Annotated in this window: 207 protein-coding genes (2 of these 207 only partly in view); 83 read left to right on the top strand and 124 right to left on the bottom strand. The window is 32.7% G+C overall.

The window, feature by feature from the left end:
- The 4 genes from Q0876_RS12185 to Q0876_RS12170 all read left to right on the top strand — a co-directional run.
- Positions 1-2,421, top strand: partial view of a pitrilysin family protein gene (locus Q0876_RS12185; RefSeq protein ID WP_299228254.1) — the 3' portion only. The gene continues 555 nt to the left of window position 1, outside the view; only the last 2,421 of its 2,976 coding nucleotides appear in the window; its start codon lies off the left edge, out of view; the stop codon is at positions 2,419-2,421.
- 134 nt (positions 2,422-2,555) lie between these two features.
- Positions 2,556-5,834 (top strand): glycosyl hydrolase, encoded by a 3,279-nt coding sequence (locus Q0876_RS12180; RefSeq protein WP_299228252.1) that lies wholly within the window; start codon positions 2,556-2,558, stop codon positions 5,832-5,834.
- 154 nt (positions 5,835-5,988) lie between these two features.
- Positions 5,989-6,366 carry a hypothetical protein gene (locus Q0876_RS12175; protein WP_299228250.1) on the top strand — a complete coding sequence of 126 codons (378 nt, stop codon included), beginning with the start codon at positions 5,989-5,991 and terminating at the stop codon, positions 6,364-6,366.
- A gap of 89 nt (positions 6,367-6,455) precedes the next feature.
- Positions 6,456-7,010: a DUF4251 domain-containing protein gene (locus Q0876_RS12170; protein WP_299228248.1), complete on the top strand. Its 555-nt coding sequence runs from the start codon at positions 6,456-6,458 to the stop codon at positions 7,008-7,010.
- Positions 7,011-7,020: 10 nt separating this feature from the next.
- On the opposite strand, the gene Q0876_RS12165 is transcribed toward Q0876_RS12170, so the two are convergent.
- The 5 genes from Q0876_RS12165 to Q0876_RS12145 all read right to left on the bottom strand — a co-directional run bounded on the left by Q0876_RS12165 (position 7,021) and on the right by Q0876_RS12145 (position 10,249).
- Positions 7,021-7,524, bottom strand: coding sequence for an RDD family protein (locus Q0876_RS12165; protein ID WP_299228246.1), 504 nt, complete (start codon positions 7,522-7,524; stop codon positions 7,021-7,023).
- A 36-nt stretch (positions 7,525-7,560) separates the two neighbouring features.
- A complete protein-coding gene (locus tag Q0876_RS12160) occupies positions 7,561-8,307 on the bottom strand; it encodes a helix-turn-helix domain-containing protein (RefSeq protein ID WP_299228244.1) in 747 nt (248 codons plus the stop codon).
- Between the two features lie 13 nt (positions 8,308-8,320).
- A complete protein-coding gene (locus Q0876_RS12155) occupies positions 8,321-8,737 on the bottom strand; it encodes a glyoxalase (protein WP_299228242.1) in 417 nt (138 codons plus the stop codon).
- 130 nt (positions 8,738-8,867) lie between these two features.
- A complete protein-coding gene (locus Q0876_RS12150; RefSeq protein WP_299228240.1) occupies positions 8,868-9,617 on the bottom strand; it encodes an SDR family NAD(P)-dependent oxidoreductase in 750 nt (249 codons plus the stop codon).
- A gap of 50 nt (positions 9,618-9,667) precedes the next feature.
- A complete protein-coding gene (locus Q0876_RS12145; protein WP_299228238.1) occupies positions 9,668-10,249 on the bottom strand; it encodes a TetR/AcrR family transcriptional regulator in 582 nt (193 codons plus the stop codon).
- 135 nt (positions 10,250-10,384) lie between these two features.
- Here Q0876_RS12145 and Q0876_RS12140 point away from each other — a divergent pair, with 135 nt between their 5' ends.
- Positions 10,385-11,278, top strand: a complete 894-nt coding sequence (locus Q0876_RS12140) for a DUF72 domain-containing protein (protein ID WP_299228236.1) — start codon at positions 10,385-10,387, stop codon at positions 11,276-11,278.
- A gap of 180 nt (positions 11,279-11,458) precedes the next feature.
- A complete protein-coding gene (locus Q0876_RS12135; protein WP_299228234.1) occupies positions 11,459-11,851 on the top strand; it encodes a hotdog domain-containing protein in 393 nt (130 codons plus the stop codon).
- Between the two features lie 4 nt (positions 11,852-11,855).
- On the opposite strand, the gene Q0876_RS12130 is transcribed toward Q0876_RS12135, so the two are convergent.
- The 12 genes from Q0876_RS12130 to Q0876_RS12075 form a co-directional block, all read right to left on the bottom strand.
- Positions 11,856-13,100, bottom strand: coding sequence for a mechanosensitive ion channel domain-containing protein (locus Q0876_RS12130; RefSeq protein WP_299228232.1), 1,245 nt, complete (start codon positions 13,098-13,100; stop codon positions 11,856-11,858).
- Complete coding sequence (locus Q0876_RS12125; RefSeq protein ID WP_299228230.1) at positions 13,100-13,390, bottom strand: DUF3817 domain-containing protein; 291 nt, start codon at positions 13,388-13,390, stop codon at positions 13,100-13,102. Before Q0876_RS12125 ends, Q0876_RS12130 begins: the two co-directional genes overlap by 1 nt.
- A gap of 46 nt (positions 13,391-13,436) precedes the next feature.
- On the bottom strand, positions 13,437-15,620 hold the full coding sequence (locus Q0876_RS12120; RefSeq protein WP_299228228.1) for a T9SS type A sorting domain-containing protein: 2,184 nt from the start codon (positions 15,618-15,620) through the stop codon (positions 13,437-13,439).
- A gap of 190 nt (positions 15,621-15,810) precedes the next feature.
- Positions 15,811-16,635, bottom strand: coding sequence for an OmpA family protein (locus Q0876_RS12115; protein WP_299228224.1), 825 nt, complete (start codon positions 16,633-16,635; stop codon positions 15,811-15,813).
- 185 nt (positions 16,636-16,820) lie between these two features.
- Positions 16,821-17,324 carry a hypothetical protein gene (locus Q0876_RS12110; RefSeq protein WP_299228222.1) on the bottom strand — a complete coding sequence of 168 codons (504 nt, stop codon included), beginning with the start codon at positions 17,322-17,324 and terminating at the stop codon, positions 16,821-16,823.
- Positions 17,325-18,213: 889 nt separating this feature from the next.
- The gene (locus Q0876_RS12105) at positions 18,214-18,555 is read right to left on the bottom strand and encodes a response regulator (protein ID WP_367276652.1); all 342 of its coding nucleotides are present in this window, start codon (positions 18,553-18,555) and stop codon (positions 18,214-18,216) included.
- 19 nt (positions 18,556-18,574) lie between these two features.
- Entirely contained in the window at positions 18,575-20,848 is a 2,274-nt protein-coding gene (locus tag Q0876_RS12100; RefSeq protein ID WP_299228218.1) for an ATP-binding protein, read from the bottom strand.
- Positions 20,845-22,080 (bottom strand): DNA cytosine methyltransferase, encoded by a 1,236-nt coding sequence (locus Q0876_RS12095; protein WP_299228216.1) that lies wholly within the window; start codon positions 22,078-22,080, stop codon positions 20,845-20,847. Before Q0876_RS12095 ends, Q0876_RS12100 begins: the two co-directional genes overlap by 4 nt.
- Before the next feature lie 504 nt (positions 22,081-22,584).
- A complete protein-coding gene (locus Q0876_RS12090; protein WP_299228214.1) occupies positions 22,585-24,144 on the bottom strand; it encodes an FAD-binding protein in 1,560 nt (519 codons plus the stop codon).
- 11 nt (positions 24,145-24,155) lie between these two features.
- A complete protein-coding gene (locus tag Q0876_RS12085) occupies positions 24,156-24,497 on the bottom strand; it encodes a hypothetical protein (RefSeq protein WP_299228212.1) in 342 nt (113 codons plus the stop codon).
- Positions 24,498-24,781: 284 nt separating this feature from the next.
- Complete coding sequence (locus tag Q0876_RS12080; RefSeq protein WP_299228210.1) at positions 24,782-26,788, bottom strand: hypothetical protein; 2,007 nt, start codon at positions 26,786-26,788, stop codon at positions 24,782-24,784.
- A gap of 266 nt (positions 26,789-27,054) precedes the next feature.
- Positions 27,055-29,070: a M13 family metallopeptidase gene (locus Q0876_RS12075; protein WP_299228208.1), complete on the bottom strand. Its 2,016-nt coding sequence runs from the start codon at positions 29,068-29,070 to the stop codon at positions 27,055-27,057.
- Positions 29,071-29,282: 212 nt separating this feature from the next.
- Here Q0876_RS12075 and Q0876_RS12070 point away from each other — a divergent pair, with 212 nt between their 5' ends.
- From Q0876_RS12070 to Q0876_RS12055, 4 genes are all read left to right on the top strand, one after another.
- Positions 29,283-32,546 carry a glycosyl hydrolase gene (locus tag Q0876_RS12070; RefSeq protein ID WP_299228206.1) on the top strand — a complete coding sequence of 1,088 codons (3,264 nt, stop codon included), beginning with the start codon at positions 29,283-29,285 and terminating at the stop codon, positions 32,544-32,546.
- 187 nt (positions 32,547-32,733) lie between these two features.
- Positions 32,734-33,642, top strand: a complete 909-nt coding sequence (locus tag Q0876_RS12065) for a peptidoglycan DD-metalloendopeptidase family protein (protein WP_299228204.1) — start codon at positions 32,734-32,736, stop codon at positions 33,640-33,642.
- 82 nt (positions 33,643-33,724) lie between these two features.
- On the top strand, positions 33,725-34,540 hold the full coding sequence (locus Q0876_RS12060) for an AraC family transcriptional regulator (RefSeq protein ID WP_299228202.1): 816 nt from the start codon (positions 33,725-33,727) through the stop codon (positions 34,538-34,540).
- 62 nt (positions 34,541-34,602) lie between these two features.
- A complete protein-coding gene (locus Q0876_RS12055) occupies positions 34,603-35,127 on the top strand; it encodes a hypothetical protein (RefSeq protein WP_299228200.1) in 525 nt (174 codons plus the stop codon).
- 18 nt (positions 35,128-35,145) lie between these two features.
- On the opposite strand, the gene Q0876_RS12050 is transcribed toward Q0876_RS12055, so the two are convergent.
- From Q0876_RS12050 to corA, 6 genes are all read right to left on the bottom strand, one after another.
- Positions 35,146-35,826 (bottom strand): DUF2461 domain-containing protein, encoded by a 681-nt coding sequence (locus tag Q0876_RS12050; protein WP_299228198.1) that lies wholly within the window; start codon positions 35,824-35,826, stop codon positions 35,146-35,148.
- Between the two features lie 87 nt (positions 35,827-35,913).
- Positions 35,914-36,459 (bottom strand): hypothetical protein, encoded by a 546-nt coding sequence (locus tag Q0876_RS12045; protein WP_299228196.1) that lies wholly within the window; start codon positions 36,457-36,459, stop codon positions 35,914-35,916.
- Between the two features lie 50 nt (positions 36,460-36,509).
- A complete protein-coding gene (locus Q0876_RS12040) occupies positions 36,510-36,728 on the bottom strand; it encodes a hypothetical protein (RefSeq protein ID WP_299228194.1) in 219 nt (72 codons plus the stop codon).
- Between the two features lie 108 nt (positions 36,729-36,836).
- Entirely contained in the window at positions 36,837-37,742 is a 906-nt protein-coding gene (locus Q0876_RS12035) for a mechanosensitive ion channel family protein (RefSeq protein ID WP_299228191.1), read from the bottom strand.
- Positions 37,743-37,790: 48 nt separating this feature from the next.
- Positions 37,791-38,294: a DNA starvation/stationary phase protection protein gene (locus tag Q0876_RS12030; RefSeq protein WP_299228189.1), complete on the bottom strand. Its 504-nt coding sequence runs from the start codon at positions 38,292-38,294 to the stop codon at positions 37,791-37,793.
- Between the two features lie 114 nt (positions 38,295-38,408).
- Entirely contained in the window at positions 38,409-39,479 is a 1,071-nt protein-coding gene (corA, locus tag Q0876_RS12025) for a magnesium/cobalt transporter CorA (RefSeq protein ID WP_299228187.1), read from the bottom strand.
- Positions 39,480-39,675: 196 nt separating this feature from the next.
- Between corA and Q0876_RS12020 the strand changes: the two genes are divergently transcribed.
- The 3 genes from Q0876_RS12020 to Q0876_RS12010 all read left to right on the top strand — a co-directional run bounded on the left by Q0876_RS12020 (position 39,676) and on the right by Q0876_RS12010 (position 42,295).
- Positions 39,676-39,900, top strand: coding sequence for a hypothetical protein (locus tag Q0876_RS12020; RefSeq protein WP_040249025.1), 225 nt, complete (start codon positions 39,676-39,678; stop codon positions 39,898-39,900).
- A gap of 127 nt (positions 39,901-40,027) precedes the next feature.
- Positions 40,028-40,450: a hypothetical protein gene (locus Q0876_RS12015; RefSeq protein WP_299228183.1), complete on the top strand. Its 423-nt coding sequence runs from the start codon at positions 40,028-40,030 to the stop codon at positions 40,448-40,450.
- A 114-nt stretch (positions 40,451-40,564) separates the two neighbouring features.
- Positions 40,565-42,295: a sodium:solute symporter family protein gene (locus Q0876_RS12010; protein ID WP_299228181.1), complete on the top strand. Its 1,731-nt coding sequence runs from the start codon at positions 40,565-40,567 to the stop codon at positions 42,293-42,295.
- A gap of 5 nt (positions 42,296-42,300) precedes the next feature.
- On the opposite strand, the gene Q0876_RS12005 is transcribed toward Q0876_RS12010, so the two are convergent.
- From Q0876_RS12005 to Q0876_RS11990, 4 genes are all read right to left on the bottom strand, one after another.
- The gene (locus Q0876_RS12005; RefSeq protein WP_299228179.1) at positions 42,301-43,161 is read right to left on the bottom strand and encodes an N-acetylglucosamine kinase; all 861 of its coding nucleotides are present in this window, start codon (positions 43,159-43,161) and stop codon (positions 42,301-42,303) included.
- 61 nt (positions 43,162-43,222) lie between these two features.
- On the bottom strand, positions 43,223-44,224 hold the full coding sequence (gap, locus tag Q0876_RS12000) for a type I glyceraldehyde-3-phosphate dehydrogenase (RefSeq protein WP_299228177.1): 1,002 nt from the start codon (positions 44,222-44,224) through the stop codon (positions 43,223-43,225).
- Between the two features lie 55 nt (positions 44,225-44,279).
- Positions 44,280-45,266, bottom strand: coding sequence for a 6-phosphofructokinase (pfkA, locus tag Q0876_RS11995; RefSeq protein WP_299228175.1), 987 nt, complete (start codon positions 45,264-45,266; stop codon positions 44,280-44,282).
- A gap of 138 nt (positions 45,267-45,404) precedes the next feature.
- Positions 45,405-49,811, bottom strand: coding sequence for a translocation/assembly module TamB (locus tag Q0876_RS11990; RefSeq protein WP_299228173.1), 4,407 nt, complete (start codon positions 49,809-49,811; stop codon positions 45,405-45,407).
- Positions 49,812-49,917: 106 nt separating this feature from the next.
- Between Q0876_RS11990 and tsaD the strand changes: the two genes are divergently transcribed.
- Complete coding sequence (gene tsaD, locus Q0876_RS11985; protein ID WP_299228171.1) at positions 49,918-50,940, top strand: tRNA (adenosine(37)-N6)-threonylcarbamoyltransferase complex transferase subunit TsaD; 1,023 nt, start codon at positions 49,918-49,920, stop codon at positions 50,938-50,940.
- A 3-nt stretch (positions 50,941-50,943) separates the two neighbouring features.
- Positions 50,944-51,270: a TfoX/Sxy family protein gene (locus Q0876_RS11980; RefSeq protein WP_299228169.1), complete on the top strand. Its 327-nt coding sequence runs from the start codon at positions 50,944-50,946 to the stop codon at positions 51,268-51,270.
- Between the two features lie 2 nt (positions 51,271-51,272).
- On the opposite strand, the gene Q0876_RS11975 is transcribed toward Q0876_RS11980, so the two are convergent.
- The 13 genes from Q0876_RS11975 to Q0876_RS11915 all read right to left on the bottom strand — a co-directional run bounded on the left by Q0876_RS11975 (position 51,273) and on the right by Q0876_RS11915 (position 63,594).
- Positions 51,273-52,055, bottom strand: coding sequence for a tRNA pseudouridine(38-40) synthase TruA (locus tag Q0876_RS11975; protein ID WP_299228167.1), 783 nt, complete (start codon positions 52,053-52,055; stop codon positions 51,273-51,275).
- A gap of 162 nt (positions 52,056-52,217) precedes the next feature.
- A complete protein-coding gene (gene hisIE, locus Q0876_RS11970) occupies positions 52,218-52,811 on the bottom strand; it encodes a bifunctional phosphoribosyl-AMP cyclohydrolase/phosphoribosyl-ATP diphosphatase HisIE (protein ID WP_299228165.1) in 594 nt (197 codons plus the stop codon).
- 2 nt (positions 52,812-52,813) lie between these two features.
- On the bottom strand, positions 52,814-53,569 hold the full coding sequence (gene hisF, locus Q0876_RS11965; RefSeq protein WP_299228163.1) for an imidazole glycerol phosphate synthase subunit HisF: 756 nt from the start codon (positions 53,567-53,569) through the stop codon (positions 52,814-52,816).
- A gap of 2 nt (positions 53,570-53,571) precedes the next feature.
- On the bottom strand, positions 53,572-54,288 hold the full coding sequence (hisA, locus tag Q0876_RS11960) for a 1-(5-phosphoribosyl)-5-[(5-phosphoribosylamino)methylideneamino]imidazole-4-carboxamide isomerase (RefSeq protein WP_299228161.1): 717 nt from the start codon (positions 54,286-54,288) through the stop codon (positions 53,572-53,574).
- The gene (gene hisH, locus Q0876_RS11955) at positions 54,285-54,866 is read right to left on the bottom strand and encodes an imidazole glycerol phosphate synthase subunit HisH (RefSeq protein WP_299228159.1); all 582 of its coding nucleotides are present in this window, start codon (positions 54,864-54,866) and stop codon (positions 54,285-54,287) included. The genes hisA and hisH overlap by 4 nt, the downstream gene beginning before the upstream one ends.
- Positions 54,866-55,999: a bifunctional histidinol-phosphatase/imidazoleglycerol-phosphate dehydratase HisB gene (gene hisB / locus Q0876_RS11950; RefSeq protein WP_299228157.1), complete on the bottom strand. Its 1,134-nt coding sequence runs from the start codon at positions 55,997-55,999 to the stop codon at positions 54,866-54,868. The genes hisH and hisB overlap by 1 nt, the downstream gene beginning before the upstream one ends.
- The gene (gene hisC / locus Q0876_RS11945) at positions 55,996-57,045 is read right to left on the bottom strand and encodes a histidinol-phosphate transaminase (protein ID WP_299228155.1); all 1,050 of its coding nucleotides are present in this window, start codon (positions 57,043-57,045) and stop codon (positions 55,996-55,998) included. Before hisC ends, hisB begins: the two co-directional genes overlap by 4 nt.
- Positions 57,042-58,328, bottom strand: coding sequence for a histidinol dehydrogenase (hisD, locus tag Q0876_RS11940; protein ID WP_299228153.1), 1,287 nt, complete (start codon positions 58,326-58,328; stop codon positions 57,042-57,044). The genes hisC and hisD overlap by 4 nt, the downstream gene beginning before the upstream one ends.
- Positions 58,328-59,185 carry an ATP phosphoribosyltransferase gene (hisG, locus tag Q0876_RS11935; protein ID WP_299228151.1) on the bottom strand — a complete coding sequence of 286 codons (858 nt, stop codon included), beginning with the start codon at positions 59,183-59,185 and terminating at the stop codon, positions 58,328-58,330. Before hisG ends, hisD begins: the two co-directional genes overlap by 1 nt.
- A 243-nt stretch (positions 59,186-59,428) precedes the next feature.
- Positions 59,429-60,241, bottom strand: coding sequence for a prohibitin family protein (locus Q0876_RS11930; RefSeq protein ID WP_299228149.1), 813 nt, complete (start codon positions 60,239-60,241; stop codon positions 59,429-59,431).
- A gap of 13 nt (positions 60,242-60,254) precedes the next feature.
- Positions 60,255-62,288 carry a VWA domain-containing protein gene (locus Q0876_RS11925; RefSeq protein WP_299228147.1) on the bottom strand — a complete coding sequence of 678 codons (2,034 nt, stop codon included), beginning with the start codon at positions 62,286-62,288 and terminating at the stop codon, positions 60,255-60,257.
- A 16-nt stretch (positions 62,289-62,304) separates the two neighbouring features.
- Positions 62,305-63,051 carry a 3-oxoacyl-[acyl-carrier-protein] reductase gene (fabG, locus tag Q0876_RS11920; RefSeq protein ID WP_299228145.1) on the bottom strand — a complete coding sequence of 249 codons (747 nt, stop codon included), beginning with the start codon at positions 63,049-63,051 and terminating at the stop codon, positions 62,305-62,307.
- A gap of 120 nt (positions 63,052-63,171) precedes the next feature.
- Positions 63,172-63,594 carry a PepSY-like domain-containing protein gene (locus Q0876_RS11915; RefSeq protein ID WP_299228143.1) on the bottom strand — a complete coding sequence of 141 codons (423 nt, stop codon included), beginning with the start codon at positions 63,592-63,594 and terminating at the stop codon, positions 63,172-63,174.
- A gap of 82 nt (positions 63,595-63,676) precedes the next feature.
- Between Q0876_RS11915 and Q0876_RS11910 the strand changes: the two genes are divergently transcribed.
- The 3 genes from Q0876_RS11910 (at position 63,677) to Q0876_RS11900 (ending at position 67,464) form a co-directional block, all read left to right on the top strand.
- Positions 63,677-64,492: a DUF1853 family protein gene (locus Q0876_RS11910; protein ID WP_299228141.1), complete on the top strand. Its 816-nt coding sequence runs from the start codon at positions 63,677-63,679 to the stop codon at positions 64,490-64,492.
- A gap of 94 nt (positions 64,493-64,586) precedes the next feature.
- The gene (locus Q0876_RS11905) at positions 64,587-66,887 is read left to right on the top strand and encodes a type IA DNA topoisomerase (RefSeq protein ID WP_299228139.1); all 2,301 of its coding nucleotides are present in this window, start codon (positions 64,587-64,589) and stop codon (positions 66,885-66,887) included.
- A 1-nt stretch (position 66,888) separates the two neighbouring features.
- A complete protein-coding gene (locus Q0876_RS11900) occupies positions 66,889-67,464 on the top strand; it encodes a pseudouridine synthase (RefSeq protein WP_299228137.1) in 576 nt (191 codons plus the stop codon).
- Positions 67,465-67,489: 25 nt separating this feature from the next.
- Here the strand turns inward: Q0876_RS11900 and Q0876_RS11895 are convergent, their stop codons facing one another.
- Entirely contained in the window at positions 67,490-67,951 is a 462-nt protein-coding gene (locus Q0876_RS11895; RefSeq protein WP_299228135.1) for a cold-shock protein, read from the bottom strand.
- 166 nt (positions 67,952-68,117) lie between these two features.
- Between Q0876_RS11895 and Q0876_RS11890 the strand changes: the two genes are divergently transcribed.
- From Q0876_RS11890 to Q0876_RS11875, 4 genes are read left to right on the top strand one after another with little or no spacing between them, the layout of a single operon-like run.
- Positions 68,118-68,804: a TetR/AcrR family transcriptional regulator gene (locus Q0876_RS11890; protein WP_299228134.1), complete on the top strand. Its 687-nt coding sequence runs from the start codon at positions 68,118-68,120 to the stop codon at positions 68,802-68,804.
- Positions 68,797-70,464, top strand: coding sequence for a peptidase domain-containing ABC transporter (locus Q0876_RS11885; RefSeq protein WP_299228132.1), 1,668 nt, complete (start codon positions 68,797-68,799; stop codon positions 70,462-70,464). The genes Q0876_RS11890 and Q0876_RS11885 overlap by 8 nt, the downstream gene beginning before the upstream one ends.
- Positions 70,465-70,474: 10 nt before the next feature.
- The gene (locus tag Q0876_RS11880) at positions 70,475-71,827 is read left to right on the top strand and encodes an HlyD family secretion protein (protein ID WP_299228130.1); all 1,353 of its coding nucleotides are present in this window, start codon (positions 70,475-70,477) and stop codon (positions 71,825-71,827) included.
- 8 nt (positions 71,828-71,835) lie between these two features.
- Positions 71,836-73,242 carry a TolC family protein gene (locus tag Q0876_RS11875; RefSeq protein ID WP_299228128.1) on the top strand — a complete coding sequence of 469 codons (1,407 nt, stop codon included), beginning with the start codon at positions 71,836-71,838 and terminating at the stop codon, positions 73,240-73,242.
- Positions 73,243-73,249: 7 nt separating this feature from the next.
- On the opposite strand, the gene Q0876_RS11870 is transcribed toward Q0876_RS11875, so the two are convergent.
- From Q0876_RS11870 to Q0876_RS11860, 3 genes are all read right to left on the bottom strand, one after another.
- On the bottom strand, positions 73,250-73,951 hold the full coding sequence (locus Q0876_RS11870; protein WP_299228126.1) for a hypothetical protein: 702 nt from the start codon (positions 73,949-73,951) through the stop codon (positions 73,250-73,252).
- A 93-nt stretch (positions 73,952-74,044) separates the two neighbouring features.
- Entirely contained in the window at positions 74,045-75,559 is a 1,515-nt protein-coding gene (locus tag Q0876_RS11865; RefSeq protein ID WP_299228124.1) for a DEAD/DEAH box helicase family protein, read from the bottom strand.
- A gap of 129 nt (positions 75,560-75,688) precedes the next feature.
- Entirely contained in the window at positions 75,689-76,150 is a 462-nt protein-coding gene (locus Q0876_RS11860; RefSeq protein ID WP_299228123.1) for an Hsp20/alpha crystallin family protein, read from the bottom strand.
- Between the two features lie 585 nt (positions 76,151-76,735).
- Here Q0876_RS11860 and Q0876_RS11855 point away from each other — a divergent pair.
- Positions 76,736-77,296 (top strand): biopolymer transporter ExbD, encoded by a 561-nt coding sequence (locus Q0876_RS11855; protein WP_299228121.1) that lies wholly within the window; start codon positions 76,736-76,738, stop codon positions 77,294-77,296.
- A gap of 2 nt (positions 77,297-77,298) precedes the next feature.
- Here Q0876_RS11855 and Q0876_RS11850 read toward each other — a convergent pair whose 3' ends face one another.
- On the bottom strand, positions 77,299-77,715 hold the full coding sequence (locus tag Q0876_RS11850; RefSeq protein ID WP_299228119.1) for a hypothetical protein: 417 nt from the start codon (positions 77,713-77,715) through the stop codon (positions 77,299-77,301).
- A gap of 79 nt (positions 77,716-77,794) precedes the next feature.
- Between Q0876_RS11850 and Q0876_RS11845 the strand changes: the two genes are divergently transcribed.
- The gene (locus Q0876_RS11845; protein ID WP_299228117.1) at positions 77,795-79,108 is read left to right on the top strand and encodes a dipeptidase; all 1,314 of its coding nucleotides are present in this window, start codon (positions 77,795-77,797) and stop codon (positions 79,106-79,108) included.
- 16 nt (positions 79,109-79,124) lie between these two features.
- On the opposite strand, the gene Q0876_RS11840 is transcribed toward Q0876_RS11845, so the two are convergent.
- Both Q0876_RS11840 and Q0876_RS11835 read right to left on the bottom strand, forming a co-directional pair.
- A complete protein-coding gene (locus Q0876_RS11840) occupies positions 79,125-79,439 on the bottom strand; it encodes a hypothetical protein (RefSeq protein ID WP_299228115.1) in 315 nt (104 codons plus the stop codon).
- A 6-nt stretch (positions 79,440-79,445) separates the two neighbouring features.
- The gene (locus Q0876_RS11835) at positions 79,446-81,446 is read right to left on the bottom strand and encodes a dehydrogenase E1 component subunit alpha/beta (protein WP_299228114.1); all 2,001 of its coding nucleotides are present in this window, start codon (positions 81,444-81,446) and stop codon (positions 79,446-79,448) included.
- A 155-nt stretch (positions 81,447-81,601) separates the two neighbouring features.
- Between Q0876_RS11835 and Q0876_RS11830 the strand changes: the two genes are divergently transcribed.
- The 6 genes from Q0876_RS11830 (at position 81,602) to Q0876_RS11805 (ending at position 85,958) form a co-directional block, all read left to right on the top strand.
- Positions 81,602-82,549 carry a 2-oxoglutarate and iron-dependent oxygenase domain-containing protein gene (locus Q0876_RS11830; protein WP_299228112.1) on the top strand — a complete coding sequence of 316 codons (948 nt, stop codon included), beginning with the start codon at positions 81,602-81,604 and terminating at the stop codon, positions 82,547-82,549.
- Positions 82,550-82,558: 9 nt separating this feature from the next.
- Positions 82,559-82,888 carry a translation initiation factor gene (locus Q0876_RS11825; protein WP_299228111.1) on the top strand — a complete coding sequence of 110 codons (330 nt, stop codon included), beginning with the start codon at positions 82,559-82,561 and terminating at the stop codon, positions 82,886-82,888.
- 3 nt (positions 82,889-82,891) lie between these two features.
- Positions 82,892-83,830, top strand: coding sequence for a DUF1835 domain-containing protein (locus tag Q0876_RS11820; protein WP_299228110.1), 939 nt, complete (start codon positions 82,892-82,894; stop codon positions 83,828-83,830).
- Complete coding sequence (locus Q0876_RS11815; protein WP_299228109.1) at positions 83,820-84,689, top strand: nucleoside phosphorylase; 870 nt, start codon at positions 83,820-83,822, stop codon at positions 84,687-84,689. The genes Q0876_RS11820 and Q0876_RS11815 overlap by 11 nt, the downstream gene beginning before the upstream one ends.
- A 24-nt stretch (positions 84,690-84,713) precedes the next feature.
- Complete coding sequence (locus Q0876_RS11810; protein ID WP_299228108.1) at positions 84,714-85,571, top strand: substrate-binding domain-containing protein; 858 nt, start codon at positions 84,714-84,716, stop codon at positions 85,569-85,571.
- 180 nt (positions 85,572-85,751) lie between these two features.
- Positions 85,752-85,958: a hypothetical protein gene (locus tag Q0876_RS11805; RefSeq protein WP_299228107.1), complete on the top strand. Its 207-nt coding sequence runs from the start codon at positions 85,752-85,754 to the stop codon at positions 85,956-85,958.
- Positions 85,959-85,976: 18 nt separating this feature from the next.
- Here Q0876_RS11805 and Q0876_RS11800 read toward each other — a convergent pair whose 3' ends face one another.
- The gene (locus Q0876_RS11800; protein ID WP_299228106.1) at positions 85,977-86,642 is read right to left on the bottom strand and encodes a uracil-DNA glycosylase; all 666 of its coding nucleotides are present in this window, start codon (positions 86,640-86,642) and stop codon (positions 85,977-85,979) included.
- A 96-nt stretch (positions 86,643-86,738) separates the two neighbouring features.
- Here Q0876_RS11800 and Q0876_RS11795 point away from each other — a divergent pair, with 96 nt between their 5' ends.
- Both Q0876_RS11795 and Q0876_RS11790 read left to right on the top strand, forming a co-directional pair.
- Positions 86,739-87,611, top strand: coding sequence for a cupin-like domain-containing protein (locus Q0876_RS11795; RefSeq protein ID WP_299228105.1), 873 nt, complete (start codon positions 86,739-86,741; stop codon positions 87,609-87,611).
- A 71-nt stretch (positions 87,612-87,682) separates the two neighbouring features.
- Entirely contained in the window at positions 87,683-89,845 is a 2,163-nt protein-coding gene (locus Q0876_RS11790; RefSeq protein WP_299228103.1) for a DNA mismatch repair protein MutS, read from the top strand.
- A 3-nt stretch (positions 89,846-89,848) separates the two neighbouring features.
- Here Q0876_RS11790 and Q0876_RS11785 read toward each other — a convergent pair whose 3' ends face one another.
- Both Q0876_RS11785 and Q0876_RS11780 read right to left on the bottom strand, forming a co-directional pair.
- Positions 89,849-91,414, bottom strand: coding sequence for a thiol-activated cytolysin family protein (locus Q0876_RS11785; RefSeq protein WP_299228101.1), 1,566 nt, complete (start codon positions 91,412-91,414; stop codon positions 89,849-89,851).
- Between the two features lie 16 nt (positions 91,415-91,430).
- Positions 91,431-92,369, bottom strand: coding sequence for a hypothetical protein (locus tag Q0876_RS11780; protein WP_299228100.1), 939 nt, complete (start codon positions 92,367-92,369; stop codon positions 91,431-91,433).
- A 486-nt stretch (positions 92,370-92,855) separates the two neighbouring features.
- Between Q0876_RS11780 and Q0876_RS11775 the strand changes: the two genes are divergently transcribed.
- Together Q0876_RS11775 and Q0876_RS11770 are read left to right on the top strand one after the other, a co-directional pair.
- Positions 92,856-94,640 carry a tetratricopeptide repeat protein gene (locus tag Q0876_RS11775; protein ID WP_299228098.1) on the top strand — a complete coding sequence of 595 codons (1,785 nt, stop codon included), beginning with the start codon at positions 92,856-92,858 and terminating at the stop codon, positions 94,638-94,640.
- Between the two features lie 19 nt (positions 94,641-94,659).
- Positions 94,660-95,079, top strand: a complete 420-nt coding sequence (locus Q0876_RS11770; RefSeq protein ID WP_299228096.1) for a thiol-disulfide oxidoreductase DCC family protein — start codon at positions 94,660-94,662, stop codon at positions 95,077-95,079.
- 516 nt (positions 95,080-95,595) lie between these two features.
- Here Q0876_RS11770 and Q0876_RS11765 read toward each other — a convergent pair.
- From Q0876_RS11765 to aroC, 8 genes are read right to left on the bottom strand one after another with little or no spacing between them, the layout of a single operon-like run.
- On the bottom strand, positions 95,596-97,449 hold the full coding sequence (locus Q0876_RS11765; protein WP_299228094.1) for a CPBP family glutamic-type intramembrane protease: 1,854 nt from the start codon (positions 97,447-97,449) through the stop codon (positions 95,596-95,598).
- 5 nt (positions 97,450-97,454) lie between these two features.
- Positions 97,455-98,615 (bottom strand): flavohemoglobin expression-modulating QEGLA motif protein, encoded by a 1,161-nt coding sequence (locus Q0876_RS11760; RefSeq protein WP_299228092.1) that lies wholly within the window; start codon positions 98,613-98,615, stop codon positions 97,455-97,457.
- Positions 98,615-99,445: an N-formylglutamate amidohydrolase gene (locus tag Q0876_RS11755; RefSeq protein ID WP_299228090.1), complete on the bottom strand. Its 831-nt coding sequence runs from the start codon at positions 99,443-99,445 to the stop codon at positions 98,615-98,617. Before Q0876_RS11755 ends, Q0876_RS11760 begins: the two co-directional genes overlap by 1 nt.
- 1 nt (position 99,446) lies before the next feature.
- Complete coding sequence (locus tag Q0876_RS11750; RefSeq protein WP_299228088.1) at positions 99,447-99,779, bottom strand: hypothetical protein; 333 nt, start codon at positions 99,777-99,779, stop codon at positions 99,447-99,449.
- A 9-nt stretch (positions 99,780-99,788) separates the two neighbouring features.
- Positions 99,789-100,826, bottom strand: coding sequence for a glutathione synthase (gene gshB / locus Q0876_RS11745; protein ID WP_299228086.1), 1,038 nt, complete (start codon positions 100,824-100,826; stop codon positions 99,789-99,791).
- Positions 100,827-100,885: 59 nt separating this feature from the next.
- Positions 100,886-102,193 carry a dicarboxylate/amino acid:cation symporter gene (locus tag Q0876_RS11740; protein ID WP_299228084.1) on the bottom strand — a complete coding sequence of 436 codons (1,308 nt, stop codon included), beginning with the start codon at positions 102,191-102,193 and terminating at the stop codon, positions 100,886-100,888.
- 38 nt (positions 102,194-102,231) lie between these two features.
- Positions 102,232-102,498, bottom strand: a complete 267-nt coding sequence (locus tag Q0876_RS11735) for a hypothetical protein (protein ID WP_299228082.1) — start codon at positions 102,496-102,498, stop codon at positions 102,232-102,234.
- Positions 102,499-102,507: 9 nt separating this feature from the next.
- Positions 102,508-103,569 carry a chorismate synthase gene (aroC, locus tag Q0876_RS11730; RefSeq protein WP_299228080.1) on the bottom strand — a complete coding sequence of 354 codons (1,062 nt, stop codon included), beginning with the start codon at positions 103,567-103,569 and terminating at the stop codon, positions 102,508-102,510.
- A gap of 190 nt (positions 103,570-103,759) precedes the next feature.
- Here aroC and Q0876_RS11725 point away from each other — a divergent pair, with 190 nt between their 5' ends.
- On the top strand, positions 103,760-104,602 hold the full coding sequence (locus tag Q0876_RS11725) for a UDP-2,3-diacylglucosamine diphosphatase (protein ID WP_299228079.1): 843 nt from the start codon (positions 103,760-103,762) through the stop codon (positions 104,600-104,602).
- Here Q0876_RS11725 and Q0876_RS11720 read toward each other — a convergent pair.
- Complete coding sequence (locus Q0876_RS11720; RefSeq protein WP_299228077.1) at positions 104,594-107,506, bottom strand: FAD-binding and (Fe-S)-binding domain-containing protein; 2,913 nt, start codon at positions 107,504-107,506, stop codon at positions 104,594-104,596. The genes Q0876_RS11725 and Q0876_RS11720 overlap by 9 nt on opposite strands.
- Before the next feature lie 155 nt (positions 107,507-107,661).
- Between Q0876_RS11720 and Q0876_RS11715 the strand changes: the two genes are divergently transcribed.
- Entirely contained in the window at positions 107,662-108,147 is a 486-nt protein-coding gene (locus tag Q0876_RS11715; RefSeq protein ID WP_299228075.1) for a hypothetical protein, read from the top strand.
- Between the two features lie 54 nt (positions 108,148-108,201).
- Here the strand turns inward: Q0876_RS11715 and Q0876_RS11710 are convergent, their stop codons facing one another.
- From Q0876_RS11710 to Q0876_RS11700, 3 genes are all read right to left on the bottom strand, one after another.
- Complete coding sequence (locus tag Q0876_RS11710; protein WP_299228073.1) at positions 108,202-108,717, bottom strand: DinB family protein; 516 nt, start codon at positions 108,715-108,717, stop codon at positions 108,202-108,204.
- Positions 108,718-108,820: 103 nt separating this feature from the next.
- Entirely contained in the window at positions 108,821-109,300 is a 480-nt protein-coding gene (locus Q0876_RS11705) for a winged helix-turn-helix transcriptional regulator (protein WP_299228071.1), read from the bottom strand.
- Between the two features lie 64 nt (positions 109,301-109,364).
- Positions 109,365-110,504 (bottom strand): M14 family zinc carboxypeptidase, encoded by a 1,140-nt coding sequence (locus Q0876_RS11700; RefSeq protein WP_299228069.1) that lies wholly within the window; start codon positions 110,502-110,504, stop codon positions 109,365-109,367.
- 304 nt (positions 110,505-110,808) lie between these two features.
- On the opposite strand from Q0876_RS11700, the gene Q0876_RS11695 reads away from it, so the two are divergent.
- The 3 genes from Q0876_RS11695 to Q0876_RS11685 all read left to right on the top strand — a co-directional run bounded on the left by Q0876_RS11695 (position 110,809) and on the right by Q0876_RS11685 (position 112,449).
- On the top strand, positions 110,809-111,186 hold the full coding sequence (locus Q0876_RS11695; RefSeq protein WP_299228067.1) for a helix-turn-helix transcriptional regulator: 378 nt from the start codon (positions 110,809-110,811) through the stop codon (positions 111,184-111,186).
- Between the two features lie 76 nt (positions 111,187-111,262).
- Positions 111,263-111,649, top strand: a complete 387-nt coding sequence (locus Q0876_RS11690; RefSeq protein ID WP_299228065.1) for a hypothetical protein — start codon at positions 111,263-111,265, stop codon at positions 111,647-111,649.
- A 2-nt stretch (positions 111,650-111,651) separates the two neighbouring features.
- A complete protein-coding gene (locus Q0876_RS11685; RefSeq protein ID WP_299228063.1) occupies positions 111,652-112,449 on the top strand; it encodes a TerC family protein in 798 nt (265 codons plus the stop codon).
- Positions 112,450-112,596: 147 nt separating this feature from the next.
- Here Q0876_RS11685 and Q0876_RS11680 read toward each other — a convergent pair whose 3' ends face one another.
- From Q0876_RS11680 to ychF, 6 genes are all read right to left on the bottom strand, one after another.
- On the bottom strand, positions 112,597-115,269 hold the full coding sequence (locus Q0876_RS11680) for a DNA gyrase/topoisomerase IV subunit A (protein WP_299228061.1): 2,673 nt from the start codon (positions 115,267-115,269) through the stop codon (positions 112,597-112,599).
- A 3-nt stretch (positions 115,270-115,272) separates the two neighbouring features.
- Positions 115,273-115,641: a hypothetical protein gene (locus tag Q0876_RS11675; protein WP_299228059.1), complete on the bottom strand. Its 369-nt coding sequence runs from the start codon at positions 115,639-115,641 to the stop codon at positions 115,273-115,275.
- Positions 115,642-115,769: 128 nt separating this feature from the next.
- Positions 115,770-116,090, bottom strand: a complete 321-nt coding sequence (locus Q0876_RS11670) for a hypothetical protein (RefSeq protein WP_299228057.1) — start codon at positions 116,088-116,090, stop codon at positions 115,770-115,772.
- A 29-nt stretch (positions 116,091-116,119) separates the two neighbouring features.
- A complete protein-coding gene (locus tag Q0876_RS11665) occupies positions 116,120-117,979 on the bottom strand; it encodes a DNA topoisomerase IV subunit B (RefSeq protein ID WP_299228055.1) in 1,860 nt (619 codons plus the stop codon).
- A gap of 118 nt (positions 117,980-118,097) precedes the next feature.
- Entirely contained in the window at positions 118,098-118,562 is a 465-nt protein-coding gene (locus Q0876_RS11660) for an SRPBCC family protein (RefSeq protein WP_299228053.1), read from the bottom strand.
- A 2-nt stretch (positions 118,563-118,564) separates the two neighbouring features.
- Positions 118,565-119,659, bottom strand: a complete 1,095-nt coding sequence (ychF, locus tag Q0876_RS11655) for a redox-regulated ATPase YchF (protein WP_299228051.1) — start codon at positions 119,657-119,659, stop codon at positions 118,565-118,567.
- Positions 119,660-119,745: 86 nt separating this feature from the next.
- Between ychF and Q0876_RS11650 the strand changes: the two genes are divergently transcribed.
- Both Q0876_RS11650 and Q0876_RS11645 read left to right on the top strand, forming a co-directional pair.
- Positions 119,746-120,225, top strand: a complete 480-nt coding sequence (locus Q0876_RS11650; RefSeq protein ID WP_299228049.1) for a hypothetical protein — start codon at positions 119,746-119,748, stop codon at positions 120,223-120,225.
- A gap of 60 nt (positions 120,226-120,285) precedes the next feature.
- Positions 120,286-121,758 carry a carboxypeptidase-like regulatory domain-containing protein gene (locus Q0876_RS11645; protein WP_299228048.1) on the top strand — a complete coding sequence of 491 codons (1,473 nt, stop codon included), beginning with the start codon at positions 120,286-120,288 and terminating at the stop codon, positions 121,756-121,758.
- A gap of 63 nt (positions 121,759-121,821) precedes the next feature.
- On the opposite strand, the gene Q0876_RS11640 is transcribed toward Q0876_RS11645, so the two are convergent.
- On the bottom strand, positions 121,822-122,175 hold the full coding sequence (locus tag Q0876_RS11640) for a 4Fe-4S dicluster domain-containing protein (RefSeq protein WP_299228046.1): 354 nt from the start codon (positions 122,173-122,175) through the stop codon (positions 121,822-121,824).
- Between the two features lie 75 nt (positions 122,176-122,250).
- Here Q0876_RS11640 and Q0876_RS11635 point away from each other — a divergent pair, with 75 nt between their 5' ends.
- The 8 genes from Q0876_RS11635 to Q0876_RS11600 all read left to right on the top strand — a co-directional run bounded on the left by Q0876_RS11635 (position 122,251) and on the right by Q0876_RS11600 (position 130,775).
- Positions 122,251-123,312 carry an acyl-CoA reductase gene (locus Q0876_RS11635; protein WP_299228044.1) on the top strand — a complete coding sequence of 354 codons (1,062 nt, stop codon included), beginning with the start codon at positions 122,251-122,253 and terminating at the stop codon, positions 123,310-123,312.
- 105 nt (positions 123,313-123,417) lie between these two features.
- Entirely contained in the window at positions 123,418-124,479 is a 1,062-nt protein-coding gene (serC, locus tag Q0876_RS11630) for a 3-phosphoserine/phosphohydroxythreonine transaminase (RefSeq protein WP_299228042.1), read from the top strand.
- A 3-nt stretch (positions 124,480-124,482) separates the two neighbouring features.
- Positions 124,483-125,436: a D-2-hydroxyacid dehydrogenase gene (locus Q0876_RS11625; RefSeq protein ID WP_299228040.1), complete on the top strand. Its 954-nt coding sequence runs from the start codon at positions 124,483-124,485 to the stop codon at positions 125,434-125,436.
- A 101-nt stretch (positions 125,437-125,537) separates the two neighbouring features.
- On the top strand, positions 125,538-126,179 hold the full coding sequence (locus tag Q0876_RS11620) for a DUF937 domain-containing protein (protein WP_299228038.1): 642 nt from the start codon (positions 125,538-125,540) through the stop codon (positions 126,177-126,179).
- A gap of 202 nt (positions 126,180-126,381) precedes the next feature.
- On the top strand, positions 126,382-126,813 hold the full coding sequence (locus tag Q0876_RS11615; protein WP_299228036.1) for a DUF6146 family protein: 432 nt from the start codon (positions 126,382-126,384) through the stop codon (positions 126,811-126,813).
- A gap of 27 nt (positions 126,814-126,840) precedes the next feature.
- Positions 126,841-127,338, top strand: a complete 498-nt coding sequence (locus Q0876_RS11610) for a DUF6787 family protein (RefSeq protein WP_299228034.1) — start codon at positions 126,841-126,843, stop codon at positions 127,336-127,338.
- Positions 127,339-127,712: 374 nt separating this feature from the next.
- A complete protein-coding gene (locus Q0876_RS11605; protein WP_299228032.1) occupies positions 127,713-130,121 on the top strand; it encodes a TonB-dependent receptor in 2,409 nt (802 codons plus the stop codon).
- A 66-nt stretch (positions 130,122-130,187) separates the two neighbouring features.
- Entirely contained in the window at positions 130,188-130,775 is a 588-nt protein-coding gene (locus Q0876_RS11600; protein ID WP_299228030.1) for a type 1 periplasmic binding fold superfamily protein, read from the top strand.
- 54 nt (positions 130,776-130,829) lie between these two features.
- Here Q0876_RS11600 and Q0876_RS11595 read toward each other — a convergent pair whose 3' ends face one another.
- Both Q0876_RS11595 and folE read right to left on the bottom strand, forming a co-directional pair.
- On the bottom strand, positions 130,830-131,111 hold the full coding sequence (locus Q0876_RS11595) for a hypothetical protein (protein WP_299228028.1): 282 nt from the start codon (positions 131,109-131,111) through the stop codon (positions 130,830-130,832).
- Between the two features lie 68 nt (positions 131,112-131,179).
- Complete coding sequence (folE, locus tag Q0876_RS11590) at positions 131,180-131,776, bottom strand: GTP cyclohydrolase I FolE (RefSeq protein ID WP_299228025.1); 597 nt, start codon at positions 131,774-131,776, stop codon at positions 131,180-131,182.
- Between the two features lie 211 nt (positions 131,777-131,987).
- Between folE and Q0876_RS11585 the strand changes: the two genes are divergently transcribed.
- The 4 genes from Q0876_RS11585 (at position 131,988) to Q0876_RS11570 (ending at position 136,604) form a co-directional block, all read left to right on the top strand.
- The gene (locus Q0876_RS11585; RefSeq protein WP_299228023.1) at positions 131,988-134,426 is read left to right on the top strand and encodes a DUF5916 domain-containing protein; all 2,439 of its coding nucleotides are present in this window, start codon (positions 131,988-131,990) and stop codon (positions 134,424-134,426) included.
- Between the two features lie 49 nt (positions 134,427-134,475).
- Positions 134,476-135,138, top strand: coding sequence for an ABC transporter ATP-binding protein (locus tag Q0876_RS11580; RefSeq protein WP_299228021.1), 663 nt, complete (start codon positions 134,476-134,478; stop codon positions 135,136-135,138).
- Between the two features lie 120 nt (positions 135,139-135,258).
- Positions 135,259-135,897, top strand: a complete 639-nt coding sequence (locus tag Q0876_RS11575; RefSeq protein WP_299228019.1) for a peptidylprolyl isomerase — start codon at positions 135,259-135,261, stop codon at positions 135,895-135,897.
- Positions 135,897-136,604 carry a 16S rRNA (uracil(1498)-N(3))-methyltransferase gene (locus Q0876_RS11570; protein ID WP_299228018.1) on the top strand — a complete coding sequence of 236 codons (708 nt, stop codon included), beginning with the start codon at positions 135,897-135,899 and terminating at the stop codon, positions 136,602-136,604. Before Q0876_RS11575 ends, Q0876_RS11570 begins: the two co-directional genes overlap by 1 nt.
- On the opposite strand, the gene Q0876_RS11565 is transcribed toward Q0876_RS11570, so the two are convergent.
- From Q0876_RS11565 to Q0876_RS11550, 4 genes are all read right to left on the bottom strand, one after another.
- Entirely contained in the window at positions 136,599-137,318 is a 720-nt protein-coding gene (locus Q0876_RS11565; protein WP_299228017.1) for a thioredoxin family protein, read from the bottom strand. The genes Q0876_RS11570 and Q0876_RS11565 overlap by 6 nt on opposite strands.
- A gap of 95 nt (positions 137,319-137,413) precedes the next feature.
- Positions 137,414-138,673: an aminotransferase class I/II-fold pyridoxal phosphate-dependent enzyme gene (locus Q0876_RS11560; RefSeq protein ID WP_299228016.1), complete on the bottom strand. Its 1,260-nt coding sequence runs from the start codon at positions 138,671-138,673 to the stop codon at positions 137,414-137,416.
- A gap of 157 nt (positions 138,674-138,830) precedes the next feature.
- Positions 138,831-139,868 (bottom strand): PLP-dependent cysteine synthase family protein, encoded by a 1,038-nt coding sequence (locus Q0876_RS11555; protein WP_299228014.1) that lies wholly within the window; start codon positions 139,866-139,868, stop codon positions 138,831-138,833.
- Positions 139,869-139,944: 76 nt separating this feature from the next.
- Positions 139,945-142,005: a S9 family peptidase gene (locus Q0876_RS11550; RefSeq protein WP_299228013.1), complete on the bottom strand. Its 2,061-nt coding sequence runs from the start codon at positions 142,003-142,005 to the stop codon at positions 139,945-139,947.
- 63 nt (positions 142,006-142,068) lie between these two features.
- On the opposite strand from Q0876_RS11550, the gene Q0876_RS11545 reads away from it, so the two are divergent.
- Positions 142,069-142,392 carry a YbaB/EbfC family nucleoid-associated protein gene (locus Q0876_RS11545; RefSeq protein WP_299228011.1) on the top strand — a complete coding sequence of 108 codons (324 nt, stop codon included), beginning with the start codon at positions 142,069-142,071 and terminating at the stop codon, positions 142,390-142,392.
- Positions 142,393-142,398: 6 nt separating this feature from the next.
- On the opposite strand, the gene Q0876_RS11540 is transcribed toward Q0876_RS11545, so the two are convergent.
- Together Q0876_RS11540 and Q0876_RS11535 are read right to left on the bottom strand one after the other, a co-directional pair.
- Positions 142,399-143,418 (bottom strand): low specificity L-threonine aldolase, encoded by a 1,020-nt coding sequence (locus tag Q0876_RS11540; protein ID WP_299228009.1) that lies wholly within the window; start codon positions 143,416-143,418, stop codon positions 142,399-142,401.
- Between the two features lie 3 nt (positions 143,419-143,421).
- On the bottom strand, positions 143,422-145,836 hold the full coding sequence (locus tag Q0876_RS11535; protein WP_299228007.1) for a zinc-dependent metalloprotease: 2,415 nt from the start codon (positions 145,834-145,836) through the stop codon (positions 143,422-143,424).
- Positions 145,837-145,938: 102 nt separating this feature from the next.
- Between Q0876_RS11535 and prfB the strand changes: the two genes are divergently transcribed.
- From prfB to Q0876_RS11515, 4 genes are all read left to right on the top strand, one after another.
- Positions 145,939-147,049 (top strand): peptide chain release factor 2 gene (gene prfB / locus Q0876_RS11530; protein WP_299228005.1). Its coding sequence is split into 2 segments (ribosomal slippage): positions 145,939-146,001 and positions 146,003-147,049, totalling 1,110 coding nucleotides; the frame shifts between segments, so codons are not numbered across the junction.
- A 4-nt stretch (positions 147,050-147,053) separates the two neighbouring features.
- Positions 147,054-147,395: an arsenate reductase (glutaredoxin) gene (arsC, locus tag Q0876_RS11525; RefSeq protein WP_299228004.1), complete on the top strand. Its 342-nt coding sequence runs from the start codon at positions 147,054-147,056 to the stop codon at positions 147,393-147,395.
- Positions 147,396-147,432: 37 nt separating this feature from the next.
- Positions 147,433-147,852 (top strand): hypothetical protein, encoded by a 420-nt coding sequence (locus Q0876_RS11520; RefSeq protein ID WP_299228002.1) that lies wholly within the window; start codon positions 147,433-147,435, stop codon positions 147,850-147,852.
- 116 nt (positions 147,853-147,968) lie between these two features.
- A complete protein-coding gene (locus Q0876_RS11515) occupies positions 147,969-150,440 on the top strand; it encodes an outer membrane beta-barrel family protein (protein ID WP_299228000.1) in 2,472 nt (823 codons plus the stop codon).
- Between the two features lie 81 nt (positions 150,441-150,521).
- Here the strand turns inward: Q0876_RS11515 and Q0876_RS11510 are convergent, their stop codons facing one another.
- Positions 150,522-150,701, bottom strand: coding sequence for a hypothetical protein (locus Q0876_RS11510; protein ID WP_299227998.1), 180 nt, complete (start codon positions 150,699-150,701; stop codon positions 150,522-150,524).
- 213 nt (positions 150,702-150,914) lie between these two features.
- On the opposite strand from Q0876_RS11510, the gene fumC reads away from it, so the two are divergent.
- The 3 genes from fumC to hutI all read left to right on the top strand — a co-directional run bounded on the left by fumC (position 150,915) and on the right by hutI (position 155,079).
- Positions 150,915-152,312 carry a class II fumarate hydratase gene (fumC, locus tag Q0876_RS11505; protein ID WP_299227997.1) on the top strand — a complete coding sequence of 466 codons (1,398 nt, stop codon included), beginning with the start codon at positions 150,915-150,917 and terminating at the stop codon, positions 152,310-152,312.
- 32 nt (positions 152,313-152,344) lie between these two features.
- The gene (locus tag Q0876_RS11500) at positions 152,345-153,760 is read left to right on the top strand and encodes a T9SS type A sorting domain-containing protein (RefSeq protein ID WP_299227995.1); all 1,416 of its coding nucleotides are present in this window, start codon (positions 152,345-152,347) and stop codon (positions 153,758-153,760) included.
- An 83-nt stretch (positions 153,761-153,843) separates the two neighbouring features.
- Positions 153,844-155,079, top strand: a complete 1,236-nt coding sequence (gene hutI / locus Q0876_RS11495) for an imidazolonepropionase (RefSeq protein WP_299227993.1) — start codon at positions 153,844-153,846, stop codon at positions 155,077-155,079.
- Positions 155,080-155,145: 66 nt separating this feature from the next.
- Here the strand turns inward: hutI and Q0876_RS11490 are convergent, their stop codons facing one another.
- Positions 155,146-156,027, bottom strand: coding sequence for a chromosome partitioning protein ParA (locus Q0876_RS11490; RefSeq protein WP_299227991.1), 882 nt, complete (start codon positions 156,025-156,027; stop codon positions 155,146-155,148).
- A gap of 109 nt (positions 156,028-156,136) precedes the next feature.
- Between Q0876_RS11490 and Q0876_RS11485 the strand changes: the two genes are divergently transcribed.
- Both Q0876_RS11485 and Q0876_RS15695 read left to right on the top strand, forming a co-directional pair.
- Positions 156,137-157,162, top strand: coding sequence for a formimidoylglutamase (locus Q0876_RS11485; RefSeq protein ID WP_299227989.1), 1,026 nt, complete (start codon positions 156,137-156,139; stop codon positions 157,160-157,162).
- A 49-nt stretch (positions 157,163-157,211) separates the two neighbouring features.
- Positions 157,212-158,162 (top strand): GNAT family N-acetyltransferase, encoded by a 951-nt coding sequence (locus Q0876_RS15695; protein ID WP_367276651.1) that lies wholly within the window; start codon positions 157,212-157,214, stop codon positions 158,160-158,162.
- Positions 158,163-158,168: 6 nt separating this feature from the next.
- On the opposite strand, the gene Q0876_RS11470 is transcribed toward Q0876_RS15695, so the two are convergent.
- From Q0876_RS11470 to Q0876_RS11435, 8 genes are all read right to left on the bottom strand, one after another.
- Positions 158,169-159,824, bottom strand: coding sequence for a SulP family inorganic anion transporter (locus Q0876_RS11470; RefSeq protein ID WP_299227987.1), 1,656 nt, complete (start codon positions 159,822-159,824; stop codon positions 158,169-158,171).
- Positions 159,825-159,857: 33 nt separating this feature from the next.
- Complete coding sequence (locus Q0876_RS11465) at positions 159,858-161,555, bottom strand: hypothetical protein (protein ID WP_299227985.1); 1,698 nt, start codon at positions 161,553-161,555, stop codon at positions 159,858-159,860.
- A gap of 21 nt (positions 161,556-161,576) precedes the next feature.
- The gene (locus tag Q0876_RS11460) at positions 161,577-162,101 is read right to left on the bottom strand and encodes a hypothetical protein (protein WP_299227983.1); all 525 of its coding nucleotides are present in this window, start codon (positions 162,099-162,101) and stop codon (positions 161,577-161,579) included.
- Positions 162,102-162,175: 74 nt separating this feature from the next.
- Positions 162,176-163,411 carry a DUF6638 family protein gene (locus Q0876_RS11455; protein ID WP_299227981.1) on the bottom strand — a complete coding sequence of 412 codons (1,236 nt, stop codon included), beginning with the start codon at positions 163,409-163,411 and terminating at the stop codon, positions 162,176-162,178.
- 1 nt (position 163,412) lies between these two features.
- The gene (locus tag Q0876_RS11450; RefSeq protein ID WP_299227979.1) at positions 163,413-165,374 is read right to left on the bottom strand and encodes an AAA family ATPase; all 1,962 of its coding nucleotides are present in this window, start codon (positions 165,372-165,374) and stop codon (positions 163,413-163,415) included.
- Between the two features lie 50 nt (positions 165,375-165,424).
- On the bottom strand, positions 165,425-166,468 hold the full coding sequence (locus Q0876_RS11445) for a hypothetical protein (RefSeq protein ID WP_299227977.1): 1,044 nt from the start codon (positions 166,466-166,468) through the stop codon (positions 165,425-165,427).
- On the bottom strand, positions 166,465-167,019 hold the full coding sequence (locus Q0876_RS11440) for a hypothetical protein (protein WP_299227975.1): 555 nt from the start codon (positions 167,017-167,019) through the stop codon (positions 166,465-166,467). Before Q0876_RS11440 ends, Q0876_RS11445 begins: the two co-directional genes overlap by 4 nt.
- Positions 167,020-167,156: 137 nt before the next feature.
- On the bottom strand, positions 167,157-168,497 hold the full coding sequence (locus Q0876_RS11435) for a microtubule-binding protein (protein WP_299227973.1): 1,341 nt from the start codon (positions 168,495-168,497) through the stop codon (positions 167,157-167,159).
- A 169-nt stretch (positions 168,498-168,666) separates the two neighbouring features.
- Here Q0876_RS11435 and Q0876_RS11430 point away from each other — a divergent pair, with 169 nt between their 5' ends.
- Both Q0876_RS11430 and Q0876_RS11425 read left to right on the top strand, forming a co-directional pair.
- The gene (locus tag Q0876_RS11430; protein ID WP_299227971.1) at positions 168,667-169,473 is read left to right on the top strand and encodes an MBL fold metallo-hydrolase; all 807 of its coding nucleotides are present in this window, start codon (positions 168,667-168,669) and stop codon (positions 169,471-169,473) included.
- 84 nt (positions 169,474-169,557) lie between these two features.
- Positions 169,558-169,791, top strand: a complete 234-nt coding sequence (locus Q0876_RS11425; protein ID WP_299227969.1) for a hypothetical protein — start codon at positions 169,558-169,560, stop codon at positions 169,789-169,791.
- A gap of 205 nt (positions 169,792-169,996) precedes the next feature.
- Here Q0876_RS11425 and ettA read toward each other — a convergent pair whose 3' ends face one another.
- The 7 genes from ettA to Q0876_RS11390 all read right to left on the bottom strand — a co-directional run bounded on the left by ettA (position 169,997) and on the right by Q0876_RS11390 (position 174,905).
- Positions 169,997-171,688, bottom strand: coding sequence for an energy-dependent translational throttle protein EttA (gene ettA, locus Q0876_RS11420; protein ID WP_299227967.1), 1,692 nt, complete (start codon positions 171,686-171,688; stop codon positions 169,997-169,999).
- Positions 171,688-171,870, bottom strand: a complete 183-nt coding sequence (locus Q0876_RS11415; RefSeq protein WP_040249340.1) for a CAL67264 family membrane protein — start codon at positions 171,868-171,870, stop codon at positions 171,688-171,690. Before Q0876_RS11415 ends, ettA begins: the two co-directional genes overlap by 1 nt.
- Before the next feature lie 101 nt (positions 171,871-171,971).
- A complete protein-coding gene (locus tag Q0876_RS11410; RefSeq protein WP_299227963.1) occupies positions 171,972-172,688 on the bottom strand; it encodes a pirin family protein in 717 nt (238 codons plus the stop codon).
- A 28-nt stretch (positions 172,689-172,716) separates the two neighbouring features.
- Positions 172,717-173,589 (bottom strand): pirin family protein, encoded by an 873-nt coding sequence (locus Q0876_RS11405; protein WP_299227961.1) that lies wholly within the window; start codon positions 173,587-173,589, stop codon positions 172,717-172,719.
- A gap of 54 nt (positions 173,590-173,643) precedes the next feature.
- Positions 173,644-174,081, bottom strand: coding sequence for a MarR family winged helix-turn-helix transcriptional regulator (locus tag Q0876_RS11400; protein WP_299227959.1), 438 nt, complete (start codon positions 174,079-174,081; stop codon positions 173,644-173,646).
- Positions 174,082-174,091: 10 nt separating this feature from the next.
- Positions 174,092-174,373, bottom strand: coding sequence for a GNAT family N-acetyltransferase (locus tag Q0876_RS11395; RefSeq protein WP_299227957.1), 282 nt, complete (start codon positions 174,371-174,373; stop codon positions 174,092-174,094).
- A 1-nt stretch (position 174,374) separates the two neighbouring features.
- On the bottom strand, positions 174,375-174,905 hold the full coding sequence (locus tag Q0876_RS11390) for an NADPH-dependent FMN reductase (protein WP_299227956.1): 531 nt from the start codon (positions 174,903-174,905) through the stop codon (positions 174,375-174,377).
- A 140-nt stretch (positions 174,906-175,045) separates the two neighbouring features.
- Between Q0876_RS11390 and Q0876_RS11385 the strand changes: the two genes are divergently transcribed.
- On the top strand, positions 175,046-176,674 hold the full coding sequence (locus Q0876_RS11385) for an acyl-CoA carboxylase subunit beta (RefSeq protein ID WP_299227954.1): 1,629 nt from the start codon (positions 175,046-175,048) through the stop codon (positions 176,672-176,674).
- Positions 176,675-176,714: 40 nt separating this feature from the next.
- A complete protein-coding gene (locus Q0876_RS11380; RefSeq protein WP_299227953.1) occupies positions 176,715-177,944 on the top strand; it encodes a nitrate/nitrite transporter in 1,230 nt (409 codons plus the stop codon).
- On the opposite strand, the gene Q0876_RS11375 is transcribed toward Q0876_RS11380, so the two are convergent.
- Together Q0876_RS11375 and Q0876_RS11370 are read right to left on the bottom strand one after the other, a co-directional pair.
- Complete coding sequence (locus Q0876_RS11375; RefSeq protein WP_299227952.1) at positions 177,941-178,543, bottom strand: hypothetical protein; 603 nt, start codon at positions 178,541-178,543, stop codon at positions 177,941-177,943. The two genes, Q0876_RS11380 and Q0876_RS11375, sit on opposite strands and share 4 nt — an antisense overlap.
- A gap of 90 nt (positions 178,544-178,633) precedes the next feature.
- A complete protein-coding gene (locus Q0876_RS11370) occupies positions 178,634-179,692 on the bottom strand; it encodes an AMP-binding protein (RefSeq protein ID WP_299227949.1) in 1,059 nt (352 codons plus the stop codon).
- A gap of 99 nt (positions 179,693-179,791) precedes the next feature.
- Here Q0876_RS11370 and Q0876_RS11365 point away from each other — a divergent pair, with 99 nt between their 5' ends.
- Positions 179,792-181,675 (top strand): DUF3857 domain-containing protein, encoded by a 1,884-nt coding sequence (locus tag Q0876_RS11365; protein ID WP_299227947.1) that lies wholly within the window; start codon positions 179,792-179,794, stop codon positions 181,673-181,675.
- Positions 181,675-183,612, top strand: a complete 1,938-nt coding sequence (locus Q0876_RS11360; protein WP_299227945.1) for a DUF3857 domain-containing protein — start codon at positions 181,675-181,677, stop codon at positions 183,610-183,612. The genes Q0876_RS11365 and Q0876_RS11360 overlap by 1 nt, the downstream gene beginning before the upstream one ends.
- A 42-nt stretch (positions 183,613-183,654) precedes the next feature.
- Here Q0876_RS11360 and Q0876_RS11355 read toward each other — a convergent pair whose 3' ends face one another.
- The 12 genes from Q0876_RS11355 to Q0876_RS11300 form a co-directional block, all read right to left on the bottom strand.
- Positions 183,655-184,611, bottom strand: coding sequence for a CPBP family intramembrane glutamic endopeptidase (locus Q0876_RS11355; protein WP_299227943.1), 957 nt, complete (start codon positions 184,609-184,611; stop codon positions 183,655-183,657).
- A gap of 8 nt (positions 184,612-184,619) precedes the next feature.
- Positions 184,620-185,669 (bottom strand): o-succinylbenzoate synthase, encoded by a 1,050-nt coding sequence (locus Q0876_RS11350; RefSeq protein WP_299227941.1) that lies wholly within the window; start codon positions 185,667-185,669, stop codon positions 184,620-184,622.
- 78 nt (positions 185,670-185,747) lie between these two features.
- On the bottom strand, positions 185,748-186,512 hold the full coding sequence (locus Q0876_RS11345; RefSeq protein ID WP_299227939.1) for a carbonic anhydrase family protein: 765 nt from the start codon (positions 186,510-186,512) through the stop codon (positions 185,748-185,750).
- 28 nt (positions 186,513-186,540) lie between these two features.
- The gene (locus Q0876_RS11340) at positions 186,541-187,230 is read right to left on the bottom strand and encodes a DUF2490 domain-containing protein (protein WP_299227937.1); all 690 of its coding nucleotides are present in this window, start codon (positions 187,228-187,230) and stop codon (positions 186,541-186,543) included.
- A 300-nt stretch (positions 187,231-187,530) separates the two neighbouring features.
- Positions 187,531-188,208 carry a metal-dependent hydrolase gene (locus Q0876_RS11335; RefSeq protein WP_299227935.1) on the bottom strand — a complete coding sequence of 226 codons (678 nt, stop codon included), beginning with the start codon at positions 188,206-188,208 and terminating at the stop codon, positions 187,531-187,533.
- Positions 188,209-188,403: 195 nt separating this feature from the next.
- Entirely contained in the window at positions 188,404-189,309 is a 906-nt protein-coding gene (gene menA, locus Q0876_RS11330; protein ID WP_299227933.1) for a 1,4-dihydroxy-2-naphthoate octaprenyltransferase, read from the bottom strand.
- 15 nt (positions 189,310-189,324) lie between these two features.
- On the bottom strand, positions 189,325-190,164 hold the full coding sequence (locus Q0876_RS11325; RefSeq protein ID WP_299227930.1) for a 1,4-dihydroxy-2-naphthoyl-CoA synthase: 840 nt from the start codon (positions 190,162-190,164) through the stop codon (positions 189,325-189,327).
- Positions 190,165-190,251: 87 nt separating this feature from the next.
- On the bottom strand, positions 190,252-191,082 hold the full coding sequence (locus Q0876_RS11320; protein WP_299227928.1) for a S1-like domain-containing RNA-binding protein: 831 nt from the start codon (positions 191,080-191,082) through the stop codon (positions 190,252-190,254).
- Between the two features lie 89 nt (positions 191,083-191,171).
- Complete coding sequence (locus tag Q0876_RS11315) at positions 191,172-191,510, bottom strand: DUF2853 family protein (protein WP_299227925.1); 339 nt, start codon at positions 191,508-191,510, stop codon at positions 191,172-191,174.
- 88 nt (positions 191,511-191,598) lie between these two features.
- The gene (gene menD / locus Q0876_RS11310) at positions 191,599-193,359 is read right to left on the bottom strand and encodes a 2-succinyl-5-enolpyruvyl-6-hydroxy-3-cyclohexene-1-carboxylic-acid synthase (RefSeq protein WP_299227922.1); all 1,761 of its coding nucleotides are present in this window, start codon (positions 193,357-193,359) and stop codon (positions 191,599-191,601) included.
- Positions 193,360-193,410: 51 nt separating this feature from the next.
- The gene (locus Q0876_RS11305) at positions 193,411-194,526 is read right to left on the bottom strand and encodes a chorismate-binding protein (RefSeq protein WP_299227919.1); all 1,116 of its coding nucleotides are present in this window, start codon (positions 194,524-194,526) and stop codon (positions 193,411-193,413) included.
- Positions 194,526-194,951: a PaaI family thioesterase gene (locus Q0876_RS11300; RefSeq protein ID WP_299227916.1), complete on the bottom strand. Its 426-nt coding sequence runs from the start codon at positions 194,949-194,951 to the stop codon at positions 194,526-194,528. The genes Q0876_RS11305 and Q0876_RS11300 overlap by 1 nt, the downstream gene beginning before the upstream one ends.
- A 51-nt stretch (positions 194,952-195,002) precedes the next feature.
- Here Q0876_RS11300 and Q0876_RS11295 point away from each other — a divergent pair, with 51 nt between their 5' ends.
- Entirely contained in the window at positions 195,003-195,638 is a 636-nt protein-coding gene (locus Q0876_RS11295) for an esterase (protein WP_299227913.1), read from the top strand.
- On the top strand, positions 195,635-196,207 hold the full coding sequence (locus Q0876_RS11290; RefSeq protein WP_299227910.1) for a GNAT family protein: 573 nt from the start codon (positions 195,635-195,637) through the stop codon (positions 196,205-196,207). Before Q0876_RS11295 ends, Q0876_RS11290 begins: the two co-directional genes overlap by 4 nt.
- Here the strand turns inward: Q0876_RS11290 and Q0876_RS11285 are convergent.
- Both Q0876_RS11285 and Q0876_RS11280 read right to left on the bottom strand, forming a co-directional pair.
- On the bottom strand, positions 196,204-197,451 hold the full coding sequence (locus tag Q0876_RS11285) for a sigma-70 family RNA polymerase sigma factor (protein ID WP_299227907.1): 1,248 nt from the start codon (positions 197,449-197,451) through the stop codon (positions 196,204-196,206). The two genes, Q0876_RS11290 and Q0876_RS11285, sit on opposite strands and share 4 nt — an antisense overlap.
- Positions 197,451-197,798, bottom strand: coding sequence for a YciI family protein (locus tag Q0876_RS11280; RefSeq protein ID WP_299227904.1), 348 nt, complete (start codon positions 197,796-197,798; stop codon positions 197,451-197,453). Before Q0876_RS11280 ends, Q0876_RS11285 begins: the two co-directional genes overlap by 1 nt.
- Before the next feature lie 192 nt (positions 197,799-197,990).
- On the opposite strand from Q0876_RS11280, the gene Q0876_RS11275 reads away from it, so the two are divergent.
- Positions 197,991-198,851, top strand: coding sequence for a GyrI-like domain-containing protein (locus Q0876_RS11275; RefSeq protein WP_299227901.1), 861 nt, complete (start codon positions 197,991-197,993; stop codon positions 198,849-198,851).
- Here the strand turns inward: Q0876_RS11275 and Q0876_RS11270 are convergent.
- A complete protein-coding gene (locus Q0876_RS11270; protein WP_299227898.1) occupies positions 198,844-199,794 on the bottom strand; it encodes a nitronate monooxygenase family protein in 951 nt (316 codons plus the stop codon). The two genes, Q0876_RS11275 and Q0876_RS11270, sit on opposite strands and share 8 nt — an antisense overlap.
- Positions 199,795-199,840: 46 nt before the next feature.
- Entirely contained in the window at positions 199,841-201,748 is a 1,908-nt protein-coding gene (acs, locus tag Q0876_RS11265; RefSeq protein WP_299227895.1) for an acetate--CoA ligase, read from the bottom strand.
- A gap of 190 nt (positions 201,749-201,938) precedes the next feature.
- On the opposite strand from acs, the gene Q0876_RS11260 reads away from it, so the two are divergent.
- Positions 201,939-203,861 (top strand): transglutaminase family protein, encoded by a 1,923-nt coding sequence (locus Q0876_RS11260; protein WP_299227892.1) that lies wholly within the window; start codon positions 201,939-201,941, stop codon positions 203,859-203,861.
- Between the two features lie 3 nt (positions 203,862-203,864).
- Complete coding sequence (locus Q0876_RS11255) at positions 203,865-206,042, top strand: DUF3857 domain-containing protein (RefSeq protein ID WP_299227889.1); 2,178 nt, start codon at positions 203,865-203,867, stop codon at positions 206,040-206,042.
- 8 nt (positions 206,043-206,050) lie between these two features.
- On the opposite strand, the gene Q0876_RS11250 is transcribed toward Q0876_RS11255, so the two are convergent.
- Entirely contained in the window at positions 206,051-207,436 is a 1,386-nt protein-coding gene (locus Q0876_RS11250; protein WP_299227886.1) for a sodium:alanine symporter family protein, read from the bottom strand.
- Between the two features lie 93 nt (positions 207,437-207,529).
- On the opposite strand from Q0876_RS11250, the gene Q0876_RS11245 reads away from it, so the two are divergent.
- Positions 207,530-208,624: a heparan-alpha-glucosaminide N-acetyltransferase domain-containing protein gene (locus tag Q0876_RS11245; RefSeq protein WP_299227883.1), complete on the top strand. Its 1,095-nt coding sequence runs from the start codon at positions 207,530-207,532 to the stop codon at positions 208,622-208,624.
- 232 nt (positions 208,625-208,856) lie between these two features.
- A complete protein-coding gene (locus Q0876_RS11240) occupies positions 208,857-210,338 on the top strand; it encodes a serine hydrolase (RefSeq protein ID WP_299227881.1) in 1,482 nt (493 codons plus the stop codon).
- Here the strand turns inward: Q0876_RS11240 and Q0876_RS11235 are convergent.
- Both Q0876_RS11235 and Q0876_RS11230 read right to left on the bottom strand, forming a co-directional pair.
- Positions 210,335-211,294 (bottom strand): phosphoribosylaminoimidazolesuccinocarboxamide synthase, encoded by a 960-nt coding sequence (locus Q0876_RS11235; protein WP_299227880.1) that lies wholly within the window; start codon positions 211,292-211,294, stop codon positions 210,335-210,337. The genes Q0876_RS11240 and Q0876_RS11235 overlap by 4 nt on opposite strands.
- A 19-nt stretch (positions 211,295-211,313) precedes the next feature.
- Positions 211,314-212,267: a PhoH family protein gene (locus tag Q0876_RS11230; RefSeq protein WP_299227877.1), complete on the bottom strand. Its 954-nt coding sequence runs from the start codon at positions 212,265-212,267 to the stop codon at positions 211,314-211,316.
- A gap of 211 nt (positions 212,268-212,478) precedes the next feature.
- Between Q0876_RS11230 and Q0876_RS11225 the strand changes: the two genes are divergently transcribed.
- The 7 genes from Q0876_RS11225 to dnaN all read left to right on the top strand — a co-directional run bounded on the left by Q0876_RS11225 (position 212,479) and on the right by dnaN (position 218,258).
- Positions 212,479-213,315, top strand: a complete 837-nt coding sequence (locus tag Q0876_RS11225) for an SAM-dependent chlorinase/fluorinase (RefSeq protein WP_299227875.1) — start codon at positions 212,479-212,481, stop codon at positions 213,313-213,315.
- Between the two features lie 5 nt (positions 213,316-213,320).
- Entirely contained in the window at positions 213,321-213,617 is a 297-nt protein-coding gene (locus Q0876_RS11220; RefSeq protein WP_299227872.1) for a putative quinol monooxygenase, read from the top strand.
- An 84-nt stretch (positions 213,618-213,701) separates the two neighbouring features.
- Positions 213,702-214,112: a hypothetical protein gene (locus Q0876_RS11215; RefSeq protein WP_299227869.1), complete on the top strand. Its 411-nt coding sequence runs from the start codon at positions 213,702-213,704 to the stop codon at positions 214,110-214,112.
- Positions 214,113-214,114: 2 nt separating this feature from the next.
- Complete coding sequence (gene gldF, locus Q0876_RS11210; protein WP_299227867.1) at positions 214,115-214,843, top strand: gliding motility-associated ABC transporter permease subunit GldF; 729 nt, start codon at positions 214,115-214,117, stop codon at positions 214,841-214,843.
- Entirely contained in the window at positions 214,840-215,334 is a 495-nt protein-coding gene (locus Q0876_RS11205) for a hypothetical protein (protein ID WP_299227864.1), read from the top strand. The genes gldF and Q0876_RS11205 overlap by 4 nt, the downstream gene beginning before the upstream one ends.
- Positions 215,321-217,000 carry a gliding motility-associated ABC transporter substrate-binding protein GldG gene (gene gldG / locus Q0876_RS11200; protein WP_299227861.1) on the top strand — a complete coding sequence of 560 codons (1,680 nt, stop codon included), beginning with the start codon at positions 215,321-215,323 and terminating at the stop codon, positions 216,998-217,000. The genes Q0876_RS11205 and gldG overlap by 14 nt, the downstream gene beginning before the upstream one ends.
- A 139-nt stretch (positions 217,001-217,139) precedes the next feature.
- A complete protein-coding gene (gene dnaN / locus Q0876_RS11195; RefSeq protein WP_299227858.1) occupies positions 217,140-218,258 on the top strand; it encodes a DNA polymerase III subunit beta in 1,119 nt (372 codons plus the stop codon).
- Positions 218,259-218,333: 75 nt separating this feature from the next.
- Here the strand turns inward: dnaN and Q0876_RS11190 are convergent, their stop codons facing one another.
- From Q0876_RS11190 to Q0876_RS11150, 9 genes are all read right to left on the bottom strand, one after another.
- Complete coding sequence (locus Q0876_RS11190; RefSeq protein ID WP_299227855.1) at positions 218,334-218,672, bottom strand: DUF4870 domain-containing protein; 339 nt, start codon at positions 218,670-218,672, stop codon at positions 218,334-218,336.
- 73 nt (positions 218,673-218,745) lie between these two features.
- On the bottom strand, positions 218,746-221,046 hold the full coding sequence (locus Q0876_RS11185; RefSeq protein ID WP_299227852.1) for a PQQ-dependent sugar dehydrogenase: 2,301 nt from the start codon (positions 221,044-221,046) through the stop codon (positions 218,746-218,748).
- 136 nt (positions 221,047-221,182) lie between these two features.
- A complete protein-coding gene (locus tag Q0876_RS11180; protein ID WP_299227849.1) occupies positions 221,183-221,986 on the bottom strand; it encodes a sulfite exporter TauE/SafE family protein in 804 nt (267 codons plus the stop codon).
- Positions 221,987-222,040: 54 nt separating this feature from the next.
- Entirely contained in the window at positions 222,041-222,688 is a 648-nt protein-coding gene (pdeM, locus tag Q0876_RS11175) for a ligase-associated DNA damage response endonuclease PdeM (protein ID WP_299227846.1), read from the bottom strand.
- A complete protein-coding gene (locus tag Q0876_RS11170) occupies positions 222,688-225,147 on the bottom strand; it encodes a ligase-associated DNA damage response DEXH box helicase (RefSeq protein ID WP_299227843.1) in 2,460 nt (819 codons plus the stop codon). The genes pdeM and Q0876_RS11170 overlap by 1 nt, the downstream gene beginning before the upstream one ends.
- Positions 225,144-226,736 (bottom strand): ATP-dependent DNA ligase, encoded by a 1,593-nt coding sequence (locus Q0876_RS11165; protein ID WP_299227840.1) that lies wholly within the window; start codon positions 226,734-226,736, stop codon positions 225,144-225,146. Before Q0876_RS11165 ends, Q0876_RS11170 begins: the two co-directional genes overlap by 4 nt.
- Positions 226,733-227,755, bottom strand: a complete 1,023-nt coding sequence (locus tag Q0876_RS11160; RefSeq protein ID WP_299227837.1) for a ligase-associated DNA damage response exonuclease — start codon at positions 227,753-227,755, stop codon at positions 226,733-226,735. The genes Q0876_RS11165 and Q0876_RS11160 overlap by 4 nt, the downstream gene beginning before the upstream one ends.
- Before the next feature lie 49 nt (positions 227,756-227,804).
- Positions 227,805-228,821, bottom strand: a complete 1,017-nt coding sequence (locus Q0876_RS11155) for a LacI family DNA-binding transcriptional regulator (protein ID WP_299227835.1) — start codon at positions 228,819-228,821, stop codon at positions 227,805-227,807.
- A 21-nt stretch (positions 228,822-228,842) separates the two neighbouring features.
- A protein-coding gene (locus Q0876_RS11150; RefSeq protein ID WP_299227833.1) for a thioredoxin domain-containing protein crosses the window boundary here: on the bottom strand, positions 228,843-230,686 show its 3' portion. The gene runs 268 nt beyond the window's last position; 1,844 of the gene's 2,112 nt are visible here — the last part of the coding sequence; its start codon lies off the right edge, out of view; the stop codon is at positions 228,843-228,845.

Genomic DNA, 230,686 nt, shown 5'->3' with positions numbered 1-230,686 from the left:
ACAGTCTACAAAAACAAAATTCCAGCAAACGAATTAGACAAATGGCTAAGTTTAGAAAGCGAACGTTTTAGTCAACTTGTACTTCGTTTGTTCCACACTGAATTAGAAGCGGTTTTTGAAGAATTTAATCGTGGTCAAGATAACGATTTTAGAAAGCGATATGCAGCAATGCTAGATGGATTATTTCCAAATCATCCTTATGGTCAACAAACAACTATTGGTACAGGAGAGCATTTAAAGAATCCTTCAATGGTAGATATACATAATTACTTCAATAAATATTATGTGCCAAATAATATGGCAATGGTATTGGTTGGTGATATCGATTTTGATGCTACTATTGCTAAAGTAAATGAAACTTTTGGAAAGCTTGAGCGTAAAGAGGTTGTTCATCCAACGCTGCCAAAAGAAGAAGCGATTACCACTCCTGTGGTAAAAGAAGTTTTCGGCCCAACTGCAGAAAATATCTCTATTGCTTTTAGAACTGAAGGTATCGGAAGCGAACAATCTAAAATGATTACTATGGCTGATATGATATTAGCAAATGGTAATGCTGGTCTTATTGACTTGAACTTAAATCAAAAACAAGCAGTGCAAAATGCAGGTTGCTCTCCAACATTCTTAAATGATTATGGATACCACTCATTCACAGGGACGCCAAAAGAAGGGCAAACTTTAGATGAAGTAAAAGATCTAATTTTAGCTCAAATTGATAAACTGAAAAAAGGAGAGTTTGAAGATTGGATGTTAGATGCAGTAATAAATGATTTAAAACTAAATCAAACACAACGATACGAAAACAGTACCGCACTTGCTAGTGCTTACTTCAATGCGTTTATACATCATGAAGATTGGTCTGATAAAGTGAAATTTTTAGAGGATTTAAAAAAGATAACTAAACAAGAACTCGTTGACTTTGCAAACAACTTTTATAAAGATAATTATGTGGTCACTTACAAGCGCAAAGGTGAAGACAAATCAATTGTTAAAGTTGAAAACCCAGGAATTACACCAGTAAACTTAAACAGAGATAAAAGTTCTGAGTACTTAACAAATTTTAATAAAATTGAAGCAAAACCATTGCAACCTCAATATGTAGATTATAAAGAGGCTATCAAAACAATCACTACAGATAATGATATTGAAGTATCTTATATCAATAATGATCTGAATGATCTATTTAATATGAATATCATTTTTGATATGGGAAGTGATAACGATAAAAAACTTGGATTAGCTGCTCGATATATGGAATATCTTGGAACAGATAAATATACAGCTGAGGAGTTGAAAAAAGAATTCTACAAGTTAGGAGTAAACTATTATGTAAGTGCTGGTGCAGAAACTACATACGTAGGACTTAGCGGATTAAAAGAAAACCTGCCAAAGGGCCTAGAATTATTAGAGCACTTATGGAATAATGCTATACCAGATCAAGATGCTTATGATAAATATGTGCAATCTATAGCAAAAGGACGTCAAGATAATAAAACTCAAAAAGGAAGTATCCTATGGAATGGTTTAATGAATTATGGTAAATATGGCGAAAATTCTCGATTAAGAAACATCTTCCAAATTAGTGAACTTGAAGAAATGGATCCTCAAGAGTTGGTAGATATTGTCAAGGGAATGAAAGATTATGATCAACGTGTTTTTTATTACGGAAAAGATATTGATTCAGCTGTAGCAGCGTTAAACCAATATCATACTATTCCTGGAGAATTAAACACCTACCCAGAAGCAATGGCTTATGCCGAAAAAGAAACTGGAGGAAATGTATATTTTGTTGATTATGATATGGTACAATCTGAGATGCTGTTCTTAGCTAAAGGAGAGCCTTTTAAAGCTGAGAATATGGCAGCTTCAACACTATTTAATTCTTATTTTGGAAGTGGTTTATCATCTATCGTATTCCAAGAAATTAGAGAATCGAAATCCTTAGCATATTCTGCATTTTCTAGTTATAGTACTGCAGCTAAAAAAGAAGATTCTAACTATGTAATGGCATATATGGGAACTCAAGCAAACAAAATGCCGCAAGCTGTTGACGCTATGATGGAACTAATGACTAATATGCCAGAGGCAGAAGAACAATTTACTGCAGCTAAAGAAGCAGCGTTAAAAAAACTAGCCGCACAGCGTATTACAAAATCTAATATCTTCTGGACCTATGAAGGTCTTAAAAAGAGAGGAATTGATAATGATCACAGGGAAGCCATGTATAATACCATTAAAAATATGACTATGGAAGATTTACGTGATTTCTTTAACACCAACATTAAAGGCGAAAGCTATAATGTTATGGTCATTGGAAATAAGAAAGATATCGATTTTGAAGCATTAGGAAAATTAGGAAAAGTTCAAGAGATGGATGTTGATTATCTATTCAATTATGAAAAACCTGAAGCTTTAAAAATGTAAATGACCACACATTAATAACATAAGAAGCAGTTACGTAAAGTAGCTGCTTTTTTTATTCGGTAATTCTGCTAGTCAATATATAAAACCGAATTACTTTCTTATCTTTAGAGACTTATTTTAATCAATTTTTAAAAATGAAAAAATCAACCATTCTTTGTGCATTAAGCATATTATTCTGTATGCAATTCAACTATGCACAAAAATCAAAAAAAGAAGACAAACAACCATTAGATGAAATTAAGATTAGTGGACTTAAATGGAGGAGTATTGGGCCATCATTAACCTCTGGTCGTATTTCAGATGTTGCAGTAAATCCCAATAATCCTTTTGAGTATTATGTGGCTGCATCTGCTGGAGGTGTATGGAAAACTGTAAACGCTGGTGTAGAGTTTACACCAATTTTTGATAATGAAGGTTCGTATTCAATTGGTTGTGTAACCATAGATCCAAATAATACAAATGTTATTTGGGTTGGAACAGGTGAAAACAATAACCAACGTTCGGTATCTTATGGGGATGGTGTTTATAAATCTATAGATGGAGGCGCTACATGGAAACATATGGGCTTAAAAACGTCAGAACACATTGGAAAGATCATTGTGCATCCAGATGATTCTAATGTTGTATATGTTGCAGCAATTGGGCCTTTATGGCGAAAAGGTGGCGATAGAGGATTGTATAAAACTACTAATGGTGGAGAAACTTGGGAGAGTATTTTAATTGTTGATGAACATACAGGCGTTAATGATGTAGTTATGGATCCAAGAAATCCAGACGTATTATATGCATCTACATTGCAACGAAGACGTCATGTTTATACCTATGTTGGTGGAGGTCCTGGTTCTGGGCTTCATAAGAGCACAGATGGAGGTAAAACATGGGTCACTAGTCAATCTGGTCTGCCAAAAGTTGAATTAGGAAGAATTGGCTTGGCAATTTCACCTGCAGATCCAGAAATAATCTACGCTATCGTAGAAGCTGCCAATGGTGAAGGTGGGTTTTTTGCATCTACAAATCGAGGGGCAAGTTGGGAAAAACGAAGTAGTCATAGAACAAGTGGTAACTATTACCAAGAAATTATTGCAGATCCAATAGATCCAAATACGATTTACTCAATGGACACTTGGATGTCTGTAAGCCATGATGGCGGTAAAACATTCAATGGCGTAGGTGAAGTCTTCAAACATGTTGATAATCATTGCATGTGGATAGATCCAAATAATAACAAGCACTGGCTTGTAGGATGTGATGGAGGTATGTATGAAACATTTGATGCCGCAAAAACTTGGGATTTTAAAGAAAACATACCTGTAACTCAGTTTTATAAAGTAGCTGTAGATAATGATTACCCATTTTATAATGTGTATGGTGGTACACAAGATAATTTTAGCATTGGTGGCCCATCTAGAGTATTAACTAATCATGGTATAACTAATTTTGATTGGTTTATTACCAATGGAGGAGATGGCTTTGAATCTCAGGTTGATCCTGAAAACCCTAATATTGTTTATGCACAATCGCAATATGGTTTTTTAGTAAGATACGATAAGAAAAGTGGAGAGATTGTAGGAATACAGCCTTCTGAACGTGATGGTGAAGATGCGTATCGCTTCAATTGGGATTCACCATTAGCAGTTAGTAATCATACTTCTGGGCGCTTGTACTTTGCAGCAAATAAGGTGTTTCGTTCAAATGATTATGGTAATAGTTGGAACGTAATAAGTGATGATTTATCCCAACAAATAGACCGAAATAAACTTAAAGTTTATGATAGAATTGTGAGTATTGATGCTGTAGCCAAGAATGGATCAACATCATTATATGGAAGTATTGTAGCTTTGTCTGAATCACCAATAGATGAAAACTTGATTGCTGTTGGTACAGATGATGGGCTAGTTCATATTACAGAAAACGGAGGCGCTTCTTGGAGAAAGATCTCAAGCATTTCTGGAGCACCAAAACAATCTTATGTTAATGCTGTTTATCTATCAAAACATGATGCAAATGTTATATATGTCGCTTTTAATCATCATAAATACGGAGATTTTAAGCCTTATATCTTTAAATCATCAGATAAAGGAACTACTTGGTCTAATATTAGCAGCAATTTACCTGATGGTAGTATATATGCTATAGAAGAAGACCATATGGATAAAGACTTGATTTTTTGTGGAACAGAATATGGTGCTTATTTTTCACCAAACCAAGGACAACGTTGGAAAGAACTTTCAGCAGGACTACCAACAATTGCTGTTAGAGATATTGCTATTCAAGAGCGTGAGAATGATTTGGTTTTAGGGACTTTTGGTAGAGGTTTTTATGTCTTAGATGATTATTCGGCACTACGAAGTGTTGAAAATATTAAACCTAGTGAAACAGCAAAACTTTACAATATTCGAGAGGCTTTAGTATGGGAAAAAAGCATGCCACTTGGTTTACCTGGAAAAGCGTTTCAAGGTGATAATTTTTACACTGCAGATAACTTAGGTCCTGAGGCCATGATTACATTTTATTACAATGATACTTTTAAATCATTGAAGGATAAGCGTGAGGAAAAAGAAAAAGAGCTCATAAAAAATAAAAAGGACACGCCATATCCAGATTATGATGCGCTTAAAGCAGAACGTAATGAAGCAGAGCCAAAACTAGTGTTTACCATAAAAAATAGTGATGGAGTCGTTGTAAAAAAAGAGTTCAAAAAGCCTTCAGAAGGTATACAGCGCTTCCATTGGGATTTAAGATATACATTACCAAACCCAATCGATTTGAGTACCTCGTCATTTTATAACCCTTGGGAACCTATTGATGAAGGTACACTTGTAGAGCCAGGGACATATACTGTTCAAATGGATATGTATAAAGATGGCATGATGACTTCATTAGTTGATCCAAAACCATTCACTGTAAAAGCACTCAATAATACTGTAATGCCAGCTACCGATAAAGCAGCAAAAGTAGCTTTTCAAAAACAAGTAGCTCAACTAGAAGCAGATTACTCAGCTTCACGTAGCATTATTAGTGAAGCTAATAATAAGCTAAAGTATATTAAAGCAGCTATTGAACGCTCTGAACAACCTTATGAAACGTTATCAGCTTCTGTATTAAAAATTGAAGACCAATTAAAGGCTATTAATACTCAGCTCTATGGAGACCCTATTAAATACTCATTAGATATTAGTCAACCGCAAACACCAGCGAATAGAATTGGGAAGATAAGCTATGAACAAAAATATTCAACGTCAGCTCCAACTAAGACACATAGAGATAGTTATGCCATCGCTAAAAGGCAAATTGATGCTATTAAACGTAAAATAGAAGTAGTATATAATGAAGATATTAAAAAGCTTGAAGAGCAATTGATCGCTTCTGGAGCACCATATACTCCAGGTCGTGGCTATGAGAACAAAAATTAATAACATGTAATCATGCAATATAACCAGCTGTAATTATTATGGCTGGTTTTGTTTTGCAAGTATAAATAAATGTATTTGTTAAGATTTTTTTAAAACACTTGTGTGTGTTTTATTTTTTTATAAATTATTATAAATCAAAACATTAAAACATATTATGAAAACTATATTTTTAACTCTATTATTTACACTTGGACTAACTTTAAGTCACGCACAACCCTATCCACCAGTTAGAGATGGTAGTTCAGAAATTGAAGCTAAGACAGATAAAATTGCTGATACATACGATGCTAAATTAGCAATGACAGCAAAACAAAAAGTGCTTTTCAAATTAAAAGTTGAAGACTATTTGATCAAGCGTCAAAATATTGAGGAAAAATATGATGGCAGAGATGAACTCAATGCACTTTTTAATTTGCAAATACAGGAAACAGCTGACATGAATGATATTTTAACAAGAATTCAAATGCAAGTCTACAAAAAGGTTAAGCCAGAAATTCAACCTCTGAAAATCATTGATACAAAAACTAAATAGAGTATAAATTTTTGTTAAGTATTGTTTAATCATCTATAAAACAATTGAAAATTTGTAACTTTAAATAGAAGAATTTTAATATAAATCGAATGAAGTCTAGACTTACATATTCTTTTTTTCTAATATTTAGTATGCTATTCATTGCATGTAATTCTAGTAAATCAGTAGTAACAAGTGAGCAAATAGCTTTTTTAGACTCAATGATTCAAAACAAATCTTTTCATATAGAATCTGATAGAGCGTATCCGCAAGTAACTTCAGCTATGGGTTCACTTCAAGGCTCAGGACTTATTCCTCCTGGAAGTAATGTTAATCAAATGAACATTCTTGGTATCGATAACTACTTGAGAATAGTTGGCGACAGTATTAAAGCCTACTTGCCGTATTTCGGTGAGCGTCAAATGCAAATCAATTACAGTAGTGATGACAATGCAATTCAATTTAAAGGATTAATGAAAGATTATGAAGTAGAAAAAAATCCAAAAGACGAAAGCTACACTATTAAATTTAAGACTAGAAGCAATACCGAATCATTTCGTGTAAACATTAAATTATATCCTAATAGAAAAACCGATATGACGTTGTATGGAGCTGGTCGTTTTCCTATTAGTTATTCAGGATATGTTGGTTTAATCGAAGAGTAAAAGTAGACCGTTAGAGACTCGATTCTTGAATACCTGTGTTTGCAATTCTATCATATATACTTGATGTGCCTCTACTTAACAATACACTCATAAAGTAAATGAGTACGATTATTTGAGGTAATATTAAAAGAACCCAAACCCATAACGGTGTATCAATATTCTTATTTGAGTAATAAACAGACCAGTGCACTGCAAAATGAGCTATTTCCCAAGGTAAAATCTTCAGTAAAACTCTAATAAAAACGTTTCGTTTTGTATTATTTATCACTCTAATTTTGAGTTTCTGTTTTCCTAAAGTTCCATTTTTAGAACTACTTTCATAAAAATAGAAATATAAAAACACAGGTAAGGTTAATGTAAAAAAACTAATTACGTTTCCTGTGATTGGGTCTTGCGTTATTATAGGTTTATCTGAAATGTGATGAATAACTAGTGTCAACAAAAATAATATACCTGCATATGCAATAATGATTATATAATCTAAAAGATAAGCCAAAATACGTTTTAAAATCATAATGATAGATTAGACTTCAAAAGTAAGATATTGTACTCATTTGATATTGTATAAATCGGACACTATTTTCAAGTAGCGTTCTGGCGAATTACCAGTAAATTCATTAAATTCTTTTATAAAATGAGCTTGATCATAATATCCATAATCTAAGTAAAATCCTTTATCATTATGCGAATGAAGTGCTTGTAAAGCATAATGAAATCGTATTACACGAGATAATTTCTTTGGATTTATACCAATTTCATTTACAAACCATCTATTAATAGTTCGCGGTGTAAAAGCAATATGATTTGCGTAATTTTCTATAACTCTAGAGTTTTCATAAGCTGATAAAAAATAAATAAAAGCGTTACTTAAGTTCGTTTGATGTTTCGACAAAGGATGTTCAAGTTTCTTCTCGTAATATGCTTTAAAAACAGCAATACGTGCATCAAATGATGTTGCGTTTTGAATAGCGGCAATTAATAGTTCTTCTTCATAATTACCAATTTCTTTTAGAGTCAGAGTCTTATTAGAAATAGCAATACTTTTTGTTAAATGCAATTGTAGAAATCCTCGTAAATTAAGTGAAACTCCAAATAGTTTGGCATGCATTTTAAAATAATCATATGTCCATGATATCCCTTTAACCTTTGCCTCAAAGTTTAGCTCTAAAGGAAAAAATAAATTAATGTATGGTTCAGGTAAAGAAGGGTAAACATATTCAGACTTTGAAGCCATATCATGAGATTCCCAATAACAGTTAATAGCCTCAGAATAGTTTATTTCTTGCCTATAATTCAAAAGAGAACACTATTTAAACAGCTTTTGCGACAACTTGATGTTGAAGCAATTGTATGTTGCTTATATAGCGTTCTCTAACAATATTCATCATACGCTTGTTCAAGGCAGAGGAGTTTTGAATATAAACACCATATTCTTCAATGGTAAATTGACCAATAATCATTCCTTTTAATGAATTTCTAAACTTCATATCCTTGTGAATTGCATTTTCAATATAATCTAATTGCTTACTCAATGATAGATCATAAAACACATTTTTATGTTTATTAATGTAGTTTTTAAAAACTGCAACTAACAAATCATTTTGCAATTTTATAATAGGTCTTAGGGTTTTATTTTGAAATTGCTCTTCACTAGTCATAGAATCATTAACTATAGCAGAAGCAATGATGGGTCTAATAGCTTTAAGGTCTGTAGATCTATTTGTCATGGCTTTATGTTTTATTAAAAATAGAAATAATGCAAGTCGCATGTAAGGCATGTAGTAGATGTTGTTAACGTTGTTATTAACAACAAGAGCCGAAATTAAATTCGGCTCTAATAAAAAATAATGAATTAAATTATATCTGACTCAGACCACCATCTACCTCTAATTCAATTCCATTAATATAAGATGCATCATCAGAAGCTAGGAATAGTGCGGTTTTGGCAACTTCTTCAGACGTGCCAAAACGACCAAGAGGTACTTGTGCTGCAAAACCTTTACCCATATCTTCAACAACTTCTTGCGGCAAGCCCATCTTACCATATATTGGTGTGTCAATCGGTCCTGGTGCAATTGCGTTAACTCTAATACCCCTAGATTTTACTTCTGAGGTTAATACTCTTGCAAATGAACGGATAGCACCTTTACTAGCTGAATAAACACCTAAACCATCAAAACCTTTCTTGCTAACGATTGAACTAGTAAATAAAATAGTGCCATTATCATTAATGTGTGGTAATGCTTCTTTTATTGCCAATATTGGACCTTTAACGTTAATATTGAATATCTCATCGTAATGTGCTTCAGAGATCTCTGTAGTTGGAGTAGGAGGTGCAATTCCTGCATTCAAGAATAGAATATCTATGTTTCCATATGCATTTGTAGTCTTATTTATTAAATGCACGTTATCTTCAGCCTTTGAAACATCAGCTAGGACAGTGATGAAATCACCAGTTAAATCTTCCGCAACTTCATCAAGAGCTTCTTGTCGTCTTCCAGAAATGACAACTTTTGCTCCTTCTTTCAAATATAGCTTAGCTGTTGCTAATCCTATTCCACTATTTGCGCCTGTAATTACGGCGACTTTGTTTTTTAACTTACTCATAATATTTGTGTTTTATTTGAAACAATCGTTTCAAATTGGTTTAAAAAAATTTAGATTAATGTTTGTAAAATTGTTTTAGTAATACTTTCAAGTTCTTTTCTATCAGAAATCAATATGCCAGTCATCCTAAACCCTTGCAAAGAAGAAAATAAATAAAGTGCGTATTCATGTGCGGTTTTAGAGGTATTAATTAATTGTTCGTCTTGAGCATTTTGAACTAACCCTTCTAACAAACCAACGGTTTGATTTTGATTACTGTATAAGAAGTTGGTTATAGACTCATCATGCTTAGCCATTTCAGATTTACAATTAGTAATCATACAACCTCTACTATCTTTGTTATCAATGATTTCATTCAAATATAAATCAAAAATTAATTCTATGGCTTGTAACGGATTGGTAGCCTTTACTAAAGTAGTTGAAGTCTTTTTTTGATACTTGTCTTGGTATGTATGTAAACACGCCATAAACAAATTCAATTTGCTCACAAATGAGTTGTAAATACTAGATCTATTTAATCCAGTGGCATCTACTAAGTCTTGCATTGATGTGGCATTATAACCTTTACTATGAAAAACTTCAGTCGCTTGCTGAATCACTAAATCTCTATTAAACGTTTCTACTTTTGGCATTTTATATGAAATGAACGTTTCAAAATTAAAAAACTATTCTTTAACTGCTTGTTAAAAATTTGTTATAATTAAAAATTGAAATCAATGTCATGAAATAAAAGTGTTTATGTGTATCTTTGAATTAAACGAGAACTTATGAAATTTGGAAGCGTAGATAATCCAGAATCTATAGATTTCACCTTACCTCAAGACCATATAGACACTACTAGAGTTCTAAATGCTGTTAAAGATGACTGTTTTCCAGAAATATATGTTGGTTGTGCTAAATGGAATAAAGCAGATCTAAAAGGGTTTTATCCCAGAGGAACAAAAGATGAACTGGTTTATTATTCAAAACAATTCAACTCAATTGAACTCAATGCCACATTCTATCGTATTTTCCCAGCTGAACAATTTTCTACTTGGTATGATAAAACACCTGATGGATTTAAGTTTTTTCCAAAGCTCAATCAAGAGATCAGCCATTGGAAGCGTTTAAATGAAGTGCAAGCCGTAGTAGAAAACTACCTTTATAACGCTTCAAACCTTAAAGAAAAGTTAGGCACTATCTTTTTGCAAATGCACACCAATTTTGCGCCAAAAGATTTTGATAGAGTAGTGCACTTTGTAGAAAACTGGCCTAAGACGGTTCCTCTAGCTATAGAGTTTAGACATACCAATTGGTACAATGATGATGCAGTTGCTAATCAGCTCTATGATCTTTTAGAAAAAAATAATGTATCAAATGTTATTGTAGACACAGCTGGCAGACGCGATCTCATGCATATGCGGCTCACAAACTCAACAGCATTTGTACGTTATGTTGGTGCCAATCACGATAGTGATTATTCGAGGCTTGATGATTGGGTAGTTCGTTTAAAATCATGGAAGGAGCAAGGTATTAAAGAGGTAGATTTCTTCATCCACCAGAATATTGAAAAAGCATCTCCTTTACTATCGGCTTATTTTATTAAACAGCTCAACAAAGAACTGAAAACCAATTTAACCATTCCGCAAATGGGCAAACCTCAAACTGAAACATTGTTTTAACTAATAGTTTGCAATATTAAGTCCAAGTATAATGTCTCGTTCTGCTGTTTATTGATTGATGTTAATATCTAAAATTAATATTTGAGATTTTTATAATAGCCTGATTAATAAAAATTTAGAAAAAGATTAACGTGATGTTATGTGTTTTCCTAATAAATGCTAATCTTTACAATAAAAACAATGAGATTTCATACACGCAAATGGGTAAAACCAGAAGACCTTAACCCAAACCAGACCTTATTTGGAGGACAACTTTTAGCATGGATTGATGAAGAGGCCGCATTATATACCATTATTCAACTTGAAAACTCTAAGATAGTAACCAAGTACATGTCTGAAATTAATTTCATGGCATCAGCAAAACAAGGTGACATCATTGAAATTGGCATTGAAGTTTTAAAGTTTGGAAAATCGTCTTTAACGCTTAAATGTGAGGTGCGAAATAAAATGACGCGTGAAACAATTCTAACCGTAGATAAAATCATTATGGTCAACCTTGGCAAAGATGGGAAACCAAAACCACATGGAAAAACTAAAGTTGAATTCGTGAAAGATAGACTGGAGGACGATTAAAACCTTACAGATCATCAGCAAATTTAGTAGGATACTCAAACACTTCTAAATCAAAATAAGGCACAGCAGCAAGTGCATGATCAAAGATATCAGCCATAATGTATTCGTAATTCTCCCAACGTTTATCACTACTAAATGCATAAATTTCAAGAGGTAAACCATGAGGAGTTGGCTCTAATTGCCTCACCATTATGGTCATTTCTTTGTTTACTGCTGAATGATTTTCTATATAGGTTTGAATATATTTTCTGAACACACCAATATTTGTCATATTACGACCATTTATCAAGACAGATTTATCAACATTTCGTTCTGTATTGAAATTAGTAATATCGTTTTGTCGTGTTTCAATATATTTACTAATCAACTGAATGTCCTTTAATTTTTCAAGATGTGCTTCTGTTAGATATTTAATACTTTTCGCTTTTAGAAGAATTGATCGTTTAATTCGTCGCCCACCTGAAGATTGCATCCCTCTCCAATTCTTGTACGAATCAGAAATAAGTGCATAGGTAGGAATATTAGTAATAGTCATATCAAAATTTTGAACTTGAACAGTAGACAAGTTAATTTCAATAACACTACCATCGGCACCATACTTTTCCATAGTGATCCAATCTCCAATTCGTACACTATCGTTAATAGCAACTTGGATACTAGCTACAAAGCCAAGTATGGTATCTTTAAATATCAACAGCAAAATGGCAGAAGCTGCACCAAGTGTTGTAAAGAATTTAATAAACGATAAGTTGATTAAAATGGCTAAAATTGAAGCAATTCCTATAATCCATATAAATAGCATAGCTACTTGAATATAACTATCTATGGGTTTATCTTTAAGCCTTGGAAGCGTTTTAAAATAGGACTCAAACGTTTTAAGAATGCTTCTAATGATCCAAATGGTGAGTATAATTCCATAGACTTTTAGAAGCATAATGATGTACTTTTCAAAATGCGGAAAATCATGAAATACCAATGGAAACAATTGAATGGTTAACACTAAAGGTACCAAATGTGCTATTCGTCTTGGTGCACGATGACTAACCAAAAGGTTATCAAAATTGGTTTTGGTCTTATCAGAAAATGCAGTAGAAAAATTAATGATAATTCGTCTAGCTATTCGATCTGCAATAAAAAGAAGTACAGCCAATATGAGCAATAAGCATAACATATTCAAGTACTTTGCAGATACTTCCGAAAGCCCTAGAGATATAAAATGATCGTAAAAAAAATGACGTATACGCTCCATTATTTAGCTTTTTTCAAATAAACGCGATCTATGTAAAACGTTCCAAAAGGAATAATAGAAGCGATCAGCACTTTAAAAACAGTTGTATTATTCCATTTCATCTCTGAGGCTAGCATAATTGCTAAAACAATATAGACCAAAAATAAGATGCCATGTGGCATTCCTAATAGTTTCACATATTGATCATCACCAGCAAAATGTTTAATAGGTGTAGCAATAAATAGTAATAAGATGTATGAAACACCTTCTAAAAGTGCAATTATTTTAAAGCTTTTAAACAGTGATAGCATGTATGTATGTTTTGAGTGCAAAAATACCTCAAACCTCTTATTTTATCTAGTTTTTAACAACTTTTTTAACGAATGCTACCTCATTTGCTTCTGTAATGAATTTAGCAAAATACAATCCGCTTCGCAACGCATTTAGATCTAGCGTTGTTGTATTTCTATCAATTGAAGCTGAATGTACTCGTTTACCATCTAAACTATAAACTTCAACGTGTAATATAGAGTTGCTTGTATTTGAAACATGAAGCTCATCTTGAAATGGAATAGGATAGAGGCGAACCAAATCTTCTAGAGTATAACTAGGCACACTTAAAGTCCCTTGAAAATATTGCGTAGCAAGATCGTAAGCATCATTCCCTATTTTCTCTCCAATAAGTCGTCCTCTAATATCATCAATAGGTGGATGAATACCTCCCCAAATTCTAGATAAACTAGTTTGGTCAGAAGCATCACGATAGGTAGCCCATTGCAAGGTCATATCTACTGATGGTCCAACTTCAAAAACTAAAAAGTCGTTTTGCGCTAGATCAAATGTTCCCATACCACCAGGAAAAAACGGATCTCCAGTAATACGCGTTAAGACTTCGGCAGCAGCTCTAGAAAACGTAGAGTGACCAGAAAGGTAACCAGCAAAAGGAGGCGTTACAAAGGTAGCACGCTGATAAGGCCACCAACGTTCTCCTAATATCCAATCTACACCAGCAATATCTGTATCAGGATCACTGATAAAATCTGGACCTTTCCATGCATACACTTTAATTTTATTTACATTTTCATCATTGTCACCAGCTAATGGATCTCCAACTTGAATTAGTTCTATTAAACCAGGAATAAGTGGTAAACCATGACGATCGTAACTAGGTAAAGTGCTATCTGTACTTTGCCCTTTTCCTGCCATATATCGTATTGCCGAAATGGGACGAATGTAATCATAATACCCTTTTATTCCCCAAGTATTTACAGCAGAATCATGCATGGCTCCACCAAGTGCTAGATAAGACTTCACATCCCATTCTAAATCACTTACAATTGGTCCTTCACCACCAATACGCTTCTCAATATCTGGATGATCACTAACGTAGTTGATAATTGTAAACCAGTGTCCAGGTGGTGTTTCAGAATCTGGTCCATCTGCCCAAAATTCAGCTAAAACCCTTGCGTAATCTGCACGTTTTACCATATTTGGTTGATAAGGCATTCCAGTACTTGGATTTAAAGTATGACCTGTACTGGCATCTCCACCATTAGTAAAATCGTAAAATGCCTTGTACTCCTCAAATGTTTCAGGGTAATTTGTGCTGTCAAAATTCCCAATAGCACCAGGAGATATGTCAATCATCGTGTTATCACTTGGATCTAAATGAGACGACCAAGCAGCTACAAGAGCAAAATGCCATTTGTAAGGATCGTCAATACCATCATCATTAGAATCTTGTATGTATACTGGTGGACCTGGATCATTGTATACGTAACAATCAAATCCGTCATTTAAAACCTCAAGGTCTTCAGGTGGTAAGCAAAAAGGGGTAACTGTTCCCCATTCTGGACTTAAAAATGCAGGTGTAGCTGCAGGAAATACATTTCCACTTTGATCTACAAACGAATCAAAAGCCAGTGGTTGCCATTTATTTGGATCAATATTGGTATTGTCTAAATACATATTTAATATCAACGCAGGATTATCTGGCGTATATACCGTATTTGCATAATCGTTTTGCTCGTTAGACGTATCTTGTTGTCCGAAAGCAATGATCTCACTAGCTAGGTAATTACCAAGTGCTGCATAAGAACCTGAACTATAATCGGTAGACGAAAAGTTAATATCATATCCAAAACCAGTAAAGAGATTTTCAACCTCTAAGGCAATTTCTGTACTTCCAGGAGAGTTCTCAAACCTGTAATTCAATAAGCGATACATGGCATAACTTATCATTTCGTGTCGAGCAGCATCAACATTAGTAGGAGGTATGATGCCATTAAAAGGAGAGGAGAAGCCACCAAAATCTTTTCCTAAGAAAACCGTTTCGGCTTGAGCATCGAAAACTGCCCAAGAATCATACATAATTACAGCACTATGAAATAAATTTCTTGCATGCACTGTAGGTCTTGCAAAATCTGAACGTATGGCATCTAATAAAATTTCGTTCCATTCGCGAGCTACAGATTGCTGCGCGTTGAGAGTCGTTAAAGAGCTAACTAATATTACGATTATAAGTAGTAATTTTTTCATCATAAATGAGTAGGTGGATAATATAATCAAAAATAGGAAAGTTTTGTTAATCACAAAATTTATCGTTTTGGTATCGACAAAAGGTGAGAATCATGGGTAAGAGTAGTGTCAAAGCAAAAAAAAAGCTACTACAATTTGCAGTAGCTTTCCATGGATTAACTAACCATAAAAATACGAGGTCAAGTTATTGCTATTATTTCGCAGCCATCAATGCGAAAAACTTGTCAATGTTTGGTAAGATTACGATACGTGTTCTGCGGTTTTTGGCTCTATTTTTATTAGAATCATTAGCTGCTAACGGTTGGTAGAAGCTACGTCCAGCAGCTATTAATTGCTCTGGAGCAACGTTGTAATCGTTTTGCAATTTTTTTACAACAGAAGTTGCACGAAGCACACTTAAATCCCAGTTATCTTTAACCGCAGCAGTACTTTTTAAAGTTTGATTGTCTGTATGGCCTTCAACCATGATGTCTAAGCTTTCTTCAGAATTAACCACATTTGCAATTTTTTGAAGAATTGCATCCGCTTTTTTACTAATTCTGTAACTACCAGAATCAAAAAGCATTTTATCTGAAATAGAGATCATCACCACAGTTTCTTCGATATTTACGGCAATATCTTCGTCTTCTTCAATGGTATCCATTGATTGTTTTAAGTTGAACTGAACGGCAAGGTTCATAGAATCTTTAAGGGTTTTTGCAGTTGCTAAATACGCAGGAGGCACACTCTTAAGTGATTCACGCATCATGTGTTTTTGATTTTCAGAGATCACCACACCATCAACACTTACCAATTTTGAATTGTTAGCTTCGGTAAGCGAACTAATTTTAGAATTGTAATCGTCCACACGTACTTGAATGGCCTCAAATTTGGCTTCAAGTTCTTCTTTTTCGACTTTAGTTTTAGTGAGTTCGCTTTTTAGTTCACCATTATCTTGCTCTAAGGCTACATACTTTTTCTTTGATACACAAGCGGTCAATACTAATGTAGAAAGGGTAATTAAAGTAATTCGTTTCATAGTTACGTTTTAAAAGTTTTTAGTTATATAAATATGTACGCAACAAATAGGTGTTCGGACTTTCACCATTCTAATTTTTATTAACAGGGATTGTTAACTATTCTGATTTACAGATAATTACAAAGTATGACCTAAAAAAAGCCCTGAACTATTCAGCGCTTTCAATTAAAGGATATGAGGTATGGTTATTCACATTCTTCAGTAGGCATTTCAAAAAGCCCTCTAACATTTACAATTTGAGCAGTATCACTAGTAAGTGAGAGATTAACATTGAGACTTCCTTTATAAATTTGGCAACCATTTTCGCCTTCATTAATTTCGGTAATGGTAATGGTGCCATCTTCAGTATAGTAAACATCTGTTTGGTTTCTCGACAAAAAAACTGTGTTTTCACTTGGGCTGCTGCCTTGAACCATAGTATAGGTAGTCACTTCTATAGGGAATGGCAAGTAAAAGCCGAAGAAGTTTACCAAATTATCGTCACCAGCAGTAATGGCCACACGATCGTTGTTAACGCTAATGCCTTGGCGATTAATAGCAATTTGTTCGCTATTGAATCCTGCGCCATCTAAGGTGAATTCAAAATGACTGGTGAGTTGAGGTTCTTGAGAACTTTCATTATCATCATCATCAGATGCACAAGAGAACGCTAAACAAATTAAGCAACAGATTAAAAAAAGATTTTTCATGATATGTATTTATGATTGTGTTATACATCATGATATCGTAATACATTAAAAATGTCATCCAAAATTATTTACTAGAGAGTTGTAGGCTTAGAGTAATGCATAAATTTTTATTTTACATAATATAAATTATAGTACATTTAATAGAATTTGCGTAATAGCTCATTTATGAGGTATTTGACATAATTATAGATATAACTAACGTATTGCGTTTTATATCGTTCATGATTATGTACAAGCAAATTTTGTATTAAGAACTAATCATCCAGTGGATAATTGGTTTTATTTGTGCATAATATTTTTTTCTACGCGATTTTTCGGAGTAATTCTATTTTAAATCAATGTCCTCAAGTATGCTTCGCATTTCTCGTCATCTTGCCATAAGAGCTTAAATTTTAACAAATCGACTTTAGGAGATTCACGAACTCTATTAAAATTTATGAAATAATTAAACACGTGAGTAAAATAAAATTCCAAGCACTTATTCTATTTTCGCTATTATTTAAATTTTTTGTTTGGGACTATTAATATTATGTAAAATAGAATATTGAAGCTTAGAACTAGTCAAGGTTTTATTAAATCTTTTTTTCTTGATAAAAAAAGAAATCGAATTTGTGAGATTCACGAATACTTAATAAATAGATGTGACGTGAGCTAAACAAAAAAATCAAGTAGGTATTTTAAAAATTGATACTCAATCAATTCTTTAAAATAGTATATAATTTTGGAAACAATTACGTTTCGTTTCACTATATTTTAGACTATTTAGCGTTTAAAGAATGTCTAGTAGATATTCTTAGCTAAATACAATCGAAACTAGATTTTAGCAAAGTGTTGTATCCAAATGTTTTAGCCAAAATTTTATGAGGCCAGATAAAATTTGAAAGAAATATTAAAAGAACAACTCCTTAATTTTATCTTCTAAATTAGGTCGATAAACTGTAACAACATTTGCATGTTTTTCTACTAAAGAGTCTAAATCAGTAGTATTGTCTTGTGAGTAAAATATTATCGGAATGTGTCCTAAATGCTCTTCAAATCTGATGTCATCAATATACTTATCACCTCTATACGGTTCCATGTTGTAATCCATAATTACACCATCAAAATTAATAGCGTTTAATTGTTGAACTACATCTTCCCCATTTTCAGCATGTATCACTTTTAACTTAATCTTATATTTGCCGGCAACAATCTCCAGGTTAATTCTGGCAGAATCTGCCCAATTTTCCATGTCGTCAATCCAAAATAACTTAATTACTTTCATATTTCTTAAATTCTAGTATAAATGTAGCTCCTTTGCTATTGTTTTCTGCTTTAACACTTCCTTTCATTGATTTCATGATTTTTCTAACATGATTTAAACCAATGCCTGAACCGTCAGTAGTTGTAAATCCTAAGTCATATAATTTTGGGAAATGTTCATCTTTGATTCCTAAACCATCATCTTCGAATCGGATTACAAAATTACCTTCTTCATTTTCAATTAACATTATCACTAAATTACTTGCATTAGCCTTTTTGGCATTATTGATAATATTATCAAGTATAATATTTATTTCAATTGGCTTGTATTTAGTAATAAAATCCTTATTGATATATTGCTCTAATTCTATTTTTAGAGATTTATCTGTAACTGTTGGAATAATATTTTGAATATATTCTCTAACATAATTATTTAAATCTTTTATTACATATTCGGCATCTAGTTTAAAATTTGCTTTAGTAGCAAACGATGCTATGTTTAATATTTTTTTCGTTTCAAAACTTAACAATCTAATTATATTCAATAATTCTTCATGTGTAAGTTCTATATTATTTTGAACCCTCAATGAAATTCCTTTTAGATTTGCATCTATAGTTCCTGCATAAATTCCTATGTGATGCAGTAAACTTATGACTTCTTCAAAATCTTGACTATTTATAGACTTAAGAAATAAGTTTTCACTTATTTGTTCCTTAAGTTTTGCAGTAGCTTTTTGAGCTTTTTTTAACTCTACTTCTGCTTGTTTTTCTGCTTGCTCTTGAGCTTTTCTTATATCTGACAGCTTTTCAACTGCATCATTAACCTTACCAATTAATTTATCATTTTCAGATTCAAAAGCAATCTTCTGAAGATTTTTCACTATTGATTCGGCACTATCAACTTGACTAGCATTAAGAATATCTAAAAAATTATCTGGCACATCAAATGAAACTATATCTTCACTATCAGTTAGTTTTTCTAATAAATCAGAAATTCTTGAGTTTATATCGTAACCATAATTATCCTCAATACTTAATCCCCATTGTTGGACATTGACAACATACTTTTCAAGCTTCCTTATAACAGAATAAAAACATAAAACTAATTCATCATAAGTAGGTGTCTTTTTTAAACCATCGCCTCTACTCGACGTTTCTTTTAATTCTTCTGTTTCATATGATATATTAACTTGTCCCATAATCTCCCTTGTTCCAAGGAATCTATTATATCCTTGGGCTTTTCTTGCATCAAGTTTTAAAGGATCTTCTCCTGGTTCTCCAAAAGGGTAAATTCTGAATCCATTTTTATACAAAAAAATATGACCATAATCTTTTGATGATAGGCCCATCCTTTTAGCAAATGTCAATTTCGCAGATTGATTGAGATAATATATTGTAAAATCAATATCTTTTAATAATGGAAATTCTTTATTTTTTTCTTTAACATTATAAATTAATGTTCCTCCATCAAAAAGTTTTGTTGTAATAAAATTTCCATCTTCTGAAATTTCACTAATTATTTTAGTAGTTTTTAATCCAAGCGTTTCAAAAATAAAATTTTGAATTTCTCCATTTATTTTATCATAATATTCAGAGTAATTAGAATCTTCATCTATTTCTTCAGGAACATGTAAGAAAATTTTAAAATCCTTGTCTTTTCTGTCATTTAAAGGATTGATTAATTTAGCAAGTGAATTTTTCAGCGTAATTAGTTTATCTCTATTCCAATCACTTCTTAAATTTTCTATTATTAAAATTGTTCCGTGATTTATTCCATAATTACTACTATCAATTGTTTCATGTTCAACACTTATATCTACAAATTCAGTTCGAAGATTCGATTCAAACTTTTCCCATTCAGTAAGAAGAACTTCGGTTTTAGGATTCTTTTCCTTTTTAGTGGTTTCGAGAAAAAGAGATTTCCCTAATCTATCACATGAAAATCTACCAATTCCTTTTGCGCCTGCAAATGGTCTTTTAGTATAAATATTATCTCGATAATCAAAAGACTCATCTTCTGTACCTTCTTTTTTTGCAGAATAAGCCACAAACAACCACTTATTGATTAGGTCTTGGTAATTCATGCCCTTACCATCATCTTTGATAATTATACAAGCATTGTCTGTATAAATATTCTCAAAAGTAATATCAACTCTAGTTGCATATGCATCAAATGAGTTTTTAACCAACTCAAATACAGCGATATAATCATCTGTAATTAAATCTTTGCCTATAATGTCTTTAAGAGCAGAACTAACTTTAAACTGTAATTCATTTTTCATTCTACTAACAAAGATTTTAAAATGATTCCGCTTTGTTCTCCAAACAGAGGTGGTATAGCGTTTCCAATTTGTGAATAACGAGGTACTTCTTGAGTTCTTCTTTTACCACCAGTTGTATATTTCCCCTTAAATTCATACCAATCATTAAAGGATTGTATTCTAGCATACTCTCTTACAGTAAAAATTCTTGGCTCACAATAATGAACATAATCATCTGGTAAAGTTGTTATTGTAGGTGTTGGAGTGTTACCAGCTAATGGTATAATGGTTCTCTTTTTAAGATTAAATTTCTCTTTTATTTCATTTGACAAAGTTTTATTCTTTTCAGCATTCTCTAAAATATATTCAAGTTTTTTTATTGTTTTTCTAGAATGCTTTGCAAAACGATGACTATCAGGGATTTTAGTTTTTACTTTACCTTTTAATAATTTTTGATATGATGATTCCGCTTTATTATAAAATGCTGTTTTATAAGAATCAGTGTCTGGGGAAATTGTTTCTTCTTTTCGCAATAAATCTGATATTGCATCTTCAAGCGTATTCGTTAATCCTATCTTTTTATTAACAAGAAAATCGTTTTTGTTTGCATTTATAGATTCAAAGAATACTTTTGGTTGAGTATGCTTTTCTAAATCTTTCCTAACACCAACAAGAATAAACCTTGTTCTTTTTTGTGGAACACCGAATTCGGAAAAATCAACCAATTTACCGTAGACATTATAGCCAATGTAGTTTTTAGACTTTGGAGTATATCTTAAAGCTCTTTTTACGTATTCAGAATAAGCTTTACCTTTTGTTTTATTTTTATCAAATTTTTGCGTAAATCCTTTTACATTTTCAAAAAATATAATTTTGGGTTGTACGTTTCGAATAAATTTTATATATGATTTTATTAATTCATTTCTAGAGTCATTCTCATTTCTCATTCCTGCGGTTGAAAATCCTTGACAAGGAGGTCCACCAGCAACCATATCAACATTGCCTTTTAAAGCTTTTAGGTTTTTTGAATACTTTTTTAGTACTTCATTAATATCGTGAGAAGATTGAGGCAACCAATTCGGCCAACTAAAATGATTTTCATGTAATATTAGATTGTGTTCTAATGTTTTAAATGCATCTTGATTTTTCTCTATCGCAAATAAACCTTTCCAAAGACCAGAATTATAAAGTCCTAGCGAAAGTCCACCACAACCAGAAAATAAGTCTATGTAGGTTAGTTTTTTTTTATTCATATATGATTTTGTATTCAACTTAACAAAGTACGAAAAATTATTTAAAAATTGAAAGCATTATTTCATATCATTTTACAGATAATATTTAAAGCCATTCCACACACATTCCACTTCTCTCCTATCGTCGCTTCGTAAAAAGTGTTTATTCGCGCACACATTATTTTATTAAATAAGTGCTTATGATTGCTTCGCAATTCATTAACATTGTAGAAGAAACTTCTAGGAGTAAATTTTTTCAAGAAACAGTGGTACGCCAATGCGCCAACTAGCTCATTCACTAAAAAGGTCTACCAGAACTTTTCTTAACGCTCTGCCCTGCTTTTAACCAAATCGAAGAATGAGATTCGACGAAGCTTGCGAAGTCAAATATCTCATCCAAGATTCGCGAAAACCTCTAAAACAATATTGTCGATTTGAGCAAAGCTCAAGTTACATAACGCAAGAACATTATAGTACATTTAATACAATTACTCTCAGCTACTGTTTTTTTACGTTTAAATGCGTTTAATCCAAACCAACCGTTCTTAAGAACTTATTTGAGAACAATTTTTGCATATCATTTGATAATAATTGTTTTCGCTGTGTTTTCCATCGCTCTGCTTTATCACCAAACATGTGGGTAACTAAATCTGGGAATTTCCAATCGCTATTTTTTCCCCAATGAATGGTAAACGGAATGCTATTCGCTTTTAAGACTTCTATCATTCGTCTTGAGTATTCTTCCAAACTCATTATTTTTCTCGTTTTTTTCCACAGCACACCATCAATTTCAATCATACAAGTGATCGGGAACTTGGTAAATCCAAGTGTAGCTTTAGTTTGTTTTACAAAGCGTAAGGCAAATATGCCAGGTATTGGTCCTTCATCTCGTGTTAGCTTACCAAGAAGTTGCATCACTTTTTCTGAATCTTTATGGTCAATCCCAAATGAACAGGCAAATGCAGGTCCTTGATATGGTGCATCCCAAAAAATCTCTTTGAGCATTCCTGTGGTTTCTTCATTTACTGCTGGCAAAATAGTTTTGCGCAAACGTTTTACCAACCAAGGAATGCTTTTTGGAAAATTTTCGGCTAGTTTTACAAAAAGATGAATCAAATCTCGATATAACGATTCTTTAATAATTGGAAATGGATCTAGATAATGATTTGTATATGGTTTTTTGTACATGGCTTCTACAACACAATCAGATTCGTCACTATATTGATTGATAAATATTTTATAGTGAAAAGGTCTATTGCCATTGCCTTGTGCATCTGTCTCACCTTGAATTTTAAAACTTGAATTATTAAAGTCCATTGTATTGGCAAGCTCAAAGGCTACGCTTTTCTTTATTTTTTTCACATAACGTTTTATTAGAAAAACGTTTTCAGCTTCTATAACCACGCCATGAATAAATCCAAAACTACCCAACCCAACTAATGCTGCATAAAATAATTCATCATCTCTAATGACTTTTGAGTTTAAAGTAGCAATGAAATTATCATTTAATGCTGGTTTAGATGCTGGTTCTACGTATACAATATCGTCTAAATTAGGACCAGTAATCAGATTAAGCCCAACAACATAGTCTTGTACTGAGCCTATATCAAGACCTGCACCGTGAACACCTGTAGAAATGCAACCTGCTATCGTTTGTCCGTTACTTGCGCCACTTGTTTTAAGTGACTTTCCGTTTTCGGCTAATGTTTCAGATATTTCTTTAATGGTATTTCCACATTCAAATAAGAATAAATTTGTTGAATCGTAAGTACTATCTTGATGGCATTCACTAGCGTGAATAGGCATGGAAATATTCATAAATCCATTAAAATGCATTCGATCTTTTTGGCTCGCTATATTACTCATAGACCAAGCAGATCCATAGGCTCTAAAACCTTCACCTGACTGATGTGCTGCTTTAATTAGTCGTTGTATTTCACGTGCTGCATCATTATAACGATCAATTTTATTAGGCATCACTCGTTCGCCTTCTAGTTTGGTTTGGAATAATACTTTTAACGGAAAAGGTCCATTTCTATGTAACGTATCCCACTCATTTAATTGCTTCGATTTTGTGGTTGCCATAATAATTGGGTTTAAGGTTTTTCGCAGACGTATTTAATTTTCATTTTTCGCTTTCTTCCAAAGGTGATCGCACTTAGTAATACACCACCAAATGTATTGCGATACTCTACCATATTTAATTTACCAGACGCGCAAACATCGCTCTCTTTAATTAGAAAAGTGAAATCTTTTGAAGTCAGTTTCATATTAATAACGGTGTCTATCTCTACAACTTCCATTCCTCTATAGTAGTCATCTCTGTCAGAAAATGGGTCAGGTTGAGGCGCTCCGTTTTCACTTCTTAGCCTCACTGTATAACATGATGTGAGCAGACAAAGTGTGATTGTGATTAAAAAGAATTTAATGTGTTTCATAATAGTTGAATGTGTTTATTTTATTAAAGCTTATTATATGAGTTTAGATTCTAAATACCTCAGCTTTTTAAATGGCGATAAAGTATGTAGAACTACTTTTGCAAAGTCATTACGTTTTACAAAAAATTAGTGGTTTGTCAAATAAATTAATTAAGCTTTCGGCATAAACAATCTGCGTTATTTAAATTGCCTAAGGGAGATATTAATCACTAAATATCAAGTGATTACATAAATATAATAAAAATTTTCCAATATAAGCACTCTTATTATGCTTAAAGGAGAAATTAAGTAAATTCCCTTAAAAATTCTTCGATAGATTTCAGTACCATTTCATTATTATGAATGAAGTCTTTATTTCTGGCGCTCGATTTTTCATTTTTTTCAAATGCTTCAAAAACTTTAGAGGTATCCGCAGTTAATTTTCTCATGAGCGTTGGTAGTTTTGACTTGATGTATTCTTGAACTTCAAATAATTCATTTGCAGATGCTAAAGAAGATGAGACAATAAAGTCTAATAAATTCACAGAACGCTTACAAGCTTTATTACACAAGATCTCTTCGTCTATGAAATTTATGGCATATGATTCGGTCAAACCCATTTGCTTTTGAACTTCTAAAATGAAAGACATAATTATCCGATCGCGTTTCCAGGATCGATTTATCTTTAGGGTTGGACGAATAGAATTGCATATTTCTTCTAGATCTGACAACATCAATCCTTTGTTTTCTGAGCTTTGTATTCGATCTTCTGATGCTTGCCATAATGCAGTTAAATAAATATAGCGTTCAATGGTTTTTTTAGTAATGTTTGTGCCTTTATCGGTTTCCGAAATTAACTTTTTAGTTAAACTTAAAATCAAAGGCTTACTAATTGTACCGTTTTTATCAAAAGACGAATTAAAATGATCTTTGAGCTTGTTTATTAATGCAACTCTGTCTTTATTGATTAAATCTTCATGCTTTCCTTTGATTTTTTCTTTTTCCTTAAACTTAGCAATTACAGCATTAATCTCATCTTCAGAAACATTACGACTGTCGGAAATATTAATCGTCTTTTTAGTGCCAGTAATATTGTAGGTCACAAAAAGGTCGCCAATACGCCTTTGGAATTTTTGCGCTTTAAATATCTCTTTAAATGGAATTTCTCTATTAGATATGAATGGATTTTCTATGAGTTGACCAGCTGTTTTATTTTCTATGGTTTCATTAAAATTATTTCGACTGTAAAACACATTAAATTTATGGTAGTCAATATTATTATCATTATCAACAATGCTTCCAATACTAACAGCTTCCGTTTTTGTCAAATCTGTTTGTTGTGTGTGTATTTCAAATCTATTCGAGCCATCTTCATTTGTTAAAGTAATAGGATAAAACCGATTGTATTTAGCTAAATCTACATATGCTTTTTCATTAGTGTCATAAATACCATAGTTGTAGTTTTTTGGAATTTCGATCGGATTGAATTTCATAAAAAATAATACCGAAAGCACACTACATAAACTAATTACAGCAAACCACACCTTGGAAGAAAAATTGTCAAATTGTACTAAACTCAAATGTATTTCTGGAAACTTAAAGAATGCTGTTATATTAGATAAGACGGCAAAAAGCCCACGGATCTTAGAAAATGACAAGCCTAAAAACGTACTAAGTATTGCAATAAAGCCAGTAATTTTCTCCTGTGTAAAATACTCATCTTGCAAATAAACATTTCGATTTATCTTATAATTCCAAATACTTAATACTGCTATTAAGCTTAATAACAACACGAGGTTTGTTTTTGTTAGCAATGCTGAGCTATTACGTTTAATGGCTTCAACAACTAGAGTTCCATTGTCTAGATTAACAACCTTACTTTCAATTTTTAAGTCTAATTTTCTTGAATTGATAAAATTGAACTGACAAGTAAAACGAATTTGCTTCACCGCTTCTGAAGTCAAATAATCTTTAACCTCCTCTTTTACTTTGTCTATTGAAAATGCAATGACTAAAAGGTTAGAGTTATTGTTTTCAGTATCACGAAATTCAATCGGACTTATAATTTCTTCACCTATAATTCCATTTGAAGTAGAGTTGTTTATATATGGATGAAATGTAGTGTTTGTTGATGGATACGATTCATGTTTTCCGATTTGTACTTCTTCTATCACGACATTATTCAACCCTCGAGGTCCTGAATCTATATTGGTGAAAAGAATAGGAATTTCAAAGTCTAAGCCTAATGAAGAATCAATCGCATTAACATTGTGTTTCAGCTTACCATTTATATTGCTTTTTTTTATATCCATATTTTTGAATACGATACTAATACAACGCTTAATGGAAACGAAAAATTCATAACCATCAAGCGATCAAATAGACATACAAAGTACAATACATGTATGCGTATCAATCAAAGATTAATAAACTTTAAGGGAGAACTTAAATATACAAAAAATATTAAGCACTTATTGAATAGTTCAACAATAAGAAGCTAAAGCACAAGTATTAAGTAGTTCTAAAACGATAAGTGAATCAAAAAAAACCTAGACCAACAAAACAGATAATATCATTTCTACCAGATCTTAATACGCTCTTCTTCTTTTCTATAGTTCGTCTCACCAGGTTGCACATCAAAGGCTTCATAAAATGGCGTAAAATTCATTAGCGGACCATTAACACGCCATTTAGGTGGTGAATGTGGATCATTAGCAACATAATTACGTAAATATTCATCACGCATTTTAACACGCCAAATGTTAGCAATTGATAGGAAAAAGCGTTGGTCTGGTGTATAACCGCCAATTTTTGTTGTATCTTGACCTTGTGCTGTGAGCTTAAAAGCATCATAAGCAATGGCAATTCCTCCATTATCTGCTGTGTTTTCACCTACGGTTAATGCGCCTTTCAAATGAATACTGTCTAAAACAGTAAATGTATTGTATTGGTCAATCACCTGCTGTGTCTTGGCTTTAAATTGAGTGTAGTCGTTTTCAGTCCACCAATTGGTAACATTTCCATTCTTATCGTACTGTGCGCCTTGATCATCAAACGCATGTGTAAACTCATGACCTATAACCATACCAATGCCGCCATAATTTGCAGCATCATCAGCATATAAATCAAAATAAGGGGCTTGTAAAATACCAGCCGGAAAGACGATTTCATTAAGTGACGGATTGTAATACGCAGTTACGGTTGAAGGCGTAGTTCCCCATTCATCTCTATTTGGTGGTTTATTAAGTTGTTTTAATTCGTACTTATAGGCATCTTTACGAAGCGCCACTACATTTTCAAAAAACTGATCTCTACTAATAGACACATCATAGGTTCGCCATACGTCTGGATATCCAATTTTTTTACTAATAGCAAATAGTTTATCCTTAGCTTTCAGTTTAGTACTATCACTCATCCAATCAAGATTTTCGATACGCTTTTCTAATACCCTTTGAAAATTTTCAACGAGTTCTAGTGCTCGCTTCTTAGCGTCTTCATTAAAATATCTTTTGACGTATAACTGTCCTAATGCAAAGCCAATTTGTCTATCTACACGACGCACCATTTGTTTTGCTCGCGGTTGTTGTTCCGTTTGACCAGACAATACTTTTGAATACTCAAAAGCCGCATCTTGAAATGGTTTACTTAAAATGTTACAGTGCGAACCGATTGAATTTGCCTTTAAGAATAACTTCCAATCTTCTAATGAGACCGAAGCTAACATAGCATCTAACTTATCGTAATATGCAGGTTGAGCAACGTCCACAGAATCTACATCCATGTTAAGATTATTAAGAATGTTAGACCAACCAATATTTGCATGCTTTTGATCTAATTCGGAAACTGCTAATTTATTGTAGTTCTCTTGAACATTTCTTAGCTCTATTCGTGTTTTGTGTGATTCAGCCAATTGCTTTTCAATAGTGTAAACAATAGCTGCATGTGCTTTAGCATTCTTATCACCTACCAATTCAAAAACTGTAGTCAAAAAAGCTTTATATGCATCTTGAATTTGTTCTACTGAAGGATTATCAATAAAATAATAATCACGATCAGGTAAACCCAAACCAGCCTGATAAAAATGCAAAATATTAAGCGAACTATTTTTTTGATCTGGTGATATAAACGGACTAAGCATCGAATAATCACCATAGGTCAATTGCGTGGCAACAAACGCTGTCATTGAAGAAATATCGTTTATAGCTTCAATTCTATCAAGTATTGGTTGAATAGGCTTCATTCCGCGATTGTTTACACTTATGGTATCCATACCTGAAGCATAAAAATCTCCAACCATTTGTTCAATACTTCCTTTAGGATGCACTTCTTGGGAAACTTCATCCAAAATATTTTTCAGTAACTCTTGCTGTGGAATATTTAAAAACCGATAGGCACCTACACCTACTTGATCATCAGCAATTATAGCATTTTCTAGCCAGTTTTTATTGACATGGCTAAAGAAATCATCACCTGGCTTAATGGTGGCATCAATACCATCAAAAACAACAGGTTTAATAGTTGGTTCTATAGGTTTATCCTTTTTACAAGAAATACATATAAAAAGAATAAACAATAAGGCAAAAGAATATTTCATGATCGTACGGTTTTTATCAAAGGTATACATTTATTTTATCTGATTTGTAGTCTACAAATAAATTGTAAAATTATGATCTTATGTAACAAATGAAGTACTTAATATTGCTAATATTTAGTGTAAAGCACAAGATGTAAATATTGAGTACTTAATTTTGATTGAGAAATTGAAATTATTCAGTAATTTTAGGTACTAACTTTAAACCAATTCTTATGAAGCTGTTCACTAAACTCTTCCTGCTATTACTATTTACAATCTCTAATTTCTCTCACCTCAAGGCTCAGACAAAAACTAATGAAGACAATAAAAACCCTTTTGATGGTCTGCAATTGCGTAGCATAGGGCCAGCTTTCATGAGTGGTCGTATTGCAGATATTGCTATTCATCCTGAAAATGAAAATATTTGGTATGTGGCAGTTGGATCTGGTGGTGTATGGAAAACAAGCAATGCAGGCACAACATGGACTCCCATTTTTGACAAACAAACCTCCTACTCTATTGGTACAGTATCTATAGATCCTAATCAAACTGAAACCATTTGGGTTGGTACAGGCGAAGATGTTGGAGGTCGACATGTAGGCTATGGTGATGGTGTTTACAAAAGTGAAGATGGAGGGAGCACCTGGAAAAATATGGGCTTAAAAAACTCGCAACATATTTCGCGTGTTATTGTGCATCCTGAAAATAGTGACATCGTTTGGGTTACTGCTCAAGGACCTCTTTGGAATAAAGGTGGTGATCGTGGCTTATATAAGAGTATAGATGGTGGAAAAACTTGGAATAAAACATTGGGTGATAACGAATGGACTGGTGTTACCGAATTGGTATACGATCCTAGAAATCCAAACCGAATGTATGCTGCCACATGGCAACGTCATAGAACTGTTGCTGCTTATATGGGAGGCGGACCAGAAACAGGACTGTATAGAAGTAATGATGGTGGTGACACTTGGGAAAAGTTAACTAACGGCTTACCTGAGACTGCAATGGGTAAAACAGGATTAGCCATTTCGCCATATAATCCAGACGTATTATATGCTGCTATTGAGTTAGATCGTAGAACAGGTGGCTTATATCGTTCTGATGATGGTGGAAGCTCATGGAAAAAGCAATCTAATACAGTTACAGGTGGTACAGGACCACATTATTATCAAGAATTGTTTGCGTCTCCACATCAAAAAGACCGTTTGTACTTAATGGATAATTCCTTACAAATTTCTGAAGATGGTGGAAAGACATTTTATAGAATGAATCGAAAAAACAAGCATGGTGACAACCATGCGATTGCTTTTAAAAAGAACGATCCTAACTATTTGATTGTAGGAACAGATGGTGGCTTATACGAATCATTTGATTTAACCAAATCTTGGAAATATGTTGAGAATTTACCTGTAACACAATTCTATAAAATGGCTGTTGATGATGCAGAACCTTTTTATAACATCTATGGTGGAACGCAAGATAATAGTACCGAAGGTGGTCCTTCTCGTACCGATAATGTTCATGGTATTCAAAATAGTGATTGGAGAGTTGTTTTGAATTGGGATGGTCACCAACCAGCCACTGAACCAGGTAATCCAAATATTATCTATGCCGAACGCCAAGAAGGCAACTTGGCTCGTATAGATATGATCACTGGCGAAGTTACCGATATCCAGCCACAACCTGAAGCAAATGAAGACTATGAGCGTTTTAATTGGGATGCACCTATTTTAGTGAGTCCGCACTCACCCACTACCATTTATTTTGGTTCTCAAAGGGTTTGGAAATCTGAAAATCGTGGTGATGATTGGACTGCCATATCTGGAGATCTAACTAAAGATCAAGAACGTTTGGCATTACCAATAATGGGAAAACAACAGTCTTGGGATGGTGCTTGGGATGTATACGCTATGTCTAATTACAATACCATAACTTCATTAGCAGAGTCTCCAAAACAAAAAGGGTTGCTTTATGTTGGAACTGATGACGGACTTATAAATATTACCGAAGATGGTGGTACCAATTGGAATAGAATTACAGTTAGTGATCTACCTGGTGTACCAGCAACAGCATTCGTTAATGATATTAAAGCAGATCTACATGACGCCAATACAGTATACGTTGCTTTAGACAATCATAAATTTGGCGACTTTAATCCATATCTGTTAAAGAGTACAAATAAGGGCAAAAGTTGGGTATCCATTGCCAAGACTATTCCTAAGCGTCACTTAGTATGGCGATTGGTTCAAGATCATGTGAATCCGAAATTATTATTCATCGGAACCGAGTTTGGATTGTATTTTTCAATTGATGGAGGTCAACAATGGACTCAGTTAAAAGGAAATGTACCTACGATTTCGTTTAGAGATTTAGCCATTCAAAAACGCGAGAATGATCTAGTTGCTGCGTCATTTGGTCGAGGCTTTTACATTCTAGACGACTATTCCGCTTTACGAGATGTTTCGAATGCAACACTTCAGCAAGAAGCAAAACTATTTCCTGTACGAGATGCCTGGTGGTATATTCCACGTTCTCATTTGAGTTTTGATCCTGGAAAAGGGAGTCAAGGTGATTCGCATTTTGTTGCTCCTAATCCAGATTTTGGAGCGGTATTTACTTACTATTTAAAAGATGCTCCTGTTTCTAAAAAAGAGGCTAGACAAAAGAAAGAGAAAGCGCTAACTAATTCTAATATTCCGTTTCCTGGATGGAAAGCATTAGAAGAAGAAAAACTTGAGTCTAAAGCACAGTTATTATTTGTTATAAAGAATGCATCAGGAGATGTAGTTAGAAATTTATACGCTCCTGCTAAAGCTGGTATCAACAGAATTGCTTGGAATCTTAGATATGCAGATATGAGTCCTATTATGTTAGATACAAAAAAAACTGATTCTGAAGAAGGTGATTCAGCTTTTAGCTTATTAGCACCTCCAGGTAATTATAATGTAACGATGTACTTATCTAATAATGGAACAGTCAAAAAATTATCTGAGCCAGTAGCATTCTTAGTCAAACCATTACGAAAAGCTGCCTTAGAAGGTTCAAGTCCAGAAGAGGCTTCCAATTTTTGGCGTTCTTTTGAATCTGCTATGAGAGACGCTTCTAAATTTGATATAGAAATGAGTAAAGCCAGAAAAAAGGTGACAGCGATGCATACCGCTTTAATGAAGAGCAATACATCACCTGAAGCCATTTCAAATCAACTTGCAGGATTAAAAAGACGTTTAAATGAATTACAATCATCATACTATGGTAATCAAGCAAAATCAGAAGTCGGAGAAAAAGGACCACCTACGGTTAACGACAGGATGTTTGCCGTATATAAAGGTGTAGAACGGTCTACATATGGACCAACAGCAATGCTCAAAGCTCAGCTACAAATTATAAGCAACCAACTTACTACAGCAAGTTCAATATTAGATGCTATTGAAGAAGAATTAGCACAACTTTCAGCTACGTTGACAGCTTCTGGAGCACCTTATATTGAAGATTGATAATCACTTCTAAGTGTAAAATAAACAAAAGCCTATCAAAAAATGATAGGCTTTTGTTTTGTGATGTTTTTCTCTTGCATGTCAACACAATTTTTAAAACTACAACTCTAACAATATATTAACACAAATCAACGTTTATTATTTTTAAATTCGGCCATCAAAAAATTAGCATTTTTTAATTAATTATATGAAATCACGCTTAGCTTACCTACTAAGTCTTTTATCATTAGTAGCTTATGCACAAAAGGGATCTGATCTTAATATTGTTGACCGCATAGATCTTAGTGCCATTATTAAACATGACACAACTTCAGTTGAAATTGAATTTGATACCATCACTGCTGTAGATATAAAAGCGACTCATTGGGACCCGACAGTATATAATCCCTATAAAAATGAATTGATAGTTTTTCCATTACAACTTACATTTAAAGATTCTACTTATGCCTCTCCTATTGGAAAAACCAAAGTCGTCACATCACGTTACGGTTGGCGAAAAGGAAGGGCTCATAAAGGGATTGATATTGATCTGGTAACAGGTGATAGTGTATTTGCTATGTTTGATGGTGTTGTTCGGTTAGCTAGATATAGTAAAGGGCATGGCAGAACTGTAATTTTAAGGCATTACAATGGCCTAGAAACGGTTTATGCACATTTATCTAAATATGGTGTCAAAGAGAATGATAGCATACAACGCGGACAATACTTGGGTAAAGGTGGTACATCTGGAAATGCTAGAGGAAGCCATTTACATTTAGTTATAAACTATAAAGGCGTCTCAATAAACCCAGAATATTTATTTGAGTTCAACGATACAAATACAATTAGAGCGAATACTATTTGGGTTACCAAACAGTGGACACGTCCTTACGTACACAATTCAAAGCGACAAAGTAAAATTGATCTCTTACTAACCGAAGAAGATGCCATTGCTAGTTTACAAAAACAACGAAAGATATACGTTGTCAAGCGTGGCGATACGTTGTCAAGAATATCTGCGAGAAACAATGTCTCAATTGCTACGTTATGCAAAACGAATTCTATAAAACGTAATTCGGTAATAAAGATTGGACAAAAGTTAGTCATCGAAAAATAGATACAACAAATCAAATAGTATATTTCATATTTTTAATTGTCGTATTATAGCATTATTTTGACATGATAAAACATATGCAAAATTGATCTACAAAACACACAAGCCATCAAACAAGCTTTCAAAATATTTAATTGATATCGTCTACATAAAAGATTATTATCCTGAACATATTATGGATAAATACCTCCCAGACGGAACTATTAATATTGTTTTCGAACTTACTGGAACGCCAAAGTTTATTTATGACAATAGCTCGAAAAAAGAAATTCAAGAATGTACTGATGTTTGGTTTTCTGGTGTTCTAAAAGAATATATCACTATTAGTGCGCATGCAGAAGAAATGATAGTTGTTATCTTCAAGCCTGGTTCAGGCTATCCACTAACGCATAAGCCAGTTGACCATTTCACAGATAAAGTGACATCTGCACATATTGTTTTTGGAAGTTCAGTTACTGATTTACATCACAAATTAAAGCATCCTACTTCGCCAGAGGAAAAATTTTCAGATATAGAACAATGGATATCAAGTCAACTGATCGAAGATGAATTTTATTTAAACATCATGCAAACTGCTATTGAGAACATCAAAAACTCATCTTCACAAATTACCATTGCAGATGTAGCTGCTAAAACTGGATACTCCCAAAAGCAGTTTATTCAATTGTTTAAAAAATATATTGGTATCACTCCAAAGCAATTACATCGCATCGTTAGATTTAATGAGATATTAGCTGCTGTAGAGCAACAAGAAGATATCTCTTGGACTGCAATTTCTGCAGATTGTGGTTATTTCGATCAGGCACATTTTATAAAAGACTTTCAATCGTTCTCTGGTTTGAACCCAAAACAATATTTAAAGGATATTGGTGATTATCCGAATTATTTTCCTGTGAAGTAAATTTTTTACAATTTTCACATTTAATATTCCTGTTCCTTTGTTTTATAAATTAATTTTACAGTATGAAATCAGCACTTTTACTTCTTTTTTTAATAATTACACAAATAGCAATAGCGCAGAATGATCATGAAACATTTACTGCACACGAAAACTTAATTGGAGGCATTTGGAAGTTGGATGCAAAATGGGGTGACGGAACTCCGCACAAATTGAATATCAGTTATGAATCTAGTTTAGATGGATTAATTCTAAAAACAACAACTCATGGCAATGTAAAAACTGATGGCTATGAATTTGGTTTGAGAAATGAAGGTATTAGATATTTCAATAAAGAGACAAAAACTATTGAGTTTTATGAGTTTGATGTGTTTGGTGGCTTAACCAAAGGAAGCATCACTTACAATAGCAAGGATATATATTATACCTATAATTATGAAGTAGGAGGTCAAAAAACTGAAATTACTGATGGCTGGGAATACATTAATGAGAATACCTATAAATACAGCATTGGCATTTATGACTTTGAATCCAATACTTGGAAACAGAAGTTTTTAAATGCAGAAATTAAACGTTTAAAAAGCGAATAGTTTACTGTACTAATTTACTTATAATAAAGACTCACCATTGAGGTTAGTAGTAAGCACATCACTCATGTAATCAAAAAATGGCCTAATAGCTTTAAAACTTGAGTTAACTTCATTGATAAAGCCATCTGATGTTACTTCTTTATCTGTATACTTCTTTGTAAAAATATACTGTTTCTTTTTAATAAGATCAATTGCTGGATGCGTTTTGTCAAAATCTCTAGGTGCAGTTTTGAGTTCGTCACCTACAAATTCACCCCAAACCGATTTAAACTTCTTATCGTTGATAATATTTCGTATTTCTGTTGCGTCTTGCTCAAACTCTCTTCTAATACGCAATAGATCGTCTTTATTTGGTTCCCAAAAGCCTGTAGCAATAAAACTTTCATTATTTGGTTGAATATGTAAATAGTAACCGCCTCGTAATTCTGGTTTCTTACGTCCAAAGGAACCTCCAAAATGTGTTTTATATGGCGCTTTATTTTTTGAAAAACGCACGTCACGATATATTCGGAACATTTTAAATTGATCAACATTATCATGCGTATTTAATGTTTCATAGAGATTTTTATAAGTTTGCTTTGCTTCTGCTTCTATAGATTTGAATTCTTTTTTATGAGCATTAAACCAGTCTCTATCATTGTTTTTTTCTAATTTCTTGAAAAATTCTAAAGTGTCTTTCGAAAAGTGAAGATCTGCCATGTTGTATGTATTAGTTTAACAAACTTAAAAGTACAAAAAAAAGTCTCGATTATATATCGAGACTTATAAGTTATTGATTAGTATTTTTTAAAATTCTGAATTGCTTTTAAATTCTTCATTCACTAGCATTTTGGTGTCTGAATTATAATACTCTACTACAAAATTACCTTCATCATTAAAATAGCCTACACCAGAATAGTTATTAATATCTAAAATGTAGTATTGACTGTTTGACGACCTTACTGCTGTTGCGAACATCTTATTGTTGTCATCAGACATTAAGAATCCAGATTCGTTAGATGTAAATGCGTATTTACTATCGTTATTGGTAAAATAAATAATTTCATCTTTTGAATCGTAAAAAGGATCATTATCGTTATCGATACTTACTGTCTTGGTCACCTTTACTTCTGGAAACACACGTGGTGCATTTACAGTACCTTCATAATTTGGATCTGTCATCACCTCTTGTTCTTTCTTAGTGGTAACCTTTATCTTATTCTCAACAATCTTACCGTCTTTTTCTACTTTTATTGTTTTTACTTTTGTTTCCTCTACTTTGTCAACTGGTTTATTTTGAGCATAAGCTCCAGTTATCATTAGTAAAGAAAATGCATAAATTAAATTTTTCATTGTTTTATGGTTTTATGGTTCTACTTCAATTAATTAGATTTTCTAATTAATTATTTGTTATCATCTCCAGCTTCTTCAATTGCCTCATTGATCTCATCTTCAAGATCTTCAGCTGCATCTTTCACATCGTCTGAGGCTTCTTCAATATCATCTTTTACCTCTTCCATTGCTGCTTCGATTTTTTCATCTGGAGTTCTTTCATCTCTACAACTAGTTAATACTGTACCTATTGTAAAAAGAAATATAAATGCTAATAATATGTTTTTCATTGTATTAATTTTTAATTATTATGGTGATAATACAAAGATGCTCATATTGCATGATCTAAGTTTGCTCTAATCATGAACATTTTGCCGTAAATGATATTTGGCGAAATATTAATTTTTGGAAAAGGATTCTTGCATCATTTCAGGATTTTTGATGGCAAGTTTATTATCAAATTGTAAAGTGCGTATCGGAAATGGTATGTTTATACCTTCCTTATCGTATGCCTTTTTAATTTGAATGATTGCTTTCGTTTTTGCTCTCATTTTTTCTAACATACTTTCTGCATCTATCCAGAAGCGACAAAGGTAATTTATTGAACTATCTCCAAATTCGGTATAATAAAATTCAACATCTTCAGCACTTTCAACTTGGCTAAATGTTGAAGCTATGGTTTCTTTCGTTAATTTTTCCACTTGCTCTAAATCTGATTCATAGCCTACGCCACATTCAAGAAACACTCTCATCCTAGTGGTGAGAGAATAATTCTTCAATGGGTTTTCTAATATCATTTTATTAGGAATAACTACAATATTATTATCGGCTTCTTTTAATGTGAAATCTTTCAAGTTAATGTCAATAATCTCTCCTGAATACCCATTGGTTTCAACCCAATTTCCAATTTGAATTTTTTTCCTAAACGAAATTACTATACCAGCAATAGTATTTGATAATGTGCCTTGTAATGCTAAACCAATTACTAAACCTGCCACACCAGCACCAGTAAGTAATGACGTTAGCGTTTTACTTAGATCTAATATTCCTAGGGCTAAAAACAAGCCTATTAGTACTACAGAAACCGCACTAATTCTAGCAATCATACTGCTTATTGATTCTTGCTTTACTTTTTTTGAAACTAACTTGTATGCGAGTTTATTTACATATTTAGCAATAAAATAAGCACTCACAAGTACTATGATTGCTAATGCTAAATTGGGTAAATTTTGTATAATGGCATCTAACCAACCTAATAATTTTTTACTTAGATTCGTAAATGCTTGGCTAATTTGTTCTTTCATAATAATTTAATTTTACCGTTCATAACTTATTTAATTCAAAATAGTGGATTATGATTCTACTAAATTATGTTTCAAAGTTTCTGACGTTTTTTTGGTCCAAGCATCTAACATCCAACTTGTTTTTTCCATTTCTCTGATGTAGGCACCTATAAGATCTATAGTGCCTTCGTCTGATGCTTTATCGGCTTTAATTATTACTTTACTCATTTGTTCAAGTAATATTTTGTGATCGCTTAAGATCTCGAGTACCATAGCTCTATCAGATTTTAATGGTGATACTTCACTAATGTTTGATATTTCAAGATAATCACTCAACTTACTCATTGGGTGATATCTTAATGTAAGTACACGTTCAGCGATTTCATCAATTTTAGTGCGTGCATCTGTATATAATTCTTCAAATTTGTTGTGAAGCTCAAAAAAGTTCTCTCCAAGAATGTTCCAGTGGAAATTTCTTAATTTTTGATAGTATACGTGATAGTTAGCTAATAGTGTATTGAGTTCTACTACTACAGGGATTAGCTGTTCATCTTTCATATTCAAATAACTCATGTTTATATAGTTTTAAATTAATATTTGTTTCTATATAAACTATAGGAATATAAGCTGTTGTCAAGCTATTTAACAGGTTTTAACAGTCTTAGATTTTGTTTAACAAAAATTATGTTAAAGCCATTTCTTCCTTCTAAAAAATATTAACATAATTATGAATAGAATAGCCATTACACCTAATAAAATGAAATAACCATTTTTGCTATGTAGTTCAGGCATATTTACAAAGTTCATACCATATATGCCCGCAATGAAGGTCAACGGAATGAATATAGTAGCAATAATGGTAAGCACTTTCATGACTTCGTTCATTTTATTACTTATAATGGTCATGTGCATATCCATTAAACTCCAAATGAGTTCTCGGTAGAGCTCTACAGATTCATTAACTTGAATGATATGATCATACAAATCTCTAATATAGCTATGAGACTTTATATTAATTACTAGGTTATCAGATTTCTCTAATCGATTAATGACTTCTCGTAATGGAAGTATTGAGCGTCTTATTCTTAAAATTTCTTGTTTGAGGTCTTGTATTTGACTTGGCGTATTGGCGTCATTTGTATTTGAATCAAAAATGATAGTTTCTAAATCTTCTACCTTGTCACCTACTGCTTCTACAATAGTAAAATAATTATCAACCACGGCATCAAGAATCGTATACATTAAATAATCAGCGCTTTGCGATCTAATTCGCCCTTTAGACAATGCTATTCTATCTCTTAGATCATCAAACACGTCACCATCGGCTTCCTGAAATGTGAGTACATAGTCGTGACCAACAACCATACTTAAATGTTCATATTGTATTGCATTGTCCCCTTTTAAATAAATCATTTTAAATACAATGAACAGGTAATTTTCGAATTCTTCAAGCTTTGGTCGTTGATTTGTATTAACAATATCTTCGAGAGTTAAAGGGTGTAAACTGTAATGCGAACCTAATTTTTGTATGTCTTTTAAATTATTAAGTCCGTTTACATTAATCCAAGTAACTTGATTGTTTCCTTCAAGACCAAAGCCTTCTTCTACATCATTGCAATCAATTTTAGTATAGGTATCTGAAGAATAATTGATGATATCAATTACTGTTTCTAATGTGCTCTTTTTTCCTCTGTAGGCCATTGTTCCAGGAGGAAGATTGGATACCTTATATGCCCTTTTTTTCTTTTTAGATGTCATTTATATTGTTGTTAAACCTTCTAAATGTATAAAAACTTTTTAGTATAGTACTTATCAATTAGTCAATAAGTATTTATTATTAGTAATGCTATTAAATTGATTACAATCTATTTACTTTAGATTAAATAAAGTAAGGTTTGCATATTGATTATATTTTCACTAATATGCAAATTCAATCCTTCATAAAATATAATACATGGGAAGACCTCCAACAAAACCTATAAAATTCAGAGATGGGTTTTATATAGAAATACGTAACAAAGGGAAAAATACAGGTATTAAGTTACATAGAGATACAAAAGAACAAATGTTACGAACTATAAAAGAATATGAACAAACTAAAGATGTTCTTATTCTTGGTGAATCAAAAAATGGAAAATGGGTTAATAAAACACCTGTTTTGCATGTAGTAGAAGATTAGATCGATTAATTTTTTAATAAACGACCTTCTTTAATTTTGCGTAATACGTAAAAGAAAGAAGGTTTTTTTATGTTATATTGATAATTTTCATAAATTGTTGCCAATAACTAACTAAAATCAATAATTTATGACTGATTATTCAAACAACAAACCACCTGTTTGGTTTTGGATTGTAAGTGTAGTTGCACTTATTTGGAATGCTTTAGGTGTAATGGCTTATTTGGTTCAAGCTTACATGACTGATGAAATGATAGCTGAATTGCCCGAAGAACAACAAGCCGAATTTTTAATTGAACATCCAGCATGGTACACAGCAGCATTTGCATTAGCTGTATTTTGCGGTGTTTTGGCATGCTTGGCTTTGTTATTTAGAAAGAAATTAGCATATCTTTTATTTATTGTTTCTTTTTTAGCGGCTACAATTCAACAAGTATATTTAATGACATCTGTTGAAGGTGTTAGCCCTGGAATGCCAATTACAATAATTGTAGTTTGTGCATTTTTAGTATGGTTTTCAAAAATGGCAACATCTAAAGGATGGATAAAATAGTAGTCTAACCAACCATGTTTATATTCAAAAAAGGCATTAGAGTATCACCTCTAATGCCTTTTTTATATCATAATTAATAGTAGATTTGTGTTACCACTAATTCATATATAAACAATGACAATAACAACTCTTGATTGGATCATTATTAGTTTCTTTTTAATTCTATTCGCTGGTATAGGTATTTATGTTTCTAAACAAGCTGGTAAAGATTCTAAGGCATTTTTTCTCTCAGGAAGAAACATGCCATGGTGGCTTTTAGGTGTAAGTATGGTAGCTACAACTTTTGCTGCTGATACGCCAGGATTAGTAACGCAATTGGTTAGAGAGAATGGTGTTTCTGGTAATTGGGTTTGGTGGGCAATGTTACTTACAGGTATGCTTACTGTCTTTTTTTATGCTAGACTTTGGCGAAAAAGCGGAATAACTACAGATTTAGAATTTTACGAACTGCGTTACAGTGGTAAAATAGCAGGGTATTTAAGAGGTTTTCGAGCTATTTATTTAGGTGTGATTTTTAATGTTATTACCATGGCTGGTGTATGTTTAGCTGGCGCAAAAATTGCAAATATTTTGTTAGGCATATCTCAAGGTGAAATGCTACTATATTCTTCAATAATCGTGGTTATCTATTCAGCATTTGGTGGATTGAAAGGTGTGTTGATTACAGATTTCATACAATTCATTATCGCTATGATTGGTAGTATTTGGGCCACAATTTATATTGTTAATTTGCCAGAAATAGGAGGAACTACAAACCTCTTATCGCACATAAATGTTAGTGATAAATTAGCCTTATTGCCAGATTTTTACAATAACGAGGCGTTAATTACTGTACTTATTATCCCTTTAGCTGTGCAATGGTGGAGTACTTGGTATCCTGGTGCTGAACCTGGCGGAGGTGGTTATATAGCACAACGTATGTTGGCAGCTAAGAATGAAAAACATGCAACCTGGGCAACACTGTTCTTTAACGTGGCACATTATGCCATTCGGCCGTGGCCATGGATTATTGTTGGTTTAGCCTCACTAGTTGTTTTTCCAAATTTAGAGAGTATCAATCTGGCTTTTCCTAGCTTATCTTCATCAATGGAAGGCGAAGACGTAGCTTATGCAGCTATGATGACTTATTTGCCACCTGGATTAATTGGTATTGTGCTTTTGTCATTAATTGCTGCATTTATGAGCACTATTTCAACCCAATTGAATTGGGGAAGCTCATATGTAGTTAATGACTTTTACAAACGTTTCATTAAGCCTGAAGCCACAGATAAAGATCAAGTTCTAGTAGGTAGAGTCTCTACTATAATATTGATGATTCTTGCTGCATTATTTTCATTTTTCTTACAATCTGCAGGTGAAGTACTTAACTTACTCTTACAAATTGGTGCTGGTACAGGTTTACTATTTATACTACGTTGGTTTTGGGGAAGAATCAATCCGTATAGTGAAATTGCAGCCATGGTCATTTCATTTATAATTGCAGTGTTTTTCTTTGTGAATGGGAAAATGGATACACCAATAATCGAACTTGCTGGTCATTGGCAATTGGTATTTGGTGTTGTAATTACAACTATTGGTTGGATGTTAGTTACACTATTTACTAAACCTACAGATGATAAAACGTTAGAATCTTTTAATAGCTTGATATTTGGAGTTGACTCAAAATTCAAAGGCTTTAGAATGAAAATACTTGGTTTCTTTTCAGGTGTTATTGGTGTGTATTGCACCCTTTTTGCTATAGGCAATTTTATCTATGGAAAATTAGGGTTGGCTTTTGTTTTGTGTGCAATAACTGTAGTATGCGGATTTGTGGTTATTAAGTCCTTAAATGATAAAATCAATTAGTGGAATTACATGTTCTTTATGTGATATTCTACTAAACCTTCAATAGGTCGTCTTTCAAAATTACCAACCGTAAACCCTAATTCGTTACCAACTTCTCTAATTTCCTTTTCAGAAAAGAAAGCAATTGAACCTGCAAAATGCACAGGAACTGTTTTTAGTTCTTCTTCATACTGAAATATCATATTGTTAGCAAATGTGCGAATTCCTCTTTTGATAAGCTCGATAATATATTCAGAGTCTTTATTTAAAAACATGAACTCAGCAAAATTCGCTAAGTATGCATTTGGATTTGGCTGCTTGTATAAATTGTATTTAATATAGTCTGCATCTAAATTATACTTGTGCTCAAAGGCTACCTTTATATCTTCGGGCATTTTATTATAATAGAAATCTTTAATAAGTTCTTTACCATAATAATTTCCTGAAGCATCATCCATAAGTGTATATCCTAATGAAACGACACGTTGATGCAAACGCAAGCCATCAAAATAACTACAATTTGAGCCTGTTCCCATAATACAAACAACAGCTGCCTCAGATGGATGATTTACTGTCGCTCTAACAGCAGCCATTGTATCTTCTAGAACATCAACTAAAGCATTTACAAAAATGGATTCTAAAACACCCGTTAATATTAATTTTGGATTAGTAGTACCACAACCAGCACCATAAAAAAACACATGAGTAACTTGATCTTTGATTTGCATTAACTCATCACTGTTTCTTATAATTTTATTAAGTTTTTTCTCCTTTAAAATGGCTGGATTCAGGCCCTTAGTACGAATTTTTTCATGTAGTTGATTACCATTATTGTCAACAGCAATCCAATCGCATTTTGTAGAGCCACTATCTGTGATTAAAATCATGAGCTATAAGTAAAAAGATAAATCCGTAGTTATAAATAAAACTACGGATTTAAACTAAGATTTATAATGAATTAACTTTTTGTGCTAAATCAACTAATTTGTTAGAGTATGCAAATTCATTGTCATACCATGATACTAGTTTAAAGAATTTTGAATTTAATTCAATACAGGCATCTGCATCAAAAATGCTCGTACGTGTATCACTAACAAAGTCTTGGGATACAACAGCATCTTCAGTATAACCAAGAACACCTTTCATATCGCCTTCTGAGGCATTTTTAAAAGCTGCTTTTATAGCTTCTAGCGACGTATCATTTTTAGTTCTAACCGTTAAGTCTACTACTGAAACATCTGCAGTAGGAACACGAAACGCCATACCTGTAAGCTTACCGTTTAATTTAGGAATTACTTTACCAACTGCTTTTGCAGCTCCAGTTGTAGAAGGAATGATATTTAAAATTGCTGAACGTCCCAAGCGATAATTTTTGCGTGACGGCCCATCAACCGTTAATTGCGTAGCTGTACTTGCATGTATAGTAGTCATTAATGCTTCTTCGATGCCGAAGTTATCATCAACTACCTTAGCTATAGGAGCTAAGCAGTTGGTCGTACAAGATGCATTAGACACAATATTGTGATCGCTAGTAAGCTCATTATCGTTAACTCCCATAACAAACATTGGAGCATCTTTACTTGGTGCTGATATCACAACCTTTTTAGCTCCAGCTTGAATGTGATAATCTGCTGTTTCTAACGAAGTGAAAATGCCAGTACATTCGGCAACTACGTTTACTCCAACTTCATCCCATTTCAAGTTTTTCGGGTCTCTTTCCGCAGTAACTCTAACTGTTTTACCATCTACCACAAGATGACCATCTTCTACTTCAACGGTTCCATCAAAATTACCGTGTACTGAGTCATATTTTAACAAGTATGCTAAGTGTTCTACATCTAATAAATCATTAATTGCAACAACATCAACATCATCACGCTTTACAGTTGCTCTAAAAACGATTCTACCTATTCGACCAAAACCGTTAATTCCTAATTTTAAATTTGACATCTTTTCTCTTTTATTTACTATTGTGTTATTATTCTATTTATTGTGTATTTATTGCTTACGTTGTCATAATATCTGACACGCGTAATAACTCCATATTTATTTCAGATTTACCTTTAACCGCTTTATCAAGTGGTGTGAGTGCTATTTTATCATTTAAAAGACCAACCATATAATTGGTTTTTCCTTCTAATAAACTTTCTACAGCTTTAACTCCCATTCTGCTAGCAAGAACGCGGTCAAAACAAGAAGGAGAACCGCCTCGTTGCATATGACCTAAAACAGAAACACGCACTTCATATTCAGACATGTTCTCTTCAACATAATCTTTTAATTCGAATACGTTTTTTCCAATTTTATCACCTTCAGCCACTACTACAATACTTGAAGATTTACCAGATTGTTTACTTCGTCTTAATGATTCTAATAAACGATCAAGACCTAGGTCTTCTTCTGGGATTAAGATCTCCTCTGCTCCAGCTCCTACGCCTACATTTAAAGCAATATGACCAACATCACGACCCATAACCTCAACAAAGAAAAGGCGATTATGAGAGCTTGCAGTGTCTCTAATTTTATCTATGGCTTCGACTACAGTGTTCAATGCGGTATCGTATCCTAAGGTATGAGAAGTTCCAAAAATATCATTATCAATGGTGCCAGGAATTCCCATTACCGGAAAGTTGAATTCCTGATTAAAGATCATTGCTCCAGTAAATGTACCATCTCCACCAATAGTGACAAGGCCATCTATCTTAGCTTCAATGAGTTTTTCATAAGCTTGTTTTCGCCCTTCAGGTGTTCTAAATGTTTTAGATCGAGCCGATTTTAAAACGGTTCCTCCTTTATTAATGATCCCTTTAACACTTCGGGCATCCATAGCTTTATAGTCACCTTCTATCATCCCTTCATAGCCTCTATAAATCCCAACACATTCTATGTTATGAAATGCACAAGTTCTAACAACGGATCTAATGGCAGCGTTCATTCCAGGCGAATCACCACCTGAGGTCATCACACCTACTTTTTTAATCGTTTTTGACATATAATTCCTATTTCAAAAAGTAAAGCTAGTAAACAAAAACTACAATAAGAATAGTATTTGAGATAATTTAACATGACGATAAAATCTCAAACGTTTTCGTTAATAACTAATTAAAAATTACGACTGAAAAGTAGCTTATCAATTGCTTTTTTCGTCTTTTTCAGACTTCATATTGATATAGTCTGGGAGCAATTCTGAAGCATCTTCTTTTGGCTTCACTTCTTTTGGCTTCTCCTTTTTCTTGTTTTTACCTGTAAATATAATTTGAACTAATTCTTTGAACGTATCAAACTCAACATTATAAGACAATCCAACGCCTTGTGTATACCCAATTTCTTCACCAAAGTTTCGGATGTTATTCTCTCTATTAAAAAACTTAGCCGTGAGTGTACCTTCTTCGTTTAATAGGATATCAATTTGCACATCACCAGCTATAACCGTTTCACTAACACCTCCAATTGGCACTCCTACTTTCCCATTGATCAAAACACGATCACTTATCTTGGTGCTTAATGTAAGTCCTAATCTATCATCAGTTTGATAGTCTGCAGTTTGCTCACCAGCTTGGTAGTTAACACCAAATTGTAACTTTTCATTATCACCAGCAAAAACACTATTAAAAAATGAGTTTACTCGGTCAGAAATAGTTCCGTATGCTTGTTGTCCTAAGCTTATCTCACTTGCAAAAGACCCAGTAGCTAATAAAAACAAAGCTTGATTTTCTCTACTTTCTCGAGTTTCAAGTCTATAATCTAACTCAGATTTAATCGTTGAGTTAACATTAGGAAACTTAAAACTAAAATCGGGTTCAGGTTGTTCTAATTGACCAACTAAGTTGATCTCTACTTCTACTGGAATACTTCTGTTGATTGGGTTATCTAATAATACTGAAGGATTAGCTTCGGTTTTATAGATTGCTTTTAAACCAATTTGAGCCTTTAAAGGATCGCCTTCCCAACGAATAGAGCCTCCAGGTTCAACAGTTAATTCTTTTTGAACTAAACCACCATAAGCAAAATTATAAGTTCCTTCTACGATCTGAAAATCACCAAACATTTGAAATTTTCCATTGGTATTGATATCGAATAATAAGTTACCATTACCAGAACCTTGAATAGTACTTCCAGAGTTTCTATCGATAACAATTTTTATATCTGCATAAGGATTTACAAAGAGGTTAAACTCTAATTCTAGACCTTTGACTTCAGTTTCTCTAACGACATCTCCTTTTAATCGTGCTGCTTTTTCTTCTGGACTTATAAAATGAATGTAAGAGTTATCACCATAGGTTTCTAATTCGTTAAGTGGTATTTCAAAGACTGTTCCTTCAGCTGTACTACCATTAAATTCAATTTTAAGGTTATCGGTTGGTCCTGAAATATCTGCTTTGCCGTTAACGAAAGCTGTTCCGTAGTACAATTCCTCCTCGCTATATTCTGTATTTAAAACCAATAAACGATTGGTTTCAATTTCTAGACCTAATTTCCAATCTGAAAAATTTTGATGCCCTATAAATCCATTTAAAGTGGCTTTAGAAAAATATTCAGAGTCGGTGATCTCTACATCTTGAAAAATGAATTTTTGTGATTCGAGTTTTACACGAGAATCAAAGTCAAAACTATAATCAACATTTAAATAAGGAATGGTAAGACCAGCATTATCTAACAACAGGTTACCATCAATTTGCGGTTTTTTCAAATCGCCTGTAACTTTTGCATTTCCAGTTACCAGACCTCTTATGTTGGTAATGACACCTTCACCAAAAGGGTCTAGAGGATCTAGAAGGAACTCATCAAATGCGACATCTAAGTCTATATTTGAATTTGAATCGCTTACATCAATAGTTCCTTTAGCAGAAAGTGATTTTAAGTTATCGTTATTAAGGGTAACATCAACTTTATAATTGGTCAAGGATTGGTTTCCAATAATGTTAGCTTTAAGTTCACCTAATTCATAATCATTAGCTCTGAGGTCGCTCACCACTACGTTTGAATTTGGCAGATAAACACCTTCGGTTTGTAGGATTTTAAGATTGCCATTAACAGTTCCAGCTAAAAGTAAGCTGTCTATTCTAGGGGTTATTTTTGTGAGATCGACATCTGTAAAATTCAAATTAATATCTTTAGTTTGTTGCCCATTGATCTCTCCTGAGAGTTCAATGCGTTCATCAAAATGACTCATTATAATCTCACTAATGTCAAAGGTTTTGAAATCTCTCGTAAAGGCAATTTTATTACGCTTATTCTTTTCTTCATTAATCGTCCAAGTATTTCCTTTGAATGTAATATCAGACTTCCTAAACCCAACAACAGACTTATTACTCTCATCTATAGTATAATACATGCTAAGATCAAAATCATCAACACTCTGTTTTCCTCCTTTAAATTCAGACTTAATAAATAATGTATCGCGTTGGGTTACATTAATAAGACTGAAATCTGATACATCATAAAATTTTGTACTTAATGAGTCTATCTCAATGTAGGTATTGAAAACTGGGTTACTATTATCTATCAACACTGAAATGTTATTTGCAAAATAGTCTTTGAGTTTAATTTGTGGCGAATTAAATGTGAGGTTAAATCCTTTTTCATCGGTTTCAATTCGTCCTTTTACTGTAGTATTTGCACCTAGTTTTAAATCGTGATAAAATACTTCTACAATTTTATTATAGATTTTGAAGTTAAACTCGACATATTGGTTGCTATCTACAACGTTAGGGACATAATTAGTATAAATACTTCCCACAGAATTTTCTACCAATTTTCCAAGATCTTTAAATTTAAACTTACCATTCATGGTACCTTGAATAATATCTGGCGAATTTATTTTAAGTAAACGCTTTTCACCTTGAAAAGTAGAGGTGATTGCAAAATCCTCAAAATAATAATCATTATTCTCGTTTTTATATGTGGTATTCTTAAAATTTAGAGTTCCAAAAGCATCATCTATGCCAGATCCTTTCATAGACATGGTTACATCTCCTTTAAAAATAGAAGTACTATCCTTTGTAACAAAATTCAAAGCTTTAAAATCTGCATAAGCCACATTTGCGTTAAAATCTAAGGCTTTAACCTCTTTTGAAAGATCTGCTAAACCGTTAAATTTTAATTTAAAATTCTCATCTTTAGATTCTAACAAGCCATTAAATACTTGATTTCCCAACTTACCAGATACTAATACATCTTTGTAGTTATAGTCGTTGTATTCAATATGAAATACTTGTCCAGTAATCTGACTACTCAAATTATTTAAAGTAAATCCTTTGCCATCAACATCTAAATTGAATGATGTCGTCTTGACCTTTGGGTCATTTAATAAAACTCCTAAATCAAACTCGTCAAAAACGACATTTCCAACATAATCGGCATTGTCTATGTCATCCACATGAGTCATTTTCATATCTGAAACAATGATTCCCAAATTGGTGCTAATTTTTATATCAGCATCTATTGTGGTATCTGTGATGAATGAGTTTCCGGTAATTGTGAAATTACCAACTTTAGAAAATACAGATGGTATTGATTCGCCTAATATATTTGGTAGTAACGCTTTTAAATCGAAATAATTTGAAGACAGGTTATCAAATCGTCCATCCATAGAAAAGTCGCCTTCTGCACGGCTAAACAAATTTTTAAAGTTTAAATCACCATAAATTTTGGTTCTTCCGCTAGCATCAAGCTCTAAACTATTAGCGTTTAAATCATTCAAAGTGCCTGTTAATGTTACGTTGAGCTTTGCTTTTTGATTGACTCCAAATTCATTATAAAAAGTATTTAGATCATTAAGGTAAACTTCAGAGTTATTAAAATTTGCCGTAACGCTGACTTTGTCTTCAAAGTCTTTAAAATCTTCTCTATTATAATCAAAACGAATATTACCTTGCAATCTTGAGTTTTCGGTTTTAATGCTTAAGTTATCAAAAATCATGTGACTAAGTGTATACTCAAAATCGGTAACCATATTTTTTACATATGCACCACGACTATCTCTAAAACTTAATGTATTTATTCTGGCATTGACATCACTGGCAGCAATTACAAAATTGGTTGCATTAATGTTGAGATCATTAAACTCTAAGACTTTATGTGTTTCTCTATTTTCATCTATAAGTCTAAATGTTCCATCATAAATTGAGACATCACTTGATGACAATAAAAAATTACTTTTTTCTTTTCTAGGGTTATCTTCATCAAATTTTGCAACGAAAATATCTAGGTTAGTATCTTCAGCTCCTAAATAGGTTTTAATATTGAATGTCAAATTCATGATATCAATATCTCCAAAATCTAACGTTCCGTTTGCTAGATTTCCGAAGTTTAAAATTGAAGTATTAAGCTCGGTAATAGCAATAAGTGTATCTTTTTTATAATCTTCAATATAAATTTCTTTTAATTCTACATCACCATTAAACTGAAGCCCAACCTTACCAATATTGATGTTTGTTCCAAAATCGTCATTAATGCGTTTAGTAATACGCTTTCCTAAGCTAGTTTGTACCGCTGGAATAGATAGTATCAATACCAAGATGACAAATAGTAGCAAAATAATTGCTATTATCTTAGATACTATTTTTAGGAATTTTTTGATACGCCTTGAAAGTTTTAACTTTGACCTCAAAATTAACAATTATTGTGCCTAAATTATATTAATGAGCTCACAAAATATATATATTCTCGCTATTGAGTCATCATGTGATGATACTGCAGCTGCCATAATGCATAACGGCAAAATTCTAAGCAACATTGTAGCTAATCAAAAAATACATGAAGATTATGGTGGTGTTGTACCTGAGTTAGCGTCAAGAGCTCATCAACAAAATATAGTTCCTGTTGTAGATCAAGCCATAAAAAAAGCTAATATCAATACGTCACAGCTTAACGCAATTGCCTTTACTCGTGGTCCAGGATTAATGGGTTCATTACTTGTAGGCACTTCTTTTGCCAAGTCTTTGGCTTATGGGTTAGATATCCCGTTAATTGATGTGAATCATATGCAGGCTCACATATTGGCACACTTTATCAAAGAACCCGATTTTGATAAGCCAGAGTTTCCTTTTCTGGCGATGACCATTTCTGGCGGACATACGCAAATTGTAAAAGTGAATCACTATTTTGATATGGAAGTTATTGGAGAAACCATTGATGATGCTGTTGGTGAAGCTTTTGATAAAAGTGGAAAAATATTAGGACTTGGCTATCCAGCTGGACCTGAAATTGATAAGAGAGCTAAGCTAGGAAACCCAAAAGCGTTTAAATTTACTAAGCCAAAAGTGGATGGTCTTAATTTTAGTTTTTCGGGATTAAAAACAGCCATACTGTATTTTATTCAAAGAGAAGTAAAAACCAATCCTAATTTTGTTCAAGAGCACTTAAATGATATTTGTGCCTCAATACAATATACAATTATTGGGATTTTAATTGATAAGCTTAAACTAGCAAGTAAACAAACAGGAATTAAACATATTGCTATTGGTGGAGGTGTATCGGCAAATTCTGGTATTCGTCAAGCACTTAAAGATGGTGAACAAAAATTTGGCTGGACAACTTACATCCCAAAGTTTGAATATACCACAGATAATGCCGCTATGATTGCGATTGTTGGTTATTTAAAATATTTAGATGGTGATTATGCAGATCAAAGTGTGATGGCTACTGCACGATTAAAGATATAAATTATGGCATACAACGAACTACTGGCAAACAGAATTAGAGCTCAACTCAAATTATTTTCAGAAGACTTTACAGAAAAACGTATGTTTGGTGGTCTTTCATTCTTATATAAAGGAAAAATGACTGTTGGTATCATTAAAGAAGAATTAGCGGTACGCATTGTTTCTGATAAAATGGAGACAGAATTAGCTAAAAACGGTGTTAGACCAATGGACTTTACTAAACGACCTATGAAAGAGTTTGTATATGTTGCTCCTGAAGCTTTTAAAACAGAAACTCAATTATTACATTATATTGAATTAGGTTTAGAACATGCCAAAAGTAAGCTATAGACTCACTCAAACGATACATTATTTAATATCAAACCAGAAGCAGGTGCAATATAATCCATGACGTCTTTGCTTTCTGGTGTCAAAGAATTCTCTATATAACCTAGATCAACTTCTCCTCTACCTAATTTAATGAGTACTCCCATCATCAAACGTATTTGATTTCGTCCAAAACCCTTTCCTTTTACAACAAGAGTATATGTGTTTTCTGGAAAGAAACTTGCAGAAAATATGGTGTTTTCAATTAATTCGCAACTTTCGATTGTTCGTACATATAACCCTTTATCTGTTGCCCTAAAACAATAGGGCTTAAAATTATGGGTACCTTCAAAACATTTAGCACCTTTTTTCATAAGTTCTATATCTAAATCATCAAGAATCGTAGTCATTATTGGTGCACAAAACGGATGGCATTTTTGACCAAAAGCAAATAAATACACATATTCTTTAGTTTTTGGATGCTGAATAATATTAAAATCTGCATCAACTTCATCAATTGCTAGTGCTCTTATATCTTGTGGAAGGTTGTGATTGAATACAGCCAAAAAAGCTGCTTCATCTTCAATTTTTTCATAGACAAACAACTCAAATGCACTTTCATTTGCTGATACCATAGCGTCTGTTCTACCAGAGCCTAATGTTTTAAATTGCTTGCCATCAAGAATATAATTCAGCGTACGATCGATCATGAAATGTATTGTTTTCAAATTGGGCTGCTTCTGCCAACCATGAAAACGATACCCTAAGTACTGAATCTTTACTAAGTAATAATAACGCTGATTAAACATAAAGACAAGAACGTTATTTTAAAAGTTATTCCAAAATTTCTGATGGGATACTTATTGGTAAATATGGACTGAAGTTTTATTTTTAAGCATCAATCAATCAATAGCTTGTATGGTTCAGAATTCAAAGATTAAAAATACAGCACAAGTGAGACTCTGATGTGATTAATGTCTGCTTTTTAAAACTTCTTCTATATCTTTTAATCTGTAGCCTTTGGCTTGTAAAAGTATCAAATAGTGGAAGAGCAAATCGGCACTTTCGTTGAGAAACAACTCATCGTTAGTGTCTTTTGCTTCTATGACAACTTCTACAGCTTCTTCTCCTACTTTTTGAGCAATTTTATTTATACCTTCAGAAAACAATGATGCTACGTATGATGCCTCTTGTGATGCTTCACTCCTTCTCTTATTTATTATAGACTCTAATTTGGAAATAAAGCCATAATCTATTTCATTTTCCTCGTCCCAACACGTATCAGAGCCTTTATGACATGTTGGTCCTTTGGGGTTAACTTTTATTAGAAGCGCATCATTATCACAATCTAATTTCATATCAACCAATTGTAAAACATGACCACTCTCTTCGCCCTTGGTCCATAAACGTTGTTTAGTTCTGCTATAGAATGTTACCAATTTGGTATCTATAGTTTTTTTATAAGAAGCTTCGTTCATATAACCTAACATCAAAACTTTATTGGTTATTGCATCTTGAATTATCGCTGGAACAAGGCCATTAGTTTTATCGTAATCAATGTTCATTTTTATAATCTTACGTTGATATTTTGTTTTTCTAATTCTCTTTTTAAATCTAAAATTTCAATTTCTCCAAAGTGAAATACACTAGCAGCTAATGTTGCATCTGCTTTACCGTAAATAAAAGCATCTATAAAATGTTGTGTATTCCCTGCACCTCCAGATGCAATCACTGGAATATTTACCTCTTTAGAGAGTTTCGCCAGAGCTCTATTTGCAAAGCCAGATTTGGTTCCATCATTATTCATGGAAGTAAACAATAGTTCACCTGCTCCTCTTTGTTCTGCCTCTTTTGCCCAATCAAATAAATTTCGTTTTGTAGGAATTGTACCTCCAGCTAAATGAACTAACCATTCACCATTGACCTGTTTGGCATCAATGGCTACAATTATACATTGACTCCCAAATTTTTTAGATAGTTCATTAATGAGTTCAGGGCGCTTAAAAGCACTAGAATTGATTGAAACTTTATCTGCTCCGCAATGCAAAAGATCATCAACATCTTCAACAGAAGAAATTCCTCCTCCAACAGTAAATGGAATATCAACTTGTTCTGCTACTTTTAATACCATATCGTACATCGTCTTTCTACCTTCTAATGTGGCAGAAATATCTAAAAACACTAATTCATCTGCACCGAGTTTAGCATATTGTTTGGCCAATTCAACTGGATCTCCAGCATCACGCAAGTCAATAAAATTCACACCCTTAACGGTTCTACCGTTTTTGATATCTAAGCATGGAATGATTCGTTTGGTTAGCATAATTATAATAGTATCTCTAAATCTCTTAGCAATATCTTTCCTTCGTAAATGGCTTTACCAATAATTGCACCTTCACAGCCCAAATCTTCTAAAGCATTTAAATCTTCAATTGATGTAACACCACCAGATGCTATTAATTTCACATCTTTTGTGTCATTAAGAATCTCATCATACAAATTAAAAGAAGGCCCTTCTAGCATACCATCTTTAGCTATATCTGTACAGATAACATATTTTATTCCTTTTTGCTCGTAAGCAGTAATAAAGGGCACTACATTGATGTTACTTTTTTCTTGCCAACCACTTACGGCAATCTTTTTATTATGACAATCGGCTCCAAGCATAATTTTCACACCTCCATATTTTGAAAGCCATCCTTCAAAGACATCAGGGTTTTTTAAGGCAATACTACCTCCAGTTATTTGTCTTGCACCACTATTAAAAGCAATGTGTAAATCTTCATCAGATTTTAATCCACCACCAAAATCTACTTTTAAGTTCGTTTTAGAGGTAATTTGTTCTAATATTTTATAATTAACTATGTGATGAGCTTTTGCACCATCTAAATCAACTAGATGTAAGTATTTTATGCCATAAGATTCAAACTCTTTGGCAACTTCAATTGGATTTTCATTATACACTTTTTTAGTATCGTAATCACCTCTAGTCAAGCGTACACACTTACCATCTATAATATCTATTGCTGGTATTATTCTCATAATTCAATGAAGTTTTTTAAAATTTGTTGCCCAGCCATACTACTTTTTTCTGGATGGAATTGTACACCATAAAAATTACTGTTTTGCAGTGCAGAAGCATAATCGATGTCGTATTGGGTTGATGCGATACAATTGTTGGTTTTTTCGGCATAATAACTGTGTACAAGGTACATGAATTCAAACTCTTTTATGCCTTTAAATAGATCGGTTTTTAAATTAAATATTGTATTCCATCCCATTTGCGGAACTTTAACTGTATCACTGAAACGTTTTACATTGACATCAAAAATACCAAGCCCTGTTGTATTGCCCTCTTCTGAGTGATTACACATTAATTGCATGCCAAGACAAATACCTAGTACAGGCTGTTTTAATTGTGGAATAAGCGTGTCAAGTTTGTTCTTTTTCAGCATTTTCATTGCAGAACTAGCTTCTCCTACTCCTGGAAAAATAATCTTATCTGCTGCTTTTATGGTTTCTACTTTATTAGAAAGAATAGCTTCAAGACCTAAGCGTTTAAAAGCAAACTGGATACTTTTAATATTACCTGCTCCATAATCTATAATTACAATATTCATTACAACACACCTTTAGTTGATGGCAAAATCATTTTTTCTACATCACGCTTAACAGCCATTTTTATGGCTTTGGCAAATGCTTTAAAAATAGCTTCGATTTTATGGTGCTCATTAGTGCCTTCAGCTTTAATATTCAAATTACATTTTGCGCCATCAGTGAACGATTTGAAAAAATGAAAGAACATTTCAGTTGGCATCTTTCCAATCATCTCCCGTTTAAACATTGCTTCCCAAACCAACCAATTGCGTCCACCAAAGTCAATAGCTATTTGTGCCAAACAATCGTCCATAGGCAAAGCAAATCCATAACGTTCAATACCCAATTTATTACCTAATGTTGTTGCAAATATTTCGCCAAGGGCTATGCCAGTATCTTCAATAGTATGGTGTTCATCTACTTCTAGGTCTCCAATTACTTTGATGTTTAAATCTAATTGACCATGTCTAGCGATTTGGTCTAACATATGGTCAAAGAAGGCAATTCCTGTATCGATTGTGCTTTTACCACTTCCATCTAAGTTCAGGTCAATCTTAACTTTTGTTTCATTTGTATTTCTTATAATGCTTCCTGTTCTAGCATCTGCTTTTAAAAACTTATAAATAGTTTCCCAGTCGTTAGTTTCTAAGAAGATATATTCTTTTAAGTCTTCACGTTCAACTGTAATTTCATCAGTTCCTAAATTCGTGTTATCGTTGATGAAAATTCCTTTAGAACCAAGGTTTTTAGCTAGTTCAATATCTGTTAATCGATCTCCAATAACAAAAGAATTCTCTAAATCGTAAGTTGATGAAAAGTACTTTGATAACAATCCTGTATTAGGTTTACGTGTTGGTGCATTATCTTTTGCAAAGGTTTTATCAATGTACTGTTCTTTAAACTGAATGCCTTCAGCTTCAAAGGTTTTGATAACAAAATTGTGTACTGGCCAAAAAGTGTCTTCTGGATATGCCTTAGTACCTAATCCATCTTGATTTGTTATCATAACAATTTCAAAATCAAGTTCTTTTACTATTTTACTCAAATACTGGAATACCTTTGGATAAAACTCTAGTTTTTCAAATGCATCAATTTGCTCGTCTGCGGGTTCTTTAATTAAAGTTCCGTCTCTATCTATAAATAAAACGCGTTTCATGTTAATTGTTTAAGGGCATTAATTAGTTTTTCATTTTCTGTTTCTGTACCTACTGTGAATCTTAAACAGTTTTCGCAACCAGATTCATTGGTTCTATTTCTAACAACAATCTGTTTTTTTAGAAGTTGATCATATCTTAACTGTGCATTATCTACTTTAACTAAAATAAAATTAGCGTCTGAAGGAAAAACGTTCTCTACAAAACTAATGGTATTCAATTGTGAACTTAATCGATCTCGCTGCATCAAAATTTTCTGAATTTCATCATATACCATTTTTGATTTTGATAAGCGTTCTAACGCTTTTTGTTGTGTAAGCGTGTTAATATTATAAGGTGGTTTAATACGATTTAAAACTGAAATAATTTCTTTAGAGGCATAACATATTCCTAATCTAATTCCTGCCATACCATATGCTTTTGATAAGGTTTGTGTTACGATTAAATTTGGAAAATCGTTCAGCCTAGTCAACCAACTGGCTTGGTTAGAAAAATCGATATACGCTTCATCAATCACTACAAGACCATTGAATTTCAAAAGTAAGCGCTCTACTTTTTCTCTAGTAAAGCTTTGACCTGTAGGATTATTAGGTGAGCATAAAAATAAAATTTTAGTGCTCATATTCATTCCATTAACGATGTTATTGATATTAATATCAAAATCAGCATCTAGGAAGATCTCTTGTATAGCCACATCATTTAAATTAGCCAGTACTTCATACATTCCATATGTTGGTCGAATGATAATTACTTCATCTTTTCCGGGATCACAAAATGCTCTAAAAATTAAATCTAAAACTTCATCACTTCCATTACCTAACAAAATATTATCATTTGGTATGTTGTTTAATTCTGAAAGTTTCATTTTTAAAATACTTTGCTGTGGATCGGGATAACGATTTAACCCATTCTCAAAAGGGTTTTCATTTGCATCTAGAAAGGTCATATCTCCTGAAATACCTTTATAGTCATCTCTAGCAGATGAATAAGGTTTCATGGCCTTGACATTAGCTCGTATAAGACTATTAAGTCTAAATTGTTTTGTCATCCTTTTAAATCGTTAAGTCTTAATGTTATTGCATTTTTATGTGCTTGTAGCCCTTCGGCTTCAGCCATGAGTACAATAGTTTTGCCTATTGTCCTAATACCTTGTTCAGAAATTTTCTGAAAGGTAATTTGTTTCAAAAAGCTATCTAGGTTTACGCCTGAGTAAGCTCTACTGAATCCGTTTGTTGGTAAAGTATGATTTGTTCCAGAAGCATAGTCACCAGCACTTTCTGGAGTATAATTACCAATAAATACAGATCCAGCATTTTCAATATGATCTGTATAAAAATCATTGTTATCTGTACAAACAATAAAATGTTCTGGTGCGTATGTATTGATGAGTTCTAGAGCAATTTCATTAGTATCAACGTAAATGAGTTTTGAATTAGAAATGGCTTTTTGAGCCATTTCTTTTCGTGGTAAATCCTGAATTTGTTTTTCTATTTCATCAAAAACACTATCAATTAATTCTCTAGAGGTAGCTACTAAAATAACTTGACTATCTGAGCCATGTTCAGCTTGACTCAATAAGTCAGAAGCTACATAGTTTGCTTTAGCAGTATCATCTGCAACTACTAATAACTCACTAGGTCCAGCAGGCATATCAATTGCAACACCATATTTTGTTGACAATTGTTTTGCGACGGTTACATATTGGTTTCCTGGTCCGAAAATTTTGTAAACTTGAGGAATTGTCTCTGTTCCAAATGTCAAACCAGCTATAGCTTGAATACCTCCAACCTTAATGATTTTAGTAACGCCACATAACTGAGCTGTATATAGAATTTCATTAGCAATTTTGCCTTCTTTATTTGGAGGAGAACATAATACAATTTCTTTGCATCCTGCAATTTGAGCTGGAATTGCTAACATTAAAACGGTTGAAAACAAAGGTGCTGTTCCGCCTGGAATATAGAGTCCAACTTTTTGAATTGGTCTTTTCTCTTGCCAACATTCAACTCCATCTGAAGTTTGTACAACCAAACGTTTTGTTTTTTGTGCTGTATGAAATTTTTCAATATTTGATTTTGCAACTTGAATAGCAATTTTAAGTGCTTCAGGCACTTGTTTTATAGCTTCATTAAGCTCTTCAGTACTCACTATTGGCGAATTGAGTTGAGTGCCATCAAATAGTTCAGTATATTTTGAAATAGCGCGATCTCCATTTCGTTTGACATCACTAAAAATAGTATTTACAGTTTGCTCTATATTATCTAGAGTTTGTGTTGGTCGTTTTAATAATTCTGACCAAGTAGATCTATTTGGGTTTATTACTTTTTTCATTATAATACCATGTTTTCAATTGGACAAACAAGAATTCCTTCCGCACCATTTTGCTTGAGTTCATCGATGATTTCCCAAAATTCATTTTTGTTAATTACAGAGTGTAAAGAACTCCAGCCTTCTTTGGCAAGTGGCAAAATGGTTGGACTATTCATACCAGGCAGAATAGTCATTATAGCTTCTAATTTGTCATTAGGCGCATTAAGTAGTACATATTTACTTTGTCTGCCACGCAAAACAGATCTTAATCTAAACTGAAGCCTGTTTAGTATGTGTTGATTTTCAGAAGAGATTAAAGGAGAAACAGCCAATACTGCTTCAGACTTTAACAGCACTTCAACTTCTTTTAATCCATTTTTAAATAATGTGCTTCCACTAGAAACAATATCTACAATAGCATCAGCTAGACCAATGTTTGGAGCTATCTCAACTGAACCATTAATGATATGTAGTTTAGAGGTAACACCATTCTGTTCTAGAAATTGATTCACTGTGTTTGGGTAGGACGTTGCAATACGTTTTCCGTTTAAATCTTGAATGGAAGTATAGTTTTCTGATTTTGGAATAGCAACTGAAACTTTACAAGACGAAAAACCGAGTTTCTCTATAGTTGAAATAGAACTTCCTTTTTCGATCAGCACATTTTCTCCTATAATGGCAGCATCTACAACACCATCTTTCAAATATTGCGGAATATCTCCATTTCGCAAGTATAGTACTTCTAGTGGGAAATTTTTTGCTGAAGCCTTTAATTGATCTCTTCCGTTATCTACAGAAATACCAATGTCTTTAAGTAATTTCATTGAGTCGTCATGTAAACGACCCGATTTTTGAACTGCAATTTTTAATTTACTCATTTTAATTTTAGTTGGTTTGAGTAAATCGTTTGAGTAGGTTTTATAAAAAACAAAACCGCTTGATTTACTCAAACGGTTTTAAAAATATCTTGGGTTTATTCAATACATTCTCATCTCGCTTGAGCGCTAGTATGAAAATGATGATGATGTAGTTGAATAAATGTCATTGTTATTTGTTTAAACAAAGGTTGCAAATTATTATTTACAAATCCAAATCTTTGATTACTAAATTTCTGTTAACACTTATTGATTTCCTAAAATAATTGGCAAACCAGAATCTCCAGAACCAATAACGATTACTTTACTATTAGGAGATTCAGCAAGTTTCATTGTGGCGTCTATACCTTTGTCCTGTAAAATCTTATCAGTTAATGATGCGCTTAGTATTCTATTAGATTCTGCTTTCCCCTCAGCTTCAATGATAACCTTTTCAGCCTCTTTTTGTGCAGTTACAAGTCTAAATTCGTACTCAAGAGATTCTTGCTCTTGCTTTAGTTTTCGTTCAATAGCATCTTTAATAGTATTTGGAAGTCTTACATTTTCAACTAAAACACGTTTAACATTTACATATTGACCAGACAATTCATTTCTTACTTCTTCTAGTATTTCTAGCTCAATAATATCTCGCTTACTTGAATATAACTGTTCTGGTGTGTAACGACCTACAACACTTTTAGCTGCAGCATTGATAGCAGGATTTAAAAGTTCTCTAATATAGTCTTCACCTTTGGTTTTTATTAATTTTCCGAGGTTGCTATATTCAGGTTCAAACCAAATGGTACCGCTAACAGTAATATCTAAACCATTAACAGAAAGCACATTCATTTCATCAGAAATTGATTGTTGTCTTACTTTTTGAATGATCATATTATTCCAAGGTGCAACAATATGGAATCCTTCACCATATGTCTTTTCAGTATCAATACCATCACCAAAACGCTCAAAAATAACACCACCTTCACCTGGCCCTATAGTTACTGCAGATTTTGCTAATAATACAATTAAAAGTACTATGCCAATAATAATCGGCAAACCAATTTTTGGTAATTTTTCCATAATTATAGTTTTTTTAAATTAGTCCGTTATATTTTCTAATAAACCACTCAGCTGCAAGACTTAAAGCGATGAGAGCAAGTAGATATTTCCAATCTATCAAAGGTACGACTTTTTTAGTGCTTTTTTGAATGGTAGCGAATCGATTATCTGCTAATAGATCATTAATTACAGATACCGTATCATCTATAAAATATGCTGTACCACTGCTCGTTGTTGCCAAATTTTGAAGTTTAACAACATTTGCATTTAAAAATTGCTGCTCCACATTATATTCGAGTATTTTAAGTGTTCCAGACTTTGAGATGTTAGCGTTAGACACCTTTACTGTAAAGGTGTACTCTCCAGCTTCAATACCACTTAAATCTACTTGGTAATTTGTGCTTTTTAGAACAAACGGATACGTATTAGTAGCATCTGTAAGTTTGTTTTTTAATGTAATACTAATATTTGCATTATTATCAAACTCATAGTTTTTATTGAAGTACTGTGCTATAACTTTGACATTGTCATTGCCATTGTAAAATGATTCGTAGTCTACATTCAATCGTGAACGCTGTTTTTTCGAACTTAAATATTGAATAAGTTTTCCAATAAAATTATCGAAAGCATTAAATGATTTTTCATCAAGATAAGCTTGAGCTCTCCAACGCCAAATTCCCTCTCCAAATAATATAGCCTCTCTTTTATTGTCTGTTTCAAAAGTAGCTAAGAGCGGTTCTTCAAGTTGATTGCTGTTGACCGTCTTATATAAAATTGTTTCAAAAGGAATATTAAACTTAGTTTCTCCAAATTCTGAATGTAGTGGTGGAAACTCATCAAAGTTTAAATCGTCAATAATAAAGGTGCTGTAATTTTGATTTATAGTTGGCTGAAAATCTTCAGTTTGGTTCGTTAATTGTTGGGAGTAATTAGTTTGCAAGCGGTTGAGTAGTGCCCAATTGGTCTTAGTTCCTGTGATTATTATTTTATTTAATTGAAGTCTATCAATTTCATTGAATAATGATCTAAAATTATTAGTTGGCTGATATAAGATAACCAACTGAAAATCTTCTGATTGATTTAAAAACTCTAAAGTACTTAAAATTTCAGCTTTTCTTTGCTCATTACTTTCAATGGCTTTTTTTAAAGCGCCTAAATCAGGATGAATGATGTCTGAAACAATGGCTACATTAGTTTTTTGGTCTATAACTTCAACTGCAAAATTCTTAATGTTATTTACAGTATTTTTTTCATTATCAAGTGGTATTATTTCAATTTGATAACTACGAATACCAATTTGGTTTGCTGGCAATGTAAAGGTTATAATTTGTGATGTATTTACTTTACTGTAAGCAATTGGTTTAGAAAAAACTGTGGCATTACCTGATGTAACTTTTAATTGGGTGTTTACTGATGTCTTGCCATTATAAGTCGTAATCACTTCAACAGGAAACTTATTCTTTAAATACGCATATCTATTTACATTCAGTTGTTGAATCTTTATATCGATAAAGGTAGTTGTATCTCCCAAAATTACAGGAAATACAGGCTGCTTATACTTCTTGGTAACAAATGAATAGTCATTTCCGTAAGTTTGATTACCATCGCTAATTAACAATGTAGGTGAGACCGAATTGTTATAAACTTCTGATAATCGCTCAAATACTTGCGCTATATTTGATTGTTTTTCATTATATGTAAGTGAATCGCTTAGGCTTATAGTCTTCCCAAAAGAATAAAACTCTAAATTGAAACGTTCATTGAGTTGTTCATTATCTTTTAGTGTTTGAATAAGTCCATTTGTTTTAGAAGCTTGATTGAGATAAGAGACAGATTCTGAGTTATCGGTAGCTATAATTAGGTTTGGTTTCTCATTGAAATAAGAAACCTTGTCAAACTTAGGATTGATGAGTAACAATAACAACGAAAAGATAGATGTAAATCGTAAAAAAGTTAAGATTCCATTGATCTTTCCTTGTTTTTTTGACTTATAAACATACTGAAAAAGCGCTAGTAATAGCGCTATAATTCCAGATATGATAATATATGTTATTGTTTCTGTTTGCAATTAATGTATTTTACTATTAGGTAAGCATTCCTCCATCAACATTTAATGTTTGTCCTGTAACGTATGCACTCATGTCACTAGCAAGAAACACACATGCATTTGCAATATCTTCTGGACTTCCACCACGCTTTAGAGGGATTGCAGCTCTCCATCCTTTTACGGTATCTTCATCTAATTTAGCAGTCATTTCAGTTTCAATGAAGCCAGGAGCAATAACATTACTTCTTATGTTTCTAGATCCTAATTCTAAAGCTACAGATTTTGAAAATCCAATAATTCCAGCTTTTGAAGCAGCATAATTTGTTTGTCCAGCATTGCCTTTTACACCAACAACAGAACTCATATTTATGATTGAACCTTTGCGTTGTTTCAACATGGTACGTTGTACAGCTTTGGTCATATTAAAAACAGACTTCAAATTAACTTCAATAACTTTATCAAAATCCTCTTCGCCCATTCTCATAAGCAAATTATCTTTTGTAATTCCGGCGTTATTAACTAAAATATCAATGCTTCCAAATTCTTCCAATACTACTTCAGCAAGTTTTTGAGCGTCTTCAAAGCTTGCTGCATTACTTTGATAGCCTTTAGCTTTTATTCCCTGAGTATTCAATTCGTTCTCTAGTGCATTAGCTGCTTCAACAGAAGAACTATAAGTAAATGCAATATTAGCGCCATGCTGAGCAAAAACTTCAGCTATCCCTTTTCCAATACCTCGGCTAGCACCAGTTATAATTGCAGTTTTTCCTTCTAATAATTTCATGTGTTTTATATTAAATAGTTGGTTTTCAAATATAGCAAATTGAAGTTGCACCAAATAAAAAAACCTCAAAATTTATAATTTAATTATGAGGTTTGATTTTTTGATTTATTTAAATCAAAATCAAATGATTTCACCATTAGTTCTAAACTCAACGTCTTTATTTTTACCGTCTCTTTTAAATTCTACATCATAGAACAATCCTTTCGAGTGATGCTCTACTTTTTCTATTTCTGTAATTTCTTCGTCACTAAAATTTGCTTTAATAACTGCTTTAATAGCTTTAGGCAAATCACCTTTCTTTATACTAGTTTCTGTTTCTATCCAATTCCCTTCTGGAGCAAAATCGGCACGATATTTAATTCCATCTATCTTAAAATGAGCTTCGTAATTGCCATTGGAATCTTTTTCCCAATCTGGATCATTTTCTCCAGGATATTTTGCTTGAAATGTCTTCTTAACCGCTTCTGGTGTTTGAGCGTCTATAGTATTTTGACAGTTTAAGGTAAAAAGAAGTATTAATGTGAATAATATTGTATTTTTCATAATGCAAGTTTAATTTGTTTGATTGTAATCTATATTTTTTTTAGTTATTCAATGCGCTTATATACTATTTTTGTTGACTCACATGAATTTCAATATAGAACATCAAGAACACTTATATAGAGGATATTTAAATACTCGCTTATTATGGACTACTAATTCAATTTTTGGATTAGAACAGTTTCCATACCCAATGGATGATAAAGCGTTACTTAAAAAAAGAATACACAAAAAGTTTCGTTTAGGTCAGCTTGCAGAGCAATTCACCTTCAACATACTAAATCAATTAAAAGATTGTGACATTTTATCAAAAAATTTACAAGTTCAAGGTCGGGAAAACAAAACAATTGGTGAGCTAGACGCATTGCTTGAATACAGTGCGCAGCAGATTCATTTAGAGATCGTATATAAATTTTACTTACATGACGAGACTAATGATAGTTCAGAAATAGAACAGTGGATTGGTCCTAATCGAAATGACAGTTTAATTGAAAAGTTAAGCAAGCTAAAAGAAAAACAATTACCACTACTCTATTCCAAAGCTTGCATTTCGTTATTAGATCAGTTAAAAATTGATGTAAGTAATGTAAAACAATACGTTTTATTCAAAGCACAGCTTTTTGTGCCTTATCAACAACAAGTAAATTTTAAACTTCTAAACTCAAATTGTGTTTGTGGTTTTTATATCAATACTTCCCAATTAAATGAATTTAAAGAGTGTCAGTTTTATATTCCACCTAAAATAGATTGGCTATTAGATGTGAATCAATCGGTCAATTGGATAGATATTACTACTTTCAAAATAGATACTGCATTTTTACTAAAGAACAAAAAATCTCCTTTATTCTGGCTTAAGTATTCAGATCAATCTATACAGAAATGCTTTTTAGTATGGTGGTAAAATTTAGTTAATAACTCGTTATTTAATACATTTAAAAAACAATGGTAATTTCCTATTTTGCAGTGCTATTGAAAATTCTAATTATAACGTAAAAGTGAAAGTCTGCATAGCTGAAAAACCTAGTGTTGCAAGAGAAATTGCCCAAGTTCTTGGTGCTAACATGAAGCGTGATGGTTATTATGAAGGTAACGGTTACGCTGTGACTTATACATTTGGTCATTTGTGTACACTTATGGAACCAAACGACTATAAACCTTATTGGAAAAGTTGGGATCTAAACAATTTACCAATGCTTCCTGAAAAATTCAAAACCAAGATCGTTGAGAATTCAGGTATTCAAAAACAATTCAACATTGTGAAATCTTTATTCGATAAAGCTGAAGTAGTCATCAACTGTGGTGATGCTGGTCAAGAAGGAGAACTGATCCAGCGTTGGGTTTTAGATCAAGCAAACTATAAAGGAAGTGTAAAACGACTTTGGATATCGTCATTAACTACAGAAGCCATAAAAGAAGGTTTTGAAAACCTTAAGGATTCTAAAACTTATGACAACCTCTACTACGCAGGATTTTCACGTGCTATTGGAGACTGGCTGTTAGGTATGAATGCTACTCGATTATACACCGTAAAACACGGTGGATATAAGCAAGTCTTATCGGTTGGTCGGGTACAAACACCTACTCTAGCTATGGTTGTAAATCGTTTTAAAGAAATTGAAAATTTTAAACCTCAACCTTATTGGGAATTACAAACCATGTATCGTAATACTTTATTTGCTTATGAAGAAGGTCGCTTCTTAAAAATGGAAGAAGGCAAAATTTTAGCTAATAAGGTTAAAGCTCACGACTTTGAAATTATATCTATTACCAAAAAGAAAGGCAAAGAATACGCACCTAAGTTATTTGATCTTACTGGCTTACAGGTATATTGCAATACTAAATTTGGGCTTTCTGCTGATGAAACCTTAAAGATTGTCCAAAAACTATATGAGCAAAAAGTGGTCACTTATCCAAGAGTAGATACCACTTTTTTGCCTACGGATATTTATCCTAAAGTCTCTGCAATACTCAAGAAGTTGACAAATTATTCAGAATTAACACTATCGCTTCTAGATAAAAAAATCAAGAAATCAGCAAAGGTGTTCAATAATAAGAAAGTCACCGATCATCACGCCATTATTCCAACAGGAGTTCAGATAAATCTTCAATATAACCAACAGCAAGTCTATGATATTATAGTTAAACGCTTTATCGCTGTTTTTTATCCTGATTGTGAAGTATCTAATACAACAATAGTAGGCAAAGCTGAAAAAGTAAATTTCAAAACTACAGGTAAAGAAATTATTAAAGAGGGCTGGAAAGTAGTTTTTAAATTTGGAAAAAAAGAGCGTTCTAATACAACTGAAAAAGATACATTACCTGTGTTTTCTAAAGGTGAAAAAGGACCTCACCAACCTTCATTTTTAGAAAAACAAACCAAACCAGCAAATCAATTTACCGAAGCCTCACTTTTACGCGCTATGGAAACAGCTGGAAAGCAGGTTGATGATGATGAATTGCGAGATTTGATGAAAGAAAATGGTATTGGCAGACCTTCTACACGAGCCAATATTATTGAAACATTATTCAAACGTCAATACATCAAGCGAAATAAAAAACAAATATTGCCTACAGTTACTGGTGTTGCGCTTATTAATGCAATTCAAAACGAATTGCTAAAATCTGCTGAGCTCACCGGTCTTTGGGAAAAACAACTTAAAGATATTGAGAAAGGTAAATATAGCGCTAGTTTATTCATTAAGAATATGAAACAAATGGTAGATAAATTGGTTTATGAAGTCCGTAGTGAATCGTCGCGAGCCAATATTTCTCAGGTATCTGTAATAGAAAATCGGAAAGTAAAAGAAATCCAAACAAAATCTGCTGGCCTTAGCCTTGAAACCTGTCCGAAATGTAAAAAAGGAAAATTACTTAAAGGCAAGTCTGCTTATGGTTGTAGTCGATTTAAATTAGGTTGTAATTTTATTATGCCTTTTAAAGTACACAGTAAAAAAATTTCGGAGAAACAATTTATAAGATTATTAAGAAAAGGTACAACAGTAAATCTTAAAGGATTTAAGTCTGAAACTGGTGAAAATGAAGGTCTATTGCGTTTTGATGAGCATTTCAATTTAATTTTAGAGCCAAAAAAAGCAAAAGCTGTTACGAATGCTAAAGCGGTAACGTGCCCTAAATGCCGAGAAGGAGCTATTATTAAAGGAAGAACTGCCTATGGCTGTAGTAATTATAGACAAGGTTGCAACTTTAGAATGTCGTTTGAAGATATTCGATCAAAAGCAAAAGAAAAACAGCTTACAAGAGATTTAGTTTATGCCATATTAAAAGGTGAACTATAGTATGATAAACCATCGCCACTTCAAGCTTTTCAAGCCCTATGGGTATTTAAGCCAATTTCATACTAACGCTAAACACGAACGCAACAAAAAATTTTTAGGAGAATTGTACCCATTTCCAAAAAACAGTATGGCGATTGGTCGTTTAGATAAAGATTCTGAAGGGCTACTTTTATTGACTACTGACGGACAAGTAAGCAATCATATTACTAGTTCAAAAACAGAAAAGGAATACTATGTTCAAGTTGATGGTGAAATTACTGTTAATGCAATAGAACAGTTAAAAACTGGTGTATTGTTAAGTCATAAAAGTGAAACCTATACTACCAAATCGACCAAGGTATTTAAGATATCTGAAATTCCAAATTTTCCTGAAAGAGCAAAAAAAATTCGTGATGAACGTCATGGGAAAACATCGTGGATTTCGATCACAATAAACGAAGGAAAATTTAGACAAGTACGCAAAATGACTGCAAAGGTTGGGTTCCCAACATTACGACTAATACGCGTAAGAGTTGGAAATATTTCCTTGCTCGATCTAAAACCTGGCGAAGTGAAAGAGTTAGATAAGCTTATTTAAAGTTGAGCTCAATTCCTAAAAAAATCTATATCAACTTTACGCGAACTGCATTCATACCACGATTTCCTTTTTCTAATTCAAATTGAACCTTATCATTTTCTTGAATATCGTCAAGTAAACCACTTACATGACAAAAATACTTTTCTTGATCTTCTGTATCTATAATAAAGCCGAATCCTTTTGAATTATCAAAGAAAGAGACCTTACCCTTACGGATAGGATCATACGCTTCCTCTTCAGAATCTTCTTTTTTAGGAATCCCAATAACAATATTTTTGGCTTTGACTTTAATTTTATTAGCAGGATCAGGAGGTGTATCGGTAAGATTTCCAAATTGGTCTACATAAGCAAAAGGGATGCTTTCTGAAGTGCCTTTTTCTTCTTTTTCAAGCTTACGCGCTTCCATTTTTTTCCGCTTTTCTTCTCTCTTCTTTAAACGTTTTTTTTCTTTTTCACTTTTGTTAAATGTCTGTTGAGACTTTGCCATTCTTAAAATATAATTTTTTTTATGAATTGGTATTAAACACCAACCATTGTAAATATAAACTATCTGTATGAATTTTTGGTTATGAAATTATGATATTAGTTAATATATGTTAAAAAACATCTAATTAATAGTAATACTATTATATTTGCGTGTAAATAATTTTAAAATGAAAACTTTACTTTCAAACATTAAGATTAACATTAATGATAAGATCTATTTGAAAGATCCAGAGTCCTCAGATTTAGGAAGGCGTATCATTGAGCATAGCATCAAGCTTATTGATGAAATTGGTTTTGACAGTTTCACATTTAAAAAATTAGGCAATATCATTGGGTCAAATGAGAGTTCAATATATCGTTATTTTGATAGTAAACACAAACTACTACTCTATTTAACATCTTGGTATTGGGCATGGTTGGAGTATCAATTGGTGTTTTCTACTAACAATGTACAAAACCAAAAAAGTAAGCTTGAAATTGCTATAGATATACTCACACGTACAATAAAATCTGACTCAACATTCAAGCATATTGATGAAGTTATACTTAATAGAGTTATAATAAATGAATATTCAAAATCTTATCTGACTAAAGAGGTAGATATTGAAAACAAAGAAGGTTATTTTTCTATTTATAAACGTTTAGTTACTCGATTACGTGATATAATGATAGAGTATAATCCACATTATAAGTTTCCGCATAGCTTATCAAGCACAGTAATTGAAGGCGCTTTGCATCAACATTTTTTAAAAGACCATTTTAAGTCTTTAACAGATTGCTCAAATGAAGTACAACCTTCAGACTATTTCAAACATTTAGTTTTTAATGCTTTAAACACTTCAAAAAATGCCTAAAAATATATTGACCTCATGGCAACGTCTTATTGGTTTGCTAAAATTAGACCGAAAAGACATCAAGCAAGTATTTTATTATGCCATATTTGCTGGAATAGTAAACCTATCGTTACCTCTTGGAATTCAAGCTATTATCAATCTTATCCAAGGTGCACAAATCAGTTCATCGTGGATCGTGCTTGTGATTTTAGTAACATTGGGTGTGGCTTTCGTAGGTATATTGCAGCTAATGCAAATGCGTATTATTGAAAATGTGCAGCAAAAGATATTTACTAGGTCTTCATTTGAATTTGCATATCGTTTCCCTAAAATAAGAATGAGCGAATTGCGTAATTATTATCCACCAGAATTAGCAAACCGCTTTTTTGACACATTGACTATTCAAAAAGGATTATCAAAGATACTGGTAGATTTTCCTGCAGCTCTATTACAAATCATTTTTGGATTGATGCTATTGTCATTCTATCATCCATTTTTTATCATCTACGGCATTTTACTTATTCTTTTAATATATGTCGTCTTTAAATTTTCTGCTCAACGGGGATTAGACACTAGTCTAGACGAATCAAAGCAAAAATATAAGGTTGCACATTGGCTACAAGAAGTTGCTCGTTCAATATTGAGTTTTAAACTTTCTGGAAGGACGAGTTTAGCACTTAACAAGAATGACCAATTGGTATCAGATTATCTAGATGCAAGAGAAGGACATTTTAAAATTTTGGTCTTGCAATTCATGAAACTCATTGGCTTTAAGATTCTTGTCACTGCTGGGTTATTAGTAATAGGTGGCTTTCTGGTTCTAAATCAGCAAATGAATATAGGTCAGTTTGTCGCAGCAGAAATCATCATTCTATTAGTAATCAATTCTGTTGAAAAACTAATTCTTGGATTAGAATCGTTTTACGATGTCTTGACTTCTATCGAAAAATTGGCTCAGGTCGTTGATAAAGATCTAGAGTCTCAAGATGGTGATATTATAAATGATGATGAAGGTAAAAGTTTTACTGTAGAATTAGAGAATGTAGATTATAATGTACCTGATAGGAAGAAACCAATTCTTAGAGACGTATCATTAACCATAAAGCCTAAAGATCGAATATTAGTTCATGGTTCTCATGGGTCTGGAAAATCTACACTTCTCAAACTTATTGCAGGTATTATTGAGCCAACAAAGGGAACGGTTTATGTCAATAATATAGCGTTGAGCGGAATAAGACTTAATGAATACAGGAGCTTGATTGGCCAATCGCTTCCCGAAGAATCTCCCTTTGAAGGTACTATAAGAGAAAATTTAACTTTTGGTGATGAGACAATAACTCAAAATGATATTGATTGGGCTCTTGAAAAAACAGGCCTAGTCGAATTTGTCAAATCGCAACCACAAGGCTTGAGAACAATTCTATATCCAGAAGGAAAACGTTTATCATTAACAGTTTCTAAAAAATTAGTTCTGGCCAGAAGTATTTTAAAAAAGCCAAAGCTTTTATTACTTAAAGATCCATTAGAGCAATTTGAAAGACAAGAGGCGCAACGAATAATGACGTTCTTAACAGATACAAGCAACCCTTGGTCACTAATTGTGGTAAGCTATAACAAGGATTGGAAAACAAAATGCACAAGAGTGATTAGCTTAGAAGACGGTAAAATTGAATTAAACTAATAAGGTTATCATGCTAAATATTTCTCACAATAAACTAAATAAAACAGTAGACTTAACGCCTTATAAGTCTGGTCAAAAAGTGTTTCACAAAAGACACTTCAAGCACTTCAATCGTTTTTTACTTGCCTTTGCAATAATGGGCATTATCATCATGTTTTTACCTTGGACTCAAAATATCAATAGTCGCGGTAATGTAACTACACTAACTCCAGAGCAAAGACCACAAACCATACAATCACCAATACCTGGACGTATTGAAAAGTGGTTTGTTCGTGAAGGTGATTACGTAAACAAAGGCGATACTATTCTATTCATTTCAGAAATCAAAAATGAGTATTTTGATCCTAATCTAGTTGATCGTACTGGACAGCAAATCAAAGCTAAAGAAGCCGCAGTAACCTCTTATGGTTCAAAGGTGAATGCCCTAAATAATCAAATTGGAGCATTAATTACAGAGCGCAAATTAAAACTTGAGCAAGCAGATAATAAATTATTACAAGCTAAGCTTAAGGTAAAAAGTGATAGTATAGATTTTGAAGCAGAAAAGATCAATTTAGATATTGCTAAGCGACAAATAGGAGCTATTCAAAACCTGTATGACGAAGGTTTAAAATCATTGACAGAATTAGAAGAGAAGAAATCTAAATTTCAAGAAGCACAAGCCAAGTTGATCTCGCAAGAAAATAAGTTCTTAGCCTCTAAAAATGAGGTTATTAATGCTAAAGTAGAGATTAATAGAATTAAAGCTGAATATACAGATAAGATATCTAAAGCACAAAGCGATAAGTTTACTGCAGAGTCTAATCAATTTGATTCAGAAGCGCAAGTTACGAAGCTTGAAAGTGACTTCACAAATTACGAAATGCGTAATGATTTATATTATATAAGAGCGCCTCAAAACGGCTACATAAACAAAGCTATTATTGGTGGTATTGGCGAAACATTCAAAGAAGGTGATCGATTAGTTGGTATCATGCCTGCTAATTATGACTTGGCAGTAGAAACTTTTGTAGACCCAATAGATTTGCCTTTGATACATATAGGTGAAGATGTTCGTGTACAATTTGATGGTTGGCCTGCAATTATTTTTAGTGGTTGGCCAAACATTTCCTATGGTACCTATGGTGCAAAAGTGGTGGCCATTGAGAATTTTATTAGTGATAATGGTAAGTTTAGAGTTTTATTAGCTCCAGATGAGTCTGATCACAAATGGCCGAAAGATATTCGTGTTGGTTCTGGTGCTATGACAATAGCGCTTCTGGAAGATGTTCCTATTTGGTTTGAGTTATGGCGTAAATTAAACGGCTTCCCTCCTAATTATTATCAACCTGTAGATGCAAAAACAAAAACTGATAAAAAATAATGGTCAAAATGAGACAGTATTTTAGTATCGTATGTTTATTTATGGTTATGTTCTCTTATGCGCAACAAGCACAAGATTCAATAACATTAAGCTTTAGCGAGTATTTAGGTTATGTAAAAAAATACCATCCTATTGCTAAGCAAGCTGAATTGACCATACAAGTTGGTCAAGCTAATTTAATGAGAGCCAGAGGCGGATTCGATCCAAAGCTCGAAGTCGATCACAATAGGAAAAAATTCAAAAACACAGAGTATTTCGATCAGTTAAATGCCACATTTAAAGTACCAACTTGGTATGGTATTGAACTTAAAGCCAATTTTGAGCAAAATGATGGCGAATTTTTGAATCCTGAAGCGTTCTTACCCGATGATGGCCTCTATAGTGCTGGAATTAGTGCATCTTTAGGTCAAGGTTTATTTATTAACCAACGCATGGCTGATTTGAAAAAGGCTAAGTTTTTCAGAGAGCAAACCAAAGCTGATAGAGAAATGCTAATTAACCAAATTTTGTACGAAGCTTCTCTGGCTTACTTTAATTGGTTACAAGCATATAACGAAACACAAATTTACAAGCAATTTTTAGAGAATGCTAGAATAAGATTTCAAGGCGTAAATCGTAGTGTTGAAAATGGCGATAAGGCTCAAATTGATTCCATTGAAGCTGGAATAACCGTAAAAAACAGATCGCTTGGTTTAGAACAAGCTAAAGTAAAATTCATGAAAGCTTCATTAGAATTATCTACATTCTTGTGGTTTAATGATAATATTCCTGTAGAGATCCAACCTAATGTTGTTCCTGATGCGTTTATTGAAGATCGTATAGATGAGGTGTTAGAAATCTCTGGATTACCACTAACAGAGTTTGTTTTAGAAAACCATCCTAAGTTACGTTCGTTAGGCTACAAATATGATGGTCTAGAGGTTGATAAACGCTTAAAAGCCAATAAGCTTTTACCAAAAGTTGATGTACAATACAACTTTCTTACTGAAGATCCAGATATAGCCAGATCGCTTAATTCAAATACTTATAAGGGTGGATTTAATATAGCATTTCCATTATTTTTAAGGAAAGAAAGAGGCGATTTAAAACTAGCAAAGTTTAAATTACAAGATGTACAGTTTGAAATTGATAATGCCAAAATTGCAATCCAAAATAAAGTGACTGCAATTTATAGAGAGTTGGAATCTTTTGAAACTCAAAATCAGCTTATTGAAGAAATTGTAAACGACTACAATACAATGCTAAATGCTGAAGAACGTAAATTTAGTTTTGGAGAGAGCTCTATATTTTTAATTAACTCTCGAGAGAAAAGTCTTATAGATTCTCAGTTGAAAGCTATAGAACTTCAAAATAAATTTTTAAAAGCTAAGGCTAAACTATTCAATAGTCTTTCTCGTGATTTGGTAAATCTATAAATGAAATTTAATTGCTCTTTTTGAGCTTAGGCATATTTTCATCTTTTATTACTAGAATGGTGGCTTTTACTCCAGTAAGAAGATTCCATCGTTTTGAAGACACTTGCATTTGATTGTCATCAAACACCTTAAATTCTGCTGTATTTGGTCCTGAATCACCTTGATTCAAGGCCAGGAACACAATTTTATTTATACCTTGTTTAAGAGGTACATTGAACGATTTATAACCAGAAGCAAGCACTAATGAAGGAATAAAAACTTCATCATTTACGAAAATACGAACCATATCTCCATCAGGAAATTCATGGTCTCTACACATGATATTAGCAAATTCTCCGTTAATTCTAACATCTCCCAAAAATTGATCTGGCATAGATTCTATTTTGTAACCTTGCTCTACAGCTCTTGCATTATAACGTTTTTCAAAAATTTCACCTGGATCACGCAAACCATTATCGTCAAACATTGAAAATTCTTTTTTTGGTTTCTTTAATGATGGTAAAACTTTAACTGGAATGCCATCAATGTTTTTTTTAGTGTTTGTTATGCCAACTTTTTGATTTGGTTTAATTTCAAATTGTAAAGGTGTTGAATCTTTTTCTTTAGTTTCTTTTGCAGGAATCTTTATAGACTTTTGCTCACTATCAGGTTGTGCATAAGCATGAAATGTTACACAAATAAATAATAAGACTAATATGTTTAGCTTCATAAGATGATCTTATCTAATAATAGTAATTGAAAATCAAAAACCATTCCTAATACGAAAATAACGACTTTAACTATTAAAAATTTTAATAATACGTTAAAACTTACCGTTGAAGCTTAGTCGTAATTTTCTTGTATACTCTTCGAGTAACCAATCTTTGTAGTTTTTTGTGCTATTCATAATACAATAGCAATACTGCTTGATTCTATAGCATATATCTTCATGAAGTAATTTTGCAAGATCCCTGGCTTCAAAGACATCTTCACTATTCTCAATGCACATTTGTGAGTGTTGGGCAATTGAATTTTCAATAGCCTTCATAGATTTTTCGCCTTGTCTAATTACTTTTTTATATTCTTCTTTAATGTCAAAATTAGAATCTTTAGATTTTTTGAATCGTTTTCGAAGCACCTCTGGCATCACATAAACAAAATCACGCTCTATATCCTCATCATTTCTAAGATTCTCTAAATAAAAGTCTGGATTTTTAAATATATGTTGCCAATCTACTGGCTGATTCCAAGGACCAAACCGCACAACATTATTACCGAGGTCAACCACTGTGAACTTACTTTTATCGCCATGAATTCTAGAACCTCTACCAATCATTTGAAAGTAAAGTGTTAATGATCGTGTTGCGCGATTCAAAATAATAGATTCTACTGAAGGCTCATCAAAACCAGTAGTCAAAATACTTACAGATGTTAATATACCTTTGGGTGTATTTTTAAACCACTTTAGAATGTCTTTACGCTCTTGTTTGGTACACGTATTATCTAAATGTCTGATATCATAACCTGCGCGTTTAAAAGTGTAATATACCTCTTTTGATGTATTGATACCATTGTTAAAGATTAATGTCTTTTTACCTTTTGAGAGCTCTTCATAGGCGTACAACAATTTGCCCTGCATCATGGCATTGGTATATAACGCTTCAGACGATTTTACGGTATAATCACCATTAATACCAATCTTTAAGCTATTAAGGGATACGTCATAATTATACATTTCGGCTGTGGCTAGAAAACCATTTTTAATTAGAGTAGCTATATCATCACCAACAATTAATTCTTTATAATTGTCTTTCATTGGCAACTTTATATTGCTACTCAACGGTGTTGCAGTCACTCCAAGAATGAAGCATTTGTCGAAGAACTTGAATAATTTTCTAAACGAATTATAGTGCGCTTCATCAATAATAACTAGACCTATATCTTCAAGTTTTAGCTTTTCGTCATTGAGTCGGTTATTCAAAGTCTCTACCATTGCAACAAAACACTCATACTGATCTTGGTCTGGTAGCTCTTTGACTTTACTGTTTATGATTTTATTATTCACACCAAAACCATTCAATACCTTCGACGTTTGTTTACATAATTCAATACGATGCGTAAGAATGACGACTTTCTTTCGGTGTTTTTTTATGTAGCGTCTTACAATTTCAGAAAATATAACCGTTTTACCTCCACCTGTAGGTAGTTGATATAGTAGGTTATAGTTATCTGGAGCATTCTCTAGGACATCAAAAATGCGGTTTAGATCTGCAATTTGATAATCGTAGAGACTTTTTTTGGTGAAATTTTGGTTATCTATTTCTAAGGTTGATGACATAAATTAATAGCTTCTGAAAAAAAAATTCTTACAAAATTAAGATTTTATAAGGTTATCAAGGCATATTGTTAAAAACAATTGACAAAAAAAAGAGGAACTTTTGTTCCTCTTAGTAATTTCTTACGGTTATTATGAAATTTCGATACGCTTTGGAGGCTTTTGTTTAGCCTCTTCCCGCTTGGGTAAAGTAATGCATAAAATACCATTTTCGTAAGTTGCTTTTACTTGTTCTGATTCTACAGTGTCAGGTAGAGAAAATGTTCTTTTGAATGATGAGTAACCAAACTCTCTTCGCGTGTAAGTGTCATTGGTTTCTTCATTTTCTGTTTCAATTTCAGTTGATATCGATAATACCTTGTTATCAATATCAATATTGAAATCTGATTTTTTCATACCTGGAATTGCCAATTCTAAAACATAGTCTTCAGCATTTTCTTTAATGTTAACTGCAGGCAATGTTATTCCTGTATTGAAATTTGATAGAAATCCAGTTCCTAATCCATTTTCAAATAAATTGTCAACCCAAGATGATAAACTATTTTGAGTTGAGCTGTTCGAGCCATTTAATGGCGACTTAATTAAAGTACTCATTGTAAATCAATTTTAAGTTAAACATAAATTCATTCTATTATAAAACAAATAAGATACCAAAACTTTTACAGCTTATAATCTCTGACATTTTTTCAATAATAAAAGTCAAGATGTCATTTTTATCCATTATAAAGCTATGATATACAGTGTTTTAATTGTTAATTTTTGTTAAATTACTACTTTGCAATGCATAGTACTGTAACATTTATGCTTACATGGCGTCTATTAAGTATAACATCAATTAAAAAACAAATAATCATGAGAACATTAAACAGTAATCAATTAACAAGTGTATCCACAGAAACTAAAACATTCACTTGGAATCAAAAAAGACGCTATAGATAATAATTCTATTGCAATTCATCAATCAATAAAAACAATCTACCATGAAAGCATTAACGAAAATTATCAATACGTCGCATACGGTCAATGACGATTTAGAAACCGTAAAATCATAAAACGATTAGAGTTAGTTTTAAATTAAGAAATGGTGTTTAAGAGGAACCTCTTAAACACCATTTTTTAATATAATGCATTGTGGTATTATTCTTGAGGTTAAGATATAAACGTCTTAAAACCATACTCATGAGGACCTCTAGAAACAACATGCCACAAGTAAATGCAGGATCTATGGCAGATATTGCTTTTTTGTTGCTTATCTTTTTTCTTGTTACTGCAGTGATACCAAACGATAAAGGCATCAATAGGAAACTACCTGAACTTTGTCCGACTGATACCAATTGTAACACTAATATAAATCAAAGAAATATTTTGCAAATACATGTTAATGCTAAAGATGAGCTATTAGTTGAAGGTCGCATTATTAAGATCGATGAACTTAAATCAATTACTAAGAATTTTTTAAGCAATAATGGTGATGGAACTTGCTCTCATTGTGATGGTTTAAGCTTATCAACATCGTCAGATAACCCAAAGAAGGCTGTTATTTCACTACAAAATGACAAACAAACCTCTTACGAATTTTACATTAAGGTTCAAGATCAATTAACGCAAGCTTATTATGAATTGAGAAATACTTATGCCAATTCAGTTTTTGATAAACCTACTAAAGACTTAACAAAAGAGGAATTACAAAAAGTAAGAATGGCATACCCATTTATTTTATCTGAAGCAGAACTAAGATAAAATTACAGTGAATCGTTAGTTTTTTCAACTCTATAACTAATATTAACTTTACGTCTACCCCAATTTTTGGCCGCTTTTACATCTGTACCCATGTAAATATCAATACGATTTACCCAACGCTTATTCATTTTATCTTTTACAAGATAGGTACCCTCAACACCTTCAATTTTAACTGGTGTGTTGTGAACTAAACCTTCTTTGAGCAAATTTCTTGAAACAGCAATGTATCTTAAACCTGGCTTTAAACTATCACCAAATGCTGTAATATGAGGATTTGAACTCGTCTGATAAGCAAGTGAATTATATGCAGTGGCTGTAACTTCAATGGTTTTCCATTCATAAACATTTGCCTCCTCTTCTCTACAATTGAAAGATAGCAAACAAACCAAGACAAACGCATACATAATTTTAGAACACATAGATAAATATAAGATTTTGATTCTATTTACGAGTAAATAATACTTTTCGTAATTTCATGTCTTAATTAAAACAAATTTCATGAAATTATTTTTTCCTTCTTTTTTCTTAATAATTATGATGTACTCATGTAAAGATAATGGTAATACTATCAATGATCTTGATGGCAATACCGAATCTGTTCGGTTAATCCAAAAAGCCAAAGATATACACAAACGCGTAATCACATTAGATACACACTGTGATATAGATATTAAAAATTTCACTGATTCAGTTAATTATACTCAAAACTTAGAATCTCAAGTAAATTTACCAAAAATGAAAGCTGGAGGTCTAGATGTTGCATGGTTTGTTGTTTATACTGGGCAAGATACTTTAATACATGAAGGCTTTGAAAACGCCTATAATAAAGCTATGGCTAAGTTCAACGCCATACATAAATTAGTTGAAGATATAGCACCTGATGAAATTGAATTGGCTCTTAATTCTGATGATGTAAAGCGAATAACAAAATCAGGGAAAAAGGTCGCAATGATAGGAATTGAAAATGGTTATCCAGTTGGAAATGATCTTACTAATGTTGAAAAATTCTATAACCTTGGAGCGCGATATATGTCTTTATCGCATAATGGTCATAGTCAATTAAGTGATAGTAATACTGGAGAAATAGATGGTCTCTGGCTTCATAATGGTTTAAGTGATTTAGGAAAGGAAGTGATCAAAGAGATGAATCGTTTAGGTATGATGATAGATGTATCTCACCCTTCAAAAGAAGCAATTAAACAAATGATACAGTTGAGTAAAGCACCAATAATAGCATCTCATTCTTCAGCAAGAGCCCTATGCGATCACAGTAGGAATCTTGATGATGAACAGTTACAATGGTTCAAAGAAAACGGAGGTGTTATTCAAACTGTAGCTTTTCAAGCTTATGTAAACAAAGAAAAAAATGATACTAGAAATGAAGCATTGAAGCCTATTTATGAAACTATTGCCAAATCTTTAGGAAATCGTTGGTTGGAAAGAGAGGAAATCAAAGCATTACCAGACGAAGAACAAGAAGCGTATTACAATTTAAGAGCCAAAGTGAAGCGGTTAGCTGATGAAAAAGCTAAAACCATAAAAGATTTCCCACCTAAAGTGAATGTGTCAGATTTTGTAGATCATATTGATTATCTAGTTGAAAAAATTGGTGTGGATTATGTCGGGATAAGCAGTGATTTTGATGGAGGCGGTGGTGTTGAAGGCTGGAGTGATGCTTCTGAAACATTTAATGTAACTCTAGAATTAGTTAAACGTGGTTACACTGAAGAAGAAATCGCCAAACTATGGAGTGGGAATTTACTTAGAGTACTAGATGAAGTTCAAACCATAGCACAAACGCTAAGAAAATAATATTGATTTAATGTAACTAAGTTAGCTTCACTAAATCAATAATATTAGCAACTACTGTAGCAATTAATAATGTAATAAGAATTGAATTTAAGATAATGCCAATTATTTTTTTTATTGACCTTGGGTCTTTTCTACCTTTAATACTATAAATAAAACCCGAAATAGTAAAGAAGAACGTTAGTAATATGCAAAATCCACTAGCAATATCATAAGATTCAATTGTAATAACTTGAGAATTGGTCAACGATTGTAGAATGATAAACAATACAATAAGCCCAACACATATCATTGCATAATTAAATCCCTTTATGGCATATTGTGCTTTACTCATATGAACTTAATAAGCTAGTAATTCTTTTAACACAGCTTCAAATTTGCCCTTTGCTAGGTATTGATCCTCAAGCTGATTAATGAAAGGAATTGGTGTATCCATACTAGCAACACGCTTTACTGGAGCATCCAATTGTTCAAAACAATTTTCCATAATCAAAGCTGAAATATCACTAGCAATTCCTCCAAACATTGAGTCTTCTTGAAGAATAATTGCCTTACCTGTTTTTTCAACAGAACTATATATGGTTTCTGTATCTAAGGGTTGTAATGTTCTTAAATCTATAACATCTGCATGAATATCATTATTAGCATCAAGAGTTTCTAAAGCCCAATGCACAGCTGCTCCATAAGAGATAATAGTAACTTGATTACCTTCTCTTAATATAGAAGCCTTACCTAATGGCAAAGTAAAATAATCTGTTGGAACCTCCTGACGTATACTTCTATATAGCGCCTTATGTTCGAAAAATAATACTGGATTAGGGTCATTAATTGCAGAAGCTAATAAGCCTTTAGCATCGTATGGAAAAGCAGGATATACTACTTTTAATCCTGGAGTTTTAGTGAACCAAGCTTCATTGGTTTGTGAATGAAAAGGGCCAGCTGCAACACCAGCGCCACATGGCATTCTAACAACTACATCTGCATTTTGACTCCAACGATAATGAGACTTTGCTAAATAGTTTACAACAGGATTAAACCCAGAAGTAACAAAATCTGCAAATTGCATTTCGACAACTGCTTTCATACCAGCAATTGACAATCCCATTGCCGCTTCAACTATTGCCGACTCACAAATTGGTGTATTACGCACACGATCTTTCCCAAAAGCCTTAACAAAACCTTCCGTAATTTTAAAAACACCACCATATTCAGCAATATCTTGTCCCATAATTACTAAATCTTTGTGTCGTTCCATAGATTGTTTTAAACCAACAGAAATAGCATCAATCAGACGCAGTTCTTCCGTATTTTCGCTTGGCGTAATAGATTGGTATTCAAAATCCTTATATACATCATTTAATTCAATAGTTTCATTTGGAACAATAGGATCTTCATCAAATGCTAATTTTAGATTCTCATTAATTTCATGAACAATTCCTTCTTTTATGGCAACTTCTTGTTTTTCAGTTAAAATCTTCTCGTCTTTTAAAAAGGCTTGAAAATTTTCTAAAGGATCTTTTTTAGCCCATTCTTCCATTAATTCCTTAGGAACATATTTTGTGCCACTTGCCTCCTCATGACCACGCATTCTAAAGGTTTTAAATTCTAGTAATATTGGTCTTGGTCGTTTTCGAATACTTTCAGCTAACTTTTTAACTTTTGAATAAACTTCTACCACATTATTTCCATCAATAACAAAAGCTTCCATCCCATAACCCTTGCCTCTATCTGCTATATCTTTACATCGATATTGTTCGTTTGTTGGTGTAGATAATCCGTAGCCATTGTTCTCAACACAAAACAAAACAGGCAATTGCCAAACAGATGCAACATTCAACGCTTCATGAAAGTCACCTTCACTTGTACCTCCTTCACCTGTAAATACTGCTGTAACCTGCTTTTTATTTTTCAATAAACTAGCCAGCGCTATTCCATCTGCTACACCTAGTTGAGGACCAAGATGCGATATCATTCCTACGATATTATAGTCTTGAGTTCCAAAATGAAACGAACGATCTCTACCCTTGGTAAATCCGTTAGCTTTACCTTGCCATTGACTAAACAACCTGTGTAGTGGGATATTTCTTGACGTAAATACCCCCAAATTTCTATGCATAGGCAATACATATTCGTCATCATTCATTGCTAAAGTTACACCAATAGAAATTGCTTCTTGACCAATACCAGAAAACCATTTTGAGATCTTCCCTTGACGTAATAGAATGAGCATTTTCTCTTCAATTAACCTAGGCTTAAGCATAGATTTATATAACTTTAAAAGCGTTTGGTTGTCTAAATTCTTCTTATCGAAAGTTATCGTACTCCTTGTGGAAGTCAGCATATTCAGTTGTATTGTATTTAAAAATCAAATGTAATTAAAAATTGATTGAAATGTCTTTAATGTTTGTTTTTTTTGACCAAGTTTATGTAATATGAAATTACCTAGGTTTTCTTTATTTTTGTAGTATTGTAGTTATAATTAAATACATCAAAATAATGGATAGAATACCCAGTGTCAACCTAGAAGACTTTGTTTCAGGTGACCCAAATAGAAAACAAAAATTTATTAATGAAATCGGGAAAGCTTATGAAGATATTGGCTTTGTAGCATTAAAGGGACACTTTTTAGATGACGCTTTAGTTGATAAATTATATAATGAGGTTAAGAATTTTTTTAATCTACCATTAGAAACCAAGCGCAAATATGAAATAGAAGGCATAGGTGGGCAACGTGGTTATGTTTCTTTTGGAAAGGAAAGTGCGAAAGGAAAAAAAGAAGGCGATCTTAAAGAGTTTTGGCATTTTGGACAGTATGTAGAAGATGATCCAGAACGTGCAAAAGAATATCCTGAAAATGTATTTGTTGAGGAAATACCAGATTTCAATACTGTTGGAAAGGAAACATATGGAATGCTTGAAAAAACAGCTAAGTATGTGCTTCGAGCATTGGCTTTACATTTGGACCTAGAAGAAACCTATTTTGATGACTACATTCATAATGGAAACTCAATTTTAAGACCAATACACTACCCTCCAATTACGAAAGAACCAGAAAATGCGGTAAGAGCCGCTGCTCATGGAGATATTAATTTGATTACGCTACTAATGGGTGCTCAAGGTCGAGGCCTACAAGTCCAAAACCATAAAGGTGAGTGGATCGATGCAATAGCAGAACCAGACGAATTAATGATTAATGTTGGTGACATGCTCTCTAGACATAGCAACAACAAACTTAAATCAACTATACATCGTGTTGTGAACCCACCTAGAGAACTTTGGGGAACATCGCGGTATTCAATTCCATTTTTTATGCATCCAATAAGCGAAATGAAACTAGATGTGTTAGATAGCTGCATAGATGATGAAAATCCAAAACAATTTGAAGATATTACTGCTGGTGAGTTTTTAAATGAACGCCTTATTGAATTAGGACTTAAAAAGTAAAATTTTATAATGGATTTACAAGATCAACTCAAAAACTTATTTCCAGATCATATTTCAGAGGAAACTACAGAAAAGGTTGATGAAAAAAGTGGTATCTGGTTACAAGACGACCCTATAGTTTGCAAATATGAAAAGCGTAAAGGCAAGCCTATAACAATACTAGAAGGTTATACTGGTGCAAATAAAGACTTTAAATTACTAGCAAAAGAACTAAAACAAATGCTTAGCGTAGGTGGAAGTTTTAAAGACGATAAAATCATTATTCAAGGAGATTACAGAGATAAAATCATGGAAATACTTAAAGACAAAGGGTTTTCTGTTAAACGCGTAGGTGGTTAAGTTATGAGTAAAACACTTCATATCACAAATGGTAATTCTTTAACAGATTACATTACAGAATTAGACATAAAAGGAGACATCTTAACTTGGCAGGAAATGCTTTGCGAAGGTCCTACTATAGCCAATATCAATTCAAATGAGTTCTTAACTGTTAGAAAACAATTTTTAAATGACTATTATAACATTGAATTGAATGAAAATGAGTTAAATAAAGAACTAAATAAACTCGATCATATTGAAGCTTATAATGAAATTGTATTGTGGTTTGAATACGACTTGTTTTGCCACATAAACCTTATAGCTGTTTTAAGCTTAATTCATCAAAAAGAAATTACACTTCCGCTCTATTTGGTTTGTAGTGGAAGAATTGAAGGAGAGAAAAACTTAAAGGGCTTATGTGAACTTAATCCAGAACAATTGCTGCAACATTATCACCAGAAAGTTAGATTAACAGATGATGACAAGGAGCTTGCACTCTCACTATGGCGAACCTACTGTGGTAAAGATCATAATTTATTCAAGCCATACATAACACGTGAGTCTTCATTTAAATACATGAGCAATTGTTTAAAAGCGCATTTGAGACGATTTCCAGATGCTAAAAGCGGACTTAGTATTCTCGAAAAGAACACGCTAGAGATCATTCGAGATAAAGACGTAAAATCAAGACACCATCTCTTGGGTTATATTTTAAACTATCAAGGTTATTATGGGTATGGTGATCTTCAGCTTGAACGTATGATAGATAAACTAGCATTATTTTTTGATGAGGCTGAGAATCAAATACGTCTTAATAGAAAAGGACATGAAGCGCTAATTAAAATTCATAATATCTCTTTAGAGCTGAATAATGATTTGACTTTTGGTGGAATTAACCGTCTAGACTATCAGTTTAATAAAGCTCAAAATAAACTTGTAAAAACAAACATTAATGCCTATTAAAGCTTCAGAATTAATACTCAATCCTGACGGAAGCGTTTATCATCTTAATTTGCGTCCCGAACACATTTCTAATACAATTATTACTGTTGGAGATCCAGACCGAGTTGAACATGTCACTAAACACTTTGATTCAATTGAAGTAAAAATTAGGAAGCGTGAATTCCATACACAAACAGGAAGATACAAAGGAAAGCGAATTAGTGTAATTTCTACTGGAATTGGAACAGATAACATCGACATTGTCTTTAACGAGTTGGATGCTCTAGTAAATATTGACCTAGATAAACGAGTACTTAAAAAAGAGCTTACAAGTTTAGATATTATTAGAATAGGTACATCAGGATCTATCCAAAAAGAAATACCTATAGATTCGTTCTTAGCAAGTAAATATGCCGTGGGTTTTGATAGCTTGTTACACTTCTATAAAAGCTCTCACGTGCAACATGAAGCTATTTCAAAAGCCATATCAGAACATACCAACTGGTTTAAATCTAAATCTGAACCATATGTTGTGAAGTCTAGTGACGCCTTGTTTAATAAAATGAACTCCTCAATAGTTTATAGTGGTTTTACTGCAACTAATGTTGGTTTTTATGGTCCGCAAGGTCGAGTACTTAGGTTGCCAGTTCAAGATGCAGCACTTAATGATAAATTAGCGAGTTTTAATTATAACGGATTGACCATAACAAATTTAGAAATGGAAACTGCTGGCATTTATGGTCTAGCCGCTTTGTTAAATCACAATGCAATTTCAATGAATGCAATTATAGCAAATAGAGCAACAGGTGAATTTAGCGAAAATCCAAAAAAAAGTGTTAACAACTTAATCATCTATACGTTAGATAAACTAGTATTATAATTGACGAAGAAACAGCAAAATATATTGAAAACTATAAATATTGGAGGTGTCCCTGAACATTTTAATTTAGCTTGGTATTTAACACTTAAAAATGGTGAATATAAAACCGAAGGAATTAACCTAAGATGGAAAGATTATTTTGGTGGTACAGGTGCAATGAATAAAGGATTGCGTGAAGGTGAAATTGATATGGCAGTGATCCTTACTGAAGGCATCATTAAAGACATCATAGAAGGTAACCCGAGTAAAATAGTACAAACCTTTGTGGAATCACCTTTAATTTGGGGAATTCATGTTGCAAATGATTCAAATTATAATACCATTCAAGATCTAAAAGGCACCAAAGCTGCAATTAGCAGGTATGGTTCTGGCTCACATCTAATGGCTTTTATTAATGCCGAAAACAATAATTGGAATCTTGAAACTGATCTCAATTTTGAAGTGATTAAAAATCTTGATGGTGCAGTTGAAGGACTCACAAATGGAATTGCCGATTATTTCATGTGGGAAAAATTTACAACTAAACCAATAGTTGATGAAGGAATATTCAGGCGGATTGCAAATTGTCCTACACCATGGCCCTGTTTTGTTATTGCTGTTAATAATAACTTCTTAAAGGCAAATAGAGATGAGGTTAAAACAATATTAGACATCATTAATACTACAACACAAGAATTTAAGTACATTCCAAGTATAGATCATACTATCGCTAATAGATATGATCAGAAGTTAGAAGATGTACAAGAATGGTTGTCTTTGACCGAATGGTCACAAAGCCCTATCGATGAAATGACCATAAATACCGTTCAAAATAAATTGCTTGAACTGGATATAATTTCAGAAAAATTTGAATATTCGCAATTAGTAGAAAAGTTAAAATAACCGAATTTAGTAGGAATTTTCTAGGTTTAGTTGTTATATCTACAAAGGAATATAAATTGTGATTTTGAAAAAAATTTAACAAAAAATTAATGTTTTATCGCTTAACTTTCTATATTTCAAAAATTTAATTACATTTGTTAATACCGAATCACTGACTAAACTTGACTTAAACAGAAGAATATGATAATGATAATTACTCTAACACTTTCTATTTTAGTTGTTATAAATTTTATACTACTTGCTTTTAGTTGTAATAAAGTAACCAAGAAAAAATATACCGAAAAACCTAAAATTGAAAATACTATTACGAGTCCAACTATCACAGCTTCTATTTCAACAAAAAAATTAGCTTCATCATCAAGACAACTTGCTCCAACTGGCAGTTAAAATACATCTATTCTTTTTCTACCACTCTATTGATGTAATACCTTTATTACTCAAGTACTGATTTACTTTACTAAAATGCTTATTACCAAACCAATACCCTCTGTTTGCACTTAATGGCGATGGGTGACCTGAAGTAAATATTTGATGTTTGTGTTGACTTATAAGCTTTGCTTTTTGTTTTGCAAATCCACCCCAAAGTAAAAAAACAATATTTTCTTTTTCGCTATTTATAATTTGAATGACTTTATCAGTAAAAACTTCCCAACCTTTTTTCTGATGACTTCCTGCTTGATGTGCCCTAACAGTCAACGTTGCATTAAGTAGTAAAACACCTTGATCAGCCCAACGTTCTAAATTCCCTGAATTAGGATATGAAACGCCCATATCATACGCAACCTCTTTAAAGATATTAATTAATGAAGGTGGATGAGCAATTCCGTCATTGACCGAAAAACATAATCCGTTAGCTTGGCCAGGACCATGATATGGATCTTGACCAATAACTACCACTTTAACATGATCAAAATTACAATGATTAAACGCTGAAAAAATTTGCTTTCCTGGAGGATAACAAGTATGTGTTTTGTATTCTTGCTTAACAAAATTTACTAATGATTCAAAATACGGTTTTTTGAATTCGTCTTCCAGTAAGTTTTTCCAGCTATGATGGATATCTACATTCATTTTATCTAAAAAAAAATCATATTGTCTAAAATATGAAATATGTCATAAATTAGTAATTGCAAATATACTATATTCGTTAGTGTAAAATCTATTGTCATGGCTAAAGCTATTATAGAAAGAGTTCAGAGTATTTTAAACAATCCGCTTCAGGATATAAAAACTATAGGAGAAATTTCTCATGATGATTTTTATACAAATCATATAAAAAAGAATGCTCCAGTAAAAATCACAAAAATGATGGATCACTGGAAAGCTAGAGAATTATGGTCTTTAGATTATTTTGAAAAAATAGGCAAAGACAAAGAAACCTACATGTATAAAGGTAACATTAGGCAAAATGATACCAATTGGCAGTTTGGTGCCTTTCAAGACTATTTGAACGAAATACGTAGCTCTGAAACAGATACATACTTAGGAAATATGCCTATAGCAGAAATGTTCCCCGAGCTTTTAGAACATGTTGATTTTTCATTGATATCTAAAAACACCGTTAGAAATTCAACATCGCTTTGGATAGGTCCTCCTGGTACATTAACAGGTTGGCATACCGATCGGCTAGCCAATAATATTCTTGCTTTAATTGAAGGCAGAAAGTTAGTGTTTTTGGTTAGTCCAAAAGACACAGCTAAAATGTATCCTAGTGATAAATACGAGCCTGGATCTCGCTTGAGTGATGTAAATATGGAAGATTTTAACGAAGAGAAACATTCACTATTCAAAGATATTAATGTGCAGTACACAATTATCAATCCTGGTGAAATGTTATTTATTCCTCAAACATGGTGGCACTGCGTTTACGGCTTAGATATTTCTATAAGCTCAAATAATTTTGCCTTCACTCCTATTGATAATTTTAAAATGAAAACTTCAGAACTTATCAAACGTAAACTTCATAGTGTAGGCTTGTACAGTTCAAAAAATTGCGTGTGCCATTATGTAAATAACGAAGGCAAGCGTGTTAGACGTTAGGCAATATTTCATTTTATTACTAAATCATTAATAAGTACCTTTGCAACTTATTAGTTTTAGGAGGTCAGTCAATGATTAGTATTCACGAAAAAACATTACATGATTTAGAGTTTTATACTGTGTTACAGCAAGTGTCTGAGCTATGTATCACAGACTTAGGACGTCTTAAAATATTGGAAACCAAGCCTTTTCCTACTAAAGAAGATGTGCTTCAATCCTTGAAATACACCAACGAATATGTATCATCATTCTATAATGATAATCGTATACCAAATCATGGATTTGAACCTATCACAAAAGAAATTAAACTCTTAGGCATAGAAAATTCATATCTAGAGACAAAGAGTTTTAAGAAATTAGTTTCAATTACAATCACGATACGTGATATTTCTAAAGTCTTAAAAAAGTTTGAAGAGTATTACCCTTCGTTATCAAAACATAGCGCTTCAATAGAGATAATTCCAAACTTAATTTCAGAAATTGATACTATAATTGATCGCTTTGGTGATATTAAAGATAATGCTACAAATACCTTATTTCAAATCCGTCAGTCTATAAATTCGGTAAGAGGAAAAATCAATCAGAGTTTTAATTCTGCATTAACTAGCTATCATAATCTTGATTACTTAGATGACATTAGAGAATCTGTTGTTGAGAATAAACGTGTGCTTGCTGTTAAAGCGATGTACAGACGTAAAGTAAAAGGAAGTATCTTAGGAAGTAGTAAAACAGGCAGTATTGTTTACATGCAACCTGAAGCTACATTTCAATATGCAAGAGAGCTGAATAATTTAGAGTTTGAAGAAAAAGAAGAAATTGATAAAATTCTTAGGAATTTAACCGAATACATCAGACCCTATACTAATACTTTAGAAAGCTATCAAAATTTTCTAACACAACTTGATGTTATCTATGCTAAAGCTAAACATGCACAATCTCTAAATGCGATTCTTCCAGAACTAAATGAGGTTAAAGTTTACGAAGCTAAAGATGCGTTTCATCCACTACTCTATGTCTCAAATAAAAATGAAGGCAAGAAAACCCTTCCGCAATCAATTGTACTTCATCCAGAAAACAGAATTATAGTTATCTCTGGACCGAATGCTGGTGGAAAAAGCATTACTTTAAAAACCATTGGTTTACTTCAAGTGATGCTTCAATCTGGAATGTTGATTCCTGTGCATGAAAAAAGCAATATTTGCTTATTTGACAGAATTATTAGTGATATTGGCGATAACCAATCTATTGAAAATCATTTAAGTACCTATAGCTACAGATTAAAACAAATGAATTACTTCCTTAAAAAATGCAATAAAAATACGTTGTTTTTAATTGATGAATTTGGAACTGGAAGTGATCCTGAACTTGGAGGTGCGCTTGCTGAAACATTCTTAGAAGAGTTTTACCATCGTGAAGCCTACGGAATAATTACAACTCACTACTCCAACTTAAAAGTATTGGCTAATGAGTTGCCATACATGCAAAATGCGAATATGATGTTTGACGAAAAAAGTCTAGAACCAATGTATAAATTGGCACTAGGTCAAGCAGGAAGTTCATTTACATTTGAAGTTGCTCAGAAAAACGGAATACCTTATAGTTTAGTTAATCGGGCTAAAAAGAAAATTGAACGTGGTAAAGTTAGGTTTGATGCAACTATTGCTAAACTTCAGAAAGAGCGCAGTAAACTTGAAAAAACAGAGCGTTCATTAAAAGAAAATGAAAAGAAAAAACAATCTGAAGCTGATAAACTTGAAGAAATCAATGCTAAGGTTCAGAAAAAGTTAGAAAACTTTCAAGAGCTGTACGACAGCAACCAACGTTTGATTTATTTAGGCCAAAAAGTTAATGATATTTCAGAAAAATACTTTGAAGATAAAAAGAAACGTGAGTTGATGGCAGAATTATTTAAGCTAGTTCAAATAGAAAATTCTAAGCGTAAAAAAGTATCTGCAAAACAAAAACTTGCTGAAAAAGCAAAAGAAAAACAAATCCAACAGGAAGCTGAAAAGAAAGTTGCTGTCATTAGAAAAAAGAAAAAAGCTGCAAAAGCAAAGATACCAAAAGAAGAAAAACCAAAACCTACTTTAAAAGTTGGTGATCGTGTACGAATGTTTGATGGCAAAGCTGTTGGTTCTATTGATTCTATAGAAAAAGGAAAAGCCATAGTAAACTATGGCTTTTTCACGACTAACGTTAATTTAGATTTATTGGAATTGGTTGAATCTAAATAATTCCTAATTACAGCTAATCCAATATACTTCTGAAGGAGCTCCCCAAATATTTCCTCCATCAAATTCGTAGCATATTTCTGAATAAATATAATTTCTATATTCTACTTCATTGTCTGAATTAACATAAATTGCGTTCCAACCTCCTGCTCCATATTGATATTGAAAGTAAATCCTTATATCATGGACTCCATCTGGTACAGAAACACTAATATCATCACCTTGATTAATTTCATAGTTCTGAGTAAAAGTTATACCAGAGGTTGAATTTTGAGGAAGATATGACATATAAAATCGTGTATCATGAAAGGACTCATTTGTTACAGTTACATCATCATGAATATATGGTCCATCTTCAGAACAGTAGGTCGAATTATAATTTGTTGTATAACCTGTTTTCACTAAAGCATTGTCTTTTATATATCGTGTTTGATATGCTATTGGGATTCCAGGATTTGTAGGTGCATAAACTGCCGAGCCTTCTTCAGTTAGATAGCTTATTGAACCTGGTCCTGGCAAAAGTGTATTGAAATTAATAGTCTCAGTAGAAACTTCAGCATTCTCATCAATGGTTATGACACTGATTACGGAGTTGTCTATAATGGTCTCTATTTCATTATTAACACCAACAATTTCGGTATTTCCTGCTATATAATTTAAGACTTCATCTAGACCTACGTTCGTGTCTAAATAACTACTAATTCTTAATAAAAAAATCTTACCATATTGAACTGAACTTATATAAGCAGGAGGATTATCATCATCCATTTTGCTTTGAACTTCTTCTAAAGTCACGTCATTTGCAAAGAAATTTGATGGACTAGTAGGTTCATCAACATTAACAGAATAGAACACTTTTTTGATAGCCATATAAGCCACTCTCTGGCTTGGAGTAGTCTGTTGTATAAACTCATTAGAATAAGCTTGATTAGACCATTGTTGAGGAAGGCCTAATTCTAGACCTATTTGACTTGTAGTATAAGACTTAGAAGCTCTGTAAAAAGACTCCGATACATGATTTTCAACATAGGCATTATTGTTCCACCATGATAAGGCATTATCTATTCCTGTCTCTACATTTCCTATAAATGCTGGGTTTTCTATACTAATGTTTCCATTGTCTCCCATATTAGGTAAATCTAACATCAAATTGATAGGCCTTCTATCAATTTGCAAAGAATCTGGTAATCCATTGAGCATTTCTTGATTTATATTAACTAATGCACCAGGATATATGGTTTCACCTGTATACCTCAATATTGCTGTTTCATCAAAGTCTCTCTCTAATTTGTAGTCAGTTGAGGTACATTTTATTTTGTTTCCTCTAAACGGCCAACCTTCAGATACCTCTTGATTTAGAAGATTTAATTGATAACCATTACCTCCAATATTATTAACGTTGAGCATTCCAGAAGGGTCATAAGTTAACCCTTGAATGTATTCATTAATGCTGGTTGCTTCCGGGTTTCCATTATTGTTATCATCACTATCGTCTGCTTTACTACAACTTAGAGCAGTTGCAATAAATGCTAATAATAGAAAGATTTTAGGGTTTTGGTGTAAAATTCTCATAATTATAAGTTTTAAATTAATCCCATTGTTTTAAAGTAGTACTAAGCCCTTGATGAAGATATACAATGCCGTTAGCAGTATTATCTAAATTATTGACGTTTCCATTTCGCCATTTATAACTACTATTGTTATCATCTTTGACGCCAACGGTTCCTCCTGCATACATACCTATAAATCCTTCTGAAGTTGTTGCACTATTTGACCCTTTTAAGACAAAGTGGTTGTATTCATCATTATGTTCAGGCAATACGTTACCTACATCTTGGTACGAACCACCTGCATCGTCTTGTGACAGTTTAATTCTACTAGTGGATACATTATTAACCCATGAGTAATATTTAAAAGCAAATAAATAACTGTTAGACGGAATGTTAAAGTCATTATTATTGGCTATGGTTCTGTTTCCTGAAGAACTTTCAACTGAAGTGTTATTATAGATTTGATCATCTGAAGCGCCGCTTTTTGTGGCATTAGATAAATAATTAGCCAAATCATTGTATTCGCTTTCAGTAATCCAGATCCAGTCTCCATCGCTAGCATTTTCGTAGGCAGTTCTTGAACTTCCATTTAAAAATGCCCAAATATCGTCTACATCTTGAATAGCTATTTTGTACTCCAAAACTTCTGTATCTTCACCATTAGACACCTCAATGGTAATAAAAATGTTTTCGTTAGTTTCAAAATCGAAAGCTAGCCAATCACCTACACGAAGTTCATTTCCATTAACAATTAAGGCATCAGGTACTGATTCAAAAGTTATAACATAGGCAAGGTTACCTTCTAAACTAGAATTTATGTCGGCAATAAAGTCTCCAGCTGAAGGGTATTCGTCAATGTTTATTGTAATAACATTGTTAGAAGAGTCGTTAGAATTATCATCATCTTCCGAATTACATGATGCTAAAAATGCAATACAGAAGTAGAAGCATAATTGATAAATAAATTGTGTTTTCATAATTATAAAGATTTTGTGGTTTTAATTTTTGTAGCGACTTACAACTGGAAAAGTCTGCAGCCATTCCAGCGCAAGACACCACAAAATATTTATGCCATTTTCTATTAATGACAAACCAAAACTAATAGCGAAAGTGATTGAAATCTAATTTTTGGCATGGACAAAGTATGGACACGCTTGAGAAATCGTTATACATTTAAGGAAAAATATGAAATACAAATATTGTTTTAAACTATTGATTATCAATTTTTTAAATAAAATTATTAATTAAATAAACATAGACAAAACAAGGACAAGACAAACAGAACTCAAGACGAGTTCGACCAGTCTATGTTCATTGTGTGTTTAAATTAAGTAACTTCGTTTTAGAACATTACTAACATTTTCATTATGGTTTTTCGGCATCTCATCTTCATTTGTTTATTCTTTCCTTTAATTATTTTAGCTCAGCGACAAGAAAAAATAGACAGTTTAAAAAAGATACTTTTGACTTCAAAAATGGATGTTGAAAAATTTCATTTACTTAATCATCTTTGGAATGAATCCATAAACAACAATATTGAAGATGCTATGGTCTATTCTAATGACATGATAGTATTGGGAAATACATTAAAAATTGATACAATAATCAGTTTTGGCTTTGATCGTAAAGCTGTGACCTATTCTTACCTTAATGAATTTGATAGTTCTGGAGTATATTTTAAAAAAGCTCTAAATATTTACAAAAAGACAAATGATTTTAAAAAAATTGCAGGAATACAACGCAATTTAGGTCAAGATCACAATATGACAGGACAGATAGATAGTGCTCTTTATTATTATAGCGAATCTAAAATCAATTATACTAAAGCAAATGATACGATTGGTATTGCAGATATTTTAAATTCTGAAGCGATTGCCAATCTTATGAAAGGGTACTATAATATTGCGATTGACAAAGCTATTACTGCTGAAAAAATATACATAAAAAATGAAAAAAATCAAGACCTAAACCAAAACAGAATGGTCATAGCAAGTATCTATGGTGAGATGAAAGATACTGTTAACGCTATAAATTACTATAATAAAACCATAGATTTCTTTAGAGAACAAAACCAAAAAAGACAATTATGCGCTACACTATTTCTCTTAACCAATCTCCAAATCTCAAATAAGAAGTTGTATAACGAAAATGACCAATTAATTAATGAAATGATAGTTCTTAGCAAAGAACTTAAAGATCCCGCTTTAATAGATGATGTGCAAACCAATCTTGCTAAGTTCTATTTCACATATGACAATTATAAAAATGCAGAGATAGTCCAAAGGCAGCTAGTTAAGAACGCAGAGGAACGTAACTATGAATATTCTTATGCTTTTGTTTCAAAAGATTTAGCTAAATCTCTAATTGCTCAAAAAAAATATAGTGAAGCCATTATCTATTTAAAGAAATCAGATGCGATAGCTACTAAATTAGAATTGAACGGTTTAAAACCAATTGTCAATAAATTACTATCAAAATCCTACGAAGCTCTTAACAATCATCAAGAAAGTCTGAAACATTATAAGGTATATGAAGATTTAAGTAGTGACATTTATAATACCGAAAGTACAAATCGTTTTTCTGAGCTTCAAACCATTTATGAAACTGAAAAAAAAGAGGCAGAAATTGCACTACAAAATGAACAAATAAAATCATTGAACATACAGGCAAAAAATGATCGGCTTACTAAGACCCTTTATGGCATTGGTATGTTCTCCTTTTTAGCTATTTCAAGTCTCCTCTACTTTGGTTTTACACAGCGCATCAAAAAGAACAAGATTGAACGCGAAAAACAAGAAGCAATTTATAAACAGGAAATTGAATTTAAGAAGAAAGAACTCGCTTCACAAACCCTACATTTAGTCCAAAAAAACACATTCATTCAAGAGTTAAAAGAAAACCTAGAAAAAATAAAAAAGTCTCCAGAATTGTTTAAAGTCGAATTTAGACGGTTGGTCATGTTACTTAAAAAACAAAATGCCGAAGATAAAGATTGGGAAGTGTTTAAATCATATTTTTCTGAAGTGCATAATAATTTTGATATTAAGATTAAGTCTATAACATCAGATATCACCGAAAAAGAAATTCGGTTGGCCTCTTTCTTACGTATGAATCTATCTACTAAAGAAATAGCTTCTATGCTTAATGTATTGCCTGATAGTGTTCTAAAATCAAAATACAGACTAAAGAAAAAATTGGGCTTAGACAAAACCGATGATTTAACGCAATTTTTAAATACGTTAAATTGAGATCAATTATCTTTGCAATGTGATAGAACGTTTACCAAAATCTAAGCAATTAATACTATTTGATGGTATTTGCAATCTTTGCAATTCATCTATTCAATATGTCATTAAGCATGACAAGAAAAATCAATTCATGTTTGCTCCCTTGCAAAGTAAAATAGGTGAGGATATTATTACACGATTTGATATTGACACTACAAAAACAGATTCTATATTGCTCTATTCCCATAACAAGGGGCTATATATAAAATCTACGGCTGCATTACATATTGCAAAACACTTAGGCTTCCCTAGAAATCTGATGAGTGTTTTTTTTATAGTCCCAGCTTTTATTCGAAATTTGTTTTATGATTTTATAGCTCGAAACAGATACAAATGGTATGGTAAAAAAGAAGCTTGCATGATTCCTACTCCAGAATTAAAGTCTAAGTTTATCGACTAAAAAAAAGTCCTTTCTATCAAAAGGACTTTAATAATTAACAACTAATTAAAACTAATTTAACTCTAAAATAATTTTTAATCAAGAGGGATTATCTAATTTCTAGAATATTGATTAATAGCACATTATTTATAGTATAAATGTACTACTGTATCTAGAACTCAAGCAAAAATATCGGTATAAGACCAAAAAAATTGTTTAAAAAAATAGAAGTGCAAAAAACATCTATGAGTTGCTTAATTGGCTCACTCATTAAAAGAATATGTTTACTCATTTAAGTCATGACTTAACTCAAGTTGAGTTTTATTAATCCGTAATGTATTCTAAATTGAAGCATATTATGTTAAGTTTGCTAAAACACTTGAACTTACAATAAATTATTGAAAACCTTAAAGCAAAATCAACTTGAGCCTAGCTTCTGTTAGTTAGGAACGAATCAAGTTCTTGTCTTATACATGTCTAATATAAGATAAGTATCAGTAAATGTACTGATAGAAAAGCCTTAGCTTTAAGGTTTTCTTAAAATAGTAATTTGGAAGATACGTAGATGGCTAATAATACGATGAAATTATTCACTGTGTGGAAAACTATTCCTGTAAGCAACCCATTTGTTCGTTTTACGGCATATCCAGTTACTAGACCAAAAAAGAAGTAAAAAAGAAATAGTTGTAAATTAAAATGCACAACACCAAAAAGAGTAGCTTGAATTACATTTGCCCATCTAAAACCCAAATATTTTTCTGTTGATGAAAGAATAATCCCTCTAAACATAACCTCTTCATAGAAAGGAACTAAGACAGCAACAGCTAAGACAGAAATGGAGAATCCATACTCATTGAGTAGCAAGCCTATTTCTTCCTTCATATTTAATAATTGATAAAAAGTAGTCGTTTCGTCGAAAGGCATGATTGTTCTTAGGAATTTTATAATTGTGAAATTACTAATCATAAATAAAACACTCAAAGCAATAATACTTCCATAATTTATATCAGAATTAAATATAAACTTAAGACGTTTTTTATTTAAGAATAATAAGGTCAACACAAAACACACAACAGTATAGTATAACAAACTATTAGCTGTTAGTAATTGTGACTCTAAAACCCCCTCTTCTACATAATTATATACAATATCAAAATAGACATTCATATAATTTTGGTAATAAAATATAAACACCAATGAGGTCTGCGTTATTAAATACACAAAAACAATAAGCCAAAAATGTTTAAGTGTCCAATTAACAGGCAAGCATTTCTCAAAAGCAATAGGTTTTAATTTAAAAAATGTTTTAGCACTATAGATTGGTAAGATTAAAATATACGGGATTAGAAATAGGATAATAATACATAAACCGAGTAGAAGTATATGTGATAACTCGCTTAGTGTCCATAAATCAAAAGAAGGTTTTCCAGAAATACGCAAGCGCTTAATTCCAAAAAAATCATCATAATAACTCAATTCTTGCATTCTTCTATAACTTACTAAAGCAGTATCTGCGCTCGAATATGAAATATCGTGATTCAATAATTTTTGAATGTTCTCAGTTTTATTCCAATCAGGTATTGTATCCTGTACTAGAAAAGACCTAGCTGCTTCATAGTTTTCAGATTCTATAAAGATTTTATATAGACTTTTGTTATTACTGTATGTGGAATCTTTTTCTTTCACTCGGTCAAACATTTCAAGAGCTTTATCTGTTTCACCAAACTCAATTAACAATTCTCCTTTTTGCTGTAAAGTCCATGCCTCACCATCATAAAACAATCCATCAATAAGATGATCTTTAGCCTTATCAGTATTTCCCATTCGAATGTTGGCTTTGGCCAATAAAACTGAAAGGTCGAGACTGTCACTAAAACGCTCAGCTTTTTCGGCATACATGATAGCTTTAAAATCATTGTCTTCAACATAAAAGAATGAAGCTAGTTCATATAATCTTCCAATTTGCTGATAGGTCCAATTCGTTTTGTCAGATTCATATTTGGCTATAGCTTCATTTATGAGGTCTTCTCTATCATCGTAATAAGCATTGTCTAAATTGTATAGTATAACCTCGGGATGTGCGGGAAATTCAGAATATAATTGGTTAATACATGCTTCAGTTTCCTCATAATTCAAATTATAATCTTCGTACTCATCATAGTAAGCACTTCCAATAAACTTACATCTATAAATTCTAACATCAATATTATTTGGATGCAAATCTATATATGTATTGTATTTGTTTAAGATGTCATTATAGCGTATATCTTTAGAATTATTTAAAGTCTCAACAAATAATTCATGACTATTGTTTTGGTTAACTTTTATGTCTTGACTAAAAGAAATTAAAGAACTAAAAAGTGCGAATACTATGAAAAATTGTGTTTTCATATATGCTACTTTAAACTTTTCAATATAAAATCAAGATTTTTATTTGAATTGTCATTCGTTAAGTAAGCATCAGTATAATGTTTTGAAGGTATCGCTAGACCTCTATTTTGGAGTTTTTTTATAGTATCGGCATAGTCTAGTGTCACTTTTCCAGTCAAAAGTACATCCAAATCACCTCCAGACTTGGCATATTTATATATTTGATTTATACCTGTTAAATACTGATGATCTTTAGTAAAACCACCACCTCTGTGCACACGTAATGTGATAGCGTATGCTGTATCTCTATTTAATTTATATTGACTATACAACAAATCAAAAGTGTCTGCAAAATTATAGCCTTTATTGAGTGTATCTACAGCAATTACACGATAAGCCAACTCTTTTAAACGCTTGATTGTTAAACATCCAGACATGTATTCTGAATATACTGCTAAACCTTCTTGTGTTTCTACATTATTGGGAAAACCATTAGAGAATACTTTTAATGGCTGGGCTAAGCCATTGAATGTGGTTACCATGTGAACACCAATTTCATGGTTAGTAAGAACTTTCAACTGATTCATACTGAATTTATGATTTTTTCGCAATACTAATGTTTGGGTATTATTTAACACCATTGCTGCTGCCGAAAGATTGGTTGATAATCTAATATTATAATCAAAATTATAACGTTTTGAATACGCTTTAAAATACTCAATTGCATCTGTAGCTGAATAGATAGGAAGCATTTCTTCATCAAAATCACTATCGTCGAAACGCAAAATAAACTTTGCATTATCGATATCTTTTTCTGTTGGTGTTCCAAAACTTTTTAAACTGTTATAGTAAAACTTTCTCCCTTGATTAATGGTTTCAATACATTCAATCAAACCAGAATACTCATAGATAACATCTTCATAGAGTTGCCTTATAGACTTATCTTCAATACGTTCTAGGCGCTGAGAAAAGAATAATCGATGCAATTTATAGCCATTGAACTTTATTTTTGGATATTTAAAAACTGGTTCGTAAACATATTTTGTAGAGAAAAACTGTCGCTTTTCACGTTCAATATTTAATGGATTGATATAATTGAGTAACTCAATCTTCTTAACGAGGCGATTTAAATTTGCATCGATATCGAATACATCTTGATACTCATCAGTACTTGTGATTTGTGGCATTAGTTTATGTGCTTTTTGTAAAAGTAACTTGCGTGTTCAGGTAATATTTTTCTTAGCTGTTCCTCAACAGCTGTGACTACTTCAGGATAAATAACATATTTATATTCATCACAATAGATCTTAGCGATTTCTGTTGCCAAAACTAATGTATTTTGAAAGTTTTTAGTGATAAATTTTAAGAAATATCCATTTCCTTGGAATGTATCATTAATTTTTGAGGTAGATTTGATATTATGCGGTAATTGAAACTCAGAAAGATGTTGTCTCCAAACTTCAATGACATGACCAAATCTCTCATTATCCACGTTGGAAGTTCCTAAATTCCAAGTTGGTACTTCCCTATCCCATCGCTTCCAATTATAACTGTGGATATCATACACAATACATACGCCAAATTTTTCTTCCAACTTAGTGATGAGCGCATGCACAACACTATAAAAATTGGTATGCTTAACTAAGCTCTTATTTTTATGTGTTTCAGAAAGAGGTTGATGCCATAACTGTTTTCCCCAAGCTGTATCAAATACAGCCTCTTCAGGAGTTCTATTTAAATCATATTCAAAACGCGAATCACATCCAGCAATTACTATTGGGTGTGAGGCTATCATTTTTTTAGTTTCGGGGTCCTCTTCGTACCAACGTTCATATTCTGTGTGGATGCAATTTTCCCATAATTCTTTTCTAAACTGATGCCCATCATGTACTGCACCACATACGTAATGCACATAACTATCGATTTTCAAAGTAAATGCGTAATCATCAGAAATAGCATGAAACTGTTCTTCATTATTAATCTTATTAATAATTTGAGATATGGAAAGTCGTTGCATATTATTTATTTAAGAGCTTCTTTAGGTAATTATAAACTGATTGTTCTATTTGATTGAAGTCACCATCTGCAAAGGCCATAAGTTTTATATCGGCAAATAATTCGTCTGAGTTGGTATGAAGATTATGAAGCTTTACAGCTTCTACAATTTTAGTGATACTTTGATAATCATTATCTGCATCAAATTCATCATGAATATTCTGAAATGTTGCTCTATCAACTTTAGACATAATAAAATCACGCTCAGAGTTAGACTCTTTTAGATCAATATTTGCTATATACAATAGTATATATGCAACAAGTTCTTGCTTACTCCAATTGGAAGATTTCATCATCTTTATTTTTTAAGCGTCTTCAACAGTTTTACGTAAACGTACACGTCTATCAAATGCTTGTAATTGATCTAATACTTTGCTTTCAAGAAAATCAATAACACGCTCCTCAACCCTAACCTTATTTTTGTAGACTTTATTGATGTAGGTTATTCCACCTGGAGACATTACATTAACCTCCACTAGTTTACCTCCAATGACATCAATACCAACAAAATACAATCCATCTTTTACTAATTTTGGTCCTATTTGCTTACACAAAGCTTTTTCATCTTTGGTTAACGTATGTTTTGCAATACTACCTCCTGCCGATACATTTGATCGATGGTCATCACTTCCTGGTATACGTTTCATAGCTCCTACAGGCTCTCCATTTAATAATAAGATTCTAACATCACCTTGATCTGCACCTTCAATATAATCTTGTAAAATCACATAGTTAGAACTTCCGTCTGTACTGTTTATATAAAAATCTAGTAACGAATTGATATTACTCATTGCAGATTTTTCAATTAAGATGACACCAGAACCACCAAAACCATTGAGTGGTTTCAAAATCATCTTATCAGCCTTAGATTCTTTAATCTGCTCTACTAAGTATTTTTTATTTTTAGAAACATGAGTATTAGGTATTATATTACTGTGAGCATCTCCAAAAGCTGCGGTGTATAGTTTATTGTTGGCTTCTCTCATACCTTGTAATGAATTTACAATAAACACATCATCTTTAACGGAGTCCAAAAAGTTGAGCATGATTGGATCTAGTGGAGGATTAGCTCTAAAAAAGATAGCATCAAAACCTGCTAATGGTAGCATTTCTTCTCTTATATCGGCTTTATTATAGAACGCTTTCAAAGATGAAGGAACTTTGCTCATACGATTTATAACAGTACAAAATGCATTGGTAACACTATTCCGTATAGTAAGATTGGCTGGTGTACACATAGCCACACCATGTCCACGTTTGACACATTCTTTAATCAAGGCTAGACTCGTATCATTTTCTGGGTCTATATTTTCCCATGGATACATTATAAAACATATATTCATAGTTCTATTTTTAGTTGGTATTTTTTATAAATTTAAAAAGAATATTCTGTTATATAAAACTATTTTACGGCTTCATACTCATCATCCCAATTTTTTATTTTTGGCTCTCCTAGTTTTCCTACTGATTTTGCTACAACCATAGATACTGTCGCATCACCTGTAACATTTACTACAGTACGACACATATCTAATGGTCTATCTACTGCAAAAATTAGTGCCAAACCAGCTTCTGGTATTCCTGCATAACCCAGTACTCCAACTAACATTACCATTCCTGCTCCAGGAACTGCTGCACTCCCAATAGAGGCTAATGTAGCAGTGGCAATGATTCCAAGTTGTGTGGAGAACTCTAAATTCATACCGAAAGCTTGAGCTATAAAAACTGCTGCTACAGCTTGATACAGACTTGTTCCATCCATATTAATAGTAGCTCCAATTGGCAAAACAAAACTAGACACTTCTTCTTCTACTCCTAAATGTTCTGTTACTCGTTCCATTGTTACTGGCAAAGTTGCTGCACTGGAACTTGTTGAAAACGCCAATAATTGAGCTGGTGAAATACCATTAATAAAGAAATTTGGTTTCTTTTTGGTAAAGACTAAAACGATTATGATATACACAAAAATCATAAGTAATAGCCCTAAAACTACTGTAAACGCATACCAGCCAAGAGCCTTGAATAGGTCTACACTTGGAGATTCTACAATAATAGCAGCTAATAAAGCAAATACACCATAAGGCGCAGCTAGCATAATAATATCTACCATTTTAAGAATAACTTCATTAAAACCATCAAAAAAATCTTTTACTGTTTTCCCTTTTTCTTCTGGTATAAGAATCAGGCCTATCCCAAAGAAAATTGCAAAGAAAATAATCTGAAGCATATTACGATTACTGGTGGCTGCAGCAAAAATATTATCAGGGACAATGTCTTCAAGCGCTTGAAGAGGCCCGCTGTCTTTTTGCTTCTTGGCCGTATCTTTATATTTCTGTGTATCACCACTATAATTCTCAACCATTTCTGTCCTTGTAGACTCAGTAATCGATTTTCCTGGATTAACCATGTTAACTAATAGTAGACCAATAGACACTGCTATTACGGTTGTTGTTATATAAATAAAGATCGTACGTCCACCCATCTTCGATAATTTAGAAATGTCTCTTAAATCTGATACGCCTTTAATCAAAGCCGCTAAAATCAATGGAATCGCTATCATTTTGAGACATTTGATAAATATTCTACCAAAAGGTTTTACCCAATCTTGAATAATTTCTTTTCCGCCTTCAAAGTTTGTCATTAACAACCCAACCATAACTCCGAGAACCATCCCTAAAATAATCTGCCAATGTAATGCTAATTTTTTCATATAATTTTTAAGAATTAAATCTACTATTAATCAGTAAACTAAAAGTACAATATTTTAACGCTAGCTATTATAATTATTATAGCAATATAAAATATTCTCCCGTAAGCTCTTGCAACTTTTGCTTGTTCTAATTTTTTATTATATCCATACTTAATGAATCGTTCATCCTCTTCATCATTTAATTGATAATTACCAATGCTAGTCCTTGATCTATCCATGATTGGAAAGAAGAAAAATGTCAAAAACTCTTTATCAGTTAATGGAGTTCGTTTACGTTTTTCAATGTTTTTATCTTCTTCTGTCAAGACTAGCTTTTATTGATACATTCTATTCATCAAATAAAAATCTACTAATACCAAAGCCGCCATTGCTTCAACAATTGGAATCGCTCTCGGCACCACGCAAGGGTCATGACGACCTTTACCTTGCATTTCAACGATCTCGCCAGAATTATTTAATGCCTTTTGTTTTTGAATAATCGTAGCCACTGGTTTAAATGCTACTCTAAAATAAATATCCATACCATTACTTATTCCGCCTTGAACACCTCCAGAAAGATTTGTTTTGGTAGTACCATCTCCATTAAACAGGTCGTTGTGCTCGCTTCCTTTCATTTTAGCACCACAAAATCCACTTCCGTATTCAAATCCTTTAACAGCATTTATGGATAACATCGCTTTACCTAAATCGGCATGGAGCTTATCAAAAACAGGTTCGCCCAATCCAACAGGTATATTCTTCAGTACACAGGTAACGGTACCTCCAATAGTATCTCCTGCTTTTCGAATAACTTTAATTTTGTTGATCATTTGCTCTGCAACTTCTTCATCAGGACAACGTACAACATTCCTTTCTGTTTTTGAGAAATCAAGATCTTGATATGGCTTTTCTAAAAATATATCACCTACAGAAGATGTATACGCATTGATTTCAATTGAACTTATAATTTGCTTAGCTATGGCACCAGCGACAACTCTTGAGGCTGTTTCACGTGCAGAGCTTCGCCCACCTCCTCTGTAATCACGTACACCATACTTTTGCTCGTAGGTATAATCTGCATGACTAGGACGATAAACATCTTTTATATGTGAGTAGTCTTTAGATTTTTGGTTGGTGTTTTCAATTGTAAAACCAATTGGTGTGCCTGTCGTTTTGCCTTCAAAAATACCCGATAAAAATTTAACCGTGTCTGGTTCTTTACGCTGAGTAACAATCTCTGACTGACCAGGTTTACGACGATTTAACTCATTCTGAATTGCTTCAAAATCTAGCTCTAATCCTGCTGGACAGCCATCAATAATACCGCCTATTGCTAATCCATGAGATTCACCGAACGTAGTGAGTTTGAATATTTTTCCGAAGGTATTCCCTGCCATGTAAAATGTATTTTATGCTAAAGTAAATGTAAAAATAGAGAAACGAAAATTGATAACAACAAACCCTCAATAATATTAGAGCAATTAGATGTAACAATTACTTAACAATATGCTTAACGTTTGATAATAGTTATTTGATAGTCAGTTAATAGTTAAGTGTGTTCTTTGCAAAAAATTAGATTATTAGCCCTTGAAAATTAAACGAAAAATAGAGATTGCAGTTATTTCAGATGTGCACTTAGGAACCTACGGTTGTCACGCTAAACAATTGCTGACCTATCTGAACAGTATTTCACCTAGAAAATTAATATTGAATGGTGATATCATAGATATATGGCAGTTTAATAAGCGTTATTTTCCAAAATCACATATGCGAGTCATAAAGAAAATTATGGATATGGCTGCTGATGGTGTAGAAATTATATATATCACTGGCAACCACGATGAAATGTTACGTAAATTTAGTGATACTTCAATTGGCAATATTTCGATAGTTGACAAGATCGTTTTAGATCTGGATGGTAAAAAAGCATGGTTTTTTCATGGTGATGTTTTTGATGTGTCAATACAAAACGCAAAATGGTTAGCTAAATTAGGTGGCTATGGTTATGATCTGCTTATTTTGTTGAACCGTTTTATTAACTGGTGGTTAGAACGTTTGGGCAAAGAACGCTATTCACTTTCTAAGCGCATAAAGAACAGCGTCAAAGGCGCTATTAAATACATCAACGATTTTGAGCAAGTTGCTACAGATCTCGCAATAGAAAACGAATACGATTATGTGATTTGTGGTCATATTCACCAACCAAAAATGTTGATTAAAGAAAATAAATACGGACAAACTACTTATTTGAATTCGGGAGATTGGGTAGAAAACTTTACGGCACTAGAATATCAGTTTAAGCGCTGGAAGATATACAATTATAATCATGATAAGCTTAGAGCATTCTATGCTGATGAAGATGTTAAAGATATGGAAGTAAAAGATCTTATTGCTGCAATAACTATTGTAAATCAGAAAAAATCAAGCTAATGCCTTTAAAAGTATTGAAATAGGATGATATGCCTCTCGTTTAGTTCCATCCTTTATTTGATGCCGACAACTAGTTCCATTGGCTGCAATGATAACATCTTGAGATGTCTTTCTAATTGCTGGAAATAGGGTTTGCTCTCCTATTAGCATACTCACATCGTAATGTTCTTTTTCGTAACCAAAGCTTCCTGCCATTCCACAACATCCACTTGGAATTATTGAAACCTTATAATTCTTTGGTAAATTCAAAACCGAAAAACTAGACATTTGATTACTAAACGCTTTTTGATGGCAATGACCATGAAACTTTACGATTTTATGATCTGATGTAAATTGTTCTGAAGTAATGTTCCCGAGCTCTATTTCTTGCTGTATAAACGTTTCTATCATAAATGTCTGATCGGCTATACGCTTAGCTGTAATTTTATCATCAGCCAATTTCAAATATTCATCTTTAAATGTTAGAATAGCAGAAGGCTCTATACCTACTAGACAAAAGTCTTCCTCATTTGCTGTTTCTTTAAAGTAATTTATATTTGAATTTGCAATAGCCTTAGCTTGTTTTAAAAACCCTTTTGATATATAAGATCTTCCGCTTTCTATATGACTTATTGTTAGAACTTTGTAGCCTAAATTTTCAAGCAGTAATTTAGCATCTAAAGCAATAGAAGATTCAAGATAATTTATGAATTCATCAATGAACAAGAAGACTTTTTTTATATAACCATCATCACTTTTAATTTGAGCTTTTAAACTTGAAAATGGTTTCGTTATAATAGGTAAGCTTCTGTTAGGGTGGATACCTAAAATATGTTTCATAAGTTTTGAACTCCAACTATTTGTGAAAATGGAATTTGAAATCTTAGGGAAATTAGCAGATATCTTATTATATTTTGTAGAATTTGCAAAGAATCTATCTTTAAACCTGTAACCATTCACTTCTTGGAATTGGTATAAAAATTCTGCTTTTAAACTAGCAACATCAACACTACTTGGGCATTCACTAGCACAAGCCTTACAACTTAGGCATAAATCGAAAACTTCTTTTAACTCATGATGATCAAACTTATTTTGTTTTTCAGAATGCGTTAAAAATTCTCGTAAAGCATTGGCTCTTGCTCTGGTAGTGTCCTTTTCATTTTTAGTAGCTCTATAACTAGGACACATGGTTCCTCCAAATTGTGATAGCTTTCTACAGTCGCCCGAACCGTTACATTTTTCTGCTTCTCGAAGTATCCCTTGAGTATTTGAGAAATCTAATATCGTTGGTATTGTAGGCTCTTTTCTATCTACTTCATAACGCAACGATTCATCCATAACATAAGGCGCTACAATCTTTCCAGGATTGAATATGTTATTCGGGTCAAAAACCGATTTAATTCGTTTTAAAATCTCATAATTACTATTACCAATCATTAACGGGATAAATTCTGCTCTAACGATACCATCACCATGCTCTCCACTCATTGAGCCATTATATGATTTTACCAAACGAGCAACATCTGTAGTAATCTTTCTGAATAAAACAACGTCTTCTTTCTTTTTAAGGTTTAGTATAGGCCGTAAATGCAGCTCACCTGCTCCAGCATGTGCATAATACACGGCTTTTTGCTTGTAACCATCCATCAACCTTGTAAAGTCTTCAATATAGTTTGCTAGATCAGAAATTGCAACCGCTGTATCTTCAATACATGCTGCTGTTTTTTTATCACCAATCATATTGCCTAACAAACCAAGTCCAGCTTTACGCAACTCATTGGCTTTTTCTATTTCCAACCCAGAGAGTAAAGGATTTGCATAACTTAAATTAATGTGTTGTAAAGTTTTAACAACAGCTTTGGCTTTTTGATCAACCATTTCAGTGCTATTTGCTCTTACTTCACAAAGTAATATAGCCTGTGGATCACCAACAATAAATTGTCTGTTTTGTTCTTGTGTTTTATTATGCCTTGTAAGATCTAAAATGGTTTTATCTATCATTTCACAAGCAAACAACTCGTGCGCCATCAATGGCTCAACAGCTTTTAAACCGTTATTTATACTCTCAAAGTGCACAGCTATGATGATGCTTTCAGAAGGTGGTAATTTATCTAGCTTTAGTATTATCTGTGTTGTAAACGCTAGAGTGCCTTCGCTTCCAGCTAGTAACTTACATAGATTAATAGGTGTATTTGTATTAGAAAACAACTGAGTATCCAATAGCTCATCAATAGCATAACCTGTATTTCTACGGTGAATCTCAGCCTTTGGAAATTGTTCTTTTATCTGTTGCTGGACTTCATCTGAAGCTAACTCATCAAATAGTTTACTATAAATACGTCCTTCTAAAGAATCTAAGCTGGATTTCATTTTAAACGTGTCTTTTGATACATCAGAAAAAAACACTTCACTACCATCACTTAAAATGGTTTTTAGCGCTACGACTTTATCTCTCGTTACGCCATATCTTATTGATGTTGTACCTGAAGAGTTATTACCAACCATTCCACCAATCATACATCGATTAGAAGTTGATGTATTAGGCCCAAAGAAAAAGCCAAAAGGCTTCAGGTAGTTATTAAGCTCATCTCTAATTACACCAGGCTGCACCGTCACTGTCTGATCAATTTCATTAACATTTATAATTTTAGTGAAATATTTAGAGACATCTACTACTATTCCTTTTCCAACGCATTGACCAGCTAAAGATGTGCCAGCAGTCCTTGGAATTAGCGATGTATTATTCTGGTTAGCAAAAGAAATAAGAACCTTAATATCTGCTATAGTTTTTGGAAATGCAACAGCCAACGGTAACATTCTGTAAACTGACGCGTCTGTAGCATAAAGAACTCTCATTAATTCATCAAAATGCAATTCTCCTTCTAATTGAGAAGACAAGACTTGTAATTGAGAATTGGAAATCATACAGAAGCAAATGTGTTCATAAAACTATGAATAAAATTAATAAAGTATAGATTTTGGCGTTATTTTTGTAAACGTAATCGGAAATAAGCGAATATCGTCTTTTGTAGACTTTCTTTCGTATTTAATTTAAACTAATAAATAAAAACTCAGAACTTATGAAAAAATTAATTTTAGTAGCTATAGCTTTTATTGGCTTTACGACTCTGTCAAATGCACAAGACATCTCTGAAAATGCGATTGGTCTCCGTTTAGGTGATAGCGACGGATTTGGAGCTGAAATATCTTACCAAAGAGCGCTTAGCGACAATAATCGTTTAGAACTTGACTTAGGTTGGAGAAGCGGAAATGATTACGATGGCTTCAAACTTACAGGTTTATACCAATGGGTTTGGAATATTGATGGTGGATTCAACTGGTATGCTGGTGCTGGTGGTGGTGTTGGCACTGTAAGTATAGACAATGTTCCAGCTGGCTTTGATGACAGCGAAACTTTTGTTTTTGTTGCAGGCGATGTAGGTATTGAATATAATTTTGATATTCCTCTGCTGTTATCTTTAGATTTTAGACCAGAATTAGGTTTTGGTGATTTTAGAGATGATCTAGATTTTGATATCGCTTTAGGAATAAGGTACCAATTCTAAATTATCACAAAAATAAATATAAAAAAGCCATCTATTAAATAGATGGCTTTTTTTTTACAGGTAACGTTCTTCAATTATTTGTCGATGATGATTTTCATGACCAATCAGAATAAACCCAAGTGCCCTAACAGATATAGCAGCACCATTTGCATTACCTATCTGCAATAATTTATCATTAGTAAAGCTTTCAAACAACAATTGACTAGTCATCCTCACTGCCTCATATTCTTTAACAATATCATCATAAGATCTAGAGTTTGCATCACTAAAACTATTATACACATCTTGATCATAACCTGGCAAAGCTGTTTTATCATTTCTAGCAATACATAATGCTCTGTATGCAAATACGCGTTCGGTATCAATTACATGTTGCAACAACTCTTTTACAGTCCATTTACCATTTGCATATTGATATTCGTGTTTATCTTCAGGGATTGCTTTTAAAAATCTTGCCATTTCTTCTCCACTTGCCTTTAACCCATTAACTAAATCCATTGATTTAGCCTTATCAATATATAGCTGATAGTAAGGGTGGTATTCATTTGTGTTAATTTGATCTGTGGTCATAGTTTTTAGATATTATTTAAAGAACATAAAAATAAAGAAAAACCCTTTGTTTGTGCATTAGCAACAAAGGGTTTAATAAATGTTAAAATAGTTATTAGTGTTTTTATAGCTCGTTAAAGATCGTATGCATCAAACGTTTTTTATCATTAATACTCTCTTCTAGCGAGATCATTGTTTCTGTTCTGTAGATACCATCAATATCATCTAACATGAAGATAATATCTTTAGCATGAGATGTATCTTTAGCTCTCACTTTACAAAAAATATTAAATTTTCCAGTAGTGATATGTGCCACAGTAACATAAGGAATTTGATTGATACGCTCTAATACAAATTTGGTTTGAGATGTATTGTTCAAGAACACACCTACATAAGCAATAAATGAATATCCAAGTTTCTTATAATCTAGAGTTAAAGAAGAACCTTGTATGATACCAGCTTCTTCCATTTTTTTAACCCTCACATGAACGGTTCCTGCAGAAATTACTAGTTTTTTTGCAATATCAGTAAAAGGAATTCTTGTATTATCGATCAACATATCCAGAATTTGGTGATCAATTTCATCTAACTTGTATTTTGCCATTTCTCAGTTTCTTTAAATTTTATACAAAAATAAAGCAAAATAGATGAAGATAATGCACTAAATACTAGTTTTTTTTCAATTTCAATGAGATTTTTTCATTATTTATCAATACGAAATCGTTTTCGCTTTGCGCTTTAAGCTGATTATTTTCAGCACTAAAAACCTCATAACCATTGGCATCAATCTCTCTATGTGCAAAAAATGAACTCAAATCTGAAATTTTCTCAATTTTTGGAATAAAATGTATCGTGTTGTTGATCAATTTTTCAACATAAACGATACCTATATCTAATTTTGAGGTGTTTCGTATAATAATATCATAGAATAACTTACGGTTTTCTGGAATAGCAAAATAACCACTGTAAGATTTCCCATCAATATCATGATTTGAAATATGATATATAGCAATTAGTAGCGACTGGAATATATATTCACGAGTTACTTCTCTATAATAATCATTAGTAAAATGCCCAGCTTCAAACAAAATAGTAGGCACATTCATACTCTGAAACGTATCACCAACACAATTACTATTAAATGCATCATCATAAATACCTATTTGACCAAATATTTGTTCTTGCAAAGTTGTATTCATAATTGTTATGAGTTCCATAGCTATTTTACGTGTTGAGGTTACCGTGCACTCGATATCTTGTGCAGGCGCTAAAAAGGATACAGTAGCTGGATAATTTGTATTACCAACACTAAAAATAGTACGCTGACCATGCAAGTTAAAACAGAAATCTGGTTTAAACAGCTCAAACTCTCGCCTTAAAACTTGACTTTCAGGTTGTGATAGATCCTGAGCATCTCTATTTAAATCGATATTGTTTGCATTTAACCTTGTGTAAGCCTTAGCACCGTCAGGGTTTAAAATTGGAATGATCTTTAGTGTGCAATGCATTAATATAGATTTCGACAGGACTTCATCAGCTAATAATAAATTTAAAATATCAAAAACTGCTTTAGTCGTTGTGCTTTCATTTCCATGCATTTGCGACCACATTAGCACCTTTTTAGAACCAGAACCAATTGTAATGCTATAAATAAGTTCATTATTCACTGAGTAACCAATGGCTTTTATAAATGGTTTCAAATCTTCACTATTAAGCAAAGAGCGTATTTTATCTGTATGAATATAACGTCCCTCTAGAGAAGATTCTTTATAGGATTTAAAATAAGTTTTAAGTGTTTTTACTTGCATATAAAATAGATGACAATGACAAAGGTAAACAATTGTAAATTCACAACTGTAAACAAGTATAGCCTAATCATTTGATTACACTAGTAAACAACTGTTTAAAATTCAACTTAAAGGACAGTAGCTAATTTATTTGTTAGAGCTTTTAAAATTATTTTATAATTTTAAAAATTAATAATCAGTTATTTAAATATATTTATTTAAAGTTAAAGTTTACTTATTTTTAGAGATTTAAGTATATTATTTTAATTATTTTCAAAATAAGTTTACATTTGCAACGTTAATTAATTATTCATATTTGTTTACAATGATAAACATCGAAGATTTCACAAAACGACTACAAAAAGTGATGGATTACTACGGCGAATCTGCATCATCTTTTGCCGAAAAAATTGGTGTTCAGCGTTCAAGTATTTCTCATATCTTATCAGGTAGAAACAAACCGAGTTTGGATTTTGTTTTAAAAGTTCTCTCCTCTTTTCCTGAAGTAGATTTATATTGGTTAATGAATGGTCGCGGTAAATTTCCTACTGAAATAAAAAACGAAGCAGCAACTAGCAATATTCCATTAAATACAGATATTGTTTCAGAATTACCCAATACTTCTGAGTCAACAGATAAAGTAATAGAACGCATCGTTATTTTCTATAAAGATGGTACGTTTAAGAATTTTAAAAATTCTTAGTCTTTAGGTTAGTTTTCAAAGATCTTAATTCACATATTCAAATACCATTTTGTAATTTTGTGTAAAATATTCTTATATGAGGTTTCTGTTTGTTTTGCTATGCTTTCTTTTGCTATATGGTTGTTATGAAAATCAGCGTAATTGCTCAGATTTTAAGACAGGAACATTTGAGTTTACCTATATTCTTGATGGTGTTGAAAAAACAGGTAGATTTATCCGAACTGAAACTATAAATATTGATTATTTTGATAATAAGATAGATACAGCTTCCATTAGATGGATCAATGATTGTGAGTTCGTACAGAAAGCAATTCATCCTAAATCTAAAACTGAAGAAAAACCTATTCATTTTAAAATTTTGAGCACGACTGAAGATACATACACCTTTGAATATCAGCTCGCCATTAAAGAGCCATATAAAAAAGTAAGAAAAGAACAAGCGACAGCGAAAAAAATCAACTAATTATGTTAGAGTTTTTAGTAACTAGTGAAGCCATAATGGCGTTGTTAACATTAACATTTCTAGAAATTATACTTGGTATAGATAATATTGTTTTTATTTCTATTGCTGCAAATAAACTACCTGAAGAACAACGCTCAAAAGCAACTAACATTGGATTATTGCTTGCCATGGCACAACGTATTGTACTTTTGTTTTTTGTTTCTTTTCTAGTGGCTTTATCTGAACCTTTCTATTCTATCGAAAACTCTTGGCTAGAATTACATATAAGTTGGCAAGCCATTATCTTGTTTTGTGGAGGGTTGTTTTTAATTTATAAAAGCACTTCAGAAATTAGAGAAAAAGTAAATGATCCTGCACATGATGAAGACGAAGTTAAAAACAAAAAGATCAAATCATTATCGCAGGCATTAACTCAAATATTAATTATTGATTTTATCTTTTCTATCGATTCTATATTAACTGCTGTTGGAATGACTAACGGATTACATCCGAATAGCAATTACACATTGGTACTTATGATTATTGCAGTTATGATCTCTATTATTATTATGATTGGCTTTGCAAATCCAATAAGAAAATTTATTGAAAAGAACCCAAGTATACAAATGTTGGGATTAGCTTTTTTAATTTTAATTGGATTCATGCTTGTTACCGAAGCAGCTCATCTATCACACACAGAATTCTTTGGAAACTCTGTAGGTGCCATACCTAAAGGATATCTCTATTTTGCAATAGCATTCTCTCTATTTGTTGAGTTTTTAAATTATAAATCAGCCAATAGAAAGAAAAACAGAGCATGAAAATCTTATTTGTATGTTCAGCCAATAAACAACGCTCTAAAACAACTGAAGACTATTTTTCTTCAAAATGTATAGCATAATTCTTAGTTTTTAGATATTTGAAAATAAGTGTATTATCTCCTATCAGTATCATACTGAGACTGCATACTAAAACAATGTTACTTGACCCTTATCGTCAATATCTAGATCATTGTTATCAGATTTTGAATCTTGTTCAGCTTTTGAAACACCCTCAGGCTCTTTTGCATCAGTCATTTCTTTAGTAATCTCTTTTTCATCAACCACCTCAATATCTTCAGCATGCACTTCTTCTGGTGCTTGATATGGCAACGGGTCTAATAGATTAATTTGATTAATTTTATCTTTCGTTAATTGGTTACCTAAAGCCGTAATTCCTTTTACAGCAATAAATGCCTCAAGATTCACAGCTTCATTTTCTTTACGATCTTTTCCTCTCTCTTTGGTAAATTCAATCTCAGCCATAGGTTTCCAATCTGTTGAAACTATTTCTAATTGAGAATTTGGATGATCAGATATAAAAGACTCTTCTTTGCCTTCATTTTCAATTAAAAAACGCTTCACATAATAGAGTTCTTTTTCGCCATGATAATAAATAACAGAAATAGGTTTTTTCGGAATCCATTTTTCCAAGACAATCATATCATTGTCAAAATGTGTGGTCAATTCTGGCAAGATAGTTTTTACAACTCCAGATTGCGTAATGATCAATAACCTATCTTCACCTCTAAATTCACCTATTAGCTCACCTCGTCCATCTACATTAAGGCGTTGAACTGTATCATCGAACCATATTTTACGAGGCTTTAGGGTTGACACCCCTTTTTCTTTGAGTTCGATTTTCTTGACAGAATATTTCGTGACCAAATTCCCTTTTGAAGCTCGACCTTTTATAAGAACCTCAGCAAAGTCTAAATCCCATTTTAATTTCTTGATGCTACCAACCTGACGTAAATAAATAGTAATTACTTCTGCTTCACCATTAGGATTTGCTGAAAAATACCATACTTTTGAACCTTTATTTCCATTGGTCATATCATACTCGCGATCACGAGTAACCGAAGTAACTGAAAAACGCTTCACGTAAGTAGGCCCTTTGCTTCCATCACGATAAATCATATTGTAAATAGTACGCTTGTCCTTCTTTTTAAACACAGCTACATGAATTATATCCTTACCAATAAAGGTTTTACTATCAACTTTTGTAATCATCATTTTACCGTCTCTAGTAAAAACAATAATATCGTCTATATCACTACAATCACAAACATATTCATCACGACGTAATGATGTGCCAACAAATCCTTCTTCTCTATTGACGTAAAGTTTTGTGTTACGAATAACCACCTTAGTGGCATCTACGTCTTCAAAGGTTCTAATTTCAGTTTTACGTTCTCTACCCTCTCCATACTCTTTTTTGAGTCTTAGGAAATATGCAATTGCGTAATCGATAAGATTTTCTAAATGATGTTTTACTTCTGAAATTTGATCTTCAAGAGCATCAATCTTCTGTTGTGCTTTGTCAATATCGAATTTAGAAATACGTTTAATTCTAATTTCTGTCAGACGCACAATATCGTCATCAGTGATAGCTCGTTTTAAGTGCTTGATATGTGGCTGTAGTCCTTTGTCAATTGCTTTTATAACACCTTCCCATGTTTCCTCTTCTTCAATATCGCGATAGATTCGTTTTTCTATAAAAATACGCTCTAGAGACGCAAAATGCCATTGTTCTTCAAATTCTCTTAATTTAATCTCTAGCTCACTTTTTAATAACTGGACTGTATTATCTGTAGAACGACGCAACATCTCTGAAACACCTACAAATAATGGCTTATTATCTTCAATAACACAGCCTAAGGGAGAGATTGATACTTCACAATTTGTAAATGCATATAAGGCATCAATAGTTTTATCTGGAGAAATACCTGATGGCAGGTGTACTAAAATCTCTACATCAGCTGCTGTATTATCTTCAATTTTCTTGATCTTGATCTTACCCTTATCATTGGCTTTTAAGATAGAATCAATCAAAGAGGAAGTATTGGTTCCAAAAGGAATTTCAGTAATGACCAATGTGTTTTTGTCTAGCTGTGATATTTTGGCTCGTACACGAACTTTCCCTCCACGCAAACCATCACTATAATTTGATACATCAGCTATTCCAGCAGTTGGAAAATCGGGTACAATTGTAAAACGTTTCCCTTTTAAATGCTTTACAGAAGCATCGATAAGCTCTATAAAATTATGTGGTAGTATTTTAGTAGATAACCCAACTGCAATTCCTTCACCACCTTGCGCCAATAATAGCGGAAACATAACAGGTAAATTTATTGGCTCTTTGCGCCTACCATCATAACTAGCTTGCCATTCAGTGATTTTAGGATTATACACAACATCTAAAGCAAACTTAGACAATCTTGCTTCAATATAACGCGAGGCAGCTGCACTATCACCAGTTAATATGTTTCCCCAGTTTCCTTGAGTGTCTATCAACAGATCTTTTTGCCCAATTTGCACCATAGCATCAGCTATACTTGCATCTCCATGCGGATGATATTGCATCGTATGACCTACGATGTTTGCAACTTTATTATAACGACCATCATCTAGGTCTTTCATTGAATGCATAATACGTCGCTGTACTGGTTTAAATCCATCTTCTATTGCAGGAACAGCACGCTCTAAAATAACATAAGATGCATAATCAAGAAACCAATCTTTATACATACCAGTAACTCTGGTGATGGTTTCATTATTCTCTTCTTGTTCGTTTATTAAATCCTTATTTTCTTCGCTCATTAATTAGGTGGCTTTTCTATTGGCTTTAATTATTTTATTTAGCGATTGTCTAATATATTTTCGTTTACGTGGGGAAACTAAAGTAACATTAAAGGTTTCTCTTGTTTTGTGCCCTCTAGATTCTCTTAGATAAAATGTTAGCGACTTGTAAATGAAATAATTTTTAAATGTGTAGCTTATCAATTTTTCTTTTTCAAATTCAAGCAGTTTCTCTCTATAGTTGAAGTGATCCGATAATAGCAATCCTTTATTAATAACAACAACTTTAACTCCATCACTATCATACTCAAAATAGCGTGAAATAAAATGTACTGCAAAGAATATCAATACAAAACCAGAGAGAATATAACTGAACGGTATATTATTACTCAAAAACTTCAATGTATTAGGAAAAAAAGTTAATGCAAACATTAATACTACCAATATAAAATATATTGATATAATTGAATTTTTTACTCTTGAGTTATCGGTACGCATTTCTGTTAAAATACATTTTTTATCTAATTAATCTCGATATTAAAGTCTTTTAGAACTTCAATAAATTCCTTTTTACTTATGGTTAAGCTTAATCTTTCTTGATCTTTTGTTTTTAGTGTTAATGTCAATTGGTCAGAATGCTTTGTTATGGACTCCTTAGTAATAAAATCAAAAAAATTTGAAGCATTAATTTCTTTGCCATTAACCTTTAAAATTTCATCGCCATAAGCGATTTTACTTTTAATATCTTTATCCCAAACATAACCAACTACAATTTTATTATTCTTTAGTGTTTGTGTAAACCCAAATCTAGGTTTGCTCAAATCCGTTACTTTAGAGTTCATATCAAAATAAAATCGTTTATGCTTATAATCTATTTCTCGTCTTCAACCAAATCTAATTCTACTTTTAGATTTTCAATGATGAATTCCTGCCTAGTTGGTGTGTTTTTCCCCATATAAAAAGACAACAATTCTTCAATAGACATGTCTTTATCTAACATTACAGGATCTAAGCGAATGTCTTCTCCAATAAAATGCACAAACTCATCTGGCGAAATTTCACCAAGACCTTTAAATCGTGTAATTTCAGGTTTAGGTTTTAATTTTTCAATAGCGTTTCTTCGTTCTTCTTCTGAATAACAATAGATGGTTTCCTTTTTGTTCCGAACTCTAAATAAAGGCGTTTGCAAAATATATAAATGACCTTCCTTGATTACTTCAGGAAAGAATTGTAAGAAGAAAGTGATTAACAATAATCTGATATGCATCCCATCTACATCTGCATCTGTTGCAATAACGATATTATTATAACGCAAATCTTCTAAAGACTCTTCAATATTCAATGCAGCTTGTAAAAGATTGAATTCTTCATTTTCGTAAACAATTTTTTTACTTAAACCATAAGAGTTTAAAGGCTTTCCTTTTAAACTAAAAACAGCTTGCGTATTTACATCTCTTGACTTAGTAATGCTACCCGAAGCTGAATCTCCCTCAGTAATAAATAAGGTAGTTTCAAGATTACGTTCATTTTTAGTATCGCCAAAATGCACACGACAGTCACGCAATTTCTTGTTGTGAAGATTTGCTTTTTTCGCTCTGTCTTTTGCAAGTTTTCGTATGCCAGAAAGTTCTTTTCGTTCACGTTCAGCTTGCAATATTTTTCGCTGTATTTTTTCTGCAGTATCTGGATTCTTATGCAAATAATTGTCCAGATAAGTTTTCATGAAATCATTAATATAGGTTCTAACCGTTGGTAAATCGCCTCCCATATCTGTTGAGCCAAGTTTGGTTTTGGTCTGGCTTTCAAAAACAGGCTCCATTACTTTTATTGAAATTGCAGAGGCAACAGATTTACGTATGTCTGACGCTTCATAATTTTTCCCATAGAACTCTCGAAGTGTTTTCACCAAGGCCTCTCTAAAAGCTGACAAATGTGTACCACCTTGAGTTGTGTTTTGCCCATTAACAAAACTATGATATTCCTCATTGTATTGTGTTTTACTGTGCGTAAGCGCAATCTCGATATCATCACCTTTTAAATGAATGATAGGATATAGCCTATCTGTTTCAGTAATATTTTCTGACAACAAATCCTTAAGACCGTTTTCACTAAAATACTTTTCGCCATTGAATACAATAGTTAATCCTGGATTCAGATACACATAGTTTTTAAGCATTTTTGAAACATACTCATTTCTATATTTATAGTTCTTGAAAATGGTGTCGTCTGGTATGAATGAGACCTTTGTTCCTTTTCTTCTAGAAGTATCATCTAATAGGTCTTCATTAGTGAGTGTCCCTTGTTCAAATTCTGCTGAAGCAGATTTACCATCACGTGTAGACTCAACTCTAAAATAATTAGACAAAGCATTTACCGCTTTGGTTCCTACACCATTTAGACCAACCGATTTTTTAAAGGCTCTAGAATCGTATTTTCCACCTGTATTCATTTTAGAAACTACATCAACAACCTTTCCTAATGGAATACCACGACCATAATCTCTAACGATTACTTTATTTCCTTGTATTGAAATCTCTATTGTTTTTCCAGCTCCCATAACGTACTCATCAATAGAGTTATCTAAAACCTCTTTCAAAAGTATGTATATGCCATCATCTGGCGACGAGCCATCACCTAATTTACCTATATACATTCCTGGTCGCATTCGGATGTGTTCTTTCCAATCGAGCGAGCGTATGTTTTCTTCGGTATATTTGGTTTCCTGAGACATAAAATAGATGAAAAAATTTGATAGAATGCTAATATAGCATAACGCTATAAAAAATGAAATAGGGTTTGCACAAAGTAATTAACAATAAAAGCCCAATTTTGTTGAGAACATTACGGTTTTAGTGTTCAATAGACATTTCTTCTGCTTTAGACTTTAGAAAAACATTTCTAGTGGTCAATAATTGTGTCATGTAACGTTTTAAAAACAACACATTTGCTATTTTCCCTAAGATACCAAAAGGCGACTGAAAGTGAAACTTATCAATCATCAATGTTGCCTCATTTTTCGTTTGAAAAATGTGTTCATGTTTAAATGATTTAAAAGCACCAGAGACCATTTCATCAACAAAGTAATTAGGTCTATCAAACTGAGTGATCTTTGAGGTAAGGTGTTGATTAACACCAAAGTGTTTTGCTTCCCACGTTACCCATTCATTGAGTTCTATTAAACCCGAGGTTCTACCAGCAATGGCCTTTTCGTTTGAGTGTTTTAAAGATGCTTTATGAAAATCAATATCTCTAGATAGGTCAAAACAAGTTTGAATATCTGCTTTAATAAGTGTTTTAATCTCTATTAGTGGCATCTTTATACATTAAACAAAAAGTGCATTACATCACCATCTTTAACGATATAATTCTTTCCTTCAACACGCATTTTTCCAGCTTCTTTAACTTTCGATTCGCTTCCGTAGCTCACATAATCATCATAAGCTATGACCTCTGCTCTAATAAATCCTTTTTCAAAATCGGTATGAATTACACCAGCTGCTTGAGGCGCCGTAGCACCAATATCTACTGTCCAAGCACGAACTTCTTTTTCTCCTGCAGTAAAATAAGTTTGTTGATTTAATAGCTTATATGCAGAACGTATCAATTTTGATGAACCCGGTTCGTCTAAACCAATATCCTGGAGAAACATTTGACGTTCTTCATAATCATCTAATTCATTGATATCTGCTTCTGTTCCTACTGCAAGTACTAGGACTTCAGCATGTTCATCTCTTACAGAATTACGAACACTTTCTACGTAAGCATTTCCAGAAACAGCACTTGCTTCATCTACATTACAAACGTACATTACAGGTTTAGCAGTTATGAGTTGTGCAGGCTTCACAAATTCTTCTTGTTCATCATCACTGAAGTCTAAAGCTCTTACTGACTTTCCAGTCTCAAGTCCTTCTTTGAGCCTTAATAGAATAGCTTCTTCTTTTTGAGCTTCTTTATTTCCGGTTTTGGCCGCACGTTTGACTTTATCAAGCTTTTTCTCAACAGTTTCTAAGTCTTTAAGCTGAAGCTCCATATCAATCGTCTCTTTGTCGCGAATTGGATTTACACTTCCATCTACATGAACAATATTATCATTATCAAAACAACGCAACACATGAAGAATTGCATCAGTTTCACGAATATTACCTAGAAATTGATTACCAAGACCTTCACCTTTACTAGCTCCTTTTACCAAACCAGCAATATCAACAATCTCAACTGTTGCTGGGATTACACGTTCAGGGTTGACTAAGGTCTCTAATTTTTCAAGCCTTGGATCAGGAACATTAACTACGCCAATATTTGGTTCGATTGTACAAAACGGAAAATTTGCACTCTGTGCTTTTGCATTTGATAAACAGTTAAACAATGTTGATTTTCCTACGTTTGGTAATCCTACTATTCCAGCTTTCATAATTTGTAAATTTGCGATTGCAAATATAGCTTTATTCTTTAATAAAATAAGTAGGTACTTTAACCGTTTTAAGACAAAAATTCACAATGAAACATTTAACTATTCTAATCTTGACTCTTATAATACTAAACTCTTGTGTTGCTGCCTATAAAATTCAAACCAAATCTTTTAGGGATTTTGATGCATCTTCAACAGTTAATAAAGCTTTTGTAATAAATAAAGATAGTTTGCTTGAAGAGTATAAAATTTTGAAACATTCAAAACTATTTGAGTTTACTAATGATAGTACAAATGCAATAAAAATAAAGCTTCATCAACTAAAAAGGCTACCACAACCATCGTGTGGCAATCTAATGACAGGTTCTATGTTAACATTGGGTCAGCTTCCAGCACGATTTCCTGAAACTTATATTTACAGATTTGATCTTATTGAAAATGAAAATGTTGCAAAAAAAGAGATTCAGCTTAAAATAGATCAACATTTATGGTTTTGGAATATATTTTCTAACAAGAAAAACTTTAACAAACAAGCTGGTATAGTATTAAGAGGCAGTTTAGCAAAATAAAATGCATTTTAGTAACAAATAAGACTAATAATCGTCGTGAAATTTTAAACCATCATCACTATGAAAAGATATTTAACACTAATTGCCGTACTGACTATTGCATACATATCACAAGCTCAAAATTTAACTGCAAAGATTATTGATGCAACTACCAAAGAACCTATCCCTTTTGTTGCTGTCCAGACTGCAAAATACAAAGGTGTGATATCTAATGACGATGGGATTTTTATAATTAATATTGAAGATACTTCTTCAAATCAAATTACGCTATCATGTTTAGGCTACAATACACTAACCGTGAGTATTGACGATTTAAAAGCATCAAATTTCCTATTAATGCTTCAACCTGCAACTAATGAGTTAGATACGATTTATTTAAGCAATACAAGACCTAATGTAGACTCTATAGTTGCTAAGGTAAATAGAAATTTGGTTAAAAATTATAGAACAGATTCACTCAAATATAGTTTCTTCTACAGAGAGACCTCTTATATAGATTTTAAGAATTTAGATTTTGAAGTGAAAAAAGCGTCACATTTCAAAAAAAGACAATTGGTTGATGCAAATGATAATTTACGTAGAATGTCTGATGAAATCATGACTAGTAATTATGTGAATTTTACAGACATTACTGGCGATTTACTCATTTTAAATCCTAAGAAAAAGAAATTAACAGTTGAAAAAGCGACGAAGATCGTCAATTCAAAAAAAGACTTTTCAATAGATAAAGTACAAGAAAAAGCACAAAATATTGTTCTCAAATACCTAGATACCACAAAGACCTATAAGTTAAAAACCGGATTATTTAAAATAGAAGATTCGCTATCCCTTGTAGAAAAGGATAGTGATAAAGGTAAAAATGAATTTGAACTCAAAAACCTTAAAAGTAGATCAGCCTCACTCCTATCACAACTCGGAAGTAATGGTATTTTAAAAACGATTCTCAATACTGATGATTACGAATACACATTAGAAAACATTACCTTTAATAAAGGTGAAATGATTTATTCAATCCTCTTTGAGCCAAGGCGTTCTCGAGCAAAATTTACTGGCCGCATATATGTATCAGATGACACCTACGCCATATTAAAATTAGATTATCGTTATTCTGAGGGAAAGCGTGGAGATAAATTAAACTTGAGACTCATCCTAGGTGTAAAGTACATTGAAAATGTTAATCAAGGCACAATTATATATAGAGAAAATGATCTAGGTTTTTATGAGCCAAGATATATTAAGAGTGAATCTGGAGAATATTTCTATGTACATAGACCTTTAAAGTTTATAGAAAACAGTTCTGAACGCAATAAAACTGCCTTCGATTTTAAAATTGAAGGCAACACAAAAGGTCGAGAAGAATTATTACTCTCAAGTGTTACAGAAATTAGCGCTTCAGACTTTGAAGCTGCTTCTGAAGCTAAAAAAGTACCTTACGAATCTTTGCGCAAATACGATGCTACGATTTGGACAGGTAAAGAAACACTAGCACCTACAAATGAATTGAAAATGTTTGAAGTAAAAGATGAAGAGTAATAAAAGGACTAAGCATCATATTATATAGGAAAGGGGCTATTGGATAAGATAGTAATTGAATACTTAATCTTCAGGATGCATGAAACGTTGTTTTCCTAAAAGTTCTTCTTCAGTCTCTACGTGATTCTCATCAGGCACACAACAATCAACAGGACAAACCGCTGCACATTGAGGTTCCTCATGAAAGCCCATACACTCTGTGCATTTATCTGGAGCTATATAGTACACTTCGTCACTTATTGGTTCTTGAGTTTCATCAGCATCAACTTCCTTTCCATTAGGTAAAACGATCTTGCCCTCTAGGCTTGTTCCATCCTTATATCGCCAATCATCAGCACCTTCATATATAGCAGTATTCGGGCACTCAGGCTCACAAGCACCACAATTAATACATTCGTCAGTTATTATAATTGCCATAGTAATTCTTCTTTTTTATTGCGTAAATTTGCAAATGCAAAAATAAAGCCAAAACATCGTATAACCAAACGCAACATGGATTTACAACAAAGAATTAACGCTTTTGTAAAATTAGGTGATTTTTTAAGCCAATTTTCTTCTAAAAGCATCTCAAAAAAAAATCATATTCAACACAACGATTTGTTCTTTGATGGTTTTTTGCATCAAATCAAATTAGCTCAAGAACATAATGGCTGGTTCACAAAAGAAAATATCATATTTGCAATAGAAGGCTGGTCTAAACAATTAAAAAACAATACTATTAATCAATGGTTACTAAAGTATGAGTTTAATAAAGAATCTCTAAAAACTATAGCGATTATTATGGCAGGAAACATTCCTTTGGTTGGATTTCATGATTTTCTATCTGTATTAATTTCTGGACAACGTGTTTTAGTGAAGCAATCTTCAAATGACGAACACCTTCTCCCTTTTTTAACAAAATACCTTGAATATGTTGAGCCAGAGTTTAAAGACCGGATTACCTTTACTAAAGACAAACTCGAAGACTTTGATGCTGTTATAGCAACAGGAAGTAACAATACAGCACGTTATTTTGAATATTATTTTAAAAATAAACCATCTATAATTAGAAAAAATAGAAATTCTATTGCCATTTTAACAGGACAAGAAACCAAAGATGAACTAGAATCCCTATCTGAAGATATTTTTAGATACTATGGGTTAGGTTGCAGAAATGTCTCAAAACTTTTCGTTCCAAAACATTACAACTTTAATAACTTTTTCAAAGCAATGTACCAATGGAACCCTATTATCAATCAAAATAAGTATGCCAATAATTATGATTATAACAAAGCTGTGTATTTGATGAGTGAATTTGACATGCTAGAAAACGGTTTTTTAATGCTCAAAAAAGATGAAAGCTTTGCATCTCCCATAGCAACTGTATTTTACGAACCCTACGATTCTTTAAACGAATTAAAACAAACCCTAATATCTAAAAAAGGGCAGATCCAATGTGTTGTAGCAAATGGATTTTCTGATGATGAGGTTAAATTCGGACAAACACAATTACCAAACTTATGGGATTATGCAGATGGTGTTGATACTATTTCGTTTTCGTTGAAAATCTGTTAATAAATTATCTGTTTCATAACATAAGTTTTAACAGAATTTAGCACCTTTGTGACGAATAATAATACAACTCAAGTCTGATAATCCAGACCTAAAAATTAGACACCAATGAAAAGACATAATTTTAGCGCAGGACCTTGTATTCTACCAGGAGAAGTGCTTCAAAAAGCTTCAGAAGCAGTAATTAATTTTGATAACGGATTATCACTTTTAGAAATATCTCACAGGAGCAAGCCTTTTGTTGACGTTATGGAAAACGCTAGAGCTTTAGCACTAGAACTACTCGGATTAGAAGGTAAAGGTTATAAGGCGCTATTCTTACAAGGTGGTGCTAGCACGCAATTTTTGATGGTTGCACTAAATCTATTAGAAAAAAGAGCTGGCTATTTGAACACTGGTACTTGGAGTGATAAAGCTATAAAAGAAGCAAAGATTTATGATGATATCTATGAAGTAGCTTCTTCTAAAGATGCAAATTACAATTATATTCCAAAAGGATACGATATTCCAGCAGAATACGATTATTTTCACTGCACTTCTAATAATACCATTTTTGGTACGCAAATGAAAACATTTCCTAACTCACCAATACCTATGGTGTGTGATATGAGTAGTGATATTTTTTCTCGTCAGCTAGATTTCTCAAAATTTGATCTTATTTATGCTGGCGCACAAAAAAATATGGGACCAGCTGGAGCTACTCTAGTTGTTGTAAAGGAAGATGTATTAGGTAAAGTGTCTCGAAAAATTCCATCGATGATGGATTATAAAGTACACATTAGTAAAAGTAGTATGTTTAATACACCTCCTGTATTTTCGGTTTATGTGTCGATGCTAACCTTGCAATGGCTAAAAAATCTAGGCGGAATTGCTGCCATTGAGAAAGAAAATGAAAAGAAAGCACAATTGATCTATTCAGAAATTGATCTAAATCCACTATTCAAAGGATTTTCAACAAAGGCAGATCGCTCTACAATGAATGCAACATTCACATTAGCAAATGAAGATTTGAAAGAGACTTTTGAAACTATGATTAAAGAAGCTGGAATTAATGGATTAAATGGTCATAGAAGTGTTGGTGGCTATAGAGCATCTATGTATAATGCACTCACTTTGGAAAGTGTAGGAGTATTAGTTGATGTTATGAGTGAATTAGAACGTAAAGCATAAAAAATGAAAGTATTAGCAAACGATGGCGTTTCACAAAGTGGAATTGATGCACTCGAAAGTGCAGGTTTTGAAGTCTCAACAACAACTGTTGCTCAAGAACAGTTGATCAATTATATAAACGAGAACAAAATAGATGTGCTCCTAGTTAGAAGCGCAACTACGGTTCGTAAAGACCTTATTGATGCTTGTAAAAACTTAAAAATTATCGGTCGTGGCGGTGTTGGCATGGACAATATTGATGTAGAATACGCTAGAAGCAAAGGAAAGCATGTTATTAATACTCCAGCAGCATCTTCTCAATCTGTAGCAGAACTTGTTTTTGCTCATTTATTTGGAGGTGTACGCTTCTTGCATGACTCAAATAGAAATATGCCATTAGATGGTGATACTAAATTTAAAGTTTTAAAGAAAAACTATGCTAAAGGCGTAGAATTAAGAGGTAAAACTTTAGGTATAATTGGTTTTGGAAGAATTGGACGCGAAGTTGCAAAAATAGCACTAGGCATAGGTATGAAAGTTATTGCTAGCGACAAGTTTGTAGGTAAAGCAGATGTTAAGGTAGAATTCTATAATGGTCAGTTTATAAATGTTGAAATTGAAACTGAACCCATGGATGATGTTTTAAAACACGCAGATTTTATTACGCTTCACGTTCCTGCTCAAAAAGAATATGTTATTGGTGAAACTCAATTCAATCTAATGAAAGATGGAGTTGGTATTGTCAATGCAGCTCGTGGTGGTGTAATAGATGAAGTTGCCTTAGTGAAAGCATTAGAAAATGGTAAAGTAGCTTTCGCTGGCTTAGATACCTTTGAAAGCGAACCTAATCCTGCTATACAAGTTTTAATGAATGGCAGAGTATCTTTAACACCTCATATTGGTGCTGCAACTAATGAAGCACAAGACAGGATTGGTACAGAGCTTGCAGATCAAATAATTAGTATTCTTAAGCGATAGTTACAAATGTGACCAAAACAAAAAACATGAGTCCTAATATATGTTAGGACTTTTTTGTACCTTGAAAGTCCAATTTTTATTAACCCTATTATTTATATATTATGTCAGGAATTTTAGACTTATTAAACAGTGATCTAGGAAAAACCATTATTAGCGGCGTATCTGGTCAAACCAATCAACCACAAAACAAAACACAAGATGTATTAACTATGGCATTACCTGTGCTCATGGCTGCAATGAAAAGAAATGCTGCTACACCTCAAGGCGCAGAAGGATTAATGGGAGCTCTTAATAATAAGCATGATGGAAGTATTTTAGATAATCTAGGAGGACTATTTAGTGGTGGTGTTGATGATAACGTTATGACTGATGGAAGTAAAATTCTTGGACATGTATTAGGTAATAAACAACAACGTGTTGAACAAACCTTAGGAGCAAAAGCTGGCATGGATGCCAACTCTGTTGCACAAATATTGAAAGTGGCAGCACCAATTTTAATGGGTGTGCTAGGAAAACAAACACGCCAAAATAATGTAAATAACCCAAGTGGATTAGAAGGCTTACTTGGTGGATTATTAGGCGGAAATTCGCAACCTCAAGAACAAAGCTTTTTAGAATCTATATTAGATGCAGATGGTGACGGAAGCGTTATAGATGATGTTGCTGGAATGGTTTTAGGCGGCAACAAGAAAAAAAGTGGTCTTGGCGGACTACTAGGTGGTCTTTTTGGTGGAAAGAATTAAATTATTTATCTATTATATAAAAAAGCCAAACTTAAGTTTGGCTTTTTTTGTTAATATCTAGTTTACTCATTAGAATGTACGCTTTACTCATTACTACTTTTCACAAAAAGAATTCTAACTTATTTTTGATAAAAATTAAAGCCCAATTAATAAGCTATACTAGAGAAATTCAATTTTTGTAACTTTAAATAAAAATAATGCCATGAAAAAAATAATATTCATCTTAATTGCAATTTCGGTGTTAAATAACTGTAATAGCACACAAAGCGTAGCTAATAATTCAACTTCTGATGAGGTACCTGAAGAGGATATTGTTAGAATAGCTAATGATGATATTGAATATGAGATCACCATTATTGAACCAGGATTCAATGCATGGCTCTTAAGCATGGCAAGACCTCGTGGGTATTATTCTCAATATTACATGGAGTCGAGAAACAGGATCTGGGCTCAAGAATGGAACTCGCGAGCATCTCAACCACTTCGCTTTGATGGTAATCTCTATGAAATGCAAATTGACTACAGACCAAATATAGATTACGGTTACGAAGTAAATTATAAACTTTACAATTATTTCATATACTTCCAGTTAACTTACAAACAACAATTATCTACAATAATTCCTAGAATTTAAAGTATCTTTGCATCGCAAATTTCAGCTATGCTAAAGAATTTTAAATCACGTTGGGATATTCAATACAATTGGCAACTCTTGTTTCCTATAATTGGCATAATAGGTTTAAGTTATAGTGCATATAAGTTAGCTTTACTCTTCACGAAATCTTACCCGTTTTTAGTGACTGTTTCTGCTGCGCTAATCTTATTTTTTCTATTATTAAAATTAATATTGTTCATTTTTAAAAAACTAGAACACAAATGGGTTGTTGATCAACGATGGGAAATGATTCGCATTTTTATTGTCTTTGCAATTACAGGCTCATCCTCGATGTTTATTTCAAGACCCATCATTGAACTCTTAGGAATTACTAAAGAAAACCTAAATCCTATTATTTATTGGATTTTATTTATTATCATTGGACTAATTTTCTATCAGATATTATTAGTTAGTTTTGGCTGGTTATTTGGTCAATTCAAATTCTTTTGGGAGTTTGAAAAGAAAATGCTCAAACGTTTTGGACTTGGAAAATTAATAGATTAGTGACGTATAGTAAAAAACATATTGGTTATAAGATAGCTTCACTCTTAGTGATTGCTTGCCTTATTTTGCCTTTAAGTATAAAACTATCACATGTTTTTAGTCATCATGAACATGAGGTTTGCATAGCTAAAGATCAATCACATTTTCATGAAATTGACCTAGATTGTGATTTTTACAAGTTCAAAATCAACCAAAATTTATTTTTTGAGTTTATTAATTACGATTTAAAAAGTACTTTAGAGAATAATACCTCTATCATCACTTATTATACTTATTTAAAAAGCAATCAACAACTTACTTCATTTCTTAGAGGCCCACCTTATTTAGTGTAAATTTTCAAAATCCCCTTTTTCATTTACATTAAATAATTTTTGATGAAACATTTTTTAATGGGTTTAATGCTATTCGTTTTCGGATATCATCATGCTCAAAACTGTAATTTCACCCTTTTAGGAGAGGTAAAAGACTTTCATGATGGTGCAGCAATTACAGCAGCTAACATTTACATTAAACAATTAGACAGGTACATCATTTCAGACTTAGATGGGAAATTCAAACTTGAAGAGCTCTGTAAAGGAGAAATTACTTTAGTCATATCTCATATTGGCTGTGAAACTAAAACCATAACCATTGATATTTCTGGAGATACATTTAAGTCTATTGACTTAGAGCATCATATTGAAGAACTAAATGAAGTTGCTGTTACTGGAAATCGCGTTGTAAAAATCACTAAAACTGCACAAGAAACTTTGCTCAAAACAGAAACGATTGAACAATATAGCCATTTGAGTCTAGGCGATGCTTTAAAAGAAGTTTCTGGTGTTTCCTCAATAAATACGGGAAATAGTATTGTTAAACCCATGATTAATGGATTACATAGTAGTAGACTTTTAATTCTCAATAATAACGTTCGCTTGCAAGATCAAGAATGGGGAATTGAACATGCACCAAATATTGACATCAATAGTGCTGATCAAATTTCTGTTATTAAAGGAGCTGGAGCCTTAATATATGGTGGAGATGCTATTGGTGGAGTTATTGTTATTAAACCACGTAAAATTATTCGTAAAGACAGCCTTTATGGTAAAACTATTTTAGGTGGCCAAACTAATGGAAGAGGGTATCATATTTCTTCATCACTAAATAAAAGCTTTCAATCAGGTTGGTTTGCTAATGTTCAAGCTAGTCTGAAACAAAATGGGGATTTTGAAGCTCCAGATTATAATTTAACTAATACAGGAGTTCAATCTCAAAGTTTTTCTATTCATACTGGGAAACGACTTTTTGAGTCAGGATTTGAACTTTACTATAGTTATATTGATAATGAGATAGGAATCTTGAGATCGTCACACATCGGGAATGTAAATAATCTTATTGAGATCATAAATTCTGGTCAACCTCCTATTATTAGAGGTTTTAGCTACGACATAGATAATCCAAGACAAGAAGTCACACATCATCTATTAAAAGCCACTTATTTTAAGCGTTTTAAAAATTTTGGTAAAGTAAACTTACAATATGATTATCAAAAAAATAACCGCTTAGAATTTGATATTAGACGAGGTGAGCTAAGAAATGAGGCTGCATTAGATTTAGAATTACAAACGCATACGCTTCTTGCAGACGTAAACCTTGATTCAAATTTGAATAAAAAAATGAACTTTGGTGTCTTATTGCGTTACCAAGATAATTTTGCGCCAAACACTGGAGTTAGACGTCTGATCCCTAACTATGAAAAATATGACTTTGGAACTTATATTACTTCTGAATGGCGAATAAATGACAACCTCTTAATTGATGCAGGACTACGATATGATTTTAATCGTGTTGATGCTTTAAAATTCTATAGAATCACACGTTGGAACGAACGCGGTTACAATGAAGATTTTGCAGATATTATCGTTCCACCTGCAGAAGGAGAAGATTTTGGTACAGATCTACTTGCAAACCCAGTTTTTGATTTTCATAATATTTCTGCATCAATTGGGGTGAAATATGATCTCAATAGTAAAAACTATATAATAGCAAATTATAGTTTAGCTAGTAGACCTCCAAATCCTGCCGAACTGTTTAGTGATGGTTTGCACCATTCAGCAGCTCGAATCGAATTAGGTGATTTAAGATTAGACCCAGAAATTGCAAATCGTTTGTCTATGACTTACGTATATACAGACACAAATTTCAATTTGAATGTAGACACATTTTACAACACAATTAATGACTATATGTATTTAAGGCCAACTGGTGTGCAGCAAAGTAATAGAGGTGCTTTTCCGGTTTGGGAATACGAACAAACTAATGCTAGATTATTTGGCGTAGATTTGACATTAAGCTATGACTTTACTGATCAATTCAATTGGCTTAATAAAACAGCTTTTATCAAAGGCTATGACAGTCGTGATTTGCCTTTGATAGATATACCAGCATTTAGCACCTTTAATAAGATAACATATACCAATGAAAATTGGTATAATTTCTCTGCAAGTTTACAGTCAGAGTGGGTATTTGAACAAAACGAGTTTCCTGATTTTAATTTTGAAACCAATAATCCATCTACTGGTGAATTTGTGTTACTGGATATTAGCACACCTCCTCCAGCCTATCACCTATTTCATTTTTATAGTGAATCTACTTTTGCTCTTAGTGAAAGAACTAGCCTAAGCATAGCTCTTGGAATCAATAATCTATTTGATACTTCTTATAGAAATTATCTAAATAGACTTAGGTTTTTTGCTGATGACTTAGGAAGAAATATAACATTACAATTAAAACTCAATTATTAAAAACACATGAATACAAACAAATCAAACTTTAAAACTATGAAAACTATTTTTTTAAATATAAACGCTATGAAGACAACTAAATTTTTACTAGGTGCAGTTTTATGCTTTTCTCTTTTTTTAACATCATGTTCAGATGATGATGATGGAGGGACACCAGAACAACCAAACGAAGAAGAGGTTATAACCGATGTTACCTTAACGCTTACAAATATTACTGATACAAATGATGTAGTAGAGTTAAAAAGTGTCGATCCAGATGGTGAAGACGGACCAACAGCTCCTACAATAACTATTACTGGGAACTTTACAGCTGGTGCTACATATACAGGTGTGATGGATTTATTTAATTCCATAGAAATGGAAGATATCACTGAAGAAGTTACAGTAACTGAACCAGATGAACACTTCTTTACTTATGCCATTAGCGGACTTGATATTTCATTTTCACGATCGGCTAACGATATTGTTAGAATGGATGGCAATAAGCTAGGTTTCGAAACAACTTGGGTTGTTGCTAATAACCCTGGAACTGGAAATATTACGGTTCAATTATGGCATGAGTCTGAGACTGTTGATGACTCTAATGAATTAGGCACTCAAACTGGTGGTGAGCCAGATGTAGATCTTACATTTACTGGTGTAACAATTCAATAGATTAAAAAAAATGAATACTAAAAAAGGCAGCTAAATTTAGTTGCCTTTTTTTATTTAATTGATGTCGATAATTGTTTCATCAGATCTTTTTTGGTTAGAAAACACGAAGGTATACAACCACATGATTGTAAATGTTGGGATAACGTCAAAGAATGGCAATGCTTCTTCGACAAAAGAAATTGCAGCCGCAATTTTGCCTTTATTTCCTTTGTAAAGTTTAGTCATTAACCATGCCGAAGCTGGTGCCCATATTATATCAAAAAAAGGAAAGATAAAAGAAATATAGCCACAAGCATCAAGCAAAAGACTTAATGCCAGCTTTTTGGTTTTAGACATGTTTTGTAAATTCATAGTAGAGATTCTAATTTGCTAATTTAAAAGCAAATAGTATTCCAAAAAGAATACTAAGACAATTTTTCACTTATAAGCTTTAAAAATTCTGTTCGCGTCTCCATATTTTCAAAAGCTCCTCTAAATCCTGAAGTGGTCGTCGTCGAGTTTTGTTTTTGTACACCGCGCATCATCATACACATATGTGAAGCTTCTATAACCACAGCTACACCTTCTGGCTTCAATGTATCATTGATACAATCTAAAATTTGCTCAGTAAGGCGTTCTTGTACTTGTAAACGACGAGCAAAGACATCAACTATTCGTGGTATTTTACTCAAACCAACAATGTGACCATTTGGAATGTAAGCAATATGTGCTTTTCCAAAGAAAGGTAAAATATGATGCTCACATAACGAATACAACTCGATATCTTTTACGATGACCATTTCCCTGTATGATTCTTTAAACATGGCACTCTTTAAAATTTCTGATGCATCTTGGTGATAGCCTTGAGTAAGAAACTGCATCGCCTTTGAAGCGCGCTCTGGAGTTTTCATTAAACCTTCTCTTTCAGAATCTTCACCTAGATCTTCAATAATACTTTTATAACGTGCTTTAACATCATCTGTAACTTGAATGTTATACTCTTCGAATTTGTGATATGGCATGTTTTCAGAATTAAATTTTAATAAATGTAAACAAAAAATACATGATATTAAAAGTGCTATCATATTATCAAAAGATTAACAGTCTCAAGTTGTTTTTAACGTTATGTTATGAAAATCCAGCAGATAGCATAGGTAGATTTGTACGACTAATTTAACAGACTATTTTTTAGTAATACAAACAATTAGCCACTAACTATCTATAGCTTTTTTGATGAATTTTCGATTACTGCTCTCTTTATGCTTATTATTCAGTTTTTATGGTGTTTCTCAGGGGAAAAAACAGTTACAAATTGAAAGAACTACAACGCCTCCAAAAATTGATGGCATCCTAGATGACGCTGTTTGGCAAAATGCCAATATTGCTACCAATTTTATCCAGTATCAACCAGAAATGGGAGTTGTAGCTCCTGAAGCTCAACGTACAGAAGTTAAAATGACCTATGATGACAATGCTATATATGTGGCTGCTTATCTCTACGATGATCCAAATGAGATCATGAAGCAACTCACAAGCAGAGATAATTTTGGACAGACAGATTTTTTCTCTCTAGTTTTAAACCCAAATAATGATGCACAGAATGACACCAATTTCTTCGTGTTTAGCTCTGGAGTTCAAGCAGATGCGATAGCTTCACCTAGTATAGGAGAAGACTTTAGCTGGAATGCTGTTTGGGATAGCGCAGTAAAAATTCATGATGACGGATGGTCATTAGAAATGAAAATACCATACAGGACTTTACGTTTTGAAAATCAAGAAAACCCGACTTGGGGTTTGCAGTTTTTTAGGCATTTCAGACGTTTTAGATCTCAATATGCGTGGAATCCAATTGATATCACTAAAGGAAATATTGGTTTATACCATGGCGAATTAAAAGGATTAAATGGCATAAAACCTCCTACGCGATTGATCCTTTATCCATTTGCCACTGGCATTGTTAATTCATTTGATGGTGACACAGAAACCGATCTTACATTTGGGATGGATGTGAAATATGGAATTACTGAAAATTTCACATTAGATGCAACTCTAGTACCAGATTTTAGTCAAGCTGGCTTTGATAATGTGGTACTTAATTTAGGTCCATTTGAGCAAACATTCTCTGAACAGCGTCAATTCTTCACTGAAGGTGTTGACCTCTTCTCAAAAGGCGGTCTATTCTTTTCTCGTCGAATTGGAAATGCACCTAGTGGAAATTTGAACTTAAATGAAAATGAAGAAGCTGTAGTACCAGATGAAGTAAAAGTTCTAAATGCATTAAAAGTCTCTGGAAGAACAAAAAATGGTTTAGGGATTGGTATTTTTAATGCCATTACCGAAAAGACAAACGCTAGAGTTACAGACTCAATAACTGGCAACACAAGAGAAGTCATAGCAGAACCATTTACAAATTACAATATACTTGTTGTTGATAAACAATATAATGGGAACTCCTCTTTGAGTCTAATAAATACAAACGTCTTGAGAGAAGGCAACTTTAGAGATGCTAATGTTACTGCTTTAGTCTCTGACATGACTAATAAAAAGAATACTTATAGATTACTCGCTGAAGCAAAAATGAGTAGTGTAAATTATCAAGATAGTGGAACTGAGACCGGTTTTAGTAGTTTTCTTTTTGCAGGCAAGGTTGCTGGTAATTTTCGTTATAGTATTGACCACAGATTTGCAGATACTAGATATGAGATTAATGATTTAGGCTTACAGTTTAGAAATAACTTTAACAATTTTGGAGCAGATGTATCATATCAAATATTTGAACCTCAGGGCAAGCTAAATAATTATCGTATCAACGGATTTATTAATTACAGAATGTTAGCCAGTCCTGGTGTTTTTACAGGAATGAATTTTGGCGGAGGTTACAGAGCAACCTCAATAAAGCTTGATTCTTATGGATTTAGATTAAATATTGAACCTGGAAAACAATACGATTATTTTGAATCCCGTGATGGTCGCTTCTTCATTTTTGAAGATTTTGTAAGTACAGGTGGCTGGTTTTCTTCTAACTACAACCGTATCTTTGCTTTAGATTTAAGAGCAAATATTGGAACCCTGTTTGAAGATGGAAGGGACTTGTTTAATTATGATTTTGAAGTAAGCCCTAGAGTACGATTTAATGACAACTTCTTAATGGTATATCGCCTCAATTTCATACACAGAAATGGTAGTAGAGGTTATGCCGATGAAGTTGATGATCAACCCATTTTTGGTGAACGAAATCGACAAATTGTTACTAATAGCATCTCTGCAAATTATACTTTTGATCCTTTTAATGTTCTTGCCTTAACATTCAGACATTATTGGGATACTGTTGATTATGATTATGAAATGTTTACTCTTTTAGATAATGGTAGATTAACCACAGATTCTGGTTTTACAAGAGACAATATAGGTGATGATCCTAATATAAATTTTAGCACTTGGAATATCGATCTAAGTTATTCATGGCAGTTTGCTCCTGGTAGTTTTCTTACTGCTTTATATAGAAATCAACTATTCAACGCCAACACAGAATCGTCAGCATCGTTTTCAGACAGTTTGAATAGATTATTTGATCAACCCATTCAAAATACTTTCTCGATACGACTTCAATATTTTATAGACTATAATAATGTTAAACGCATGTTTGGAAATAAAAATAAATCTACCTCTTAAATTGTACATCAATAGATAAAGTCTTAATTTTAAATTATAGTTCTAATGTATGATACAAGTAAAAAATGTGCACAAGTATTATGGTGACCTTCATGTTTTAAAAGGTGTTGACCTCACTATAGGCAAAGGAGAAATTGTATCTATTGTTGGTGCTTCTGGTGCAGGAAAAACTACACTTCTTCAAATTTTAGGCACCTTAGATAAAATTGATTTAGGAATGGACTCCTCTTTAATAATTAATGCTGTTGATGTTTCTAAACTCAATGATAAAGCATTAGCTAAGTTCAGAAATGCGCATATTGGATTTATATTTCAATTTCATCAACTCTTACCTGAGTTTACAGCATTGGAAAATGTTTGTATTCCTGCATATATAAAAGGTATCAACCCAAGTGATGCAGACAAAAGAGCTAAAGAGTTGTTAGATTTTTTAGGTCTTAAAGAACGTTATCATCATAAGCCCAATGAGCTGTCTGGTGGAGAACAACAACGAGTTGCAGTAGCTAGAGCCTTGATAAACGATCCTGAACTTATTTTTGCTGATGAACCTTCTGGAAATTTAGACAGTGAGTCTGCAGAAAATCTTCATAACTTATTCTTTAAACTTCGTGACGAGTTTGGACAAACTTTTGTTATTGTTACTCATAATAAAGAATTAGCCAACATGGCAGATCGAAAGTTAATTATGTCTGATGGTATTATATCTAATTAGTTTGCATATTTCTTGCAGAGACTAAGTTATAAACAATCATTTCTTAAAAACTTCATCAACGCTGTGTTTTATCATTTATCAATCGGTTTAAATTTGGAGATAAATCAAAATACTTTATCCATGTTTAAAAAAACGCTTATTGTATTACTTTCATTAACAGCTACAATTTCATTTGCGCAAAATAATTTTGAAAAGGAGCTAGATTCAATTCAAACTGAAACAGATGCAAAAACCTATATCGAAAACAATAAATCTATTAATGGCAAAGTGATAGTATTCAACAAAAAGAAACATAATACACGCTTGGCTCAAGAGCTTTTTAGATTAGGCAATGGATCAAAAAAAGTATATAAAACAGATAGTGAAAAAACCTATTACAAAGTGATCGAAAAAAACAATATTCCATACCAAAGAGTTAGTTATATTTTTTTAGATGGAAATAAAAAATCAGTTGAAGACATCAATTCGCTCAGAAAAAGCATTATAACAAAGTATAATGATGGTTTTAGATTCAATGATCTAGCAAAACACTACTCTATGGATGATAATGCAAAACGTGGTGGTGACCTTGGCTGGGTGACTAGTGGAGATTTACACCCAGATTTTGAAGCTCAAGTGCTAAATGATGAGCATGATATCAATTCCATTTTTACAGTAGATATCCCAGAGCAGAAATGGTACTATGTCATCCTAAAAACAGAAGCTACTAAGTATATTGAAGAAATTAAAGTGCTAAAAGTTTCTGAACCTATTAAGTAATGCAATTATTTTATAATTCTGAGCTAACAGAAGATCAACACCAGATTCAATTCTCAAAAGAAGAAAGTAGACACATCATAAAGGTGTTACGAAAAACTTCTGGAGATACTTTGTCTATAACCAATGGAAATGGTGTTTTGTTTTCTGCTGAAATTACTATTGCTGATCAAAAAAATTGCATAGCAGAAATCAAATCTGTTAAGATCCAACCTAAACGAGATTACCAATTGCATCTAGCTGTTGCACCAACAAAAATGAACGATCGTTTTGAATGGTTTCTTGAAAAAGCTACAGAAATAGGAATAGATAGTATCACTCCAATTTTTTGCGATAATAGTGAACGTCGCGTTATTAAAGAAGATCGTTTCAAAAAAATTTTACTATCTGCTATGAAGCAATCACTGAATTGTTACTTACCAGTATTACACAAAGCCATTAATTTTAAAACATTCTTACAGCAATCGCATAAAGGCAAATTATATATTGCACATTGTGAAGACACAAAAAAAGTATCGCTTAAATCACAGTTGAGCCCTAAACAAAGTACGACTATATTGATTGGTCCAGAAGGTGATTTTAGCACTAATGAAATTACGCTCGCATTACAACATAATTTTACTCCTGTGAGTTTGGGGAATAATAGACTAAGAACAGAAACGGCAGCAATAGTGGCTTGCCACTCTATTGCTTTTATAAACGAATTATAACTTCACCTTAATACCGTTAACTATTTCTAAATCATCGTTTTCTAATAATAAAATAAATTTCAATTTATCTGTTTTATTTGTAATTTTTGGTATTTCAATTTGACTCGCTCCTGATGCATCTTGTATAGAAATATATGTTTCTTGAATGACAATATTAGAGTTTTTAAGTCTTTTATTTCTATTTTCCCCTCTTGAAATATCTGTGATTCTTTCATCAATCACCAATAAGGTATGCAATATTTTGTTTTCTATATTTCCCTGGATCTTATAATTAAACCTAACATAATTATTCACTTCATTTATATCTGTAATCAGCATAGTATTTTGAGTATGAGTCGACGGTTTTGAATTAAGTATATTAAACAATTTACTTTTGTTTGAACCTACAAAATGTTCTTTTCCATTAATTACAAGTTGAGGTGTATATGAAGTACTGGCAAATTTTTTATTATAGGCACTTTGTCTGGTACTATAAACTGCATTACTAAAGGGGTCTTCCCAACCAATATAATTCCAATAATCAACATGATATGACAACAAAATAACGTTTGGGTATTCCTTTTCAATTGTAGAAAGTAAATAATCAGCAGGAGGGCAACTTGAACAGCCTTGAGAGGTAAAAAGCTCTAGTACTATTGGGTTTTTGGTTTCCTTTACTGGTTGAAACGCTAATAACAAAGGGATTACAATAAAAATAATCAAAGTAGCTCTCATATTTCTTTTTATAATTTAGTAGTGAAGTTTACAAATAGCTTACAAAAAAACCGATGGCAATGCATCGGTTTCTTTATATACTAATTATCATGAAGTTACTCTCCCATAGCAGCTATCAATGCAGCTGATAAACGCTTGTAAGTCCCGTTCTGTAAACGATCTCTAATAGCATCAAATGCGTCTAAAGTTTCGTTTACATCTTCTAAAGTGTGTGTTGCTGTAGGTATCATTCTTAATAAAATCAATCCTTTAGGGATTACAGGATATACTACTATAGAACAGAAAATGCCATAGTTTTCACGTAAATCTCTTACTAACGCCATTGCTTCTGGTATACTTCCTTTTAAGTATACTGGTGTTACGCAACTTTGTGTTGTACCGATATCAAAACCTCGTTCTTGGAGTCCAGATTGTAAGGCATTAACAATAGTCCAGAGATTTTGCTTTAATTCTGGCATTGTTTTTAACATTTCTAGGCGTTTCCTTGCTCCAACTACCAATTGCATTTGTAATGATTTTGCAAACATTTGTGAGCGCAAATTATATTTAAGGTAGTCTATAATTTCTTGATCAGCAGCAATAAAGGCACCTGTACTTGCCATAGATTTGGCAAAAGTAGCAAAATACACATCGATGTCTTCTTGAACACCTTGTTCTTCACCAGTACCAGCTCCTGTTGCTCCTAAAGTTCCAAAACCGTGAGCATCGTCAACAAAAAGTCTAAAATTGAATTTCTTCTTAAGAGCTACTATTTCTTTTAAACGACCTTGTTCTCCACGCATTCCAAAGACACCTTCAGAAATCACTAGTATTCCTCCTCCAGTTTGCTCAGCCATTTTTGTAGCGCGTTCTAAGTTCTTTTCTAAACTATCTACATCATTATGCTTGTAAGTAAAACGTTTACCCATATGTAAGCGTACACCATCTATGATACATGCATGTGCATCAACATCGTAAACAATAATATCATCTTTTGAAACGAGTGCATCAACTGTAGATACCATACCTTGATACCCAAAGTTTAATAGGTAAGCAGCTTCTTTATTTACAAAATCTGCTAATTCCTCTTGTAATTTTTCATGAAGATCTGTATGTCCAGACATCATTCGTGCTCCCATAGGATAAGCAGATCCGTATTCAGCAGCAGCTTCAGCATCTACTTTTCTGACTTCAGGGTGATTAGCTAAACCTAAGTAATCATTTATACTCCAAGTAATTACATCTTTTCCTTGGAATTTCATCCTATTAGATATCTTACCTTCTAACTTAGGAAAAACAAAATAACCTTCGGCTTGTGAAGCCCATTTTCCTAACGGTCCTTTATCTTTATAAATCTTCTCAAATAAATCCTTCATTTAAAGCTATTAATTTTAGTCTAATTAGTTAGGGCAAAATTAGTCAATTATATTATGATGGCATAATAATTTTATAAACCAATGTTTATAAATCCTTAAAACATAAAAAATCCTATTACATACAGATGCAATAGGACTTTATTACTATTTATAATTGTTATTTTATATATTGTATGTTTTCAGAAACTTCTGTTTTACTATCAAAGAATCCTTGTTCTCCCATCCATTTATCACTATACACTTTACTCATGTACCTAGATCCATGGTCTGGAAAGATAACAACTACCTTGTCTCCTATTTTAAACTCACCATCTTCACTTAGTTGTTTAAGAGCTTGCATAGCCGCACCACTGGTATAACCTACGAATAAACCTTCAGTTTTTGATATTTCTCTAGCTGTATGAGCACTCTCTTCATCAGTGACCTTAATAAATTTGTCTATTAAGTCAAAATCTGTAGCAGTAGGAATTAAGTTTTTACCTAAACCTTCTATTCGGTATGGATAGATTTCTTTATCATCAAATTCTCGTGTTTCATGGTATTTCTTTAGCACAGATCCGTAAGCATCAACACCAATAACCCTTATATTAGGATTTTGTTCTTTCAAATACTTAGATATCCCAGAAATTGTTCCACCTGTACCACTACATGCAATTAAGTGTGTTATCTGCCCTTCGGTTTGACTCCAAATTTCAGGACCAGTTGTATGGTAGTGTGCATCAATATTCAATTGATTGAAATATTGATTAATATAAATAGAACCCTTTATTTCATCATGTAAACGCTTAGCGACTTGATAGTATGAACGAGGGTCATCTGCACTAACGTTAGCAGGACACACGTAAACTTGTGCACCCATAGATTTAAGCATATCTATTTTATCTGCAGAAGATTTAGAACTAACAGCCAAGATACATTGATATCCTTTTATAATACTAACCATAGCTATACTAAAACCAGTATTCCCAGATGTAGTTTCAATAATAGTATCACCTGGAGTCAAAATACCTTGTCGTTCAGCTTCTTCAATGATATGAAGTGCAATTCTATCTTTAGAAGAGTGACCTGGGTTAAAAGCTTCTACTTTTGCAAAAAAATCACCTTCAAAACCAGCAGTTATTCTATTTAATTTGATAAGAGGGGTTTTACCTATTAATTGTAAAACATTATCAAATACGTGTTTGTCTTGTCTCATAAACGCTATTTATCAGTTTCAAACAAATTTTCAGAATGAAACATAAAACCTTGCAAAATTAGTATTTTTTTTTAAACTAGCTAGTAATTCCTTCTAAGTCTAATAAAAAGGCAAATTCTTGCGCGTCTTCTTTAAGGGCTTCAAATCTACCAGAAGCTCCGCCATGTCCAGCTTTCATGTTGGTAACAAGGAATAATTTGTTAGCATCTTGTTTATAAGTTCTTAGCTTGGCAACCCACTTTGCTGGCTCCCAATATTGCACCTGAGAATCATGTAAACCAGTAGTTACAAGCATATTTGGATATTTTTGTTTTTCAATATTATCATAAGGAGAATACGATTTCATATAGTTGTAATACACTTTGTTATTTGGGTTTCCCCATTCATCATATTCACCAGTAGTAAGAGGTATGCTATCATCTAACATTGTAGTAACTACATCTACAAAAGGCACAGCTGCAATAACACCATTATATAGTTCTGGAGCATCATTAACAACTACTCCCATCAGCAAACCTCCTGCACTTCCTCCCATAGCGTATAGGTGATCGCTTGAGGTGTAATTGTTTTCAATTAAAAACTTAGAACAATCAATGAAATCTGAAAATGTATTTTTTTTATTGAGAAGTTTACCATCTTCATACCATTGTCTACCTAAATATTCACCTCCTCTTACGTGAGCAATGGCATAAATAAAACCTCTATTTAGTAAGCTTAACCGTATAGTTGAAAAATAAGGATCTATTGTAGAACCGTAACTCCCATAAGCATACTGCAATAATGGGGCTTTACCATTAAGAGGTGTATCTTTATGCCTTACCAAAGACATAGGAATCTTTGTTCCATCTCTAGCAGTAGCCCAAATACGTTCTGAAGTATAGTTATTCTTATCAAAATTTGGATCTAAAACTGCTTGTTCTTTCTTTATCTCTTTAGTTTTAGTTCGCATGTTGAAATCTATCACAGACGAAGGGTTCACTAAAGAATTGTAAGCATAACGTAATATTTCAGTATCAAAATCAACATTGGTTACCGTATCTGCTGTATAGGTCTCATTATCAAAAGGCAAGTAAAAATCGTCTGTATTGTCCCAACGCTTAATACGAATTTGATTCAACCCATTAGCACGCTCGCTAATCACTAGGTAATCTTTAAAAACATCTATGTCTTCTATTAAAACTTCATCTCTATGCGCTATAACATCTTCCCAATGCGAAATATTAGTTTTAGACTCATGAGTTTTCATAAGTTTAAAATTTATTGCACTCTGATGATTGGTCAATACATAAAACCAATTGTTGTAATGAGATATACTATACTCTAAACCGCGAACACGTTTTTGAAACACTTTAAAATCATTATCAGGCGTATTGGCATCTAATGTATGATATTCATTAGTTAGCGTACTAAAACATGCTATTACAATATATTTTTTAGATTTGGTCTTGTACACAGCAACACCAAAAGTCTCATCTTCTTCTTCAAAAATGCAAATATCTTCTGTTTCAGAATCTCCAATTTTATGTTTGTAGATTTTATTAGAACGTAGGGTTTGCTGATCTTTTTTTGTATAAAACAACGTACAATTATCATTAGCCCAAGTAGATGAACCTGTAGTGTTTTCAATAACATCAGAAAAAATTTCATCCGTAATTAAACTCTTTATCTGTAATTTATATTGTCGTCTACCAACTGTATCTAAACCAAATGCTATCATTGTATTATCTGGACTCACACTCAAACCTACCAATCTAAAATAATCATGGTCTTTAGCCATTGAATTACAATCAAACAACAACTCCTCTTTAGCTTCTAGCGTTTCTTTTTTACGTGTATATATTGGATAATCTTTGCCCTTTTCATAACGAACAATATACCAGTAGCCATTATATTTGTAAGGGACAGAAGTATCATCTTCTTTTATTCTAGCTTTCATTTCTTCGAAAAGTGATTCTTCAAAGTTTTTGGTATGAGCCATTTCCTGTTCGTAATAATCGTTTTCAGCATTTAGGTAGTCTAATACATTTTGATCATCACGTTGATTCAACCAAAAATAATTGTCGATTCTTATATCGGAATGGATTTCTAAAGCTTTAGGTATTTGTCTTGCTTTAGGAACATCAATAGTCGTCTTCATTTTTCTTTTTAAAAGTCTGGCAATTTAGTAATTTTGCAACTGATAACATTAATACTTAACAATATGTTTGGAGACATGATGGGAATGATGGGTAAACTCAAAGAGACCCAAAAGAAAGTTGAAGAAACAAAGCAACGCTTGCATAGTGTCTTAATTGACGAAAACAGCAATGACAATAAGCTTAAAGTAACTATAACCGCTAATAGAACCATAAAGTCAATAGCTATAGATGACAATTTACTTCAAGATAAAGAAATGCTAGAAGACTATCTCATTATTACACTTAACAAAGCTATAGAACGTGCTACTATTGTTCATGAAACCGAAGTAGCAGCAGTGGCCAAAGAAGGTATGCCAAATATACCTGGCATCGACATGTTTAAGTAAATAATCTTAAAAAGCATTTAGAATTTCTAGGAGTCGATCATGCATGTCATCTGTATAATCTAGGTGTGTTACGATACGTAACTTGTTGCTTCCCATCCCGATAATATGAATGTTGTTATCACATAGTTGCTTTAGAAACTCACTTTCTTCTACATGAGGTTCTAATTCAAAAATGACAATATTGGTTTCAATAGGTTCTACTTTCTTGATAATAGACATTTCTTCTAAAACTTTACCAATAGCTTTAGCTTTTATATGATCTTCAGCCAATCTATCGAAATGATGATCTAAAGCGTACATACCAGCAGCAGCAAGGTAACCTACTTGACGCATTCCGCCACCCAATATTTTACGAACTCTAATTGCACCATCCATAAGCTTTTTATCTCCAATTAGAACAGAACCTATTGGGCATCCTAGCCCCTTACTTAGGCATACAGAAATAGTATCGAATAATTGTCCGTAATCTTTAGCAGTTTCGTTTTTACACACTAGTGCATTCCACAACCTTGCACCATCTAAATGGTATCCTAAGTGATGTAAATTGCAAACAGACTTGATTCGTTTTAACTCTTCAAAATCCCAACATGCACCTCCTCCTTTATTGGTTGTGTTTTCTACCTCAACTAATGTGGTTAATGGGCTATGATAAAAATCGGGCGGATTTATAGCAGATTCAACTTGAGCAGCAGTAAACATTCCTCTATTACCATCTATAAGCTTACAAGATATGCCACTATTAAATGAAGCTCCTCCGCCTTCGTAGTTATAAATATGGGCATATTTATCGCAAATCACTTGTTCTCCAGGGTTAGTATGTAATTTTAAAGCTGTTTGATTTGCCATACTTCCAGATGGAAAGAATAAAGCTTGATCTTTGCCAAACATTTCTGCTAATCGTTGCTCTAAAGCATTAACTGTAGGGTCTTCTTTATACACGTCGTCGCCAACTTTTGCTGATAACATAGCGTCTAACATCTCTTTAGTTGGTTTTGTAACGGTATCGCTTCTTAAATCTATAATCATAAATTAATTTGAGTTATAATGACATAAATCACTCCCAATTGGTGAGCCATCAGGAATTTTAGGCACTTCTTTCATTTCAAATTTTTCAGGTTGAGTTTTATAAACCTTAATGATATTCGCATATTGAATTGAATATGGGTTTTGAACTTTTGAAGTGTCTAAGTAATCATTTTCGATTTCATAAATAGCTGCGTTAGCATAAGCTTTAACTTGAAATGTAGATTTATTATTTACTGTTAAGTTCATTAAATGCAGTAATACACGTTCATTTATTAGTTGCTGAACTTCATTTTTATAAGCATCAGTATAACGTTTTCCAAATGAATTCTCTAATAACTGGTCTAACATCTCATCAAAGCCTAATTGGTTTGTATCTAAACTTTTTTGTTGAATCATTCTGTTAGCACGTTCTGGATGGAGTAATAAACCTAAAGTCATATCACTTGCAGTAACTGCTGCACTCATTGGGTCAAATGCAACTCCTGCTTTTCCTGAGAACGATTCGCGACTTCGATTGTAGCCAAACGCTCTAGGAGGAAACAACTCTAATTTTTCTTTTGGGATAGCCAATGACTCAGATGAAATGGTTTTTAAGATAGCTTTCAATGCTTCTTTTTGACTATCGGCATCTATTGGCTTGACGATGGTTTGCTGATCTCCTTTGACGGCATAATTATATTCCAATCCGCCAATTACTTTCACAGCAGCTTCTGTTTGATAGCGATGGAAAAAATATAATGGAACAAACACGTCTTCCAACACAGAGTATGGTTCGCCTTTACGAATATTATCTTTTGAAAAATTAGAGATTGCTTTTGCTCTTATTTTTAATACTTTCAACAATTCTTCAGACGGACTTTTACCATTATCCCAAAGATGTGCAAGCGCATGCGCACCACCTTTTGGTCTTGCATCAGCATCACTAATGAAACGCAAACCTTTATCATAAGCATTTTCTAAAATAGCATTTAAAGCCTTTTTCTCATCTATAGCCTTATCAAACTCTGAATAACTATATGCCACTGTCGTTTTGTCCCATTCACCAATTCCAACAGCATAAGCATCACTCAAATCAATTTGGCCATCAACTAGATTTACAGTTGGATGAGGGTAATCCATAACCGATGCCTTGTTATTTGTACTAGCTGCAAAATTATGTGCGAAACCTATAGTATGACCTACTTCATGAGCACTTAATTGGCGAATTCTTGCTAGAGCCATTTCTAACATTGGTTCGTAATTATCATCACGTTCTGCAAAGGGCTTATTCATTAAAGCTTGAGCAATCATAAAATCCTGACGTATTCTCAAACTTCCCAAACTTACATGTCCCTTAATAATTTCACCTGTTCTTGGGTCGATCACACTACCACCATAACTCCAACCACGTGTAGATCGATGTACCCATTGAATAACATTATAACGACAATCCATTGGATCAGCTTCTACAGGTAGCATCTCTACTTGAAATGCATTTTTAAAACCAATAGCTTCATAAGCTTCATTCCACCAACGCGCGCCATCTAAAAGGGCTGAACGCACTGGTTCTGGAGTACCAGGATCTAAATAATAAATTATTGGCTCTTTAGCTTCACTCACTGAAGCTTTAGGATTTTTTTTCTCCAAACGATGACGAATAATATAACGTTTGGTTATAGGTTCTTGAATAGGCGTGGCATAATCCATATAAGACATATAAAGGGCACCACTGCGCACATCAAACACACGCTTTTTATAACCATCATCAGGCAGTTCAATAAAACTATGATGTTGAGTAACTGTGACTAGAGATGCCGTTGGTGTTACACTTCTAATGTTCTTTCCTTTTGCTTCTCCTATAAATGTTAATAATGCTTCAAACTCTACATTTTTAGGAAAAGCCTTTGTGCGCTCTAAAGCCAAAGCACTCCTATCTTTATTAATTTTATAACTACCTTCTTGATTCCATTTTAATGTATTTGCAACACCATGGGCGTCTTCCATTAAAAAACTAGTAATATCAATGATATAAGTATTCCCTTTTGTTTCTAATATCTTGAATCCGTATAAGACCGATTTAGCAAATGCCTGTTCAATACTTTTCCTTTCTAATTCGTTATTAGTAATAGCTCTATAGCCTAGGTTAGGTTGTATCAATAAGAGTTTATTGCCTCTTTTTATGAATTTTACAATGCGTTCACGCCCCAATTGGCCTCTGTCTAATCCAATGTCATTAGACCCAACACCTGTGGCTAAAGAATTTACATATAAGAATTCCTTGTTTATATCCTTTACTTCTAGATAGATTTTACCTTGTGCGTCTTCATAATGAAAATCAAAAAACCCTTTATATGTTTTAAGGTTAGTTTTATTTAAAACCTGAGCAGTTAATGGAAGAAGAACCAAGTAAAAAACAACAGTGAAAATTTTTGCTTTCATGTTAAAAATTTAGATTATAAAACTACACAAATTCTAATAAAAAAATAACTTAAATCTTTTACTTATAAGACTTTCATCATACATTTGTCAAAACTTTTTTTTATGATTACTTCAGATCAAATTAAAGATCTTAATACACGCCTTGATAAACTAAGGCACTATCTTTGACATAGATGCCAAACTAATAGAAATATCTAACGAAGAAGAACAAACTTTTGACCCAAATTTCTGGAATGATTCAAAACAAGCTGAGCAGGTAATGAAATCAATTCGTGAGAAAAAAAGCTGGGTTGATGATTACAAAACGTCTAAAACCTTCATTGAAGATTTAGAGGTGATCTATGAATTTTTTAAAGCCGAAGAAGCTACTGCTAAAGATGTAGAAAGCAGGTATCATAAAGCATTGTTACTCATTGAAAATCTTGAATTTAAAAACATGCTTTCTGATGAAGGTGATAGCTTAAGTGCTGTTTTACAGATAACAGCAGGTGCTGGTGGTACAGAATCATGTGATTGGGCTAGTATGCTAATGCGTATGTACTTAATGTATGCTGAAAAAAATGGATTCAAAGTTAAAGAGCTCAATTTTCAAGAAGGTGATGTAGCAGGAATAAAAACGGTTACGCTTGAGATTGAAGGCGACTATGCCTTTGGTTGGCTGAAAGGAGAGAATGGTGTTCATCGTTTGGTACGTATTTCTCCTTTTGATAGTAATGCCAAGCGTCATACAAGTTTTGCTTCAGTTTATGTCTATCCTTTAGTTGATGATACTATAGAAATAGATATCAACCCTGCAGATATTGAAATCACTACTGCTAGATCAAGTGGTGCTGGTGGACAGAACGTAAATAAAGTAGAAACCAAAGTACAGTTAACACATAAGCCGACTGGGATTCAAATTTCATGTTCTGAAACTAGGTCTCAGCATGACAATAGAGCACGTGCAATGCAAATGCTAAAATCACAACTATATGAGATTGAATTACAAAAACAAATGGCACAACGTGATGATATTGAAGCTGGAAAAATGAAAATTGAATGGGGAAGCCAAATCCGTAATTATGTCATGCATCCATACAAATTAGTTAAAGATGTTCGTTCTGGTCACGAAACTGGCAACGTTGATGCCGTAATGGACGGCGATTTAGAACCCTTTTTAAAAGCCTATTTGATGATGATGGGACAGAAAGAAGAAAATTCAAACGAACTTTAAATTTATGATTACAATATATCACAATCCTCGTTGTAGAAAGTCTAGAGAAGGGTTAGAATTACTTGAAAATTCTGGCAAGACTTTTGAAGTAATAAAATATCTTGAACAACAACTTGATAAAACCACCTTAAAAGGAATTATTAACGTGTTACAAATAAAGCCTATTGATTTGATTAGAAAAAATGAACCCATTTGGAAGTCTGATTATAAAGGAAAAACACTAACAGATGATCAAATAATCAAAGCTATGGTTAAACATCCTAAATTAATTGAGCGACCAATAGTGATTAATAATAGAAAAGCAGTAATAGGAAGGCCTCCAACATTAATTTTAGATATTATTTAAGAAATAAAAATTATACATCGTTATTAAAAATTTAATCATGAATAAATATTTTTTCACATTGCTATGTCTCGCAATATTTAGTCTTAACACTAATACATACAGCCAATCAAAATCTGATAAAGAAAAAGAACGAATTGAGCGTGAAACCGAAGAACGAAAAAACAAACATATAAAAGCGGTAGTTGATGGCATAGATCTCGATGATTTTCAAAAAGAGATCGTTACTCAAAAACTAAACTCTTATTATATAGAACTCTTTAAAATATATAAACTGCAAATTCCTTCTTTTAAGAAAAAAGAATTGATAAATGATTTAGATGCAGTACATTTTGAAGAACTCAAAAGTATGATAGGAGAAGAAAAAGTTGATCAAATATTAGAAGGTGCAAAAGACACTAACACTAACAAAAAAGACAAAAAGAAAAAGAAAAAACGTAAGAAAAAAGATGAAAATTAAACCTTGATTGTTTCTCGCTACTTCAAGTGATCTAAGAAGATATGGTTTAACAAAAGATTAACCTATATACCGTATAAGTAGTTTTATTTTTGCGACTCTAAAAGCAAAATATAACCATGAACTTGAAGCCTACTCTACTACTCTACTTACTGCTATTATTTTCTACATTTTGTTTTGCACAAAAAGAAGTAGTGATTTCAGGAACTGTGATTGATGCTGATGATAGCTTCCCTTTAGAATATGCTACCATATCCTTTATCAATAAATCAGAAAACAAGGTCGTTACTGGTGGCATTACCAATATTGATGGGAAATTCAAAATTGAGGTTCCAACTGGTCTCTACGATGTAAAAGTTGAATACCTTTCGTATAAAACCAAAACCTATTCAGATAAAGCCATAGACAAAAATCTAGACCTTGGAACAGTTAGTTTATCTCTTAACTTAGAAGCTCTAGACGCTGTTGAAATTATTGCTGAACGGACTACAGTTGAAATAAAACTTGATAAAAAAATTTACAGTGTAGGTAAAGATCTAACTGTAAGAGGTGGTACTGTTAGTGATGTTTTAGACAATGTCCCATCAGTTTCTGTCGATGTAGAAGGTAATGTTGCATTACGTGGTAATGATGATGTTAGAATATTAATTAATGGCAAACCTTCAGGATTGGTTGGTTTAAATTCAACTGAAGCATTGCGACAATTACCTGCTGAAGCTATTGAACGTGTAGAGGTCATCACATCGCCTTCTGCTAGATATGATGCTGAAGGCACTGCAGGAATTTTAAACATTATTTTAAGGCGCAGTAAATTGCAAGGTCTAAACGGAGCAATTACAGTAAATGCTGGTTATCCTACTCAAGCAGGCGTTTCTGGAAATATAAATTATCGAACAGGAGATTTTAATTTTTTCAACACCACAAGTTATAATTACAGAGCAGTTCCTGGTAATGCCTATTCAGATTCAGAGTTTATTCCATCTGGAAATAGACAAGAAGAGACTAGAACATTTGATCGTGAACGAAAAAGTCTTAACACAAACCTTGGTGTTGAATGGTATATTACTGAAAAAGCATCTTTAACAACATCAATTCAATTTCGCGACAGTAATAATGAACAAGAGAGTACTAACAATATCGTTAGATTTACAAATGAAACGAACGTTACAGAGTTCATCAACCGTTTCGACCCAGAATTTGAAGATGATAAAACCATACAGTACACCATAAATTTTGATAAGCAGTTTGGAGATAATACCGATCATCGCTTTACTGCTAATTTTCAATACGAATCCAGTTCAGAGCTTGAACAATCATTGATTCAGCAAGATGGTATTGAGGTTGAAGATGTAACAACCGATGAAACTCAAGATCGAATATTTTTACAAAGTGATTATGTATTGCCTATTGGGGAAGTGAGTCAGCTTGAGTTAGGATATCAAGGACGTTTTTTAACTTTAGATACAGATTATACCGTATTTTTAAGAGATGATGACACAGATGTATTTGAACTAAGTGCCGACTTGACTAATAGTTTAATTTATCGTGAATATGTTAATGCCATTTACACCCAGTTTGGAAGTAAATTAGGTGATAAGTTTAGTTACCTTTTTGGTTTAAGATTAGAAGATACTAGAATTACAATAGATCAGCAAACATCTAATGCGTTTGATAGAAAAAATTATGTTAGCTTCTTCCCTACTATAAACTTAGCATACGAAATAAGCGAAGATGAAAACGTAACATTGGGTTATAACCGAAGAATTAGGCGACCGCGTTCTCGTTTTATCAATCCATTTCCTTCAAGAAGTTCACCTACAAGTCTATTTCAAGGAAATCCAGATCTAGACCCTAGTTTTTCAAATACACTCGATTTAGGCTATTATAAGCGATTTAGTAATAAGCTAACATTAAACTCATCTATTTATTATCAAAGAACTACAGACAGTTTTAATTTGATAAACTTTGCTACTGATGATTTTTTTGATTTTGAAGGTAATTTAATCGTTAACATAAACGACCCTATTTTCGAACAATATGAGGATGGTGAATTAACACCAATACTTAGACGCTCACCTATAAACTTAGCAACGAATGATCGCTATGGTTTTGAGTTTACACTTACATATAGGCCAACTAAAAAATGGAATATTAATGGGAATTTCAATATTTTTCAGTCGATTACAGAAGGAGTGTTTCAAGGAACCAATTTTGGGGCAGAAAATTTAAGCTGGTTTGTTCGTTTAAATAACAAATATACGCTTCCAGGTAATATTGATTGGCAAACACGAATAAACTATAGAGGTCCTCGTGAGGATGCACAAAACAAAAACAAAGGAATATTTTCAATGGATTTAGCCTTTAGTAAAGATTTGTTTAAAGATCGTGCTTCAATTGCTATTAATGTTAGTGATGTGTTCAATTCGAGAAAACGTATGAGTGAAACTACAACGCCTACGTTTAATTCTTACAGTGAATTTCAATGGAGAGAACGCACATTTAATCTATCATTCACCTATCGCTTTAATCAGCAAAAGAATCGTGAGCGCTCAGAAAGAGGTAATAGTGACAATTTTGACTTTGAAGGATAATTCATAGCTTCTAAGTACTATAAATACATAAAAAAAGGAAACCGATTTGGTTTCCTTTTTTTATGTATTTATAGCAAGTGCTTAACTATTTGCAGCACGTTTTGCTTTCTTTTCTTCTCTTATTTCTTTTAAGCGCTCAATAGACGATCCGAAAATCCAATAAGGAATAACAAAAGTCAATAAAAATATCATGAGCCAAAACCCAATGGTCAAAATAGTTAAAAATGCTAAAAATCCTAAATATTGATCAAATTCAAACATGTGGTTTTTTTTTGTTATTGCAAAGATATAATAAAGCAATTTGTTTTACAATAAGAAAGTTCAGATTTATCAACAGGTTATGAAAAGATAATTATCAACTGCTACTAGCATAAAATGCAACGTATATAAAAATCATAAAAACTAAGTAATGATTTTCGCTCTAAAATAACGAAAAACCCTAACTTTGTAGGACTTTAAAATATATTTCAAATTATGAAATTCAGATTAGAAAAAGACACAATGGGAAACGTTGAAGTGCCAGCCGACAAACTTTGGGGAGCACAAACTGAACGTTCGCGTAATAATTTTAAAATTGGAGCTCCAGCTTCGATGCCCTTAGAAGTCATTTACGGCTTTGCTTACCTTAAAAAAGCAGCAGCATATACGAATTGTGACCTAGAAGTACTTTCGCCTGAGAAACGAGACCTAATTGCTCAAGTATGCGACGAGATTTTAGAAGGTAAACACGATGACCAGTTTCCATTAGTAATTTGGCAAACTGGTTCTGGAACGCAAAGTAACATGAATGTAAATGAAGTCATTGCAAATAGAGCACATCAAATTGCAGGAAAAGTTATTGGTGAAGGGGATAAAACAATCCAACCAAATGATGATGTGAATAAATCACAATCTTCAAATGACACCTTCCCTACAGGCATGCATATTGCAATCTATAAGAAAGTAGTTGAGACTACTATCTCTGGGGTAATTAAATTAAGAAATACCCTTCACAAAAAATCAATTGCTTTTAATAATGTTGTGAAAATTGGTCGTACCCACTTAATGGACGCTACACCTTTAACCCTTGGCCAAGAATTCTCTGGCTATGTATCGCAGTTAGACCATGGATTAAAAGCTTTAGAAAACACACTACCACATTTATCAGAATTAGCTCTTGGTGGTACTGCAGTAGGAACTGGTTTGAACACACCAAATGGGTACAGTGAGCTAGTTGCAGATTACATCGCTAAATTTACAGATTTACCATTTGTTTCGGCAGATAATAAATTTGAAGCATTAGCCGCTCATGATGCACTCGTAGAAACGCATGGTGCACTCAAACAATTAGCAGTTTCTTTAAATAAAATTGCTAACGATATTCGTATGATGGCTTCTGGCCCAAGAAGCGGTATTGGAGAGATCATTATACCAGCAAACGAACCAGGCAGCTCTATTATGCCTGGAAAAGTAAATCCTACACAATGTGAAGCTTTAACAATGGTATGTGCTCAGGTAATGGGTAACGATGTTGCTGTAACTGTTGGAGGTACACAAGGTCATTACGAATTAAACGTGTTTAAGCCTATGATGGCTGCCAATGTTTTAGAGTCTGCACAATTGATCGGTGACGCTTGTGTAAGTTTTGAAGCCCATTGTGCCTCTGGAATTGAGCCAAATCATCAAGTTATCAAACAACTGCTTAATAATTCATTGATGTTGGTTACTGCCTTGAATACTAAAATAGGCTATTATAAAGCTGCAGAAATTGCAAATACAGCCCATAAGAACGGAACAACATTAAAGGAAGAAGCAATCAATCTTGGCTATGTAAGTGCTGAAGATTATGATGATTGGGTTAAACCAGAAGATATGGTAGGCTCATTAAAATAAGAATTCTATAATAATATTTAAATATTCAATTTATGAAAAAAACTTTACTCAGCTTTTTAACCATGGTACTAGTCTGTTGCTTTGCTTTTGCTCAATCTTTTACAGAAAAAAATATAGACACAATGATAGGTGATGAAGGTAGCGATATTGCTTCAGGTGATCTTGATGGCGATGGTGATATTGACCTAGTTGTCTCAACCTATTTCTTTAATGGTAATATGCCAACTCAAGATTATATCAAATGGTATAAAAATGATGGTAATGGCAACTTCTCTGTTGAAACTGATGTGTCATCGACCATCACTTGGGTAGAAGGCTTAGCTACAGCAAATATTGATGGACTATTTGGCGATGATATTATAGCAACCTCAGTAAGCCAGAACAAGCTCGTATACTTTTTAAGTAATGGATCAGGATTTGGACCTGAAGTAGTCGTTGACCCTTCAATTACTGGTCCTGGAGAAGTGGCAACTGGAGATATAAATCAAGATGGTCATATAGACTTAGTAGCAGCTTCTTTCAGTAACAACAGAACACAGTGGTATTCTGGTGATGGTGCTGGAGGTTTTACTAGTGAAACCGATATAGAAAATGGAACTACAGACGGACCATATTATATAGATCTAGCAGATTTTGATGGCGACACCGATTTAGACGTTTTGGTTGGATTTGTCAACTCTCAATCTATCGAAATTTACTATAATCAATTTATAGAAAGCGGATCTACATCTGTTTCATGGATTAAAGATACAGTTACCGTAGATAGTGGTAACTCTTTTTTATTTGGAGCTATTTTTGCCGATGTAAATAATGATGGCGCAATGGATGTTGTAAAGGTAGACTTCACATCTGGTAATGTAGCTTGGTTCAATAAAGTTAAAAATGGTACTTCTACATCTAATGTAATAAATAATTCTTCAATTATTGGAAATCCAGGAAGTGTGCTTGTAGCAGATATAGATAATGATACTTTTAATGACGTCATTGTTACAGATGGCGGTGTTGTAGATGATGCAATCGTATGGTTTAAAGGAGCTGATAATGATAACCCAAGTAGTACTGCAACTTTTATTACAAACAACAATCATATTCTTTACGATATCACAGCGGCTGATTTTGATGATGATACAGATTTAGACTTAGCAACAGTAGGTAATGCTAGTGATACAGTACAGTGGTACGAAAATGATTTTATAACTTTAAGTGTTAATGAAGTAATTATTGACCAACTGAGCATCTATCCAAATCCGACAAAGGATATATTAAATTTTAAAGGAGAGTTATCAGAAACTATGACTATTTCTGTTTATGACAATATGGGTAAAGAAATTTTAACATCAATAATTGATTCAAACCATAACACCTTAGATGTTTCTAAACTTAGCAGTGGTATGTATATCATTAAATTTGAAGGTTATGATGCTAACTTTAAGTTCATGAAACTCTAATGTTGATAAACACCTGTATAAATAATAGCGCTAGCATCATGCTGGCGTTTTTTATTTATTAATTTTAATTTCAAATTTTTTGTATGTCGATTTTAATAACTAATATAAAAGAGCTATTGCAAGTGCGAGAGAGCAATGTTACCATTGTTAAAGGTAGTGACATGAAGTATCTACCAAAACTTGAAAATGCATACTTATACATTGAACACGATACTATAGTTGAATTTGGTAACATGGAAGAGCTTAGTGGTATTGAAGCAGAAAAGATTATTGATGCTTCAGGAAGTACTGTACTACCCACTTGGTGTGACTCTCATACACACATTGTATATGCTGGTGATAGAACTCAAGAATTTGTTGATAGAATTAATGGACTCTCATACGAAGATATCGCTAAACGAGGTGGTGGCATATTGAACTCTGCAGAGAAATTACAAGCTACATCTGAAGATGAACTTTACAAACAAGCTGCCAAACGATTAAATGAAGTTATAAATTTGGGTACTGGAGCTATTGAGATCAAATCTGGATATGGATTAACCGTTGAAGCAGAGCTTAAAATGCTACGTGTAATTAATCGCTTGAAAGAAGATTTCCCAGTTAAGATAAAATCAACTTTGCTTGCGGCTCATGCAATTCCTAAAGCCTATAAAAATAATAAGAAAGCATTTATTGATCTTGTTGTTGACAAAATGATTCCAGCTGCTGCAGAAAAACATCTCGCTGACTATATTGATGTATTCTGTGAAAAAGGTTACTTTGACTTAGAAGATACAAGACGTGTTCTGGAAGCTGGTGCTAAACACAGACTTATTCCAAAAATACATGTTAACCAATTCAATGCATTTGGAGGTGTAGCACTTGGTGTGGCTCATAATGCTTTGTCTGTAGATCATTTGGAAGAACTCACTAATGATGATATTAAAGCATTACAAGGTTCAAATACTATACCTGTTGCATTACCTGCTTGCTCTTACTTTTTAAGCATACCATATACACCTGCTCGACAACTCATTGATGCTGGTTTACCTCTAGCACTAGCAACCGATTACAATCCAGGATCTACGCCTAGCGGGAATATGAATTTTGTAGTCTCTACTGCATGTATTAAAATGAAAATAACTCCAGAAGAAGCAATTAACGCAGCAACCATTAATGGTGCTTATGCAATGGGAATTTCAAACATATATGGCAGTATTTGTAAGGGCAAAAAAGCAAATATCATTATAACAAAACCAATTCCTAATTATCATTATCTAATGTATGCTTTTGGTGATCATCACATAAGGGATGTCATTATCAATGGGCAAATTATTTAATAAAATAGAAAAGCTCGAAGATTAATTATAATCTTCGAGCTTTTCTATAAGGAATTGATTTATATTTTACTTGAGTGTGAACTCAGAACTAGAGACTAATTCTTTTTCATTAAACACGTTAACTACATAACGCCCTTTCTCAAAGTCTTCATTAGGAGCAACAAATTCGCAAATATTCAAGTTTCTATTTTCATAGTTAAATTTACTAATCAAACTATAATTCAGTACCGTTTCGTCAAACTGAATCTGCTCGTTAGCACCTAACACATTGTTTTTTGGATCTAATACTTGAACATACAGTTCTTTATCACCTGCACCAACTAAAGTGTTTTTAGCAACTGTGTAACAAATTCTAATTTTATCACTACGCTTTGCTCTTTCTGTAGGAATTAATTTTCCTGAACTTCTCTCAATAACACCAAACCCTTTTAAGCCTGTAGTTTGTAATACAGCAGCATTCTCAACAACTTCAGACAATTGTGTGTTTTGCACCAATAACGAATCTGTAAATACAGCACGCTCAGCTAATTGTACGTTGGTACTGTCTAATGAAGTCGCTAAAAGCTCATTCTCTAACTTTAATTTATCATTTTCTGTTAGTAGTACATCCATTTCTTCTTGGAGTGCTAAAAATTTCTTTTTATACCTCCATAAACTGTTCACACTGTTTTGAGAAATCTTTAAAGAGTCCATTAAGCCTTGAATACGCTCTTTAGCTTCTACTAAGCTTTGGTTAGCAACTTCGTTTTCATTAATTGCAACGTCGTATTTCGTTAACATTGAATTTAAATCTGCCATCACCTCTTCTTTTTCCTTTGTTAGAGAGGCTTCATTTTCCTTTTTCTCATTGTAGAGTTTTGAAGTGTAAAATCCTGTACCTAAAAATAATGCCAATAGAATTCCTAATGCAATTTTTAAACCGATACTTTTGCTATTTGAATTTTCCATAAGTTACGTTTTGTTTTAGTTGTTTAAACGTTAATTCTTTCTATTTTTATATGAATCTGAAAATAAAAAAACTGTACTTTTATTACATCAAAATTAATCAATTTTGTTAATGGAACACTTAAAACCTTTTACAGACTCCGAATTGAATGCAATTCTGAAAAAACGCTCTAAAGAGACCAAATTTGGAGAACATATTATGTTACTTCCAGATTACAATGATATATACGAGCAATTGTTAAAATTAGACGTTACTTATGTTATTTTTGGAATTAAAGAAGATGTTGGTGTCTTTGCTAACCTAGGTAACACAGGTACTTCAAGTGCTTGGGACGCTGTGATTAAAATTTTGTTAAATACGCAAAGTAATGCACATACACATGCTAGAAAAGTAGTAATATTAGGTGCTTTAGAGTTTCCTGCCTACCAAGAAAAAATCAATACACTTGATCAAAACAAAAAGAAAGACATATTTAAAGTACGAAAAAAAGTAAAAAAAATAGATGAAGCTGTCACTTATTTAGTTTCTCAAATCATCAGTGCAGGTAAAGTGCCTATTATTATTGGTGGTGGTCATAATAATGCTTATGGAAATATTAAAGGTGCTGCCTTAGCTTTAAAAGCTCCTATTAATGCTATTAACTTTGATGCTCATCATGATTTTAGAGCTGAAGAAGGAAGACATAGCGGTAATGGATTTAGCTACGCTTTTGCTGAAGGGTTCCTTAAAAACTATTTTATTTTTGGGCTTCATGAAAACTACACATCTGATCGCATATTTAAAACATTAAAAAAACTTAAAGCCATTCAGTACTGTACATTTGAAGATATAATGATTAGACAAGACAGTGATTTTCATTCTGAACTTGAGACTGCTATACAACATATTAGTGAAAATCCTTTTGGTTTAGAAATTGACTGTGATGCTATTGAAGGCGTCCCGAGTAGTGCCATGACACCAAGTGGATTCTCGACAAACCAAGCTAGACAATTCGTTCATCATTTTGGTAAACAAACTAATGTTACCTACTTACATATATGTGAAGCAGCTCCTACTCCAGACACCGAAACGCAAGTTGGAAAACTAATCACCTACTTAATTACAGATTTCATCAAAGCCAGAAATTATTTGAAATAGTAAATTAATTTTATATATTTACATAAGTACTTATATAAATATGTATTTAATGGACGCACTAAGAGGATTTAGCGAGATGGCTTTAGGTTCACGTTTAAGAAGGTTAAGTGATCTTCTTATGAAAGAGGTTCAAATTACATATGATTATTTTAATATCGATTTCGATCCATACCTCTTTCCTATCATAAAGATCATAGCAAATAAAGATGGCGTAACTAATACAGAAATCAAAACAGCATTAAAATTATCACAACCGGCAATCACACAAGCATTAAACAAATTGATAGACAAAGGCCTTCTAGAACTTAAACACCATAAATCTGATAAACGAAAAAAAATACTCCACTTATCAATTAAAGGTGAACATTTGATTTGTCGTATGAAACCTTTATGGCATGCCATGGATCTCGTTGTAAAAGATTATACCAGCCATTCATCCAATTCTTTAGTTGAGCATTTAAATAAAGTTGAAGATAAGCTTCTTAAAAAAAGCTTAAGTGCTGCTATAATAGAGGAAGCCAAACAACACACTATCAATACGTTGAGTATTATTGACTATTCGCCCAAATATGCACAATATTTCTATGATCTAAATATAGAATGGTTACAAACCTTTTTCTATGTAGAACCTTTTGATCAAGAGGTTTTAAGTAAACCTGAAACCTATATTATTAACAAAGGAGGTTATATATTTTTTGCAAAGAATAATGATGATATTGTTGGTACTGTTGCCCTTATGCCAACAGATGAACCTCTAATTTTTGAACTTACTAAAATGGCTGTACTACCTACTCAAAGAGGACAACGTATTGGGCAACTTCTCATGCAATACTGTATTGATTTTGCAAAAGCAAATACGTTTAAGTCTCTTATACTCTACTCTAATACCAAGCTAGAAAACGCAATCTATATCTATAGAAAATTTGGCTTTGTAGAATTAGATATAGAACCTAATAGTCCTTATAAACGTAGCGACATAAAAATGAAATTACATTTATAATAATACTTATAACTTAAATTTAGTTTTTAAAAAATCAAAAGCTTTATCGATATTTTCAAAAATATGAGACTCATCTATAAGGTCAGGAATAATATCAATAGATTTTAATTTATCAAGTGGTTGTTCTTGTAATGCTGTTAAAATGACCATTACGCCTTTTTCTTCTAAATCTAAAATTGCATTTTCTAAAGCGTACAATCCTGATTGGTCAATATATGGGACACGATCCATTCTAATTATGAGCGATTTAATTTGAGGTGGAATATTCTTTATTTCACTTTGAAAATGAGATGTAAATCCAAAAAACAACGGTCCATAAAGATGTTTGATATAGACCTGATCCTTAAAGGTTTCATAAAATTCAATTTCATCTTGCCAAGGTTTTTCACCATCAAAACCAGCCAAAGTACCAACTTCCATACCTTCTTCACTAATATCACTTGCACGTTTCATAAACAATAAACAAGCTAATAATAAACCCATTCCTACAGCTTGAATTAAGCTACCAAAGGTAGTTACCAATAATACCAAAATAAGAACAAAAGCGTCAGCTCTTGGCACTACTAACAAATGCTTAAACCCCTTGGTATCTATAATCTTAAATCCAATAGGTATTAACAAACCAGCTAAAACTGATAATGGAATATAAGCTGCTAATTTTCCTAAGCCTAGTAATACTGCCAGTAAAAACAATCCATGCACTGTACCAGAAACTCGAGTGCGTCCTCCTGAATTAATATTTACGACTGTTCCTTTAGTTGCTCCTGCCCCAGGAATACCTCCAAAAATTGCAGCAACAGCATTACCAATACCTTGACCAATTAGTTCACGATTACTATTGTGTTTCGTTTTAGTCATATTATCAGCAATTACAGAGGTTAACAATGAGTCTATAGACCCTAAAATTGCTAAAACTGTAGCATATTCAGCAATTAAGAAATAAGCATCTGAACTTATTGACAATAAACCGTCTATTTGTAAATCTGGTAATCCTGAAGGTATTTCGCCAATAATTGGAACATCCCATTGTAGAAAATAACTTGTTATTGATACCACTACTAAAGCCACTAAAGCACTTGGAATTACTTTTGTAATTTTTGGAAACACATAATAGATAAATACTGTCAAGGCTCCTAAAGCTAAAGCCTGCCAATTAAACAGAGTAAATAACCTTGGTAAATCTAGCATAACTAACCAAGTTGACTTTGGGGAGGATAAACCAGCAAAAGGAAACAACTGTAGTATAATGATAATAAGACCAACACCACTCATAAACCCAGAGACTACTGGGTACGGAAAGTACTTTATGTAACTAGCGATGTTTAAGAATCCGAAAACAATTTGCAAAACACCTCCTAGTAAAAAGGTTAGAATGATGATTCCCATTGCGCTTTCGAGACTTCCTGTAAGCTCAATAGCCGCTACAACTAAAGCAGCTGAAACAACTGTCATTGGTCCTGTTGGTCCACTTGCCTGTGTAGCAGTACCACCGAAAATTGCTGCAAAAATTCCGACAGCTATTGCGCCATACAATCCTGCAATAGCTCCCAAGCCCGATTGTACTCCAAATGCTAATGCAAGAGGAAGCGCTACAACACCTGCAACTAATCCACCAGTTAAATCGCCTTTAAGGTTTTTTATGTCATAATATTTTGAAATCATGGTTCGAAATATTTTGTTAGTTAATTTAGTTTTTTAGTTACCAACAGATTTTAAAGAATCTATTCTACGTTGAAGTGCTTCTATCTGTTTGGTCTTTTCGTCAGCTTTAGGAATAGCCATTATAGAATCAACAGCTTGCTGAATCATCAAGTCTTCATCAATGAGCGCTTCTTGATAGTAATAACCAATGCCTTCACTAGATCGCCAAGCTTCTCCAAGCTGATCATATACTTCTTTATCCCAAGTGCTTGGATGTTTGACATCAATCCAGATCACATCGCGATATTCGCTATCAATAAGCGCTAGATCTGGTGTTGCAGAGCCATCAAATTGTCCAGTAGCATTTTCTTTTATTGCAGAAATAGTTCCTAAAAAAAATAAACGCTTTCTTCCAGCTATATTTTTAATGTATGGTCTAAATTCAACTGGCTTATTGACAGACCAATCAAATTCTTTACGAGACTCAATTACTTTTAATGGCATGGCAGAAACACCAGCATAACCTTGCTTCTTAGCTGCATGATCGTAATAGTATAGTTTATCGGTTCCATCTGCAGGAACAAATACACTATAGCTTAAGCTGGTACGTTCATCTCCAACTGGTTCTAGCCCAAACCAATGATATAAACCACTGTAGGCATCACTTTCTGAACCTGCAAAATCGAAGTCGGTCACAAAAGGCTGTTCATTTTGATCGTCTGGCAAATCAGGAATTTTAACTGCTGTTTCCATATTCCAAGGTAATGGATCACTAAATCCACCTAAGAATTTTAAAGACTCAGCTTGCAAGCGAGATACTTTTTCTGCCAATGTATTTTGTTTATTGAGATAAGGATAGTTTTTCATCTCCTCAGGTGCAATAAATGTGCCTTTACCAATGGCAATACGCTCAAGATAATCATTGAAATCATGTTCGCCATTTTCAATAACCATGACACCACCAAAGCTTGGGTAAGGAAAGAAAAAACCTTTCCATTTGATCAAGCTTACCACTTGAACCCATTCGCCATTATCATCTTTCATATAAAACGTATCACTAGGTTCATAGTTAATAAGCATCCAAGGATTGAAACGTTGCACGACAGCATTGTAGGTATTACGGCTAAATTTTAAAGACTCACCAATAGAAAATGTCACTGGAATGCGATTCTCTGAAGAAAAACGTGGAAAAGGTGTTGTACTAGATACAGCAAAAACCTCTTCTGTATTGTCACTTATTTGTTGAAACGTATAATTTTCAGAAGGTTGAATGGCCATCGTCCATTTGTTTTCATCATCTACTCTTACTAAATGCGGTAATGATACATCTTTGGTCTCTCCTACACTTTCATTAGCCATAGAAAAAATATTCCGTAGAGGTTGAATACGTTCATTTTGTGTTAATGGTAGTTCATTGATCTCTACCTTATTCAAATCATTGAAAACATTATAAGTTTTCATATAATCATACAGTTTTAAATGCCAACCTACGAGGTAGATAAATGCAAAAAAACCAATTAGTAATGCTAGAATACCTATACGCCTTCCAGTACTGGCAGAGCTTCTGAATTTTTTAAGTCCGAATACCAAGACAATCAAACTCAATAGGATAATGAAGATAAATTTTCTAACAAATAATAATGCTGGTTGGTAATCGTCGCGAAAAGCAAACAATGCAATAAGCAAGATGAAACCAACTATAATGGTGATTGTTTTTTGTTTTCTTCCTTTGTTCCAATATTTATTTATCATAACTATTTCTGTATATCGAAATTACATTAAACCTTTATCCTTTAATCGTTCTCTTGCAGATTTTTCCTTAATTTCTGAAGTTGGTTCTTTTTGTATTTGTTCTTTTACTTCAGCTTCAGCGTCTTTAGTCTCTAACTCCTTAATAAAGTCTTTGCCTTTCTCAACAGTATCTTTTACGGCATCTAAGAGTGTATCGCTTTTTTCATCGATAACTTCTGAAGACTTAAAAACAAAATTTGCCAAATAGGTACCAACTAGCGTACCAAAAATACTTGATGCAAACAACGATAGTGTGGCTAAATCTATTGGAATAATGAATCTTACAAACACAATGCCTACCAAAAATAATACAGCAATGTAAACTAAACGCATTAAAAATGATTGTTGATACAAAAATCCTTTTTTACTGGATGCTGGCATCTGCAGTTCTTTTGAATAGAATAGTTTATTGAAAAAACGGTAAATTTTATTGCTTTTAGACTCTCTCCAATACAAAACAATTCCAAAGAGTATTGATGCAATAAATATGATGATTTCTAGTGACATAGTTTGATGGTATTAATCTTGTTTTGACTTAGAATGACAACACAAAATGGTTATATAAAGTTAGTCTAAAAAACTTAAATATTGTTACTAATGGTTTCTATTACCCAATCTTGCAGAGAGTCGCCCCAAGTCTGATACTGCTTATAGAACTCTTGTTTATCATACCAATATAAGAATAAGACATCTTTAGGTGCAATATTCACGAGTAACTTCCATATTAGGTCTTGATGTTTTGGATGTAGACTTGAATGCGGCTCATGCAAAGCTTCAAACAAATCTTCATCTACGATATCAGCAATTTTATATTGGTTACTGGTTTCAAGTTTTTCTAAGTAGCGTTCTACACTCATCACTTTTTTACGAGACTCGATATCAATTTTATTCAAGTAACTTTTAAACAATAATGGATCGTTCAAAATATCTTTTATTGGATGCTTTGTGTTTTTCAGATGTTGTGCAAACTCATATCGCTTGATACGCTCATATCGCTTGGTATTAACAATTTCCTCAAGGTCATAAGTAACAATGATATGATCTCTAAGCTTTTCCATAAGTTCAGGCTGAGAAATATGAAAAATAATGACCTCATGAATGGTATCTTTAATTGCTTCTTTGTACCACTTTCTATCTTCAAAAACTACAATTGGAGAAATAAAATCTCGCAAAACATAAACGCCTCCAAAAGATTTAGTATAAAAAGAGTCTGTTTGAAATTCTAGATCTTCCAAATTTAAATCTCGCTCTCTTAAATCACCATATTTATTAGCAGATTCTAAAAGTTCTGCATGAATATCTTCATGTATAAAGTTATTCCCTTGATTAAACTTTTTGATAAGCTCTAACTGTTCATTCCTAACATTATCTAAATTATCAATAAGATGAAATTTGATAGTAATTGTTTGATACTTTAATACGTCTAATGGCTCATAGAATGCATCGATACTTTGGTCAAAGTCTATACAAATAGCAGAATCTCTTGTAATGTCGTTTATTTTACTCCCATGCGTCTTAAATATTAACTGCATCATGTCTCTATCAAATGTATGATAGGGCAAGTAAACTGGCTTTTTGTTTTGAAATGGCGAAATAATAATTCCATGTGGATTGGATTCGCCATTGCACAAGTAATTTTCATCATCTTTTTCTTCTGCAATTTCTGGGCTCCATCCAATACCATCAATAGAAAATTTAGTGAGTTTAGTTTCTGTAAAACCCAACTTCAATAAGCATTTATTATAACGTTCTACTAGCTTTCCAGATATAGGAATAAGTTCGCTTCTGTATAAATTTGCTGCTTTAAGTTTGTTCATTTTAATTGTCTTTCCCAAACTGCGTTCTCGCTTCTAAATCTATATTTAATTGATTTACTCTTGCATCTACTTTACGTTTAAAATCAGTATCTGCAATAGTCGCTACATTATCTAGGTAACGTATAACCTCCTGACGTCTAATTTCTGAAAAGTCTAGACCTTTCATATTTGCTCTCATCAATTCTTGTAGCATATTGAATTTAGTATCATAATCCTTATTAAAATAAATCTCAGGGTTTTCAAACCAATCTTCTTCTAGATCAAAATCTGTTAAACGAAGCGATACTGCGCTTTGGATATTTCTCACATCACGTGATGAGAAGAATGGAAATATCTTCTGGATTTCTTTATAAAGATTAGCATAGAACAAATGCTGATTGGTATTAAAATGAGCTTCTACTTTATCGTAAGCTTCTAAAACACGTTCTTCTGTAGGCTTATCAGATACATTTAAAATTTCACCCATATGCTTTGCTAGACCTTGATCTTGCAAATAACTATAATTTTCTGGTCCTTGCATATTTACAAAGTCTGGCATAGTCGTATCCAGTTTTCGCCACCATAGGTGATCTTGGTCTAAGAAATCATGCTCAGTACGTGCACCATCAATTTTAAAACGTCCTTGAACACGTGAAATAACAGCTTTATCTAACATCTCAGGCAAATTTGTAAACAAGCCAATAGAGCTATTCCCATAGTTTACTGCATAAGCGCCTTCAGTGTATCTTAAAAACACACCAATTACTTCTTTCACACCTGCAGAAACACCTTGAGCTGTTCGTTCTTGTAAATTGTTCTCTGCATCATCAATTGGAGCAAAAATCAATTTTGAAGGATCTTGTAAAGGTTTCATCCATTCTACCATTTTTTCAGCTGAACCGCCTTGAAATGTAGAGATCAAAGTATCTGGCATTGGATGAAATAAAAATGGAATCTCAAGATGGTCACAGTGTTCTTTTAAACGTGTAGCTATGGCAGCAATTAACATACTTTTTCCAGTTCCAGGTATGCCATAACCCATAAATACAGGCATAAAACCTCCAAGCTCTTGAAATGGGTTTTTCTTAGCAGTAAAATCATAACTTAACATACGTTCAGTTAAACGTCTTGCAAAGTGCTTGGCATCTCTATTCCCTACAATTTGTTCAAACTGTATTTTATTAAATTCTACACTTTTAGCTGCACCTTGAAATACATTATTCCATCCAGATACTACAAAGTCTGAATTTTCTAATTTATAGGTTCGATCTGTGATAGTTTCTGTATATTCAAGACTATTTTTCCGCATCTGAATTTCAGAAATCAGCGATTCAAAATATACGACGGTGAAATCGATAACATCTTTATCTGATTTTATCATTTCTGGATGACTCAGATATTTATCATAATAGAATAGTGCACAGGAAATTCCTTTTAAAGGTGACATTAGTGAGACTTCTGGAATTCCTGCAAACTTATTTTTCATAACACTAAGGTCATCTGAAGCAATGGCTTGTAAATCATGTAAAATTTTATATGCCGTTGAAAATAACATGAAAGCTGTGGCTGTCTGCATTTTGCTTTCATATTCGCGTTTACCTGAACTATCTAATGCTGATTTATTTTCTGATAAACTTGATAAACCTGAAGCATCGTAATAACTATCTTTAACCCAAATACCTAATGTGATCCCTTCTTGAACAGCATAAAGTGTTTGATTTAAATATATAGGAATTGCTATAGATTCGGGCAACAAGCGTTTTTTTAGTTCTAAAACAGTTTTAGATACTGAAGTAATGTCTGTGCTCCCATTTCCTTTGGCACGTGATAAATACAACAATATGGACTCGTCTTTAGCATCCTTATCTTTATTTTTTGCACGTTGACTTTGCTCCCATTGAATACTTTTTATGTAGGATGTTGCTTCATCACGAAGCATATCAAGTTCATTTTGCTTTATAGGAAATGTCGAGTTGTGTTCCATATTGTAATTTTTTCAATCTAAGTGGATATCTATACTGTTTTAACTAGTTTTTAATTTTTTAAATCTGCTATCTCTATTGGTGCTTTTGCTAACTTATTCATGATGTCTGGTGTTTTATTATAAAGCAATTGTATCATTCTATGCGGTGCAAAAACATATTTTTGTTTAAATATGACATCCCATTTTTGAAATATCTGCTTATTAAAGAAACTGCCTTCTTTAAATTCACTTTTAGAATGTATTTCATCAATTTTAAATGAAATGGCATAGGATTCTAAAGGAATTGTTTTTTTTGAAATACCATCAAGAATGGCATGAGTGACATCATTTTCGTCTTTAGCAAACACATTGTGTATTGGTCCAAGATCTACACGTTTAATAAGCTTTGGATATAGCTTAGGTAAACGTTTATCAATTGCGTAAGCCATTGTATCTAGTGCTAACTCTCTATCTGCTACTGATTTGAGTGTGTAATAAATTTCTTCTCTATCGTTTAACGGATTCTTTCCGTTGTCATAATCAAAATACATATAACAGATAAAAGGCCTATTATGAGATACTTCATAAAAACTCCAGCTTATTAAATATCGAGCTTGAGAGCCTGCTGGTGCATCAATAATTTTGCCTTGCACAAACCTGTTGAATATATATTCTTTCTTTGCTGAAGTATAATATACTATTGAAGCTGCTTGGAATAGTTTTCGTTTGGCTATTGGTTGCTTTTTTCGAAGTAAGGTATCTAAAAACTCTTCTTTTAATGTGTCTACACCTGTTAGTTTTCCTAAAAATTCGTTACGTAATTCTAGATCATTGAATAAATAACGAAACTCCAAATAATTAGGAAATCCAGAATCCGTAAGATCTACTTTCATATTCTCTTCATCATCATACATGTATTTGACACGCATGGTTTCAATTGAATATAACAGTAAATCACAGTATTGTTTGAACAACAAAATTTCTTTCTCGTTAAGGATCTGTTTCTGTTGCACAGCTACGGTAAGCTCTTTAAGCGCAAAATCTATCATTTTATGATAAAATACATATTGCTCTTTAGAATCTAAAACTGCTGAGTCAAGAGGTGTAACTATCATTTATTAGATTTTGGTTTATTAATAATGTAATAAAACTCTCTTTCGAGATCTTCACGCAACCTTTTAATAGCTTTTCGCATTGATAAATAAGGAATTCCTAACATAAGACATGCATGTAAAAATAAAAAAGGTATAACAATAACTCCTGCAGTCCCAGTAATATCTATATGACTAAATAATATAGCTACGAAAAGAAGATATAATAAAATGACAAAGCCAAACCAAAAATAAATATAACTATTCCATGCTATTAACTTACCGCTAACGATTAAAAATCCTGAATTCTCTCTACTTTGACCTGTAATTTTTGCGCACCCAAATTGTCTATCAAATAATCTTCTACGCTTTCTGATCTTAAATTCATTATAACTAACAGAACCTATAAATAAATTTTTACTCGAAGAAAATGCTTCAAAAGCTCTTGAAAAAAAACTGTCAATATCTGCTTCATCAACATGACTTCGCAGTGCCGATGTAAATTCAGACTTAGTTGTAGTCAGTTCTATTGAAAAGCCTTCAATCAATTTTATTTTTCTTAGAAAATTTTCCATGCTAAGTTTACTGCGTTAAGAATTATAGATGACCCTTTTATTAATTTCTATTAATGCAGAAGTCCCGAAAAGATTTAGCTTGAAACCTAACCTATTGCACTTTTTATAAATAAAGTAGATTGGCTAATGCTTATCTATCATCCTAACAAATCATCATTAGCTTCAGGTTTTGGTTCACCTTTAGATTCACTTCCATCACCTGAAGGTGCATTTGGATCTGCGCTGTAGTACTCATCAAAAATCTCTTTCATATCAATACCATAGCGATCTGCAAAGTTTTTCTGTATTTCAGAATCTTTGGTTCTAATTTCCTTTAAAGCTTCAGCATAACTACCGTAAACACCTTGCATCACTTTTTCGTGTACTGGTATATTATCCATCATTTCCTGACGTGCTTTTGCACTGGCAGTATGCATTGCAGCTAAAGTCTCTCCTATATGTTCATCTGTTTTAACACCCAAATGCTCTAAAATAGCAGCAAATTCTTGATCTGTTCTTGCCTTTAATGCAACTACATAGCCGTCGTAATACTTCAAACGTTCATCAGTATCACTTTTTAATTTAGCGCGATGTGTTTGCAAATTGCTTCGTAAAGATGTTAATACTTTAATAGTTAAGTTATGCTTGTGTACAAAACTATCTTTAGAAGCTGCCAATGTTGTATAGGCATTTTTTAGTCCTTCTAACTCTTCAACCTTTTGCTCTAATTGTGTCACTTTTTCTAATGCTTCAGAATACGCTGTAGATTGTTTATCTGCCACCTCTTCTAAAGCTAATCGTGCTTGTTTTAAAAGTGCATTTTGTTCTTCGAGTTGAGTTTCGACTTGTTTTTTCTTCTCTAAAGCTTTAGTATGGTTATTACTTGCTTCAACAATAGCTGTTTTAAGGCTTTCCTCTACTTCTTTTATTTCAAGTTCTCTATCCTTTAAACGCTTTACTGCAGCCTGGCTTTTAAATGATAATTCGTTTAGCAATGTCTGCACATCTGCATTTTCAATACGCTGCTGAAACATAGCCTTAGCTTTATTATCTGCTGCATCACGTTCTTTTTGAGCATTTTTTAGTTCATCTTCAGCTTTTTCAATTTTACTCTTACGCCCCCAAAGATTATTCCACCATGTATCTGGTGTATTATTAGCATCTTCCAATTCTACTCTAGCTCGCTCTAAACGCTTTATTGCATCATCTATGATTTTTTGCTCAGAAGCATTCAATGCAGAAAACCCTTCAAACATGATGCCTACTTCGTCTTGATAATCAGTTAAGTCTTTAATAGCATCCAAGAGCGTTGATCTATCCTTTTCTGCCATATCAACAACATTATCTAACGTTGCGTTTAAGATTTTCTGACGACTTTCTGGATCATCTTCTTGAGCTAATTTAGACTTCATTTGGTCTATGGCTTTTCCCCAGTTTACATCTACTTTCTCGCTTTTTTCATTGGAATTTGTTTCTAATAAATCAAAATCATCAGACATATTATCTTTTGTATTTAAGTTGAACAATATTTAAGACAAGCAATTTCGTTAAAAAATATGATTTTAAAAACTTAATCTGCTTAAAATATGTGTATGTGAAAGCAATATTTTGTTACAAACTTCATCTGCTCATTATTTGTCATTACCTTTATATCTAAAATCTTTTTTTATGAAAAACTCTTGTTTTATTTTAATCATCATTTATTTGATGGCATTTTCATGTAAAGAAAAAACTAATGATACTATTGAGAGCAATAGCGAAAAGGTTATCACTAAAGCCATTCAAAAAAACGATACATTAAGTATTCACCCTATTTCTCACGCAACTATGGTTTTATCTTATGGTAAAACTGATATTTATGTAGATCCAACTGGAGGAGCGCAAGTTTTTAAACTCTATTCTAATCCTGAATTTGTTTTAATTACTGACGTACATTACGATCATTTGGATGTTGAAACCTTGGAGGGTCTAGATTTATCCTCTACAATATTGGTAGCTCCTAAAGCAGTAATTGATAAGCTCCCCGAAGATCTTTCTGTTTCTAAACTGGTAACACTCAATAATGGTGACCTGATTACTCTAAATGCAATTAAGTTTGAAGCAATTCCTATGTATAACTTACGAGAGGAAGCTCAGAAATTTCATTCAAAAGGCAGAGGTAATGGTTATATACTTACCATAGGGAATGAACGCATTTACATCTCTGGAGATACTGAAGATATTCCTGAAATGAGAAATTTAATGCAAATAGACAAAGCTTTTATATGTATGAATCAGCCTTATACAATGACAGTAGAAAGTGCTGCTGATGCGGTTTTAGAATTCAAACCAAAACAAGTGTATCCATATCATTATCGAGGCACAAATGGCTTTAGCGATGTCGATAGGTTTAAAACCCTAATTAACCAAGGAGATGAGACTATAGAGGTTATACAGCTAAATTGGTACAAAAAATCCGACGAAATGCAAAAGTGATTTGTAACTTTTTTATTATTAAATAGTTGGCGTTTCAATTTTAATTGTATATTTGAGAACCAAATCTAATTAAACTTAAAGGCTATGTTAGCTAACCTCATAATACCCTCTTTCCTTGTAACCACTACGCAACTCACTGTTGTTCTAATAGTTACAGCTGCTATTTTTGCTGTATTTATTGGTGTAGCTGTAGTTAAAATGTATAAATTGAAAGCTGAAAACAAACGATTAATGGATAGAAGTAAATATAAATCTGATGTAGACAAAGAATACAGAGATTTTACTGAAGGTCATTTATACGATAATAATAATAATTAATTTTCAATAGATACGATACTGACCTTTTGGGTCATTGCTATTCTAAAAATAGCTTCATTAACTGTTATTAGAACTACTTGTCTTGAATTTTATTAAGTATCTATATTAAACGATAAACCAAAAGTTAAAACGATTAAAAATTCTAAAATAAAAAAGCCAGTCAAATGAAAATGACTGGCTTTTTTATTTTAGAATTTTTAGATTGTTAGCGTACAAGCTTTTTATATTTAATGCGTTTTGGCATTAGATCACCACCTAGACGCTTCTTTTTATTTTCCTCATAATCAGAGAAACTACCTTCAAAGAAATACACTTGGCTATCACCTTCAAATGCTAAAATATGTGTGCAAATTCTATCTAAGAACCACCTATCGTGAGAAATAACAACGGCACATCCAGCAAAATTCTCAAGCCCTTCTTCTAAAGCTCTTAATGTATTGACATCAAGGTCATTGGTAGGCTCATCTAAAAGTAATACATTACCTTCCTCTTTTAAGGTCATTGCTAAATGCAAACGATTTCTTTCTCCTCCTGACAATAGTTTAACCGCTTTATTTTGCTCACTACCAGAGAAATTAAAACGACTCAAATATGCCCTTGAATTCACTTGCTTTCCACCCATCATTACCAATTCTTGTCCATCACTAAAATTTTGCCAAATTGTTTTTTCAGGGTCTATATTAGAATGTGACTGATCTACATAAGCAATTTTTGCGGTTTCACCTACAACGAACTCGCCTTTATCTGGTGTTTCCTCTCCCATAATCATCCTAAAAATAGTAGTTTTACCAACACCATTCGGGCCAATAATTCCTACTATACCAGCTTGAGGAAGATTAAAATTTAAGTCCTCATATAATAATTTATCATCATAACCTTTACTAACACCTTTTGCCTCAATAACGTTTGTTCCCAGTCTCGGACCGTTCGGAATGTAAATCTCAAGCTTTTCATCTAATTGCTTTTGATCTTGACTCATAAGCTTGTCGTAATTCTTCAAACGTGCTTTTTGCTTCGTTTGACGTCCTTTTGCGCCTTGACGAACCCATTCTAACTCACGTTCTAAAGTTTTCTGTCGCTTTGATGCAGCTTTACCTTCTTGCACCATGCGCTTAGACTTTTGGTCTAACCAAGATGAGTAATTTCCTTTCCAAGGAATACCTTCTCCTCTATCAAGTTCAAGAATCCAACCAGCAACATTATCTAAAAAGTATCTATCATGTGTTACTGCTATAACTGTTCCTTTATATTGCGCTAGATGATGTTCTAACCAATGCACAGATTCTGCATCTAAATGGTTAGTAGGCTCATCTAAAAGTAGCACATCTGGTTCTTTTAATAATAATCGACACAATGCCACTCTTCTACGTTCTCCACCGGAAAGCACAGCAATTTTCTTATCACCGTCTGGTGTTCGTAAGGCGTCCATAGCTATCTCTAACTTTGTATCTAATTCCCAAGCATTAGCTGCATCTATTTGATCTTGAAGTTCAGCTTGTCGATTCATTAGTTTTTCCATCTTATCTGGATTACTATAAATTTCTTCAAGGCCAAACTGATCATTGATCCTATTATATTCATCAAGAATAGCAACTGTTTCTGCTGCGCCTTCGCGAACCACTTCTAAAACAGTCTTTTCATCATCTAATTGTGGCTCTTGCTCAAGATAGCCTACCGAATAATCTTGTGAGAACACAACATCACCTTGATAGTTTTTGTCAACACCAGCAATAATCTTAAGCAATGTAGATTTACCAGAACCATTAAGTCCTAATATTCCAATTTTAGCACCATAGAAAAAACTTAAATAGATGTTTTTAAGGACGGGTGTGTTTGCAGACTGAAAAGTCTTTGTAACACCAGACATAGAGAAAATTACTTTTTTATCATCACTCATTACACTCTACCTTTTAATGCATTAAACACCCAAGCAATAGCAAAAAAGCCAATACCTACTGCTGCAAATCCCCAACCAGCTACATCATCATATCTAAATGCACCAAGTGCAATTAAACCTAATCCTACTATTATCATTATAGTGGTAGCCCAAGCTAACACAGTATTTTTATTCATTGCCATAATTTAGTTTTGTTTTAAGGGAATTACAAATATCGTATTTTTTAACTAAAAAAAGCATTCTATTTATGAATGCTTTTTATCATCAGAAAATGATAATTAATTTAGTTCATTGGTACTTCAACGATAATTAATTCGGAATTGCTTATAGCTTTAATTTGAATCCGTTCAGATTCTGAAATCCCAATTGCATCTCTCTTATTGAGAATAGTATCTGCTACTTCTACCTCTCCATCAACCACAAAGACATAGAATCCGTTTTGACCAGATTTAACTTTTAAATCGATACTTTTACCATTATCAATATTGCTACGGTAAATATACGCTTGTTGACTAATAGGCAACGCTTCTCCTTCTAATCTGTCTTTAGGTGCTACAACAGTTAATAATTGATTCTTTTTGTTTTCAGAAGAAAATTTACGTTGTTCATAATTTGGCTTAACACTCTGTTTTTCAGGAATAATCCACAATTGAAGAAAGTTAACCTCTTCAGTTTTACTATCATTAAATTCAGAATGTGTTAAACCTGTTCCAGCACTCATGACTTGTACTTCATTTACTTCGATAGCACGCTTGTTTCCCATACTATCTTTATGTGATAATGCGCCTTTCAATGGAATTGAAATGATTTCCATATTTTGATGTGGGTGTGTGCCAAACCCCATTTTTGGCTGTACAACATCGTCATTAAGTACTCTCAGCGCTCCAAAATTCATACGATCTGGATTTTGATAACTGGCAAAACTAAACGTATGATGGGATTTTAACCATCCATGATTAGCAAAGCCTCTTGTATTTGATTTGTGAACTACAGTTTTCATAATTGTATTTTTTTAATTCTACATTGTTTTAATTAGCTGGAAGAAATCCCATCTTACCCATTTGATAGTCACGCATAGCCTCTAAAAGCTCAGTCTGTGAGTTCATCACATAAGGACCATAAGTTGCAACGACTTCATTGATAGGTTGTCCTGATAAAAATAATAGCTTGCTATCTTCGACTGCGTTTATTGAGAACCCATTGCCATCTTGATTAAACTCCATCAGTTGGTTCTTATCAAGTTCAATATTCTCTACGTCATTTATGAGAATGTTTCCTTTTAACAAATAAATAAATCCTTGATGTGTATTTGAATAGGATATAAACGTTTCTCCAGTAGCTTTGGCATCAATCATAAAAGCATTAACTGGTGTTTGAGTAGCAATCTTTCCGTAAATATTTTGAAATTCTCCTGCAACAATTCTAATTGTTACTTTTCCATCTTCAGATGTAACAACATTAAACTCATTATGCTTAATATGTTGATAATTAGCTTCCATCATCTTTTTATCAGCTGGAAGGTTTAACCATAACTGAATACCCTCTATGACACCTCCTCTTTTTACAAGGTCTTTTGTTGGACCTTCAGCGTGAATGATACCGCGACCAGCAGTAGTCCATTGCACATCACCAGATTTAACAATACTTTCATGACCTAACGAATCTCTATGTAATTGTTCTCCTTGTATTAAAAATGTAATTGGCTCAAAACCACGATGAGGATGTGGTCCTAAATCAAATGGATTATTAACTTCAGAAATTTCATAAGGGCCATAATGATGTAGCAGCACAAATGGATCTATAGATTCAATTGCTTGCGTTGGAAATGGTTGCCGAAGCCTAATTGGTCCCATATTAACAAAGTGACTTCGCCCTGCTCTTTTTATAGTATTTACTTTCATTTTGATTCTTTTTATTTAATATTTTCCATGGAAAATATTTAGTTAAAAAAACGTTTAACGCATTTTATCAAGTAAGTTGCTTAATTGCTCAGCTTCGACCTCATTTAAGTTTTTTAATAATTCGTTATTAAAATCTTTTGGAATAGAATTTAACAATGTCTTTCCTTCATCGGTAATTACAATTTTAACAACACGTCTATCATGATCAGACGGTAAGCGCTTGATGTAATTTTTAGCACAAAGCTTATCCATTAACCGTGTAGCATTAGGAGATCGTTCAAGCATTCGATCTTTAATGGTTTGAACATTTAATGGTTCTCCAGCACCATTTAAAATTCTTAAAATATTATACTGCTGAGGAGAAATACCAAAATCTTTAAAAAACTCATTTTGACAACTTGTAATCCAATTCGCAGTATAAATAATATTAAGCATTGCTTTTACTCTATTATTTTCAAATTTAGAGTTGATATCTTTAGCTAAATCTCCCATAGTTTGAATTTTAGAACAATACGTCGCTATATTGCGTTCTTTTTTTAAACACAGCTGCAGCAAAAGGACACAATGGTAGAATTTTAATTTGTTTATCTCTTGCGTAAGCTACAGAAGTCTCTAACAGCTTATAACCAACACCTTGTCCTTTTAAAGACTCATCAACTTCAGTATGATCGATAATTATTTTATCTGTTCCTGCATGACTATAGGTCATTTGTGCTTTCACTTGGCCATCAATTTCGTAATAAAACCTTCCCTTTATGCTTGTATCTTCGTGCTTTATTTCCATCCTATAAACTATTTTGAAATGTTTTTACTTTTTTGACCAATTGTTCATTCAGCGCTTCGTTAGTTATTTTTCCATTTTGAAAATTAGTGCTAAAAAATGGTAATGAAAACTTTCCGACGATGTTAGCATCATGATATGGGAAACGATCACTAGCAATATTTAAAACTGATTGGCCTCCTCTACCTCCTGGAGAAGTAGCCATTAGTAACATGGCTTTTCCTAAAAATGTTTTACTCTCTAACCTAGACATCCAATCAAATAAATTTTTAAAAACACTAGCATAAGCTCCATTATGCTCTGCTAATGACACTATGATACCATTAGAAGATCTAATATGCTCTAAAAACTTATTTGCATTCTCTGGTACTCCATGCTTGTTTTCATAATCGATACTATAGATAGGTAAATCAAAATCATTTAAATCTAAAATCGAGATCTCAGAATTATCAACTAAAGAGGATGCATAAACTGCTAGTTGTTTGTTAATTGAGTTTTTACTATTACTTCCTGCAAATGCTATAATTTGTTTCATATCTTATTCTTTTACAGTACAAACATACGGTAAAAAAAAATATTTTCCAAGGAAAATATTTCCGTGTAATATATTTTAACAAAATATTCACTTTTTAATCCGTATTGGGTTTTGTAAATTCGTACGAAATAAAAATCACTATGGATTTAAACTTCAATAAAAACGAAGACCACAACAAACTGCTACTTTCAGAATTAAAAAAACGCTTAGCTAAAGTAAAACTTGGAGGTGGTGCAAAACGTATAGAAAAGCATCATGCTAAAGGGAAAATGACAGCCAGAGAGCGTATTGATTATTTGTTAGACTCAAAAAAACAAGCCATCGAAATAGGTGCTTTTGCTGGTGATGACATGTATGAAGAACATGGTGGTTGTCCTTCAGGTGGTGTGGTTGTTAAAATAGGATACATTAAGGGGAAGCAATGTATTGTTGTTGCTAACGATGCTACTGTAAAAGCTGGAGCATGGTTTCCAATTACGGGAAAAAAGAACCTTCGCGCTCAGGAAATCGCTATAGAAAATAGATTGCCTATCATATATCTGGTAGATTCTGCTGGTGTTTATTTACCTATGCAAGACGAAATCTTTCCTGATAAAGAACATTTTGGTCGTATTTTTAGAAATAATGCTGTAATGAGTAGTTTAGGAATAACACAAATAGCTGCAGTAATGGGAAGCTGTGTTGCTGGAGGGGCTTACTTACCAATTATGAGTGACGAAGCCTTAATTGTTGATAAAACTGGGAGTATTTTTCTTGCAGGAAGCTATTTAGTTAAAGCAGCAATTGGCGAAACTATAGATAACGAAACTTTAGGAGGTGCTACCACTCATTGTGAAATTTCTGGTGTTACCGATTACAAAGCTAAAGATGATAAAGATGCTTTAGAAACCATTCAACGATTAATTGATAAAATTGGAAATTATGATCAAGCTGGCTTTAATCGTATAGCGTCAAAAAAACCTAATGACACACCTGAAGACATTTTTGGAATTCTCCCAAGATCAAGAGCAGATCAATATGATATGAAAGATATCATCAAACGTTTGGTTGATAATTCTGAATTTGATGAGTATAAAGAAGGTTACGGTCAAACCATTATCACTGCTTATGCAAGAATTGATGGTTGGGCTGTTGGCATAGTTGCAAATCAACGAAAACTTGTAAAAACTAAAAAAGGTGAAATGCAATTTGGTGGTGTTATTTATAATGATAGTGCCGATAAAGCCACACGTTTTATAGCCAATTGCAATCAGAAAAAAATTCCACTAGTATTCTTACAAGATGTAACAGGATTTATGGTTGGAAGTAAATCTGAGCATGGAGGTATTATAAAAGACGGCGCAAAAATGGTCAATGCAGTAAGCAATTCTGTAGTCCCTAAATTCACTATCATTATTGGCAATAGCTATGGTGCTGGTAATTATGCTATGTGTGGTAAAGCCTATGATCCTCGTTTAATTGTAGCTTGGCCAAGTGCTGAATTAGCTGTAATGAGTGGCAGCTCTGCTGCAAAAGTATTGTTACAAATTGAAAAAGCTTCTTTAGAAAAACAAGGCGAAAAAATCACTCCTGAGAAGGAAAAAGAATTATTTGATAACATAAAGAATCGTTACGACAATCAAGTCTCACCATATTATGCTGCAGCTCGTATATGGACAGATGCTGTAATTAATCCATTAGATACAAGAACTTGGATAAGCATGGGTATTGAAGCTGCAAACCATGCTCCAATTGAGAAACCATTCAACATGGGAGTGTTGCAAGTTTAACATGCTAGACCATTATACAAAAAAACAACCACATTATGTTATGATCCTTTTGATCCTAGCTGCTGAGGCTATTTTCATTTTACCGTTTGTTTTACAACGCATTTTTAGACCTACATTTTTAGAAACATTTGCCATCAACAATACGCAAATAGGAAGTTGTTTTTCGGTATATGGATTGGTAGCCTTAGTTTCTTATCTATTTGGAGGACCTTTAGCAGATAAATTCAAACCACATTTATTAATGTCTGTTGCCTTAATACTAACTGCTTTAGGTGGTTTTTATTTAGCAACCTATCCATCGTTGTTGCAGCTTCATTGGCTATATGGTTTTTGGGGTTTTACCACCATTTTTCTGTTTTGGGCTTCTATGGTTAAAGCTACAAGAATTTGGGGAGGAACTAACAAGCAAGGTATTGCTTTTGGGTTCTTAGATGGCGGTCGAGGGCTAACAGCTGCTCTTTTTGGCTCTGTTGGTGTGCTAGTTTTTTCATTATTCATAACTAACGAAATTGAGCTTACTTCATTGAATGAGCGTCGTATTGCTTTTAAACAAGTCATCATCTATACTTCAATTGTTGTTTGCGTTATTGCTATTTTAGTTTTTCTCTTCCTCAGAAAATTGAATCATTCAGAAGATAGAAATCTAGGAAAAATCAAAAAACTTACGCTAGAAAACTTTAAACTGGTGACTCAGTTTAGGTCTGTTTGGTTACTTATGATAATTATTTTGTGTGCTTATTTTGGATATAAGATGACCGATATTTTTAGCCTGTATGCTAATCAAGTGATGGGCTATGATGAGATTGATTCAGCAAAAGTTGGAACCTACTTATTGTACCTAAGGCCATTTATAGGCGTTGTGATAGGTCTTCTTGCTGATCGTACAAAAGCATCTTTATGGATAATTATTGGATTTTTATTTATGCTCATTACTAGCATTATTTTTACTTTGGGAATCATCGATCAGAATTCAATTTTTCTTTTTATTTTCTCAATTGGCACAATGGCTATTGGTGTGTATTCTGCTAGAGTTTTATATTTCGCTACTTTAGAAGAAAGTAAAATTCCAATAGCAGTCACTGGTACTGCTATTGGCTTTATTTCTGTAGCTGGCTATACGCCAGATATTTTTGCTGGCCCGCTTTTGGGCTACTTTCTTGATGCAGATCCTGGAGGAGTTGGCTTTCAAAATGTATTTATGATAATGGCACTCTTCTCACTTGTTGGTTGTATTGCCTCGTTTTTACTTTACAAACAATCAAAAGCTTAGTTTTTTATTACTGAAATAATTTCTGGTAACAAAGCTATAGCAGTAATTAAAACAGCATTATTTTTCTTTTTAGTTGTTACTGTTGCTTGGTTAGCTGTATGTTCTTCATTGTTATTATTTGAGGTTCTTATCATAATGACTGTATTAATTGATTCTTCTGAAAAATTCTCTTTGGCATAATCGTAAGCAAGTGCGATCCCGTCACTATGAAATTCTTTTATGCTAGACTTTAGGTTCTCAATAGCAAACAAAATACCTTTTATTTGCTTGGGAGAAGTTTGTTTCAAAGCTACACCATTCATGCCTGAATAAGCAATAAGTGAAATCGTATCATCATTAGTCAAACGATTAGAAATAAGCTTAAACGCTTGTTTTAAAATTACCTTATCTTCTAAGGCCAAATCATTTGGTTGAACTTGTACTAAAAACGTAATGTTTTGAATTGGAAATTCTGAGCCTTCTTCTTTAGCTTCTATATGTTCAATTATGAAAGTAATTAATTGCTCTATTGAAACGGATTTTGTTTCAATATTCATTTCTTGGCTTTTTACTGATGTACTGATTAGTAACAGTACAAATAAAGTGATTAGATGTTTCATTGGTTTGATGTTTTGATTTACATCAAACTTACTATCATGGTCTCAAATAAAAAACAAATAATGAGCAAAGTAAACTTTTGAATGAGTAAACTAACTTAGAACAGCTTCTAAAATTTTTTTCCTCTTGAGCTTACCAGTCTCTGTTTCTATAAATTTTGGGATATTATAAACCATCTTTGGTATTTCAAACTTTTCTAATTGAGAAAACACATCCTTATCTATATGATTCGTCTCACCCTCTATTACAAGTATCAACTTCTCCCCCAAGTCTTTATCTTCTTTAGATGCAATAAAAAATCGCTCTTCTATTAAATCATGAAGCTTTAGTTCAACCAATTCTGGAAACACTTTTACACCGCCTGAATTAATCATATTATCATAACGTCCAAGGAGTTTAAAGGTTTGATCTGTAATTAGTTCCACGATATCGTTCGTAACTATTTTATTAGCTGCTAATTTAGGCGCATCAACAATTAAACAACTTCTGTCATCAATACTAACTCTAATACTGGGAAGTAATTGAAATGAACCAGCTGGCTTAGGATTTAATCTTTTCACGGCAATATGGCTTACCGTTTCTGTCATACCATAAGTCTCATAAACAAGTGTTGAAAGGTTTTGAAATTTATCTATCAACGTTGAAGACACACTTGCACCACCAATAATAAGTGTTTTTATTTGCTTGAGGTGATGTATACTTTTTTTGACTTGCAAAGGTATCATTGCACAAAAGTCATAGTTCTTTTTATCATCAATAATGGGACTCAAAGTTGGGGCAACCATGTCTAGTTCAAGACCGAGAATCATTGCTCTAACTAACATCATTTTTCCTGAGATGTATCTACTGGGCAAGCAATGTAATGCTTTATCTCCTGGCTGCAAATCAAAGTAGTCTCCAGTCATGATAGCAGAATTAACCATAGCAGCTTTTTTTAATTCCACTATTTTTGGCATTCCGGTGGAACCAGAAGTTTTTACTAGTAAAAAATCTTTATCATTTAACCAATCAAGTAGAAAGTCTCCAACAACTTTTTCATAAGACTCTCCTTCTTTTACCAAACTATAGGCAACTTCTTTAAGTGCATTATGGTCGTAAGAAATACCATTTAACTTAAATTTTAAGTGAACTTTATCAAATGTTGGTGTCATTTTGGTACGATATTAGCTATAAAGTGTATGTTATTTTGAACAACTAAGTTAAAGATAAATATTAAAATAATCCTATATTTGAACCTAAACCCTAAACAAATGAACAAATATTTTTTTCTCTTTTTATTGGTTTCATTTTTTAGTTGGTCACAAGACTTTTCTGATGAAGATTATATTTATTTGAAACGTCATGAACATATCAAAATAAAACTTGAAAATGACCAATTTGATATTGCTAAGAATGTTTCTGAGCAAGCTAAATATATAACGTCTAAAAAGCTATATTTTGCCAATGAAGCCATGCATTTTGATAGTTTTACTTCAATTGAAGATATCGATGCCTATACGCTTATTCCAGAGACCAATAAAAAAATTAAAGTAGACTATATTGAGACAAAACGCGAGTTTGACAATGGTGTTTTTTACAGTGATCAAGAATCTAAAACCTTTACGTTTCCTGCTGTAACCAAAGGTGCAGTTACACATTTAAACTACAAAGAAATCATCAAAGACCCACACTTTCTAGGTATGTTTCGCTTTGGCACATATGTCCCAACAAAAAGTGCGCAATTATCTATTGAGTTTCCTTCAAATGTTACAATTGGCTATATTGATTTTAATACGAGTGGCATTGATATAGATTTCAAAAAGGATACAGAAGGAAATACAAATACATATACTTGGACCGTTTCCAACATAGATAGCTTTCAAGGAGAAGACGATAGCGAATCTATAATTTACTATTTACCTCATATCATTGTTTATATAAAAAGCTATGTAAAAGATGGTAAGACTATAAATGTACTTAATGATGTTAGTGACCTCTACAAATGGTATACTTCTTTAGTAGAACAAATTGACAATAGCGCATTAAAAAAAGTGTATGGTATTGCGAATGATATTGTAAAAACTTTAAATTCTGATAGAGAAAAGGCAGAAGCTATATTTAACTGGGTACAAGATAATATTACTTATGTAGCCTTTGAAGATGGTCTGGGTGGTTTTGTTCCAAGAGGTGCTGCTAGTGTTTGTGATAAACGTTATGGTGATTGTAAAGATATGGCTAATCTACTTTATGAAATGCTTAACCATGTTGGAATTGATGCTTACAGAACTTGGATTGGCACCAGAGACCGAAACTATTCTTATTTTGATGTGCCTACTCCTATGGTAGACAATCATATGATAACTACTGCAGTTGTTGAAAACGATACTATTTTTCTTGATGCTACAGATAGCTATGTTCCATTTGGTATGCCAAGTGGTTTTACACAAACAAAAGAAGCATTATTAGGCATAGATAAAGATAATTTCAAAATCATTAAAGTTCCTGCTCAAGACGCTTCAAAAAATGTAACAACCGTTAACACATTAATGGAACTTAATAAGGGTAGTGTGAAAGTTTCTGAAAAGCGTGCGCTTAAAGGCTATGAAAAAGTAGATTTTATAACTGATTACACCTATAAGAAAGACACAAAAACTGAAGAAGAGTACTTAAATACTACGCTTGCTTTAGGGAATAATAAAACGAAATACACTAATATCACTAAATCAAATTTTAACAATAAAAGTGTTCCTTTAATATTAGATTATAACCTTGATATTGCAAGTTATACGAAAACTATTGGTGAGAAAATTTTTATTAACCTCAACATAGACAAGTCTTTATCTAATAGTAACATAGATGTGAAAGATCGGAAATACAGTAAAAAAATTGATCATAAATTTCAAAAAAACTTTACTACAAAATTTAAAATTCCTGAAGGCTATAAAGCGAGCTACATACCTGAAGAGAGATCTTTTGAAGATTCAAACTATGGCTATAGGATTACTTATAATGTTAAAGACAATATCATCACACAGAACAAATCCATTTATGTTAATACACTTAGCATACAAAAAGAAGACTTTGACCATTGGAATGGCTTTATCAAAAGCCTAATCAAAGCTTATAAAAAAAGTATAATTTTAGAACGACAATAATGAACAGAAGATTAACATTTTTAATACTATTTATTACCTCTTGTAGCATCAGTTTTGCTCAACATTTTAGAACATACGATTGGACCGAAACACCAGCGCTTCACGAGCTTTCAAAAGCAGAGATGAAAGAATCTTCTATTGGTATTCTTAAAAAACATATTGTAGAATATGCGCCAAATATTTTATCACCTGAACCCAAACGCTATGAAACTGAACATACTATTGTAAGAGTAAATGATGATAAAGGAATTGCTCAGCACAACACCGTTTATATACCAATGTATGATGTAAGGAAAGTAGTAAGTATTAAAGCTCGAACAATAAACCCAAAAGGTAAGGTTACACTTTTAAACCAAGAAAACATCAAAGAAGTAAAAAATGTAGATGAGTATGGTGATTTCAAAATCTTTGCAATTGAAGGTGTAGAAAAAAACTCTGAAATTGAAGTACTATATACTGTAGAAAAAGAGTTTGACATCTATGGTACTGAAACTCTACAGAGAGATTACAAGATAAAAGAGGCTCAGTTTTTATTTATTACGGGGCAGTTTGAATCTAACATAAAAGCTTACAGAACTAATGCTGAGTTTGAATCGGTAAACATAGATGGCGACACAGCAGATCTATTAATCATCAAAGACATGCCAGCAATGGTAGAAGAAGAATACTCAACTCCTAAAGCCAATAATGTTTCTGTAGTCTATCAATGTTTCCCTAAAGGTCAAAGTATCACTCAAAGTATGTTTTGGACTAATGTTTCTAATAACGTTGGGCAACAGTTTTTTCCTGAAGAAATTGCTATTAAAGCAAAAGAAGACGCTAATAAAATTTTAAATGGAAAATCTAATTTATCTGGATTTGAAAAGGCGTCTATGATCGAAAATTATATCAAGACCAATTTTACAATCGTAAAAAATAACAATAATGAATTATCAGATCTCAATTATATTTTAACTAATCGATCTGCTAGTGATTATGGTATTTTAAAGGTATATGCTCAATACTTGACAGCATTAGACATGGAGTTTGAAATTGTAATTACAGCTAACCGATTTCTAAAGAAATTTGATCCCGATTTTTTTGTACCAAACATGCTGCAAGATTTTCTAATCTACCTTCCTACTGAAAAAAAATATATTGCACCAGACCGGATAGAATCAAGGGTTGGTGAAGCACCTTTTAATATTCTTGGCAACTACGGTTTGTACATTACATCTACTTTTGATCACTATTTTTCAAAAATTGTACAAGAAGACCCAGATTTTAGTAGAATTCGTAGAGATATGGATATTAGCTTTGGTGAAGATTTTGAAAACGTATCAATCTCACAAGATCAAGATTACTTTGGCCATTGGGCACAAACCAGTAGAGCTGTCATCAACTTTTCTACAGAACAAGGTATTAATGATTATAAAGATTACCTAACTGGATCTGGTATTGAAGATAAAGAGATCATAAATTATCAAACTAAAAACGAAGAGATTAACCAAACAGCTTATAACGTCCCTTTTAAAGTAAATACTACCATTACTTCAGAATCGTTATTAGAAGACGCTGGAGATAGCTATATCTTTCAGGTTGGTTTAGTTATAGGTACACAAAGTGAATTGTATCAGGAAACAGAACGAATCAATCCAATTGAAATGTTATATCCTAATCGCTATAATTATGAAATTATAGTGAACATACCGGAAGGTTATGGTGTTGAAGGTTTAAGCTCTTTAAATATAGATAAGAGTTACAAAGGAACCACTGGAGAAAAACTCGCTAAATTTGAATCATCATATAAGCTTGAGGATGATAAAATCATTATCACCATTGAAGAGTTTTACAAAACCAATGAATTTGATCTGAATCGTTATGAAGAATTCAGAGAAGTCATCAATGCAGCCTCAGATTTCAACAAAGCAGCTATTCTATTCAAAACAACAGAATAAATAGTCTTATACTTAAAAAAAGGAGCAATTAAGCTCCTTTTTTTATTCAATAATTTTATAATCTTCTTTTGGTAATTCTTCAATTTTCCCAAAAAGTTTATCTTTCCAATTGGTCCACTTATATACTTTTGAAAATATAAATAGTAAAATTGGAAATAATACAAAAAGCGGTACAACCAAATCTATCATAGTCAATTCAGGTTCAGCTATATCTTTTAAGATTGAATGCGTCTGAAAAGCAGTCCAATCTGAAGTTACTAATAAAGCCGTAAATAAATTATTTGCAGCGTGAAACCCAAGTGCAAGCTCAATACCTTCGTCCATGAGCGTCATAATTCCTAAAAATAGCCCAGTACCAATATAATATACCAATAGAATATAACCTAGCTTATCAATCTCAGGATTAGCAATATGCAAGAGACCAAAAATTAAAGAGGTCATAACTAATGGAAACCATTTATTTTTAGCTAACAATCCAAAACCTTGCATCAAATAACCTCTAAATACATATTCTTCTAAACTGGTTTGAATTGGGATCAATGCAATAGCGATAACCGCTAAAATTGCAAATCGTTTGGGTTCAAAATTAAATTGATAATCACCTGGTGACAAATAAAAATAATCAAGTAGTACCATCCCAGAAGATAAAACACCCCAAAATACAAAAGCAAACCAGATGCGTTTCCAATCAAGTTTTTTTCTTGCTGTTGCTATAGCTTTCATGGTTTGTTTGTGCAAGTACTTCACGGCAAAGTATAATCCTATAAATCCAAACACAAAAGATATCAATAGTAAAAACAGCAGCAAATTAGGCTCTAACATGCTATAGATGGCAGTCTCATCAAAATCTTCAACAGATCCACCATCTTGTAATATTTTCCAAATGATGGCTACTAAAAGTGGTATTTGGCCAATGATTGAGGCAACGAAAATAATGAGAGATCCTACAAGATATCTCCAAAAGTCATGCTGCGCTTTATACGCTTGTGCTATAAACATAATTATTATTAAAGTTTAAAATTAAGGAGTGATAAGCTCCATTTATCATTTGTTTTGTATTGCAATGTACCATTTTTTACATACAATGGACTTTCAATATTATTTGTAAACAAGCTTCCGGTACCTAGACCTTGAGGCAAATTACTGTCCAATGTGTAAGTCCATTGCGCTATAGCATTTAAACCTACATTACTTTCTAAAGCACTGGTAATCCACCATCCTATACCATTAGCTTCAGCGTTATCTATCCAAGACCTACTTCCTTGCCATCCTCCAACTAAACTTGGCTTTAAAATAATGAATTGTGGCTTTATCGTTTGTAGTAATTCTAGTTGGTTTGTTACAGAAATCACACCTATTAACTCTTCATCTAAAGCAATTGGTAATGGCGTACCTTCACAAAGTCTAGCCATAGCATCAATTTGTCCTTGCTTAATGGGTTGCTCAATAGAATGTAATTCATAGTCAGACAAGCGTTTCAGCTTTTCAATAGCATCGTTAGGTAAAAAAGCGCCATTAGCATCAACGCGTAATGTTATGTCTCTTGCTGAAAACTCATTTCTAATAGATTTTATCAGATTTAGTTCTGTTTCAAAATCTATAGCTCCAATTTTCATTTTTATACAGCTAAATCCAGCTTCAATCTTATCTCTGATTTGCGCTCGCATGAACGACTCACTTCCCATCCATATCAATCCATTGATAGGAATTGAAGCACTTCCTCTACTAAACTTTGAAGGAAATAGCTGAAAGGGAGAGTCACTTTGAAAACTTTTGAATGCCTGCTCTAAACCAAATTGAATGCTTGGAAACTCGGTAAGCTCATCTAATAAATCATTTAACCCCAAAAAAATATGCTCACAAACCCATTTTAGTTTTGCTTCATAATCTGGTCTATCATCGACACTCAGACCTCTAAATAAACCACACTCACCAATTCCAAATTTTCCATTACCTTCAATTATAATAAACCATGTCTCTTTGGTTTTTATAATACCTCGTGAAGTTCCACTGGCTTGCTTAAAATTAAGTATGTACGGTTGATATTTGGCAATCATAACAACTACAAAAATAAGATAATATAAAAGGTGATGCGCTATTAAACATCACCTTTTGTATAAATAAATGTATTCAGTTTATCTTAAAAAATCTACCTTGCCAGTTTCCATATCGTATACAGCTGGAACAATTTTTATTTGCCCATCAGCTTCTAATTCGGCCATCTTTGGAGATCTACTTCTAATATCTTCCACTGTTTGTTTAGCATTGTTATGAATTACGGCATTAGTGTAAGCCACATTCTTAGAAGACACTTCGCCATTAGTTTCTGTAGCTTTAACTGAAGGTTTGATCTCATCAAGCAAATCTGCTAGTGCATTCATTTTCATTGATGCCGCATCAGTATTATCTATAGCATGTTTTACTGCGCCACAAGCTGTGTGTCCCATTACTATTACAACTTTAGATCCTGCAACTGCAGTAGCAAATTCCATAGATCCTACTATATCTTTATTCTCAATATTTCCAGCGACGCGCGCTACAAAAATATCTCCAATACCCAGATCAAAAACATCTTCAACAGGAACTCTACTATCAACACATGATAATACTATAGCTTTCGGGTATTGACCAATTGTAGCTTTTCTACGTTGTTCAGAATGGTCTCGCCTAGTTAAATTATTACTTACAAAGTTCTCATTCCCTTTTTTAAGTCGACCAATAATTTCATCTGGTGACATATTCGCTTGCTCTTCAGCTGTTAAAATACTTTTTATTGGTTCTTGAGCAACTTCAACCATTGCATTTTCAGTAGTAACAGCAGTTGTTTTGTTTGAATCTTTACAAGAAATAATCCCCAAACACAGTAATACAATACTCGCTTTTGTTAAACTCTTTTTCATAGTTATATATTTAAAGTTAATAATTGAATTAAAAATTATGATGGAAACTAAACTGTAACTGGCCTTTTCCCCATGTATCGGTTTTTTGATTCATCCAGCCAAACTGTATTCGCTGGCCAGGTTTTATTACATAACCTAAGCCCAAATATGTCCGATTACGATCAAAAAATTCAACAGTTCTACCATCACCTATATCTTCTTGCCCATTGATAAACAATTCATTATAAAAAGCTGCATATACAGCACCTTTATCTAGAGCTGGTTTGTTTATTGGAATATTCATAAATAGATTGTAGCGATAACGGGTTCTAAAATCTTGGTCTTCTACAAAACGTTGTTCGTATCTAAATCGATGTGTAAGGTAAACTCTGTGCCCTAGTTTTTGAGGAAATAATGCCTCTTGATAAATTCTATTTTCGCCTGAAGTATCATCTCCATCACCAAATTCACCAGTAGTAATATTAGCATAACCTAAAGTTAGTAAGACCTTAGTGTCCTTTGGTGTATAAGTAAAACCTGTTCTGATGAGCAATTGCTCAAGATCTCCAAGGACATTCCAATTACGATATTGCAAATCACCTTGAATACCAAATTGACTGTTTTTAAATTGATGATTAAAAAAATACATATACCAAGCACCTGTTTGTGATTGTTCTACTTGAGCATAAGTATTGAAGGTTAATAAAAAAATGATACTAAATAAAAATATTTTTTTCATGTTGATTAATTTACTTGCAAATTTAAAAGTATTACTATCAATTAAGCGTATAAAACTATTAATTAACTTAGATTTAACAATCAAATTAATGGCTGTTGAACTCAAATTAATGACTGTATTTTGCAAAATAGTATATGGATAAATTAAAATTTAAGATCATAAGTTTTTAACTCTTATTACATACTTCTTTCATTTTAAATACTTAAGACGCTTTTGAAATAAATAATAATCTAATACTAGTAGTTTTTAACTGTATGTGAACTTTGGTTTTATTGAATACTAGGCTGAAGAACTCCTATTTTATAACTCAATACGTTCACCAATGTCAAGAAGCATTAGGTCTTTATTCTTATCAAAAAATTTACGCTTAGCCATTTCATGGTCTATTTCTATATAGCCAAAAGTATCAAAATGATATCCTAAAACTTTATCACAGGCAACTAGATCACTAGCCAAAATAGCGTCATCGATTCCCATAGTAAAATTATCTCCTATAGGGAAAATTGCAAGATCTAATTTTGTTTGCAATGGAATAAGCTTCATATCCATTGTTAAGGCTGTATCACCAGCGATGTATATGTTTTTACGTTCACCTTCAATTACGAAACCTCCAGGTTGTCCACCGTAACTGCCATCAGGAAAAGAAGAAGTATGTATGGCATTGACATACTTTACAGTGCCAAATTCAAAATCCCATTTACCACCATGATTCATTGGATGATTTTCAATCCCAAGTTTATCGTAATAGGTTGCTATTTCAAAATTAGATATGACAACTGCTCCTGTACGCTTGGCAATGACTTCAACATCTAAGATATGATCTTGATGTGCATGTGTAACCAGTATATAATCTGCTTCAAGAGTTTCAATATCGATGTGTGCCGCTTTTGGATTGCCAGATATGAAAGGATCTACTAAGATATTAGTATCTCCAATTTGTAAACCTAGACTTGCATGACCGTAGAATGTAATTTTCATTTCTTAGTGTATTTTGATTCGTACTCATTTCAAAATGAAAAATACGAAAAAACTCAGACAGATTATAAGTAATTTGCCTGAGTTTTAAAGCCCCAAATTTTATTGCCAACATAATAGCAAATAATGCCGACCTACAAAATTTTCAACTTAAATATAATGATTAATTATTTGAAAACCAAATATTTATGTTAAAATTTACATAATATATCCAATTCCTAAAAGTACAGAAAAAAGAAATGTGGTCAATGCCAATACCTTTAGTTGAGAATCAAAATCATTGGGAATAGATGCGTTACTAATTTTCTTCATATGTATGATTAATGGAACATACGCAATCATAAATAATAGATTATAAAACGATGAAAAATATAGTAATCCAAAAATTGAGGAAACTAATATAGCACTTCCTATTAAGAATAAGTGGTATTGCTTTGCTCGTTTTTTACCTAATTTTACAGCTAATGTGATTTTTTTTGAGCGCTCATCTGTCTCAATATCTCTCATATTATTGAGGTTCAAAACACCTACACTTAATAATCCTAATGCTATAGCTGGTAAAAAAATATGATGATCTATCCGTTGCGTAAATAACAAATAGCTACCACCTACACTTACTAAACCGAAGAAAATAAATACAAATATATCTCCAAGACCTTTATAACCATAGGCAGACTCGCCTACAGTATAACTTATAGCAGCATAAATCGATAAACCTGCCAAAACAAGAAATAATAATGATAAAAATAGATGGTGCACACCTAATGCTGTATAGATTAATAAAACTGTTAGGCCAGCTACTATGAGAATATTATTTTTAATGGCGAGCATCATTTGATCTTCTGAGATTGCTCCACTTTGTATCGCTCTTTGTGGCCCTACTCTTTCCTCATTATCTGTTCCTTTGACACCGTCACCTAGATCATTAGCTAGATTAGAAAGTATTTGAAGGCTGATCGTCAATAAAACAGCTATAAGAAATACATAAACATTGAATGCGCCATTATGGTGCGCTAGACATGCACCTATAACGATACCAGATATAGATAGTGGCAATGTTCTTAATCTAAAAGCTGAAATCCAAGGCTTGATCTTTTTAAACATAAAATTGAGGGCGTTTTATGGAATCCACTTTTTATCAAAATTGGGTTTACGCTTTTCTAAGAATGCATCTCTTCCTTCTTTTGCTTCATCTGTCATGTAAGCGAGACGCGTAGCCTCTCCAGCAAATACTTGTTGCCCTACCATACCATCATCAGTAAGGTTCATTGCAAATTTGAGCATTTTTATAGATGTTGGAGATTTGGCTAATATTTCTTGAGCCCATTGGTATGCAGTAGCTTCTAATTTCTTATGAGGTATAACCGCATTTACCATACCCATTTCATGAGCTTCTTGTGCCGAATAGTTTCTTCCGAGAAAAAATATTTCTCTTGCCCTTTTTTGTCCAACCATTTTGGCCAAATAGGCTGAACCGTAACCACCATCAAAACTTGTAACATCAGCATCTGTTTGTTTAAATATAGCATGTTCTTTGCTTGCTAGAGTTAGGTCGCAAACAACATGTAAACTATGACCTCCTCCTACAGCCCAACCAGGGACAACTGCAATCACTGCTTTTGGCATAAAACGAATAAGTCGTTGCACTTCAAGAATGTTTAAACGATGGTAACCATCTTCACCAACATAACCTTGGTGTCCTCTTGCCTTTTGATCTCCTCCAGAGCAAAAACTCCAAATTCCATCCTTAGTTGAAGGTCCTTCAGCAGAAAGCAATACAACACCAATATCAACATCTTCATTTGCATCATAGAACGCATCATAGAGTTCACTTGTAGTCTTTGGCCTAAATGCATTTCTAACATCTGGTCTATTAAAAGCTATTCTTGCTACACCATTACATTTCTTATAGGTGATATCTTCATATGCTTTTACAGTTTTCCAACTTATTTCATTCATTATCGCTACTCTATTTTTAAGATTTACAAAAATACAATTTTATGACCATCAAATAGTTACTTATTAACATTTTCGCTTATTGAAACATTACACTAATCGAATGCCATCTTTCTCTATAGTGATCAATCGTTGTTTATATAATGAGCCAATCGCTTTTTTAAAGCTTTTTTTACTCATTTCTAACTCTAATTTTATTTGTTCTGGATTAGATTTATCGGTTAAGGGTAAAAAGCCATTATTATCTTCTAATGTATTTAATATAAGTTCTGCATTTGGCTCAATATTTCTATAACCTATTTGCCCTAAAGTAATGTCTAACTTATTGTCATGACGCACTTTTTTCACGATCCCTTTAAGCTTATCTCCTACACTAAGCTCTTTATAGATATCATCTTGAAATATAAGACCTAAATGTTGTTTGTTAACAATGACATTCATTCCTAACTCTGATGGATGAGAAACAATGAGATCCACTTCATCAAATTGCTTTACTGTAAGCTGTTTATTATCTAGAAAACTATTGGTCTTACTTGAAGCCACTAGTCTATTTGTTTCATCATCTAAATAACAATAAATAAGGTACCAACCACCAGCCTTCATTTTATAGGCTTGCTCTTTAAATGGGCAAAATAGTTCTTTTACCATTCCCCAATCAAGAAACGCACCATGTTGTGTTACCTGATTACATCGTAACACTGCAAAATCATTCACTGTAACATATGGATCATCTGTTACAGCTACAGGACGCTCTTCGTTGTCTAAGTAAACAAAAACTTCTAATGGATCCCATATTTTAAACGTTTCTGGAATGTATCGATTAGGGAGTAATACTTCATTTCCATCTTCATCTGAAAGATAGAGTCCTTGTTCAGATTCTCGTATTATATCTAGCGTATTGTAATCACCTATTTTTATCATGCTGCAAAGATACAGATATTAGGTTTTAGAACTAAAAAAAGCGTTATAATTCTATTGAATCATAACGCTTGATACTTGTAGCATAAAATTTAATAAGCTGATTCTTTATTGAAATGTTTAGTCAATAAGTAATACACTACTGCTCTATACTTATTTCTGTTTGACTTGCCATAGGTTTCCATAACAGCAGCGATACCTTTATCTAAATCTGCACTATCATTTAAACCTAGCTTATTGATTAGAAAGTTATTTTTTACAGTCTCTAATTCTGATTCATCAGAAGCGGAAACTGTAGCAGAATCTGCATTATAGATCGATGGACCACAACCAATTGTGACTTTGGTCAATAAATCCATATCAGGATTTACACCGCATTTATCTTTCAGATCTGCTGCATATTTTGCAATTAATTCGTCTCTTTTGCTCATGTTAAATTATATTTTAGTGTTAATAAAAAGCCTTATAAAGATAACTGTTTTTATGACACACATGAATATGTTATGTCACAAATAACATTTACTTAATAAAATTGAAATATTCTAAAAGTATAGCATCATTAAGTGACCTTGGCGTAAACACTTCTAAAAGCTTCGGCATTTTTGACTTACTGAAAAAGTTTTTCAATACTTCTGCTAACTCAGTTTCTGTAGATGCTTGATCATAATCAAAACCATACATATCACATAATTGCTTTCCATTTAGGTGGTGTATGGTTTCAAAATAATTATCAAAATTGGCTGTGTTTTTGTGGCCAGGCAAAATTCTAAAAATACCTCCTCCATTATTATTAATAAGAATTATTCTGAAGTTATTAGGTATATAATTGTTCCAGAGCGCGTTACTATCGTAAAAAAAACTCAAATCACCAGTTATGAATGTTGTTTGCTTTTTTGATGCCACAGCATAACCAATAGCTGTAGATGTACTGCCATCTATACCACTTGTACCTCTATTGCAAAACACGTCTATTGATGGTTTAATATTGAAAAGTTGAGCATATCGAATTGTTGAACTATTACCCAATTGTAATGCACTTCCAGCCGGGATTTCTTTAAGTATTCGATCAAAGACTTTAAGGTCACTCAATGGAATTTCTTTGATATATTCAATATGTTTTTTATTCCTATGTTGTTTTATGTTAACCCAAAACTCAAAATAATTGCTTTTAGCTACATGTGTAATACGTGTTAAAAACTCTTTAAAAAACTGATTAGGAGCAGTTTCGATATGTTTGGTCAAGCAAAAAAATGTGTCATTAGCTTGATGCTCACCAACATGCCAATGCTGCTTTGGTTGGTATTGCCTCAAAAATGCTTTTATTTTCTTTGAGACAATCATCCCTCCTAATGTGATCAAGATATCTGGTTGTAGCAATTTGAACTCTTCATCTGTTAGAGGTGCAATTATTTTATCTATACTTGGAAAAAAATTAGGATGATATATGTTTGATGTGGTTTCTGTGAAAACGATTACACCATCATCATCTACTAACTCGTCTAATACTTCTTTTTCAATTGAATTTGGTTTTAGTTCACCCACTAAAATCATTTTACGCTTAGCTATATACCATTCATCTAAACAATCATTTAGTTCTGCAGCATCTATCTTGTATGGTTTCGTTTCCAATTCTTTAATCTTTGGGCTAATTGTAAGCGCTTCAACGAGTTCATATAAAGGTTCATCAAAAGGAACGTTAATATGAACAGGGCCTTGCTTAAACTTTGCTAGATTAAGTGCTGTATTTATTTCTTCTTCATTAAATGATTGAATTCCCTGTTGCAAACCTAAAAAGCGTTCTAATTTGTTCTCAATACTTTTAAAAATGGGAAGTTCTTGGTCTTGCGGCAGTCTACTCTCGTCATTAAGATCAAGTTTCAAATTTGCTGAATAAAGAATATGATTTTCAAAAACGTTTTTTTGATTGATGGTTTGCCCATCTCCAATACCAACTAAATGTTTTGGTCGATCTGCAGAAATAACAATCATTGGAATGTTACTAAAATAAGCTTCAGCTACTGCTGGATAATAATTTAGCACAGCACTTCCCGAAGTACAAATTATTGCAGCTGCTTCATGTGTTTGTTGTGCTATTCCCAACGCAAAGAATGCAGCACTACGCTCATCAACGATACTATAGCATGAGAAAAAATCATCGTTTGTAAAACCAATTGTTAAAGGTGCATTTCTACTTCCTGGTGAAATAACAATGTGTTTTATGCCTTTGAGTTTGCACAATTGAACTACAGTTTGCGCAAGGGGAATTTTTGGATAAGCCATGTATAAGTTTGTATCTACAAATTTAAGAAAAAAATAGCGCTTTAAATAGACTTACAATAACAAAACACGCTTTATTGTTTGTGTTTTTGAAACCGTTTCCATCCATTCAAACTCAGAGTTAGAATCTTCGGTAATTCCTCCACCAACATAGATCAAAGCTTGGTCTTTTTTAAGTTGCATACATCGTAAATTCACAAATAAATTGCATACATTTTTTACCGTTGAATAGGCATTATTTTCAACATTACGTTTATTTATATTCCTTGTTTGGTTACGCTTCATATTTAGTTCACCTAAAAAGCCTGTGTAAAACTCACGATTATAGTTTTCGTTCTTCAAAATAAAAGCCTTAGCACTATCTTTTGGTAAACCGCAAACGGCTGGTGTTGGGTGCAATTTATCTAATATTATCTTTAAATCTGACGATAAAACTCCTGTTATTTTAGTTTGAAGATGCAACAAGTTACCAGCTCTAACAGTTTCAAGATCAGAGAAATGAAAATGTGCTACATTTTCTCCCAATGCATGGCGTATAGCATTGGTAACGATATCTTGTTCAACCAACTCTTTTGTTTTCCATGACACATCTAACGTTCCATTATATGGTTGAGTGCCAGCTAATGAGACCGTTTCAAACCTTCTGTTTTCAACCTTAAGAAGTATTTCAGGTGATGCACCTAACCACAAACCAACTTTTGGATGATACCATAAATAGACTAGAGCAGATTTATAATGAACTAATAGTTGTTTGAAAATAGCTGCTGGTTGATTATTAGAATATGCTATCGTTTCGCAACGAGAGAGGACAACTTTTTCAAAAAAACCTTTTTGTATTGCATTAATACCAGAATTAACAAGACGAATATGCGAATCTTTTCCTTCTTTAGATTCAAAATCATATACTGAGTCTTTTTCATCAACACTAAAATCTTCAAGAATGGCTTCATACGATTCTGACTTCGCAGTTGGAATTAAAATACTTTTATTTTTGGTATCAAAAGGTGCAAATATAAATCCGCTTTCTTTATAGTCTCCAGCATAAAAAATTGTATCCTCTTGCTGAAGCAAAAGTTTAGTTGATGATGAATGCGGTAGTCTGTAGGCAACAAAAGGGTGCTTTTTTTTGAATTGGGATTGTATGAGGTCTAAAAAAGAAACTGAATCCATTAGCCTTTTTTTGGAAGAGAAATGGTTGACAGTCTACAAATCGAAATTAGATTGTCGTTGTCATCTGTAATTTTTATATCAATAAGTTGTGTAGTTCTACCTTTGTGTAAAAATGTAGCCTTAGCATAGACAAAACCTTCACTTACACTCTTGATATGATTTACTGTAATTTCTAAGCCACGAATAAATTTATTTTCAATATCTAAAAAAATATGAGATGCAAAACTTCCAACACTTTCAGCCAAAGCAGCAGTAGCGCCTCCATGCAATATACCATCAGGTTGATGTACTCTAGATGTAACTGGCATTCTTGCGATTAAAAAATCTTCACCATAATCTACAATCTTAATATCTAAGGTTTCCAAAAGTGTATTTTTGCTAGCGGCATTTGCATTTGCTAGAATATTTTCTTTAGATAATTGCATAGAAATACTGTATTTTTAAATGGGAAACAAAAATACAAAATCAATTGCTAAATGAATTCCATAGAAAAAGAAATATCTTATACAACCACAAATACATATTCTACTTTAAACAATTTAACAGCGCACACAAAGAACGTATGGTTTGTATGCCATGGCATGAGTTATTTGAGTCGTTATTTTTTAAAATATTTCACTCAACTCAATACTAAGGAGAACTACATCATTGCGCCTCAAGCACAAAGTAAACATTACATTCCTCCAAAATTCAAACATATAGGAGCTACATGGTTAACCAGAGAAAACACAATAAAGGAAACTGAAAATATAATGCGTAATTTTGATGCTATATTTGAAGCTGAGAAACTTCCTAAACATATAAATTTAATTCTATTTGGTTATTCGCAAGGCGTAAGTGTTGCTATGAGATATGTAGCTAAACGACAATTGCAATGTTCACAATTGGTTTTACATTCTGGAGGTATTCCAAAAGAACTAAATTCAAAAGATTTTAAATTCTTAAAGGCAAAAATTTCACTTATTTATGGCATTAACGATGAGTATTTGAATGATGAACGGATGATTTACGAAACGAATCGTGTACATGAATTATTTGGAACTAAAGTGAACATACTTCCTTTTGAAGGAACTCACATTGTTAATGTTGATTTGATCAGTAATTTAGTATGAATGCACCTATATTAGAAACCAATAGAGTAAAACTCACTCTTTTAGACTTGAGTAACTATACCAACTTATTAGATATTGCTCAAGAGGAGCGTTTAATTTTTTTCTCACCAAGTAATATCTCTACTCCGGAAGCGTTAAAAGCCTACGTGCAAACTGCAGTTGATGGTTATTATCACAAAACGATTATTCCTTTTATCGTATATGATAAAGCAAATAAGAGGTATGCAGGAAGCACACGCTTTGGGTTAATAGATCACAAGAATAAAGTGCTACATATTGGTTGGACATGGATTGGTCATGCGTTTCAGAGAACTGGACTTAACAAGCACATGAAATACTTGATGCTTAAATACGCTTTTGAAACCATGGAATTTGAAAAAGTAGAGTTTAGAATAGACGAGCGCAATGTAAAATCAAGGAAAGCTGTTGAAAAAATTGGTGCTACACTTGAAGGTATATTGCGAAGTAACACAATAATGCAAGATGGATTTAGACGCAGTACTTGTTGTTATGGAATTTTAAAGTGCGAATGGAATACTATAAAACTTGAATTGTTTAGTGAATTTTAATTATTCGCACTTAGCCAAATCGCACGCTTTTTATCTAAATAAGCTTTTTCTAGTGCATTTGTAACTTTCTCTAAAGCAAGATCAATGTGCTTTAGAGCCGCCTTGAAATTATGCTCAGAAGCATAATAATCTGCTTTGGCTGCATAATACAAATAAGCACGTTGCCCTAAATCACTAGCATTTAGCTTATTAAAATAGTTATTAGCTTGTTTATAATTATTGCTTTGCATACAAATTACTGCCATAGTTAGTATGTGTGATGGCATAGGCTGCAAGCTATGTAATGCTTCATACAACTTTAAAATCTTATCCCAACTGGTCGTCTCAAAAGAACTTGCTTTTAAATGTTCGGCAGCTATAGCTGCTTCGTAGTGATAACATGAAAATGTTTCTGTTTCAATAGCTTTATTCATCATAGAATTTCCTAATTCAATCAATGGGAAATGCCACTGACTTCTATCTTGATGCTTCAAATCTAAAATCTCATTATTAGAATTGATTTTACTATCCAATCTAGACGAATGAAAGCACATTAAAGCAAACAATGCGTAAACTTCTGATAAACGCATGTCATTTCGCTTGAGCAATAATTGACATAAACGCATGGCTTCACCACATAATTCTGTACGGATCAATTGTGCCTTTGTGTTTGAATGAAACCCTTCATTAAAGATAAGGTACAGCACTTCCATAACACTCTCTAAACGCTCGCGAAGCATTTTACCTCTAGGGATTTTGAATTGCAAATCAGCCTTTTGAATCACTTTTCTTGCTCTAGATAAACGCTTCTTTACAGTATCGTCTTTTAATAATAATGCTGAAGCAATTTCTTTGGTACTGAAACCTGAAACTGTTTTTAAAGCAAAAGAGATACGATCTCTAGCATCAAGCTTTGGATGGCAAGCAGTAAAGATCATTCGCAATTGCGCATCTTCAATCTCTGTATCCAAAAAAAGTTCATTAATGGCAATGGTATCAACGCCTTGGCTTAATTTCGGAAGGTGATTACGTTCCGTTTTAAGTTTCCTAAAGATATCTAAAACTCTATTCTTTGCAGCAGTAGTCAACCAAGCTTCTGGATGTTGTGGTTGTTGATTTCGCCAATTAATGCTAGCTTTAATAAACGTATCTTGAACAGCATCTTCAATGATATCAAGATGTACTAACCCGAAAATACGAGTTAAAACAGAGACCATCTTTCCACTGTGATGGCGAAATAGATGGTCTATGAGTTTAGGTTCCATTAGCGATCAAATACCATAACTTCACGAATTTCAACCGTTCCGCCTAAATCGTAATCTGGAAAGTCTTGTGCTATTTCTTGCACTTGATCAAAATCTTTAGCCATAACTAAATAATAACCACCAACAATTTCTTTTACTTCAGCCGAAGTAAGGTCTGTAGTGGTTCTATTTTCTCCTACTACTCTACGTATTTGAGGTGTTAGTGCATTTCCTCCTCTTAAAATTCCAGCTTTTTCCATTTTTTCACTCCAAGCAAACCATTTGCCCATTCGGTTTTGCAAATCTTCTGGAGAAAGCCCTAGATCAGAATAATCTGCACCAATAAAAATCATCATAAATTCTTTCATAATTTTATAAATTAAATTGTTTATACTTTTAAGACGTTTGACTATTTAAAAACGTGGACAACTTTACAAGAAAAATAAGTTTGCATATTGAGTTTTATATTTTTATAAAAATAAATAATATTCATAAGTCAGCAAGTTTGGAAAAGTGATTCTTTACTTTACTTTATATTTTTGACCTATTAATATGGAGTTATGAATAACAGAAAAACGAACAAAGCGTATTACGAAGAGCGTTTAAATTGTATAATTGAGTATATACATAACCATCTAGACCGCAAAATCGACATCAAGACGCTGGCTGAGATCTCACATTTTTCTCTTTTTCATTTTCATCGTATTAGTAGAGCATTACTAGGAGAACCCATTGGTGCTTACATTTCTAGAACACGCATAGAAACTGCAGCAAAAATGATTCGCTATACGACTTTAGATATTGAAAGCATCGCTTATAGTGTAGGTTTTGAAACTCCTTCATCTTTATCAAAAAAATTTAAAAGTCATTTTGGTATTTCTCCGTCAGTGTATCGCAAAAACAAATTATTCTCAATCAAATCAAACGACATTATGGAATTACAATTAAACATCAAAAAACCGAAAATCAATGAAATTGAAGATAAACAATGCATATATTACAGAATGCAAGGTAACTATCGTACACTAGATTATGCGAATGCATGGAAAAAGCTTTGGGCAGAAGTAAAATCTCAAAAATTGTTCACTAAAGGTATAGAGCATTTAGGGCTTCCTCATGATGATCCAAAGGTAACTGATGAAAATAAAGTGCAATACGATGCTTGTTTAGTTATTCATAAAGATGCGAAGCCTACAGGAGATATAGGTGTTAAAACTTTAAAAGGAGGCAAATTTGCAGTCTTTTTATATCAAGGAAGTTACAGTCATTTTGCTGAAGTTTATAACTACATGTTCAATGATTGGTTGTTAAATACAGATTACGAATTACGTGATGCGCCTGTAAGAGAGAAATATATCAGTAATCCTGAACGTACTGAAGCTCATAAATTAAAAACTGAATTTTATATTCCTATTAAGTAGTCAGTTTAGCTACAATAGCCTTAGTTGGTAAAATAGCTTTGGTATGTTCAATACTTGGGCCAGCTACCCAAACAGTTTTATAAGTCGCCTTCTTGGCGGCTTTTTCAGTTGCTTTCATACCAATTGAAAATCGAATCATTTTCACCCATTTTTTCAACTTTCTATTCTTGTTCAATATAGATTCTATCCACGTTTGCTTAGTACCAATTTTTTGAACGTAAGGCGTATTAATCACTGTACAAGGTGTCCCAGAAATTCGCTCAGTCATCACAATATCATCAGCGCCATAATCTACACAAGCCTGTTTGTATTCATTTGTTACATTTGCTTCTACTGATGCAATAAAAGGGCTACCAACTGAGACGCCATCTGCACCATAGTTCAGCATTTTATCAATATCGGCTTTACAGCCTACACCACCAGCTGAGATTACAGGAATAGATAGATTCTCTTTCAATTCTTTGATTAGATCTTCAGGAGAAATATTCCCTCTGTGCCCTCCAGCTTGATTATTAACTGCAATGGCAGCATCTGCTCCTAAACCTTCAACTTTTTTAGCAAACTTTAAATCTGTAACATCGCAAAATACTTTAATACCAACTGCATGCGCTTGCCTGATGGTTTCTTCTGGACTACCAAGTGACGTGATTATGAAATCACAACCTTCTTCACAAAGTACTTCTAATTGCCCTTTGTACTTTATATTAGATTTGTTGACTATTAGATTAAACCCAAATGAACCACCTTCAACTTTTGCCTGTTTCAATTCTTTTAACGCATTACGTAATTCGTCTAAAGTTCTATAATTCAATGCAGGAATACAGCCAGCGATACCAGATTTCATTGCTTCTTTAACCATTGCTGTATTAGATACTAAAAACATTGGCGCTTGAATAATTGGATATGTTATTTGTAATAATTGAGTGAGTTTTGTATCAGTCATTTGATTTTTCTTGTAAAGATAAAAAAAATACTATGCACGCATAATATCAAACTGTATTATTCATAATATCGTTTACTACTTCTGGATTTAGTAGTGTACTGATATCACCTAGGTTACTTGTGTCTTTATGTGCTATTTTACGTAAAATACGACGCATGATCTTACCACTTCTAGTTTTTGGAAGTCCACTAGTAAATTGAATCTTATCTAATTTAGCAATAGGACCGATTTGCTCAGTTATGATCTGGTTGATTTCTTTTCTTAAATTATCATGATTTCTACCTTCACCAGCCTCTTTAAGCGTTACATAACCATACAACGCATTTCCTTTTATATCGTGCGGAAATCCAACAATGGCACTTTCTGCAACTGCTGGATGCTCATTAATGGCATCTTCAATTGGTGCGGTTCCTAAATTATGACCTGAAACGATTATTACATCATCTACTCTACCAGTAATTCTATAGTAACCCACTTCATCTCTCAAAGCACCGTCTCCTGTAAAATATTTATTCTCAAAAGCTGAAAAGTATGTGTCTTTATATCGCTGATGATTTCCCCATATTGTTCTGGCCATACTCGGCCATGGAAATTTAATACACAAACGACCATCAACTTGATTTTCTTTTATTTCTTCACCGTTTTCATTAATCAATGCTGGTTGAACACCTGGAAAAGGTAGCGTAGCATACGTAGGCTTGGTTGGTGTTGCATATGGAATAGGTGTAATCATAATACCTCCTGTTTCAGTTTGCCACCACGTATCTACAATTGGTGCTTTCTTTTTCCCAACATTATCATCATACCAATGCCAAGCTTCTTCATTAATCGGTTCTCCAACAGTTCCTAACACTTTCAGAGAAGACAAGTCGTATTTTTCTAAATGGGTAAGGCCTTCTTTTGCCAAAGCTCTAATTGCGGTTGGAGCTGTATAAAACTGTGTGACTTTATGTTTTTCAACTATATCCCAAAATCTTCCAAAATTAGGATAACTTGGTACGCCCTCAAACATTACTGTTGTAGCTCCATTAGCTAATGGCCCATAAACAATGTAACTGTGCCCAGTTATCCAGCCAATATCTGCTGTACACCAATACACATCTTCTTCTCTATATTGAAATACATTTTTAAAAGTATAAGCAGTATATACAAGATAACCTGCTGTAGTGTGAACCATTCCTTTTGGCTGACCAGTAGAGCCTGAAGTATATAAAATAAACAAAGCATCTTCAGCATTCATGATTTCTGCTTTACAAATTGTGGGCGCTTGATCTAGCTCTGGTTGCAACAAATAATCTCTTCCTTCTTCCATTATTATGTTAGAATTGATTCGTTTAACCACTAAAACTGTTTTAACACAACTGCATTCCTTTAAAGCTTCGTCTACAATCCCTTTTAGGTCAATCGTTTTTGTGCCTCTATACGAACCATCGCTTGTAATTACCATTTTGCATTCAGAATCATTTATTCTTGAAGCCAATGCAGTTGATGAAAAACCAGCAAAAACGACAGAATGTATTGCTCCTATCCTAGCACAAGCCAATACTGCTATTGCTAGTTCAGGTATCATTGGTAAATAGATACAAACGCGATCACCTTTAACTATACCTTTATTTTTTAACACATTAGCAAATTTGCATACTTTTTTATGTAATTCATTATATGTAATGTGCTGCGCTTTTTCTTTAGGATCATTGGGTTCAAATAAAATAGCCGTCTTGTTTCCTCTAGCTAACAAATGTCTATCAATACAATTTTCAGTAATGTTCAATTGAGCACCTTCAAACCATTTAATACTAGGTTTAGAAAAATCCCAACTTAGTATCTTATCCCATTTTCTTCTCCACATGAAATGCTCCTCAGCAATTTCTTCCCAAAATAATTCAGGGTTTGCAACAGATTTTCGGTATACTTGATAATATTCCTCCAAATGCTTAATGTGGTAATTGCTCATATAACTTTACGATTTTGTGTTGGTGAGTTGCTATTAATTAGTGACGATTAAAATTAATGATTTATTTCAACGTGTTAAAATGTGGTTGAACGATTTATTTTATAACAGAAGCTTTTCAATATAAAAAAGACTTCATTTTAATTTTAGTTTTTCCTTTGAAATGATATATTAGCAGTCTTAACCACTATTTATGATTAAATATACTCTGAGTTTCATTGTTCTATTGATGATCTCGTTCTCTGCGCAATCACAAAAACGAATTGACCCTACAGACAAAGACAAAGTTTTAGCCAACGCACTGAAAGAAAAATTTCCAGATGATAACGTAGCACTAGTAACAAGCAAAGACTTTGTTACTTTTGGTTACAACAAGCGTGATCAAAAAGTAACTGTTGAGCATCAAGCAAAAGAAAATATGATAAATATTGATGTTAGAGCAGATATCCAAGCCTATAGTTTTTATGATGGCGAATCTTCTATTGAGGAATTTGATATCAGATACAGAAATGAAAAAAATGCAGGCTTTTTTATTAGAGATGAAGCATATCAAAGTGAAGACCTATTTCATAACGATACTCGTGTTCAATATACCACAATTGACTTTCCAGTTAAAGGCTATCGCTATTTAACTAACATCATCAAGCATTATAAAGACATTAAATATTTCACCAAGTTATATTTTAACGGTGAGTATCCTGTAGCAAAAAAAACAATAGTGGTTGTTGTACCGAATTGGTTAAATTTAGAATTGAAAGAACTAAATTTTGAAGGATACGATATCACAAAAAAAGTAACTAATAACGATAAGGGTAATGCAAAAATTCATACTTATACTATAGAAAATATAGAGGCTATGTATAAAGAAGAAAGTACTCCTGGACCTACATATATCTATCCTCACATACTTGTTTTAGCCAAAACTTATAAACAAAATGGTAAAACCATTAATATATTTAATGAAACACAAGACTTATATAATTGGTACAAGTCATTAGTTAATAGTTTAGAAAATGATAATACACCTATAAAAGATAAAGTAAAGGAGTTGACAGAAAATGCTAAGACAGATGAAGAAAAAATCAAGAATATTTACTATTGGGTACAAGATAATATAAGATATATTGCTTTTGAAGATGGCATTGCTGGTTTTAAACCAGATGAAGCATCAAATGTGTTTACTAAACGTTATGGTGATTGTAAAGGCATGGCCAATCTTACTAAACAAATGCTTATTGAGGCTGGTTTTGATGCACGTTTAACATGGATTGGTACAAAACGTATTGCATATGATTATTCAACACCAAACTTATCTGTAGATAACCATATGATATGTACACTCTTTAAAGATGATGAAACTATATTCTTAGATGGTACAGAAAAATTTAATGCATTTGGAGAGTATGCTGATAGAATTCAAGGCAAGCAGGTATTAATAGAAAATGGTGATGCATATATCTTAAAGCATGTTCCGGTTTCTGATGCAGAATTTAATAAAGAGCGTTTTGCTTATAACCTAACTTTGTCACAGGATCATATCACAGGTTCAGTCGATAAAACCTTTAATGGCGAGAGTAGATCTAGTTTATTATACTATTTTAATAATTTGAAGAATGATAAAAAGGATGAATTCTTAGAGTACTATCTCAATAAAGGTAACAGCAACATAAAGGTTTCTAATATAGAAACTTCAGATTTACTAAATCGAGATGACAAAATAAATATCGCATACGATGTAGTTATTAAAAATGCAGTATCATCATTTGATGATCAGGTCTATATAGATTTAGACTTCGATAAAGAACTCTCTAACTTTAAATTAGAAAAACGCAAAGCCGACTATATTTTCAGTTCTAAAAAAGACTTAGAGTCTACAACTCGCTTAGAGATTCCAAAAGGGTATAAAATTGCACATCTACCAGAAAACATCTCTGTATCTAGTAATAACTACGATATGGATGTTAAATTTTCTAAAGACAATAATATTATTGTTTATAAGAAACAATTCAAAATAAAGAATGCAAAAATTGAGACTTCAGATTTTGAAGAATGGAACGGTTTTATCGACCAACTCAATGCCATATATAATGAACAAATCATCTTAACTAAAGAATAACTTATGATTTCAAGATATTTAATCCTTCTCTTGCTTACTGTTTCTGTTTCAGTATTTTCTCAATCAAAAGAAGAATTAGCTGCAAAAGATTTTTTTTGGGGCGCAAACGATACTTATAAAGACGCCAATGACATTCCAAAAGAATGGACCAATGAATCGGCTGTGATCATTTACAAAAATGTAAATTACGATTTTCACAAATTTGGAAAGAACGTAACCTATACCACCTCGATAAGAAAACGAATCAAACTATTGGATAAAGCTGCAGTTGAAGAGTTTTCTGAATTTGCATTTACAAAGCGTTTTCGATCATCAAAAGGACGCTTTACTTGGAAGAAGAAAGGCGGCACTTTTGTTGGTGTAAAAATTATAAAACCAGATGGTAGTATTACCGAAATTGATGTAGAAAAGGACGCTGTTGAAGTTGATGGTGAAACTAAAATAGCCATTGCAAATTTGGAAGTTGGTGATATAATTGATTATTACTATTACAGAAATGAACCCTTCAAAACGACTTATGCGTTTGGTTTTGATCCTGTAGAGACCAGCTTAGGTGAAGAATATCCAATCATGGATTACAAACTCTTTTTCGAAACTGAAAATGATTTCTTTATCAATTTTAAGTCTTTTAATGGTGCTCCAGAATTAAAAGAGATTCCAACAGAAAAAAAGAACATGAGACGTTATGAACTGATCGAAACAAATATTCCAAAGAGTGAATATAAACGTTGGTTCTACCCATTAGTTGAATTACCTTCCTATAAGTTTCAAGTCTATTTTGCACGTTCTGGTAAGTTTGAAGATCGAGCATTAGCTTTTCTTCCAGAGAAAGAAGACATCATAAAAACTAGTGTTTCGAAAGAGGAAGTACTTGACCTGTATGATAGCAGATTCAAACCAGATGGCGATGTGGGTGATGTAAAGTCATTTTTTAAAGGTAAATCTTTCAAAAATGATAGAGAAAAAGTGATTGCAGCATATTATTACATGAGGCATTATTACTTAACGCGATATGTTGAAGCCTTTTATGCAAAAGAGTCAAATATTTCTCCTTACCCATTTATGGTATATGGTTACAATGTTGTATTCATACAAAACCAAAAGCAGTTTATTAGACATTTTACTGAGTTTTTGAAACGTCAAAAAATTGATTACAATATTGTAGTCGGAAAGAAACGTTATGATGGCTCTATGGATGATCTTTTAATTGAACGCAATGTAAATGTTTTGGTAAAAGTAAAAACAGCAACTCCTCTCTATGCAGAATTTTTTAGTCCACATACCAACATCAATGAGTTTTCGCCATTAATGGAAGGAACAGACGTGTTTTTATTATCTTCAGAAAAAAGCAAAAAGCGAATAGACGTCGTTGAAAATGGAAAATTACCAACCTCAACCTACCTAGACAATGAAACCAAAAAAGCAGTTACGTTAACTATTAATGATGATTTTTCAGGTATAGAGATTACTTCAGTTAATAGCTTTAAAGGTCATGAAAAAAGTGATCAACAATACGACAGACTTACTTTTACTGATTATGTTTTTGAAGATTATAAAAAATATGAAACAGAATCTTGGATCGATCTCGTTAAACGCAAAAAGGATAAAGCCAAATACAAAAAAGAAATGGATGCTTTATCTGCAAAACTAAAAACAAAACAAAAAGAGCGTTTTGAAGAAGCTATTAAAGGCGAATATGGTGTAGAAGATGTTGAAGATTACACCTATGAGATCAATGAAAATGGTCGTTACAGCTTAGAATCTTATTTTACTTTCACAGAAAGCTTCAAAGCTAAAAATGCGCTTATTAAAAAAGCTGGTCCAAATTATATTTTAGAAATTGGTAAATTAATTGGAGGTCAAATCGATCTTGATGAAAAAGAACGCAAACGTACTGAAAATGTATATATGCCGTATCCTAGAAGTTTTAACTACAGTATTACATTAAACATCCCAGAAGGTTATACTGTTGCTGGTTTAGATAAGTTAAATAAAACTGTAGATAATGCCACTGGAGCTTTTATAAGTACCGCAAAAATTGAAGATAATACTTTAATAGTAAATACCTCTAAACAATACAAGAACTATTACGAACCTAATAGTAACTGGGATATGATGATTGCCTTTCTAGATGAAGCAAATCAGTTTACTAATGAAAAGGTTTTATTAAAAAAGAAATAGCTTGGTTTTTATTTGTAACGTGTATTAGATTTGAGCCGTAATTTGTAAGCCTTGATTTCTTTAACAACTCTTGGCGCCATAATTATGGTGGCCAACATTGTTGGAATAGCCATAAATGCAAAAATACCATCAATAAAATTTATCATTGTACTGAAAGATGTAGTAGCGGCTAAAACTATACTTGCGATATAGAGGTAATTGTATAGGTACTTATATCTTGCGCCTACTAAAAAAGACATGCATTTAGTACCATAATATGCATAAGAAAATAACGATGAAATGCTGAATACAAACACGCATACCATAAGCAAGTATTGCCCAACTCCTGGCATAGCATCTTGAAAAGCTGATGCTGTTAAACTTACTCCATTATCTAAAGTAGTTTGCCAAACACCTGTTACTAAAATTGCCAAAGCAGTTAATGTACAAACAATTAATGTATCAATTACTGGACCTAACATAGCAACTAAGCCTTCTCGAACGGGTTCGTCAGTCTTAGCTGCGCCATGAGCCATAGGTGCTGTTCCTATTCCGGCTTCATTAGAAAACGCACCTCTCTTAATCCCTAATAAAATAAGTGCGCCTAGTACACCGCCAAAAACAGCATCACCTTCAATATAACTAGCATTAAAAGCATCAGTAAAAATGAGTAGCAGGTATTTAGGCACCTCATCTATATGCATTGCCAAAATAATAAGCACCAGGACAAAATATAAAAGAACCATAGAAGGCACCAATTTTGAAGCAATATTACTTATTCGTTTAAGCCCTCCTAAAATTACTATTGATGTAATGACAACTAATAGACCAGCTATAATGAGATTCGTATAGAGATTCACTTCTACTCCATTAGGAATAAGAATGATATCATTGATGGCTTGTTTCAATTGATTTACATTTACAACAGGTAGAGCTCCTAAAAGACCAAAGAAAGAAAACATCATTGCAAGAAACTTCCAGTTTTTGCCTAAGCCTTCAGTAATGAAATACATGGGTCCGCCTTGTAGCTTTCCGTCGCTATCTTTACCTCTATACATAATTGCTAAAGTAGATGTGAAAAATTTGGTGCTCATCCCAACTATAGCACTAATCCACATCCAGAACATGGCACCTGGACCACCAATTGTGATTGCCAGTGCTACACCAGCAATATTTCCCATACCAATAGTAGATGATAACGCTGTTGTTAATGCCTTGAAATGGCTTATTTCTCCTGGATCATTAGGGTCATCATACTTTCCTCTAAGTACTTGTAATGCATGACCAAAAAAACGAAAAGGCAAAAACCTAGAAATAATGAGTAGATAAAGTCCACCTCCAATTAACAAAACAAGTAATGGAATTCCCCATGCTAAAGAAGAAAATTGTTCAGAAATTGTTTTGAGTTGCTCCATATATTTAGATACGAATTAGCAACTAAGATATTATTTTAGCTTTAGCTATCCTTAAAAATTAAAAGTATCTTTAATTTTTTAATTTTTTAATTTTTGAAAACCAACCGAATCTTTTTCATTGATGCTGTTCGTGCATTTGCTATTTTGATGATGCTTCAAGGTCATTTTATTGACACGCTTCTGAGTCCTATATACAGAGATGAAAATAATATGGCTTATCAAATATGGTCGTACTTTAGAGGCATTACTGCGCCAACTTTTTTTACTATATCTGGTTTGGTGTTCTTGTATTTGCTATTGAGAGCTAAAGCAAAAGGTAATGATGGACCTAGAATTAGAAAAGGCTTTTATAGAGGTTTACTCTTATTAGGAATAGGTTATGCGTTGCGAATAGATGTTTTTGGCTGGTTACGAGGTGAATTCAGTAGCTATATCTTTGTGATTGATGTACTTCAGTGTATTGGTTTATCACTCATTTTGCTCATAGGTTTCTATATATTATTCCGTAAGCATATAGGCTTATTATCGTTGTTCTTGTTACTTGTTGGTAGTCTCTGTTTTCTATGTGAACCCTTGTATCGTAACTTAGACTTAAATCAAATTCCACAAGTTTTGGCTAATTACATGACTAAAGCAAATGGATCTATTTTCACAATCTTGCCTTGGTTTGGGTTTACGGCTTTTGGTGGTTTTCTGGCGACTATATTTTTCTCACATGTGCATAAAAACAGATTTAGATTGATCACAGTAATCTCATTTTTTGCTATTGGTAGTTTGCTTGTAGAATATTCCTCATGGTTATTAATGAAACTCTATTATTTAACAGACATTGAACTCTTTAAATCCTCTGCCTACTATAATTATCTTTTCACTCGTTTTGGGAATGTACTCATTCTGTTTGGTGCGTTCTATGCAGCCGAGCCTCTATTAAAGGGATCACTTATTAGTAAAATCGGACAGAAAACATTATCAATATATGTCATTCATTTCATCATCATATTTGGAAGTTTTACAGGTATTGGACTAAAACTTTTTTTTCAAAAATCTTTAAATCCTACTGAAGCAATACTAGGTGCCATTGCCTTTATGATCATCGTCTGTATTATTTCTTTCCATTACGTAAAAACCAATGCTTTTATTTATAATTATTTAAGATTATTGATGAAGGCTATTAAAAGGGCGAATTGAATTTTGTTTTAAAAATATGCCTTTTTGTTTTAAAGCGTATGCTTTTGTTTTAATGTGTTAGCTTTTGTTTTAAAGATAATATGCTCACAATTAAGACTGAATTTTAATTTATATTTTTATCAAAGGCTACTTAATGTTTGGGCTTTGAATAATTAAGCTATCCCATACATTGCATTTTTTTAGCCTTATAACCTTAACTAAGCTTTGCAATCGAATAATTTAAACATAGCTGATGAAGATTTTTTTTATTATTATAGGTGTTTTATTAGTCTCATGCCAAACCAATACTTCAAAAAGTCAAGATGAAGTGATAAGACCACCTAAAGAATTTGACACTATAAGAAATGAGATTATAAATCTAGTTAAAGAAGAGAAAACGCCTTCCTTTTCTGTTGCGGTAGTACAAAATGGAAGTATTATATGGAAAGAATCCTTTTTAAAAACCACTGATTCACTGGAATTTCAAATTTTACCAGATTCACAATACCCAATTGCATCATTATCCAAATCAATTACTGCAACCCTTATTATGAAACTCGTAGAAAGTGGGAATATGTCATTAGATGACCCTGTGGAACAGTATCTTCCAAATAAACTTACATTTTATAACAAAAGACGTTATTCCATACGTGAGTTATTAAACATGACTGCTGGTATTCCACACGGTTGGATATTCCTTAACAGTAATACTACTTTTGCATCTGAAGCTAGTAACCAAGATTGGATCACAAAATATGGTATAAGCACATTACCTAAAGGTACTTATGAATACTCGAACTATTCTTATGGTATTTTAGAAGCTATTATAGAGAAAGCTTCTGGAAAACCTTATCACCAAGTTTTGGAAGAAGAAATATTCAACCCTTTGAATATGGTCAATTCATATGTTTCATCTGAAAACGCAAACAAGTCTAAGTTCTCCAATCCTATTCGAGATGTTGGTAATCCTTCCATTTTTATACCATCAGCTGGTGCTGGAACATTTTCAAATTTAAATGATTTGATCTTGTATGCACGTCATAATTTAAAAGAGAAAGGAAAAACTATTCTAAACTCAGACTTAATAGATAGCCTACATTATAGTAAAACCAATGCTTCATCTATTACTGCTCTAGGTTGGGGAAGCATTAACATCGATGATGACACGACATGGTTAGTATCTAATGGAAGTTTTCCAAAATCAGCCAACTCAAACCTAACAATTATTCCCGAAAAAAACATCGCAGTAATTTGTTTAGCAAATAAAGACTATCAAAGTTCAGCAGATATTCAAGCTATAAAAATAGCTGATGTTTTAGTTACTGGATTTGCAAAAAAAGCATTTTCTAAAATAGAGGCATATGAAGCCAACAATTCAACTCCATTAAATACTAATATAATGAACGGTAATAGTTGGGAAGGCTATATACATATTGGCTCCGAAAAGTATCCAATGCACTTTACTTTTGAATCTGATAATTTATACTTTTCATTTAATCAAAATAAAAAACAAAAGATACAACACTTAAATATTGATGCTCAACTTATCCTGAGAGGAAGTGCCAACATACTAGTAAAAAATCCTCTTACAGAAAAATCTGAAACTACCAATGGCAATATGAATTTACTATTGAGCGAGAACAAATTGCAAGGTCATTTTTCTGCTTTATTTAGAAAAGATAATGAATATGATATAGCCCTTCCTTTTTACATTGAAGCTGAGAAAATTAATTAAGCTATTGATTTTAAGTATGACATCACATTAGCCTCTATTCTACTTTGAATATTAGAAACATCTGCTTTCACAAATTTTTCTCCCATAATATTTTCATATAATTCAATGTAACGTTCACTTACAGTATGGATATATTCATCACTCATTTCAGGAACAGTTTGCCCTTCTAAGCCTTGAAAATTATTAGAAATAAGCCATTGGCGTACAAACTCTTTAGACAACTGTTTTTGTGGTTCATTATTCTCTTGACGTTCTTGATAGCCATCAGTATAAAAATAACGTGATGAGTCTGGTGTATGGATCTCGTCAATTAAAACAATCTTTCCTTCTTTAGTTTTACCGAATTCGTACTTGGTATCGACTAATATCAACCCTCTAGATGCTGCTATTTCTGTACCGCGTTGAAATAATTTACGCGTATAATCTTCAAGCACAAGATAATCATCTTCAGAGACAATGCCTCGTTTCAAAATGTCTTCACGAGAAATATCTTCATCGTGATCTCCCATTTCGGCTTTTGTAGCTGGTGTAATTATAGGTTCTGAAAACTTATCGTTTTCTTTCATACCTTCAGGCAGTTCCACACCACATAATAAACGCTTACCTGCTTTGTACTCTCTTGCAGCATGCCCAGACATATAACCTCTGATAACCATTTCTACTTTAAAGGGTTCACACAAATGACCAATAGCCACATTAGGATCTGGAGTAGCTGTTAGCCAGTTTGGGACGATGTCTTCAGTTGCTTTCATCATGCTTGTTGCAATCTGGTTTAGAATTTGGCCTTTATATGGGATCCCTTTGGGCATAACAACGTCAAAAGCACTAAGCCGATCCGTAGCGATCATGACCAGTTGTTCATTATTAATATTATAGACTTCCCTTACCTTCCCTTTGTAAACACCCTTTTGATTTGGAAACTTAAAATCGGATGCTATTATCGTATTGCTTGTCATGCTTTAATGCAGTGTATCTTTAGTCTCTGTTTTCTATACTTTTGTATGCCTCAATTACTTTCTTGACTAATTTATGTCTGATGACATCTTTATCATCAAGGTATATCATACCAATACCATCAACATTTTTGAGTACTAATAATGCTTCTTTCAATCCAGAAATTGTGCGACGTGGCAAATCTACCTGACCAGGATCACCTGTAAGTAAAAACTTAGCATTTTTTCCCATACGCGTTAAGAACATCTTCATTTGCGCATGAGTGGTATTTTGTCCTTCATCTAAAATAACAAATGCATTGTCTAATGTTCGACCACGCATGAAAGCCAAAGGTGCAATTTGTATGGTGCCATTCTCAATAAAATTAGCTAATTTCTCAGCAGGAATCATATCTCGTAAAGCATCATATAGTGGTTGCATGTATGGATCTAATTTCTCTTTTAGGTCACCAGGTAAAAACCCAAGGTTTTCTCCAGCTTCTACAGCAGGTCGTGTTAAAATTATACGCTTAACTTCTTTATTCTTTAATGCTCTAACTGCTAAAGCTACACCTGTGTATGTCTTACCTGTTCCTGCTGGTCCGATTGCAAAAACCATATCATTTTTACGCATACTCTCAACTAATTTTCGTTGGTTAACTGTTTGCGCTTTTATAATACGACCACTAACACCATGAACAATAGCTTCACCACTTTGTTCAGATGTTGTATAATCATCACTACTCTGACTTGTTAAAACACGTTCTATGATGTTTTCATCTATTTTATTATACTTACTAAAATGTATCATAAGCATATTCATTCGACGATCAAACTCTTCTAATAGATCTTCATCACCATAGGCCTTTATTTTATTACCTCTAGCTACAATTTTAAGTTTGGGGAAGTATTCTTTTAAAATTTTAATATTGACATTTTGAGCTCCAAAAAATTCTTTGGGAGTAATTTCTTCTAGTTCTAAAATAAGTTCGTTCAAAAGCGTTGCGAATTATAAATTAATCTGTTTTGTTTTATTAGTTTTGTGATGAGAGAAAATGAGACTCATTTTTGACATCTATACTATCAAAAATAATTAAAGTATTTTATTCATAAGGTTTCCAAATGATTAAAATATGATTAGTTTTTAACAGTTTTATTTAATCTTAAAAGCGTTTGCAAATCAACACTAAAATTCTATTGCTTAGCACATGGCAATCATCACATTAACAACCGATTTTGGCGAAAAAGATCATTTTGCAGGTGCAATCAAAGGTGCTATTTATAGTGAATTGCCTAATGTGAGAATTGTTGATATCTCACACTCTGTTGCACCTTTCAATGTGCCTGAAGCAGCTTATATTATTCAAAATGCTTATAGTAGCTTTCCTAAAGGAACTATTCATGTTATTGGCATTGATTCTGAACTTAATCCTGAAAACAAACACATCGCTGTTAAATTGGACGATCATTACTTCATTTGTGCCAATAATGGCATTATGAGTATGATATGTTCAGAAATAGCACCACAAAAGATCGTAGAAATTAATATTCATGATCGTGTTGCTACCAGCTTTCCGGTATTAGATGTGTTTGTTAATGTAGCTTGCCATATTGCTCGTGGAGGAACATTAGAGGTCATTGGAAAAGTAATAGACACTATTAAACCTATTAAAAACCTGATTCCGTTTGTAAACGATGATAAGAATCAAATTATTGGTAGTGTTATCTATATTGACAACTATGGAAACGTTATTACAAATATCAAGCGTAAATTTTTTGAAACGATACAAAAAACAAGAGCTTACGAAATTTCTGCTCGAAGTTATAAGTTTAAAAAAATATACGACAAATATAGTGATGCTATAAATTTTGACATTCCAGAAGATAAACGTTATGATGAAGGCAAAGGCTTAGTGGTATTTAATTCGTCAGGTTATTTAGAAATTGCTGTTTATAAAAGTGATAATTATAGCGTTGGTAGTGCTTCTACACTAATGGGTTTAAAAGTAATGGATACAGTAACGATTAACTTTTCAAAAATTTAAATGTTATGTTTGTTAGAATTGTAAAAATGAGTTTTGATTCTTCAAAAATTAATGAATTTCTAATCAGTTTTGAAAATAAAAAACATCACATTAGAGCATTTGATGGTTGTGAGTTTTTAGAACTCTATCGCGATAAACACAATACAAATATCTTTTTTACGTATAGTTACTGGACAGCTGAAGCAAACTTGGAAAATTACAAGCGTTCGGATTTATTTAAAGCTATTTGGTCTAAAACCAAACCACTTTTCAATGCCAAGCCTGAAGCATGGAGTGTTGAGAAATTAGTCTCACTTGATTAAACTCTCAATATGTATGTATATTATAAGGTTCTTGAAAAAGTTAGAGAATTAGATAAAATGAAATTTGATATTAAATAACGAAACATGCTAGGTAGGTTTCATCTTTTTTTTGGAGTTATAATTGTTGTTACATTTTTATTGACTGGTCAATACATGCATCATAAATACGATCACTTAAAAGATATGGAGTTGATGAATAGAGCTTTATTTAGGGCTGGTCATTTATACATTTTGTTATTTGGGTTAATCAATGTGGCTATAGGTGCATATATGAAACCCATTAAACACAAACTAATATTCAAAATACAAACCTTTGGCTCTGTACCAATTGTTATTGCCAGTTGCTTAATTATCTATGCCTTTTTTACTGAACTCCCAACTAACAACATAGAACGCCCATTAACACGTTTGAGTCTTTATATGGTATTTTTTGGTGTAACAATACATGGTTTAATATCTTTGGTGAATCATAAACGTTTAATATCTAAACAATAATAATGCTAGCAATTCTAAAAAAAGAAATCAATACGTTCTTCGCCTCACCGATTGGCTATCTGGTTATTGCAATTTTCTTGGTATTAAACGGCCTTTTCTTATGGCTCTTTAAAGGAAGTTTTAATATTCTAAATAATGGGTTTGCAGATTTATCATCTTTCTTTCTATTAGCACCATGGATTCTTATTTTTTTAGTGCCAGCTGTTACTATGCGAAGTTTTGCAGATGAAAAAAAGCAAGGCACACTAGAGTTGTTACTCACAAAACCCATCAGTCATTTAAATATAATACTCGGTAAATATTTAGGTGCTTTAATTTTAATACTCATTGCATTGTTACCCACGCTGCTTTATGTGTATACAATTTCAAAATTAGGATATCCAGAAGGTAATTTAGATATGGGAAGTGTTATGGGTTCTTATTTTGGACTTTTATTCCTTGTCGCAGCTTATACTGCTATTGGTGTATTCTCATCGAGTATAACAGATAATCAAATTGTTGCGTTTATCACTGCTGTTTTTATTTGCTTTATTTTTTATTTTGGATTTGAAGGCCTATCAAATTACAATCTTTTTGGTGACATGTTTCGTATTGAAAAACTCGGTATGGAATCTCATTTTAAAAGTATGAGTCGAGGTGTCTTAGACACCAGAGATATTATTTATTTTTTGAGTGTCACAACACTGTTCATTATGCTTACTAAACTGAACATAAAACATGCTAGTCAATGATAATCAACACACCATTGGTCATATTAATGTGCATCGTTTTTATATTGGTTTTTCTATTTGTTAAAACCATAGATAAGCGTAAATGGTTAACTATTTTAGTAAGTTTATTAATTACGCCCATTGTGTATTTCTATGCTGCTTACCCAATGATAAATATATTTACAAATTACCATCACCAAAAACATTTTGTTTCAGAAACCTGGAAAGAAAAACCTACATTACGATATGAACTATCTGATGACATGATACAATCAAAAGCTTTAATAGGGAAGTCAAAAGTTGAAGTAGAAGCACTTTTAGGTGCTTATGAATGGTTAACTTGGAACGATAGTAAAAAAAATCACGATACAAACAAATGGAATTATAGCTTAGGTATTGAACCTGGCGCATTCAATACAAATAAAGAATGCATAGAAATTGTGTTTAAAGACGATTATGCTGTTGCTATAAATCCTTACAAAGAAGCAATAAAATTTGATGATAAAGAATAAAGCAAATAGTATTGTTATTGCAGTTACATTATTAATAATCATTGTTATTAATGTAATCTCTAGCCATGTATATAAACGGTTTGACTTAACTGAAGATAAGCGTTATACCTTATCAGAAGAAGCATTTAAAACTGTTGAAAGTGTTGATTCGCCAATAATAATTGATGTATTCCTAGAAGGTGATTTCCCTTCAGAATTTAGGCGTCTTCGCAATGAAACCCAACAACTCCTCGAAGAGTTTTCTGTATATAATGATCAAATCAAATTTGACTTTATAAATCCTCTAGCTGAAGAAAAAACCAGAAATCAAAACCTTCAACAACTATCTCAGCGAGGCCTGCAACCTTTTCAAATCAATATAAAAGAAGATGGAAAGACATCTCAAGAGCTAATTATCCCATGGGCTTTAGCAAGCTACAATGAACAAACCGTTATCATTCCTTTGATTAAAAATAAAATCGGAGCTACAGATCAAGAATTGGTTAATAGTTCTATTCAAAATTTAGAGTATGCTTTTGCTGAAGCCTTTAAAAAACTCGTTATGCCTAAACAAAAGAAAATAGCTGTATTAAAAGGAAACGGACAATTAGATGATATTTATATAGCTGATTTACTAAAAAAGCTTAGTGAGCATTATTTTTTAGCACCTTTCACCTTAGACAGCGTATCTAATAACCCTTTAAAAACCTTAAAGGATATTTCTGAATATGATTTAATAATCTCAGCAAAACCAAGTGTGGTATTTACTGAAGAAGAAAAATATGTACTCGATCAGTACACAATGAATGGCGGTAAAAGCTTATGGCTAACTGAAAGTATTGTGATGGATCGCGATAGTTTGCTTAATAATTCAGGTCAAGCAGTTGCCATCATGAAAGATTTGAATTTAAATGATTTCTTTTTTAAGTATGGTGTACGTATCAACCCAGTTATCGTGAATGATCTATACTCTGCTCCTATCCCGTTAGCTATTGGAGAAGGAAATAACACTCAATTCCAGCCTGTGCAATGGCCTTATTCACCTTTGGCCGCAAGTAACCCTAATCATCCTATTACAACCAATCTAGATCCTGTAAAATTCGATTTTGCTAGCCAAATAGATACTTTAAAAAACAAAAGTAATGTCAAAAAAACAGTCTTACTTCGCAGTTCACAACTCACAAAGTTAGAAGGTATTCCTCGAGAAATCAATTTAGATATTGTTACCAAACAACCTAATCCAGAAACCTACACCCAACCCAATCAAACACTCGCTGTGTTACTTGAAGGAGAATTTATTTCAGTTTACGACAAAAGAGTTAAGCCCCTTAAAATAAATAATGATAAAACTAGAAGCTCACCTACTAAAATGATTATCATAGCAGATGGTGATGTGATTAAAAATGAAGTTATACGTAACAAACCACAAGAATTAGGGTTTGAGTTCTTAACAAAACGAAAGTTTGGTAATAAAGAATTTCTTGAAAATGCTGTCAACTACCTTCTCAATGATGATAGACTTATAAACATTAGAACAAAGGAAGTCAAATTAGCATTTCTAGATTCAGAAAAAATTAAAAATCAAAAATTAAAATGGCAAATCATTAATATAGCTTTACCACTTGTTGTATTAGGGTTTTTCGGATTTGCTTTCAACTTATTTAGGAGAAAAAGATATTCAAAATAGTATAAAAACGAACTTAAAAAAACGCTTTTTATTTGTTAGATGTTGTTAATAAGTTTGTTTTATAAAACAATCCCTTTAAGATATATTTGTATAGACCTTTTATGGTGAAAAATCAAAAGAAAAACAATCATACACACATATGAAATTTATAGTATCAAGTACATATTTACTAAAGCAATTACAAGTATTAGGTGGTGTAATTAATAATTCAAACACATTACCAATTTTAGATAATTTTTTATTTGAGTTAAACAACTCAAAACTTACGGTGTCTGCAAGTGACCTAGAAACGACCATGTCTTCAACCCTCGATGTTGAAAGCGATAATGATGGAAGTATTGCTCTACCTGCACGACTATTATTAGATACTTTAAAAACATTTCCTGAGCAGCCATTAACGTTTGTAGTTGAAGACAACCATACTGTTGAGATTAGCTCAAACCATGGTAAATATGCATTAGCCTATGCAGATGGAAATGAATTTCCTAAAGCTGTAGAATTAGACAACCCAAGTACAACTAACATCACTGGTGATATTTTAGCAACTGCAATTAGCAAAACAATTTTTGCTGCAGGTAACGATGATTTGCGACCAGTAATGAGTGGTGTATTTTTTCAATTTTCTTCGGAAGGATTGACGTTTGTAGCTACTGATGCACACAAATTAGTAAAATATACACGTGAAGACGTGAAAGCTGATCAGGTTGCGGAATTTATAATGCCAAAGAAACCATTGAATCTTTTGAAAGGTATCTTGGCAACTAGTGAAGACGCTATTACCATTCAATATAATGATTCTAATGCAAAGTTCATATTTGAAAATTCAGTTTTAGTTTGTCGGTTAATTGATGGCAAATATCCAAATTATGAGGCTGTTATTCCAAAAGAAAATCCGAATAAATTAACTATCGATAGAATGCAATTTTTAAACTCTGTTCGTCGTGTAAGTATTTTTTCAAACAAGACCACACATCAAATTAGATTAAAGATTGCTGGAGCCGAACTGAATATTTCTGCTGAAGATATAGATTATTCTAACAAAGCTGAAGAGCGTTTGACTTGTGATTATCAAGGAGACGATATGCAAATAGGTTTCAATTCTCGCTTCCTAACAGAAATGCTAAATAACCTTAATGCAGATGAAGTCCAGCTTGAAATGAGTTTACCCAATAGAGCAGGTATTTTAACGCCTATTGATGGCTTAGATGAAGGTGAACAAGTAACGATGTTAGTTATGCCAGTAATGTTGAATAATTAATGAATTAAATACTATTATAACTTAAAAACGCTCACTTAATAAGTGAGCGTTTTTGTTTATCTCTATATAAAATAACTAACTAATAAAATTAAGAGATAAAGGATATTTTGGAGCTTCGCCATGGCTAGCTTTAATAGCATTAACTATTGGATATATAAATGAAATCAAACAAAGTAGTAATAAGCCAATAACGCCGAGACCTAAAGCAAAAATTAAAGGAATACATATTAAGCTATAAATGAACATACTTAGTTGAAAATTCACAATACGTTTGCCTTGCTCATCCATTTTATAAACATTTTCCTTTTGAGTGATCCAAATAATTAACGGAACTATAAATCCGCCAAACCCAGTAATAAAAGTTAATAACTGGCTTAGATGCGTCAAAACTATAAGTTGATTATCTTGTCTCATGTTGATGATTATTTTTTGATTGTACGTTTATTTGTATGACGCTGAAAAACATAAAACGTTACAATTAAATAGTTTATTTTACAACAAGTTTTTTTATAACATTGTAATCCTCAGAAATTATTTCAGTTAGGTATAAGCCAGAATCCAACTCCAATAACAGTTGTTGATTATTATATATATCGCCATTGAAGATTAATTTTCCTGATATACTATAAATATTAATATGAGCTGCATTTTTTATACCTGAAAAAGTTAACACATTTGAAGTTGGGTTAGGATACATCACTATAGTAGATATTTCACTTTCAGGAATACCTAAAGTATCTTCAATTGTAAATGTAGCCATTTTAAGGTCTACATTACCACAGTCATCTGTAAGTGAAAAAGTTACTTCTAATGTTTCTGGACAAGAAATCGTAAATGGCGCATCATGATTTACTACCGCTATACTACAGTCATCATCACCAGAAAAACTAGTTAGCCATGCGTCAAATTCGGTTTGGTTGTTTGAAGAACACATCACAGTTACATTACTAGGTATAACATTCCAAATCGGGTTTGTGGTATCTTCTACTGTAAATGTTGCGTCTTTAGTAATTTCATTGCCACATTCGTCAGATAAGGTAAACGTAACTGTTTCAAAACCTGTGTTTGCACAAAGATCGCTAAGACCTGTTCCATTATGTAAAAGTGCAGCATTGCCACAAGATACAGATCCCGAAAAACTATTGATCCAATTATCATATGCTGTTTGAATATCTAAACTTCCACTACACTCTACTGTCATATCTGTTGGTTCAGTTGTCCAAGTAGGACCAACAAACGAAATTCTGTATAGAGTACCATTAAAAATATTTACATAATAGATAAAACCATCCAATGGGTTTTGCATCATATGCACAATACCCTCACCAAAATTTATAGGTGCTAACTCTGAAATATCACTAATCCAGTTCTGCGAGCCATCAGTTAGTGTAGCTATATTAATCCAATTTCTAACGTAATCTGTAAATATATATTTGCCATTCATGCTGCTCCCTAGAGCATCACCTGTGATATAAACACCTGCAATGGCTGTATTACCTCTAAATTGTGTTCCAGTAGTTGGTGATCCAGATACTCCTACTCTTGGGTTTGTTGGTATTGTACCATCAAACCAAGGCACTCTGGCTTCATTAGATCCACCATGTCTCCAAGCCACTTCTGGTCTATCATGAATAAAGCGTCTTAAGGCTGGTGCCACATTATCATCTACAAATGAAGTGGGTTGAGGACAATTATCAACAAATGGCACATTACCCTCATCAGGATTAGTTGTTCCGCTATTATAATAGCCATTGTGTATGGTTAATCCTTCATAAAGAGGCCAGCCACCATTTAATCCAGCTTTATCAAAAATATGCAGGTCTTCCCATGTTGCCCAACCTACATCAGCAACATGAATAATTCCAGGGTTACCATCGGTTGGATCAGTACTTCCACTATTAGGTTGAATCGACATTCTAAATGGATGTCGAAGCCCAAGTGCCCAAACTCTTGACTTTGCAGATCTTGGATTAGACATTTCGTAATACGGATTTGATGCAACACCATCTCCTGTATCTGGATCTAAGCGTAAGACCTTACCACAAAGTGATGTAATCATCTGACTTCTAAATGCTCCAACATTTTCTTCAGGTCTCATAATTCCATCATCAATAGCTTGTTGATAATACGTTTCTCCTGCACTTCCAACATCTACAGATGAATAACTTGCATTGTCACCTGTTGAAACTAAAAGTGTCCCATCTGTTGCAAAAAGCACTGTGCCTCCAGCATGAGATTGATGTGTTAAAGGAACACCTGTAGAAACGGACTCACCCAAAAGAACTGTTCTTGAAGCATAGTTAGTGGTTAATGGACTGCTCCCTATATTTAATTGATAACGTGTTAATCTACTAATTGAAGCTTCAAAATAGTCATTATCATTTGGATCATAATCTGATGTGCCGAAATCCATAAGATGCTCTCTATCAACCATATAATACATATAAACTAATCCGTTAGTTTCAAAATCAGGATCGAGACAAAAACTAGCAAAACCGAAATCTCTCCAATCACCAACTTCATCAGAAATATCTAAAACTGGCGTTACTTGCTTAACATATGTTGAGCCATTCCAATTAGATACATACACATGACCTTGTTTTTCCCATACAAACATTTTAGTCCCATCTTCATTGAAGACAACACCCATAATTGTATTATATCCTGATTGTACTTCTGTAGCCTCATATCCCATAGGAAGCTGAGCATGAGTATTATTTATAAAGCACAGAAAAACACCAATAATTAATGGCATCCTAATTTTGAAGAAATGTTTATAGCAAAACATAATATAATTTTTTAGTCGTGAGGGTGTAAAATTTTGCTATTAACCTTGTAACACCTTTAAAGATAGGACATAAATCACAACTGGAATTACAAAAATCGTTAAATGTAGAAAAAATGCCTTTGAAAAGAGTGAAGCTCTAAGAAGAGAGTTCTTTTATAATTATGAAAATGCCCATAATTAAAACAAACCACCCAAATCCTTTTTTCAGTTTCTTACCATCAATAAAGTTTGAAAGATATGTCCCTACAAAAATTCCTACTACTGAAATGCTTGTGAAAAATAAAAGGAAAGACCAATCTATTTGTAAATTCTGTACATCGCCAATAAAACCAATTAATGATTTTACCGCAATAATAAGCAATGAGGTTGCTACGGCTTTTTTCATTGGTAATTTGGCTAATAAGACCAAAGCAGGGATAATAAGAAAGCCGCCTCCTGCACCAACGATTCCAGTTAAAACGCCAACAAGTAAACCTTCAAGAGTGATTAACGGATAATTATATTTTATTATTCTAGACTCTTGCAGTTGTTGTTGTTTTTGCTTTTTGATCATTGACACTGCAGCCAAAACCATTATAATCGCAAAAAAAATCATAATAGCGATATTTTTAGTAAGTGTAAAATCACTTAAAATCAATATATCTGAAGGTATAGCAGGAACTAGGTATTTGCGAGTTAAATAAACTGCAATGAATGCTGGAATAGAAAAAACAATAGCTGTCTTAAAATCAACTAAGCCTTTTTTGATATTTTGAAAAGCGCCAAAAGCAGAAGAGATGCCTACAACAAAAAGTGAATATGCCGTTGCAGTTACAGGATTCACAAACATTAAATACACTAAAATCGGAACAGTTAAAATTGAGCCTCCGCCTCCAATTAATCCCAAAACGACACCTATTAAAAGTGCTCCAAAGTATCCTAATATTTGAGAGATTTCCATCAACACAAAACTAAACATTAATTTGAGAAGACATATTACAAAGCTAGAATTAGATTAAAATTGAAAAAAAGAAGTTTCTGTAAAAGCATAGCAAATACTTGTCTCATTATTTTCTGAAATTGCTAATCCAGTAAATTCACTAAAAGCTGGTAATATTAACTGAGAATTTGATACTTTGAAACAGGGCAACTTAATCCTAGGTCGTCCTTTACTTTTGATAATAATCCCAGGATGAATGTGGCCAGAAATTAAAAATTCATTCGAAACTTTTTTAGGCTCATGGATAAATTTGAAAGGGTAAACATTCAAATAGTCGTTATAATGTATAATATTTAATTTATTATAAAACTCCGACTTCAATCGATCATGATTACCTTTGATCAAAATAATGATCAGGTCACTGTATTTTGATCTCCAATCTTTGAATAAACCCAAATCTGAATTTTCTTCAGCGTGAAATAAATCGCCAACAATAATTATTTTTTTTGTGTTATAATGATCTACCAAAAACGAAAGCCGCTCAAGATCTTTATTCTGAACATTTGAAGAGATAGGAATGCCATGTTTTCTAAAGTGTGCTGTTTTTCCGATATGCAAGTCGGAAGCAATAAGCACATTTTCATTTGGCCAAAAAATGGCACGTAAATTATTCAAAATTAAATCTTCTCCTTCTAAACTAATATGTTTTTCTACGTAATTCATTATTGATTTGTTTTGTACACTTCAGCTTGAATACGTTGAATTCGCTTATCTAATTTTTCACTAGATAGAGATTGCCTTAAGCTATCAACTTTAATTGGAAAACTTAAAGGTGTAAATGCATTAGACTCTTTTATAATCAACTTACTCAAGTTAATTCTTTCAAAAGCTTCTTTGAGTCTTACTTCTTCTAATTGTTGGTCAAAAACTTCTGTGTAAGCTTGACGCAATAAAAGGTTATTAGGTTCATTGTCTTCTAAAACTCTAAATATTAGCCCAGACGATGATTGCAAACTCTTATTGTTTTTATTTGTTCCAGGAGTAGATTGTACAACAAGACCAGATATTACTGCAATATCTCTAAACTTTCGTGATGCCATCTCTGCAGCATTAATACTAGCTATCACATCACTCATTAGATTTTCCTTGCTTAGAGTCTCTTTAATGTTAGTATTGTTAATAGGAATTTCTTGATCACTTAATAACTCAAAGCCATAATCGTTCATAGCGATAGTAAAAGTTAACGGTTTTATTTTACTGATACGATAGGCAATTAACGCTGAAATCACTTCATGTACTAATCGACCTTCAAACGGATACATAAATACATGAAAACCATCTTTTGTATTGATTTTTTCTACTAAAAATTCATTTACTTTAGGAATATGAGAATCTTTATTTTGTCTAGAAATCAATGGATGTAGAAACCGCAGTTCGCGCTCTCTTATCCCTGGGCTTAAAGCATCACTAAGTTTCTTTCTTAAAAAGTGACTCATGTAAGATGTTAAAGGTAATCTTCCTCCCATCCAACTTGGTGTAATAGCTTTTTTTGATTTGCTAATTTTTACGTAGGCAGTCATATCTTTAATGTGAATCAATTCTAATACACGACCAGCAAGCACAAAACTATCGTTAGGCTTTAATTTTGAAATAAAGAATTCTTCGATCATTCCTATATAACCACCAGACATAAATTTAACTCGCAGCATAGCATCACTAACAATAGTGCCAATATTCATGCGATGCAACATACTAATTCGTCTACTTTTTACTCTATAGATGTCGTTATGATCTTTAAAAACTTTGTGAAATTCTTCGTATGATTTTAGAGTATTCCCACCTTGAGTTATAAACTGAATTGCCCAAGCAAATTCCTCATCGGTTAACATATTAAATGCATGGGTCTGCCTAAGTAGTTTTAACAATTCGTTAGATTTAAATCCTTCTCCTACTGCCAAAGTGACCATGAATTGTACCATAACATCATAAGTAAGCACCATTGGTTGTCGTGCTTCTACACGATGCAATTTTACAGCTTCTTTAAGTGCAGAGGCCTCAACCAACTCTAATGAGTGCGTAGGCACTATATAAATCTTAGAAACCTCATAAGGCGAATGACCACTTCTACCAGCGCGTTGCATAAATCTAGAAATTCCTTTAGCTGAACCGATTTGTATAACACAATCTACAGGCTTAAAATCGACACCTAAATCTAATGAAGATGTACAGACAACAGCCTTTAAATTGCCATCAGCTATACTATCTTCAATCCAATTGCGCAGTTTTTTATCTATAGAGCCATGATGAATTGCTAATAAACCTGCTAAATCTGGGTCAGCCTCAAGGATGATCTGATACCACAATTCTGACTGACCTCGTGTATTAGTAAAAATAAGAGTCGTATTATTCTCGTGAATAATTGGAAGTATTTTTGACACCATATTTTTACCTAGGTGCCCTGCCCATGGCAAAACTTCAACTTTATCAGGCAATACTGGAATGACTTTTATCTTTTTCGTTTCTTTAGCCTTTATTATTATCGTTTTTAATTTTGGATATGGTATTAAGACTTTAGATGCTTGATCAAGATTACCTATCGTAGCAGTAATGCCCCAAACTCTTGCTTTTTGAGAAATGCGAAGTAAATGTGCTACAGCTAGCTCTACAAGCACACCTCTTTTATTTCCTATTAGTTCATGCCATTCATCAATAGCTATACAGGCCAAAGATTTGAACCATCTAGAATTGTTTTTTTGTGAAAACAACACATGTAATGTTTCTGGTGTAATGATCAATACATCTGGCATTGAACGTTCTTGTTGACGACGAATAAGTTGTGACGTATCTCCATTTCTAACTGCTATTTCCCAATCTAATCCAATGCGTTCAATAGCTTCTGCCATTGCTTTCGCTAAATCTTTAGCTAAAGACCTTAAAGGACTTACCCATAATAACTTGAGTCCCTTTTTATATTTCTTTGGATGATTCAAGTAATCAATTACTACAGCCAAGAAAACCGAGAATGTCTTTCCGAAGCCAGTTGGTGCTATTACCATACCACTGTAACCATTATGGAATTTTGACCAAGTTTGCATCTGAAACTTAAATGGAACATTACCTTCAGAGTTCATCCATTGTTCTATGACTTTATAACCTTCAGAATTTAAAAATGTCTTGCTCAATTTGGTGAATATATTAATTGTTTGACACTTTCTATAGTATCTATCTCTTCAACCGGTTTATCTTTTCTCCATCTGGAAATTCTTGGAAAACGCAATGCAACTCCCGATTTATGACGTTTACTCAAAGCAATACCCTCAAAAGCAATTTCAAATACAAGTTCTGGCTTTACCGTTCGTACTGGACCAAATTTTTCAATAGCATTTTTTTTAACAAAACGACTCACTTCAAGGATCTCTTCATTAGTTAAACCAGAATACGCTTTAGCAACTGTAACCAACCCGTCATCTTTTTTAACTGCAAATGTGTAGTCTGTATAATGAGCACTTCGTCTTCCGCTGCCTTTTTGCGCATAGATCAAAACAGCATCAATAGTTAGTGGATCTACTTTCCATTTCCACCAGTCGCCTTTTTTACGACCTGTATGATATGGTGAGTTTTTCTGCTTGAGCATTAGCCCTTCGCTATCTTTCAGTCTAGCATTATCTCGAAGAGGCGATAATTCTTTCCATGTATTAACTTTAATTGTTTCAGATATCGAAAGCACTTTATTATCTTTTTGAGCTGAAAACAATTGTTCTAACAAATCTCTTCTGTAAGATAATGCTTGCTCACGTACATCTTTATTATTCCACTCTATTAGATCATACGCATAGAACCCAATAGGAACCTCTTCTAATACTTTTTTTGTGATGTTTTTTCGGTTTAAACGTTTCTGTAAATCGTTAAATAATAGTATGCTATTTTCTTTCAACGCCAAAATTTCTCCATCAATCACAAAATCACCTTCTAATTTACTAACGGCAGTTACAAGTTCTGGGAATTGTGTTGTAACAAGCTCTTCGCCTCTAGACCAAATGAATATTTCAGAGTTGCGCTTTACTATTTGACCTCGTATGCCATCCCATTTGTATTCTATTTGCCAGTCATTAATGTCTCCTAACTCATCCAATTCCTTTTCCAAAGCGTAAGCTAAGCAAAACGGATAGGGCTTTGAGTTATCATAGTTGATATGTTCGCCTCTTAAGAGTTGACTAAATGAAATTTCATTGATGTTCCAATTTCCAATAATGCTATGCATCAATTGATTGGCTTCAATGTTAGAATATTTAGCCAATGCATTAACTAAAGTCTTTTTTGAGACACCTATTCTAAAGCTTCCTCCGATTAGCTTGTTAAATATTAAGCGTTCTTGTGTATCTAACCCTGACCATGCATTTTTGATGAACTGCATTTTTTCTTCATCTGATTTAGTTCTTACAGCAATAATATCTTCCATCCATTTGCTAAAGGACTTATCTATCTTATGTGTTGGTTTTGGTAATAGTAAAGCAATCGTCTCTCCTAAATCACCAACTGTGCTATAACTCTCTAAAAACAACCATTCTGGAATATTGGAGATTTCTATACACCATTGTTTCATTAGTGATGTTTTGACGGGACGCCTTGGTCGTTTTCCAGTAAAAATTGCTATTAGCCATAATTTATCTTTATCTATTGCTGAAGAAAAATAAGAAACCAAAGCCGCTATCTTATCGTTAGTTTTATTGGTTATTTCGATATCACTGATAAGTTTAGAAAAATGCTTCATGATACTGGTTCCGTTTTAGTTTTTACTACAGTTTCATCTTCATCAGTGCCATATTCGGTTTTTACTTCTTCAGAGTAAATTCCTATTTCATTTAAATATTTAGAAAATGCAGCTTGAGAACCATGTGTTACATAAACTTTTTCTGCTTCAGTTGCTTTTACAGCAGTAAGTAAACCATTCCAATCAGCATGATCGCTTACAGCAAATCCTGCGTCAACAGATTGCCATCTTCGGTTGCCTCTAATTTGCATCCAACCTGAACAAATTGCTGTTGCTGCATTTGGTATACGCTTAATCATATTTGAACCCAACAATGCAGGTGGTACAATTACAATTTTATTTTGAATATCTTTTTTGTTTGAATTTACAGTCCATAGTTTAGTTTTGGGAAGACTAATCCCAGACGTATTTACAGCTTGATTTATATTATGGATTGCACTGTGTACATAAATATCACTTAAGCCTTCCATCAACTTCATAATGCGCTGTGCTTTACCTAAAGAATAGCCAAGAAATACACTTGTTCGATTTTTTGATTGGTTATTTAATACCCAATCGTGCATTTGTTGTTGTAATTGCTCTTCTTCTAACCAATTGTATATAGGAAGTCCGAATGTACTTTCAGTAATAAATTCGTGACATTTTATTGGTTCAAAAGGTGTGGTAAGTAAATCGTTTTTGACTTTATAATCTCCAGAGAACACAACTACATATCCTTTATATTCTAGTCGTACTTGGGCAGATCCAATTATGTGTCCAGCTGGAAAAAAACTCACTTGTACACCATTGATCACTTTTTGTCTGTTATACGGAAGGCTTTCTATAGTGATATCTGATCCTATACGATGTTTAAGTATTGCTTTAGAATCATCATGACATAGGTAGTGTTTCATTCCCCATTTGGCATGATCTGCGTGACCATGAGAAATGACAGCATAATCCACAGGAAACCAAGGGTCTAAATAAAATTTACCAGGAATACAGTATATACCTTTTTTTGTGAATTTGACTAATTTCAATAGCTATAGAGTTTTCTATAAAGATAACTCATTTTGAAAAGCTCTCAAACTACTTTACGATCTTCGTTGTTTCTCTTAAAATCAAATTCGTCTTTATAGTTGTAATAACTTTGTTATCAGGAGAATTATTAGATAATCTGTTAACTAAGAGTTGTACTGCTTCCTTTCCTATGTCTAATGTATGCTGAGAAATAGTTGATAATTTAGGATCTGTAAATTGAAGTACATTTTCATCAGAAAATCCTATGATAGACAATTGCTCAGGAATATTATAATTGAGTTTTAATGCCTTTTGTAGTGCCACAACACCAGAGGTATTATCTACTGAAATAATTCCGTCAACTGAATTATAAGTTTTGAAAAGATATGCCACACGTTCTTCAATCGACTCCCCTTTTTCTATATTGATTATTACTGGCTTATTATTATACTCAAAATGCTCTTCTAGAGCTTTTAGGTAACCACTAGTTCTTAATTTTCCAACACTTAAACCATCGATATCGCTTATTAGAACAATGTGTTTTCTACCTTCTAATAACAAATGTTTTGTAGCTTCATAAGCTGCACCAAAATCGTCAATAATTACTTTGTCGCAATCTAAATCATCTGAAACTCTATCAAATAAGACAATAGGGATATTTTGTTGCAAAATTGCATTTATATGGTCTGTCTGTTGCTTTAATTGAGTTTCTTCAGCAATAGACATAATAAATCCATCTACGCTACCATTGGATAATAATTGAAGACTGTTTGCCTCTTTCAAATTTTGTTCGTTAGACACACAAGTAATAATACTATAGCCTTGCTTTGAAGCCTGTTTTTCTATCGCATATAATGCTTTAGCAAAAAAATGATTAAGTATGTTTGGAATAATCACTCCAATAGTATTGGTTTTACTATTTTTTAAACTAATAGCGACCTTATTGGGTTTGTAGTTTAAGTACTTAGCTAAAGCTTTTACACGTTCTATCGTATCTGGACTTATTTCCTCACTATCGTGCAATGCCTTTGATACAGTAGATACTGATACATTTAATTGTTCTGCTAAATGTTTTAGTGTCACCATAGTTAATATATTTTTGAAATTTTACTTAGAAAGCTGTGTTATTGCTTTTTTTATGTCGGTAACAGGAAGTTTACATGTCCCATCTACACATACATATATATATGTTTCATTTTCATTAAACCTATTTGCCATTATTGGTATTTTGCTATCTTCAAGCGCTCCAGCTAGTAATACATTTGGTATGTAATTCCTGTTAATCTGTTGTAGTTTTTCTATAGCATTTGTACCAGATATTGCAACCTCATAATAAGGTTTACAATAATTTAAATATAATGTGAGCCAATTGGTATAACCAGATGGGCTTTGTTTAATATCAGAATCAATGTTTGCTAACATTTGCTTGGCCATATTACCATAATTTTTATCAAAATAGTAATGACTCAACTTAAATAGGTTTATCGCTAATACTGAATTAGAAGAAGGAATCACGTTATCTATAACTTCAGTTTTTCTAGCTATTAGATTAGTTTCTGTGTCTGGAGTAAAATAGAACATATTACTCTCAGTATCTAAGAAATGTGTAATGCTATAATCCATAAGATTTTTAGCCGTCTTTAACCAGTGTTCATCAAGGGTTACTTGATATAATTCAATAAATGCTGAGATGGTATGTGCATAATCTTCAGAAAAACCCTCAATAGTACTTTTCCCGTCTTTGTGATTATGAAATAAAGACCCATCATCATCCATTTGATATTCTTCGATGAATAATGCATTTTTTATCGCTTTATTCAAATAGGATGGGTTTCCTATCACACGATAGGCGTCCAAATATGATTTCAACATAAGTGCATTCCATGAGGTCAAAATTTTATCATCGGTTCTTGGACGCAACCTTTTGCTTCTCGCATTGAAAAGTATTGTTTTCCATTCTGAAACTTTAACATCTAATTCCTGTTTTGTTAAACCTAAACTGTCTAATAGTGATTCGTTAGAATTGGTTTTATATAGAATATATTGATCGTTTTCCCACTTACCAATAGAATTTATATTGTAATATATCTTAAATGTGTTGTAATCATTTTTTAATATTTTTTTTAGTTCAGCTTCAGTCCAAGAGTAAAATATTCCTTCTTCTAAACGACCATCTTGAGTTTTACTGTCTGCATCAATTGAAGAGTAGAATGCTCCATTTTCATGAGTTAATTCCCTATCAACAAAATCAAGCGTTTGAGTTATCACAGATTTATAATATGAGTTACCAGAAACTTTATAGGCATTAGTGTAAAGACTTACTAACTGTGCATTATCGTAAAGCATTTTCTCAAAATGAGGGACATGCCATTTGTCATCTATTGAATATCTAGAAAAACCACCTCCTATTTGATCATGGATGCCACCATTTGCCATTTTTGTTAATGTAAGCATTACAAAATCTTGCAATACTTTATCGTCGTACTGAAAACTATACCTTAACAAAAAATTCAAATTACTAGGCATTGGAAATTTAGGAGCTTCTTTTTGACCGCCTAGATTAAAATCCAAAGACGATTTCAAATCTTCAACTATTGATCGAATGTTTTCTGTATCAAACTGAACTTCTTCGTTGTTTACGGTAATTAAATCTGAGCGTTTAACACCTTCAGTAAGTTTTTCGGCATAGGCAATAACTTTTTCAGGATCTTCTTTATACAAATTAGACATGTCTTCTAATATCTTTATCCATTGTTTTTTTGTAAAATAAGTCCCACCAAATACAGGTCTTCCGTCTGGTAAAGCAATACAATTAAGTGGCCAACCTCCACTACCTGTCATTAACTGAACTGCATTCATGTAAATTTGATCAATATCTGGCCGTTCCTCTCTATCAACTTTAATACTTATAAAGTTATCATTCATTAATTTAGCTACAGAGTCGCTTTCAA

This window comes from uncultured Psychroserpens sp. (assembly GCF_947503375.1).
In the GTDB taxonomy this organism is placed as follows: Bacteria; Bacteroidota; Bacteroidia; order Flavobacteriales; family Flavobacteriaceae; genus Psychroserpens.
The sequence above is the reverse complement of the archived record's forward strand: the minus strand, read 5'-3'. Positions and strand labels throughout refer to the sequence as shown.

What these genes read in the sequence shown, in the direction of transcription:
- Q0876_RS11435 (WP_299227973.1), bottom strand. Translation starts at nt 168,497, where the DNA reads ATGTCTGATGATTTTGATTTATTAGAAACAAATTCCAATGAAAAAAGC.
- Q0876_RS11370 (WP_299227949.1), bottom strand. Translation starts at nt 179,692, where the DNA reads ATGACACCAACATTTGATAAAGTTCACTTAAAATTTAAGTTAAATGGT.
- Q0876_RS11465 (WP_299227985.1), bottom strand. Translation starts at nt 161,555, where the DNA reads ATGATAAATAAATATTGGAACAAAGGAAGAAAACAAAAAACAATCACC.
- Q0876_RS12145 (WP_299228238.1), bottom strand. Translation starts at nt 10,249, where the DNA reads ATGCCAAAAGTAGAAACGTTTAATAGAGATTTAGTGATTCAGCAAGCG.
- Q0876_RS11845 (WP_299228117.1), top strand. Translation starts at nt 77,795, where the DNA reads ATGAAATTATTTTTTCCTTCTTTTTTCTTAATAATTATGATGTACTCA.
- Q0876_RS12045 (WP_299228196.1), bottom strand. Translation starts at nt 36,459, where the DNA reads ATGAAAAATTTAATTTATGCATTTTCTTTACTAATGATAACTGGAGCT.
- Q0876_RS12075 (WP_299228208.1), bottom strand. Translation starts at nt 29,070, where the DNA reads ATGAAATATTCTTTTGCCTTATTGTTTATTCTTTTTATATGTATTTCT.
- Q0876_RS11545 (WP_299228011.1), top strand. Translation starts at nt 142,069, where the DNA reads ATGTTTGGAGACATGATGGGAATGATGGGTAAACTCAAAGAGACCCAA.
- Q0876_RS11575 (WP_299228019.1), top strand. Translation starts at nt 135,259, where the DNA reads ATGTTTAAAAAAACGCTTATTGTATTACTTTCATTAACAGCTACAATT.
- Q0876_RS12055 (WP_299228200.1), top strand. Translation starts at nt 34,603, where the DNA reads ATGAAATCAGCACTTTTACTTCTTTTTTTAATAATTACACAAATAGCA.
- Q0876_RS11365 (WP_299227947.1), top strand. Translation starts at nt 179,792, where the DNA reads ATGAACAAATATTTTTTTCTCTTTTTATTGGTTTCATTTTTTAGTTGG.
- ettA (WP_299227967.1), bottom strand. Translation starts at nt 171,688, where the DNA reads ATGAGTGATGATAAAAAAGTAATTTTCTCTATGTCTGGTGTTACAAAG.
- Q0876_RS12180 (WP_299228252.1), top strand. Translation starts at nt 2,556, where the DNA reads ATGAAAAAATCAACCATTCTTTGTGCATTAAGCATATTATTCTGTATG.
- Q0876_RS11670 (WP_299228057.1), bottom strand. Translation starts at nt 116,090, where the DNA reads ATGAACTCTAAAGTAACGGATTTGAGCAAACCTAGATTTGGGTTTACA.
- Q0876_RS11395 (WP_299227957.1), bottom strand. Translation starts at nt 174,373, where the DNA reads ATGGAAATAAAGCACGAAGATACAAGCATAAAGGGAAGGTTTTATTAC.
- hisG (WP_299228151.1), bottom strand. Translation starts at nt 59,185, where the DNA reads ATGAGTAAATTAAAAATTGCAGTTCAAAAATCGGGTCGTTTACATGAC.
- Q0876_RS11665 (WP_299228055.1), bottom strand. Translation starts at nt 117,979, where the DNA reads ATGTCTCAGGAAACCAAATATACCGAAGAAAACATACGCTCGCTCGAT.
- Q0876_RS11260 (WP_299227892.1), top strand. Translation starts at nt 201,939, where the DNA reads ATGATTAAATATACTCTGAGTTTCATTGTTCTATTGATGATCTCGTTC.
- Q0876_RS12100 (WP_299228218.1), bottom strand. Translation starts at nt 20,848, where the DNA reads ATGAAAAATGAATTACAGTTTAAAGTTAGTTCTGCTCTTAAAGACATT.
- Q0876_RS11825 (WP_299228111.1), top strand. Translation starts at nt 82,559, where the DNA reads ATGGATTTACAAGATCAACTCAAAAACTTATTTCCAGATCATATTTCA.
- Q0876_RS11685 (WP_299228063.1), top strand. Translation starts at nt 111,652, where the DNA reads ATGTTAGAGTTTTTAGTAACTAGTGAAGCCATAATGGCGTTGTTAACA.
- Q0876_RS11445 (WP_299227977.1), bottom strand. Translation starts at nt 166,468, where the DNA reads ATGATAGTTACACCTCTTGACTCAGCAGTTTTAGATTCTAAAGAGCAA.
- Q0876_RS11800 (WP_299228106.1), bottom strand. Translation starts at nt 86,642, where the DNA reads ATGAATGTAGATATCCATCATAGCTGGAAAAACTTACTGGAAGACGAA.
- Q0876_RS12080 (WP_299228210.1), bottom strand. Translation starts at nt 26,788, where the DNA reads ATGGATATAAAAAAAAGCAATATAAATGGTAAGCTGAAACACAATGTT.
- Q0876_RS12030 (WP_299228189.1), bottom strand. Translation starts at nt 38,294, where the DNA reads ATGAGTTATTTGAATATGAAAGATGAACAGCTAATCCCTGTAGTAGTA.
- Q0876_RS11335 (WP_299227935.1), bottom strand. Translation starts at nt 188,208, where the DNA reads ATGAAAATTACATTCTACGGTCATGCAAGTCTAGGTTTACAAATTGGA.
- Q0876_RS11790 (WP_299228103.1), top strand. Translation starts at nt 87,683, where the DNA reads ATGATTAGTATTCACGAAAAAACATTACATGATTTAGAGTTTTATACT.
- Q0876_RS11880 (WP_299228130.1), top strand. Translation starts at nt 70,475, where the DNA reads ATGCTAAATATTTCTCACAATAAACTAAATAAAACAGTAGACTTAACG.
- Q0876_RS11375 (WP_299227952.1), bottom strand. Translation starts at nt 178,543, where the DNA reads ATGAAACATCTAATCACTTTATTTGTACTGTTACTAATCAGTACATCA.
- folE (WP_299228025.1), bottom strand. Translation starts at nt 131,776, where the DNA reads ATGCCATATCACAAATTCGAAGAGTATAACATTCAAGTTACAGATGAT.
- Q0876_RS11285 (WP_299227907.1), bottom strand. Translation starts at nt 197,451, where the DNA reads ATGGAACCTAAACTCATAGACCATCTATTTCGCCATCACAGTGGAAAG.
- Q0876_RS11360 (WP_299227945.1), top strand. Translation starts at nt 181,675, where the DNA reads ATGAACAGAAGATTAACATTTTTAATACTATTTATTACCTCTTGTAGC.
- Q0876_RS11425 (WP_299227969.1), top strand. Translation starts at nt 169,558, where the DNA reads ATGTTAGCTAACCTCATAATACCCTCTTTCCTTGTAACCACTACGCAA.
- Q0876_RS11235 (WP_299227880.1), bottom strand. Translation starts at nt 211,294, where the DNA reads ATGACAAGCAATACGATAATAGCATCCGATTTTAAGTTTCCAAATCAA.
- Q0876_RS12085 (WP_299228212.1), bottom strand. Translation starts at nt 24,497, where the DNA reads ATGAAACACATTAAATTCTTTTTAATCACAATCACACTTTGTCTGCTC.
- ychF (WP_299228051.1), bottom strand. Translation starts at nt 119,659, where the DNA reads ATGAAAGCTGGAATAGTAGGATTACCAAACGTAGGAAAATCAACATTG.
- Q0876_RS12115 (WP_299228224.1), bottom strand. Translation starts at nt 16,635, where the DNA reads ATGAAACGAATTACTTTAATTACCCTTTCTACATTAGTATTGACCGCT.
- gldF (WP_299227867.1), top strand. Translation starts at nt 214,115, where the DNA reads ATGCTAGCAATTCTAAAAAAAGAAATCAATACGTTCTTCGCCTCACCG.
- gldG (WP_299227861.1), top strand. Translation starts at nt 215,321, where the DNA reads ATGATAAAGAATAAAGCAAATAGTATTGTTATTGCAGTTACATTATTA.
- Q0876_RS11220 (WP_299227872.1), top strand. Translation starts at nt 213,321, where the DNA reads ATGTTTGTTAGAATTGTAAAAATGAGTTTTGATTCTTCAAAAATTAAT.
- Q0876_RS11640 (WP_299228046.1), bottom strand. Translation starts at nt 122,175, where the DNA reads ATGGCAATTATAATAACTGACGAATGTATTAATTGTGGTGCTTGTGAG.
- Q0876_RS11180 (WP_299227849.1), bottom strand. Translation starts at nt 221,986, where the DNA reads ATGGAAATCTCTCAAATATTAGGATACTTTGGAGCACTTTTAATAGGT.
- hutI (WP_299227993.1), top strand. Translation starts at nt 153,844, where the DNA reads ATGTCGATTTTAATAACTAATATAAAAGAGCTATTGCAAGTGCGAGAG.
- Q0876_RS11540 (WP_299228009.1), bottom strand. Translation starts at nt 143,418, where the DNA reads ATGATTATAGATTTAAGAAGCGATACCGTTACAAAACCAACTAAAGAG.
- pfkA (WP_299228175.1), bottom strand. Translation starts at nt 45,266, where the DNA reads ATGTCAAAAACGATTAAAAAAGTAGGTGTGATGACCTCAGGTGGTGAT.
- Q0876_RS11355 (WP_299227943.1), bottom strand. Translation starts at nt 184,611, where the DNA reads ATGTTTATAGCACAAGCGTATAAAGCGCAGCATGACTTTTGGAGATAT.
- Q0876_RS11290 (WP_299227910.1), top strand. Translation starts at nt 195,635, where the DNA reads ATGAATGCACCTATATTAGAAACCAATAGAGTAAAACTCACTCTTTTA.
- aroC (WP_299228080.1), bottom strand. Translation starts at nt 103,569, where the DNA reads ATGGCAGGGAATACCTTCGGAAAAATATTCAAACTCACTACGTTCGGT.
- Q0876_RS11585 (WP_299228023.1), top strand. Translation starts at nt 131,988, where the DNA reads ATGAATTTTCGATTACTGCTCTCTTTATGCTTATTATTCAGTTTTTAT.
- Q0876_RS11275 (WP_299227901.1), top strand. Translation starts at nt 197,991, where the DNA reads ATGAATAACAGAAAAACGAACAAAGCGTATTACGAAGAGCGTTTAAAT.
- Q0876_RS11690 (WP_299228065.1), top strand. Translation starts at nt 111,263, where the DNA reads ATGAGGTTTCTGTTTGTTTTGCTATGCTTTCTTTTGCTATATGGTTGT.
- arsC (WP_299228004.1), top strand. Translation starts at nt 147,054, where the DNA reads ATGATTACAATATATCACAATCCTCGTTGTAGAAAGTCTAGAGAAGGG.
- pdeM (WP_299227846.1), bottom strand. Translation starts at nt 222,688, where the DNA reads ATGAATTACGTAGAAAAACATATTAGTTTAGAAGGAGAAGATTTAATT.
- tsaD (WP_299228171.1), top strand. Translation starts at nt 49,918, where the DNA reads ATGAGCTCACAAAATATATATATTCTCGCTATTGAGTCATCATGTGAT.
- Q0876_RS12090 (WP_299228214.1), bottom strand. Translation starts at nt 24,144, where the DNA reads ATGGCAACCACAAAATCGAAGCAATTAAATGAGTGGGATACGTTACAT.
- Q0876_RS12155 (WP_299228242.1), bottom strand. Translation starts at nt 8,737, where the DNA reads ATGACAAATAGATCTACAGACCTTAAAGCTATTAGACCCATCATTGCT.
- Q0876_RS12135 (WP_299228234.1), top strand. Translation starts at nt 11,459, where the DNA reads ATGAGATTTCATACACGCAAATGGGTAAAACCAGAAGACCTTAACCCA.
- Q0876_RS11750 (WP_299228088.1), bottom strand. Translation starts at nt 99,779, where the DNA reads ATGATGAAATCTTCCAATTGGAGTAAGCAAGAACTTGTTGCATATATA.
- corA (WP_299228187.1), bottom strand. Translation starts at nt 39,479, where the DNA reads ATGACATCTAAAAAGAAAAAAAGGGCATATAAGGTATCCAATCTTCCT.
- Q0876_RS11635 (WP_299228044.1), top strand. Translation starts at nt 122,251, where the DNA reads ATGGATTTACAACAAAGAATTAACGCTTTTGTAAAATTAGGTGATTTT.
- Q0876_RS11500 (WP_299227995.1), top strand. Translation starts at nt 152,345, where the DNA reads ATGAAAAAAACTTTACTCAGCTTTTTAACCATGGTACTAGTCTGTTGC.
- Q0876_RS11680 (WP_299228061.1), bottom strand. Translation starts at nt 115,269, where the DNA reads ATGAGCGAAGAAAATAAGGATTTAATAAACGAACAAGAAGAGAATAAT.
- hisC (WP_299228155.1), bottom strand. Translation starts at nt 57,045, where the DNA reads ATGACAAAACAATTTAGACTTAATAGTCTTATACGAGCTAATGTCAAG.
- Q0876_RS11885 (WP_299228132.1), top strand. Translation starts at nt 68,797, where the DNA reads ATGCCTAAAAATATATTGACCTCATGGCAACGTCTTATTGGTTTGCTA.
- Q0876_RS11560 (WP_299228016.1), bottom strand. Translation starts at nt 138,673, where the DNA reads ATGAAGGATTTATTTGAGAAGATTTATAAAGATAAAGGACCGTTAGGA.
- Q0876_RS11380 (WP_299227953.1), top strand. Translation starts at nt 176,715, where the DNA reads ATGATCCTTTTGATCCTAGCTGCTGAGGCTATTTTCATTTTACCGTTT.
- Q0876_RS11715 (WP_299228075.1), top strand. Translation starts at nt 107,662, where the DNA reads ATGAAAAAATTAATTTTAGTAGCTATAGCTTTTATTGGCTTTACGACT.
- Q0876_RS11865 (WP_299228124.1), bottom strand. Translation starts at nt 75,559, where the DNA reads ATGTCATCAACCTTAGAAATAGATAACCAAAATTTCACCAAAAAAAGT.
- Q0876_RS12165 (WP_299228246.1), bottom strand. Translation starts at nt 7,524, where the DNA reads ATGATTTTAAAACGTATTTTGGCTTATCTTTTAGATTATATAATCATT.
- Q0876_RS11815 (WP_299228109.1), top strand. Translation starts at nt 83,820, where the DNA reads ATGCCTATTAAAGCTTCAGAATTAATACTCAATCCTGACGGAAGCGTT.
- Q0876_RS12150 (WP_299228240.1), bottom strand. Translation starts at nt 9,617, where the DNA reads ATGAGTAAGTTAAAAAACAAAGTCGCCGTAATTACAGGCGCAAATAGT.
- Q0876_RS11695 (WP_299228067.1), top strand. Translation starts at nt 110,809, where the DNA reads ATGATAAACATCGAAGATTTCACAAAACGACTACAAAAAGTGATGGAT.
- Q0876_RS11830 (WP_299228112.1), top strand. Translation starts at nt 81,602, where the DNA reads ATGGATAGAATACCCAGTGTCAACCTAGAAGACTTTGTTTCAGGTGAC.
- Q0876_RS11155 (WP_299227835.1), bottom strand. Translation starts at nt 228,821, where the DNA reads ATGGTGACACTAAAACATTTAGCAGAACAATTAAATGTATCAGTATCT.
- Q0876_RS11225 (WP_299227875.1), top strand. Translation starts at nt 212,479, where the DNA reads ATGGCAATCATCACATTAACAACCGATTTTGGCGAAAAAGATCATTTT.
- Q0876_RS11430 (WP_299227971.1), top strand. Translation starts at nt 168,667, where the DNA reads ATGAAAAACTCTTGTTTTATTTTAATCATCATTTATTTGATGGCATTT.
- Q0876_RS11320 (WP_299227928.1), bottom strand. Translation starts at nt 191,082, where the DNA reads ATGATAAAAATAGGTGATTACAATACGCTAGATATAATACGAGAATCT.
- Q0876_RS11460 (WP_299227983.1), bottom strand. Translation starts at nt 162,101, where the DNA reads ATGTCACTAGAAATCATCATATTTATTGCATCAATACTCTTTGGAATT.
- Q0876_RS12105 (WP_367276652.1), bottom strand. Translation starts at nt 18,555, where the DNA reads ATGGAAAATTGGGCAGATTCTGCCAGAATTAACCTGGAGATTGTTGCC.
- Q0876_RS11840 (WP_299228115.1), bottom strand. Translation starts at nt 79,439, where the DNA reads ATGAGTAAAGCACAATATGCCATAAAGGGATTTAATTATGCAATGATA.
- Q0876_RS11900 (WP_299228137.1), top strand. Translation starts at nt 66,889, where the DNA reads ATGATAAACCATCGCCACTTCAAGCTTTTCAAGCCCTATGGGTATTTA.
- Q0876_RS12120 (WP_299228228.1), bottom strand. Translation starts at nt 15,620, where the DNA reads ATGATGAAAAAATTACTACTTATAATCGTAATATTAGTTAGCTCTTTA.
- Q0876_RS11795 (WP_299228105.1), top strand. Translation starts at nt 86,739, where the DNA reads ATGGCTAAAGCTATTATAGAAAGAGTTCAGAGTATTTTAAACAATCCG.
- Q0876_RS11550 (WP_299228013.1), bottom strand. Translation starts at nt 142,005, where the DNA reads ATGAAGACGACTATTGATGTTCCTAAAGCAAGACAAATACCTAAAGCT.
- Q0876_RS11835 (WP_299228114.1), bottom strand. Translation starts at nt 81,446, where the DNA reads ATGCTGACTTCCACAAGGAGTACGATAACTTTCGATAAGAAGAATTTA.
- serC (WP_299228042.1), top strand. Translation starts at nt 123,418, where the DNA reads ATGAAAAGACATAATTTTAGCGCAGGACCTTGTATTCTACCAGGAGAA.
- dnaN (WP_299227858.1), top strand. Translation starts at nt 217,140, where the DNA reads ATGAAATTTATAGTATCAAGTACATATTTACTAAAGCAATTACAAGTA.
- Q0876_RS11405 (WP_299227961.1), bottom strand. Translation starts at nt 173,589, where the DNA reads ATGAAAGTAAATACTATAAAAAGAGCAGGGCGAAGTCACTTTGTTAAT.
- Q0876_RS11580 (WP_299228021.1), top strand. Translation starts at nt 134,476, where the DNA reads ATGATACAAGTAAAAAATGTGCACAAGTATTATGGTGACCTTCATGTT.
- Q0876_RS11975 (WP_299228167.1), bottom strand. Translation starts at nt 52,055, where the DNA reads ATGTTTAATCAGCGTTATTATTACTTAGTAAAGATTCAGTACTTAGGG.
- gshB (WP_299228086.1), bottom strand. Translation starts at nt 100,826, where the DNA reads ATGAATATATGTTTTATAATGTATCCATGGGAAAATATAGACCCAGAA.
- Q0876_RS11780 (WP_299228100.1), bottom strand. Translation starts at nt 92,369, where the DNA reads ATGAAAACACAATTTATTTATCAATTATGCTTCTACTTCTGTATTGCA.
- hisD (WP_299228153.1), bottom strand. Translation starts at nt 58,328, where the DNA reads ATGAAAAAAGTAATAAACCCAAATAGATCTACTTGGTCAGAATTATTA.
- Q0876_RS11510 (WP_299227998.1), bottom strand. Translation starts at nt 150,701, where the DNA reads ATGTTTGAATTTGATCAATATTTAGGATTTTTAGCATTTTTAACTATT.
- Q0876_RS11720 (WP_299228077.1), bottom strand. Translation starts at nt 107,506, where the DNA reads ATGATTTCCAATTCTCAATTACAAGTCTTGTCTTCTCAATTAGAAGGA.
- Q0876_RS12020 (WP_040249025.1), top strand. Translation starts at nt 39,676, where the DNA reads ATGGGAAGACCTCCAACAAAACCTATAAAATTCAGAGATGGGTTTTAT.
- Q0876_RS11190 (WP_299227855.1), bottom strand. Translation starts at nt 218,672, where the DNA reads ATGAGACAAGATAATCAACTTATAGTTTTGACGCATCTAAGCCAGTTA.
- Q0876_RS11535 (WP_299228007.1), bottom strand. Translation starts at nt 145,836, where the DNA reads ATGAAAGCAAAAATTTTCACTGTTGTTTTTTACTTGGTTCTTCTTCCA.
- fabG (WP_299228145.1), bottom strand. Translation starts at nt 63,051, where the DNA reads ATGAAATTATTAGAAGGAAAAACTGCAATTATAACTGGTGCTAGCCGA.
- Q0876_RS11890 (WP_299228134.1), top strand. Translation starts at nt 68,118, where the DNA reads ATGAAAACTTTACTTTCAAACATTAAGATTAACATTAATGATAAGATC.
- Q0876_RS11240 (WP_299227881.1), top strand. Translation starts at nt 208,857, where the DNA reads ATGAAGATTTTTTTTATTATTATAGGTGTTTTATTAGTCTCATGCCAA.
- Q0876_RS11755 (WP_299228090.1), bottom strand. Translation starts at nt 99,445, where the DNA reads ATGCAACGACTTTCCATATCTCAAATTATTAATAAGATTAATAATGAA.
- Q0876_RS11485 (WP_299227989.1), top strand. Translation starts at nt 156,137, where the DNA reads ATGGAACACTTAAAACCTTTTACAGACTCCGAATTGAATGCAATTCTG.
- Q0876_RS11820 (WP_299228110.1), top strand. Translation starts at nt 82,892, where the DNA reads ATGAGTAAAACACTTCATATCACAAATGGTAATTCTTTAACAGATTAC.
- Q0876_RS11410 (WP_299227963.1), bottom strand. Translation starts at nt 172,688, where the DNA reads ATGAAAACTGTAGTTCACAAATCAAATACAAGAGGCTTTGCTAATCAT.
- hisH (WP_299228159.1), bottom strand. Translation starts at nt 54,866, where the DNA reads ATGAATATTGTAATTATAGATTATGGAGCAGGTAATATTAAAAGTATC.
- Q0876_RS12170 (WP_299228248.1), top strand. Translation starts at nt 6,456, where the DNA reads ATGAAGTCTAGACTTACATATTCTTTTTTTCTAATATTTAGTATGCTA.
- Q0876_RS11620 (WP_299228038.1), top strand. Translation starts at nt 125,538, where the DNA reads ATGTCAGGAATTTTAGACTTATTAAACAGTGATCTAGGAAAAACCATT.
- Q0876_RS11295 (WP_299227913.1), top strand. Translation starts at nt 195,003, where the DNA reads ATGAATTCCATAGAAAAAGAAATATCTTATACAACCACAAATACATAT.
- Q0876_RS11765 (WP_299228094.1), bottom strand. Translation starts at nt 97,449, where the DNA reads ATGAAAACACAATTTTTCATAGTATTCGCACTTTTTAGTTCTTTAATT.
- Q0876_RS12010 (WP_299228181.1), top strand. Translation starts at nt 40,565, where the DNA reads ATGACAATAACAACTCTTGATTGGATCATTATTAGTTTCTTTTTAATT.
- Q0876_RS12125 (WP_299228230.1), bottom strand. Translation starts at nt 13,390, where the DNA reads ATGCTATCACTGTTTAAAAGCTTTAAAATAATTGCACTTTTAGAAGGT.
- Q0876_RS11870 (WP_299228126.1), bottom strand. Translation starts at nt 73,951, where the DNA reads ATGAAGCTAAACATATTAGTCTTATTATTTATTTGTGTAACATTTCAT.
- Q0876_RS11515 (WP_299228000.1), top strand. Translation starts at nt 147,969, where the DNA reads ATGAACTTGAAGCCTACTCTACTACTCTACTTACTGCTATTATTTTCT.
- hisA (WP_299228161.1), bottom strand. Translation starts at nt 54,288, where the DNA reads ATGAGAATAATACCAGCAATAGATATTATAGATGGTAAGTGTGTACGC.
- Q0876_RS11300 (WP_299227916.1), bottom strand. Translation starts at nt 194,951, where the DNA reads ATGCAATTATCTAAAGAAAATATTCTAGCAAATGCAAATGCCGCTAGC.
- Q0876_RS12005 (WP_299228179.1), bottom strand. Translation starts at nt 43,161, where the DNA reads ATGATTTTAATCACAGATAGTGGCTCTACAAAATGCGATTGGATTGCT.
- Q0876_RS11280 (WP_299227904.1), bottom strand. Translation starts at nt 197,798, where the DNA reads ATGAAAGAATTTATGATGATTTTTATTGGTGCAGATTATTCTGATCTA.
- gap (WP_299228177.1), bottom strand. Translation starts at nt 44,224, where the DNA reads ATGTCAAATTTAAAATTAGGAATTAACGGTTTTGGTCGAATAGGTAGA.
- Q0876_RS11390 (WP_299227956.1), bottom strand. Translation starts at nt 174,905, where the DNA reads ATGAAACAAATTATAGCATTTGCAGGAAGTAATAGTAAAAACTCAATT.
- Q0876_RS11490 (WP_299227991.1), bottom strand. Translation starts at nt 156,027, where the DNA reads ATGGAAAATTCAAATAGCAAAAGTATCGGTTTAAAAATTGCATTAGGA.
- Q0876_RS12175 (WP_299228250.1), top strand. Translation starts at nt 5,989, where the DNA reads ATGAAAACTATATTTTTAACTCTATTATTTACACTTGGACTAACTTTA.
- Q0876_RS11850 (WP_299228119.1), bottom strand. Translation starts at nt 77,715, where the DNA reads ATGTGTTCTAAAATTATGTATGCGTTTGTCTTGGTTTGTTTGCTATCT.
- Q0876_RS11350 (WP_299227941.1), bottom strand. Translation starts at nt 185,669, where the DNA reads ATGATTGCCAAATATCAACCGTACATACTTAATTTTAAGCAAGCCAGT.
- Q0876_RS11760 (WP_299228092.1), bottom strand. Translation starts at nt 98,615, where the DNA reads ATGCCACAAATCACAAGTACTGATGAGTATCAAGATGTATTCGATATC.
- Q0876_RS11600 (WP_299228030.1), top strand. Translation starts at nt 130,188, where the DNA reads ATGAAGACAACTAAATTTTTACTAGGTGCAGTTTTATGCTTTTCTCTT.
- Q0876_RS11555 (WP_299228014.1), bottom strand. Translation starts at nt 139,868, where the DNA reads ATGAGACAAGACAAACACGTATTTGATAATGTTTTACAATTAATAGGT.
- Q0876_RS12130 (WP_299228232.1), bottom strand. Translation starts at nt 13,100, where the DNA reads ATGGAGCGTATACGTCATTTTTTTTACGATCATTTTATATCTCTAGGG.
- Q0876_RS11470 (WP_299227987.1), bottom strand. Translation starts at nt 159,824, where the DNA reads ATGATTTCAAAATATTATGACATAAAAAACCTTAAAGGCGATTTAACT.
- Q0876_RS11875 (WP_299228128.1), top strand. Translation starts at nt 71,836, where the DNA reads ATGAGACAGTATTTTAGTATCGTATGTTTATTTATGGTTATGTTCTCT.
- Q0876_RS11645 (WP_299228048.1), top strand. Translation starts at nt 120,286, where the DNA reads ATGAAAAGATATTTAACACTAATTGCCGTACTGACTATTGCATACATA.
- Q0876_RS11185 (WP_299227852.1), bottom strand. Translation starts at nt 221,046, where the DNA reads ATGTTTTGCTATAAACATTTCTTCAAAATTAGGATGCCATTAATTATT.
- Q0876_RS11305 (WP_299227919.1), bottom strand. Translation starts at nt 194,526, where the DNA reads ATGGATTCAGTTTCTTTTTTAGACCTCATACAATCCCAATTCAAAAAA.
- Q0876_RS11270 (WP_299227898.1), bottom strand. Translation starts at nt 199,794, where the DNA reads ATGACTGATACAAAACTCACTCAATTATTACAAATAACATATCCAATT.
- menA (WP_299227933.1), bottom strand. Translation starts at nt 189,309, where the DNA reads ATGTTTAAAAAGATCAAGCCTTGGATTTCAGCTTTTAGATTAAGAACA.
- Q0876_RS12040 (WP_299228194.1), bottom strand. Translation starts at nt 36,728, where the DNA reads ATGAAAAACATATTATTAGCATTTATATTTCTTTTTACAATAGGTACA.
- Q0876_RS11400 (WP_299227959.1), bottom strand. Translation starts at nt 174,081, where the DNA reads ATGGGAGATTTAGCTAAAGATATCAACTCTAAATTTGAAAATAATAGA.
- Q0876_RS11570 (WP_299228018.1), top strand. Translation starts at nt 135,897, where the DNA reads ATGCAATTATTTTATAATTCTGAGCTAACAGAAGATCAACACCAGATT.
- Q0876_RS11650 (WP_299228049.1), top strand. Translation starts at nt 119,746, where the DNA reads ATGAAACATTTAACTATTCTAATCTTGACTCTTATAATACTAAACTCT.
- Q0876_RS11325 (WP_299227930.1), bottom strand. Translation starts at nt 190,164, where the DNA reads ATGAATGAAATAAGTTGGAAAACTGTAAAAGCATATGAAGATATCACC.
- Q0876_RS11340 (WP_299227937.1), bottom strand. Translation starts at nt 187,230, where the DNA reads ATGAAAAAAATATTTTTATTTAGTATCATTTTTTTATTAACCTTCAAT.
- Q0876_RS11805 (WP_299228107.1), top strand. Translation starts at nt 85,752, where the DNA reads ATGATAATGATAATTACTCTAACACTTTCTATTTTAGTTGTTATAAAT.
- Q0876_RS11205 (WP_299227864.1), top strand. Translation starts at nt 214,840, where the DNA reads ATGATAATCAACACACCATTGGTCATATTAATGTGCATCGTTTTTATA.
- acs (WP_299227895.1), bottom strand. Translation starts at nt 201,748, where the DNA reads ATGAGCAATTACCACATTAAGCATTTGGAGGAATATTATCAAGTATAC.
- Q0876_RS11250 (WP_299227886.1), bottom strand. Translation starts at nt 207,436, where the DNA reads ATGGAGCAACTCAAAACAATTTCTGAACAATTTTCTTCTTTAGCATGG.
- hisF (WP_299228163.1), bottom strand. Translation starts at nt 53,569, where the DNA reads ATGCTAACCAAACGAATCATTCCATGCTTAGATATCAAAAACGGTAGA.
- Q0876_RS11450 (WP_299227979.1), bottom strand. Translation starts at nt 165,374, where the DNA reads ATGGAACACAACTCGACATTTCCTATAAAGCAAAATGAACTTGATATG.
- Q0876_RS11520 (WP_299228002.1), top strand. Translation starts at nt 147,433, where the DNA reads ATGAATAAATATTTTTTCACATTGCTATGTCTCGCAATATTTAGTCTT.
- Q0876_RS11740 (WP_299228084.1), bottom strand. Translation starts at nt 102,193, where the DNA reads ATGAAAAAATTAGCATTACATTGGCAGATTATTTTAGGGATGGTTCTC.
- Q0876_RS12035 (WP_299228191.1), bottom strand. Translation starts at nt 37,742, where the DNA reads ATGAAAGAACAAATTAGCCAAGCATTTACGAATCTAAGTAAAAAATTA.
- Q0876_RS11915 (WP_299228143.1), bottom strand. Translation starts at nt 63,594, where the DNA reads ATGAAAAATACAATATTATTCACATTAATACTTCTTTTTACCTTAAAC.
- Q0876_RS11455 (WP_299227981.1), bottom strand. Translation starts at nt 163,411, where the DNA reads ATGAACAAACTTAAAGCAGCAAATTTATACAGAAGCGAACTTATTCCT.
- Q0876_RS11910 (WP_299228141.1), top strand. Translation starts at nt 63,677, where the DNA reads ATGAATTTCAATATAGAACATCAAGAACACTTATATAGAGGATATTTA.
- fumC (WP_299227997.1), top strand. Translation starts at nt 150,915, where the DNA reads ATGAAATTCAGATTAGAAAAAGACACAATGGGAAACGTTGAAGTGCCA.
- Q0876_RS11315 (WP_299227925.1), bottom strand. Translation starts at nt 191,510, where the DNA reads ATGAGCAAAAGAGACGAATTAATTGCAAAATATGCAGCAGATCTGAAA.
- menD (WP_299227922.1), bottom strand. Translation starts at nt 193,359, where the DNA reads ATGGCTTATCCAAAAATTCCCCTTGCGCAAACTGTAGTTCAATTGTGC.
- Q0876_RS11610 (WP_299228034.1), top strand. Translation starts at nt 126,841, where the DNA reads ATGCTAAAGAATTTTAAATCACGTTGGGATATTCAATACAATTGGCAA.
- hisB (WP_299228157.1), bottom strand. Translation starts at nt 55,999, where the DNA reads ATGAAACGCGTTTTATTTATAGATAGAGACGGAACTTTAATTAAAGAA.
- Q0876_RS11660 (WP_299228053.1), bottom strand. Translation starts at nt 118,562, where the DNA reads ATGCCACTAATAGAGATTAAAACACTTATTAAAGCAGATATTCAAACT.
- Q0876_RS11895 (WP_299228135.1), bottom strand. Translation starts at nt 67,951, where the DNA reads ATGGCAAAGTCTCAACAGACATTTAACAAAAGTGAAAAAGAAAAAAAA.
- Q0876_RS11595 (WP_299228028.1), bottom strand. Translation starts at nt 131,111, where the DNA reads ATGTCTAAAACCAAAAAGCTGGCATTAAGTCTTTTGCTTGATGCTTGT.
- Q0876_RS11930 (WP_299228149.1), bottom strand. Translation starts at nt 60,241, where the DNA reads ATGGAAAAATTACCAAAAATTGGTTTGCCGATTATTATTGGCATAGTA.
- Q0876_RS11615 (WP_299228036.1), top strand. Translation starts at nt 126,382, where the DNA reads ATGAAAAAAATAATATTCATCTTAATTGCAATTTCGGTGTTAAATAAC.
- Q0876_RS11710 (WP_299228073.1), bottom strand. Translation starts at nt 108,717, where the DNA reads ATGACCACAGATCAAATTAACACAAATGAATACCACCCTTACTATCAG.
- Q0876_RS11625 (WP_299228040.1), top strand. Translation starts at nt 124,483, where the DNA reads ATGAAAGTATTAGCAAACGATGGCGTTTCACAAAGTGGAATTGATGCA.
- Q0876_RS12070 (WP_299228206.1), top strand. Translation starts at nt 29,283, where the DNA reads ATGAAGCTGTTCACTAAACTCTTCCTGCTATTACTATTTACAATCTCT.
- Q0876_RS11700 (WP_299228069.1), bottom strand. Translation starts at nt 110,504, where the DNA reads ATGCAAGTAAAAACACTTAAAACTTATTTTAAATCCTATAAAGAATCT.
- Q0876_RS11565 (WP_299228017.1), bottom strand. Translation starts at nt 137,318, where the DNA reads ATGAGAGCTACTTTGATTATTTTTATTGTAATCCCTTTGTTATTAGCG.
- Q0876_RS11980 (WP_299228169.1), top strand. Translation starts at nt 50,944, where the DNA reads ATGGCATACAACGAACTACTGGCAAACAGAATTAGAGCTCAACTCAAA.
- Q0876_RS11440 (WP_299227975.1), bottom strand. Translation starts at nt 167,019, where the DNA reads ATGGAAAATTTTCTAAGAAAAATAAAATTGATTGAAGGCTTTTCAATA.
- Q0876_RS12015 (WP_299228183.1), top strand. Translation starts at nt 40,028, where the DNA reads ATGACTGATTATTCAAACAACAAACCACCTGTTTGGTTTTGGATTGTA.
- Q0876_RS11165 (WP_299227840.1), bottom strand. Translation starts at nt 226,736, where the DNA reads ATGAAGCATTTTTCTAAACTTATCAGTGATATCGAAATAACCAATAAA.
- Q0876_RS12110 (WP_299228222.1), bottom strand. Translation starts at nt 17,324, where the DNA reads ATGAAAAATCTTTTTTTAATCTGTTGCTTAATTTGTTTAGCGTTCTCT.
- Q0876_RS11385 (WP_299227954.1), top strand. Translation starts at nt 175,046, where the DNA reads ATGGATTTAAACTTCAATAAAAACGAAGACCACAACAAACTGCTACTT.
- Q0876_RS11855 (WP_299228121.1), top strand. Translation starts at nt 76,736, where the DNA reads ATGAGGACCTCTAGAAACAACATGCCACAAGTAAATGCAGGATCTATG.
- Q0876_RS11415 (WP_040249340.1), bottom strand. Translation starts at nt 171,870, where the DNA reads ATGGCAATGAATAAAAATACTGTGTTAGCTTGGGCTACCACTATAATG.
- Q0876_RS12050 (WP_299228198.1), bottom strand. Translation starts at nt 35,826, where the DNA reads ATGGCAGATCTTCACTTTTCGAAAGACACTTTAGAATTTTTCAAGAAA.
- Q0876_RS11255 (WP_299227889.1), top strand. Translation starts at nt 203,865, where the DNA reads ATGATTTCAAGATATTTAATCCTTCTCTTGCTTACTGTTTCTGTTTCA.
- hisIE (WP_299228165.1), bottom strand. Translation starts at nt 52,811, where the DNA reads ATGAACATTGATTACGATAAAACTAATGGCCTTGTTCCAGCGATAATT.
- Q0876_RS11785 (WP_299228101.1), bottom strand. Translation starts at nt 91,414, where the DNA reads ATGAGAATTTTACACCAAAACCCTAAAATCTTTCTATTATTAGCATTT.
- Q0876_RS11215 (WP_299227869.1), top strand. Translation starts at nt 213,702, where the DNA reads ATGCTAGGTAGGTTTCATCTTTTTTTTGGAGTTATAATTGTTGTTACA.
- Q0876_RS11605 (WP_299228032.1), top strand. Translation starts at nt 127,713, where the DNA reads ATGAAACATTTTTTAATGGGTTTAATGCTATTCGTTTTCGGATATCAT.
- Q0876_RS12095 (WP_299228216.1), bottom strand. Translation starts at nt 22,080, where the DNA reads ATGAATAAAAAAAAACTAACCTACATAGACTTATTTTCTGGTTGTGGT.
- Q0876_RS11860 (WP_299228123.1), bottom strand. Translation starts at nt 76,150, where the DNA reads ATGAGTACTTTAATTAAGTCGCCATTAAATGGCTCGAACAGCTCAACT.
- Q0876_RS12065 (WP_299228204.1), top strand. Translation starts at nt 32,734, where the DNA reads ATGAAATCACGCTTAGCTTACCTACTAAGTCTTTTATCATTAGTAGCT.
- Q0876_RS12140 (WP_299228236.1), top strand. Translation starts at nt 10,385, where the DNA reads ATGAAATTTGGAAGCGTAGATAATCCAGAATCTATAGATTTCACCTTA.
- Q0876_RS11705 (WP_299228071.1), bottom strand. Translation starts at nt 109,300, where the DNA reads ATGGCAAAATACAAGTTAGATGAAATTGATCACCAAATTCTGGATATG.
- Q0876_RS15695 (WP_367276651.1), top strand. Translation starts at nt 157,212, where the DNA reads ATGGACGCACTAAGAGGATTTAGCGAGATGGCTTTAGGTTCACGTTTA.
- Q0876_RS11345 (WP_299227939.1), bottom strand. Translation starts at nt 186,512, where the DNA reads ATGAAAAAGAGTTTAACAAAAGCGAGTATTGTATTACTGTGTTTGGGG.